The sequence below is a fragment of the Pseudoalteromonas luteoviolacea genome (assembly GCF_018100925.1).
In the GTDB taxonomy this organism is placed as follows: Bacteria; Pseudomonadota; Gammaproteobacteria; order Enterobacterales; family Alteromonadaceae; genus Pseudoalteromonas; species Pseudoalteromonas obscura.
In genome coordinates this window covers 1-230686 of sequence record NZ_JAGJEH010000003.1, presented here as the reverse complement: position 1 = coordinate 230686, position 230686 = coordinate 1, and the positions used below count along the sequence as shown (strand labels likewise).

Sequence of the window (230686 nt, the reverse complement as noted above, 5' to 3'; positions counted from 1 at the left end):
AACGCGGTGCTGGAATGGGCGGCGGTCACGATGAGCGTGAACAAACTCTAAACCAAATGCTCGTTGAAATGGACGGATTTGAAGGCAATGAAGGTATTATTGTTATTGCAGCGACAAACCGCCCTGATGTTTTAGACCCTGCGCTTCTAAGACCAGGCCGTTTTGACCGTCAAGTCGTAGTAGGCTTGCCAGATGTTCGTGGTCGAGAGCAGATCTTAAACGTGCATATGCGTAAAGTGCCACTAGATTCAAATGTAGAAGCGTCACTGATTGCGCGTGGTACACCTGGTTTCTCTGGTGCTGATCTAGCAAACTTAGTGAACGAAGCAGCTCTATTTGCCGCTCGTGGTAATAAACGCAAGGTCAGCATGGCCGAGTTTGATGCTGCAAAAGACAAAATCATGATGGGTGCTGAGCGCAAGTCGATGGTAATGTCTGAGAAAGAGAAAGAAATGACTGCTTATCATGAAGCGGGACACGCCATTGTTGGTCGATTGGTTCCAGAACATGATCCAGTTTATAAGGTATCGATTATTCCTCGTGGTCGCGCGCTTGGTGTTACTATGTACCTTCCAGAGCAAGATCGTGTGAGTCATTCTAAAGAGCATTTAGAGTCGATGTTATCTAGCCTTTATGGTGGCCGAATCGCAGAAGCCATAATTTACGGTGATGATAAAGTTACTACTGGTGCTAGTAATGACATTGAGCGAGCTACCGATATTGCTCGTAAGATGGTTACCCAGTGGGGTTTAAGCCCAGTGTTGGGTCCACAAATGTACATGGAAGAACAAGGTGAAATGTACATGGGTGGAAACGGATCTAGAATGGCAGGTGTGTCTGATGAAACTGCTAAGCTTATTGATGCGGAAATTAAAAAGTTTGTTTCTAGTAACTACGATAGAGCAGAGCAGATCCTCAAAGACAATATGGATATTCTTCATGCAATGAAAGATGCATTGATGAAATATGAAACCATTGATGCTGGACAAATTGACGATCTGATGGAGCGTAAAGAGGTACGTCCTCCAAGAGATGCGCATGATAGAAAATCAGATAAAGACAGTGGTCTAAATGGTGGTGCATCAGCTTCACAATCAGATGAACCAAACTCAGATATTCCACCTCAATCAAACACAGAGCTTGATGATAAACCTTAATCAAAGGTAAAATAGCGATGTAGGAATTTGGGCCTCGAGCATTCTCGAGGCCTTTTTGTATCTTGACCTTTGCATTTTGTCCGTTTTTCTCTTTGGTTAACTTCATTTTTAGTGAATCTAATCAATAATCTGGAAGGAGTTGTCAAAGTATGCTTAGATACAAATAGCAGGAAGGTAACAAATGTTTCAACTTTCATTACCCCGAGGTCGTGTTTTAGACCTTTCCAACCCTCAAATTATGGGTATCGTAAATACAACCCCAGATTCTTTTTCTGATGGCGGCAAGAACTACAAAAATGATAGCGCTGTCATGAATGCTTTATCACTGCTTGATGAAGGTGCAACCATTTTAGATATTGGTGGCGAGTCTACTAGACCCGGGGCTTCAGATGTTGCTTTAAATGAAGAGCTAGATAGAGTCATTCCTGTGATCAAAGGGATCAGAGCACATTCTGATTGTGTGATCTCTATTGACACCAGCAAAGCAGAAGTTATGAGGCAGGCTATTTTAGCAGGCGCGGACATAATCAATGATGTTCGAGCGCTGCGAGAAGATGGCTGTCTCAATGTAGCGGCTGAATTCGCGAATGTACCTATCTGCTTGATGCATATGCAGGGGCAACCTAGAACTATGCAACACGACCCTCAGTACGATCACCTTATAAATGATATAAAGCGCTTTTTTGATGAGCGCATTGAAGCGTGTGAGCAAGCGGGGATCTCGCGCTCTAGATTGATAATTGACCCAGGATTTGGGTTCGGTAAATCGTTACAGCATAATTTCGAATTGCTAGGGCAATTTAACCAGTTTACAGATTTCAACATGCCAGTATTGGCGGGCTTATCTCGCAAATCTATGTTTGGAATGCTATTAAATCGGGATACAAATGAACGTTTACCAGCGAGTCTAGCTGGTGCTTTGTTATGTGCGCAACAAGGTGCGCATATTCTTCGCGTTCATGATGTAAGAGAAACCAATGATGTGCTGCAGGTGTGGTCTGCGGCAAACCATGGAGTAACTAAATGACAACAAGAAAATATTTTGGCACAGATGGTGTTAGAGGGTTAGTAGGAGAGTTTCCTATAACACCTGAGTTTGCCTTAAAGCTAGGCTGGGCTGCTGGTAAAGTTTTGTCTAAGTCGGGCACTAAAAAAGTAATAATAGGTAAAGATACAAGAATCTCTGGCTATTTATTGGAAACCTCTCTTGAGGCTGGGTTAATTGCGGCAGGTATTGACGTGGTTTTATTAGGCCCTATGCCAACGCCAGCCGTTGCTTATCTCACGCAAACTTTCAGGGCGGAAGCCGGTATAGTGATTAGTGCGTCTCATAACCCTTATCACGACAATGGTATCAAGTTCTTTGCTGGTAATGGTAAAAAGCTCGCCGATGATGTTGAGCTAGAAATTGAAGCAATGCTTGATGAACCGATGACTTGCGTGCCGTCTGAGCAATTAGGTAAGGCACGACGCCTTGATAGTGCAAGTGGGCGTTATATTGAGTTTTGTAAGAGCCAGTTCCCTAAGGAATATTCATTAGAGGGCATTAAAATCGTTTTAGATTGTGCCAATGGTGCTACATACCATATTGCACCTTCAGTGATGCAAGAACTTGGTGCTGAAGTGATAGCAACAGCCTGTGAACCTGATGGCATGAATATTAATGCGCAGTGTGGTGCAACACACGTCGACGCATTAAAACGTCAAGTTTTAGAGCACAAAGCAGATGTTGGTATTGCATACGATGGTGATGGTGACCGAGTGATGATGGTCGACCATAACGGTCGTGTATTTGATGGTGATGACATTGTTTACATTGCGGCATTACAAGCGAAGTTTAACGGTACGCTCAAAGGCGGCGTAGTTGGAACTGTGATGTCTAACATGGGGTTAGAAAATGCACTTAAGTCGCAAGATATTCCTTTCTTGCGTTCTAAAGTGGGCGATCGTTATGTGTTAGAACTGTTATCACAAGAAGGATGGAATATCGGTGGTGAAAGTTCAGGACACGTTTTGAATTTAGACTTGATTGCGACGGGTGATGGGATCATTTCTAGCTTACAAGTTCTGGCAGCTATGGTTGCACAGAATAAAACACTTAAAGATCTTGGCGCTGGTTTTACAAAGTACCCAATGAACATGATCAATGTGAGATATGCAAAAGGAAAGGATCCTGTGGCTAATGAAGCCGTACAGGAAGCAGTGAAAGAAGTTGAGGAAAAACTTGAAGGCAAGGGAAGGGTCCTATTACGTAAGTCAGGTACAGAGCCTGTGATCCGAGTCATGGTTGAAGCTGAGCAAGAGAAACAAGTGATGGACTTTTCTCAGCAGATTGCAGAAGTTGTTGAATCTGTAAGCAATTAAACCAAAAAAATAAAATTTTTCTTGTAACTTTGGGTGAGTAGGGTTAGTATCTCACCCGCTTTCTGACGCGGAGTATCGAATGTTGAAAAGAAAGCCTATGGTGGCAGGTAATTGGAAAATGAACGGTTCATTAGAACTGGTTCAATCAATTTCAAGCACAGTTAAAAACATCAATAATCAAGATGTTGAAGTTGTTGTAATTCCACCAACTGTACTATTAAGTGACGTGATTGCGTCAGGCGTAGTCGCTGGAGTGCAGACTGTTTCAGAGCATAGCGAAGGTGCGTATACGGGTGAAGTGCAAGCTTCTCTAGTTAAATCACTTGGTGCTACTTATACCCTGGTTGGTCACTCTGAAAGAAGAAGTATTTTTGGTGAGTCTAATGAAGACGTTGCCAATAAGTTTGCACAAGCTCAGGCAAATGGTTTAACACCAATTTTATGTGTTGGTGAGACAGAAAGCCAAAGAGAACAAGCGCAAACTGAAGAAGTCGTTGCAGAGCAAATAATCGCTGTAATTGACAAATTAGGTATAGCATCACTGGCTAACTCTGTGATAGCATACGAGCCTGTTTGGGCTATAGGGACTGGTAAAACAGCTACCCCAGAACAAGCTCAGGCAGTCCACAAGTTTATTAGAAATTTAGTGTCAAAGTATGACGCTGATATTTCTGAAACACTGCAAATTCTTTATGGTGGCAGTGTTAACGAAAGTAATAGTGAATTATTGTTCGCACAAGCAGATATTGATGGTGGTTTAATAGGTGGCGCAAGCTTAAAACCTGAATCATTTAAAGTTATCTGCGAGAGTGCAAAAGGATAAGTAAATGTACGAAATTCTTTTGGTTGTCTACTTAGTCGTTGCTTTAGCGTTAGTTGGAATGATTTTGATTCAACAAGGTAAAGGTGCCGACATGGGCTCTTCATTTGGAGCAGGTGCATCAGCAACCGTTTTCGGTTCGTCAGGTGCAGGCAACTTTATGACGAAAACAACGACAATACTAGCAACTGTGTTTTTCGTGCTAAGTATTGCTTTAGGTAACCTTACTGCAGGTCAAATTAAACAGACTGACCAGTGGGAAAACCTAGAAGCGCCAGCTGCGACAACAGTACCCGCGGCAAGTGACGTACCAGCTTCTAACAACGAAGACTCGGACGTACCAAAGTAAAATATTTGCGAATGTGGTGGAATTGGTAGACACGCCATCTTGAGGGGGTGGTGAGCTATGCTCGTGGGGGTTCAAGTCCCCCCATTCGCACCAAATAAAACACTTAAAAAACAAAGTGTTAAAGAAAAAACCGTGCGCCTTATGGGTCCACGGTTTTTTGCTTTTTAAGGTACGAAAACACATAATGGTAGACACGGATGGTACTACTGACATACTCTAAAAATGCATGAGTATGGCGAAGGAATATGATTCATGGCTAAAATCAATTTATCCGTTAGCGCAATAGCTAATCTCAAAATCCCGAATAATAAAAATTATCTCACAGCAACATTTTCTGGTTTCCCAGGTCTTCAGCTTTATCTGAGATGGGAGTCAAAGCACGTCCAGCCTGAAAGCTTAGATTCTGTTGAGAGACAATCAAAAACTGTCTACAACTGGCGATATCGTTATCAAAAACCGAACTCAACGCAGCGTACGGCCGTTTCGCTAGGTAACTATCCTGAAATTGGGATCGACGAGGCAAAAGCTGAGCATGGTCGTTTAATGGCGCTTGTGAAAGGGGGGACGGATCCGCAAATTGACGTGTTGCAGGAAAAGCTTCGGCAAAAAATGCTTGCGTCTATGGTTGACGGCTTTACTAAAAAATCCTCAGTTAATCATGTTTTTATGGAGTTTAAAAAAGACTGGGAGCTAACCGGCGGTACCGAACGTGCTTTAAGAAATTACGAGCTTTCATATGAGAAATACATTCTACCGCATTGGAATGGCCGTGATATGAAGTCGATTTCGCCACGAGAATGGGATGAGTTCGTTTTAAACATTGCTAATATTCAAGGCAAAAAAGGCGCTGCAGAGGCTGTGCATAAAGCTATGCGCAGGCTCTTTAGCTATGCAGTTGAAAAAGATATCGTTGCGTCAAACCCTTTATTTGGCCGCAAAGCGGTTCTACCTAGCATTATGGGGACACCGGACGAAACGTACCTAGAAAGCCATGAGGTGCATAAGTTGCTGACTGAGCTTGGCGACCAGCCATGTGAGCCAATGCTTAAAGTGTTGATCACTTTGATGTTAAGAGTTGGCGTGCGATCTGAAGAGTGGACGCGCGTAAAACTAGGGTGGATCAACTTCCAAAAAATGCGAATTGAACACCCTCCGGAGTCTATGAAAAATAGGAAAAAAGCTTGGACACATTTGCCAGAGAATGTGATCACTTTACTGATTGATTACATTGGTACATTGAAAGACAGGTATAGTGAACTAGACAAAGAGATGTATCTTTTTCACGAGCATGATCCTCATACCCAATTAGAAAGAGACTATTTTTCTAGGAAAATTAGCGAGCTCCACACATGGCTTAAATTTACCCCCAAAATTTTCCGAAAAACTGTATCTACTCATTTGCAGGAGAGAGGGTGCCCAAGTGAAGTATTACGAGCTATCCGCAACCAAACTCTTGCAAAAGGTACTGGCAAAAACTACGAGTTTGGTGATTTGTTTCAATTAAAAAAAGAGTGGATTGACCGATGGCAATTGATTTTAGAAGAAGTAAAACATGATCCTGACGCGCTCGTAGGTGAAAAGGAATCTCAATTAAATGATGCACTGACATCAAAAGTAAATGATTTGTTTGGATAAGGAAACAACATGACTGAAAGTGAGTTATATACTTTTTATACCGCCGTAGCTGCTTCAATTGCGGCGATTTTTAGCGCTTTAACAGCAGTTTATCAGGCATATACAAATAAGAAGCATCAACACGCTTCTGTGATGCCTTTTCTCACTGATGATCTTACGGTGAGGATTCGTGGGGAAAACAGTTTCGCAATTAAAAACCAAGGGTTGGGCCCCGCAGTTCTCAAAGAGTATACGTGTTATTGGAATCATAAAGTAGTAGATCACTTTGAGCTTATGGATAATTTACGAGAGATTTTAGGAGAGCGATATATTATTAACATTACCGCACTTCAAGCAGGTTATGCTCTTGGCGCTGGCGATAGTAAGTATCTATTCAAAGTGGCTTTAAAGCCTAATGAATCGTTTATTGAAGGTGATTTATCTTTAGCGAATTTCGCCGTGAAATTAGCAAGCTCTTTTAGACTAGAAATTAAATATCACTCTTTGTTTAGTAATAAGACTACTATTTATTGTAGCAAGCCTACATTTACGCTGCTTAACGATAAAGGCGAGTGAGTACGTGCCATTTCACATATAATCACTGTTGAAGCCAGCAGATTAATTTGATTTCATTATTTGGGTTTCGATAAATGGCCCCCATGTATCTTCTATTACATGTTTAACCAATAGGAGATAGCATGAGACCAAACAATAGTTTTAGCAGTATTGAAGGGTTGAGAGAGGGCGATATTCTGCTCTGCTATACAAACCCTGAGAAAAACTTCGTTGCTCGAAAGATTAAAGATGCAACCAACAGCGAATACTGTCATGCGGCAATTTATTATGGGGATTCGTTCGCTGCGGAATCGACCGCTAAAAACGGGATGACAAAAGGCAAAATTGAGAAAGTTGATGTTTCTAGCCTCGTTTCAAGATATGACCATGTTGCAGTGCTTCGTATTCCCGATTTTTGGGATAAGGCCAGCGTTCAAAGCTTGAAAGAGTTTATAGACAGCACAGTTGTTAAAAAAGCAAAATACAACTTTAAAGGAATACGCAATTTTTCAAAAAATAAAAAAGAACATGAAGCATCAATTTATCAAAAATTGGATAGCCGCTTGGAAGATAGCGTAAATCCGCCCTGCACTGAAAAGTCAAACTATTTCTGTTCAGAGTTTGTTTGTGACTGCCTCATTCATGTTGGTCGCATTGGCAAAGGTGCAGATGTTTTGTATCAGTCTGATGTTCAGTCTCCTGGTGACTTATCAAAAGATAGAAGCTTTGGTGTTTTTTGGGGTTACCTATCTTCTAAGTGCAACTATGCTGTTAGCTCATCCGATCTTTTTTATTATCAGACTCCATACACCCGTTTGTACGGTTCATAGAGTTGTACAACTAGTGCGCCTAGGTAATCACCTAGGCGTATTTAAGACGTTTTCAATGCCTTGCTGCACACCTTCTATAACCAACAGCTTCATGAACCTTGCGAGGTTTGGCGGTATCTCATCAAACTTGAGTTCTTGACCTTGTGATTTACCAACATATTTATATATGTCGGATTTTCTCCATTGTTTGGTTCTAGATTCACTGGGAATCGGTTTCGGTATTTCACCTCTGGCCATTTTAGTTTGCAGTGTGGCGTTCGTGTTTCCAGTAATCTTCATCACTTCTTGTGCTGTTAGCACTTCACATTCTACGTTCTCTTGAACATCTGATTTTTTCGCCATATCAGTCTCCTTCATGCGTAGAGAGTGGAATTGCAAACCAAGCTACCGGCCCGCTATCTGTCTCATGAATTGAAATGAGAAAAGCGCTTTGTACATGACATTCCGGCTCCCAAGATGAAATGTCGGTTTCACCTTCGTTGTAATAGCAATGATACAAATCACTACCTTCTTGCAAGTAATCTTTGTACAGCATTAGACCTTGGTTCATTAACCAGCAATCAATTTCATCCTCCGTTGAATTCTCCCAAAATGGTAGGTCGTCATGTGTCCAATAGCCATTGCTGTCTTTTTCGACCTGTACTTGCTCGAGCTTGACGACACTAGGCAGGGCGCGTACCAAGATATCTTTTGCAGCCTGCGGATCATGATTTATCTTTTCTAATGCGTTTTTTATTAGCGTGTCCATGCTTGCTATTGTTGTTGCAAGTTGCCCTGTTGCCTGCATAACCCAATTGTGAGGTTTAAAATTTTCTGCCTCTTCTTTTGTTGTGGGTAGGTAGCTTTGCTCGCTTCTCATACCAGCATTCAGCGCATGGTCTTTAAGTACTTTTTGAATGTAATTTGGTGTCATGCAGCTTCTCCTTTAGCGTCAAACTTGGTTGTTTCATTTCCCCACACGGACCAACCGTGTTTTGATGTCCGTGCAAAAAGTTCGATCTTAGGTGCGTCACCTGCTAGATCTTCGCACTTAATCCGGAATGCATTGGGTTTTTGACTATGCTTAAGTACTTGGTAATTCCCGGCAAAGTTTATTGCTCGAAAAAGATCATCGGCATCTAATTCACAATTACCAACCGCGCGTACCGATCGTGATGCGACTTTGGGTTTGCCTTTAGTTGCGATGATGGCAGATTCACTGCCTGCACGGGTCCAATAACCCATACCAAAGAAGGGGAGGCCGTTTTTTGTGAGTTTGTTCCACACAAAGCCGTTCATATTTTTAAGGGTAAAGCCCCATGCTTTAACCACTTCGATAGCTTCTTCTGGCATGGCTCCCACGTACCACATAACTAAAATGCAGTCGTCTGCTGCAATGCTATCGACAGGCATAGCCTTTAACTCCTCTACGCTCATTGTATCGTAATGTTGGGATGCGCCAGATTTCATAGAGCCGCCAGATTTTTTGCTATCAAATTGCCATGCGGGGTCTGCGTATATGAGACCGAATTTTTGGTCTTTAAATTCATCAAACATGCGCAACCTCGTTATGTGTAGTTGTTTCTATTAATACCGAAACATTTAACCTGGTGAATGTTCCCTCATGGTGCCAGTCATCAAGGGTTTGCACTTCAGTTTTACCTTTGAAGAGGTATACACCGGCTGTCTCGGGCAGGTCGATCTTGTGGAATAGATCTTCCATATCACAAGCGTACTCTTGCAAATCAGTATTAAATTGTATGTTAGTTTTAAATACCTCGGTTACTGCGCCGTCTATGCCAGTTGAGCCGATGGCAACAACTGCCTCAATGTCACTAAATGTCAATTCTGCATTTTCATAAAGTTCGTTACACATGATCTTTCCTTTGGTTGCTGCCCCGAGGGGCAGCGTGTATCGGTTAAACTCGGCCAATGTATGTCTTAAATGGACACGCTTTAAATTCAGTAGTTAGCAGCTCTTTAAAGCGTTCTGTGATTTCTTCTTGCGTTGATTCGAGTCGCAAAATACGGAAGCTGATCTTAGGTCGGTCACCACCGGTTAAAATGCCGACTCGAACAGTAAACGAAAACTCGCCTAGGCCGTTGAAAGGTTCACATTTGAATGTAATTTGATTTGGCAGGGTGTCCTTGTTTTTAGCTTCAATGCTATCCATTGCCGACATCGAGGCGCCGAAGTCTTCCACTTTTGAATTGAGTTGTCTGGCACTTTCTATTGAAAGATCTCTAAGGCGTTGAGCGGCAATTGCTGGTGCCATATCACCGCCGTTCATGTCTGCAACAGTAATTAAGTCGGTCCAATCTTCAATAAATTCTGCTGCAGCTTTTTGGCTAAGCGAGTCGTCACCGGTTGCCAACAGTGCTTTGTATGGCCCTGTTTTTTTCAATGCCACGATAGCTTTGTGATCTTGATGTAGTGGTACTTCAGTGGTCCCAATATCAAAAACTGTTTCAGCGCTCATTGTTGAAGAGTCAATAAAGCAGCCTGAATCGTCATTTCCATGTTCAATGCTGTAGGCAACAAAGTCATTGATGCTCTCTGTATTAAAGTTCAGCCTTAGCCTTGAGCGAACTGCCATAAACTTTTCTAAGTCTTGCACTTTAAAGCTTTCTGGCACTAGAGCTAGAGGAACATTTGTATCTTGCAGCTGGTCAGTAAAATGGGCTGCGTTGGCTGTTTCTTGAATGTGTTGTACTGCTTCTTTAGATAATGACATGTTGGATTTCCTTATTGCTTGGTTAATGGTTTAGTTTTGTTGAACTAGGGCAAATTGGCCGTTGAACTCTTCCTGCGGCTGCTCAATTGTGAGAACGCCACCTTTGCCCACATAAAACGGGGTCTCATTAGATGCAGTCTCTGATTTGCTTCCTCTTTTTGTAAGCGTTGTATGTGTAAGCTTGCTGGATACCATTACCTGGTTGTTTTCGCCGATACGTTGAAAAGTTAAGTCTATTGCTACTTTTCCTTTTCTATTACCAGCACCGTGTATAACTTGGCCAAGCGCTACATCACTAAGAAGGTGTGCAAGCTTTTCGTTGAACACTCCGCCTTCTAATTCACTAACAAAGTTATTTACGTCTGTTGTATTGCTCATTGTTTCTGCTCCTGTCGAAATTTAAATTTGTCTTAAGTACTAGCTAAAAGGGAATATCATCATCAAAGTCGATAGGTGGCTCCATTGGGTTATTAGGACCGCCTAAATTACTCTGCTCAGTAGGAAAACCTGCTGCCTCATTAGTGTTTTGATGACCGTTACCTTGTTGTGCACTGTTTCTTTGCTGAGGTGCAAATCCGCCTCTCTGTGTTTGGTTATTTTTATGCGCGTTGCCGTATTGCGCATTTTGCTGTGGGTAGTTTTGTGGTCCATAGTGCTGATCGTTGCGGCTACCCATCATTTGCATTTGGCCGGTCATATCGACGATTACTTCCGTTGTGTATTTGTCTTGTCCACTTTGATCAGTCCATTTACGGGTTTGTAATTTACCCTCAATGTAAACTTGCGAGCCTTTACGTAAATATTCGCCTGCAACTTCTGCCAACTTTCCGAAGATCACAACGCGATGCCATTCCGTGCGCTCTTGTTGTTGTCCGCTATTTCTATCTTTCCAAGACTCTGATGTGGCAATACTTAAGCTAGCAACGGCGTTACCATTTGGCATATAGCGAACTTCTGGATCTTGCCCAAGGTTCCCAACGATAATTACTTTGTTTACACCTCTAGCCATGCTTAACCCCTGCTTTTAATGTACTTAGATGGTTTTGGGAAATACGAACTACTTTTTTGCAGGTTTCCACGTCAAACATTCCGATGTGGCAATCTTTACCGTTAATCCCTAGTTTTTTAGCAAGCCATTTGTATGCGCCTTGGCGCTTCATGTGACCATTTCTCCATATCTTGTCAAAAGCACTGTGGGCGTTACTTTTTTCGGCTCTTAATTGAGCGTTTGCTAATCTTCCCATGGGCTTGTCAGTTCCTTTGTGGCATCCGACATATGCATCGCAACTTTGGCAGCTATAAAAAGTCTTTTTAAACAAATCGGGTCTATGAGGATAAATCTCTCGACCTGATACTTTTTTCGAAAACTGGCCGCAGTAACCGCAAATTGGTGTAATTCCTTCCATTCTGTTAATACCTTTTTTGACCGTAGAAGAGGGCGCTAGGCGCACCTCATTGGTTGGTTATGCTGCTTGTTGGCAAAGCATTTCTTCTAGAAATTCAATGTGCTTTTCTGCTTCTTCGAGCTTGCAGCAAACTGTTTCTAACTCGTGGCTTTGTGTCCTGCTTGCATGGCTCGGCCAACCAGTAAAACGTTCGTATTTAATATCAAAGCTTTCGCTTGTATCTTCATCAGCCGCCAGTTCCGGTTGGTCATCGTTTGCTGCTTTAGTCGTTGGAGGCTGTGCTGCTTCACGCGCTTTAGCCATGTCTAAAAGTTGGTTTAATTGAGATGTTGCGTTATGAACAGCCTGTTTTGCTGCACTAATATCGCCATATGTGTCTTCGTTAATAACAGTTGCATCTAGTGCGGCTATAGCTGCTTTAATTTCATCACTTGATGAATTAAACAAGGCCATAGGGGTGTTTGATATTCGACTTAGAGCATCTCGTTGATCTGCTTCTTTTTGCTGTTCAGCTAGGCGTTCACGTTTTAGAGCATCTTCACGTAAGTTGTATAGTGCTGTAGTCACATCGTCTTTTACTTTGAGAGCTTCATGTATTAGCTCAGGATCAAAGTGATCAACTTCGATAGTGCTGACAGCTTCTATACAGTCGGCGATAACGCCTGATGACTTGTTGGCACAGTCAGGGACAAAGTTTCTAATTGCTTGTATTTCGTCCCTTTGTGAATTAAGAAAAGCTTCTCTTTCCGCAGCTATACGATCTGCTTCTTTTTTTCGAGCTGCGTCTTCTGCTTCGAAAGGTTTGACGATAACTGAGTATATCTTTTCTACTCTAGCAATTAAGTCATCACCTTTGCTTTTTACATCTTTACCAACTTCAATTCGACGCTTATTGATTGCTTCAGTAAGTTTGTTTCTTTCAGTCCTTATTTTTCTAGCTTCTTTGAACTGTTCGTCATCTTTCATGTTGTAGACAATGTCAGCAGGGTACTTTTCCTCAAGCTCTTTAAGTTTCTCTTCAGTGATCTGATTTTGAAAAACAATGCTTAATACATCTGCATTTACTAGATTATTCGACGACATATTTACGCTCCTTGGATTTTTGTAATTGTTGCCGCTTTTTCGGCTTGTAATTGAGTTTGATATTCAGAAATTTCTACCCCTAATGACTTGCACTGACCTTTAAGCTCTTGCAGTAACTGCGTGTAAGTCATGTCTAAAACGGCTTCGTTAGGCTCTTTTTTCAACTGCTCTAACTTCTTAGCGAACCATTTTTCAAACCTATCAAAAGACTCTTTTTGTGATTGTTGTTTGGCTTGTTTGATTTCAGACATGCGTTGCTCTTTAGTTGCTTTTATTTCATGTCTGAATACATCACTACTCTGTGCTTCGGCACATCTGATAGCTGTAGAGAATGCTTTCTTTAGTTCCGTTTCTGTTTTCGCTGCATTTATACTTTCAATAAATGGGCTAATATCTTTCACTGGTAAAGCCCATGCTGGCAATAAAGGAGAGGGCCACTGTGCGCTTAAAATTGTGTATTGATTGTCACTTTCTGCGTGTTTGAAAGTGACATAGTTTTCTGTGCATTCGTTTCTATCACTTATGCGTTGGCACTCGATAAAAACTGGCTTAACAAGGTGTAGATACCTTCCAATTCCAAATTGAACAGAAGCACGTTTCATGGAACTTGATAACGCTCCTTTCAATGGCTCAAAGTCTGTGTAGGATGCACCATCCCATTTTGTCACCCATGAGTCGCCCACTTTGATGATCAATCCACAAATTTGACCTCCATGACCGTCTTTAAACTCGTTTTTCCAGCCATCTATGCCTAATACTTCATCAAGCCGATGTTGAACTGCTCGGTTTGTAATGAAAGGGACAACTTCAACCCAAAGAGCATCTTGATTCATGCCTTTTCTGTTTACCATCCATTCGACTTCGTGATCATGGAATGGGGCGGAGAGCTGTTCTTTTATTTGTTGTGCAGTCATTTTAAATTCCTTCACTACTAAGCCGCTGTTGCTGAAAGGTGACTATTTACATCAGCAATCAGTTTCTTAAGCTGGTTTTCTGCATCTAATGAATCTAAATACACGGTAGACATATCAATTACATTTGCATCGGGCCTTCCTTCATGAGTAGCTGCATGGTCATATGTAACAACATCGATCATTTGGTTGCGCGGGTATGTATTAATTGAAATTGACACTCTCTCGTGCTGTTTAAAGCTTGCTTGTAGCAATTCAGCTAATTTGTGTATCAATACAGTATTCATGATGTACAATCCTTTACTGTCCTCACCCGACTGAGTGATATGTTATCTTGATGTTGTGTATTATACTATGTATTATATAATGCGGATGTCAACATTTGATGTGGTGTTTTTTAAAAGGAGTAAATATGAAAACTCAAGTTTTGGCAGAGCTTCCGTCCCATGCGTTAAGAGAAGTTATAGGCGGAACAAGTGGAGGTGGCTTAGATCCAGCTCAGAAGTCTACAGCCTTAAATATTGATTTTATTATAAAAAAAGGAAAGACCAAAGGAGGGTAAATGTACACAGAACTCGAGCAGCACCTTTTATCTTTAATTGAACATTCAATGATTGCTTATATTGTTTTATGGGCAGTTTACATCATTAAGTTTAAAAGGATTGATAGCTATAGCATTACGCTTACAGTGTTTGTTCTTTTTTCAAGTTTAATGACTGTATTAACACCATATATATACAGTTATGCAAAAGAGGGGCATGGAGTTTTTTATCAAGCTGTTTGGCATGGCTTCTTTATAGCTGCTCATATAATAGAAATAAAGGCTATCACTATATTTCACGATAGTTTTAGTCTAAAAATCAAAAGATTAACAGTTTTCATTGTTTCTCTTCTTGGGGTTCAAGCATTTCTTCATTTGGCTAGGCTCTTTGAAAAGAGCATGTTTGAGTCAAGTTATACGGCTTTTATTTATACAGAAGGTATAAAGTTTGTTAATTTACTGTTTGTATTTGTCTGTGTATTATGTATTATCTTAGGTGTTAAAAGAAATTATCAGCTAGATAAGAAGTGTGTATAGATGGATGCTTTAATTACATGCACTGTTGTCATGCTAACTCTAGGTTTAGGGTTAGCACTGGCAATAGTTATAAAAGGTGCTTTTTCTTCGTATTATGCAGCAAGAAACAGCAAGGAACACTCTAACGTTTATGATATGAAATTGTATTTAGAAAAGAAGGCTTTAAGTTATCACTTGGCGGCTGAGGTTTCTGACAGTTTGGTTGAAGAAACGATCTTACTCAAAAGGAAAGATGAAACATTGGAAAGGCTAAGTGGTCGCTTTTAAAGGGTTTTAAATGAATATATTAATAAAAAAGTATTTTTTGGGTTTGTGCCGAGTGCATAAACCTCTGAAAAGCCTTGAAAAGTCAACACTGAAATTTGTCTCGGGTGGTACTAATGGTGGAGGAATAGACCCTCAGCCTGAATAAAAAAAGGGCCGTTCAGCCCTTTTTTTATTTGTACATAAATGTAAATCCGTTCTGAACCCCCACGCTTTACTTGCGTTTTAGTTACCATACTTCCTAAATGTACTTTGAAACTTTTCATCCTTTTCAGCTTTTTGAACCATAAGGATTTCATAAATTTCAGCTACTTGAGCAGGGTTCATTTTTTCATACACACTGAAAAACTTGGTGATTTCTCTTTCACTTAAGCTTAGTTGTCTAGCTATTGTCTGGAAGGTCTCAGTTAAAAGCTCATGATCAACATGCAGTTCAGGTTCTTGGTTATTGATCAAGTCTAAGAAATGATTTTTACCAACATCCAAAACAGCCGCTAATCTTTCTAATTGTTCTTCTGATGGAGTATATCTACCCGCAAAATAGTGACTTACACCGCCTTGAGAATTCACCTCAAAGACATCTATCAAGTCTTTCTGCTTTATCCCTTTAGAGCGCATCAAACTCTGCGCTTCTTTGGCCCAATTATTGTTTGCCATGTCTTAAACGTTTTTCTGCCCGAATACAAACATAATACATGTTGAGGGTTATTTTTCAAATAGGTAGTTATTTTTTTATTGAGTGCTTGCTATTTCTGTATTATAAAATACATAATATATAAAAAGTTTAGGGAGTAAGCACTGTGAAGCTGGCACTTTGGTTAGAGGCTAATGAATACGGCATGGATAAGTTGGCCGCCTTTCTTGGCAAGTCGTTTTATACGGTCAGAAGTTATGTGTATGGGCATAGAAAAGTTCCTTTACTGGTAGGTGAGAAAATTGAGAATCTTACTGCTGGGCAAGTTACTCAAGCCGATCTCGATGCGCAATACACCGAGTTCAATGATAGAACTGAGCGATTTGGAATCGTAAGAATTAACGGCAAAAAGTTTGGCAATCCAATTACAACCATAAACGTTGAAGACTCTCATGACGAAAAAGAGCAGTTCGTAAACAACGTACGTGATTTACTGTTACCGGGCGACAATGAAGATAGTGGCTTATGTGCATAACCTCCGAGGCAGTTAAAACGAATCTGTTAGCGGCGTTATCCGACCGTCAAATGATGCGGTTTTTTTCTAAGCATTTTGGGGGGTATGAGCCGGTTAACCATCCACTACTCCCAGAAAATGCAATGCTTGAGCTGTGGAGTTCAACCGATGAGAACTTTGCCAATTTAACATTAGGCCAGCCGCTTAGATCTTCCGTAAGTGCTTTGCTAATAGAAAAAAGAAAAGCTGAAATTTTAAAGTTATGGCAATGCAATATCGTTTATAGATTTCATTTCCCACCAGGAAACGCAAATGCAAGAAGGTTAGCTCATCAAATAATTCCTTTTTCAATCTGCAATGCGGAATTAGCCAAAGTGATGCATGCAGGAGTTGACTGTCTTGATCCTTCTTGCCTAGCAGTAGGGAACAGCAATGAATAGCATTGTTTTTGAAAGCGCGCTTCGCAATAAGAGTTTTATCAGTTATTTCAAAAAAACAGGCGGAGGTTTTGAACCTCTTGTTTGCGAGCACATTACATTGGAAGAGTGCATCACATCATGGCTCATGTCAGACGATGAATACATGTCATCAAATCACTATTTCGTGCCTCTAGAGGGCGAACAACAACAGCAGCGGGTTATTCCTAAAAACATTGTAGCTACTTGCCTTAAGTCAAGAAATATAGGGATCGCCAAAATGTGGCGATTTTATATCGGCTTTGCTCTTCAGATGCCGCCTATGAGCGGAGTGGTTAGCAAGTTATATGAGGATTTAGGTTCCCTAGATATTCAGTGGACTATGAGCTGCGAACAAATTCAACAATATCAAAATAAAAGGACTAATGATGAACTCAGTTTTTATTAACCCATTGAATTGGCGAACGCCAGATCCTAAAGCGGTAATTGGCCTAGTGACTTACTTCGTGGAGGGCGGAGTTACAGTAACACAGTCATTAACACGTAATGAATTAAAGCTGCTCAATGCTTCAAGAGAAGAAGAGTATCAAGCGGAGCAGTTAGAGAAAGAACGTTTAAAAAGTGAGTGTTCTGTCTACGGCTGTGAAAGTCATAAAGCGCGGTCCCCTTTGTGTGAAAACTGGGTTAGATCAATGGCAAGGTCTTTGAAGCGTGGTGATGAAGATATAGAGAAACTTATATCTGAGCTGGTGGCACCGATACAAATACCTGCAAAAAGTGGTGTATTGGAAAAAATCGACAACTGGTTATTTTGGGCAGACAAGATAAAGGATCCTCAACAAAGAATTGCTGTTATGAAATCCATCGCAAGTGCCAAGGATTACATTCTAAAAGCTGAGAGCTTGATGCAAGGCGCGAGGATGACTATCTACAGTCCAGAAGAGATCGTTAGGTAGACTATGTTTGGATTGAATTTAATTCAAGGTGATTGTCTAGAGTTGTTAGATGCGTTACCTGACAACTCTATTGATCTTGTTTGCGCTGACATGCCATATGGCACAACTCAATGTAAATGGGATACTCCAATAGACCTTGATTTACTCTGGCCAAAACTAAAAAGAGTTGTGAAGGAAAGAGCTGCAATAATTCTCTTTGCGCAAACCCCATTCGATAAAGTGTTGGGCTGCAGTAATTTAGAAATGTTGCGATACGAGTGGATTTGGGAAAAGTCTACTGCAACAGGCTTTTTTAACGCAAAAAAAATGCCTCTCAAAGCACATGAAAATGTTTTGGTTTTTTATTCAAAACTACCTATTTACAACCCGCAAAAAACATTAGGACACCCGCGCAAAACGGCTAGTCGAAAAGGCTGCAAGAGTGAGTGTTATGGGAAAGAAGTTAAAAAAGTTCATTATGACTCAACAGAAAGATTCCCAAGAAGTGTCCAGAAATTCACAAGTGACAAGTACAAGGCCAACCTTCACCCAACACAAAAGCCGTTATCGTTGCTCGAATACATAGTTAGAACATATAGCAATGAAGGGGATCATGTCCTCGATTTTTGTATGGGCTCCGGTACCGCAGGTGTCGCTGCGCAAAATCTAAATCGTCAGTTCACGGGTTTTGAATTAAACAGGGAATACTTTGAAAAGGCAAAACAGCGTATAGAGACGGCAATTGATAGTAAAGCCGCATAAATAAACAAAACAATCAAGGAGAAAGAAATGTTAGAAAATTTGTATCACATTTACCCAGAGCATCAACCTGGTAAAAAACAAAATAGAAAGAAAACAACAGGAAGTGACTGTAAAAGACACGGTTGTAGCAAACAAGAAAGTAACAAGCCTAGATAAAACAAAACCCGCAAACTTTGGCGAGGGCGCGGGTTTCGAATCTTCAACAGGAATTATTATGACACACATAGCGCAAAAATCAAACAGAGGTGATGTATGAGTAGAGCTGCTACGGATTGGGCTTGGAAGCAGAGCTTAGGATCATCATCATTAAAGTTATTGTTACTTGCATTTGCTGACCGAGCGGACGAAGACTTTTGTTGCTTTCCAAGCATTTCAAGGCTTGTGAAAGACACAGATTTAAACCAAAAAACTGTAGGGTCTAATATTAAAAAGCTTGAAGCTTTGGGGGTTATTGAAGATACCGGAAAGCGCAAAGGCTCAACTGGGAAAGTAAAAATTTACCGCCTTATTGGTGTAGAAGAGGGCGTGAAAATTAATACCCCCAAAAGTGGTGGTATTAGTCAAAAGCACCCTTCTCAAGCCCATAAAAATCAGGCGCCTCAAGAGGGGGTAGAAGCCAATACACCCAAAAACGGGGTTACTTCAAATTCTAATACATCCAAAAACGGATCTTTGAATACATCCAAAAACGGATCTTTGAATACACCCAAAAACGGATCGCAGAACCAGTCATTAGAACCACCCATTGAACCTAATAAAAATAAAACAAAAAAATCTCTCGATTATTCGTGTTGGCCGTCAATGCCAACTCCTCAAGTCTTGGATGATTGGCTTGCCATGCGGAAACGAAAAAGAGCCAATGTTACGCAAACCGTTATAAATCGTTTTGCTAAAGAATTAAAAATTGCTGCGGAACATGGCGTTAGCGTTGATGACTGCTTATCGGAATGTGTTTTTAGGAATTGGCAGGGGTTTGAATTCGAGTGGATGAATCGTAACGCAAGGCTTAATCAGGTTCGACAGGTTCAAAGTCGGCCGTTAACTCAAGACTTCAGTCAAAACGTAGAAGGGTGGTGATCATGAATAACGCTTTAGTCAGACTTCAACAGCGCATGCCTAGTCATATCAAACCTGACGCCAATATACAGTCATATGACGACTTGCTGGCACTAAGGCGCGTTGACGAAAAGAAACAGTTAGAACATTTTTCACAGCAGCGCAGAGATTGGGTGGTTAGGAATAGTGGCATGAGTGACCGCTTTAAGAATTGCACATTTGATAACTATGTCGCTGAGACAGACAGCCAAAAGAAAGCCGTCCATTATGCGCAGCGTTACGCTGACACGTTCCAAGGCCGTTTAACTGACGGCAAGGGGTTTATGTTCATCGGTGAGCCTGGTACTGGGAAAAACCATTTAGCTTCTGCAATTGCTAATCACATTGGTAGAAACTTTAAAACAACGCTAATTCTGACCGTTTCGGATCTCGTTGGCCTGATTCGCCAGTCATGGTCCAAAGACAATGATCTCACTGAGTCTCAAGTCATTAAGCAAATCGTTAGTGTTGATCTGTTAGTGATTGATGAAGTTGGATTGCAAAAGGGAAGTGAAGACGAGCACTTGCAGCTAACTAAGATCATTGACAAGCGGCTATATAGCTTCAAGCCTACTTCGATTATCTCCAACTGCAAAAGCGTTGAGGAAATTAAGCATTACATCGGCTTTAGAGCTTACGACAGGCTTAAAGAGGGTGTTCTATTTACTACGCATTTTAACTGGGATAGCTACAGGGGGAAGGACAATGCCAAAGCCTAAAAAGGTTCGTAAAAAATACAATGTTAGTTCTCGTATTCGTTCCCAGGGGGACGCATCACTAAAGGGCCTTTGTGTACTTTCACTTGTTAGTCTTGCTGGCAAGTGCCTGCTTGTAAACATGAAGACAGGTAAAGACCAAGCGCCAAGCCTAACGTTAGCTACTGCTATCGAAAAGTATTCGTTTCAGTGGACCGTTCTATTAGCTGTTTTTGGGCGAGCTCCAAACGGTGACCAATACATGAAGTGTGAGCAAGTGAACTTTACTAGCAGGTACCGCCAATGTGACTTGGTTGACTACTTAAACGAAAAGCAAAACAACTTTTTGGATAAATCAATAAGCAAAGAACACGTTATCAACGCAGGTTGGATCGCTGTCCCTTACCAATTCGATATAGACGAATCATTCGCGGGTGACCTTTTCAGTCAATTTGGTGCTTTTGATGCTTTAGCAAAGTGGGAGTGTGCAGCATGACGCAACAAGAAAGGTTAGAAGAAATAATCAGTGGGCCAGAATATTGGAGCTTAGAAGAGATTTGTCACGCTAGCCGGATGATTTTTAAAAAACTTGATACCCCAGCGGCAATGTCTGCTAGATGGCGAAATGTAGTTGAAGGTCCAAATAAAACTAAACACAAACGCATTCGACCGGGCGCTAAAAGGCTTTGGGAATATCGAATTGAAATAAAGTCTGCTGCTAACGACGATTAATTGGGGGATGCAATGAAATCATACGAGAAGGACCAAAAAGAGTTTGTTGCAGAAGTAAAGGCGATACTCGGTTGTGATTACAGCATTGCGCTGGTGGAAGCGCGAAAAGCCAAAAGCGATTACTTATTGGGTATTGCGGAGCCAACAGCTAGAGATTTAAACCAAGCAAAGGCTGCTGGTAATCGAGTTTTGTTACAGCATGCAAAACACCACGGTGTCCCAAGTGTTACGCAACAGATTAAGGATAAGAAGCAAGCCGAAGCTGATAGAAGAAATAGGCCAAAAGCCCAAAAAGAGCGGTTTAAAAGCCTTAAGAGTGCTAACGATGTTGCAGCTAATGCAGGCAACTTTAAGTATTCGAGAAAAGTACCACAAAGCCAAGGCTTTTCTTTGAATGATTCACTCGAACAGACCTATCAGCAAACAGCTAAACGACGAGCATAGATTTTATGACAACAAAGATTTTAACGACTAACAACTATGAACAGGCTATGCCTGTCATTGGCTCAATGATTAGAGCAATGATCAAGAATAATAAAAATGTGAAGGTTAAATTTGATGAACACAAGACAAGTCGTTCAACTGCTCAAAACCGATTAATGTGGATGTGGAATCAAGCAATAGCTGATCACATGAGAGAGCACTATGGACAAGAAAATAGCTCTCAAGATGTTCACGAAGTGTTTGTCAGGAAAAAGTTCGGTGTAAAAGTGCTAGAGGTTGGAACAGAAGAACCAATCATAGTTCGAAAGCGTACACGAAGTTTAAACACCAAGGAGTTTTCTGAGTATCTAAATTGGATGGATATGTATTGCGCAGACAATTTAGAGCTACTACTGCCAAAGCCGGAGGATCTATACATGCTTGCACTATATGGGGAAGGGGAGACACATGTCAGTAATTAGCTATAAGCTGAGAGAAAGCGCTAAGGGTCAAGCTTGCCAAATTAGGTTACCAGGTATCTGCAATTTCGATCCTAGCACGGTCGTTTTGGCTCATGTCGGTGGGGAAGCTGGCATGGGTCAGAAATGCGATGATATTCATTCGGCTTATACATGTTCAGCGTGTCATGACGTTATAGACGGTCGATCTGGTCCGGTTATGTTGTCAGAGACTGCAATTAGAATTTTTGTGTTTGAGGGCATGATAAGAACTCAAAGGTTATTTTTAAAACAAAACTTGGTAATGGTGGCCACATGATGACTGCAGGTAGAGTGTTAATTATTGCTCGCACATACAGAGGTCTCACACAAAGAGATGTGGCCGATGCATACGGCGTTTGTGAGAGAACATATCAGCGGTGGGAAAAAGACAAAACGCAACTTAAGTTCGACACTGTCGTGTCTATTGTCGAGCAGATTTGCAACTTAAAACTGGTCCAAGTTTTACAATTAGGGGCTGACTAATGATTGATTCAAGACAAAACATTAAACAAGTACGTGGAGAGCTTAAAGTGTGGGGCCGATACTGGGCATTGAAAGAAGAAACCCAAGGCTATGCAAAAAAGTCTAATGTTGAGCGCATCAAAGAGTGCTGTTTATTGGGTGGGATATTTAGCTCTGATGCTCACTTATACAGTCATGGTGCTGATAGCATTAGCCCACCAGATCACATTGCACAAATTACCCAGGATATAGAAGCGCTTTCGTCTTCTTGTAGAAAAGCGTTAGTAGGTAAATATATTAAAGGCATGAGCCCCAAAGAAATAGCAGTGTGGGCAGATGAATTTAGCAACAAACATAGCGTTGAATTTTGGCTTGCGAGGGCAGAAAGAGGGCTTTTAGTATAGGCTTACTGTCAATACAGGCTAAAATGTCGCTAAACCTGACACGTAATGTCGTTTTCTTCGGCGCTAAATATGCCATAATGTGACTAAGCTTGGAAAAGCTATAAATAAAAAACCTCGTAAATAAACCCCGCTTTTATGTGGGGTTTTTTGATGGTGATTATATGCAAGATGTGAGATGTACTTGCTGCGATAAACTACTATGCCGAACTATTGGAGTAGTAGAAATCAAATGCCCCCGTTGTAAAACAATCAATGTAGCAGAACGCCTAGAGCGTCACGAACCAAAGGTGACGCATGACAGATATAAGACTCGTTAATGGCGACTGTGTAGAAGAAAGCAAAAACATTCCTGATAATTCAGTCGATTTAGTTCTAACAGATCCCCCTTACCTGATTGGTGCCAGCAGTGTTGGCAAACCGTCAAGGGCTGGCTCTTGGACTGACTGGATGAATGAAGCGCACTTCTATAAGTCGTGGATTGAGCAGGCTCAGCGCGTACTGAAAGACACTGGTTTTTTAGTGTCATTTTGTAACTGGCGCTCCATGCCCGTGATTACCAAAGCACTTACCGATTTAGGTCTGTCAATCACATCAGTTTTAGTGTGGGACAAGATGTGCTTTGGCCAAGGCAGCCGCAAAGGTTTAAGGCCACGCTATGAGCTGGCTGTGTTTGTTGCTATGAAAGATGCGGCAATACCTAACCGGGCATTACCGGATATTTGGGAATGCAAACGAGTAGCGCCACAAAACAGAGCGACAGATCATCCAGCAGAGAAACCAGTCGAGTTATTCAAGAAACTGATATGCGAGACAACATCTGAAGGTGCATTGGTTGTAGATATGTTCACAGGGAGCGGGACGGCAGCTGTCGCTTGTCGTGAAACAGGACGTAACTTCATAGGGTTTGAACTTGATACCCACTGGTACAACGCAGCACTTAACAGATTAAAGCAAGAGCCAGAGTAAAAGAGCTTCCCCTAAAGTACTTGAGCGCGCATGGATGCGGCTCCTTTTTCTTTCATGAATAAAAACATACGCAGGAAAAAACATGTCTATGAATTTAGTAGAGCAGCTTAAAAAACATGAGGGCTACAGACAGTACCCCTATTACTGTACTAAGGGAAAGCTAACTATTGGCTATGGGCGTAACTTGGATAGCAAGGGCATGAGTGAAGAAGAAGCCGAGCAGTTGCTAGCAAATGACATAATGAAAGCAGAGGCAGGGGTTAAGCGCCGTATCAATACAGCTCACTGCAATAGGGCAAGGTTAGATGTACTGGTTAACATGGCTTTCAATATTGGCTTAGATGGACTAATGAAATTCAAGCGCATGATAGCAGCAGTAGAAGCGGGAAACTTTGCAGATGCTGCGTATGAGATGAAAGATTCCAAATGGTATGAGCAAGTACCCAACAGAGCAGACGAACTAATCCAACAAATGATTAAAGGCGAGTACTAATGAGTGACAACAAGTTAATCAATAAACCAGTTGATATTGCTCACATCATTACAACTGTCACATTGTTAGTTGCAAGCGTTAACTACTTAGCTGACTTTGATAAGCGAATCTCTCTCAATGAGCAACAGATAAAGGATGTGAAAGTGCAGAGAGTCGAGGACCAGTCTCGTATAGGGAAGCAGCTAGACACAATAAACGAAAAGTTAGACAAGCTTATAGAATCTAAGTGATTGATTTTAATGTCATTTGAATGGGTCCTTTCTGGGCACCCCCCTTTGCAATGCGGGTAGAAAACACGCGGGCCTCCACGCGTTTTTAAAAATAAATTTTTTTTCCCTTTTTCCGTTTCCGCTTTCTTGAGCGTGTTTGGAGTGTATTTTTACTAGCGAAATTCAGGTTTCAAGATGGCGACACAAAAAGAAGTAGCAGCTTATTTTAGCGTCGAAGATCGTACAATTCGAAACTGGTCAAAAATAACTGGATTCCCCGCAAGTAAAGGGCGTGGCGGCTATTGCATACAATCAATTTCTAGGTGGTTGGCAACGGTTGCTATGTCCAAAGTTAGTAGCACACAAACCACAAGCTCAACACTTCTTGAAGATGAAGAAAAAGCACTAAAACTTGCGGAAAAGAGGCTCAAAATCAGGCGTCAAGAAGTAGACATCAAGCACAAAGAGTTTGATCTATCAATTAAAGAGCAAAGATCAGCGCCAATAGAAATAATTACGCGCACCTTGGAGCTTTCCAGCGTTGCCGCATCTTCTAACTTAAAAGCCCTTCTTCCAAGAATAAAACGGGCATGGCATGACATACCGCCAGAGGCAATAGAAGAAATCAATAAAGTCATAGCGACAACATGCAATGAGGTAGCCAATTTTGAACCAGATCTCTCTAGCTACACAGCAAGCGATTTGCTTAGCAGTGAAGAGGGGGCTGAGTCCGTTTAAAACAGAAGAACCCAAAACGTGTGTCGAGTGGTGTGATGAACATTTCTGGTTACCTGAAGAGTCGAGCCAGATCCCTGGTCGGTGGATCACACAGCCAGTTCAAAAAGCACTTTTGAATATGATGGGAAATGATGCGATTCAAGTCATTTCCATTCAAAAACCTACTCGCTTTGGCTTTACGAAAATGTTTAGCGGAGCAATGTGGTATTTAGGCATTCACAAAAAACGTAGCTCTGTCGTTTATCAGCCTAATGACCCACTTGCAAAACAGTTTGTTCTTGATGAAGTAAATCCTCTTTTATCAATCGTGCCTGCAATTCAAGATTCTTTTCCAGATTGGGCCGTAAATAACGAAAACAACTCTACCAAAAAGAAAACCTGCACAGGTTTTTCGATAGATTTTAAAGGAGCTGAAACACCGAATAACTTTCGCTTGATGACTAAGCAAGTTGTTATTGCAGATGAGCTTGGCGCATTCGCAATCAACTCAGGTGAAGGTGACAATATGAAAGTCATCTTAAAGCGGATCCAAGGCGCTACTTTTGGTAAAGCCATTTTTGGTTCAACGGTTGTTTTTTCCGGTGATGTCATTGCGCGTCTTTTAGCTGAAGCTAATTCAGTCTTTTCGTTTCAAATCCCTTGTCCGCATTGCGGAACACTTCAAACATTGGAGTGGGGGGACGCAAAATCAACGTTCGGCATGAAATGGGACAGAACGCTCGATGATGAAGAGGCGATGGCTGAAAGTGCTTATTACCTGTGCCGAAACGCTAAATGCCAAAAGTCAGAAAGTCATGGGCGTATCGAATATAGGCACCTTTCAGCAATGGAAGAGGCTGGCAGATGGGTTTGCGAAAAAACAGAGATCTGGACTGAGGACGGGATAACTTTCTTCAGCAAAGCGGGGAATAAAGTTAAGGCCCCGAAGCGTGTTGGAATTAAATGCTCTGCACTTTACTCGCTTAACTTACCTGAAGGTTGGATAGAGATTGTAAGGGAATGGCTAGATATAAAGGGCGACCCTGACAAGTTACAAGCATTTATCAACCTAACTCTCGGCCTGCATTTCGATCCAAAAAATACTAAAAGGCTCGATCACGAGGTATTGCTGAATAAGCGAGAAAAATACAAAGCTCAAGTGCCTAAAGATGTCGTTTATATCACTGTTGGCGGAGATACCCAAGACAACAGAATGGAGGGGTATGCGTGGGGATTTACTGGCGATGGCCGCAAGTACCTTATAGATCGGTTTATTTATATGGGTGACCCACGTGATGATGATGTACAAGATGCAGTAGTAGACTTTTGCGCACGTACTTACGAACGTGAAGATGGAGAAGTTTTAAACATATCCCGTATTTGTTGGGATTTGGCAGGTCACCGATCAGAGGTCGTGTATAAATTATCAAAAAGAATTGGGCTATTACGCTTTATTCCTTGCAGGGGTGCTAGTAAGTACGGCGAACCTGTTCAATCAATGGCTATGCAGGTAAACAAGAAAACCGGCACTTACATTGTAATTGTCGGAACAGATACAGCCAAAGATGTGTTTTACGCTGACATCGAGGTCCCCCTAGGTGAAAGAAGAGCAATTCACTTACCTCTAGATGACGGTATCTGTGATAAGGATGTTTGCAAGCAGCTCGTATCTGAAATCAGAAAACCAACAAAAACTAAACAAGGTATTTTGTTTATTTATGACAATGAAGGACGCCGAAATGAAGCGCTAGATTGCTTTGGTTACGCTTTATCTGCTCTGCACGTTTCAATCGAAAAATTTTCACTGGACTTATCTTCTTTTAAATCACAACAGCAAACGCAAGAGAGCGCTGCAGCTTCCTTCGCAGAGCTTGGCAAAAAATTAGGCGCACGATGAACAAGACACAAATTGAAAATCACTTGGCAGAAGCTGAGCAGGCTTATCATGACCTTTTGACTGGTCAAGCAGTAGTTTCATTCACAAGAAATGGCAGGGAAAGTCGATTCACGCCTGCTAACAAAGACGATCTGCTTCGATATATAACTGATCTTAGAGCTCAATTGAGTAGGCTGAATGGATCTCGCCCTTCGGTCATAAAACCAGCGAGGTTTTACTTATGACTGGTTTGGTTGCTGCTGATGGCGTTACACCTTTGTCAGAGCATTGTTCAGCCTATTCCGCTGGTGGTGATGGTTTTGGTGGGCAAATGGCAGGTTGGTATCCCTCTGTAAAGAGTGCGGATGCTGCGTTACTTCCAACGCTTGATACCTCTAATGCTCGTGCTGATGATTTGGTGAGAAACAACGCAATTGCACATGGTGGTGTGCAGATGCACATTGATAATGTTGTTGGCAGTTTGTTTCGCCCAAGCTATCGGCTTAACTACAAATTGCTGGGAATGGAAGAAGAGTCAGCTCGCGAGTTTATGAAAGATGCAGAGCAGGCTTTTATAGAATATGCCGAGTCACCAGCTTGCTACATTGACGCGGAAAGAAAAAGAACTTTCACCATGCTTGTCAGGGCTATAGCTGCCTCTCACTGTCACCATGGTGAGGGGATGGCTGTTAGTGAGTGGATCTCGCGACCTGGTGCAATGTATAAAACAGCTATTAAATTAGTTTCCCCGAAAAGAGTGTCAAACCCGAATGGGAAGATTAGCAATAATCGACTTCGCGCCGGAGTTTCTCTTGATCGTCATGGTGCAGCAAAGGGGTATTGGGTAAAGCAGGATGGTTATAACGAATTTGGTTCATTGGATAGCTACAGTGGGGAATGGAAATATGTCCCTCGTGAAAATCGATGGGGCAGATCTGTTTTTATGCATATATTTGAGCCTTTGGAAGCTGGGCAAACTAGAGGTGCAAACCTTTTACTTTCAATGCTTGAGCAAATGAAAGGACTTAGTCACTTACAAAATACGAAAATCCAAAATGCAATAGTGAACGCCATGTATGCCGCTGTTTATGAATCTGACTTAAGTGCTGACCAAGCTTTTCAGCTATTAGGTGGTGATGATGGCGCAAAGCCTTTGCGTACATGGATGGAATACTTAGGCGAGTATCATGATGCAGCAGACATTCGTATGAACGGCGCTCGTATTCCGTCACTTCCACCTGGTCAAAGGTTGAAATTCACGCAAAGCACTAATGCAGACAACGGGTTTACTCATTTAGAGTCGTCGATGCTTAGGTTTATTGCTGCTGGGTTTGGCTTAAGTTATGAGCAAATCGCTCGAGATTATTCGAAAGTTAACTATTCCAGCGCGAGGGCGAGCTTAAACGAATCTTTCCGATACACAATGGGTAAGCGAAAGGTGATTGCTTGTAGGTTTGCATCTCATGTCTTTTCCAATTGGTTAGAAGAAGCGCTTCACCGAAAAGTGCTCAAAGCTCCTAAATCACGGTTTAACTTCTATGAAAGAAAAGAAGCGTGGACTCGTTGTGATTGGATTGGTGCTGGCAGGCTGTCAATCGATGGACTTAAAGAGGCCAAAGAAGCGATTCTCAGAATTGAATCAGGGATCTCGACATACGAAAAAGAATTAGCGCAAATGGGCGAGGATTATCATGAAATATTTGCTCAGCAAAAGAGAGAGATAAAAGAGCGTGAGGAGTTGGATTTACCTCCGCCTAGTTATGTCCTAGCAGTGCAATTCGATGCTGCAAATCAAGATGGAGGATCTCAGCAAAATGCTGCATAGCACATCATACGAACATGTATTAAGTCGGGCATGTAACCAGCCGCAATTTTTAGAGCCAACGTATGCAACGACTTTTTTTAGTTCCCTAGCTCTTAGATCTGGGCTTAACCAACTTGTAAGCGTTAACGGCGACATTTTAGACAAAGATGAAATGGTCGCAATGACGAATAGCTTTAGTCGTGGGAGAGATAGAGAAAGGCCTTATCAGGTCCTTGATGGGCTTGCTGTTCTCCCAATTAGCGGCACTTTACTTCACAAGTTTGGGTATCTGCAACCTAGGTCAGGTTCAACTGGATATGATGGCATTATCGCTAGAATTAATGATGCTATTCATGACCCCGAAATCAAAGCAATTATGCTTGATATTGATTCCCCAGGAGGTGAAGCCGCGGGACTATTTGATTGCGCCAATCAAATAAAAAAACTGAGGGAGATAAAGCCTATTTACGCATTGTGCTACGACACAATGTGTTCGGCGGCCATGGCCATTGGTTCGGCATGCACTGAGCGATGGATCACCCAATCTGGAAGAGCTGGAAGTGTTGGGGTTGTAGTTGCACATCGTTCAATTGAGAAAAAACTAGAAGAAGACGGTGTTGTTATAACTCTGATCCATAGCGGGAAGCATAAAGTTGACGGTAACCCGTACACAAATTTACCAAAAGAAGTGCGCGAAAAAATACAAGCCAACATAGATAAATCTAGGGATTCATTTGCAGAGCTGGTTTCAAACGGTATTGGGATCAGCAAAAGCGCTGTTCTTGAAACTGAAGCGCAAATCTATACAGGTCAAGAAGCGATAGATGTGGGTTTCGCTAACAAGCTTGTAAATGGGCAGGAGGCGGTGCCTGTATTACTCGATATCTTAAAATCAAACAACTCAATCGGAGTGTCAATGTCTACACAGCAAAATTCTCCCCCTGAAAATAAAGGCGGAGACACCACACAAGCAACATTTTCTCAAAGCGATTTAGATAGAGCAAAAATGGAAGGCGCTACATTAGAGCGAGAGCGAATATCACAAATACTAAGTTCGGAGCACGCAGAAGGCCGCCAAAAAATGGCAACTCATTTGGCATTAAGTACAAATATGTCAGCAGAAGATTCTACAAACCTTTTGCTGGTTTCACCCAAAGAGCAGAGTCAAGCTCAAGGGGAGCAAACACATGACAAAAGCTCAATGAGTAACGCGCTAGACGAAGCGATGAATAGCACGGAGCAACCAAACCTTAACACCTCGGGTGATGGTGCTGAACTGAGCGACATAGAAAAAGAAGAACAAGAGCTTTTATCCGCTCATGATTCAGTTTTTGGAAAATAGGAGTAATAAATGGAACAGTTGATCCACGAGCAGCTTACAGCGGGAGATCGCCCGTTAACTCAAAACACAGGCACTTTTGATGCTTCGCAAACGCTGTTGAAACTAACTCCAATTGCCAGAGTAACAGTGACTGGACACCTGAAAAAATGGGACCCAACAGCTAATGATGGAACGCAGTTCGCGAAATTTTTAACCGTTGGCACTGTTGATACCACCGCCGGAGCTAAAGCAGCTCCGTTTTACGATGGTGGTCACTTCAACTCGGATCTTGTTAATTGGCCCGTAGGGGCAACCGACGCACAAAAGTTAGGGGCGTTTGATGGTACACCGATTGCAATTGGAAAAGTTTTAGAATAAGGAATTAACAATGTCAGACACATACACACCACGAGCGCTGTATGGCGTAGTTCAAAAAAAGAAAGCGAAGGTATCTTCGCTTTTTTTAACGCTGTTTTTCCCCAATATGTACACTTTTGAAACGGAAGAAGTTGACATAGATAAAGTCGATGAAGCTGTTAATTCTGCGGTCTTTGTCGCGCCTGAAGTAAATGGGAAAGTTATTAGAACTCGTGGACACAAAACATCGAAGATCACACCGGCGTCACTTAAACCAAAGCATGACGTGGACATCAAAAAAACACTGAAAAGGCGGCCAGGGGAAGCTTTTTCTGGTGAACTAACAAAGCAGCAGCGCAGACAAGCAATCATTACTCAAAACTTGATTGATGAAGAATTAGCTATTCAACAGACCGAAGAGTGGATGGCGGTCCGAGCTGTCGTTGACGGGCATTACACGTGCGAGGGCGAAGGTCTGCCAGAGCCAATTAATGTGAATTTCAACCGCAGCCCTGAAAACCAAATTACGCTGGCTGGTGCAGCTTCATGGGTAGCAAAAGACCGTAAAACATATGATCCAATGAGAGACATTGAAAAGTATGCCGTAGCGTCAGAGCATGGTTTAAACATATTAATTTGTGATCAACTTGGATGGGGCCTGCTTAATGAGTTCGATGCCATAAGCGAAAAGCTCGAAACTAGAAGAGGCTCTAACTCGCAACTAGAAACTGCACTGAAAGACCTAGGGAAAGATATTTCCTATAAAGGGTATCTCGGAGACGTTTTAGTCGTTGTTTATACTGGGCACAGACGTGTCAACGGAGTCAAACAAAACTACTTGGATGACTATACGTTTACATTTGGACACTCAGGTATTGAGTTGGCAAGGTTGTATGGTGCAATTTTGGATGATGATGCAATTGAGGCTGGCATGGAAGAAACGGACCGATTCCAAAAAGTTTATAAAGAAGAAGGGGACGTGGCTAAAACTTACACTGTTACGAAATCGGCCCCACTGATGGCAAATACAGATCCTGATGGGTTTGTAGTCATCAAATTAATCTAATCAACCTATAAGCCGCAGATAGCGGCTTTTTTGTGAGTAAAACAATGAGCAATAAAATTGAACAGTTAACAGCAGAAGTAACAGAATTATCTTTGAAGTTACAGCGCGAAGTTGTGCCAGAAAAAACGGAAGCTAAGCTAAATCAACAAATTGAAGCGTTAAAAGCTGAGCTATCAGATAAGTCAGAAGAAAGCACAATCAAAGTGGAGCAGCATAAAACTGAAACCGTCAAAGTGCTTAGCGAGCGGTATGGTTTACTGATTCTGCAAGTTGATAAGACGAATGATGAGACCAGCTTTACAGTTGCACCTGGCGTTAATACGTTGACATCTGAGCAAGCGCAAATAGCGCTTGAGTATGAGCAAGTGAAGCCTTATGAACCTGCTTAAAGCAGCGCTGAGCAAAAGCCTTGAAAGTGAAAAAAGGCTTTTTCTCAAGACTTCAGATTCAGCGCTGTTGGAAGGGGTTGCAGTAAACGTAGAGTATGAAATGCGCTATCGCAATACATACGAGCAGTATGCGGGAAGTATGCGAGAAGTATTACAAATAGCCCGATTCTTGAAGTCGCAATGCACACCTTTACAGAGTCAAGTTTTACAAATAGATGGAAAACAATTTCATTTAACTGAGCTCTATGATGAGGATGAAATTTCAACAACATTTGTTATCAAATGAGCAAACTAACAACACAAGTTCGAGATTTAAAACTAACGGCAAAAATTGCACTTGAAAAAACGGTCCTTGGCAGTAGTGAGCAAGTTAAATCTCAAGTGGTATCGGCAATTCATGATAGATATGCATTCAGCGAAAGGTCCTATATTGAAGACCGTATAGACCTAAAAGTTGATCCTAATCTACTTGAGATTACTGTTTTTGCTAGGCACCGAATTAGCAACGCAATCAACTTTATTCAAGACACAGTTTATAGAAACAGTGTTAATCCTAGAACGCCGAATAAGCTTGTGCTCTCAGGTTACATAGGGGAGTTTTTGCGCGGCAAACAGTCTCATTGGAAAGGTGCCTTTATTTTTGTTGGAAAGAGTAACAACTCTCTTCTTGCTTACCGAAACAAAGGCGAAACAACGAGAGACATTCCAAATGTATCTTACGGGCCTAGTATCGCCGGTTCTCTTGCAGTTGTTAGCGATCAGGTCGAGCCGTTGGTAATTCAGATGCTTACCAAAAAGTACAATAAATTATTATGACCAAAACAAATCAAATCATTGATGCGGCAGTCACTTTTTTTAATGACTTTGCTCCCGCACATAGAGGTTTTTACATTCCGAAAAGTCTAAGGGCTGATGAAGATAAAAAGTTTACCATCCAGGTTATTGAAGTTGGAGAAGGTAAAAAGAAAGAGCTAACGATAGTTGCAGTTTTATGCCAACGAGCAAATGGGCATTTTCATGAAATGGCAGACAAAGAGCTCGCAAGTTTGGTAGATCAGGTCAATCTTGCGATTTTGGAGGACAGCAAAGGGGTTAACCAAGCTTTAGATGGCTTAGCTTTAAAATTCGAATTAATTGAACCTATCAAGATAATGCCGCCAGAATCGCACGATCCAGAAGCCAAGGCAGCATTTACAGCAAAGATAACATACATTTAAGGAGTTAATATGTCCGGTTTTTTGTTACGTGGCGAAGTGTTTATACAGCGTACTAATAGTGTTGGTGTGCCTTCTGGCAAGATTGTAGGACCAGTCAATGCCGAAGCTTTGGAGATTGAGCCTGATGTAGAGGAAATAGTCCGAACGTCAAAGAATAAGTCCACTTATGGCAAAGCACTTGCAAAAGTGAATAGCCCGAACCCTACGAAAATAAAACTCAAGTTAGATGAAACAGATTCAAAACTAATTGCAGAAGCTTTAGGTGCCGAGCATTCAAACTTAAATCAGCAGGCAGCAACTGGTACTGCGGTACCGTTATTGCTCCATTCTGACGGTTCATGGTCGGAAATAGGAGTGAGACAAATAACAAGTACAGGCTGGAAAGTGATGCAGAACACAACTGAATTAGTCGATGGTACAGACTATGAAGTGAAGTGGGCAACTGGCTTGATTAGGCCTTTGGCTGGTGGTGCCATTGCTGCTGGTGGTGAGGTAAAAATTGACTATCAGGCGCTCGCTTTGGAAGGTTCTCGAATTAAAGGCGGTGAAATTCAAGACGTAAACTGGGCAATCAAGTTATCAGCTCAGAATGTTGTTACTGGTGAAAAAGTGGAAGGTGAAATTCCATTGGCGCAATTAAGGTCGAGCTCGCCAATCAACTTGCTGCAAAATGAGTTTATGGCCCCTGAGTTTGAAGGTGTTGCCTCTGTCGCGCAAGGCAAGAATTACGATTATCAAATCGATGTAATAAAGTAAGTTTCTTCCATATTAAATCAAAGCCCCTAAATGGGGCTTTTTTATTGGGTATTTCAAATGTCTTTTAAAAATAAAATTGTTGAATTTGTAATTAAAGGCCGTGATTTATTCTCGGGCGTTGCGCAAAACGCTGAAGAAAAAGCCGCAGGGCTAGAAAATACAATTGAAATCCTCAACGCTGAGCTTGCTAATACTGAGGCTCAACAAAAGGCAGTTGCACGATATCAAGAGTTGTCACAAACCCTTGATAAAACGAAAGATAGCTATACTAAAAACAATTTAGAGCTTGATAAACTCAAGCAGCAAAAAGTTTCATTAAGTGCTGAATCAAAAAAGCTTAGTAAAGAGTTATCTACCGCTAAAACTGAGTTAGGAAAGCTTGAAAATGCAAGCAAACAAGCTGGTGATGAAAGCGAAGAATTAGAGCGCTCTATTTCAGAGCAGCGCACAAAAGTTGACAGCCTTGCAGCCAGTTATCAAAAGTCAGTTACAAAGTTATCAGATCACGAGCTCGCACTTAAACAGCAGCGTCAAAGTGTAAATAAGCTGTCTAGTACGATAACGAAAGGGCGCTCTGAATTTGAGCGACTAGGAAAATCGCTAAAAAGACAGCGAATAGATTTAGATAATTTGTCTGAAGCTAACAACAAGCTAGCTACAAAACAAAGATTTGCACAGAAAGCAATATCAGACACCAATGCGAAGCTTTCGAAACAACAAAAGCTGCTCGAGCGGACATCAAAAAGCGCTGAAGATTACGGCGGCAGTGTAACAAGTGTTACGCGCGATATCGTTGCGTTAGGTGCAGCTTACATAGGCATTGATCAGCTAACAACGAGTATTTCTAATATTTTCACAACCGGCGATAAATTTGAGCGTTTAGGCGTTCAAATGACCGGCTTAATGGGCAGTATTGCGGGAGGTGAGCAGGCTACCGAGTGGATCAAAGAGTTTACCAAAAGCACACCTCTTCAACTCTCAGAAGTTAGCGAAGCATTTGTAAAGCTTAAAGCATTCGGGATCGATCCCACTGATGGCGCGATGCAAGCTATTGTCGATACTGCTTTTAAGCTAGGCGGTAGTTTTGAACAAGTCGAAGGTATTTCATTAGCGCTCGGGCAAGCGTGGTCAAAACAGAAGTTGCAAGGTGAAGAGATCTTGCAACTTATCGAGCGTGGTGTACCAGTGTGGGATTTATTACAAAATGTCACTGGTAAAAATGTTCAGGAACTGCAAAAGCTCTCTAGTGCTGGAAAGCTGGGCCGAGATGTTATTTCGGACCTGATGGATGAAATGGGCCGAGACAGCGCAGGGAGTGCAGCGGCACAAATGCAGTTATTAAGTGGTCAAGTTTCTAATGCAAAGGACAATCTCGACCAGTTTTACAACCTGATTGCGCAAAGTGGCGCAATGGACTGGCTAAAACAGCAGCTAACGGATTTAAATAAAGAGTTTGCTGCGATGGCAGCCGATGGAAGGTTAAAAGCATGGGCTCAGTCAATCAGCGATACAATTGTCTCTACTGGTGAGTCAATTAAAAGCGGCATTGGTACGTTAATTGAGTACAAAGATGCAATATTGACAGTAACTAAAGTATGGCTAGCTCTGAAAGTCGGGACGTATTTTTCAAATGTCATTGCGGGTTCTAGAAATGCTATTTCGGCATTAGCTTTATATTTAACGTCATTAAAGACCGTTGATACACAAACAAAAGTTAACACTGCAAGCTCCCTGAGATTTAAAGGTGTTTTAACGTCAATAGGAGCTGTTAGCGCTTACACTTTACTTTTAGATCAGCTCGCTAATGTTTATGTTCAGTATCAAAAACTTCTGGGAATGGAACGTGATGTTACGGTAAGCAAGCAAAAGGCTGACGAACAGGCATCCAAACTAGCAGATACTTATGCTCAGATTAGCCGTGAGCTTGGCATAAACATCACGACAATGGCCGAGTTTGATGAAGCTTTGAGACAGGGGCTTGTCGTTCAAAATGAGCAGACAGGAGCGTACGAAAGTGTAATCAATAAACAAAAGGAACTTGAAACCACAACAAAAGCAAATAATTTGGCTGAGCAGGAAAGGCAAGCTTTCTTGCAAATGAGTATCCCTCAAGCACTTGATGTGGTTAAGTCTTTAGACGCTCAAAGCGCAAGTTTGTCTGGTGTCCGGGATGGCGTTGACGGCTTTATATTGTCGCTTAACTCAGCCCGTGAAGCTTTGTCACTCTCTGAAGAAAAGTATGCTGACCAGATAGCTCACATAGACGACCTAAAATTAAAATTTGAAGCACACAATAAAAGTTTAGAGCGCCAAGCATATTTATCCGGCGATCTAAGTAAAGCATATCAAGAATTGGGGCTAACAAGTAGTGAAGCTCTAACAAAAACAGCCGAAAAGCTGCAAGGAGCTTTTGAACTTATTCAACAGCATAACCAGCCAATAGCGGCACAGCAGCAGGCGTTCTTGAAGTGGGCTGATGCAGCGATAAATGCTGCCGACGCGACAGATCAAACAGTCCCATCAAGTGTAGAGGCTGCCGCAGCAGCATTGGGCCTGACAACTGAGCTAGATAAGCTCATAGCGAAAGCAAATGAATTAAAGCCGGTAACAGATACAAATTCTGAGGCTGTATCAAAGTATCAGCGCGCAGTCGAACAAACCAACAAAGCTATTCGAACTAATCAGCAAGTCATCGCATCAAGCACGGCTACATCTCAGCAAAAAGCTGAGGCTCAAAAGGCGCTCAGTGCACAGCAAGTCCGTTTAACTCAGCAAACACAGGATCTTAACAAAGTCCAAGGTCTTGAATTAGCTACATTAGGACAGCTTAAAGGAGAGCAAGGCGCTTTGCTTAACCAGCTTGATAAACTTGGCGCTCAATACCAATCGGGAGCAATTCAAAGTAGAGAATACAATCAAGAAAAAGGGCGGCTTGAGGGGTTGTTACGTGTAGTAAATCAGTTACTTGGTGATTTCAAAGGTGCGCAAGATGCAGCTACACAAGCTACGCAAAGAGGGACCCAAGCAACAAAAGAGTCAACTAAGGCTAATGAGTTGCAACTCAAAAGTTTAAGGGATCAAAAGAATGCTTTAGATAGTGTTAGTCGTAGTGCTTCAAGTGCTTCTAGTAACGTTAGTTCACTGAACAATGGACCGAGGCCGACAGTGCAAACTATTGTTGATTATCAGGAAAAGCATGAGAAAGATAATGCTTATAGCTTTTCAAGTCGAGAAGTCAGAGCGGAGAAAGAAAGGCGCGCAAGAGAGCAAGCTCAAGCTGCTCAATATGATAAGTTTGAATCTCAAATCAACAGCGCAACTTCTGCCAGTGATTTAAAAGATTTATACACTCGAATAGTCAAGCAATTGAACTACCTAGATCAAGAGCAAAGAGGCGTGCTCTCAGCTCTAATTAAACAAAGAAGAGATAATTTAAAGCAATCTAGCAATATAAGTAGTAGCACTCAAAGAGCGGATCAGAGCTCTACATCTAGTGTTGAATACATACCTGCATATCAGCCACAACAAAGCTCGACTCAAGCTTTCCCAGCGACAGGCAAAACTATTCGATTGCAAGTTATAAGTTCAGATGAAGTTGTCGAGAATGCTCTTGTCGTAATGGAGGATAGGCTAATAGATAAATTAGAACAGTTAAGGTTAGTTCAATGATTTTAGACAACATAGAGTACCCGCAGTTTGTTTGGAAAAATGAGTTTCAGGCATCGGGAATTGTTCAGCAAACGGAGTTCGCTTTAAATGGATCTTCGCATGTGGAAAAAAGCCAGGTAATCGCGGGAAGGAGCGTTGTTCTAGAGAGTGAGCTCGAAGATATCACATCGTTTGAAACATTATTCAATCATTCACAAAGTACCTTAATTGAGTTTCAAATTACAATACGGGGAGTCACGTTTAATGTTATTTGGGATCACTCTGAGGCACCAATTAGCGCTGAACCACACCGGCTTTTTTCTGACGCCAAGCCCGACTTTTTTAGAAATGTAGTATTAAGATTCAGGACCGTGTAATGCAGAGAAGTGACTTAAAAATCTTCAAACCTGAAAGGCTTGGTAATGAAACAAATGCAGGTGGGCATCGCACAGCGAACGCTATAATCTCTGGAAAATTGAATGATGTTTTTAGTGCAATTTCCGATGTTGATCATGCGTCTAGTTCGCTAGACCTTGTGAAGTTGTACCCCACAGTTTTCACGCCCGATGCAACTAGGTTACTAAATGCGCATATTTTTGTCAGTGATCAACCCGACGATCCTTTGGTTAGCACTCTCATCGCCGATTCGTCGCATCTAAAAGATGAAAGTTTACTTTCAGATATGTCAGACATGCTTAAAACAGCAGTTTATCACGGTACAAGTAACATCACTAAAGAGGCGGGTGGTAAAGAGCTGGTTATAAAGAATACATCTCGCACGGTAGCGCCTACAGTAGTCAACCGTATCGCAAGAATTGGGTTAAAAATTGGCAATGACAGCTTGTTTCGTACTCAGAAGCTAACATCGTATGGAAACATGACGCAAATTAATCTTGAAGTACCTGACTTATTGACTGACAGACCAAATTACCATGGCATATATAGCTACTGGTCAAGTGGTTGGCAGCGTTGGGCTACGAAACGTGTATTTTTTAACGAAGTGAACAGGAACGGCACGTCTATTTCAATCAATTTAAATTCTCAGTTTCCATTAGTTTCAGGGCAAACGTTTACCTTTTTCTATATGTCATCGAATGATTTTCGTTGGCATAGGTTTCCGGCTCAATTGACATTGGCACCAGGTGAACGAGTTTTGCCAGGATATAGCAGAATTAAAAAGACTGGAGTCAATGAGGTTTTCACAGATGATGGTGAGGGGCGATTTGTAGAAAATGGATATGTTATCGCAACGATTGACTATGACTCAGGAGTGATAACTGAAATTGAGACCATAGATTACAATGGCAGTGTTAGTGATGATTTAGGTGTGATGGTTGTTAAAAGACAGCAGGTAACCAAGAGCCTAAATTTCAACCTAGACATTCCATCCTTCGCGATGAGCAGTTTATACATTAAGTTTGCAACTTCTTCAGGTGTTAATCTGAGCGCCTCAACTGACGATAATGGAAACATCAGCGGTGAGAATGTTTCTGGCACGGTTACTAGTTCAGGTGATGTAACTCTTACATTTTTGGTTGATGTTTTGCCTGACACGCTAACATATGATGTTGATCAGCTGGAAGAAGTCACGATGCCAACACCGCCTGGCAGTATTGACTATAACAAGTTGCCATCAGGCAGTGTGCCAATCTTTCATGAAGATCATTTGGTTTGCATTCAACATAGAGAGCGAACAGCTCACTCTTCGCTCTCAGTTGGTCAAACGCTAAATGTGCTGGCTGATGCAGATTGGCTAGACATAGTTGATAGCAATGGTAAGTCGTTATACTCATCAAATGACGAGAATTACTCGTATAACAAAGCTACCGGTGTGCTTACTATAAATGTTGGCATTTCGGCATTCTTAGCTCCTTTTGTGGTGACTACAATTCAAGCCGAATTGGTTCAAATCCAGAGCATTAGCGGGCAGACCGCTCAACTATTTACCGAGTTAAGTAGAAGCTACCCCCAAGGCTCGACAGTTTCTAGTGTACAAAGGTTAGGTGATTTGCAGGCCAGAACAGCTGATGAAAGAACGTTGTCCGGTTGGAATAATGATTTTTCAGCAAACGGAGCACAGGCATCAAACTCAATTAACACAGTTCAATATCCTATTGAAATGAAAAACCAAGGTGCGATCAATCAACGCTGGGCAATTGTGTTCACTTCCAATAGTGAGTTTGAGGTTTTAGGGGAGTCCGTGGGCATTGTTGCAACAGGCAATACCTCGGTTGATTGCATGCCAATGAACCCACTAACTACAGCGCCGTTTTTCAAGTTACCAAAAGAGGCGTTTGGCTCCGGCTTAAATCCGGGAGAAGCGTTTTTGTTTACAACTTACGCTGGCAGTGCGCCAACGATGCTAATTCGCTCGGTTTCACCGGGTCACACAAATATAGAAACAGACAATTCGACAATTGCATTCAGAGGGAGCTTGTAATGCCAAAAGCGGTTACTTTGTATCGATGGGATGATGAAAGCGCGCCACAACTGACATCTGGCACATATAGTGAAATCATAGGGGTTATTGAGGCATGTTTAGTTACTGGTTATGGCTCAAAGCAGCCTTTGGGCTGGACAAAACTATTCACTGAAGCGACTGCATGCTGTTTTCAGAATAAAGGTGCAGGCTGTGTTGTTTTCAGCAGCAATTCAGGCGCAAATGATAACAAAGGCGTCTATTTGCAAGGGGCGCAAAGTGCGACAAGCTCTACTAATTTAGTGCGTGCTGGGTGGAAGCAAAGCATCAAAGTCCACACAGGGCATAACGTGAATTGGATGGTGCTTGGCACTGATACAGCTGTATACGTAATTTTCGGTTACATTGCAGCTTACGCGATACAAACCCCTAAATATTTTGTGTCTTGTTTCTTTGGTGATTTGTCCAATGGAATTTCGCAAGACGCCGGTAAATTTGTTGCGTTGAGTTCTTTTATGGACGAGGACTTTAGTTTAGAAACAGTGACAACCATAGGCACTCGAACTGGCCGAAACCTAGATTTTTTGAATGACATTGATGGAAATTCGAAAAAAGGCGTGAAGATTTTCGACTCTGATGCTGCTAATTCATTCTCACTTTATGTGCCAGAAGGCCCGCACTTACCAGTCAATACGACATCTGCAAACAGTTTAGGTTCTATATCAAGCAATTCTTTGGTTGCTATAACAATGATTTTCAAAAACTATGAGACTTCAAAAGATAGAGCCGGCGAATGGGTTGTTACTAGCTCACTTTCGCCAGCCTGCCGGGGGACTTTGCCCGGTATGTACAACACTTTATGTGCTCATCCTAATGACGTTATATGGCCAGCATTTGTAAACTATGGAGGTCAGCAGCACCTAGTGTTGCGAGTCACACAAATTGCCAGAGCATCTAAACTTGTGATCAACACGGAGATGTGGGATGACTAATCTTTTCAAGGGAAACGTTGTTCCCTCAGGGTATCTGAACGTCTCAGGTAGCAGCGTTTCTTTCAATGAGCTCGCAGGTGTTGAGACATCTTTACCCATACCGGTCACGCCATTCGCTACTTATAACGTTCAGCCTGACGGCGGAACGGCTACTCGCTTTCGTATCAGAGAGTTTATGAGTGACGGTACCGAGCGCGGGAATAGCTCATATTCTGATGGTGCGTGGACTGAGTATGCGTATATACCTGGTGCTGGCGTAGCGTCTGTTCAAATCTACTACAAGAATACAAGTGATACAGCGACTGGCCTTATTTTTAAAAAGGCCGGTGTAAAAACAATAGATACAAATGGAAACGTAAATAGCCTTGTTGTATCTAACCTCGTTCCTGTCCACGCGTCGAAACTTTCAATTGATGCTGATCCCAGTGCAGAGCGTCTAATGTTGATTGATAGAAATACGGGAGAGCTTTTACAGCACAGGTTGCTTGATACTCAGTTTTTAACCCTTACACTGCCCTTAAAATACTCTCAAGAGCAATCTATTTCATGTCTAGTTTTCGACAATGAGCTGGTTTATTCAGGTGGTATTATGGATGGTGTTCAGTGTGAATCGGCTGACTTGGCACAATGATATCGATAAAACTTGGCGGCTATTACTCTCGTGAAAAAGCTCATTCACCTATTAAGGTTCGATTTTTAACTGGTGATGTTGAGCGTGTTTTAATGTCGAATTATTTTGATTGCGCTTGGAATGAATCTGAATTAGGCACGCAGCATATCGATATGCAAACAGATAAGCCTATTAAATTTGAGTCACATAGCGACTTATCACATACATATACAGATGAAATTAGGGCCGACTGGGAACAGGTATGGCGCGTATCAAGCGTAAATAGCGAAGTGTTTACACTCACTTTTGATAGTAGTAAACCAAGGCTTTCGCTTATAAAATTTGGTTGGAATGAACCTCAAACCAAGCTAAACCAGTATAGAATAGACTATGCTCCTATTTTGCCCACATATGTTTGTAGGTTTATCGATCATCCTGTAAATGGGCATGTAAAGCTTCGTTTAAATGGCAATTTCAACGCCCAATCTGCGAATGTAAAGCTCCGTTTTTCAGTGCCAGAAAAAGTTTGTTTTTGGACTCTTGGTGGCGGGCTTATTCGCTCTGATGATGACATACCAACACTTGATAGAAAAATTCCAATTGAACCGCAATTACAGAGCTCGTATATCATGCAACCGAAAATCACATGCAAAAGAATGTCTGACAATACGGACATCATAATCAGCAGCTTTAGCTATTCGATTGGAAGAGGGCAGTTTTCGGCAACTGGCTCTATCAAGTTTGGTTCAAAAACAGACATGGACCGGGCATTGAATAATGAGTTGCTGGTCTCTATAAATGGATATCAATTCGTGGTGATATGTGAGCAGCCAAACGTATCTTTAAAGTTTGGCAGTAATAGCTATAGTGCTTCAATTCGCAGTCGCTTTGCGCTCTTGTCGGCGCCATACGCAAGACAGTCAAACTATACAAATAGTGTAGATAAAACCTTTGCTGGTTTGTTATCTGACTCATTGGCTAACACCGGATGGTCTTTGAAAAACAAAATGATTGACTTTCCGGTGCCCAAAAATGCATTCAGTTATCGCGAATTGACACCTGCCGGAGCCTTTCTTCGAATCGCACAAAGTGTAGGTGGGATCCTAGATTTTGATGATGTTAAAAAAGAGGTGTCCGTCGTTCCTGAGTGGCCTGTTAACCCATGGGATACTGAAACTGCAGTATGTGATGTTATTTTGAATGAGTCATTGATTCTAGAGCACTCGACTCGTGAAACGATTAATCAAGAAAATAATGCGGTGTTTGTTCGGGGCGAGCAGCAGGGCGTTGCATGCAAAATAAAGCGCCGTGACACTCTGGGTGATCAATATGCCCCTGACATTGTTGATAGTCTAATAACTGACAATCAAGCTGCTAGACAGCGCGGAACATGTGAACTTGCTCGAAGTGGAAACAAAAAAGAATCGACTATTAGAACGAAGCTTCTAACTAATTTACCGCCAATTCGCCCTGGTATGCTTGTTGGCATTCGGTATACGGATTCACTGTACAAAGCTACGTGCGACAGTCTTTCTATTACTGCGTCAGTAAATGCATCCGGCGCAATTACAGTTAATCAAACTATTAAAACGGTGAGTAATGTCTAATGCATTAAATAGATTGAGCGCTGTGTTAAGTAGTAAACAGCGTTCAATAGTTAAAGTTGTTACTGTTAATACTGACGGTACAACTACAGTTGAACATAGTGATGGTTCACAAAGTACTGTTTTAGGTGACTCGGTTACTAGTGGAAGTGCGTATATTGAGGACGGGCGCATTGTAGGGGCGGCGCCCGATCTGCCTTACTCTGAATTAGAGGTTTAAATAAAAACCGATTCTGAAATATTGTAAACCTTCACGTTATCATTGGTTTTAATGTCAAATTCTGCGGCCTTAATCACTGCCTCTTTAGCGCTTGTATCGAAGCTCAAAGCAACCATTGCACTTCTTCCACCTGAACCGATTCCATATGAATGAAAGAGGGGTTCCTCTCTGACCACCTTCGTATTATCTTTCGTTTCATGTACGTAACCATAGATGACATGATCATAAGTCTCATGAGTTCGAAAGTAACTCACTTCGCCGATATTTTGGGAAAGCTCTCCCCCATCTAGATGGAGCCGCAACTCATGAATATCAACAGTCTCTCCGGTTGCAAAAATGAGAGAATCATCGCTTAGCTCGCACCACTTATTTGCATCAGAGTTTATGATAATTCCATTTTCAGTAGTTTGAGAGTCGCAAGCAATATGTTCATTTTCGTGGTCATAAAGTATTGTAGTCATTAGCAAGTCTCACTTAACATGTTTAGTCGCTTTGAATTTCCAGTGATCCCGTTGATCTATTAACTGTTTAATCTCCTGCTCTTGATCTGCCGTTTCTTTGGCTTTTCTAATTGCGTATTCTTGAAGTGACTCGTTGACTAAGATATCTGCTGGCATCGGTAGCATTTTACTCTCCTTGAGTTCTTATTGATGTGGGCCAGTTTTCATTTACAATTGAATGGTTTCTCATTAAATGTTGAACTAAGAGCCAGCCACCACCTTCGAAATACACAGTAACAAAGCCAACACCTAACGGATCACAAGATGAATATCCAATAACTTTGGAAGGCTTTTCTTTTTTAGGTTGTCCTGTTCGTTTACCTGCTCTACAGTCTGCAACAATAAAATATGGGGCTTTTATGTTGTTGATTTCTGTCTGTGAAATTGGCATAAATTTTCCCTAATCAAGAACGGGCCATTTTGAAGGTGTTTTTAACATGGCCCCTGAGCATGCTGATTCAAATGCCTCTCTAACAGTTAGATCGCTACTGTCATCAATCCATCCATCGCAAAGAGTAAAGCCAGTTTCATCTTTTACTATCATGTACCAGTTAGCGAAGCTATAACCATCGTTTGTATTGCGCTCCAAGTAAAAGTAACAATCTAGGTAGGTGCACTCTAAGTGTGTATCTTCTTCGTAGCTAGAAACTAAAATCTCCATTTAATGCCCCACCTTTTTATTCATCATTTATTAAAATTTGGCTTTGGACAAAGTTGTACATAGCTCTTGGTGTGCTAACAGTTACTATTGTTTCGCAAGTCCCTGTACCACAACTAGTCAGCTCTACTAAGCTGTGACAGCCTGAGCCGTCAATCAGTACACCGTGTCCGTTTCTTGTGTGTTCATGATGTGAGTCCATCGCTTCACACATCTCCTGAAATTCATCAGCGGCAACAAAGTCGCTGTTGTGCACGCGTATGTAAGTTTCTGCTAAAGCTATATCTGTAGTTGTGATGTACGATCTGTAGCCTTGGTCATCTTCTTGTTTTTCTTTGTAATCACTAAGCGCTTTGTTAGCTTGCACCAGATGTTCTAGAGAATACCCTTTGAACTCTTCTACATCTTCATTTGTGATAGATCCTATACCCTGCAAAAAAAATGCTATTTTCATTGTGCTGGCGTGGATAGGTTTAGCTTGTTCAACTTCCATAATTTATGGTCCTTATAATTTCTAAATCTAAAACTCGTATTCGTTACCGTTGACGGCAACCCGCTTTAGTTCGTAATCATGACTCTCAATTTCTGCTTGTTCTGGATCGCAGTTGATCTGCAAGTTCTCATAGTTGAAATTGTCCATTTCATCATCGGGCCAGTCGATTGTTTGGCTCATTTCGACTAAAAACTTCACCTCTACTTTTGCCATTTCATTTTCACCCAAACTAGTCTGATTTATATGTCATTTCTGCGTTTTAAAACGCAATCTATTGAGCAGGCTAGCCACTCTTCACTTTCGATTAATTCTTTCGCGCAACCATTACAGACAGAAATACAACGATCACCATCTTCAACAGCAATATGTCTGTGTTCTTCGCAAAAATATCTTTCACATCCAAGCTCTGTTTCACCATGCATGTCACCACACGCATAACTTAAACCGCGATTTATTTTGCTGTTGCAGCCTTGATGATCACACGTTGCTTCAAATGCATAGCCAATTGGCCTGCCTGCGCTATCTTCACCGCAATTACTCCACCCCATAAATCCCTCCGAGATTTCTAATGTTAATTTAATTGGTTCATATAACGTGTCATTTCACCGCCAATCCATTGACCTACGGGCCTAGGAACACCGTTACCGATTTGCTTGTAAGCTGATGTGTTTGATACAGGGAACTTGAAACCATCATCAAGCCCCTGTAAACGCGCAAACTCACGAACTGAGTAGGGCCTTACACTCATTGGAAAACGTTTATCTACTACAAGGCGCGTTGATTTATCCTTGGCGTAATGTGCTACGCATGTTGGTGCTATGTCGCCTTTAGCTGGATCGCTAATGATTGGTAAATCGCGGTACTCGCCATTCATGCGTGCAGTAATGGCTTTTGGTAATGTGACTTGAGGATCACTCTCTAATACAGCGGACAGCGGCAATTGTTTTGAGTTTGCTGGTGGGCGAATTGAAAAGCTGCGCCTTGTGCCAACTATAATTAGTCGATCACGTCTTCGCGGTAGCCAAGTAGTGGCTTGAATAGGGCAAAACACCTGCACGTAGTAATCGGGCATTTTTGTCATTGCTTCCATTACTAGCGGAAAAGCTTTCATGCCAGGCACATTTTCAACTACATAAAACTCTGGTCTAGCTATGGCTAGGTGCCGCAATGCATGTAAGAAAAGCTCATCGCCTGTGCGCGTGCCGTGAATGTCGGCAATGGTTGAGTATTTAGTACATGGATAAGTGAATACCATGCCGTGGCAAGTGTCTTGTTCTAGTACCAGCTCTTCAGCTATATCACAGTGCTTAATGTGATCACCAAAGTTGTGCTCGTAGGTTTTTACTGCCTCTTTGTCTAACTCAAATGCTTGATTGATACTAATACCTGCATCTAATAAGCCGCTATCAAATAGCCCCGCACCACAAAAATAACTATTGATACTTATCTGCATTGAATCATTTCCTTAGATGTTTACCGTGTAAACAAATCTAGCAAAACAAGTTTACCGTGTAAACATTTTTATCTATTATTTTGTTTACACGGTAAATTGATATAGGATTAAGTCAGTTTGAATAAAGAGTTAGAGCAAATGGCGCAAAGTAAAGATGAGCGAAAAGCCTCCATTGCAGCGGCTAGAAAAGCACATCATGAAGCACAGAAAAAAGAAAAGAAACGCCTGGATGCATATGTTGAGCCTACAACAAAAGATGGGCTAAAAGAAATTAAAGCCTGTTTTGTTGACGTAAAAAACGAAGGGCAGGCAATTGATCGAGCGGTAGAGTTAGCACTAAATGTAATCAAAAAGGATTGAATAATGAAGCTGTTACTTACTATTTTGGCGTCGTTTAGTTTTTGTGTTTCTGCCACAAGTGGTGGCGGTGATAAAACTGACCCGCCAGCAATGAGCTTTAGCCAAGCCAAAAAAGAGCTCAAAAAGATCTACAAAGCACAACCCAAGACCTTTTACTGTGGATGCGATATCGAGTGGCAGAGCAAGAAGAAGCTAGTTCCAAGCACCGATAACTGTGGCTACGCACCTAGAAATGAATTTACCAAGAAAGGAAACGTAAATCAGCGCGCACAGCGTATTGAATGGGAGCACGTAGTTTCTGCATGGGAATTTGGACACCAGTTACAGTGTTGGCAAAATGGTGGGCGCAAGGCGTGCAAGAAAATCCCACAGTTCAAAGCGATGGAAGGTGATTTACATAATCTAGTTCCGGCTATCGGAGAAGTAAACGGAGATCGCAGTAATTACAGATTCAGAATGATTGAGGGCGAAAATCGAGTATACGGTAGTTGTGATGCAGAAGTTGACTTCAAAGCTAAGGCTTTTGAGCCTGCCCCTGAAATTAGAGGCGACATCGCCCGTACATACTTTTATTTTGAACAAATGTATGGATTGAAAATAAGCAGCCAACAGAAGAGGTTGTTTAGTGCTTGGCACAAGCTTGACCCTGTAGATAAGGCTGAATGTATCATTCATGAAAAAAAAGCTCAGAGGCAAGGGTGGGGAAACGATTTTGTTAGTATTGACTGCACTTTCACAATTAAGTGAGTATGGCTAGAAGGTAATTTTAGGTGTAATACAATGGAAGAAGTAGTTAACTATAAGTTTGCTTGTGGAAACTGTGGGCAAGAATACATCGGCTTCTACACTGTTGAAGTGGGGACTTTTCCAGTTTTCGAAGTTATCGAGAATCATGCATCGAATAACTGTGAAAGGTGTTCAAGTAAAATAGATATAATATTTAGATATGACAAAGCAGCAGCTAGATCGGACTATGTATCTCCTGACATTGTATCTTCAGAAGATGCCTTTTACGTTTATTCAAAATCTTATACAAATGCACTCTACTCATTGAAAGAACTTAGTGATTATGAAGGTCCAAAAAGTGATCTCATACATAGGTTATTCTTCTCACATTCAATAACAATTTTAGAAACATACTTATCAGACTTGTTTAAGTTTTTTATAAACAATAACTTCGAATGCTTTCTAAAGTTTCTTGAGTCATCGAGGCATTTAAAAAATGAAAAGTACACTCTTGCGGAGTATCTTAGGAATCCATCAATAGCTTTAGATAAGGTTAATGAACGACTAAACTCTATTGTCTTTCATAACTTAAGTAGTGTTGACGCTTTGTTTCTTGGTGTTTTTGAGGTGTCTTTAAATAGCATTATTGGTAAGGAAAACAGAAGCGTACTACAAAATATAATTGAAGACAGGCATGATTTAGTGCATAGAAATGGAAAAAGCATCTGTGGTGATGTACATGAAGTTTCAGTTTCCACAAAAGACAGGGTGATCACCATAATTGATGATGTTATTAGGGCTATTTATGACTACGTAACAAGTCTAGAAATAGTTTTGGATAGAAATAAGATACATGTATGGCGTTACATGGATTCTATTTAGCATTTCGTTTTCCCTTTAAAGGGTTTGCTTTTTTATAACAGATTGTGGTTTACATGGTGACATCATTGGATAGTCTTATTTTTATTAAGCAAGTAATAGATATTTTTACTGCGTTGCTAAGCCCTATTATTGCTATATCCGTTGCTTATATTGCTTATCAGCAATGGAAGTTGAATGTTGCCAAAGAAAAACGTGATCTAAAGTCTGATAGGCTGAAAATTTATCAGTCTACTCAAAGGTTGTTAAGAGGTATCGACAACACGCATAAAGTTGATCTTAAAGTGTATGAAGATTTCCAAGAAAGCGTAGCTTTGGCTGATTTTTATTTTGATGAAGGTGTCGTGGATTGGTTGCATAACGTAGATATGGAAGTATCTTGCTGGCTTAATAACCTTGAGATAATCGACGCTCAAGAATATGAATTAAAAGAGTCGGCTTTGGCTTTCTGCGGTCCACAAATAAAAAAGTCTATTGATGCTTTGCAAGACTATCACTGTCAATTATTGAGTGTGTTTAAGGAGCACTTACAGTAGTGACTCTTGGTTTTCATTAATTTGAAAGTGCGTTAAAAGCAATATTTGTGCCATAATTTGAAAAATTCAAAAAAATCCTTTACAATATAAATTGCTGGTGGTTAGTTTAATGACTAAATCGCCAGTATCACACCCCTCTTATATATTTCAGCTTTAATCAAATGTTTTCTTAACGCGATCATCTCGTGGGCTTTCTACTGTCTATGGGATATTCGCGTACTCTTTTTTTGATTAAAGAACGGAGCTTATGGGGGAATTTAAAAAATAAAGAGGAAATTATATGCACAACAAAAAAGACAACAAAAGCAAAGTGTTACTGGAAAATGAAAAATGCAAAGATAGTAAAAAGGAAAACCCAACTAATTATGAGCTTATCAAAAACGGTTTTGTTAGATGTTTCTTTAGCTGGGGTGTTAAGCATTTTTTTGACGTCATCGTCGAAAATGCACACATATTTCTAGGCTAGCTACAGAGGCTCTTTAGCTCAATCTTGATCGCACTTGTAGGCTTTTCCTAAGCATGCGAGCCAACACCTCAAAACATCTACACCTTGCATTGAGCTTCTTGATGCTATACCTATAAAAGTACTACCTGAGCTGTTTTTCCAAACCTTAAACTGTTTCTTTTTAATCATTGCTGGTCGATGATTGAAACTAAAAAGTGGATTTTACAAGTAGGCTTCTAAAGTCGAAAAGTTAAAGAAAAAATAAAAACAAAAAAAGTAATGGTGATGTTAGTACCATTTCGATTTTGGGTAAGTCTTTATATAACAATGCCTTGTGTTTATTTTTGCAACATTGAGGGGGTGGTGAGCTATGCTCGTGGGGGTTCAAGTCCCCCCATTCGCACCAAATATTAAACCCGTAGCTATTTAGTTACGGGTTTTTTCATGTTTGGATCTGTATGTGTTGTAATCGAGTTCCTCAAATATCGTATTTTAGAATGTCACCCACGTTGTGATTAAAACCCTTTATACACTGTCATAAAATTTATCAACTCTTATCAAAATTGACATTAAGCACCTCAATCGCAGCTCTTAGGTCGAGTGCTGTAGCTAGTAGCAAGCCTTTTGTCGATCCAGTAAACACAGCTCAGCCCCACATAGCTAGTGTCCGGTGAATATAAGTAAAGTACTATGTATTGGTTTGCGCACTTAGAGCACGTAATTAGAGATGAAGCGCTTAGTCGTATTGCGTTGGCAATAGGGTTAATACGAGGGTCGCGAAGTGGCACTATTGGCCTTTAGCGGGGGTCTGTGATTAGTCAAATGAAGGTTGCCTGCTACATGTATGGCTAACATGGCGCAGGCAACCAGCAGTATGCAAATTGAATCGTTTAAGTCGCGTTGTTATTCAAAAGCACCTTCGCAATCCACTTTGCGTTGTCACCTCTTAGTATACTGAAGTGATCGCCCTGTAGTTTGGTGGTGGCAATATTGGACGCATGCCTGTCCAAGTAAGCGATATATTTGTTTTGGTCAGCGGGGCTTTGCGTCGCTAAAATGAGCTGCGTACGACCCAGCTCCCAACTTGGCTGGTACTCAATATGTAACCGTGATTGCAAATTATACAGCGACTTCAAATGTTCCGCGACTTCAATCGAATCGATATTTTCATTCAATGTGGCAGCATCAACAAACCTGGCAGGATGAATATAGGTATCTAACATGATGAGTTCAACTTGGTATCCCGAGTCAATTAACCTAGCAGCTAATTCTAATGCGAGTACACCACCATAAGAGTGGCCAACAAGTTTAACTTTATTTAAATCACGTTCAGCGATTGCGTTAGCAAACGCTTCCACATTCTCTGTAATACTTGTGAATGGCTTTTCACCTGAAATAAGACCCTTATGCCTAAAGACTCCAATTTCGCCTTCAAAATCCTTCATGTGCTGCATAATGTCGATAAAATCTTTATCTGTACTGGCAACACCTGGAATGAAGTAACACCCCATTGTTGGAGAGCCCTCTTTATCCGTTGGCTGAAGAAGTGGCTGATCCAAAAGGTGTGTTGAACAGAGAGAGTCAATTAGCTCGGCTTGAGTCTTGATAGTATTAAACTCAAATACTTGAGACAAGCTCACTGGTTTTTGCAATACCGTGTGAATTTTAGAAATGAGTTTAACAGCAAGTAATGAGTGCCCACCAATTGCAAAAAAGCTTGAGCCAATACTTAACGCATCAATATGGGTGTCTAGTACCTCAGCCCAAATTTTTGTGAGGGTAATTTCAGCTTCGGTGCTCGGTGCTTCGTACTGCTCAGCGCTTGTTTCAAAGGTAATGGTTGGCAATGCATTTTTATCTATTTTACCGTTCGCAGTTAAAGGCCATTCAGATACGATCACAACCTTATGCGGCAGCATGTAATCTGGTAGCGCGGCTTTTAAACTTTGCTGAATTGTTTGCTCTAGTTCGGACGAGTTGGTAGTAACCAGCTGGCTTTCTGCTTTGACATAAGCGACTAAATACTGATTGTGGTTAAGTTCAGTGATGGTCACAAGTGCAGAGTCAATCACTGGAACTTGCGCAATTTGCGACTCTATTTCGCCAAGCTCTACCCTAAAGCCGCGAATTTTGACTTGGCTGTCTTGTCGGCCGACAAAATGCACGGTGCCATCTTCTAAAAAGTATCCAAGATCTCCGGTTCTATACAGCAACTCAGAGCTTTGCTTATTTTGAGGGTCATGATAAGGGTTTGGTACAAACTTCTCTTTGGTTAAGTCTAAGCGCTGCCAATACCCTTTTGCTAATCCAGGACCACCAATGTAAAGTTCACCAATACTGCCAATAGGAGTAGGCAAGAGATAGGGGTCTAAAACCAACAACTGATAGTTCGGGTTTGCTTTTCCAATAGGAATGTTGAGCGCTTGGGCATCTTTAGGTGAGGTTACATAGCTTGATGCAGTGACGGTTGCTTCTGTCGGTCCATAGGTATTGATAAGAGCAGTGTTATTCCCTAATTTTTGATAGTGATTTTTAACCGTTGTTGCAGTGAGCGCTTCACCACCGACAATAACTTTTTGCAAACTATGTACAGGTACAGAAAGCTCATCTGAGGTGGTTTGCGCCCAAAAAGCGGTGGGTAAGCTAGCGATGGTGATACTATGCTGATTACAAAATTGTATGAAGTGGTCAAAGCTATAAGCTGATTGCTCATTCCTTAATACCAGCTGTGCACCAATACACAAGCTAGCACACAATTCTTCAATGAAGATATCAAATGAGATGTTTGAAAATTGTAAAACAACGTCATTGTCACTGACTTGATATACCGTTTTGATATGCTCTTGGTAATTGAGCAAGGCACTGTGTGCTACCATTACGCCTTTTGGTTGACCTGTTGAACCAGAGGTATAGATGATGTAAGCCGTGCTTGATGCGCACAGCGCAAGCTGATCTTTCGCTATGTTTTCGGTTGCATAGCGGCTCAGTACGCCAGTTTGATTAATAAGGTGGTCTAAGTCTATTTTATCGACAGGATTTTGTTCTAATGTCTTGTTGCCACTGCCTTGAGTGAGTACCAGTTTTAACTGGGCATCATCAAGCATATACTCAATTCGGGACAAAGGGTATGCAGGATCTATTGGCACAAACCCGCCGCCAGTTTTTAAGATTGCAATTACACCGATCACCATTTCAATGCTGCGATCTGCACAAAGGCCAACCAGAGTTTCGGCAGATACGTCGAATTTATCTCTGATGTATCGAGCAAGTTGATTTGCTTGTGCATTGATCTGCGCATAGGTTAGCTCAGTGTCACTGCTTACAAGCGCGACTTTGTCAGGCTTTTCATGGGCCATTTGCTCAATGAGTTCGTGGAGACATTGATTGTCGTTAAATGATCGGCCTATACCGTGAGAGAGATGCAACAGCTGATTTTTTTCTTCGTTGCTGTAAGCTGGCAATGTCAGAGGTGGCGCCCCTTTGATGTCGGCAAAGCTTTCAGATAAATTCTCCATAAGCGTACACAGGTGATCACTCATCTTTTGAACTCTTTGTTGAGTAAATAGACTTGAGTTATATTGCCAATGCACCTTGATACCAGTTTCACAAATGGCAAAGTCGACTTCCAGATCAAATTTGGCTAGCCCTTGTTGCGCAGTTAACAGTTCAAAGTGCGTATCGCCGTGTTCCTCTGTGGGCTGCAGCGCATTATCCATTTGCCCAAACTCTGAATTTATGGTGACCATAATTTGAAAGATTGGGGTGACTTGCGTAGAGCGTGACTCTGATAAGTGTTCAACCAATTGTTCAAAAGGTATATCTTGGTGTTTTTGTGAATTTAGGTGGACTTCACGTAGATGGTTAAAAAAGTCCTGCCAGTTTGCTTGTTCAGTATTCACTCTTAGTACGAGTGTATTGACAAATAGTCCGACAAGTGGTGCCAGCTCTGCTTTCAATCTATTCGCGGTTGGTGTGCCGACGATGATGTCATGAGAGTTACTGTGTTTGGTGATGATAAGTGAGAGTAAACCATGCATCAACATGAATGGTGTTAACTTGGCATCCTTCGCGATGGCTAACAATTGAGCTGATGGCTTTTCACCAAGCGCTGACTCAACCACCGCCGCAGGGTTTGCCTGGTTTTGAGATCTCGGTTGGCAAAGTGGCAACGCGTGTGTAGCAGGCGCATCTTGTAAGTTATCCAGCCAGTAGTGAAGTTGCTGCTTTAGCCTTGAATCATCCAAATGTGCTCTTTGCCAAAGTGCAAAGTCGGCATATTGAATAGACAAATCTTCGAGCGGAGATGGCTGAGCTTGTTTATATGCAGAGTATAGGGCTGTAAATTCTCTAGTGATAACCTCCATCGACCAGCCATCAGACGCAATATGATGCATGTTGTAAATCAGTGTACTTTTGCTTTCAGTGAGCTTTACGATATGCGCGCGCAGCATCAAATCTGAGGCTAAATCAAAAGGTCTCGAAAATTCAGCATCGAGTTTCTCATTTAGTTTCTGTGTTTGAAGCGCCGTAGAATAGGCTGTTAGATCTGTAACCTCAATTTTAAAGTCAACCAGCTCTGCCGATCGCACTTTTTGCTTAATTTCGCCGTCTTGTTCATGGTACGTTGTCCGAATAATTTCGTGTCGTCTGACAATTTCGCTAAAGGCGTGCTGGAGAGCCCCCAAATCTACCCCACCTTCGATATTAAAGGCGACAGGCATGTTATATTCTGCAGAGCCGCTTTGCAGCTTATCCATAAACCACATACGTTGTTGTGCATAGGAGACGGGGAGCAGCTCTGAGGAATGCTCTCTGGGCACTAGAGGAACTGTGTTGCTTGCTTCGGCGTTACTGGCGTCAATTTGCAGTGCTAAATGCTCTAAATTTTGAGCATTGAACACTTGCTCTACAGAGATGTCGATACCAAAGGCTTGAGATATTTCAGCGACGAGCCGAATACAAAGCAGTGAATGTCCGCCCAGCTCAAAGAAATTGGCATCAATGCCAATAGTTGTAGCGTCAACGCCTAATAATTCGGCCCATATCTTTGCAATGCCTTTTTCTGTTGCTGTGCGCGCTGGTATGGTCGCGGCTGGTGTGTGCGTATCTGGGGCAGGGAGTGCGCGTTTGTCTATTTTTCCATTCGCCGTCATAGGCCAATTGTCGACAACGATAAACGTACTAGGCACCATGTAGCTTGGTAACTTATCGACAAGACCTTTCTTAATGTCGGCCAATTCGGTATCAGAGCATTCACTTTGCACTGTATCGCACAGCTGCATATAAGCCGCAAGTTTCACTGTTTTGCCACTATTGAAAGTGATGACCAACGCAGATGTTACTTTGTGATGCTCTACCAGTTTGCTTTCTATTTCGCCCAGTTCAATGCGAAAGCCGCGAATTTTAACTTGGTCATCTGTTCTACCAACATATTCAAGTGTGTGGTCAGGCAGGTATCGAACTAGGTCTCCTGTTTTATATAAGCGGTCCGATGCACTTGATGTTCTCGATGATATAAAAGGGTTTACAATAAATTTTTGTGCGGTCAACTCTGGTTTGTTGATATACCCAGTGGCAAGTCCATCACCACCTACACATAGTTCGCCAATAGCGCCATGAGGCGTTAAATTGTTGTACTTATCAAGTATATAAATTTCATCGCAATGTAGCCGTTTGCCAATTGGGATGACTTTAGAACGCAGCGGAAACTCAAATTTGTGGGATGTTGTAAACGTCGTATTTTCCGTTGGGCCATATGCGTTGGTAAGCTGTAAGTGCGCGAGCTTTTTCTGAGCAAGCTTTACTGTCGCCAGATCTAACGCCTCGCCTCCTACAATTAGCTGTTGTAGGGAATCGAGCCTATCATCGAGCAATAACCACTCTTTAAAAAATGCAGTGGTTAGGAACATGGAGTTGACCTGATGTTTATCTATGGTGGCGTTGAGCTGTTGTGGAGTGAGGATATTATCTGGGTATAATATAACCTTACCGCCGTTGAGTAATGGTCCCCAAACTTCTAGTGTCGCCGCATCGAAAGCGATATTTGCGGTATGTATCATCACTGTACTGCTATCCAATTGCATAAAGTTTGGATTGGTGATCAGTCTAATTATGCCGAGGTGTGGTACTTCAACCCCTTTAGGTTTGCCCGTGGAGCCTGATGTGTAAATAATATAGGCTGGAGTTTGTGCATCTGGCGCAATGGGCGAGAGAAGCTCGTTATCTTGGTCTATCTCGGTATTATCGAGTGAGCTGATTGCTTCTGATAGATTGCATATTTCACCATGCCAGTTGGCAATATCGAGGTCGTTTTTGGTGTGCTTTAGAATAAGCTGGGGCGACGCATCTTGGAGAATGTGTGCTAACCGCGTGGCAGGAGAGTTAATTTCCATGGGCACATAAGAGCAACCTGCTTTTAAAATCGCCAGCATACCAATGACCATTTCTATTGAGCGTTCAGCAAACAACCCTATTGGGCTATTATCCTCGAGTTTATGATTTTTAATTAGTAGTTTAGCTAAGCCGGTTGCCTTGTCGTTGAGCGCTTTGTAGGTAATGGAGTGCGCTTCAAATACGACAGCGACGCGATTCGGATTTAAATTCGCCTGCTGGTCAAGGAGTGTACATACACTGTGTGATTGTGTGTATTCAATCTCTCTGACATTCAAAGCGTTAATTAATAGTGCTTGTTCGCTTTGTGGTAAGAGCGCCAGATCTGATATCTTGGTTGTAGCTGGGTGAGTGATATTAGAAAAACTTTCGAGCAGCACTTGCAAGTGGGTATGAAGTTTTTCAATGTACGACTGTTTGTAGATGCTTGGGTCATACTGCCAGCTTATATCAACGCCATTGTCGCTGATATTTAGAGAGATATGCAGTTCGAATTGAGCGGGGGTACCTTCAGACTCAAAAACGGTTGCGTCGACATCTGCCAATGCAGAGTGGTTAAGAGTTTGCTGATCGTTTAATCCGTACTCAGTATTACTGGTAAACATGATCTGAAAAAGCGGGTTGTACCCGCCATCTCTTGGCACTTTTAGTCGGTCAACCAGCTGGTCATAGGGCATTTCCTGATATTGTTGAGCTGATAGGTGAACTTTTCTCAGTGCAGCAAAGTAGTCACCTAACATGTTGATGCTTGTGTCCACTCGCAAAATGAGCGTATTGACAAAAAAGCCAATGAGCGGTTGCAGTTGCGCTTGTGAGCGGTTGGCGATTGGCGTGCCTACGACAATATCATCACTGTTAGAGTGTTTTGACATGGCAATGGAGAAAATGCCATGCATTAGCATAAATGGTGTGACATTTAGGTCTTTCGCAAGCTTTAAAAGCTTACTGGCGCAATCGGCATGGAGCGAACCTGAAACGGTTTGTGCTTGACGTGCATTATCTTCTACGGTCACAGGTTCACGGTGCAAGCCATGTATTAATGGAATATCGCTTAATTGCTGTTGCCAGTATTTAAATTGTTGATCAAGGCTAGGTGCATGCTCATGTTGCCATACTGCATAGTCGCTATACTGAATATCCAATGGAGGAAGCGGATTTGAGAGTCCAGTTTTAAATGCATCGTATAGTGCAAAAAACTCTTTGATAAGCACTTCGATAGACCAACCATCCGATGAAATATGATGCATATTTAAGATGAGAATACCACTGGCTTGGCTGGTATGTATGTAACTTACACGCAGCATTAGGTCTTTGCTTAAGTCAAATGGTGTGTACATATTTCGCTGCACAATATCGGCCAGATCAGTGTCCGTTTGCGCTGAGCTTAATGTCGTTTCGTCAATGGCAAAATTGAATTCAGATAAAGGTTTAACCTGCTGATAAGCGGTGCCGTTATTATTGATATAGTTGGTTCTCAATATCTCATGTCGGCTTACAATGCAGGAAAAAGCACGTTTAACCAAAGCTAAGTCGAGTACGCCTGAAATTTTAAAGGCAATGGGCATGTTGTACTCAGGAGAGCCTTGTTTAAGCTGATCGATAAACCAAAGTCGTTGTTGTGCGAAAGACAAAGGCAGTTTATTTCCTTTGTCCTTTACTGCCTCAATTTGTTCTTGAGCGTCCTGCGAAGCCGTCATGGCGGCTAATTTTTGCAGGTAGGCTGTCAGATCAACTTTGTTTTCTTTAATTGTTTTCGATAACTCAGGTGTAATGGCACCCTTGGGTGCCTTTGCGCGTAGTTTTGTCTCTTCATCTAAATACAAAGTGATGTCGAGTGATGCCAGCTTTTGCAGCAGTGCAGGAATATTTTTTTTAGAATTCGACATCTTCAAACTCCGTTTCTTCTAATTCATTGAGCTTGTCTTGTGCATCCAAGTTCAGTTTTAAAGAGTCGCAAATTTGTGCGAGTTCCCTAAGCTCTGAGACTTCATAAAGACCTTGCAGCTCCAGCTTGAGGCCGAGTTCCTGCTCTATACGACTCAGTAGACGGATCACAAGTATTGAGTGTCCACCTAACTCAAAGAAACCGTTATGAATACTGATTTTTTGCGCTTCAATTTTGAGTAGCTCAGCCCAAATATTGACTAGTGTATGCTCTGTGTCTGTTTGAGGTGCGACGTATTCTACTTCGATACTTTGCTGTGGCTGAGCTAATGCCTTTCTATCCAATTTACCATTAGGGGTCAAAGGCCACTCATCGACTATCATCAAGACACTTGGCACCATATAATCAGGCAGTACACTATTAAGTGTTGATTTCAATCCACTGAGATAGTTGCTTTGATCTCCCTCGTTTAACGCATTGGTTGGTTTTACATACGCCACAAGCTGTTGGCTGCCCGCAAGTTCCGTTGCTACAACCAGAGATGAATCCACCCTAGGTTGCTGAGATAATTGTGCTTCAATCTCGCCGAGTTCAATCCTAAAACCTCTTATCTTAACTTGGTGGTCTATGCGGGCAATAAACTCTAAGTTACCGTCTGGTAAATAACGAACCAAATCACCAGTCCGGTATAGCCGTTTGGAGCTATTTGGATTGCTCGCATCGAAATACGGATTGTCAATAAAGCGCTCTGCTGTTAACTCTGGGCGATTGAGATAGCCGCGAGCCAAACCGGCACCGCCGATGAATAATTCTCCAGCTACACCATGTGGGGTCATGTTTAGAAACTTATCCAACACCATAAGTTGAATATTATCAATGGGCTTTCCTATTGGTACTCCGTGACTGATATCTCCATTGCAGTTCCAGTAACTTACATCAATTGCAGCTTCTGTTGGGCCATATAAATTGTGTAGTTCTGTATTTGGTAATGCTTGTCGTACCCCTTCTACGTGGCTCACTTGTAATGCTTCACCGCTACAAAAGACTTGTTTCAAATTAGTACAGAGTTTGAACTCTTCATTTTCGAGCATGGCTCCTAGCATAGAAGGTACAAAGTGAAGTTTCGTAATTGCACTGCGCTGAATAAGCTCACATAGGTAAATAGAGTCCTTATGCCCTTCTGGTTTTGCAATGACTAACCGTCCACCGTATGACAGTGGCCACACAAACTCCCATACCGATACATCAAAGCTATATGGTGTTTTCTGGAGTACAGTATCGTCGACGGTCATATTGTACTGGGTTTGCATCCAGTGAATTCGGTTTACCAACGCTTGATGCTCTACCATGACACCTTTAGGCTTACCAGTAGAGCCAGACGTATATATGACATATGCCAAGTGAGATGAGGTTAGGCCCTGTGCCGTAAGATCGACATTTGTAGTGGGGAATTGATCGAAATATGAATTGTTCTTCATATCGATGAGTGTACCTGTATAGATCTCATGCAGTACCACAGATGTATTATTCTCGCTCAGCACAACATCTAAGGACGCATCATCAAGCATATAGCTTAAGCGCGCTTGTGGGTAACTTGGATCTAAAGGTACATATGCACCCCCGGCTTTAAGTATAGCGAGTATACCGATGACCATTTCTAGTGAACGCTCGATACATAGACCTACCAATGTATCTGGCTTAACATCGTGTTGAGTAACTAAACAGTGCGCTAACTGGTTTGCTCGTGCATTCAGTTCACCATAGGTCAGCTGCTCATTTTCAAATACAATCGCGATATTATCAGGGTGCGCTGTTGCTTGATGCTCGAATAACTCGTGGATACATAGATCCGATGGGTAATCTGAAGCAGTATCGTTTAGAGCGTGTAGCAAGAAGTCAGCTTCCTCTTGGTTAAGCATAGGTAACTTCGAAGGACACAGTTGTGTATCTGTTGCACAAGATTGTGCACTTACAGCTAACACCATTTGCTCTAGGTGGCCCATAAATTGTGTGATAAATGCTTTGTCAAACAAGTGACAGTCAAAGGTGCAGCTTAAATCTATTCCGCCATTGGTAATTCGAAAATCAACATGAAGGTCAAACTTTTCATGAATTACATTTGAAGAGTAAGGCTTGAGATCTATGCCTGGTAATGTGAAATTTTCCTCGTTGGAGCTGATGCCATACTCTGTATTGGTTGTCATCATAATTTGGAAAAGTGGCGCATGGCTGGTACTTCGAGTGACATTTAAGCTTTCAACTAACTGTTCAAACGGAACATCCTGGTTTTCTTGCGCCTCTAAATGTGTGGTTTTCACATGTTGTAGGTATTTTGCGATAGAGCCTTGCTCGACGTCTAGGCGCAAAACCAGGTTGTTGATAAACATACCAATTAAATTGTCCACTTCCGTATGAAGGCGATTGGCGACAGGTACACCTATCACAATGTCATTGGTGCCGCAGTAGCGGGCGAGCAACAGTGCAAAAATACCATGGCAGAGCATAAATTGCGTAACCCCATGTTTTTTTGCCATAGTTTGTAGTTGATGCGCCGCGTGCTCTGGCAAACTGAGTTTTACAAGGTCGCCCTCGTACTGTTTGATGTTGGGGCGTGGATATTGTGTCGGCAAATTATGCACTTCCGGCAAATCTACCAATTGTTGTTGCCAATAGGTCAATTGCGACTCAAGCATTGCTTCATTTAAATAGCTTCGCTGCCAATGGGCATAATCGGCATATTGAATGTCGAGCGCTGGTAGAGGGTTGGTTTGCCCTGCATGAAAAGCACTATACAGCGTCACGAATTCTTTAGTAAATACCTCTAAAGACCAGCCATCTGAGGCAATATGGTGCATATTTACAGTCAGCACACCTTCATGCTCACCAGTCTTAATATATTTGGTTCGAAGCATTAAGTCGCAGGCTAGGTCAAATGGAGTTCGTATCTCTTGCTCTACCAATTGTTGTATTTGGGCAGTCTGATCTGCACCGTCTGTGATGGCAAGGTCAATGACCGTGGTTGCAAAAGACACATTTTTTGCGCTCTTGATGTGCTGCGTGACTTCGCCATTTGTATTGATAAAATTGGTGCGCAAAACTTCGTGACGGTCCACAATTGTCTGGAACACGAGATTGAGCAGCGGTAAGTCTAAGTCACCATGGAGCTCGAAAATAATCGGCATATTATATTCTGGCGTCCCCCCTTGCAGCGAGTCCAGAAACCATAGTCGTTGCTGTGAATACGATAGGGGGAGGTATTTGCCTGTACGCTCAACGGGAAGGATTGGCGGGCGCTCAACACGGTTACTCTGTGTATCAATAATGTTAGCCAGCGCGGTTAAGGTTGGCGATTGAAACACATCTTTTATGGCGACTTCACAATCAAGCTGAGTACGAATTTCTGAGGTGAGACGGACTGCTAATAAAGAATGCCCACCCAATGAAAAGAAACTAGATTCTCGGCCAATTGAATTTTTTGGCACGCCTAATAGCTCTGTCCATATCACTGCCAGTGTTTGTTCTGTGATAGTTTTTGGAGGCGAAATACCTTCATCATCTACCACATCGTCATAGGCAGGAAGCCTTTTTTTATCGGTTTTACCATTGGTAGTCAGGGGCCAGTTTTCGACCACGATAAATCTGTTTGGGATCATGTATTCTGGCAGCTTTTGAGATAACTCAGCTTTTAATTCAGAGATATCAATAGTTGCTTTTGGCAAAATATAGGCGACCAGCATCTCACGGTCTTCAATCGCAATCACGCAAGATTTAGCAATCTTACTACAGTTAGTTATTTGACTCTCAACCGCACCAATTTCTATTCTAAACCCGCGTATTTTAACTTGCTCATCCTTTCTGCCGATATATTCTAATTCACCATTGTCCAGCCAGCGAACGAGATCACCACTGCGGTATAACAATGGAGAAGTATCGCCAGGGAAGGTGTTAGGGATGAAGCTTTGCTTGGTAAGCGCTGCATTGTTTAAATACCCTTTACCGACACATTCACCGCCAATAAATAACTCGCCGATAGCACCGTCTGGTACCAATTCACCGTTGTGATCTACGACATAGCAGTGTGTATTAGAAATAGGGGCTCCGATTGCGATACTTTCTGGCCACTCATCTACTTCGCTGGTCAGCACGGTCGACGTACATACGTGCGTTTCTGATGGACCATATTGATTCACAAGCCTGATATTGGGATGGCGTTTAAAGAATGTACGGATCTCAGGCGTGATGACTAACAATGCTGCGGTAGAAATAACAACTTCAAGTGATGGGAACAGAAGTTGCCTTTCGTTGCTGTAACTGGCTAGTGTTTGCAGCATAGAGTAAGGCAAATTAGCGAGGCTAATATTTGCTGATTGGAGCTTTGTCGCTATTTCTTCAACGTCAAACTGTTCAGTTTCAGTAACCAATTGCAATGAACCGCCTTGCAACAAGGCTAAAAATATATCGGTAAAACTCATATCAAAGCCAATCGATGAAAACTGCAAAACAGTATGTGGCTTAGCTATTTCTTGGCAGTTTTCCTGCATCGCATAAATAAGGTTTACCAAAGGTTTGTGGTGCATGCCGATCAATTTAGGCTTACCTGTTGACCCCGACGTTGTGAGTGCGTAAGCAAGGGATTGCTCGTTTACAGAAACTTCGAGATCGGGTACTTCTTGAACCCAGTCAATTTTGTCCAAGTGAATAATATCAATATTGGCAGTGTCGTTTAGCGCCTGTGCATTGACAGAGCTGGAGAGAATGAGCCCTACATTTGCATCTTCTACACGCTCAACAATAATCTTATCGCTGTGTTTAATGTCCAGAGCCAAATACCCACAGCCTGCTTTTAATATGCCAAGAAGCCCAGCTATCATTTCCACAGAGCGCTCAATGTATAAGCCGACGAGTGGATTAACCATTGCTTTTTTATAAGCCAGGATCTGGTGTGCGATAATATTGGCTTTGTGATTCAACTCTCGGTAGCTGGTGGCACCTTGATTGGTGATAACGGCACATGCATCAGGCGTTAGCTCTGTTTGTTGTTCAAATATTTGGTGCAGGCACTGCGGTGTTTCCCTAGCTATTGTCGAGCCAGCAGCCTTATCAAGTAGCTTGTCGATTTCTGTATTTGACAACATAGCGATGTCGGCAAGTGCTACTTGGCCGGTAGATTGTTCTCCCAAATTGCTAATAGCAGTAAGCGCATTGCACAGGTGTTCTACAAGCAGCTGAATTTGCGATTCACCAAAAAGAGCTTCGTCATATGTCCAATCAATGAAAAGACCTTTGTTTGTGAAGCTCACATCAATATCCATATCAAATTTTGATGTCGATTCGGCTAAATCGAGTGGTTCAATATCAATACCCGGCAGCTCATATTTGACATCACTTTGCAGTTTGTAGTCCGTCATTGTGGTGAGCATTATTTGAATGAGTGGAGAGTGGCTGGTACTGCGCTCCAGTTTTAAATGTTCAACCAATTGATCAAAAGGAACATCCTGATTCGATTGTGCTTCTAAGTGGACTTCCCTTACGTGTTCAAAATAGGCTGCCAAATTGGTGTGATTGGTATTCAATCGTAGTGCGAGAGAATTGACAAAAAAACCAATTAACGGCTCAAGCCCAGCGACCAGTCGATTGGCTACGGGTGTACCTATAACAATATCTTGCGAGTTACTGTGTTTTGATATGACCAAGGCCAATGTTGCGTGAATGAGCATAAATGGCGTTAGCTGAAAGTCATTTGCTATTTTTTGTAGTTTAGTGGCAATGTCTAACGAGAGAGGTTTGCTCACCGTTTTGCCAACACTTTGTTTTACTTTTGGTCTGGCGTTAAGGGTTGCGATCCCATGAAGTGCAGGGGCACCGTCTAGTTTTTTCTGCCAGTAAGACAATTGCGTGTCTAATACTTTGCCGTCTAACCACTCTCTTTGCCAACATGCATAGTCGGCATATTGAAATTGCAAAGGTGGAAGTTCAGCACTTTCACCTGCGCTATGCGCTTGGTAGAAAGTAACAAACTCTCTGGATATAACATTCATTGACCAGCCATCTGAAGCTATGTGGTGTATATTGAAAAACAGCACACCAGAGCTAGGTTGAGTGTCAGTCGCATTTGACGTGTGGATATAGAGACAGCGGAGCATAAGGTCTGAACTAAGATTGAATGGCTTGGCTGCATTTTGTGTAATGATGCTTTTGACTTGCGACTGTTTTCTATTATCTGCTACTTCAGTGAGGTCATACCGTTCAATATCGACTTTTGGGTTATCACATACTTTTTGGTAAACAAGGCTTTGTTCAGTTTCAATATAAACAGTTCTTAAAACTTCGTGCCGCTCAAGTATGGACTGTAAGGCTTTTTTGACCGACGCTAAGTCTAATGAACCGGTAACTTTAAAAATAAGAGGGACGTTATACTCTATCCCTCCTCCTTGTACTTTATCTAAAAACCATAACCGCTGTTGCGAGAAGGACAGTGGGATGCGGTCTTTCGGATAAGTATGGGGTTTTAGCTTCGAGCGAGTATTAGAGAGTTGTGAAACAACAGAGATAATACTGTCTTTATTTTGCTTAAAAAATTGTTTGTCTTCGTTAGACAGTGACGCAAGATTACCTTTGATGATAAGTTTGCCATTTTGTGAGCTGACCTTTAACCCGTTTTGAATTTTTTCTTTTATAAAGTTTCTTATGATATTTAAGTCGTTAGCCATAATGTTCTACAGTGCTTATTTGGTTAGGGCGGGGGGTTAAGACAATTTAACCTCTTTAATAGTTTGATACGCCTCGACTTTAATCAAGGCGTGTATCATCTAGCTATTAACGGTTGGATGTGTTGATTTTATTGCTATAAACCCCATTTATTATTACAGGGTTATATTTAAACGCATGGTTCACATTGCCTTTCAACTAACCTAGGTTTTGCACTTTTTTCTGTAGTGGCGGTGACGGGAATGGTGACCAATGTCTTGTGTAGCCCACAATTAAACTGCCATACCATTTCGGAGAGCGTATCTTGGTGCCATTTAAATTCAATGGTGCGCTCGACACTCCACCCGCGGAATTTAAATAGTCCATCGCTAAGCGGTTCTAAAGTAAAGAGAGGCTTTTCATCTAACCAAAATTGCAGTTCACTATTGTTGATTAACTTTATTTGGCCACTAATGATGCCTAGGATACCGTCATCTGTTTCAAATATGCCTTTTAACAAAGCGGCTGAGATATCAAAGTCACACTGATATTTTTTAAGAGATTCAACAGCAAGCGGCTGGCTATTTTGATGGCTGAGTATCTGCTTTGCAGCTATTGCTTTTTGCTCAGATTGAGGGAATAGCTCAAGTAGTTTGTCGGTGATATAGGCATCAAAAATTAGGTGAATACGATGTTTGTCACTGCCATTATCTACGCTATGCGGTACTGAAAAGTCACCATACCACAACTCACCTTCTGGCCAGTGAAACTCCTCTTTACCAAACCTCATAATGACATTTTCATCAGTTTGAATAGGGATGTGTAATCTGACTTGGCCATATTGGAGCGCTACAAAAGTATCACAGTGCTCTTGTATTGACATGCCAGGTCCCATGGATGACAGCCTAACGGTACGAATATCACCACCGAAATACGACATCAGCTTACGAATATATGGAGTGTGTTTGCTCATCTCGTTATATTCATAGTCATGGATGCTTGGGCCTCCTGGGTCTGTCCGAGATTCGCTGCCACCTAGGGAGCGCAAACTGACCACTTTCCAGTTTCCACTATGATAAACAGTAGTATTTAATCCAGGGACATTTTCAGCAATAAAAGGAGACTCTTTGTGCCACTGAAGTCTTTGGATAATTTCTAGTTCTTTTTTTAGTTCTGGTAGGTCAATATCCATATTTAATTTACTGCATATTGAAAGTGACATTTCTAGCTCCTTTAACTTGCTAAATATAACTATTTAACTTTGGGTCGTTTTATTTTTATTTTAGTTTTTATGTTGTGGCTTTTTATTTGCCATCTTTTTATTTTTTTGCTTTTTTGTTTTTATTTTTGTGGGGCTAGGTGAGTAGAACCTTGTCATTCAACTCACCTATAGGGCTAGTTAATCTCCAGATTTCAAGCTATAGACAAGAGGTCTATTTAATATGGGTCTCAATGGTACGTAACAGGCAATCCAAGAAATTGCTAAAATCAGCGCAAGTGTGTATACGCCAATCGCAACAAGTTCAAAGCCTATATATTGAGAGAGTAAATTAGGGTCAATTAGATAAGCGATGATCAGCATAGCTGTAGCAATAGAGACTCCCACAGCATATGATTTGAGATTGTTTTTAAAGACAAACAAAATTAATTGCTTGCGTTTAGAGCCAAGTGCTAATCGCGTACCTAGTTCAAATTTGTTCATCTGAGTGGTGTAATTGAGAACACCGTAAAGACCCAAACCGGCTAGAATTGTGCTAATTAAAGAAATGGCGAGGGTAGAAATAATGGTAACAATTTCGCCAAATTGAGACATGTACTTTGTCTGTGCAAGTGACTCAAATTCAAACACAGCCAACTTCGAATCAATACCATAAATAATGTTAACGATATCAGTTCTATCAACTGTTTGATTGTCTTTAATTTTAATGAGCATGGACTGGTTTGCCTTGTCGATTGGAACGTATAAACGTGCCGCATCATTTTCAGCGCCCGGTACCATGATGTTATCTATTACACCAACAATGACGTGCTCTTTGTTTCTTACTAAGAGCTTTTTGCCTAGTGCACTGTCATTACCAGACAACAGCCTAGCAAAACCCTGATTGACAACAAGTGCATTGCTATCACCATTGAGTTCGCTGCGGTCAAAGCCTTTCCCTTCTATGAAGGAAATATCTAGTGTATTGAAGTAGTTGCTATCAACACTTTTACCAATAGGAACAAAGTTCTCATTTGTTTCGACGTCAGTTGCGGCCCACATACTAAAAGAGGACAGCGGGGATTCGCCAAATGTGACAGATTCAACTTGCGGTAGCCTCTCTATTTGGGCTTTCGTTTCAACAAGTAGCGCTGCCATTTCATCCCACTTCACAGAATGCTTTTCCATATGCGAGAAGTTAACATTGACCAAGCCATCGATTTTCATGCCAAGAGGTTGGTTAACTTTCTTGTAGGCCTCTGAAAATAAAACAGAGGTTGCGAAAATGATAAGGCTTGCAATGGCAATTTGGGCAACCATTAAACTGGAGCGAGTTTTTTGTGACACCTGTAAACCAGAGCCTTTACCACTTGATTGAATTGCGGCTCTTAGCTCTTTGTAATTTATCATTGATAAATTTACTCGAGAGAAGGTGAGTATCAGAACTACCATAAGTACAAATGCAGAAATGACGCTCATAAAGTTGAGGCTTAGCTCATTACTTCTTGGAAGAAGGTCAGTGAAAAATGCTTGCATGATCTCAATGCCAACATAGGCGATAACAAGTCCAAAAATCGCCGCTGGTAGCATTAGTAATGTCGCTTCAAGCAAGAATATGACATGCAATTGAGATTTCTTTGCACCGAGAGCTGCGTTGATAGCGAGTTTTCGGTGTTGTTCAATTGTTCTTGAAATAAATAAGTTAGTGATGTTAGCCATGGCTATCAACAATAATGCAAATGCCCCAAGAACCAACATAGTCACTGTTTTTTGACTGTCACCTAATACTTTATCTTTCAATGAAGTGACGATTAGCTCGATTGACCACCCTTTGAAAAAAGGAATGCCGACATTATTTTGGTTAAAAAGCTCACTGGCTCTTGGTGATGATTGCTGAGCGGCAATATCTGCTGTCACACCTGCTTTTACTTTTGCAACGTAGACGATGCCACCATCAATGTACGACCAAGTTTCTTTGGCCATTGCGGAGTTTTGGTCCCAAGTTAGCCAAACGCTTGTAGATGACTGATCTGCACGGATCCTTGGTTCAATAAAATCGGGTGATAAAACCCCGACAATTTTGTAAGAGATGCCATTAAAGCTCACACTTTGATCTAGTACGCCTTCATCTGAATTGAACATTTCTTGCCAAGTTTTGTGGCTCAAAACTGCTAGGGGTATGTGACTATTCAATCCTTCATCAGCTGTAAAAACGCGACCTAAAGACGTTTTCGCGCTAGTGATATCAAACCACTCAGGTGTCACCGATGTGGTAGCAACGGTTGGTTGAGCACTATCTGATGTCATCACTGAGGTTGCATAAAACATCAGTGCACTAGCATCAAATGAGTCATTATTTTTGTAGATTTCAATGGCGCCAGGGTAGGTAAATGCATTACCCATCACGCCCCCTTCCGCATTTAGCGCTCTGTACTCAACCGTGACTAATCTCTCCTGATCAGGGTAGGGAAGTGGTTTGAGAAACATGTAGTATGCAAGCGTTAAAACAGATATAAATGCGCCGAGTGTTAAGCCAAGTGTTGCAATGACACCAAACATTAAGGTTGGCTTGCGACTCAGGCTCTTAATGGATTGTTTGACTACTAACGTTGAATTCTTCATACGGCTTCACTCAACTGTTCCTCTTCAACTTGCAAAACCCCGTCTTTTAGCTGGTATTTAGTTCTAGCCATGTCCGCGTATCTGCTGTCGTGAGTTACCATGCAAATCGTAGTACCTTGCGCATTTAGCTCCTCTAAAAGCTGCATGACTTGATCACCAGTTGTAGAATCAAGGTTACCTGTCGGTTCATCAACTAATAAAATAGCAGGATCAGCGGCAAGTGCTCTGGCAATCGCAACCCTTTGCTGCTGACCACCAGACAGTTGATTTGGGAAGTGATCGAGTCGGTGTGACAAGCTAACTTTTTCTAAGCATTCTTTTACTTTTTTATCAATTTCTTCCGCAGCAAGCCCATCAGTGCGATAGGTTAATGGCAGAGCCACGTTGTCATAAACAGAAAGCTCTTCGATTAGGTTAAATGATTGAAAGATAAAACCTAGTTTAGTGTTTCTTACTTCGGCTGCCTGATCTTGAGTGAGTGAAGTGACATCTTTACCTTCAATTTTTAGCTCTCCGCCACTCGCTTCATCTAACAGACCTATGATTGATAGCAGAGTAGATTTACCCCCACCAGAAGGTCCAGATATAGAAACGTAGTCGCCCTCGTAAATCTTAATATTAATGTCTTTTAAAGCATGTGTTTCGACAAGATCTGTATCGTAAACCTTGGACACATGATTTATTTCAATCTTGATGTCTTTGTTCATGGATTTTCCTTTATTGTTTTTTACTGGCTACTGTATGTCAAAGTTCGCTTTCCCTTTGACCTGTGTAGGTACGTCAGAGATGATGAACTCGTCATTTTCTTTTGCTCCAGAATTAATTTGGATGTATTTACCACTACTGTAGCCAAACATTAGATTTCTCTTTGATGCGTTTAGGCCGTCATTTGAAAGCGCATACAGCATTGCAGGTTGAAATGCTCTTGCGTCTTTTGGATGTTCGATAAATAGCGCGTTTTCAATTTCATTGATGACAATATGTCCGTCAATACTGCGCTGGGGACGTGCACTTTTAGGTAATTGGTTAGGCAGTGCTATCTCTACCGTGACTGTATTATTTTGTACTTCCGGGACGATACGGTTCACCGTGCCATTAATCTTGTCTTGGTATGTATCGATAACTGCATTTTGACCAATTTCTATGTATTGAGCTTGGCTTTGTGGCACTTGGAGCATCGCCATCAGGCTATTGCTACTCCCTATCATTAAGATTTCCTGTCCGGTGGCGAGGCTTTGTCCTTCTTCAACAGACAGGCGTTGAATAACTCCATTTGAATCAGCACGTACTTCGAGGCGATTTACCCTTTCTTGTGCGATATGCAGCTCACCTTCAGTTTGCCTCATTTGTTGTTGGCTAATAATGATTTTTTGCTCGTGAACTTTTTCTAGAGTCGCTATTTTTGTGGTTTGGATGTCATATTGAACTTTGAGTTTGTTCAATGACGAAAGGTTTTTGATATAATTGAGCCTAGACACGACACCCGATTCAACTAATTGTTTTTCAGCCTCATGTTGCTGTTCCATTGCTTCTATGTCTGCCTTGAGCCGACTGAGCGTTGACTGCTCATCCAGCATTGCCAATTCTTGAGAGAGTTCTAGCTGCTTAAGGTTTGCTTCAGCTTGCGACATTTGTTTTTGTGCACTTTGTACTTGCTGATGCAGTTCAGGGTTATCGAGTACGACCAGTAAATCATTAGGTTTTACAATCGCGCCTGGTCGCTGAACTATTTTTTTAACCGTGGCAGGCGTCATGGTTGTCAATACACGCAGGTCATTAGGTATTAAGGTGCCAAACCCCTCAACTTTTACAGTAAATAAACCTTTTTCTACTTTAGAGGTAACCATAGACTCTCCATCTACGGCTGCTCCAGATTTAACTGTTAACATATATGCACTGGCGATGAGCGCTAAGCTCGCTGCGACGATAACTGGTTTAGATACTTTAGGCTTTTTCTTTTTTTCTTTTTTAATATCCATTTCAATGAACCTTTGAGTTCCTCACTAATTTTCCAAATCTATCATAGTGAGTAGGGCTTTTATCAATTAATTATGCTGTTTACGCTTATGTTATATGGTAAATAAAGTTTTTTATTTTATTTAAATTATTTGTTTATATAACAAGTTGCTCAGGCTCTATTGCATTGTCATTAATAATTGTTACGAGATCTTTTAGTGCATTTTTATGTGTTTCAATAAAGAAGTGGCCACCATCATAGTGATTTATACTTATGGGGTTTTTACTAAATCCTTGCCATAAAGACAGGTTGCTTTGGTTAACATCTCGGTCTTCTTTACCGGTAAAAACGGTGATTGGCACATTAAGCTGGTGGGGTAGGCATTGATATTCTTCTGCAATTTTGAAATCCGCTCGAATAGAGGGCAGTAGGAGTTCCATAAGTTCTTCTTGTGCGAGTACTTCTGGTGGGGTTCCCCCAATAATATGAAGCTTTTCAATGAATTCATGGTCAGGCTTATCACTCAGCTTGACCACATCTTCATTTGAATTAGGAGCTGGACTCCCCGATACGACAAGCTGTAGCGGTTGCCTAACTGTTAATTGCTCTAACTCTTTGGCGAGTGCAAACGCAACTCTTGCCCCCAAACTGTGACCGAAAAATAGGTAGGGCACATCGCTGAGCTGCTTAAAATCAAACAGTAAAGAGTTAACCAGTTCTTCCATATTATCTATAGCGGGTTCAGAAAATCTTTTTCCTTTCCCAGGTAGACTGACGACAAGGACTTCAATGTCATTATCAATATAATCCGGCCAATCAGAAAATGTGGTGTGACCACCACCTGCATATGGAAAGCAAAAGACCCTAAATCTCGGGCTTGAAACCTGATTAATAGGCAGGAAGGACTTAAGCACTTAATGCTCCTTATTATTATAATTATTATTCCTAAAATATTAATAATAGGTTAGAGGATAAGGGCTGGCTTATTGCTGAAATGCATTTTCCAGTTGGCTACACACTTCTTGCCTTAATACAACCAGGTTTGATGTTCTGCATAAGTGAAAACTTGACAGAAACTCTAGTTTACGCACCTGTAACCTATTGGGTGATGTTATTATCATAAGTCTAACTTTGTCAACAATTTGGTTAGCTTTAATTTACGTTGAAATCAGTTTTAGCGAGAGAGGGAATGGATTGCCATTTCGATATTATTTGTTTTCGACACGTTTAGTTAACGAATTTTCTAACTTGCAATGTTGGCCTGTATAAATTGCGGGCAGGGGGGCGTGAGTAGCTTTATTCGACAGTGTGGCGCGGCTGTATATCTACTTGTGGTGAGTTTTTATGTGTCTAAACTGTGTGAGAGAGTCAATTAAAGGCATTGTCACTCGTCTGTATGTGATTTGATGTTGTTGTTTTAAATGTGATTTATTTTTTGTTTAGAGATTTTTGAACTTCTATTGAAAATATTAAAACATTCATAATTTACAATGAAGGTGAAAATAACACTTTTAAGATTCGCTTTTAGTGAATGCCTTTCCAGCCCTTTATTGGCGCAGCGCGGCTAAAAATCAGGCAAAATTATCCATTGTTCTTAATGGTATAGGTGTGTTTTTTTGGTGCTTACTTCGTTGACAATGATGTTTCAATTGTGCAACTATTGTAATAACTGGTTTAATCATAATAACAGTATCTAGAACCGAAATGTTAAGGAGTTAATAGTGGGCTCTAGATTAAAAAATAATAACGCAGTGGTGATCAGTTGGTTTTTTAGTTGCGAAAATGGATTTTCATATGCAAAAGGAAGGTTTTTTAGTGGCAAAAGTCTTGTTCGTTTAGTTGTAAACGGATTTTTTAGCCTAGTCTCATTTTGTTGATCAAACCCCCTTCGCATTGGCTGAACTGCCACATGTCAATCACTGTTCTTATATAAAAATAATAAAAATCAAGAGATTAAATTTATGTTTAACCGCTACCCCATGCTGTCAAGGACAGGCGTGTTTCTGTTGCTACCTCTTATTTTGGCAGTCCTATATACATTCTCCTGGGTGAAGTCGACAATATTTGAAGAGGATTCAAGTTTTACTGTTCAAGGTATTGAGCAGGATATCTCTGTTACTTTTGATGAATTTGGGGTGCCGTCGATAGATGCGAATTCTGATCTAGACGCATTTTTTGCGATGGGTTTCTTGCATGCCAAAGACCGTATGTGGCAAATGGAAGTCCAAAGACGGATGGGCAAAGGCGAAACAGCTGAGATATTCGGACGAAGTAGTTTGTCTCAAGATATCTGGATGAGAACCTTAGGTTTACACGCGGTTGCAGAAGCTTCATGGGAGAATTACGACGACGATTTTAAGGCTGCAATGGAGGCTTTTTCTGCAGGTTATAACTCATGGCTTGCTCAAACGGATCAATTACCCGTCGAGTTTTCGTTATTCAATGTTGAGCCTAAACCTTGGACCCCTGTCGATTCAATTGTGATCGGCAAGTTGTTCTCGCTTATGTTGAGTTTCAACCTATCGCGAGAATTAGATGTTGTAAGAGCGATGAGTTTGCTGCCTGAACAGCACTTTAGGTCGCTTTACCCTGATATTCCACAAGCGCATATTTCTACATCAATCGCTGAGCAAACCACGCTGGATATTGAAAATAACTATGCGCAATTGCAAGCTCAGCGATTTGGTAAACAGAAAGATTTAGGCAGCAATGGCTGGGTTGTTTCGGGTGAACACACGACAAGTGGCGCGCCCATTTTGGCAAACGATCCACATCTTGGTATTGAGCTGCCATCAATGTGGTATGCAGCGAAAATCAAAGGAGACAAAATAAACAGTGCAGGTATGACTTTCCCCGGTCTTCCATTTGTCATTTTTGGTAAAAATGAAGATATCGCTTGGGGTGGTGCGAATTTTACGATAGATAAACAAGACATTGTGTTACATGAATTTAATCCTAATTCGCCTAACCAATACGCATCGAGCACAGGTTGGAAGCCATTGGATATTGAAGTGCAACAAATACACATCAAGTCTGAATTTCCTGATGCATTAAGAACAAAGCAACCGCCTTATGAGTTGTTCATAGCGCGCACTGAAAGTGGCCCAATCATTGATTACGCACCGGGCTCTCTGAATGGCATGTCGCTGAAATGGACTGCGCTTGACGCCAATGATTTGAGCTTGAAAGCACTGTTGCAGCTCAACTACGCTAAAGATTGGCACAGTTTCAGAAACGCTTTAAGCCATTTAGTGTCACCTTCATTAAATGTATTTTACGCTGACAGAGCGGGCAATATTGGCATGAGTGCATCAGGTCTTATTCCAATTAGAAAGGTGGGGCAAGGCAAAGTACCGGTACCGAATACGCAGTTTGAGTGGACAGGCTATGTACCTTGGGAAGAGATGCCCTATATTTACAATCCGCCTGAAGGCTTTATTGCCAATGCAAATGAAAATTACCTGCCAACGAGCTACCCGTATTTTGTCGGCAGTGATTGGGCTGAGCCGACTAGAGCAAACCGTATTAAAAGCATCCTGAAACAACGTATCGACAAGGGAGAAAAGGTCGATGCTGAGTTTAACAGAGTGATGCAACTGGATGTCGTGGATGACAACGTACGCCACCTTCAACGTATTCTGACTGAACAATATGGATTTAACCCTGAACAAACGATTCGAAAAGGCTTTCTGACTTGGGATGGCGATATGTCTTCGGATTCCCCTTACCCTGCATTATACGTTTCATTTATTGAGCACCTCAGAGAAGAATTAGTTAGACCGCACTTTAAGCTAGTTGGAAAGGGGAGTGTTTTAGATAACCGAGTGTCTAGCCTAGTAAGCCGTGTTGAGGCTGGCACTTTATTGAGGTTATTAGAGGAAGAGCCCTATTGGTGTATTAAGCAACCAGCACAGCAACAACAGGCGTGTATCACTGTTGTCAACTCGGCATTTGACAAAGCACAAGCTGAATTAACCAAACTTGTGGGTTCAAACCCTGATAACTGGCGTTGGTCAGAGATTGTAAGCCGCGAATACACACACCGCCCATTGGGTGATATGGAAGCATTAAAGTCATCCTTTAAAACCTACATTAGTGGTGATGGTACGCCCCACACAATCAATGTGGCGAACTATCGTTTCGATGAAGACGAAGGCTATATTCAAAATGCAGGTGCAACCTTCAGGCATGTTTTTGAACTGACACCTGATATTTCTTATCACTTTATTAATTCCACAGGTCAATCTGGTCATATTTATAGCGCGCACTATGCAGACATGATGTCCATGATGCGCACCAATACACTGATCAACAGCACCGAGTCAAAATCACAGTACACACTAAATTTGAGGCCAGCGGAATAATCATGCGAGTTATTAAAGAAATTACCAAATATGCACCAAACTCGATTTTTGTTTCACTCGTATTTGGTGGCTTAGCGGGTGTTGTTTACACCGGGCTTATCCCTATTTTATTGATTGGTATTGAAGATCTCGTCAATGCAAACCAAAGCGGTAACACAGCTGTTGTCCTAGGTATTCAGGTGTCAAATGTTGCATTAGCCGGGTTGTTTTTAGCACTGTGTTTTGCCATTTTGATATTTAGAGTGCTCTCTCAGACAATTTTGCTCAAGGCAAGCTTTTTATTTGCCACGTCTTTTCGCAAAAAGCTCTATGAAAAGGTGCTGGCAAGTAAGCTAGATAAACTAGAAGATACGGGTTCTGCGCGGCTAATTAATGCGTTAACAACTGACATCAATAATATTGTCGCCGGTGGTCAATCAGCGCCTGTACTGTTTATTAATCTGATCACCATTTTTGGTATGTTGATGTATGTTTGGGTGGTTAATTCAGCGGTGTTTTACTTTCTGATCATTGCGCTGTTAATTGGTGTTGTGACCTACCAAATTCCGCTCATTTTGGCTGGAAACTACTTTACTCGGTCAAGGGAGTGGAGAGATAAACTACAAGCTTCTTTTGAAGCCTTGTCTTATGGCACTAAAGAGCTCAAAGTCAATAAAACGCTCAGACAAGACTTCTTCCAGTCTGAGTTATTAAAGGCTGAAGAAAAGGTTAAGGACTACTCTACTAAAAGTAACATCGTTTACTCAATTACAGGTAACTATGGGGAAATGATCTGTTTTTTGGTCATTGGTACGGTTGTTTTTGCCTATTCGAATTATCAGCAAATAAGTAATAGCCAGTTGATTTCCGTGGTCATGATTATGCTTTATTTGACAGGGCCCATTGCGGCCTTGTTATCTGCCATTCCCAGTATTATGCAAGCGGCTATTTCATACAAAAAGCTCGATATTTTATACGATGAGTTGCAATCTGAAGGCTTTGCTGTCGATGTGAAAAAGCAGACCTCATGGCAGACTTTGCAGCTTAGAGATGTCGTATATCAATATGAAAAATCGCCCTTTTTTGTTGGACCAGTCAATTTATCCATTTCAAAAGGTGAGCTGGTTTTCTTGGTCGGCGGTAATGGTTCAGGTAAGTCGACATTAAGCAAGTTAACCTCTCTATTCTACAAGCCCACCAGTGGTGCACTCTATTTTGATGACGTACAAGTTGAAGATGCAAATGTAAATGGATTTAGACAAGGCATATTTACGATATTCACTGACTATTACCTATTCAAGAAAATCGGCTCAATTGATGAAAATGATCATCAAGAGATTAATGAAGTTAACAGGTTAATCGCAGATTTTGAGTTGGCGCACAAAGTTGAATACACCGGCTCAGGATTTTCACAAACTTCTTTATCTGATGGGCAAAGAAAACGATTAGCACTGATCTCTGCGATATATGAAGACAAAGAATTGTATTTATTTGATGAATGGGCAGCCGATCAAGATCCCGAGTTTCGGGAGCGTTTTTATCGTCATATTTTGCCAATGTTGAGGGCAAAAAATAAAGCTGTACTAGTAGTAAGTCACGACGATAGGTTTTTTGATGTGGCTGACAAATTAATATTTATGGAGACAGGGCAGGTTATAGAACAGCGCGAACACCAACACCGTAATCTTAACGCTAGCTAATACAGGTTTGAAAAAATGTATAAAAATAAATCTACTGTATTAAATATTGGCATCTTAAATTTGATGCCGGATTTGGATAATTACCAAAATGAACTTGAAACTTTGTTTTCAAGTTTGGGTATTTCGACAAAACTACACTGGCTGAAACTGAGCAGCAAACCCAGTTCAGCTTCTCAACCGACTGCACTTAAGCCTCCATACTCGTTGTACTCTGAAGTGACAGCAACGACCCAGTTAGATGGATTGATCGTGTCTGGTGCGCCGGTTGAAAAGTTGCCATTTTCAGAAGTCGTTTATTGGCAAGAACTACTGGCACTCATTAAGTCTGCGCAGCGTCGCGGCATTCCTCTATTGGGCATATGCTGGGGAGCGTTGGCAATCGCTAAATCCATTGGTATTGACAAAAAAGTGATAGAAGAAAAGCACAATGGCATCTACGACATGCAGAATAAGTCGTTCGGTTATAGTGCTTATTCGTGTTTAAAGCAAAGCTTTCCAATGCCCTTTAGCATTTATGCACATTTAAATGAAAGCGATGTCCATAGCCATCTAGTAAAAGGCGATGTGACAGTGCTTGCCGGTAACGATTGTTACCCTCATGCGATACTTCAAACAACGGATGAAATGAACACCATGTGTTTGGGTCATCCTGAATACACGTCGAATCGTGTTTTAAATGAGTGGTTGCGAGATGCTGCCAACAATCCCAACTCAGTGCCACCAGTCAATTTCGATTTAAATGACCCCAAACATTTTTGGAAATCCTATTCTGAACAATTTTTTGTGACCTGGTTGCAGCAACTAACCTCAATAAAAAAAGCTGCAATGGCACCGTTACTACAAGAATCAACAAATGGAGATGTCTTATTTTATGAGTAATCATGTTTATTTACGACCTGATGTTTATTTTGAACCGTTGTTTAACAAATGGTTTATGTGGCCGTATTTGATGTCACCAGCGACAGCAGCTATGAATTTAGTGAATCAGCATATGCGTTCAATGAAATCTTTTGTCGCGAACGCAAAGATCCACGCAAAATCAGTCAAGGCAAAGTCAATGACTGGCAGCTCGCTGATGAATTTACCGTTATCTCAGGTTGATGATGTTAAGCAGCTAATAGCAAAATCTCGCGACCAATATGGTGATTTATTTGAGCTAGTAGATGCCATCAGTGAACTGGACAAAATGTTATTGTCAGAGGCCAAAGGCATGTCACTTGAGCCTCTTTATGAAAAAATACCTGATCCGCTTCGAGGTCTTGTAGAGCTATGTTATGACTTGAATAACCAGCCGTCATTTCGCTTGATAGAAAGCCTATTTTATAAAACATCCTATTATAAAGAATGTGCCCAATCTGTTTGCTTGGGTCGCCTACACAGCTCAGAAAGAAAGTTTGTACTGTCGACCCCAAGATTTGCTGATGACGATCATTTGCACCTCAATATTCCACTCAATCATCCTTTTGTGAACACGCTATTTAGTATGCGTGATGTACCGCAAGAGCTCGATGACATCGCGGCCCAATTTGAGGCACTCGATATTGAGGGAAGCTTAAGTTTCGAAGAGTTATTTACAACTACGCCCCCGAAGAAAACCGCAAAGCCCGTTGAACAGGGTAAGGTTGAGATCGACTACCTTGGACATGCGGGTTTGATGGTTAGAACTGCAAGTGCAACTGTGATGGTAGACCCTGTTCTTGCATATATGAACGATGAGGAAGTGAACAAAGTCACTTTTGATGATTTACCAGACTCCATCGATTGTGTGATGGTCACTCATACGCACATGGACCATTTATGCATTGAAACCCTATTGCAGCTCAAGCACAAAATTAAGCAAATTGCGGTTCCTAAGAGTAACTCAGGTATGTTAGCTGACCCATCAATGAAGCTGATGCTAAATGCACTGGGGTTTTCAAATGTAGTTGAAGTAGAAGATTTAGATACCTTTGATCATGAAGACATCACAATAACTGCAATGCCATTTCTTGGTGAGCATGCAGACGTCAATATTCGCAGCAAATCTGCATGGCTCATAGAGTCCAAAGGCAAAAAGATCATGGCAGCAGCCGACTCGTCCAACATAGACCCCTATTTGTACAAAAGGCTCAACGATTTGTATGGCGATGTTGATGTGCTGTTCATCGGCATGGAGTGCACAGGCGGGCCGCTAAGATGGTTATACGGCGCGTTGTTGACTTCACCAGTTTCGAGTGAAGTTAACGAAAGTAGACGTTTTAACGGTTCAGACTACAAAGCCGCTTCAAGCATTGCCGCCGCGTTCAATGCGAAAAGTGTATACGTCTATGCTTTGGGCATTGAACCTTGGTTTGGCTATTTCATGGGGATCTCTTACAACGAGGATGACGAGCAATTGGTTCAGTCAAAAATGCTGGTTGATGAATGTCACTCTAAAGGCATACCAGCAAAACAGCTGCAAGGAAGAGAGCACTGGGTTTTTAGTTAGTTGCCAATAAATCACAGGTCTCAATAAAAATAATAAAAGTAAGAAGATATACATGAATTCAATAGTTGATGTTTTGCAAAAAAGAGCGTTGAGTGAACCGCAACAGCCAGCGTTTACCTTTATTGATAATAAGAATGAAGAAACCATTTCCTATGCTGAGCTAGATAGTGTTGCGCGTGACGTAGCTGGTCGCTTGTCAAATTTAACGCAGCCTAACGAGCCGGTACTCTTATTGTGCCCCCCAGGTTTAGAGTTCATCAAACTGTTTTTTGCATGCCTATACGCTGGCCGCATGGCCGTGCCACTTTATCCTCCGAGGTTGAAGCAGCGCACGGAGCGGATAAAACAGGTTGTTGAAAATTGTAATGCGCGCATCGCGTTAACGAGCAATGGCTTGCATGACTCACTGAGTGACTATTTATCAGAGCATGATGACTTGCAAGGTGGTCAGTTGTTTAGCTTATCAACACTGAATCAAGTTGACGCAGCTGATGTGTTGGCATCTGTGAACAGCAACGACACAGCGTTTATTCAGTATACCTCTGGGTCTACTGGGGTACCAAAAGGTGTTGTTGTTAGGCATGACAACATAGTGGCAAATATCCAGGGTTTAGAAGCAAATACTGGGTGCTCAAAAGATGATATTTTCGTCAACTGGCTGCCCCTATTTCATGACTTAGGGTTAGTTAATACCATATTACTACCTGTCTATTTTGGCGCTCACTCTATATTGATGGCACCAGCAGCGTTTGTCCAAAAGCCAAGCTTTTGGCTTCAGGCGATCAACAAGTATCGCGGAACAATTTGCGGAGCGCCTAACTTTGCTTACGACCTTTGTGTAGATAAAATTCAAGAAGACGCCCTAGAAGGCTTAGATCTTTCTTGCTGGAAAATTGCATTTAACGCAGCAGAGCCTATTCATGCCGCTACATTGGAGCGATTTGTTGCCAAGTTTAATACTGTTGGCTTCAGCGCATCGGCATTATATCCCAGCTATGGCATGGCAGAAGCGACGGTGTTTATTAGTGGTGGTCAACCGCAAAGTGCCCCCGTAGTAGTAGAATTTGATAAAGCTGAACTGGCAAATCGACGCGCTAAAAAAGCGCAGACAGATGGCCAGCGTTTAGTAAGTTGTGGCCAAGTACCACCCAAACATACACTTAAGATTGTTGACCAAGACACTAAAGCGACATTGCCTGATGGTCAATGCGGTGAGATCTGGGTATCAGGCCCAAGTATCGCGCAAGGCTATTGGGGCGATGAAAGCAAAACGGCTGAGGTATTTAACGCGTTTACTTCTGAAGGAGATGGTCCATTTTTGAGAACGGGCGATCTTGGTTTTGTATTCGAAGAAGACCTATATATTGCAGGTCGGATCAAAGATGTGCTGATTGTTAGAGGTGCTAACTATTATCCTCAAGATATAGAAAAATGTGTCAGTGATCTGCATCCAGCTTTTGTAAACCATAGAGCCACAGCATTCACAACAGGTGAAGGGCCATCGCAGCGCCTTGTGGTGGTGCAAGAAGTTTTTGCCCGCGCTGCGCGTAAAGAAAATCTGGGTGACTTAACGGCACTAGCTCGACAAGCGGTGGCAGAGCAGTTTGATTTAAAAGCAGAAATTATTTGTATTCGTCAAGGTACACTTAGTTTGACCTCAAGTGGTAAAGTGCAGCGTGCAAATACAAAAATGCTATTTGAATCTGAGCAGCTCAACATCTTGTGTAATGAGGGGCAAAGCGACAAACTAGATACCCCTATGACATCTATGAGCAAGACGGAAGCTCAGCTACATACGATTTGGCAACGAGCCTTCAATCAAGCAGATATCAGTGTAGATACGAACTTTTTTGCGTTAGGGGGGGACTCTCTCGATGCGGCAAAAGTGGTATCAGAGATTGAGCGCACTTTTGCAATTCAGCTTAACCACGAGCACTTTTATGCTCACCCGACAATTCGTGAACTTGCTACTGAAATAGATAAGCTGAGTGCTATTGATGGTGCAGTCACACCCCAAAACACAATACCTGCATCCGGTTTAATGGAAGCGCCTGCTTCTTATGGGCAACAGGCGTTGTGGGTATTAGATCAAATCGAACATCAGCGCGCAACACTCAAGTTACATGTCGCTTTTAAGCTACAAGGAAAAACCGATATTGCCAAACTTGAATGGGCAATCAATCAAGTAATTACTCGCCATACGGCACTGCGCACGCGATTTATAGTCAAAGACGATACGCTGATCCAACAAATTGTCGAGCCCTATATAGTGGCACTTCAAAATGACTTGGTAACGATACCAGCCTCTGATCTTGATGCTTTTTTACAGCGTCATGGTCAAAGTGACTTCGACCTGGAAAGCGGTCACAACTTGCAAGTAAAAATCGCCCAGTTAGGCGATGATGAACTTGTGTTGAGCTTCTTGCTGCACCACATCGTGTTTGATGCTTGGTCAGCAGAGCTGTTAATCGAAGAAATTAACTGTTTGTATAACGAGCAGCAGCCGCTAGGGGAGCCTGCACTCTCGTATATAGACTGTACACTGTGGCAAAAACAACAAGGCCATCTAAATAGTGGCATTGAATATTGGCAAGATGTGCTCGCAGGTGCGCCGGAGCTACTGCTGTTACCATACGATAGACCTCGCAATAAAACCCAATCATTCGCAGGCAGTCGTATCACTCAATCGTTAGATTTATCGATTCAGCGCAAACTAGAGCGCCTCGCAGCATCGCATCAGACCACCTTGTACACTGTGATGCTGTCAGCCTATCAGGTCTTGTTATATAGACTAAGCGGCAGCAAAGACATTGTTATCGGTACAGACAGCGCAAACCGCCAAGTGAGTGAGACCATGAATGTCATTGGTTACTTTGTGAATCAATTGGTATTGCGCCAAGTCATTAATGCGGAGCATTCACTGTCACAGTTGATTGCTGATAACCACAATGTGGTGAATGGTGCGTTGAACCATCAACATCTGCCTTTTGACTTGCTTGTTGATAACTTGAAGTTAAAGCGAAACTCAAGTTACTCACCACTTTTTCAAACCAAGTTTATTCTCAACGGTAAGGCGAATTTGCAATTGGCGCTGTCCGATGTCGCGGCTTCTAAAATTGAGATAGCAACCAATACGGCACAGTTCGATTTAACACTGAGCATAGACAAAAATGAAACGGACAATTGGGATATCAATTTCCACTACAACACGGCATTGTTTGACGCACAAACCGTGGAGCGTTTCCTTGCAGATTACCTTGTGTTGCTTGAGCAGGCGGTGAGTGAGCCGAGTCGCGAAATTAAGGACATTAGCTTAGCGTCACTGTGTATCGACGAGTATGAACAAGCACACAGAGGCAAGGTTGTTGACGCAGAGTCCATTCCCGACTTTGTTTCAATGTTTGAGCAAGCTGTCGCGCAGCATCCAAACAAACAAGCAGTGGTGTTTAATGGACAAAGTTACAACTATGCGTATTTAAACCAGTTAGCCAATCAGTTTGCCCACTTTTTACAGGATATTGATGTGTCGAGTGGTGCCATCGTTGGTGTCCATATTGAGCGTTCACTCAAACAAGTCGTGGTACTGCTGGCTTTAGCCAAATGTGGCGCAACATTTTTGCCGCTAGACCCAGCTTATCCAGTAACTCGGATCAGAAATATTATTGCAGATGATGAACTTGACCTGATTGTTACTACAGATCCTGAACATGAACACTTGTCTCATTACGATGGCGCGCTGTTAGAGTTAGATGATGAATACAGCTTGCTAGAAGGGGAGCTTGAGAGCAACCTTACTCAATCGGCAACTGACTCGGGGTTGGTGTATAGGCTTTATACCTCTGGCTCAAGTGGCGTACCAAAAGGCGTTAATGTGAGTCGTCGCTCGTTTAACAACCTGTGCAACTGGTACATTAACTTCTCTTCAATGAATACACACAGTGTTGTATTTCAACCTATTCCATTGAGCTTTGATGCGTCGATAAAAAATATCTTTGCACCTTTGATGTGTGGCGCGACTTTGGTATTGCCTGAAGAGGGGACTTTTGACGCAGAGCATTATGCAGAGTTGATTGCGACAAATCAGGTCACACACATTAACTGTGTTCCAAGCCTGTTCTATGCATTGGTTGATGCGACTCAACCAGATGATTTTAGTGCACTGCATGGCATGCAGTTCGTCGCATTTGGTGGAGAGGCAACAGACTTGGAGCGCCTTAAGCCATGGTTAAGTCATGCAAAATGTCACGCACAGATAGCGAATATCTATGGCCCGACAGAGTGTACTGATATTAGTGCTGCCTATATTGCACCAGCACAACAAGTGGCACAGTTAAAATCCCTGCCAATCGGTAAGGCGATTGACAATATGACGCTATACGTCGTTGATGAAGAACAAAATATTGTGCCAACCAACCTGATTGGCGAAGTACTTATTGCCGGTGCAGGCGTCAGTGAGGGTTATCATAACCGGGCATCGCAAAATCAGAGCAGTTTTATTGAACACGCGGTAGGAAAGTCTGCCAGATTTTACCGCACAGGCGATCTGATGAAAGTAAACAGTGATGGCTTACTTGAATACCAAGGTCGTGTGGATGAGCAGATCAAGATCAACGGTATGCGCGTGGAAACCGCAGAGATTGAAGCACTATTGCAAGCGCAATCTGGTATTGCTTCTGCGCTTGTGGCAAAGGTAGAAAATCAATTGGTTGCCTACTACGAAACGTCGAGCTTGACTCCTCCTACAACAGCTCAGCTTAAAGAGGTTTTAAAACAGAACCTTCATCAAAATTGGATCCCAAAACACTTCGTTCATATGTCCGAAATGCCACTGCTACCGAACGGCAAAATAGACAGGGATAAATTGGCAAATACAGCTTTGCCTGTATCTAGTGAACCAAGCCTTGTCGTCGCGCCAGAAAACGACCTAGAGCAGTCATTACATGATGTGTGGTGCCAAGTGTTGGAACAAGAAGCACTGAGTGTAATAGAGAGCTTTTTTGATCTTGGGGGGGATTCAATTACCGCTGTGCGAGTGATTGCATTGGTGAAAGAGCAAGGTTACCTGATGTCGGTTGCCGACATTTTTGAACAGCAAACAATTCGTAACTTATGCCAATCAGGCAGCATGCAACCAGAACAAACTGAGTCTGAAAATAATCAAGATGCGTCATTCGATATGCTGAGTGAAGAAGACAAACTCATTCTCGAATCATTAAATATTAGCTAGAAAAGAATAATAAGCATAAGGGCTATATAAATGTCACTTAATGTACCCAATAAAGTTGTAGATGCTTACCCGTTAAGCAAAATGCAGGATGGCCTACTATTTCATTACAGTGAAGAGCAAGATGAAGTGCTTTATCACGATGTATTTCGCTTGAGAATTAGTGGAAAGTTCGATGAAGAAAAGTTTGTCAAAGCGATTGCTTATTTACTTGATAGGCACCCTGTACTGAGAACTGCATTTGAGTTAGTCAAATTTAGTAAGCCGATGCAATTGGTTTATGCCAATGGCATTACACGCTTTGACGCACAGGATATTTCTGAGCAAAGCGCTGAGCAGCAATCGGAATTTATTGCCGAACATATTGAGAAGTTACTGCATACACCTTTCGACCTATCTGCGCCAAGCCAGATCCGCTTCTCAGTGGTCGAGGTAAAGCCAGCAGAGTTTCAGCTATTTATTGATGCGCATCACATCATTCTTGATGGCTGGAGTATGGCAAGTTTAATTTCCGAGTTGCTGCAGATGTATTTAAGCCTACAGGGCTTGTGTGAGTCACCAATTCGACCTCAAAACGGGCTTACCTATAGGGACTTTGTCAAAGCTGAATTGCTTGAAAACGACAATGCAGTGGCCAAATCATACTGGCAAGAGAAGCTCAGTGATCATGAATACAGCCCAGTAACATCTAAAGGTGAGTCACAAAAAATAGCGGTTAGTACGCTGTCTCATGGCTTGCCGATACTGGCGCTAGAACGCTTTTGTGAACATAATAAATATCGCCTAAAAGACGTACTCATGGCGGCCTACTTGCGTGTGGCCGCAATGCTTACAAGCCGCACTGACACCACTGTCACATCTGTTGTGAATGGTCGATTAGAAGAAAAGGGCGCTGAGCATGTCGCAGGCCTGTTTGTTAACTTGCAGGCTATAAGGGCGGACTTGAGTTCACTGTCGTGGCGTCAATTGATTGAACAGGTGATTGAGCAGCAAAAAGAGCAGATGCGCTTTCGTCGCTATCCTTTTGCTAACATCGTTCAGCAACAGAATAACCCAATCAGTGATTTTTGTTTTAACTTCGTACACTTTCATGTCTACAAAGGGTTGCAGGGAATCGAAGGGTTCCAAATCCTTGATGGCGAGATAATTGAAAAGAGTAACTTTAAAGTTTCGACCACCTTTAATCTAAAAATGACAGGGGAACTAGACCTGTTATTGAGCTATGACAAAGCGTCAATTTCGACTGACTTTGCCGAGCGAATTTGTGGTTACTTTCAGCGTGCAATTGAACAAATTATCGATAGCGTCGACAGCCCAGTGATGAGCTCAAGCCTGTTGAGTGCAGAAGAGACTAGCCATTTACTTGATGGCTTTAATGGTATTTATCCGCAAACCTCCAGTGTAACGCGCTGCTTGCATCAGGAATTCGAAGCGCAGGTAGAAAAATCACCGGATGCAATTGCAGTGGTGTTCAATAATGAAAAACTGACTTATCAGCAATTAAATAGCAAAGCAAACCAACTCGCACAGTACTTAAAACAACAGCACAACATTGGGCCTGATTCCTTGGTTGGGCTGTGTGTTGAGCGCTCAACAGAATTAATTTTGGGCACACTGGCGATTTTAAAAGCGGGCGGTGCATATGTGCCACTGGACATTCAGTATTCAAAGTCAATTATCACCAAGCGTATAAACGATGTTGGTTTGCAATTGGTTGTCACCAAAGACAGTTGTGCTCACCTAGTTAGTGAGGCAGCCCCGAGTGTGGTTAATGTATCTGACTGGACGACCTTTGAATCATTCGACACCATCAACTTAAACGATAGTCAACATGTCGATACTTTGGCATATATCCTCTCGACTTCTGGATCTACTGGCGAACCCAAGCTTATCAGCATGCCTCACAAGCCTCTAGTCAATATGATCCAAGGTATGAGAAGTAGCTGTACTGAAATGGACAAAGCACACAGCGTTTTACAGTTCTCGTCTATTGCATTTGATATGAGCTTTACAGATATATTCCTGGCACTGCTTCAGGGCGGCACCTTGCACATGATAGGTGAATCTGAGCAGTTCAATGTAGAACTCCTTGTACCGCTTATCATAGACAAAAAAATCAGCATGTTGAACTTGCCTTATCCTATGCTGCAAATGCTCGCTTGCTACTGTAATGACAATGATATTTACCTCAGTAATGTTGAAGTGGTTATTTCGACAGCGGCGCTATTGATAGTAACTCAAGAAATCAGAAGGTTCTTTAAGCGACACAGTCAGATCCGTACTGTTAATCAGTATGGGCCTTCTGAAACACATGTTTGTACATCTAATACCATGTCCTTTGATGTTGATAGTTGGCATGACAGCATTTCTATTGGTAGCTCAATTGCGAATACCCACTGCTACGTGCTTGACCAGTGTGGAAATCTAGCACCATTAGGTGTGAATGGTGAGTTATATATTGGTGGTGATTGTGTTTCTCGTGGCTATTTAAATAATTCCAAGTTAACTGAGCAGCGCTACGTGCGCGACCCATTTGCGCAATCTGAGCAAGCACTGATGTACCGCAGTGGCGACATTGTGCGTTGGCTATCCAATGGAGAGTTAGAGTACGTAAGCAGAGCGGATGATCAGGTAAAAATACGAGGTTTCCGGGTTGAAATAGGCGCCATCGATACGGTGTTAAGTAGCCTTGCTGGGATCACTGATTCCTGTGTAATCGCGGATGTAGAGAACGATATGCTCATTGCATACTTCAAGAGCGACGAAGCGATAGATCTTGAGCAAATGAAAAACAGCTTCCGTGAAGCTCTGCCAGATTACATGGTGCCAGGTGCATTTGTAGCGGTCTCTGACTGGCCGCTAACGGTGAATGGCAAGGTCGACAAAAGAAAGCTTCCACCAGTATCCCAGCGACTGACAGAGAGTAACTACCAAGCCCCAGAAACTGAATTGGAAGTATTGATTGCTGGTGTTTGGCAGACTTTGCTTGATGTGCCACAAATTAGTCGCACAGATGACTTTTTCAGCCTTGGCGGCCACTCAATTTTGGCGACGCGGTTGGCGGCAGTATTGAGTGAAGAATTAGGCACAAAAGTGGCGCTTAAGCAGATATTTATGCAGCCTGTTTTAAGTCAGCTAGCCAGTGCAATTGAAAGCTTGCTGCCTAAGCAAGCGGAGCGCATTGAGCGAGCTGATCGCAACCAAGCCTTACCACTGTCATATGCGCAGCAAAGACTCTGGTTGCTAGACAAAATTGAAGGTCAAAATGCACACTACAATATTCCAGCAGTCCTAACTCTTAAAGGTACGCTGAACGAAGGTGCACTGGTAGCGAGCCTTCAGGAGCTGGTTGACCGTCACGAGGTATTGCGTACGGTTTATCGTCAGCAGGGCTCAGCAGAGCCGCTTCAATCGATTTTGTCCGATGTAGATATGCACGTGCCTTTTCATGACGTAAGTGAGTTGGCGACTGAGCAGAAAAATGCCAAAGTTGAGCAACTTATTGAGTTAGAAAAGGGTGAAGGGTTCAATTTACAGCAAGATCTGATGCTCAGAGCACACTTAATTAAAACAAGTGAATGTGAGCATTTACTTCTTGTAACAATGCACCATATCGCGTCAGATGGCTGGTCTTTAACTCTATTTATCAATGAATTTTGCGCACTGTATCAAGCGAAAGTAGAAAAGCAGCAAATTAACCTACCGGAACTGCCTATTCAGTATGCTGATTATGCCGCTTGGCAAAGGCAGGTTTTGCAAGGGGAAACCCTCTCAAAGCAAGTCGATGCTTGGCAAGAGAAATTGCAAAACTTGCCTGTTGTTCATCAGCTGCCGCTCGATTTTCCAAGACCAGAGGTGCAAACCTTTTTAGGCAAAAAGTTCACTCACCGCATTGGTAAAGCCACCTCAGACAAGCTATATCGTGTTTGTGAATCACTTAAAGCAACATTATTTATGGGGCTACATGCTAGCTTTAGTGCCTTACTGTCTTTGTACAGCAAAGAGGAAGATATTGTTGTAGGCAGCCCAATTGCTAACCGGGAACAAGCGGAAGTCGCAGATCTGATCGGTTTCTTCGTAAATACGCTGGTGTTGAGAAGTGACTTAAGCGGCCAGCCAAGTTTTCTTGATTTGATAGCCCAGAGCAAAGAGATGTTGTTGTTTGCTTACGAGCACCAACAAGTTCCTTTTGAGCAGTTAGTAGAAGCATTGCATCCTGAACGGAGCGTGCAGCATAGCCCACTTTTCCAAATCATGCTGACGCTGCAAAACAATGACAAAACTGAGTTTAACTTACCACAACTTGATGTCGAGGTGCATGATAGTGAAGAGATCGGTGTTAAGTATGATCTAGCGCTGAACGTTTCAGAAGACGGATCTGGATTGTTATTGGAGTGGGAATACAACACGGAATTGTTTGCAGAGAAAACCATCGAGCGAATGGGGAGTCACTTTGAAAGACTCGTCGCTAGCTTGGTTGAACAGCCTGAGCTGGCTTTTTCTCAACATGAATTCATCACAGATGAAGAGCGCATCTGGCAAGCGGGTGTTGGCACTGGCAGCGCAATTGATATTGACTCCGTTGGTATGGATGAGTTGTTTGAGAGGCAAGTTGCCAGCGCGCCAAATCAAACTGCATTAATTTATCAAGGCAAGCAGACCAACTACGCAGAGCTCAGTGAGATGGCGAACAGTGTCGCGCACCGTTTAGTTTCACAAAACAAATCAGAGCAGCAATTAGTGGGGGTGCTTGTTGAGCGCTCAGAATTAATGGTAGCTTCGCTGCTAGGTGTTCTTAAATCTGGTGCGGCATATGTTCCACTTGACCCAAGTTATCCCGTTGAACGCTTAGATTATATTATTGAACATGCTGGGATTAGTTGTATTTTGACTACCCAGAGCATGCAAGGTTTAATCGCCCCCAGTGATGATATTGACGTGATCTGTGTTGATCAATTGGCGCGTAACCCTGAGCTTGTGGTACGAGAGCGTCGTGCCTCAAACGCTGAAGAACTGGCATATGTGATATACACATCTGGTTCAACTGGAAAGCCTAAGGGTGTGCAAGTTACGCACGGTAACATTGTGAACTTTTTCACCGGTCTTAATCATTATTTTGCACCGCACGAACCCCCCCAGCGTTGGTTAGCAGTAACCAGTATTTGCTTTGATATATCAGTGTTAGAGATTTTTTGGACCCTTTGCCAAGGCCATGAAGTTGTACTGATGCCTGAAAAGCCAGTCAAAGGGCTTGTTTCAAATGAGGTATTGGCAAGCTTAGATGAGCCTACTCGACGCCGAGTGGAGTTCCAGCAGTCGATGTTTTCTACACAAGCTTTGTCTGTTCAAGACGTTCAAACACTGATTATTGAAAATAACGTGACGCATCTGCAATGTACGCCGTCATTCGTGAAGGGATGGAACCGCTCTGCACAAGGGGTTGCAGCACTAGGGCAACTCCAAGCACTACTGGTTGGTGGAGAAGGCATTGCAACCCAAGAAGCAAACCTACTACTGGACCACCTAGGTGGTCACATGTTCAATATGTATGGCCCAACAGAGACAACAGTGTGGTCGTCAATTTCTGAAATTAAGAAAGATCAACTCACCATAGGGCAGCCAATTGTAAATACGCAGTTTTATGTGTTGGACAAATGGCAGAAACCGGTGCCGCAAGGACATGTTGGTGAGCTTTTAATTGGTGGGTTAGGTGTGACATCTGGTTACTACAACAGTCCAGAGTTAAGCGCACAACAGTTTGTATCTATGCCAAATTATTCACCCACCACTTTGTATAAAACTGGCGATTTGGTGCGTGTCAATGAATTAGGCCAATACGAGTTTGTGGGCAGACTGGACAGCCAAATCAAGGTAAACGGCTATCGCATTGAACTGGGTGAAATTGAGCGTGTGTTGCAGTCTTTATCACAAGTAAAAGACGGTGCTGTCTTGTGTGTAGATGGTGATAACGGCAACAAACGTCTATTGGCATTTGCTGTTACCCAGCAGGATAGCACTGATTTTGAACTACGTTCGGAGTTGAGCCTAAAACTCGCCAATTATATGGTGCCAGAGCATGTTTATCTGTTGGATAGCATGCCTCTTACACCAAATGGAAAAACCGATAAAAAGTCACTGTATAGTTTAATTACTGAACCCACAAAAAGCACATTTTTAGCGCCTGACGGTGACGATGAACTGCAACTCGCCAGCATCTGCGCCGATGTCCTCGGGGTGGAAGTGAGTGTGATTAATATGCGGGCATCGTTTTTCGAAGTGGGTGGTCACTCACTGTTGGCAACCCAGTTTGTAGCATCACTCAATGCCAAGTTTGGTATTGAGTTAACCATGCGACAGTTATTTGAATTGAATGATTTAGCATCATTATCCAAGCACATATCAGATCTGCAGATCCATAAACAATTAGAACAAGAATTAAGAAATTTATCGCACGACGATATTGAAGAGGTAGAACTGTAAATGAAAGATTTGTTTATCAAATTGGCAAAAGAAGGTGTTGAAGTTTACCTGCAAGATGGAAAGCTTAAAGCGCGTGCACACAAAGGTGGTTTAAAGCCTGAATTACTAAACTTAATCAAGGAAAATAAAGCACAATTATTGGCTTACTTAAATGAAGCGCAATCACAAAAAGTGTCTGTTGAGCACAGTTCAATTGCGCAATTTTGTGCTGAAAACACCGATGAGCCTATCTCTTTTCAGCAGCAAAGAATTTGGTTTATTGATCAGCTTGAAGGCAGTTCTAGCCAATACAATTTACCTTTATCTGCAAAAATAAAAGGGTGTTTTGACCTAGATATTGCGCAGCAGTCATTTGAAATTTTACTCCAGCGACATCAATCACTGCGCACAAACTACCATGAGGTAGGAAACGAAACGCAAGTCAGTGTTCAGCCTCAGTATTCGTTCAAAGTCACTGAATTGGACCTCAGCCATCTAAATGTCGATGAGCAGCAAATTGAATTAGAGCAGTTTACTCAAACGTTCCACGCGCGCGAGTTTGATTTATCCAATGATGTGCTAATCGATTGCGCGTATGTGAAGCAACAAAGTGACCTTGGAGTTTTATTAGTTGTCGTTCACCATATCGCGTCAGATGGCTGGTCGATGCAAGTGCTCGTCAAAGAGTTTATTGAAACCTACCAGGCTCTATCTGCCGGTCAGCAACCAAATCTACCTGAACTGACAATTTCCTATTCGAATTATGCGAACTGGCAAAGAAACTGGTTGCAACCTAATGTGATAAGCCGCAGTGAGTCATTTTGGTTAGAAAACCTAAGTGAAGCCCCGAGCTTACATAGCCTGCCTTTAGACAGACCACGTCCAGTTAGCCAAAGTTACAACACAAGTGTGTGTGTTTCAGAGCTTCCAAGTGCGCTTTTAGCGTCCCTTAAACAGTTGGCAGCAAAAGAAAATTGTACTTTATTTATGCTCATTCATGCGGCGTTGTCCCTCGTGCTTATGCGTTATGGGCGCTTAAATGATTTAGTCATCGGTACACCAGTTGCGAATCGAAATCAGGCTGAACTGGCTAATATGGTTGGCTTCTTTACCAACACAGTGCTGCTTAAAAGTACACAGCCAACGTCAGGTACTTTCCAAGATTATCTAAAAGAAGTGCGTGAAGTAAATTTATTGGCCCAAGAAAATCAAGATGTACCATTTGAGCGCATTGTTGAAATTGTAAACCCGCAGCGCAGCACAGCTTATGCACCGTTGTTCCAAATTGAGCTCAATATGAATAACACCGGAGCGCATAGCAGTCGCTTCGAATTTGCAGGCTTGGAGTTGGAAGTACTTAAAGACTTAGATCTGAGAACGCCGTTAGATCTGATGGTGTCTGCCAATGAGCTTGATGACACGTTAGAAGTGAAATTTATTTACTCTTCAGACTTGTTTGATGCGGCCACAATCAACCAGTTATCGAACAGCTTGGTGCATGTACTGGCAACGGTTGCTGCCGATATAGATGTAGATCTGGCAGAGCTATCATTGCTAGATGACACCCAGCAAAGCCTAGCACTACCAGATTTCACGACTACACCATCAGCAGATTATTTTCATCAACTGGTAGAGCAGGCTGCGGACTCTACCCCTGATGCGATTGCAATCCAAAGCGACGCTGGCACTATCACTTATGCAGAGCTAAATGCAAAAGCCAATCAGCTTGCGCGCAGTATGCAAGACAAAGGGTTGGTGCGTGAAGACCGTGTCGCAATTTGTTTGAATCGCTCGATTGAATTCGCTATTTCAATGCTAGCGGTTGCTAAGTCCGGCGGGGCATTTGTTCCCGTAGACATTAGTATGCCAGAAGAAAGAATTGCGTATATTCTGCAAGACACAGCAGCGACGATTGTGCTGACAGAACAAGAGATCATGGCTGAACTGCCACTTGAGGGCCAAAAAACAATCCTTGTTGACCCAATGTGGTTTGAGCGTTTCTGTGGCGCTTTATCCAGCGAAAACCTTGAGCCCCAAGGAGATGCCTGTCAGCACAGCCTAAGTTATGTGATTTATACATCAGGCTCCACAGGTGAACCAAAAGGTGTTGCAATAGAGCACGGCGCTTTGGCCAACTTTATTGACAACCAAACTGATATTCTTGCCTTTGATCAAAATTCAGTGGTGTTGAATGTTCTGTCCTTCTCATTTGACGCGGGTATAGGGCTGCTGTGCAGTGCATTATCTTCTGGTGCGACTACAGTGATCGCGCAAGCCGACGAACCGTTTTATGCACTGATTGATCAGCATCATATCAGCCATATCTCAGTGACATCACTGATGTTGAAAACGATCCCAGAGCAAAATTACCCAAGCTTACAAAGCCTTGTAATTGGTGGGGACAAAGTACCGAGCAAAATGCTTGAATTCTGGCTCACTCAGTGCCGAGTCATCAACGAATATGGGCCTACAGAGGCCGCGGTGACTGTGTTGTCAAATGAATGCTCGTTAGAGGAGCCTATCAGCATTGGTACACCGTACAAAAATGTTCAAACATTGGTGTTGGATGACAACTTAAATTTAGTGCCTGCCGGTGGTATTGGCGAGTTGTATTTAGCTGGAACGCAGTTGGCAAGAGAGTACCTCAATCAGCCTGAATTGACTCAGCGAGCGTTTATTGCAAACCCCTATACAACTGATAAAAATGCCCGTTTATATAAAACAGGTGATTTAGTACGCGCGCTACCAAGCGGCAAATTAGAGTTTGTTGGTCGAGTTGATGAGCAAGTAAAAGTTCGTGGATATCGAATTGAACTCAGTGAAATTGAGCATCAAATCTCTTTAATCGACGGTGTTGTTTCCAACATTGTCATTGTTGCACAAGATGATGCAGGCAATAAGCGTATTATCGCGTATGTGGAAAGTGCACACACCGATGAGCGCGCATTAGCTCAGGTACTTGGCGAGCAACTACAAACTGCTTTGCCAGATTATATGATCCCAGCTGCCTTTATTAAAGTTGCTCAATGGCCAAAGACTTTGTCAGGAAAAATTGATCGCAATGCGCTGCCTGAACCTTCTTTTACGAGCCAGGACGACGAGATAGTACATGCTGAAAACGAACTTGAGCGCCAGTTGGTTGCTATTTGGGCTGAATACCTGAAACTGGATGAAGCACAAATCAGTGTCACAGCAAACTTCTTTGAACTCGGTGGGGATTCAATTCTCTCAATCCAAATAGCGTCAAAAGCTGCGCAGCAAGGGCTTCACTTTAGAGTCAAAGACATATTTGCCGCAAAGACCATTCGTGCCTTGACTGAATATGTTTCTTGCACAGACGCACAAACTCACGATCAAGCGCCAAGTGAAGGTCAGATGCAGCTCATGCCAATTCACAATGAGTTTTTTGCCGATGAAACGCAATGGCATCACTATAATCAGTCTTTGATACTCAATGTATCAAGCAAGCTTGCACAGTGCCCATTCAGTGATTTCGTGAAGCTGATTGTCGAGCGTCATGATGCGCTGCGTCTGTGCTTTGAAAAATCAGAGCAAGGGTGGCAAGCAGAGTTTTTACCTATAGAGCAGCTTGATCTTAATAAGGCATTTCAGTTAGTTGATTTAAATGCGCATCCAGAGATCAATATCGAAGCGTATGCCAACGACATTCAAAAAACACTTAATCCAGCAAAAGGCGAATTATTTAAACTTGTGTACTTCCACGATGTGGAAAAGGAACAAGGAAAACTACTGTGGGTTATCCATCACTTGGTCGTCGACGGCGTGTCATGGCGTATTTTAACCGAAGATCTTCACACGCTTGTGCAGCAGTGGGAACAAAAGCAAACTCTGGCTTTAAACGCTAAAACAACTTCTTACCAGCAATGGGCTGAGTCTCTTCATGAGCTTGCCAGTTCAGAGCACTATCAAAATCAACTTGAGTACTGGCAGCAGCAAGCAAGTGTTGCAGTGCCAAACTTTGCCAATAGCGATATCAATACCCAAAATGCAGGTACTCACGGGTCTCGCGAAACGGCTCAATTTACATTAAGTGACAACGAAACTGCTTTGTTGTTAAACAAATGCAATACCAGTTATCGTACTCAAATCAATGAGCTTTTATTTGCAGCATTGAGCTTAGCGAGTAATCGTTGGCGTGATATGAGTGCGATACGATTTGACCTCGAAGGGCACGGTCGAGATGAGCTTGTTGAAGCGATGGATATCAGCCAAACAGTTGGTTGGTTCACGACTTTTTACCCGCTCACAATTCCTGCGCAAAGCTCGGATATTGCTGAGATTATCTCAGCAGTTAAAAATGCTTATCGCAGTGTGCCTGATAAGGGACTTGGTTTTGGCTTACTCAAGCATTGTTCGAGGCAAAATGACGCCGCAAGCTTTTCTAAAAGTGAACTTAGTTTCAACTATTTAGGCCAAATAGACGCGTCATCTGAGCAACAGGAGTTGATGAGCCTAGCATCTGATAGTACCGGTGAAAATATCAGCCCTGCCAGAAAAGCCGAGCACTTAATGGCGCTCAATGGCATGGTGCAAAATAACCAGCTTACATTCAACCTCAGCTATGACAGCAGTACTTATCACGCAAGTGAAATGTCAGAATTTATGGCTGCATTTAATGACGCATTGGTGGACATCATCGCGCATTGTGCCGATGTTAAACATGGTCGCTATTGTGAGTCGGACTTCCCGCTGGCTACGGTTGACGAGACGCAGATCAATGCATGGGCAGCAAACGCGCAAATTGCAGATTTGTATCCTGCTACAGGCATGCAACAAGGTTTGCTGTTCCAATCGACGCGCGAGCAGGGGAGTTACGTGACTCAAACTCTGTTGACGGTGGAGTCCATTGAAATCGAGAGCTTTATCTCGGCGTGGCAAATGGTGGTTGCTCGCAATCCTATATTTAGAACTGAGTTTAGAGGGATTGAAGCGGGTCATTGTCATCAAGTGGTGCGTAAAGAAGCATCTTTGCCTTGGATTCTGCATGATCTTTCAGCGTTGTCTATTGAACAACAAGAAGCGAGACTTGAGCAGCTAATCATAGAAGACAAGCAAGCTGGATTTGATTTTAATAACGCGCCGTTGATGCGCCTGACACTTTTCACCCTTGCTGATGGGAAAATTAAAGTGTTGTGGTCTCACCATCATGCCTTACTTGATGGTTGGTGTTTAACGTTGGTCTTCGATGAAGTTACGCAATATTACCGTCAAATTACGCAAGGGGTTGAGACAACACTGGATGAGCCTGTTTCTTATCGCAACTATATTGAATGGTTAAGTGCGCAAGACTTAGAGCAAGCACGTGAAAAATGGCAAGTGCGCTTAGCCGATTTCACTAAAGCGACGCCAACCCCGTTATATAGAAGTGAAGCGCTTAGCCATAACGAGCGAGTATCAAGCGCGCTGCATTTTGATAGTGATACAACGGCAAGGTTGCAAAAACTTGCGCAGGCGAGCCATACGACCATCAATACGCTGTTACAAGCGGCTTGGGCTTATGCGCTGTCTATTTATTCCAACGATGAAAATGTGTGCTTTGGTACTGTTGTATCTGGTCGTCCAGCGACTATCGATAATGTCGACAGTATCATGGGACTTTTCATCAATACTATCCCAGTTCAAGTCACGGTGGCCCCAGAGCAAGCCTTGCAACAATGGTTAGGTGAAATCCATCAAGATCTGGTTGAGTCGAGTGAAATGAGTTTCATACCGCTTGCTGAAATCCAAAAGTTAGTTGCGGATCAGCAATCACTATTCGATAGTCTACTGGTTTTTGAGAACTATCCTGTAGATGAGCAAATTAGCAATAAATCGGCTGAAGCGGGGATCAATGTAACGGACCTCGTACATTTCGAAAAAACCAATTTTGCTATTCAATTGACGGCATCGGTGACAGATAGCCTAGAAGTGAGGTTTGAGCTAGATAACCGCCACTATGTGCAGTCAGATGCTCAGCAATTGGCTGACAGCCTTTCAAACATCATGATGAGTATGCTCAACGAGCAAACTCAGTGCGTAAAACAGCTCGACGTCATTGGCGACGGTGAAAAGTTGTTAGAGTCACTCACGCCGAAAGGGTTTGAAGATTCTCAGCAAACTTTGCATGAAGTGTTCGAGTTGCAGGCAGCCCGTTATCCAAATAAAACGGCTGTTGACGATGGTAAGACAAGCCTTACGTACAGCGAGCTTAACCAAAAAGCAAACCAGATGGCACACATCCTACTGGAGCAACACCAAGTCACACCAGACAGCTTGGTCGGAGTGTGTTTGCAGCGCTCGTGCGATATGGCAGTGACGGTGCTGGCTATTTTAAAAGCCGGCGGCGCTTACTTGCCACTAGATGCCAGCTATCCCGTTGAACGCATCGAGTACATCCTTGGTGATGCGCAACCGTTGGTGATCATTACCGATGAAACGACCGTTGATTTTTCTGCACTGTCTCAACAGACCTTATTGAACCTACACAGTGACGAGTTTCTCCACAGTTTTGCTATGCAAAGCACTTGCAACCCTGAGATATCAAAACACACAGGACTGTATGACAAACTTGCTTACGTGATTTATACCTCTGGCTCAACTGGAAACCCAAAAGGGGTGCAAGTAGAGCACCGCAATGCGCTGAGCTTGTTCAGTGCTACAACGGATTTATTTGGTTTCTCAGAGGATGATGTGTGGGTGATGTTCCACTCCTTGTCTTTTGATTTCTCAGTTTGGGAGATTTGGGGAGCACTGTTGCATGGCGGTAAATTGGTTGTAGTGCCATTTGAAGTATCTCGTGCACCGAGAGAGTTCTATAGCTTGCTTGTTGAGCACCAGGTAACCGTCCTGAACCAAACACCGAGTGCATTTAATAATTTGATTAAAGAATGTATGGATTGCTCTGAGCACGCTTTGAGGTATGTGATATTTGGCGGTGAGGCACTCATTTTCTCATCATTGCGACCTTGGGTAAGCAAATATGATTTGAGTTCGACACAATTGATAAATATGTACGGCATTACAGAAACAACCGTACTTGATACATATTATCGTGTAACCGATGAAGATGTGTTCAATGACCATGGCAGCAGTAAAATTGGTGCCATGTTACCTCACGTAAGCGCAACGGTGCTGGATCAGCATGGGAAATTAGCCCCTGTTGGTGCTATCGGAGAGCTGTATTTAGGTGGCCCAGCTGTAACTAGGGGCTATTTAAATCGCCAAGAACTCACCGCAGATCGCTTTATTACCAACCCCTTACAAGGGAATACCACGACACCTTTGGTGAAGAGGTTATACAAAACAGGTGATTTGGTTAAGCAGTTAGATAACGGTGAATTCGAATATATCGGCCGAAACGACCACCAGGTTCAAGTCAACGGGTTTAGAATTGAACTTGAAGAAGTTGAGCAAAAAATTGCCAACTGCGAAGAAGTTAAAAGTGCGTGGGTGAACGTGGTTGAAAACGACAACGGCAAAGCATCTATTATTGCGTACGTTGTATTAGAGCAAGGCTCAGTGTCTCCTGTTGACGCCGTAAATGCTATTCGCAGTAAGTTGGCCAACTTATTACCTTATTTTATGTTGCCTACTGCTTTTATCCCTATGGAGCAATGGCCTTTAACTTTAAACGGCAAGTTGGACACCAGCCGCCTACCAAAGTGGAATGGTCAGACAGACGACGATAACTTTGTTGCGCCTACCAATGAAGTAGAAACCAAACTGCAAGCTTTGTGGGGTCAGCTATTGCAGCTAGAGCCAACCGAGATCAGTGTTGAGAGAAACTTCTTTGAACTGGGGGGAGATTCAATCATTGCGATTCAGTTGGTGTCAAAGGCAACTGAAGCTGGCCTGCATTTTACTGTAAACGACCTATTTGCAATGCCAACAGTGCGCGGCCTTGCCGAGAAAGCATACTCATCTAGTACTTTAGTTGCTGAGCAAGGTGATATTGAAGGCACTATCGAACTGTTACCAATACAGCATGAGTTTTTTGAAAACGACAATGGGATAAATCACTACAACCAAGCCGTACTGCTGGAGCCTCCAGTTGATCTGACACTGACAGATTTACAACATATTGTTGCGCGATTGTACCAAACGCATGACGCAATGCGGTTGCAATTTGAACAACAGGCTGACTCCTCTTGGCTAGCAACGCACCAGGAAGTAAGTCAAGCACACATCGAGTCGAGTATTGCTAAGATCGCGCTAAATGGCGGTGATTGGGAGAGCATATTACCGCAAATTGACGCCATTCAGGCGAGTCTAGATATCGCTACCGGAGCGCTATTTAAAGCGGTACTGATCACTGATGAAAATCGTGCTCACAGGCTTTTATTGGTACTTCACCACTTGGTGGTCGATGGTGTTTCATGGCGCATTATCATGTCGGATATTGAGCGAATTTATAGTCAATTACATGATAACAATGCTGACACAGCGAGAGTAAAAACAGCGTCATTCAAGCAATGGGGCGAGTATTTATCTGAGTATGCAACATCTGAGCTGTCAGCGCGTGAAGGGACATACTGGGCATCCGTGACTGAGCAGGAAGTTAGCAGTATTGCGAATAAACAAGCGTTGGCTGAATTTGAAAGTGCCAGCGCGATGGCTGAGAGTGCAATTGCCATCGACAGCAAAGTCACAAATCAGATACTCACAACTGCGATAGAAAGTTTTGATAGCTCGATTAACGCGCTATTACTGAGTGCATTGCTTGAATCTATACAGCGCACATTCGATATTGGAAGTATCCGTATTGATATGGAAGGCCATGGACGTGAAGCGCTTAACTCAAACTTAGATCTGAGCGGAACAATTGGGTGGTTCACTTCGGTTTACCCTGTCAATTTTGCTGTTGGTCAAAATCAAGACATAGCTCAGTTGATAGACAGTGTGGGGGCGCAACTTTCAAAAGTGCCAAACAATGGCATCGGCTATGGTGCACTTAAATATCTTGCCGAGCTTCCAGCGCTGCAAGGTAGCGTGCACAGTGAACTGGCATTCAACTACTTAGGTCAATTTGACCAAGTCAGTGGTGGTGATGGGGCATTTACATTTGCGCCAGAGAGTGTCGGCCAAGTGGTTTGCCCAACACGCGGCAGCAGCCACCCGCTTTCAGTTAATGGCTACGTGTTAAATGGCGCGCTGAATATCAGCATTGGCTATGATTCATCGCTCTATTGTGGTGACCAAATAGCGCAACTAGCAAACACATTTGACTCTGTTTTATCAGAGATCGCAGCGTTATCTGAGCAGCGCTTGAATCAAATCAATATTGCTGGTGAGCGGATCGTGCAGCGATATCCTGCAACAGGCATGCAAACCAGTTTACTTATTCAAAACTTGTTTGATAAAGAAAGTTATACCACCCAGATTAAAGTTAAATTTAAAGACTTAAATGTAGAGATATTCCAAAAAGCATGGCAGTTAGTCATGGACAAGCATGCCATATTACGAACCTCATTCTCAGGTATTGAAGAAGGTTATGTGGTTCAGTGTGTTCATGAGCGTGCACAGCTCACTTGGCACCAGCATGACCTAAGCGAGGTAGGATCAGATCAGCAGTCTGCTGCGCTAGAACTTATTCGCAGTAATGACAGAAAGCAGGGAATAGATCCTAGCTCTGCCCCTCTGATGCGAATGAATTTAGCGGATTTAGGTGCTGGAGAAAGTTATCTGATTTGGTCTCACCACCATGCCTTACTCGATGGTTGGAGTTTGGAATTAGTTTTTGCAGATGTATTCCAGTTCTATCAAGCATTGCTAGCGGGGCAAACGCCGAATATAGCAGGGGAAGTGCCATATAAGAATTATATCGATTGGCTGGCACAGCAAGATATGCATGGCGCAAAAGCATTTTGGCGAAATGAGCTGCAGCAAGGCACATTTGTAGGGCATTTCCCGAAAAGTAGTACACAACCAAGCGCAACTGCCCCTAAAGTTTGGCAGCGCAACTTTGCGTTACCTGAGGCCGTTACACGCAATATTCAAGCGTTTGCAAAGGCGTCACACGTTACTGTGAATGCGGTGGTGCAAAGTGCATGGGCGCTTGTTTTAGCGAATACTTTTGCTTCTGAAGATGTGATTTTTGGTGTAACGACTTCTGGTCGCCCAGCGCAATTATCTGGAGTAGATAAAACCGTTGGCTTATTTATTAACACATTGCCAGTTGTGGTTAATGTAGCCAAGCGTGAACCACTGACAAAGTGGGTAAAAGATGTACATCACAGATTTAGCCAAATCAACGCAAACAGTTTCTTGTCATTTTCTGAAATATTGCAAACTGGTAACTTGCAGGGCGACATTTTTGACAGTTTATTAGTATTTGAAAATTATCCATTAGAGCAAGGCATTCGAGAGCAACAGTCAGATCTTACCCTCAATGTGCTGGAGATGGACTCCGATGAAGAAACGACATTCCCGTTAACGGTAAAAGCGTTTGTAAAGGATGAGATGATTTTCCGTTTAGAAGGGCATTCGGATACATTCTCAGAGCAACAAGTAGAGTCACTTGAACAATGCTTGAGTCAGTTGTTGGCCGACATTCCAGAGCAAAGTAGTGAATTGGTTGGTCAACTACCACTGTTTGACGAACAGGACGAGACAAGTATAGAACCGCAGCAAGTGGCGAAACAGAAATATCAAAATGATCTAATCACCGTACATAATCAGTTTGAACAGCAAGTACTAAATGCGCCAGATAAAGATGCGATTAGATTTGAAGACACCTGTCTGACATATTGTCAATTGAATGAAGCTGCGAACCAGTTATCACACTACTTGATAAATGAAGCGGGTGTTCAAAAAGGCGATTTGGTCGGTATATGTTTACAGCGCTCACCTGATTTCATTATCTCAATTTTGGCGATACTGAAAGCTGGTGCTGCTTATATCCCCATGGACCCGGAATATCCGGCGCAGCGTCTGAAGTATTTCTTGTCCGATGCGAAACCCAAATTAGTGTTAACCAGTGATTCAGTCGATGTCACTGAGCTGAGTAGCCACAGTGTATTTGTGAGCTTATCTGAGGCCGCAATTCAATCATCAATAGCGCAACAATCAAATCAAAACCCGAACATCAAAGTTGATACACAAGACTTAATCTATGTGACTTATACCTCAGGTTCGACAGGGCAACCTAAGGGAGTCATGATTGAACATGGAAATGTGTCTCAATTGCTCGTCAGTTACCAAGAGCACTTTGAATTAGGTGCGGATGATGTGTGGACATTGTTCCATTCGCTATCATTTGACGTATCTGTTTGGGAGCTGTGGGGGGCGTTAACCAATTGTGCAACACTCGTGGTTGTTCCTTATTGGACTGCTCGATCGCCACAAGCTTTATACAATGTATTGTTAGAGCACAAAGTTACCGTGTTGTGTCAAACTCCAACCGCATTCAGCAACTTAGTCGATTTACAGCCGGAAAAAGATCTGCCCTTGGACCTGAAGTATGTGGTGTTCAGTGGTGAAGCTCTGAAATTCCCTAACCTCGCACCTTGGGTCGAAAAGCATGGTGTAGTTAAACCTGCGTTGATCAATGTTTATGGCATAACTGAGACCACGGTTTATTCAACTTTTTATCAAGTCAGTATGAAAGATGTGTACCAACCAGGAGTGAACAGCAAGATTGGAGTGCCTATCAAGGAGACTAAGTTCATTGTACTCAATGAGCAAGGTGAGGAAGTTCCAGTCGGTGAAGAAGGTGAGCTTTATGTTGCCGGTGCGGGCGTATCACGTGGATATCTCAATAAAGAAGCACTGACTGCAGAGCGTTTTGTCCCCATGAATTTTGGTGATGAGCAAAGCACGCTTTACTACAAAACAGGCGACTTGGCTAAGTGTTTACCAGAGGGCGGATACGAATATATCGGGCGTAATGATCATCAGGTAAATATCAAAGGCTTTAGAGTTGAATTGGGAGAGATTGAGCATCGCCTAGCTAGCATGGAGAGTGTTGCTAAAGCGTATGTAACAACGAGCAATGAAGAAACAATAGCAGCATTTGTGGTATTTAACTCAGCTACATCAAACTCCTCAGATGAATTGGAAAAAATCCGCAAATCGTTAGCTGGCAGTTTGCCTTACTTTATGCAGCCAGAGTCGCTGGTGGCAGTTGAATCTTGGCCCCTTACCAATAACGGCAAGATTGATAGGGCTGCGCTACTTGCTGTTGATAAACCATCACAAGCATCAGAGACGGCTGAATCAGCTGAACCTGAAACTGAGACTGAATTATTTTTGGCTCAACACTGGGCGAAGTTATTTGAGGTTGAACTAGAGCACGTCGATATTCACGCCTCTTTTTATCAGTATGCAGGAAACTCGCTAATGATGGTGCGACTGGCTAATGAAGTGAAGAAAGTATATTCAGTGAATATTTCAGTGAACGTATTGTTCGAATATTCAACAATTCATCAATTGGCCTCATATATAGATTTGTTAGTACAGAAAGGAAAAGACAACACGGCTCAACAAAGCGGTGAAAGAGAGATGTTTGAACTATGAATATAATGACCTTTATTTTAGAACTACAAAAGAAGCATGTGTTCTTAGCAGTAAATAGTGGAAAGTTAAGCGTTGATGCCCCGAAAGGGGCGTTGGATAGCCAAACTCTCGAAAAACTAAAATTACATAAGAATGAGATTATTGAGCACTTAAGCAAGCTGACCAAAATAGAAGAAGAAATTCAGCCTGTGGACAATGCCAGTAACTACCCACTTTCTTTTGCACAGCAAAGATTGTGGTTTATAGATCAGGTAGAGCAGGGCAGCGCAAGTTATAACATTCCTTGGGCGTTTGAAGTGAAAGGTAAATTTGATCTATCAATTGCCAATCGTGCCCTGAACGCGGTCATTGAGAAACACCAAATACTGAGAACGATATATATTAATGACGCAGGAGAGGGGCGTCAGCAGATATTAGCAGACTTTAATTTTTCGATAACAGAGCTCGACTTTACGCAAGACCTTGGTGGCATTCAGGCTTTTATTGAAGCGGAAGCAGGGAAACCGTTTGATTTAACATCGGAGCTTGTACTGCGAGTTAACTACCTAAAAACGGCGCCAGACAGTGGTGTGATGGTCTTTAATATCCATCATATCGCTTTTGATGAATGGTCTCGAGATATCCTTTTGGCTGAGTTTGTACAAAACTACAGCCAGTTGGAGGCTGGAAAAGAGGTAGTGCAAGAGGATTTATTTGTACAGTATCGCGATTTTGCTGCGTGGCAAAGAAAGCAATTGGATAACGGTACGTTGCAATCCCAGCTTGATTATTGGCATAAGCAGCTTGCAGATGCGCCTGTAACACATGGCCTTGCTTTGCAACGTAATAGGCCTGAAACAAGTCAACAAATAGGCAGCAAATATCGCTTCACTTTACCAGCGCACACTAAGGTTGCACTTGATAACTTGGCACGGTCGCAGTCAGTAACGCCATTTGTATTGATCCATGCAATATTTTCACTGATGCTCACTAAGGCTACCCGTAACTCTGACGTGGTTATTGGTACCCCAAGTGCGGGTCGCAGCAATAGTCAACTTGAACAGATGATAGGCTTTTTTGTTAACTTCCTATCGCTCAGAACCGATGTTGATGGTCACACTTCATTTGGTGATTATTTAGAGTATGTAAAACAGGTAAACTTAGCGGCACTGCAACATCAAGATGTGCCTTTCGACAGAGTGTTAGAGCACTGCGGCATTGAGCGTAATACTCAAATGGCACCATTGTTTCAAATCGTACTGTCAGTGCATCAAAGTAGTCAGGCGCATTCAAGTGACATGCCGTGGGATTTGTCCCCAGTGAATATTGAGCATGCATCAGCAAACTTTGATTTGATGCTTGAGGTGGGCATCGATAGCCAGTCATTGGAGTTGATGTTTACTTACGATAGTGCGCTGTTTTCTGCTCAGTACATCGAGAGCCTATCGCAATACTTCTGTACGGTATGCGATCAGGTGATTGAAAATAAAGATATCAATGTTTCAGATATTCAACTGATAAATGCTCAACAGCAAGGTGATATCGTTGACGAGGTGCTTCGTGCACACCGCCAATTCACTACCAATAGCATGCTACATCAACAGTTCGAAGAGATGGCAGTATCTCACCCTACGAGAGTAGCGGTTTGTGATGATGATAGTGCGCTTACATATCAAGCGCTCAACGAGCAAGCAAATCGCTTAGCGCGCTATCTGCAAGAGCAAGGTACACATGCACCCGATAGAGTTGGCATTTGCTTATCTCGTTCAACTGAGTTTGTGGTTGCGATGCTGGCAATTCTGAAAGCTGGTGGTACTTATGTTCCTATGGACCCAAGTTATCCTGCGGCGCGTTTGACTCATATCATCAATGATAGTGATATCAATTTGGTCGTTACCTCGGAGGCACTGCAAAACTTACCAGTGTTAGATACTGATCAAATCAAACGCATTGTACTTGATGGAGAACATTATACCGGCTTGCAATCTGGGCTCGATGCCGACAATTTGAATATCGAACTGCCTGAAAATCTAGTGGCGTATATCATTTACACGTCAGGCTCTTCAGGGCTGCCCAAAGGTGTTCAAGTTACCCATAAAAATGTGCTGAGACTGTTTAAATCATCAGATCAACAGTTCGAGTTCAGCGAGCAAGACGTTTGGAGTTGCTTCCATTCTACTGCCTTTGACTTTTCTGTTTGGGAGCTGTGGGGAGCGTTATTGTATGGTGCGAAGACGGTAATGGTGTCTTATGAAGACAGTCGTTCGCCGCAGCGATTTGCCAAGCTTTTAACGACGCACGGTGTCACGGTGTTGAGCCAAACAGCCTCAGCTTTTTATCAATTGTCAGAATATGTGCTTGAACACAATAGCCCACACCAACTGCGCTATGTCGTATTTGGTGGAGAGTATCTGAACTTTACCAAGCTGTTACCGTGGATGGATCGCTACGGCAGTGAGGCCCCGCAGTTGATCAATATGTATGGTATTACAGAAACTACTGTGCATGTTACCTATCAAAAAATAGAGCGCGCGCACTGTGAGCAAGGGATCAGCCTAATTGGTAAGCCGTTACAAGATTTGACTTGTTATGTTGTTGATGAAAATGGAAATTGCCAGCCTCCAGGCGTCCCAGGGGAACTGTGGGTTGGCGGTCAAGGTGTTACAAATGGGTACTTGAATAGACCAGAGCTGAATCTTGAAAAGTTTCTAGCCGATCCGTTTAGCGCTGAGCAAAATGCCGTAATTTACCGCAGTGGTGACCTTGTTCGCTGGTTGGATGATATGAGCCTACAGTATTTAGGTCGTATTGATGAGCAAGTAAAAATTCGAGGCTTTAGAATTGAGCTCGGTGAAATTGAAGCAAGTTTAAATTCCCACCCGCAAGTAAAATCCTGCGCAGTGCTGGCTAAGCCTAAAGAGCAATCAGGTCACGAACTGGTTATATATTTCACTTTGGCAGATGAGTTAGGCTCAGGTGATCAGCAAGCGCTATTTCGTGAGCTACACGGCTATTTGCAGGTGAAATTACCCAAACATATGGTGCCAGCAGCTTATGTAATGTTGGATGATTTACCTATGACGGTAAATGGCAAGCTCAACCGCAGCTTACTCTTATCAATGCCAGTAAGTTACATCAGCGAAGAATATCAAGCGCCAGAAACTCCCATTCAACGCCAGCTATGTGCTGTGTTTGAACAAACCTTGGAGTGTGAAAAAGTTGGTATTCAGGATAACTTTTTCAACCTAGGCGGTGATTCAATTCGAGCAATTTCATTGGTTGCCAACGCCGCAAACATCGGCCTTCAGTTTTCGGTCAAAGATGTATTTAATTATCAATCAGTTGTATCTCTGGCGGATGCCATTGAACGCAATGACACAGAATCGACAACTAAAGTAATAGAAAAGCCATTTGCGTTGCTGTCTGAAGAACAACAACAGGCGCTGCCACAAATAACCAAGGCAACAATCGAAGATGCATTTCCATTGACCGCTACTCAGCAGGGTATGGTGATCCATAACATGCTTGAGGCGAGCGATGGCACTTACCACGATGTGTCTAGCTCTCGATTAAAGTTGCAATGGCAACCAGATTTGTTTGTTCAGGCTTTGAGTGCGATTGTAGAACGCCATTCAGTACTGAGATCGACATTTGAGTCATGCTGTTCTCAGCCAATCCAAGTTATACATGAATCGATTGCCTTGCCTTTGGCAGTGAGGGCGATGACAGATGAAGAGGTCAATGATTTAGCGCAATATGAACAACAGTGTTTGGCGTTGGAATTGGCATCGCCGTTCGAAATGGGTGATATCCCGTGGCGTATGGCTATTCATACCATTGCCGATGATGATGTTTATCTTCATCTTTCATTCCATCATGCTTTGTTAGATGGTTGGAGTTTGGCGTCTTTCAATACAGAACTATTCACTCAGTACAAGCGTTTGCTATCTGGGCAACCGTTATTGCTGCAATCGAAGCCTCCTGCATTTTCGTTACAAATTGCCCAAGAAGTGGCGGCTATTGAATCAGGAAACAGCCGTCAGTACTTTGAAGAAAAGTTAGACGGAATGAGTTTACCTTGGTGGTCAAACCTCAAAAAAGGTGCTCTACAGGAAGCGTCAACAGCACTAAGCAGTGATCAACGTCGCCGCTTGAAAGACTTATCTAAGCAATTAAAAGTCACAGAAAAGAGCATCTTGCTGAGCGCACACACTGTGTTAATGGCTTTGTTGGATGGCCAAAAAGATGTTGTGACTTCAGTTGTAACTAATGGCAGACCAGAGCTAGAAGGCAGTGAGCAAACGCTTGGCCTATATCTAAATTCTCTGCCGATGAGAATAGATGTCACCAAGGGAACATGGCAGCAATTAATTGAAAAAGTGCATAGTGAAAGTGTCGACCTAATGTCGCACCGAAGCTACCCGCTCAGTGAAGTTCAGCGTGCAACAAATAGTGAATTCTCATCGTCACTGTTTAATTTTATCGATTTTCATGTTTATGAAAGCATACTCGGTGATGTTGACCTTCAAGGTGGAAACTTTTTCGAAAAAATCAACTTCATGCTGTATGTGACGTTTTTTAATAGCCCGGCTGATAACTCATTGGGCTTCAGAGTTAACGCAAACCTTGAGCAGTTTGATCAGCAATATATTGAAAAGGTTATAAACTATTTACATAAAATTATATCGCAAATCCTTGATGAACCGAGCCAAGAAATTGATTTTGATTCGTTTTTAGACACTAGAGAACTAGAGCGCATTGCGGCACTAGAACAGCAAAGTATCCAGAGTGGATCTATGCCAGCGCCGTCTGTCATTGAGTTATTTGAACGCAGTGTGGAGCAAAATCCAAGCGCGATAGCTGTAACCATGGCCGATCAGAGTCTAACTTATTTACAGCTTAATGACCGCGTAAATAATTTAGCTTGTGCGCTGCGAGAGGAAGAGGTTGGTGAAAATGACAAAGTTGGAATTTTCTTGCCACGGAGTATTGAGTCACTGATAGCCGTGTTGGCGGTTATGAGAGCCGGTGCGTGCTATGTTCCTCTGGACGTTAAAAACCCGGCGATGCGCAACCAAGCTATTATTGAGCAAACGCATGCAAGTGTTGTCATTTCTCATGAATCCCATGCTTTGCCTTTCAGTGTACAAGGTATTTCAGAGCTGGTGCTTGAAGAGGATGTGACAGACGATAGCTGGTTAGAAGACTTTGCAGACGATGAGACATTTGCTTTGCCTGATTTGCAGCAAAATGCATATGTTTTATTTACCTCAGGTTCAACGGGAACACCAAAAGGAATCGAGATATCTCATGCCAATCTCGCGTCATACTTAGACCATGTAAAGTCGCATTATTTTGTCAATGCAAGTCAGAGTTTGGTGAGTTCAACACTGAGTTTTGATGCAACTATCAGCGCTTGCTTTGGCCCGCTGAGCGTTGCTGGTACAGTCAATATCGTCGCTGAACAGAGCAATGATGCCGCATCAATTGCGGCGTTCATAAAAGACTGTGAAGCGCCATGCATATTCAAGGTGACACCATCTCATTTGGATGTAATTTCAGCAGTGTTGGGCGATTTTTCAAGTACATTGGAACATGTGCTGATAATTGGAGGAGAGGCGCTACACTGGAAAGCTGTTAATGAGTGGCGCACCAAGCACCTGCCCCAGGCAACTTATATCAATGAGTATGGCCCCACAGAGTCGACCGTCGGCTGTTGTTTTGAGGTGATCACACCGTCTTCGGCCGCGAAAGTAGATCAGGAAAACGTCGCAATTGGCGTGTCAGTGGCTGGTACATCTTTATATGTCTTTAATGATCAACTACAACGCATTCCTTTTGGATCAGTTGGTGAGCTATTTATTGCCGGCTCAGGGTTATCAAAAGGCTACCTAAACCGTCCAGATCTCACTGAACAAGCTTTTATCACGAAAAATATTAACGGCACAGATACTGTGTTATATCGTACTGGCGATTTAGTGCGTTATCTATCCGACGGTAAGTTGGAATATATCGGACGCAGAAAGGCGCAGATAAAAATCCGTGGTTATCGGATAGATCTGGATGAGATAAAGCATCATATATTAGCGGTAAAAGGTGTTAAAGCTGCCTTTGTAGCCAAGTCACAAGGTGCCGCGGGGCAGGCTGTGCTAGTTGCATATTACACCGCACAAGACGGCGCATCGCTCGATACGCAAATTCTTCAAAACCTAACAAAACATTTACCTGAGTATATGGTGCCTAAGTTTGTTGTGGCAGTTGATGAGTTTAAGCTTACGCTCAATGGTAAAGTCGATAGTAAAGCGCTACCTGATGTCAGCACTTTGCAAGGTAGCTCGAAGGTAACGGAGCCAGAATCAAGTTTAGAGGTCACGTTGCGCAATGTATGGGCATCCGTATTGAGAGTGGCACCAGATACCCTTGATGTGATGGCAGACTTTTTTGAGCTAGGTGGCGATTCGATTTTGGCTATCCAAATTGTGGCAAAAGCACGTCATCAGGGCGTATTCTTTTCACTGGCCGATTTGTTTAAGTTTTCCACCATACGGTCTCTGTCAGGTGTCGCGACTACCGATAAAGAATTGGACATATCTCAAGAGGCAGTAACTGGCGAGATGCCACTGTTACCGGTGCAGCAAGCGTTTTTACAAAAGGGGGTTGAATTAGATTATTATAATCAAGCAGTGATGCTAAATACCCCACCTGAGTTTAATGCTGAAGCATTACAAACCATTGTTGCAGAGCTGGTAAATCGCCACGATGCCCTTAGGTTGAGCTTTAAACACGAAGCAAACAATTGGCAAGCAAGTCATCAAGACATTACCACGCAATCACTGAACCACTTCTTTGCGGTCGAAAAGTGCTCACTATCTGATAAAGAGCAAGTGGCCGAGATAGTCAATCGCTATCATCAAAGTTTTGAGCTGGCAGGACCGTTGGCTAGATTTGTATATGTGGAAGATGAGCACAATGCGCAAGACGGGCGTTTATTTATTGTGCTTCACCACCTGGTCGTTGATGGTGTGTCATGGCGTATTTTATTGTCTGATATTGAAGCTGCGTTTTCTCAGCTGCATGCATTTGGCCGTGTTCAGTTGGCACCAAAATCTTCTTCGTATAAAGCGTGGGGTGAGTTTCTTCAAGAGTATGCGTCGGATGAGCAGATTTTGGCGCAAATACCTTATTGGCAAAGTGTCGTAGCAACGCAATCGAGTCCGCTGCCTGTGCTTGAGTCTCAAAGCAGTGAACATGCTGTAGCAAAATCGCAAGCGCAAACGAGCTTTTCTAAAAAGGAAACACAGCAGCTGATCACCCAAGCTATTTTAAAGTATGACTTGCAAGTTAATGAACTATTGCTGAGTTCGCTTTTAATCGCTTTGCACCAGTGGAGTGGTGGTAACCAATTCTTGATTGATATGGAAGGCCATGGCCGAGAGGCGTTAACAGAAAGCTTAGACCTGACAGAAACCGTCGGTTGGTTTACAAGCATTTACCCTGTTTTACTGGCAGCATCTAACGAGAGTCTTAATGCGCTTGCTTATGAGAAAATAATTCACCACGTTAAAGAGACCTATCGAGCAATTCCGAGCAATGGTATTGGATTTGGCGTGATCGCCAATAGCGAGCAGAGCCGTGAATTGGGTGATTATGCGCCAGCTCAAATTCAATTTAACTACTTGGGTCAGTTTGACAATGTAACAGAAGATGGTGAGTTCTTTTCAATTGCAACGGAATCAGCGGGTGATTGGTCTAGCGCCAATCGACCTATGTCACATAAACTAGACCTAATCGCCATGGTAACCAATGGCAGCATGCAGTTTAAGATCAACTTTGACTTGTCTGATTTTAGCCAGCAACAGGCTGATTCATTGGCAAGCCATCTCCAAAAAGCTGTGCAAGGGATTATATCGCATTGTGTCGGTGCTTTAGATGAGAGCACAATTGCAGCGCAATTCCCGCACGCGACTGCGCCTATTGAGACGCTTTCGCACTGGCATTCGCAACACGATGCGTTGGATATTTACCCCGCAACGGGCATGCAAAAAGGGTTGCTGTTCCATAGTGAATTAGATAGCAGCGCTTACGTCACCCAAATTCGCTTGGACTTTGAATACGTATTGCCAGAGATGTTGAAATTAGCATGGCACAGCATCGTGAACAGGCATGATATCTTCAAAACCGCTTTTGTAGGGTTTGAGGAAGGGTATTGCCATCAGTTAGTTCAGCATGAAGTCGAACTCAATTGGTCCGAGGTATCACTTGTCCATTTAGATGCAGCGGCACAACAAGAAGAAGTAGAACGAATTCGCTGCCAAGATGCAGGCACTAAGTTTAACATCGTCGACGCGCCGTTGATGAGGTTCCACTTACTTAACTTAGGTGAAAACGGTCACGTTTTGATTTGGTCACACCATCACTCCTTAATGGATGGATGGTCAATGAGCATGGTGTTTCAAGAGGTTGCCAAAGTCTATGAAGCGGCATTGGCAAATAAACCGATGACTTTGCCTGCGGTTGCACCATATAAAAATTATATTCAGTGGCTCAATCAACAAGACCAAGCGGCGTCGCTTACCTTTTGGAAAGCGCAATTGTCTGAGGCTATGGCGCCAACACCACTGCCGTTGATGGACAGCTCAAAGGTTGCAGAATCAGAGCAAGAGTTTGCGTTGCAATTGAATGTTGAACAAACGCAGTCACTTGTTGAGTTTGCTCGTAAAACAAAAACCACACTGAATAGTTTGTTGCAATCGTCGTGGGCTATTTTACTGTCACGCTACAGTTCAGAGTCAACAGTCACCTTTGGTTATACGACTACGGGTCGTCCTCCTGTGCTAGAAAATGTTGGCAAAATGGTTGGTTTGTTCATTAACTCTTTGCCATGCAGAGTAACGGTAGAGGGCAGTGAGAAAGTTGAGGACTTCCTAATTTCTCAACGTGATGCACTGAGCCAAAGAGAACAACATAACTTTATATCCGCGACAGAAATTCAAACTGCGGCGAATAGTCATGGGACAGGTGAGCTATACAACAGTGTCATTGTCTTTGAAAACTACCCGATCAAAGATGTGAGTGCTCATGTTAATAATGCTGGTTTGGTGATCACCGATGTGCAGCCGTATGCGCGCACTAACTTCCCGCTGAGCTTGATAGCACACTTAGGCGATACATTATCGATTCGATTTGAATACCACTTAGGGCAATACAGCGCAGCTGATATCGAAACTGTGGGTCAACAACTTAAGGCGGTACTACTCCAGCTTGTTGAAAAGGCACAAGCGCGCGTATGTGATATTGATTTGGCAGTTGATGCTGCTGTAGAAACGTTACAAGAAAGCGAAAGTGGTATCGCTTCTACCCCATTCTTTGCGCTAAACGACAAGGTTGCTGAATATGCACAACTGTCGCCCAATGCACCAGCGGTGTCTTCTCAAGATGGCGCATTGACTTATGATGCATTGGCAACGAAAGTTGCATGCCTATCTGTCGTATTGCAAGACGAAGGGTTAGCTCCAGGGCAAGCGGTAGGAATATGCATGGAGCGCAGCGTTAAAAGCACGGTTGCCATGCTTGCAGTTTTAAAAGCGGGTGGCTTTTATGTTCCAATTGATGCTAAAACGCCCAGTGCACGAATCAATCATATTATTGATGACTGTGGCATGGAACTGATGTTGGTTGATGAACACACCGTTGAAAGTGTGCCTCTAGATGGTGTTGACTTCATGATGCTTGATGATGAGCTGTTTGATGAAGATTGGTATCAATGTTCCGAGCAGGAATTACAGGACGCTAAGACTTCAGTCCAGTCATCAGATACGGCCTACGTCATATATACCTCAGGTTCTACGGGTAAACCGAAAGGCGTTGCTGTATCACATGCCAATTTAGCCCACTACTTGAACTATGCTGCGTCGCAATATTTTGATGGCGTGAATGGGGCTGTAGTGAGCACGTCTTTGAGCTTTGATGCGACAATTACCAGTCTATTTACGCCACTAGTATGCGGCAAAGAAGTTGTATTAATTGAACAAGGAAGTCGCGAGCTAGATTCACTGGCCGCATTGATTGCAAATGCTGCATCCCCTATGTTGTTTAAATTGACACCGTCGCATTTAAATGCACTTGCCAAGTTGTACGACCAACCGCAGACAAAGGTTGAGCATATGTGCATTGTTGGGGGTGAAAACTTGAGTTGGGGTACTGTTGATCAGTGGCGCAACAGTGTTATGCCAAACGCCTGTATTATCAATGAATATGGACCGACAGAAGCGACCGTAGGTTGTGTTGTATTTAAAGTCTCAGCGAATGAAAGCGCAGGGCAAACTGTGGGGTCAGTGCCAATTGGCGTGCCAATTCACAATACTGTTTTACGCGTATTGGACAAAGATGGCAGAGCTGTTCCCAAAGGCGCTAAAGGAGAGCTGTATATCGGGGGAGAAGGTGTTACTCAAGGGTATATGAATCGTTTAGCACTTACCCAAGAAAAGTTTATTGAGTTTTCCGATGACACCAACCAAGCACTTACCTATTACCGCACAGGTGACATAGTTCGCTACAAGCATGATGGCAACCTTGAATTTATCAGCCGAGTTGACGAGCAAGTGAAAGTGCGTGGCTATCGCATAGAAACAGGCGAAATTGAGCATCACCTGCTGAGCAATCAAAGCATTTCTGCTGCGCATGTGATGTTAGACGATACTGCGGCTCAACATCTTGTAGCCTATATTGCTTGTGATGTCGATATGGATTTGGCGGAACTGGAGCGTAGTTTAAGAACATCATTGGCGTTAGAGCTAAATGACTATATGTGTCCAAGCCAGTACGTGTTTTTAGCCCAGTTACCATTAACTGCTAATGGTAAAGTCGATAGAAAGGCGCTACCAAAATGGCAAGCACATACAGAGCAAACCAGTTCGTCTGGTCCTGTAGGTGAAATAGAAAATCAGCTTGCAAATATCTGGGCACAATTGCTTGAAGTGGAATTGGCTGCGATTACACAAGATAGTGACTTTTTCTTGTTAGGCGGCCATTCACTGTTGGCAATACAGTTGATAACTGCAATTAGAGAGACGTTTAACGTTGAGGTTTCGCTTCATCAATTATTTGATGCGTCCTCTTTGTCAGGACAAGGTGAGGTGGTAGAGCAAGCCGATGCAGCGACATTTACGCCTGCTATTCAGCCTGTGTCACTCGACATGACGCATTATCCACTGACACATGCACAAGAGCGCCTTTGGTTTATCGACCAAATGGGCCAAGGCAGTTCGCAATATAACATGCCACTTGCTTTTGAAGTGTCAGGCCAGTTTGACGTTGAACTGATTGAGCAGACATTAGGCGAAATTGTCGCTCGCCATCAGGTGCTGAGAAGTAACTTTGTGACGGTGGACGAGCAGCCACAAGTCACTTATGAACATGCTCAACCGTTTAAACTACATCGAGTCGACGTGAGTCACTTGGATGCGCAAGCTCGCCAACATGAAGTAGCACAAATTCAATTTGAAAATGCCACAAAGGTGTTTGATCTTGCTAAAGACTTACTGGTTAGAGCCAGTTACGTCAAGCTTACAAACGGTGTAGATGTTGAGAGTGGCGCGCTACTATTGTGTTTCCACCATATTGTCTTTGACGGTTGGTCGATTGGTATCTTAATGAAAGAATTCAATACCATATACGCAGCCAAAAGCCGTCAAGTTGCCGCAGAGCTAACCCCGCTTGCAGTGCAATACCAAGATTATGCGGTATGGCAGCGTACGTGGGAAGGTGAGCAGCAATACCTTGCCGATCAGACCTATTGGACAGAGGCACTTGCTGGGAGTCCACAAATTCACTCAATTCCAACGGATAAAGTTCGTCCTGCGCGACAGTCATTTGCCGGAAGCGCAGTGCCATTTAAGCTTGATCAGGCGCAAAAAAATAAGCTCAAGGCATTCTGTCAGAGCCGAGGATTGACGATGTCAATGGCACTACAGACGGCGTTCTCTGTGCTGTTGAATCGTTACAGTGGTGAATCAGATATTTTGTTTGGTACGCCGGTAGCGAATAGGGACCGCAAAGAAGTTGAGCCATTAATTGGCTTCTTCGTAAACCTGGTTGTGATGAGAGTGGGTGTTGAACCGCAGTCTTCGTTTGATTCTTTACTGCAAATGGTTAAACAGACAAGCTTGGCTGCTCAGTCGCATCAGTCATATCCATTTGATAAATTGGTTTCAGATCTGGATATCACCCGCAGCGCGTCACATGCACCGCTTGTTCAAGTGATATTCTCAATGAACACCAATAAAGTGGAAGGCTTAGCTGCGGAAGAGTTTGCGATTTCACCAATGCATACCGAGCAGCTAGTTGCCAAAGTTGACTTGAGTTTGGATGTTGAGGAGTTTGATGATGAAGTAGGCTTCTCACTGGGATATTGTACTGACCTGTTTGAGACAGAAACCATTGAGCAGATGGGCGAAAATTACCTGCTCATTATAGAAAATATGTTGTCGATGCCTGAATTGCAGGTCGCGCAAGCCCTTGTAAATCAAAGAACTGATAGGAATACCGGTCGCGATGGTTTGACTGACAGTGACAAGCCGTTTGTAGCGGTACATGAGGCTGTTAAATGCCATGTTGTTGAAGCGCCTGAAGCACTGGCTCTAATCGATGGCAGTGAACAGCTAACATATGGTCAACTTGCTGCTGCAGCCCGTGCCATGTCAGTTGCACTGTATGAACAAGGTGTTCGCGCGGGTAGTTTGGTGGGTGTAATTGCTGAAAACTCGGTGAGCAATGTTGTACTTATGGTAGCGCTTTCGCAAATGGGCGCTGTGTATATGCCGTTTGACCAAAGGTTGCCAGCTCAGCGTATTGAGCAAATGATTGAGTCGAGTGGTGTAGAGCATTTGATAGTGCCTGCAACACACCGCAAGACTGATTTTGCTGGTGTTCAGCAACTTAGCCTAGACGGGCTATACATTCGCTCTGTAGATAACCAGACACAGCAAGTTCTGCTAGCTGACAAGTTGATGCCAGTAGAGGCAGATCAACTGGCCTATGTCATCCATACTTCAGGGTCTACTGGCGTACCTAAAGGGGTGATGATTGAGCACTTGGCTTTGACTAGTTTTGTGCGGAACCATAATCACTTTGTAGGTACACAGCCTCAGTCAAGAGTGATGTCTGTCTTGTCTCCTGCCTTTGATGCCGGATTAGGTGTTATTTGGAGTAGCTTGTATTCGGGCGCTACCTTGTGTTTGGCAAGCTTTGAGCAATCGCTATCAAAGCAGTTAATTGATTTTGAAGTGCAACAAATCTCTTTAACACCTTCGATTTTAGAATCGCTGTCCTGGCAAAGTGAATTTAAGTTAGAAACACTCATCCTTGGTGGTGAGGCATGTCCAGAATCTACGGTTGAAAAGTGGCAGCAGCACTGTCGTTTAATCAATGAATATGGGCCAACAGAAACCACGGTGACTGCCATGGCAAGTGATTGGTCAGTATCGAACTCTCGAAGCTTGGGTGATGTCTATCCGGGGTTTGAAGCGGTTGTATTGGACGAAAATGGGCACCCTTGTCCTGTCGGTGCAATCGGTGAGTTATATCTGGCAGGTGATCAGTTAGCAAGAGGTTATATCAATGCCCCTGAACTGACGGCGAAAGCGTTTATTGAAATGTCATTACCCGGCAGCTCTAAGCAGAGGTATTACAAAACTGGAGATCTAGTCCGCATATTACCTTCGGGTGAATTTAGCTTTATTGGCAGAGCTGATACGCAAGTCAAAATCCGTGGATTTAGAATCGAATTAGAAGAAATTGAAAATAAAATCTTGTTAATAGATGGTGTTGAACAAGTTGTTGTTGATGTTTGTGTGTTAAATGAGGTTGAAAATATTGTTGCATATTTTGTTGCAATAAAGGATATTGACAAACCACAGTTCAAGGAACATTTAACAGCATTACTACCAGATTATATGGTGCCTAATCATTACGTTAGCTTGGAAGCGATGCCGCTAACAGTGAATGGTAAAGTTGACCGTAAATCGTTGCCTGTGCCGCAATCACTTCATCGTGAGCAAGTATACGTGGCACCGACTAGTGAGCTGGAACGTCAGGTTTGTGCTATGTGGCAGGAGTTATTGCAGGTTGAGCAAGTCGGGCTAGAGGATAACTTCTTCGATTTGGGAGGCCACTCTTTGTTGGCTGCGCGTATGTATACCGCTATTCAACATCAGTTTGATATAGAGTTGTCCATGCAAGAAGTTCTTGAGCAACCAGTGGTGTCCGAGCTTGTAAAAGTTATTGATACCGCTGTACGACTCAAAGAAGGGCTAATCTCTCAACATGAAGATGACAGCAGTGATGCCGAAGAAGATGTTTGGGAACTGTAACGTTAAGTCAAAATAATAAAAGGCTGGTGGCACATTGCACACCAGCCGCATAATAAATAAAAAGAGATGGAAATGTCACAGAAGTATTATCTAAGAGAAAGTGTTTACGTCGAACCATTGGTAAACAACTGGTACGCATGGCCAAACCTTTTATCTCCATTTCAGTATGCTCTATACATGAATAAAACTCATCTAAGGTTGATGAAGTCATTTGCCAACAATCATGAACTGCATATTATGGCGAATGAAAACAAAACCATTGCAGGTGGTGGGGAGTTTGTTGATTGTAAAGCTGAGCAGCTGGAGGATGTTAAATCACTTATCAATAAATTTGAAACAGATGATGCGCTCTTTGGTGAGTTGGCCGATGCGCTAAAATCCCTCAATGCGATGCTCAAGCAACACGTCAGTGGCGAGTCTTTAGAACCGCTTTATAAGCAGGTACCTGACTTACTGAAAGGGTATGTGGAGCTAGTTATGGATAGTAACCACAACCCGAGCTTCCGTGTTATCGAGGGGTTGGTCTATCAAAGTGAATATTACAGAAAAGATCTGCAATCGGTCTCTTTAGGTGTCTTAAATGAAGAGATGGAAAGGCCATTTGTACTGAGCACGCCAAGGTTGCCAGATACGGACCACATTCATATCAGGGAACCCTTTGACAGTGAATTCTGGGATACCTTATTTAAAACCCGGACCCAGCCAATTTCTAAACAGGAAATTGAAGCCTTGTTTGAAGGCAAGCAGTGTACAGGTGGCTTAAATATTTTCGAACTATTCACTACCGAAGCACCAGCTGGTAGTGCACAAGAGATAGAGGCGACATCTGTTAAATATATTGGTCATGCAGGTTTACTGTTACAAACACAAAATGTATCCATTTTGGTTGATCCCGTTGTAGCCAACATCACATCAAAAAATCGCGAGCAAGCGATTGGTTTTGCGCAACTACCGGAAAAAATAGATTACATTTGTCTTACACACAATCATTCAGATCACGTCAACTTAGAGACTTTATTGCAGCTTCGCCACAAGACAAGTCGTATTTTAGTCCCTAAAAACAATGGCGGTTCATTGTTAGACCCGTCGCTCAAAATGATCCTCAGGCAATTAAAGTTTGATGTAATTGAAATTGATGATTTAGAAGTGATTGATGTCCCGGACGGTAGCATTACCGGCATTCCGTTTTTGGGTGAGCATGGCGATTTGAATATAAGAAGTAAAACTGGCTGGTTATTCCAACTTAACGGTAAAAAAATATATGCCGGTGCTGACTCCTCTAACTTAGAACCCATCATGTATGAAAAGCTGAGCGCTTACTTTGGTGAATTAGACTTAATGGCGATTGGTATGGAATGTGTCGGTGCACCATTTACATGGCTATATGGGGCCCTTTTCACTGAGGCTGTGCCAAGAAATATAAAGGAATCGCGCAGACTCAATGGCAGTAGTTTTGAAACGGCTTCTCAAATCACCAATGCATTGAAACCAAAAAATGTGTGGATTTACGCTTTAGGCTTGGAGCCTTGGTACAACTACTTTATGGGTCTTGATTATAGCGATGACTCTGAACAGATAGTGCAATCTATGCAAATGGTGGAGTTTTGTCAGGCACAAGGCATTCCAGTTGAGCGTTTATGCGGCAAAAGTGAAATTAAGTTTTAGGAGACAAACATGGGATTGATGTCAATCAATGACTTAGTTGAAGTTGAAGGTCAGCCACTGGTACTCAACGTGGACCTGCAAGGCGAAAAAACCTTGGATTGGGCGCAGCGAAATCGCGCCGAATTAGAATCGTTGGTGGCAACCAATGGCGCGGTTTTAATTAAAGGCTTGAAGGTGGTCAGTACCGGGCAATTCTCAAAACTGTTGCAAACCATTTTTCAAGGGCCGCTGCTAGAGTATCAATATCGCTCAACTCCGAGGACAGGGTTGAAGGGCAATATCTATACGGCAACCGAATATCACGCCAGTGAAACTATTTTACAGCACAATGAAAATGCTTATTCAAATGAATGGCCACTGCGACTCGGTTTTTTGTGCATGCAACCGTCGCCAGTAGGCGGGGAAACGCCGATTGCAGATAGCTGCAAGTTATATGAGTTAATTCCACAGGAGATAAGAGACAAATTTGAGTCCAAGCAGCTTAAGTATGTCAGGAACTACTCTGATGTCGATTTGCCTTGGCAAGAAGTGTTTCAAACATCCGATAAGGGAGAAGTAGAAGCATTTTGTCGTCAAAAGAACATTAATTTTGAATGGTTACCCGGTGATAGATTGCGAACGTGGCAGATAAATCCAGCATCCATTGTTCACCCGGTTTCAGGAAAAAAAGTGTGGTTTAATCAGGCCCATTTATTTCATGTTTCTAGCCTTGGTAAAGATATGAAGGAAAGTTTGATCAATAGCTTGGGTAAAGAGTTTTTACCGAGAAATGTGTACTTTGGCGATGGCAGTGAAATTGATGAGTCTGAGTTACAGCTGATCCGCGACTTGAACCAAGACTTGCGAATTAAGTTTAAGTGGGAAAAGCATAACTTGATGCTAATTGATAATACGCGGTTTAGCCATGGCAGAGAGCCGTACGAGGGAAATAGGAAAATCCTCGTAGGTATGTCAGCGCCCTCTGGTTTTCAATCTATTTAATAGGACTAGATATGACAAGTAAGTCTTTGAACGTAAAGTGTAACAGCTTTAAAGTGAGTGCTTTATTCGCGGCGGTATCAGTATTTAGTCCAGTCTACGGCGCTAGCTTTTCTGAGATCCATCAATGTTATGCAAACAAGCGTAGTGCAGGTTCTAGCATTCAAATCACTAAGGGTAACCAAGTGTTGTATTCGGGGGCGATAGGACTTGCTAATGTCTCTACTGGCGAGCAGCTTGATCAAGATAGCGTGTTGGATATTGGTTCGATAACAAAGACTTACACCGCTGTTGCCGTGTTGCTTCTCAGCGAAGAGAAAAAAGTTAATCTCGAAGCGCCACTTGGCACCTATGTCAAGTCTATCCCTGATGGATATAAACATGCAACTGTCGCCCAGATCCTGTCGCATATTGCAGGGTTTCCTGATTACCTAAGTGATTCGAGAGTTTGGGGGTTGTGGCACCGAGATAGGGGATTGGACCGTGTCGTTAAAAGTATCACTCGACGTAGGCCTTACCAAGAGCCACTCAACAGTTACGAATATTCAAACACCGGGTATATTTTACTGGGTAAATTGATTGAAGAAGTATCTGGGCTGTCTTATCGTGAATTTTTAGAACAGCGAATATTTGAGCCTTTTGGGCTCAAAAATACCTATGTTTTTGAGCAACCTTCTCAACATAAAACGGTTGGCTATTTCTCAGATCCAAAAGTACCTGAGAAGCTCTACCACCCCGAAAAGGTAAGTAGGACGTGGATGCATGCTGCAGGTGCTATCTCATCCACGGTATCGGATCTGAGCCAGTTTTTTATGATGTTGAATACCGGCAAAATTTTGTCTGAATCGTCTTATCAGAGAATGGTGAAAAAAGCTAAATTGAGCGACGGCACAGAAGTTGATTATGGCTTAGGCGTAAATATTAGCGAAATAATCGGCGTACCGACCATCTACCACGAAGGCCGCGTGCCAGGTTATACATCTTGGAGTGCGTATTTCAAAGACTTGGGCATCAATGTTGTTGGCCTTTCTAATAATGAGGGTATCCACCCTGGCCCGGCAACCTTGCATATGGTTGCTGAGTACACCAAGTTACTACCTGCCAGAATAAGCCTAGTTGCAGATAAACCTGCTGAAATAGCGCTGTTGGGCCACTATCAAAAAACCGATGGGGAGCGGTTTGAGATAAAACGCAGTGGTACGGATTTAATCTTGATTGAAGAGGGTGGCGAAGAAGTCATCGAGTTAAGAGAAAACAACTCTTATAGCCACAAGTGCAGCGGGAACTTTTTTACCCTCGAGCAAAGTGGCGGCGAGGCTGTGCTGACGTTTACCGATCTTTATAGAGGTGAGCGCACATACGCCAAGAGAGTTTCGAAGCAAGGTGCTCAGGCAGGCTCTTAGTATACAGCGAGTTTTAAAAATACGTCGAAATGGCTGTAGAGTTTCAATGTCCTTGTGTTTGCAAGGTGTTGATATTGAGGCTTTATAGCACTTTCTATGAAACGTCGTGGTCGTTGCCAAGCCAATAAAACCAAAAGGTTAAAAATAGGCGCGTACACCACGTTGAGCAAATAAATATTAACGATAAAAATAGAACTGAAAATTTAGCAATAAGTGAAAAAGTAGGGAGCTTTTTTATTTAATGTCAAACATCTCTAAGGCGATTGACTAGGAAGCGGCTTTTTTGATGGCGACATAGTTTAGTTTGAATAGGCAGTGGCGCAGCTTAGTTGTGCTTAGGAGGCGTATGCTGCGCATTGCGCGCACTATACCGAGGTTTGTGCCGAAGTAGGGCTGAAATTGATTTGCTAACTTAACCAAAAATAACGAATAAAAAGAGGTTATAGATGAATTTAGAAGTGCTAAACGTAAAGGATAGTGGGTTCAGCAAGCTGGGGCCGGTATTTAGTGAAACAGAGATAAACCAAATATCTAAGGCGGTTTCAGAGTACTCTAAGAAGTTTAGTGAAGGGATTGTTTTTGAAAAGGGTACGGACACCATCAGAGCGATACACGGTCCACACTTGTATGATTCTTTTTTCAGAGATATTGCCCAAGACAAAAGACTTGTTAGCTTTGCACAAAAGGTGCTGGGCGAACAGGTTTACGTTCATCAGTTTAAAATAAATCAAAAATTGGCTTTTGAAGGTGCCAATTGGCCTTGGCACCAAGACTTTATCTATTGGCAGGAGTTTGACCATATCGAACAACCAAATATGGTGAATATCGCCATACCTCTTGATGAAGTGAATATGCTTAACGGGCCGCTTTGCATTGTCCTAGGCAGCCATAAACTCGGTAATGTATCTGAATCTGTCAGCGATAATAGTCGTAACGTATGGCAGGAAAACGTGTCATCTAATCTCACCTTCCAAGTCAAAAAGTCCTTTATGCAAGACGTATTATCCGATGGTGAATATGAGTTTGTCACTTGTGCCGCTGGTGAAGGGTTTGCTTTTGATCCCCAGGTTATACACGCATCGTCAAATAATATGTCAGCCTCTGACAGAAGGATCATGATTATTACCTATAATGCAGTTTCCAATGTACCTAAAAAATTGTCTAGCAGGCCTGATTTCTTAAGTGCACGCAGTTTTGAGCCAATAGACGTTTAATACACATTAACATTATCAATCGGCATAACGCATATTTTAGCTGTTACTTTGAAAAATGATTGAAGCAACACAGCGACTTTGAACTGTGTTCAAACTGCGCTGAAAAAGTATGTTTAATTTCGATAAAGAAATGATGGCGCTAAGCTGGCAGCATGCAGCTCATTTACAAATGAGTGGTTGAATATGTCTTTGCCAAAGAGCGATATGCATTGATTTTTTGTAGGGTGTAACTTTCCCACAGTGGCCAGTCGATACTTGGCCACTTCTTACTTATTTTTCGTACTTGCCAATGGTAAGTACCCAAGATTATTCAATCATAAAGTAGATGCCCTAACACCAAGTAATTTTTGCTGTGTTTTGGCCTAAAGCAACAGTACCAAAGCTGCGTATTTTGGCTGTTTGCCAGTTTAGTATTGCTGGGGAGCTGGGCTTGAGCCAAGACTATTGAATGAGGCAGCTGGGTGTTGGGAGCTCAAAAGGAAAGCGCGTTTAATTTGAGATCAAATTAAAATAAGCATCAAAAGTTTTGAGGTAAAAGTGAAGGAAGTATATTCAAAAATAACAGAGCTGGGCGTGAGTATTTATTTAGACAACGGGGTTTTGAAAGCCAAAGCGCCAAAGGGCAGAATAAGCCCTGAAATTGCTCAGCTAATTAAAGATAATAAAAATCAATTAATAGACTATCTAACAGACAAAACCTTAGACAAAAGAATAAAAAAAATAGCACGAAGCGAGGTAGCAGAGCAGCTGCATCCAATGTCTTTTGCTCAGCAAGGGTTGTGGCTCATTGATAAACTCCACGGGGGATCGTCACAATATAATATGTCAGTCTCCTATGAGGTGACCCCGAGTTTGGATATTGCTGTAATGAAGCAAGTATTCAATATAATTGTCAGCAGACATGAAGTGCTCAGAACTGTTTACATTGAATATGAAGGTGAAGTGAAACAGTCAATTCGACCTGCATCGGCCGTCGAATTTGAATTAACTTGTGAAGATTTATCTCAGTATAGTGAAGAAAAGCAGCGGCAATTAATCCGCCTGTTGGCCGCACAGGAGCAACAAAAAGCGTTCAATTTGTCTGAGGATTTGATGCTGCGTGCAAGATACTTCAAAACGGATCTGACGTACGCTGTATTGACGTTAAGTATGCATCATATTGCATCAGATGGTTGGTCCATAGATGTGTTGGCGAAAGAATTCTTTACCTTGTACCAAGCATTGATTGAAGGCAAGAAAACATCCATACCAGCGTTAGAAATACAGTATGTAGACTATGCCTATTGGCAGCGCGAGTCGCTATCTAACAAGCGCTTGGACAAACAAATAGGCTATTGGACTCAGCAATTACAAGATCTGCCAGTGGTGCACAATTTACCGCTGTGTCACCCTAGGCCTTCGGTAAAGCAATATGTAGGTGGTATAACTCAAGACAGGTTGCCTGCACCGATAAGTAATAATTTACACACTCTAGCCAAACAAAATGGCATGACACCATTTATGCTATTACACGGTGCATTGTCACTATTGTTTTCTCGGCACAGTAATAGCGCAGATATTGTCATAGGCACTCCAGTGGCAAATCGGGCTCAAAAAGAGTTGGCCTCATTGATCGGGTTCTTTGTGAATACCTTGGTACTGCGAGTCGACACCGACCAAGAATCACTGGCCAGTTATTTTGAACATATCAAGCAAGTTCACCAACAGGCGCAGGCAAACCAAGATGTGCCGCTCGAACAGCTAGCCGAGTCGTTAAATATTTCAAGAAGCACCAGCCACAGTCCGCTATTTCAAATTGCGATGACAGTTAACAATGGCAACTTTGGAAATGGCGTTGAGGGGTTAAACGAATCGTTGGCAGGCGTGACTATAAGGCGATGCCAAGTCGACTCAGTGCTGGCCAAGTTTGATTTGAGCGTAGAACTCAATATAAACGAGCAAGGTTTGGAAATAAACTGGGTATATGACACAAGCCTATTTTCAGAACAGGCAGTTAAAAGATTCAGCAAGCACTTTTGCCGTTTACTCACCGAACTGAGTCACATATCCAATTTGCGCATTTCTCCACATGATGTACCCATGCTCGATGAGCAAGAAACCCACTATCTAGTAACCGAGCTTAATGCCACCCAGCAGGAATATCCTCATGCGCCATTTATTCATGAGTTTATAGAGCAGCAAGCACAAATTAGGCCCAATAGTGTTGCATTGATATTTGCAACGAAAAGCATGACATACAAAGAGCTTAACGAGCGTGCCAACCAGCTCGCCCATCATTTGGTGCAAAAGCACGGTGTTAAACCGAACACACTTGTTGGATTGTGCGCTGAGCGCTCACTGGAAATGATAGTAGGAATATTGGGGATCTTGAAAGCTGGGGGAGCCTACATTCCACTAGATCCGAGTTATCCTCGAACGCGGCTAGAGTATATGTTTGAGGATGCTGCGCTGACAACCATGGTTAGTCATCGACAAGCGCATGACGCGCTAACAGGCTTTTCTGGAGAGGTTATCAATTTAGATGATGTGCAGCTGTATAGCCACTATAGCACTCAAAATATTGCGAAAGAAACGCTAGGCTTAAATGCTCATCATCTTGCTTATGTAGTGTATACATCGGGCTCCACTGGGAAGCCAAAAGGTGTGATGATTTCCCATGCAAGTCTGACAAATACCATGTTGCATAGTACCACCTGTCCGCCATTTAACGGCGGGCCGGACGATGTATTTTATCAGGCCACCTCAATTGCATTTGATGCGGCAATATGGCTCTACTGGTGTGCTTTGGCATCAGGCTCGAAATTGAGACTGGCTTCATCCATGGACTTTCAAAAAGAATTGGAACTTTATGCTGATGTCACCCATTTGCTTATGACACCCTCTATCCTCGAAGTTGTAAAGCCAGATACTTATCAATCTCTTAAAGTAGTCGCGACGGGAGGGGAAAGCTGCTCCTTAGAGTTAGTCAAAAAGTGGCGGGCGCTCGGAGTCCAATTTTACAATTATTACGGTCCCACTGAAATCACGATATACAGTTCACGAGGAAATATTTCCAACGGTGAACAAATCCATATTGGATGTGCCAGTGCGAATGTTCAGTATTTTATTTTGGACCGACAGCAGCGGTTACTGCCCTACGGTGCGATAGGTGAATTGTACATCGGTGGTAAAGGGGTGGCGCAAGGCTATCTCAACCTGCCGACATTAACCCAACAACGTTTTATCTCAAATCCTTTTTATGATCAAAACAATCCCGCCAGCTCAGAGCGGTTGTATCGCACTGGGGACTTGGTACGCTATCTAGATAATGGAAAACTGGCGTTTGTTGGGAGAGAAGATCAGCAGGTTAAAATACGCGGATTTCGATTAGAGTTGGGAGATGTTGAGGCACAATTGACAGCTCACCCAGACATCGACTCAGCATTGGTCACTGCCACAGAGTTGGGCAGTGAACTACAGCTTATCGGGTATATCAAGCCTGCGCATCAGTTGGACAATGAAGAACAATTTGACTGGGTAAAAAAAGTTAAGCTGGAACTTTTGGCACAATTACCAGATCACATGATCCCGAGTGTATTGCTGGCGGTTGACGCATGGCCATTGACCAAAAATGGTAAGGTAGATCGCCGCGCTTTACCGTTACCTGACTTAGGCGCGTTGGTTCAGGGTTATGTTGCACCTACCACCGAAGCAGAAAAGAAGTTGGTGGCGATATTGGCTGAGCTACTGGGCATTGATGCCGACAAGTTGAGTACCGCTGCAAATTTCTTTCAGCTTGGTGGAAACTCCTTGATGAGCATTCGTTTAGTGTCACGCATTCGCGCTCAGTTCGAAGTTGAGTTACCGGTTCAGAGCGTGTTTGAATCAAAGACTTTGTCCAGCTTGGCAGCGATGATTGAGCAGCGTATAAACTGCCACCTAGCCACATCGAGTGAATCACACACAGAGTCGGCTCTATCTCGCCACATTGTGCCTGTTGAGCGTGCATCAAGTTATCGCATTTTATCTTCTGCACAAAACAGGTTGTGGTTTATCGATAAATTACAGGGTGGGGCTTCTCAATACAATATATCTGTGGCTTTGGAATATTCATCAACGCTGGACTTAAATTTACTGGAACGGGTATTTGCGACCATTATAGACCGCCACCATGTCCTAAGAACGGTTTACAGAGAACAGGATAAAGAGGTGCATCAGCATGTCATACCTATGACAGAGGTGGACTTCAAGGTTGCGGTTCATGATTTATCACACCAGACGCACCATATTGAGGGAGATAGCAATCGAGAAGGCATCCAAGCACTTATCAATGATGAGGTGGCTAAACCATTTGATTTAAGGCAAGCGCCGATGCTCAGGGTCAGTTGCTTTGAGATCGTTAAAGGCGATAGCCCCAAAGGTGTGCTGGTACTCAATATGCACCATATCGCCTCTGATGGCTGGTCTGCTCAGTTATTGATGAAAGAGTTTTTTAGTTTATATCGCGTCTTCCTAAATGAAGAGCCAGACCCACTGCCAGCGCTTAAAGTGCAGTATTATGATTACGCCAACTGGCAGCATAATAATCTCAATACACCTGCTGTGACCCAACAATTGGCGTATTGGAAAAGCAAGTTATCTGAGCTGCCTGCGACACATCGTTTACCGCTGAGCTCAGCACGTCCAAAAGTTAAAGAGTATCGCGGCAAAAAGGTGGCAAGCTGTTTGGACAGAGACACGAGCAGCAGGCTTATTCGTTTGGCTAAACACCATCAATTAACCCCGTTTATGTTGCTCCACGGTGCACTCGCGTTGGTGCTTGCCCGTCACAGTAATGACTCGGATGTAGTAATTGGTACGCCTGTGGCGAACAGGCTTCAACCAGATGTAGAGGCGCTAATTGGTTGTTTTGTGAATACCTTAGTGCTTCGTGTGGATACCGACAAAGCGTCATTGGGTGAGTATTTCAACTATGTAAAGACGGTGCATATGGAGGCGCAATCTAACCAAGACGTACCGTTTGAGCTATTGGTTGATGAGCTTAAAGTGCCGCGAAGTACAGCCCACAGCCCTCTGTTTCAAATCATGCTAACCATTAATAACGACTTTGGTATCCATAATGCGTCGCTGTTTGATTCGACAGCAGCTGTGGATATAGATGTTCAGCCTTTTCAAGTGACAAGTGTTCAAACGAAATTTGATTTAGATATTGATATTCAGGTCAGCGACAGTGGGATCTCTATTAATTGGGTTTATGACGTGACCTTGTTTCAAGATGCATATATTCGACAACTGAGTGAGCACCTACACAACTTGCTGGTTGGTTTAAGTCGTTACCAAGGGCTGTCTAATACTCCGCTGCGTCAATTGCAGATGTTATCAGAGCAAGAGCAACAACATCTGGTCAACGAACTAAATGATACCGCTGTGGACTTCTCTCCATCGTTGTGTATTCATGAACTGTTCGAGTTGCAAGTCACGAAAACCCCAGATGCTATCGCTGTGTCGTTTGAAGGCACTGATCTGACTTTTGCACAGCTCAATGAAAGGGCAAACCGACTCGCACATTATTTAAAAAATACTGTCAAGGTTCCGCCGTCTGCATTGGTTGGGGTATGTACTGAACGTTCACTTGGGTTGGTTGTGGGCATGCTGGCCATTTTCAAGACGGGCGCTGCATATCTTCCGCTAGAGCCGAGTTTGCCAAAAGACCGCTTAAAGCACTTGATTGATGACTCTGAGTCAATGCTGATATTGACGCACACCCATATTCAATCGGTTTTACCAGACTATGAAGGCCAACTGGTGTTGCTGGATGAGTTTGAGCAGGTGCACATGCAGTTACAAGACAGCGTGTTTAGTGCATGCGAAGTAGAGAATATTGCGACGAGTGAAGTACAGGTGGCGCCTTCCGACTTGGCTTATGTTTTTTATACTTCAGGCTCAACGGGTCAGCCAAAGGGAACGCTAAATAGCCACAGTGGCTTGGTGAATCGGCTTCATACTTTGCAGCATCAATTCAAGATGCAGCCGAATGATAAAATACTACAGAAAACCCAAATTAGCTTTGACGTTTCTTTGGGAGAGATATTGTGGCCACTCACATCAGGCGGCACTTTGATTTTGGCCAAACCTGGTGCGCAGTCTGATCCGGACTACCTGACGGACACAATAGTAGCTCAGGGTATAACGATTATTCATTTTGTTCCTTCGATGTTGCAGCTGTTTATCAATCATGCAGATACCTCTAAGTTAGAGTCTCTAAGGCTACTGATGACCAGTGGGGAGGCGTTGAATTATAACCTTCAAGCACAAGTAATTGACGCCTTTGAAAACGTTGAATTGGTTAATCAGTACGGGCCAACAGAAGCTGCAATTGAAGTATCGTATTGGCATTTCAACACATTGAGAAAAGACAAACGGGTGCCCATAGGTTATCCCTCGGCCAATACTAAACTGTTGATCCTCGATAAAGATGGCAATTTGGCACCCAAAGGAGCGCAAGGAGAGCTATATATTGCTGGTTGTCAAGTAGGTTTGGGGTATTTAAAGCAGGCTCAATTGACCGCCCAGCGATTTGTGACATTGAACATGTTAGGTGTGGAGCATAAGGCTTATCGCACCGGTGATTTAGCGCGTTGGCTCAGCGATGGCAGCATAGAGTTTTTAGGCCGACTTGATGGCCAAGTAAAACTCAGAGGGATGCGGATTGAACTCGGTGAAATTGAGTCAAAAATGAGAGACCTTGAATCGGTTCATGACGCTGTGGTGTTGGTCAAAGAGCGTGCTGAAAATCAAGTGCTATGTGCATTTGTCCAAGTTGCCAATCCCAATGAAGGCAGCCCCGAGTTTATCAACAGCTTGCGCCAAGCCTTACAGCTTAAGCTGCCTGCTTACATGGTACCGAGTGCCATTTCGGTTGTCGACACCTTCCCATTGTCAGCGAATGGCAAAGTGGATCGCTTAGCATTGATGGCAAAGCCTGTTTCAAGTCACAAGCGTGTCGCGGCAAAAGCTGGTGTCGAAACAGTGATACTGGAGATTTGGAGCAAGGAGCTGGGTATAAGCATCAATGAGTTAAGCATTGATGATAACTTTTTCGAAGTGGGTGGAAACTCATTAAACACGATTTCTGTATGCAAAGAAATCAATCATCAACTCAATACATCATTACAAATTGCAGACTTATTCCAGTACCCGAGTGTTGGGCAGCTAAGTCAATTTGTGAGCAAGTCGAATGTCAATAAGGTTAAGCGCAAAAACCTAGATGGTGCGAAAAACCGAATTATGTTGGCAAGAAAAAAGTTTAATAAAAACAATTCAAAAATAAAAACTGGGACTGAGATATGAAAGAGTATAACGGATTAGAAATCGCCGTCATAGGAATGGCAGGCAGGTTCCCTGCAGCACAAAATATAGAACAATATTGGCAGTTGTTACACTCAGGCAGCGAAGGTATCAAAGAGCTCGAGGAAAGCGAGTTAGTAGAACAAGGTTTAGATAAAGGCACGATTTCACATCGTGACTACGTAAAGCGTGCGGGCTTTGTGGCGAGAAAAAAGTGCTTTGATGCAGAGTTATTTGGCTATAGCGCCGCTGAAGCGCAATTTATGGATCCGCAGTTTGGTGTATTTCACGAGGTGGTTTGGGAAGCTTTAGAGACTGCCGGGTACACCAGTGAAAACTATGATGGACTTATAGGTTTATACGCGGGGGCGAGCAGCAATACACGTTGGCTGAGAAAAGTAGATGAAAGTTTAGCAAGTTCGTCAATGGCAGATGGTTACGCATTGGCGAGTGTGAATGAACCTGGGTATTTGTGTTCTCGCGTATCACATAAGTTGAATTTGACTGGGCCTGCAATTTCAAATAATACCACTTGCTCAACTTCATTAGTGAATATCCACTTAGCTTGCCAGGCCTTAAATATAGGTGAGTGTGATATTGCTTTGGCTGGTGGCGTATATATTGGTGCACTTGCAGAGCAAGGCTACCTATATCAAGAGGATATGATTCTATCGCCAGATGGCGTATGTCGCCCTTTTGATGAGTTGGCGCAGGGCACTGTGCCCGGAGAAGGCTGTGGCGTTTTAGTCCTTAAACGATTGGAAGATGCTGTTGAAGACAATGACAATATTCTTGCAGTGATCAAAGGTTCGGCCATCAATAACGATGGCGAAAACAAAGTAGGATTTACGGCGCCAAGTGTGAGCGGCCAAGCTCAGGTTATCAGTGATGCATTGCAAAGAGCGGAAATTAGCCCCGATTCTATTCAGTATATCGAAACCCATGGTACGGCAACTAAAATAGGCGATCCAATAGAGATCTCTGCGCTAAAGCAGGTTTTTGATGAGGTTGAAGACTGCCGTATTGCCATCGGATCAGTCAAATCCAATATTGGCCATGCAGGCGAAGCAGCAGGCGTTGCAGGTGCAATTAAGACCATTTTATCTATGCAGCATAAAACGCTCCCGGCGAGTTTAAATTACACTGCGGCTAACCCTTTGCTACATATTGAAAATAGTCCATTTTATGTCAATCAGCACTGTGCAAGTTGGGATGGCGGACTGGGCGGTACATTGCGTGCAGGTGTGAGCTCGTTCGGGTTGGGCGGCAGTAATGCTCACGTTATTTTTGAGGATCATCAAGAGCAGCCTTATTCTGGCCCATCTAGAGATGAGCATCTTATTTCGTTATCGGCCAATACCGATGCTGCCTTAATCGAAATGGAAAACAACTTGGCAGAGTATATCGCCAAAAACCCAGATGCGAGCATTGCTGATATTGCATATACCCTGCACCTTGGCAGGAAAAGTTTGAAAATCAAATCAAATTTTGTGGCGAAAAACCTTGATGATTTGAAGACTCAACTACAAGGTAAGACCAAACACACTCAGATAGAGCAGTCTAAGACAAAGACATTGTGCTTTTTGTTTCCAGGCCAAGGGGCTCAATACATTAATATGGGGCGGGATATTTTCGACACAGAGCCCGTATTTAAAGCTTCAATGTTAAAAGGGTTTGATCTGTATGAGCAAAGTACGGGTGTTGCGTTACAAGAGATGCTTTACCCAGCCAATGAATATGAAGCCAGAGAGTTGATTGCGACGGAATATGCGCAACCGGCACTGTTTATATTTGAATATGCGTTATTTGAACTATTCACTAGCTGGGGCTGTGATGCAAAAGCATTTCTTGGCCATAGTTTAGGGGAGTACGTTGCCGCATGTGCTGCGGGTGTGATGAGCTATGAAGATGCACTGACTATCGTGGCAAAACGAGGACAGTTGGTTGCGTCTATGCAAGAAGGGGCTATGCTGGCAGTCGCTGCCAAGCTAGAAGAGGTGGAGAGCTACATCTGTGATGGGCTTGCTATTGCGGCGCTCAATGCACCGCACAGAGTTGTGGTGTCAGGCGACAAAGAATTAATTCAACAGCTGCAACGCCAGCTGCAAGAACAGCAAATCAGTGCGACTCAATTACATACTTCTCATGCTATGCACTCTGCACACCTTGAGCCGATATTGAGTGATTTTAAAGCGTGTATGTCAAACATTGCACTGAATGCGCCTCACACGCCTTTTTTATCTAATTTGACAGGCGACTGGGCTGATAGCGAGCAAGTTCAAACGCCGCTTTATTGGGAGCAACATCTGCGTCACACCGTAAAGTTTGCAGACTGTGCACAGGTGTTACTCAAAGATCCCGATGTCATTTGCGTTGAATTGGGACCGGGAAATACGCTTTCTCAGCTGGTGGCGCAAAATGGAGTTGGAAATGGCGCACAAGCGGTGTCTATCGCAACGACGCGCAGTGCAAAACAGCATGTTCAACATGCTGAAAGTGCTTTGTTGGCGTCACTAAGCCAATTGCAATTGGCTGGCTACGATATTGACTGGACCAAGTTTTATGATGCAGAGCAGCGCTGTAGAGTCGCGCTACCAACCTACCCATTTGCCAATACTTGTTATTACGCGCCGGAGTTGATGCGCATTGGCTCGGTCAACACAACGCCGCAATCTAGCCAAGTGCATGATGAGGTCACACATGCAGAAGAACACCAAGTACAGTCGATGCGCTTGGTTTCAAGTGATGCTGGATTGACTGGCATACAAAGCCAGTTATTGGCTATTTGGTCAAAATATCTTGCGAACGACACGCTGAAAATTGACGACAACTTACTAAATTTGGGCGTTGATTCTCTGATGTCCATTCGAGTTATCACGGAGATCAGAGAGACATTTGAAATTGAGTTGTCTATTGATACCATATTCACCCTGGCGACGGTTGCTGAACAAGCAGACGAAATTCAAAAAAAGCGAGATGCAAGCGCGCACGACCTCGTGTTACCACCAATTTATGCTACGGGTAAAACCGAGCTATCAACCCTTTCCACTTCACAGCAAAGATTGTGGATGATTTCTCAGTTGGAAGATGGGTTGTCCGCATACAACAACGCCTTTTGCGTATTTATTAAAAACGTTTGTATCGCGTCAATGAAGAAGACGCTGTCTGAAATAGTCAATCGACACAGCATTTTGAGAACGCGCTATCGCAATGTAAATGGTCAGCCAGTACAGCAAATTACGGACAATTGCGATGTAGAGATTATTACGCGAGACGTCAGTGATGTTTGTGAGTCAGAAAGAATGGATGCCGCAAGAGCCCTATTTGACGAGTTTTTGTTGGAGCCAACGCCGCTAGAAGATGGCGTGATGGTAAGAGCATTTTTGATTAAGTTTGATGCACATCGTGACATCCTGTGTATCAGTCAGCATCATATTTGCTCGGACAACTGGACGGTCAATATACTCGTTGAAGAAATGAGTAAGATTTACCTAGCATATACTAAAGGTGAAGCCCATGACCTGCCACCACTTCCAATTCAATATATTGATTATGCCGACTGGCAATCCCGTTGGTTAGGGCAAAATGAACTGGCTAATCAAATTGAATTTTGGAAAGAGTACCTATTGGACGCCCCTGATGTAAACAATTTACCAACCGATTTTACCAGACCAAAGTATCAGAGCTATCGCGGCGCTCAGTACATTAAAACCATTGGCAATAACGTGCTTGGCGGGCTCAACCGTTTGAGTCAAGAGCAAGGGACAACCTTGTATATGACCATGCAGGCTGCATTTTCTTCCTTTATCGGTCGTTATAGCAACGAAGATGACATTATAGTGGGCTTTCAAGTTGCAAATAGACTGCAAAAAGAAGTGGAGCCATTAGTTGGTTTTTTTGTCAACACCTTAGTATTGCGCAGTGATTTGACGGGTGATCCAACATTCTCCGAGTTTTTAGCTACAACCAAGCAAAACTTATTGAAGTGCTATTCCAATTCGCATTTACCATTTGAAAGCTTAGTGGATGAATTGAATCCAAATCGCAGTTTGAGTTACGAGCCTATTGCACAGATACAATTAGTGTATATGGATCAAAGTCAGACTGTCGGTGGGGGAAGAGGTGACTTTGACGAAGAGCAAGCTCAGGTATTCGAGAGTGTGCCATTTACGGCGCCATTTAGTAAATATGACTTAACACTGTATTTTAGAGTGTTAGATACGGGGGTTGAGTGTGTTTGGGAATACGCAACAGACTTGTTTAGAGCTGACACAATAGAGCGAATGGCTGACAACTTTGAATGTTTGCTCTCAAGCATCATTGCGCAGCCAAGTCAGACGATCCGAGCGCTGCCGATGCTATCTGAGCAAGAAAAGTCAACCCAGTATGTAGATTGGCATACGGATAGTGAGGGCAGCTTATCTCACTCCGTATACAACCAACTAACAGCAAGTGAGCAGCAGATTGAGGGTAGCGAAAAAAGTGTCAACTTTAGTTTGTTCTTTTTTGCAAACGATGCCGGTGACAGTCGTCTAGGTAAGTACAATCTGCTGATGCAAGGGGCTAAATTTGCAGATCAACATGGATTTGAAGCAGTGTGGACTCCTGAGCGCCACTTTGGCGCGTTTGGTGGCTTGTTTCCCAACCCTGCGATCACTGCGGCAGCCATTGCGGGCATGACTGAACGTGTCAAGATCAGAGCCGGCAGCTGTGTGTTACCACTCCACAACCCTGTTCGAGTGGCTGAAGACTGGTCGGTCATCGACAATATTTCAGGAGGCCGAATTGGGCTTGGTTTTGCGGCAGGTTGGTCTCCACAAGATTTTGTGCTTGCACCGCAAGGGTATGAAAGCCGTAGAGATGACCTGCAAGCGGGGATTAAAACAGTTAAGTCTCTGTGGAAAGGTGAGACGCTAGAAATGCCATCGGGTAATGGGAAAATCGAAGAGGTGAGTATCAGGCCTCGCCCTATTCAAACCGATATACCGATTTGGACAACAACTGCTGGCCATGTTGACGCGTTCATTAGGGCAGGTCAGGCGGGTCAAAATGTCTTAACCCATCTACTTGGGCAATCTCTTGATGATCTTGCTGATAAAGTTGCGGCATATCGTGATGCATGGAAAAAGGCCGGTCATATGGGGCACGGCACTGTCACGCTACTGGCTCATACCTTTATTGCTGAGAATGAAGCTGTGATCTTTGACCACGTGAAGGAGCCATTTAAACGCTATTTGGTTACCTCGGCCGGATCACCACAGGAAATAGCAAGATTGGTTGGCGAGTCCGCAGATATGGTTTTATCAGGGGACTTAAATCAGTCTGACGAACTCAATGCGATTACGGAACGCGCGTTTATGCGATATTATCATTCAAATGCTTTATTGGGCACGGTGGATAGTTGTAAGCCAACTGTTGAAAAGATAGCGGCCAGTGGTGTGAATGAAATCGCTTGTCTTGTCGACTTTGGAGTTGACGAATCACTTGTCCTTGATAATTTGCAAAACCTACATCAGTTAAAAGCACTGTTTACTGAGTCTGTGGAAAAGCAGCAAGCGGATCTGAAGCTAAGTAGTAATGAGGTGACAGATGTTTTATCTAGCGGCTCTCAGTGGTGTTTACACACACTATTTGAACAGACCGCAGCGCAATTACCTAGTGCCATCGCTTTAAAGCTCGATGGCGAGACGCTCACTTATGCCGAGTTAAATGACAGAGCAAACCGCTTAGCTAATTACTTGATTGAACATCACCAGATTGTTTCTGAACAAGTGGTTGCACTGTGCTTGGGTCGCTCATTTGAAATGTACATTGCAATTTTGGCTGTACTTAAGTCGGGTGGGGCCTATGTAGCCATCGATCCTAGTCTGCCACAGCAGCGCACTGAACTAATCCTGAGCGAATCGCAGGCTGAACTTCTTTTAACCCGTGCAGAAGACATTTTTGCTTATCCGCTGCAAGGAGTAAGTACGGTATATACTGAAGATAGCACCTTATTTTCGGACTATTCGCCAGCGAACCTCGATATAAAAGTCACACCGTCTCAGCTTTCAAATATCATCTATACCTCAGGCAGTACAGGGACTCCTAAAGGGATTATGATTGAGCATCGCAATATGACACGCTTGTTTGATGCTTGCCCAACGGCCATGAAGCGAACCGCACATGATATTGGGTGTGCATTCCACTCGTATGTATTTGACGTGTCAGGTTGGGAAATGTGGGGAAGTCTGCTGCATGGTGGGCAATTGGTGCTCATTCCCGATACTTTAATTGAAGACATGGGCGACCTTTATCGTTTGTTGGTTGATGAAAAGGTGACTCATTTATCCATGACACCTTCAGCGTTTTACACGCTGCAATCGCTATTTGACGTTAAAAATCATGCACTGTCGCTCGTAAACGTGAATCTAGCTGGCGAAGCACTGAACTTTAAAATGCTGCGACCATGGTACGAGCTAGACACGCAAAATAGGCCCCGTTTCTTTAATGTTTGGGCACCTGCTGAAGTGACAGTGTATGCCTCGGCCAGAGAGATATCACAGCTAGATATCGAGTTAGGGATCAGTAATATCGGGGCTGCATTTAACGACATGGCACTGTGTATTTTAAATGAAAAACAGCAACCTCAGCCAATCGGTGTGCCTGGAGAGTTATATGCCGGTGGCGCCGGAGTGTCGAGAGGGTATCTAAACAATACTGAGCTAACGGCAAAAAGCTTTATATCAAATCCATTGGTGCAAGGTGAAAAGGATATCTGGTATCGCACCGGAGATATTTGCCGCTGGATGCCTGATGGATCATTGGAGTTTATGGAGCGTAAAGACCGACAGGTTAAATTACGCGGTTTGCGAGTTGAACTGTCTGAAATCGATGTCTGTTTAAATGCATTTGATGGTATTAAAGAAGCCGTTGTATTGGCAGAAAAAGAAGGCGCAGAACAATATTTAGTGGCTTATTTAGTACTTGAAGATTCTGTGAATAAAGAGAAGTTATTTACTCATGTTAAACAGACGCTCATTAATCAGCTTCCAGCATATATGATCCCGAACGTATATACGGTTATAGATGATATACCTCGAAATGTAAGTGGTAAAATTGATAAAGAAGCTCTCAAATTAAAATTGAAAGAAACACAACAAGAATATATTGAGCCGAGAACAGAAACCGAACGAGTTGTTCATGATATTTGGGCTGAAGTATTAGGCTTAAAAACCATTAGCGTCACCTCTAACTTTTTTGCTTTAGGGGGGCAATCCTTACTGGCAATTAATGTTGTAAATAAGTTAATGACTGAGTTTGGTTTCGAGATAAAGACGAAGTTGATATTTGAATATAGTAGTGTAGAATCAATTTCTGCCCTGATCGACAGTGTTAACATTGTTGAACAAAATGAAAATGGCGAGACTGATTTAGAGCACGAAAATTTAATTGAATTTGAGCTTTAGTCTATAAAGTAAAGTCACTTAACTTTACGCTAAGTTACTGCCGTTTTTTGAACATAAAACGGCAGTAACCATAAAAATAATAAAAATAATAAATGTGCACAAAATTAATTTTTGTGTTTTGGGTGGTTGTTATATGGATGTGGTAGTTAAAAAGAAAACCGATTATAAGAAGGTTTTAGGCAAAGCGCTTGGTGTATGTGTTTTGCTAGGTGGCGTAATTGTTTTTTATAATGAATATAACTTAGGTGATTATTCGTCGGTTAAGCTTGAAAGGGTAACTACATCAACAGTTATACAAGGTAGCTTTGAAAATGTGGCGCCAGTGAGTGGTGCTGCTGAATCACTTAATACAGTTTACTTGGATGCGATACAAGGTGGTATTGTCGAGAAACTATATGTGGAAAAAGGCGACTTTGTTGAAGCTGGGCAAAAAATCATTGAATTCAAAAATACCGCATTTCAACTTCAAGTATATTCTCAAGAAGCACGTGTCAGTGAGCAGTTAGATATTAATACAAATACTCGACTTTCAATTGACAGCAAACGCCTAAACCTTGAAACAGAACGCAACGAAATAGAATACGATATCAAACGACTGACTCGTAAGTTAAAGAATTATCAGCGTTTGGTTAGCCAGAGGCATGTTAGTACAGATGACGTTGAAGCGGTAAAAGAAGAGCTAGAGTTTAAAACTAACCAGCTGGCTATTATCCGACAAGAACAAGAAAGTGAAGATAGTGTCAGAGGGGAAAAGGTCCAGCAACTTCAAGAAAGTGAGCAACGTCTTAAAGCGCATTTAAATATAATCCGAGCGAGTTTGGATGACCTCATTGTGAAGGCGCCCATATCTGGTCAGGTTACGTCTTTAGATATCAAACTAGGAGAGTCAAAGTCACCAGGTGAGCACTTAGGCAAACTTGATCAAATCGACAGGTTTAAGATTGTCGCGGAGGTTGGATCGTTTTATGTATCTAAAGTCAAAGAGCACGTAAAAGGCAGTATCCAATATCAAGGGAAACCATATCAGGTTGCTGTAGATAGAGTTTATCCAGAAATTATCAATGGCACATTTAAAGTTGATCTGACTTTCACTGATCAGCAACCCAAAGACATCACGAGCGGTCAAAATTTCATTGTAAAGCTCGAACTCTCAGAGCCAGTATCATCCCTAATGGTACACAACGGCGCATATTATCAGGATACGGGCGGTAAGTGGGTATTTGTGCTGGATCCTGAAAATCACAAAGCGATTAAAAGACATGTCAAATTAGGTCGTAAAAACGATCGATATGTCGAAGTCATTTCCGGGTTAGCAATTGACGAAAAAATCATTTCTTCATCGTACGCAAACTTCCTTGACTCGGAAACCGTGATCCTCGAGTAATTCAAAGCTGGGTTACCACCGACCATGGAGAGCTTGTTTGATAGTGGAACGCAAGCTCGTGCAATATTTTATTGTTCAATTTATGTCAAAAACTAATATAACAAACTGATAGAATTCAAATGATAAAACTAACAAATATTTCAAAGCATTATCGCACAGACGAAATCTTAACAACGGCCTTAAGTGATATAAACCTCTCTCTGCCTCAAGGGGAGTTTATGGCAATCATGGGACCGTCTGGCTGTGGTAAATCTACACTTCTCAATGTGCTTGGCATGCTGGATACGCCTTCTGAGGGGCAGTATGAATTTATGGGAGAGGAGATAGCAAACTACAAAGAAAGCCAGCTTGCCAAAATAAGAAAAGAGCATGTAGGTGTGGTGTTCCAAGAGTTTAATTTGATCGATGAGCTGTCGGTGATTGAAAATGTAGAAGTAGCTTTGCTCTATCATAAAATGCCCAAGGCAAAAAGAAAGGAGCTGGCACTAGAAATACTGAAAAAAGTGGGCATGGATCATCGTATCAAGCACTATCCTGGGCAACTCTCAGGAGGGCAGCAACAGCGCGTTGCAATCGCCCGTGCTTTGGTGAATAAGCCCAAGCTCATCGTAGCGGATGAGCCAACAGGTAATTTAGACAGTAACCTCGGTAGAGAGATCATGGAATTGATTTCTGATATCAATAAAACAGGTACTTCGGTGATCATGGTGACACACTCCGAAGCGCATGCCCAATATGCCAATCAAATTTTGACCTTGTTGGACGGTAAACTGGTTTCGGGCTCTCTTGAGCAAAGTATAGCGAGCTGATTTGGGTGATTCATGACGTTAGATACGATAGTTTTTTCACTTAAGCGGCTTGTACATAGCCCACTGTATTCACTGCTAAATATTATTAGTTTGGGAATTGCACTTGCCTGCGTTCTGTTAGTTGGGCTGTATGTTAATGATGAGTTTGAATACGATGGGTTTTGGCAGGACTCTGAGCGCATATACCGAGTCGAGATGAACCGCAGCTTTAGCAATGGCGATCGGACTCACACACAATATACATTTGGGCCAATAGTTCCTTTAATCGAGAGCAACCAAACTGAAGTCGAAAGTGCAACGCGATTTGGTCACTTTAACTTTTTAGTGTCGGCAAATGACAATCGTTTTTACGAAAATTTGTTATTTACGGATCCGAATGTCGTTGATGTATTTGGCTTGGAGTTCACTGCGGGAGATGGAGCAAGTGCTTTCCAGCAGCCGAATTCAGTTGTCATCACAGAGACAATGGCAAACAAGTTATTTCCCAGTGGCAACGCATTGCATCAAATGGTGTGGTTGGATGGAAAACATCAAATGCAAGTCTCAGGTGTCATCGCAGACATCCCGAATAACTCTCACCTCACTTTTAGTTTATTTGCATCAATGGATAGTGCTAAACAAATGTATGGCGATCGCATAATAAACTGGGACTATGCAAACCAAAGCAGTTATTTAAAGTTAACCGCGGGGGCTGATCCTGATGCAATTGAACGGGAAATTACTCAGCTTGTTGCTGCCAATGCACCTGAGGCTCTCTCTACTAAAGTCGAGCTTAAACTAAAGCCCGTCGCCAGTATTAACCTACTCGCACAAGACGGCAAAGGATTACAGATAATTTATATTATATCAGCGGTGGCGCTGGCGATTTTATTGATGGCGTGTGCAAATGTGGTTAATTTGGCAACCGCCAGAGGTGCGGAGCGCGCCAAAGAGCTGGGGATCAGAAAGGCAGTAGGTGCCAGTAGAAGGGATCTTTTTGCTCAATTTATAATTGAATCACTCATTCTTGCATTTTTTGCCTTACTGTTTGCTCTCATTGTGACTTATTACTTCTTACCACTTGTAAATGCCATGACTCAAAAATCAATGGTATTAGATTTATTGGGCAATGTGGGGCAAATCGGATGGCTTGTATTTCTTTGTTTGGTCACCGGTTTGCTATCAGGTGCGTATCCTGCGTTTATGCTATCTAAGTTTCAACCAGCACATGTACTCAAAGGTATGATGAGATTTGGGCAGGGTTCAATGTGGGTGAGAAAGGCAATTGTTTTACTACAATTTTCTGTCTCTGTTGGCTTAGTCATCGTGACATTGATCATATATAAACAAGTCAGCTTTTTAAAACATATGGACTTGAAGTTTGAAAAAGAAAACGTGGTGGTGATCGATAATATCCATTGGACCGATATTGCGCCTCACTACAAAACGCTTAAAGCTGAACTTGAAAAACATCCTGATGTTTTGAGTGTTGGCGGCTCAACGGGCGTCCCGGCACAGGATTACAATTTGCTGGGCACTTACGCCGTGAAAGGGGAAAGTGAAACAAGCGCCATCTCATTAAATAGACTTGATATGGACCACGGGTTTTTTGACAGCTATGACGTTAAACTCTTGGCAGGTCGGTTATTTTCTAAAGAGCACCCATCTGATTTAGTTGATCCCGGACCGGACAGTGGTGCAAGTCAATTTAATATCATCATCAATGAACTGGCCATGCGAAAGCTCGGTTTTGCCAGTGCCAATGAGGCCATCAACCAAAGCATAGATAGAATACAGCCTTCTCGTTTGCCTTTTTCTTATAAAATTGTCGGTGTTGTCGAAGATTTTCATATGCTGGCAGGCCATGGGCCAATCAAACCTTATCTGTTTTTGGTGAAGACCAATGGCTTTGTCCATGCATCAGTAGAGTTGTCTGAAAATGGGGTTGCAGATGGTCTTGCACATATCGACAGCACATGGAATAGCATCTATCCACAATATCCAATTGTTAGATCATTTATCGAGGATGATTTAGCGCGCGGGTTTGAGCAATGGGAGAGCTATCGTGTGGTGATGGTCGCCCTAGCTATTGTGACAACCATAATTTCTTGTTTTGGCGTATTTGGATTGGTGTCTTATTCGACGAAATACCAGAAAAAAGAAATCAGCGTACGTAAAGTGGTCGGCGCGTCTGCATGGGATATCACAGTGTTATTTAATCTCGGCTTTTTGAAATTATTACTGCTTGCTAATTTGCTTGCATGGCCCGTTGCTTACATGTTTGCAAGTCGTTGGCTCAGTGAGTTTAGTTATCGAATCATGCTGGAACCTTCATTGTTTGTATATATCGGGCTTGCTTCAGCGGTATTGACGACGCTGATAACAAGTTATCACACATACAAAATAGCGAATACAAAACCGGCTTTGGTCTTTCATACGAATTAACCAGCGAAGCCAATGTATTTTTCAGCAGCAAAGGAAAGCCACAGTTTTTATGTGTAAGTACTTTGCTCTATGCCATTAAGTTGTGCCACGGCGAATAAAGCCAACTTCAAATTCAACATTAATAACAAATTTGAGGTCGTTATTTGGCGGGGTTCTAGGGAAAAGCAATGACATTAAATTCACTTGTAAGTGCAGAGTTTAATATAAAAGAAAAAGCAAACAGCCTTGTAGATATCGTAAAACATTATGCTGAAGTTCAGCCCGATAAACACGCCTATCGTTTTTTAAAAAACGGTGAGGATGTAGCGCAATCACTTACCTATAGAGAACTCGATTTATATGCGCGTGCAATTGCCAGCAATTTGCAGGCTGGCGCTACAATCGAGCGCGCGATGTTAGTGTACTCACCGGGACTTGAGTTTGTTAAAGCATTTTTTGGGTGCCTATATGCTGGAGTCGCGAGTGTGCCTGTGTATTTGCCATCTGCAAGGGTTGAAAGTTGGCAACGATTACGTGGCATTATGAATGACGCAGAAGTTCAAGCCATTTTACTCGAGCCATCTTGTGTGGAGTCTGTGAACAAATGGTTATTTGCAGACGATGAACAAAATAAACCACAGCTAATCACCACAAACTCGCTTGATGACAGCGCGGAAAATAACTGGGTCGAGCCCGTTTTTGGTGCGGATAAATTAGCCTTTTTGCAGTATACATCGGGCTCTACAGGGGACCCAAAAGGGGTGATGGTCAGCCATGGAAACTTACTGCACAACCAGTCTCTAATTGAAGCTAAGTTCTGTCACACCAATGAGTCTGTGGTCGTTGGCTGGTTACCTCAATACCACGATATGGGTTTAATAGGTAATATACTACATCCCGTCTATATGGGCGCTACATCGGTTCTGATGTCGCCAGCTGCATTTTTGCAAAATCCGCTTCGTTGGTTAAAAGCCATAAGCCAATATCAGGCTAATACAAGTGGGGGACCGAATTTTGCCTTTGATTTATGTGTACAACGTGTCAGTGAGGCGGATAAAAAAACACTCGATTTAAGCTCTTGGGATGTAGCATTTAATGGTGCGGAACCCATTTCACCACAGACCCTTGAAAACTTTTATCAGGCATTTAAAGGCTGTGGTTTTAAACGGCAGGCATTCTATCCGTGCTACGGCTTGGCTGAGTCTACTTTGATGGTTAGTGGTGTTGAAAAAGCAGCCGAACCAGCAGTTGTGCACCTGGACCGAAGAGCACTCGAAGACAACTACATAGAGGTCAAATCAGCACCTGACGACGGTACGTGTTCACTGGTGAGTTGTGGGGGGGTGGAACCTGACGTGTCGTTACAGATAGTCAATCCAGACTCAGGTATGGTACTGGAAGAGGGTTCAGTTGGCGAAATATGGGTCGGTGGAGACAGTGTTGGACTGGGTTATTGGAAGCGAGAAGCCCTCAGCCAATCAGCATTCTATGCGCAACTGGAAGGCTATCAAGCTCGCTTTCTGCGCACTGGTGATTTGGGTTTTGTACACAATGGGCAAGTCTTTGTGTCAGGCAGGTTAAAGGATTTGATTATTCTGAGAGGGAAAAATTACTACCCTCAGGATCTCGAAGCCACAGCGCAATCAGTCAGTGCAGCATTAAAACCAGCCAGAGGCATTGCTTTTATCGACGAGACACCACATCAAGGTGCTCAACCCTCGGTAGTGCTCATACAGGAGGTGGAGCGCACATCATTGAGAAAAGTGAACTTCACTCAGCTAGAGAAAAGTATCAAACAGGCGATTTACAGCACCTTTGATTTACACATTGAGGTGTTATTAGTGAAGCCCGGGCAGGTACCCATTACTTCAAGTGGTAAAGTGAGGCGTTCACTATGCAAAGCAAATTATCAACAGGATCAGTATCAGAGGTTGAACGAGGCGCAAAACACCGCGTCAATGGAGAGCCCTGAACAACCGCAGTGGCAGCCCAATTCGGTGGTTGAGCATTTTATGTTTGACTGGTTGAAATTGCATTTTAAGCAATCAGCGCAGCGCAATAAGCCATTGCTAGATTATGGCATTGACTCAATGAAAGCAGCCCAGCTGCAATATGATATTGAAACCGAGCTTAGCGTCATTTACCCGATGGAAAAGTTGTTAAATACGTCAAGTCTAGGGCAGTTAATCGAAGAACTCACTACGCTAAAAACGACAGTTGATGCACAGCACACCCATTGCACGCCATCAGGGAGCTCAGCTACCAAAGTAAATGGTGAGTTATCAACTCATCAGGCGATGTTCTGGCAAATTGATAATCAGTCTGGCAATACCGCAGCATTAAATTTATCTCTACCAATTTTAATCAGAGGTACATCTGAGCAGGCGTTTTGCATTGATATTTTTACGCAGGCATTGAATGCGTTAATTGCGCAGCAACCGACTTTACGTACCGTGTATCAAGAACAATCAGGTGAGGCCAAGCAAGTTGTTAAGTCTATGTCTGATTTCAAAGAGGTATTGACCTATCAAGATGCAGCAACGTGGAGTACTGAAGAGTTAAATACGCAAATACAGGCGTTGGCCACAGAACCGTTTGACTTGAAAGATGGCCCGGTTTTTAGAGCAACGGTTTTTGCTAGAAATAACGGGGCTGTATTGTTTCACTTTGTGGCTCATCACATTGCGATGGATGCCTGGTCTATCCAAAAATGCATACAGCAGATAGCAAAAAATTATGCATCTCTCCTAGCGGGCAGGCAACCAGAGCGGATTATTTCTAAAGTGAGCTATCTTGATTACTGTCACAGGCAAGCAAGCGATAGTAGGCAGCAAGCGCACGCAGAGTCGGCGCGTTTTTGGCGCAGAGAATTCGAAGGATTCTCGGAGGTGACGGAGTTACCCGCAGACAGTAAGAGTCCAAAAGTGTTTAACTTTGAAGGTGGTAACCTCGACGTGCGATTACCGGGTAGATTGCGCGGCGACATATATACGCTGGCAAAGCGTAAGGGAGTGACACCCTATACACTGTTATTGAGCGCTTTTAATATTTTGCTTCATAAGTTTATGGGCAATGAGGATATCGTTATTGGCACGCCTATTTCTCAGCGACCTATGGTTGATTGTGCTGAAGTGGCTGGATGCTTTGTCGATGTAAAACCAGTACGTACCAAAATACATGGAGGTATGCTGTTTAATGACTTGCTTAAGAGTGTTAAGAATACTTTTTTATCAGTATTAGAAAATAAGTGCTATCCATCGCAACGAATTTTTGAGTTACCGCAATTGAGAGATGCGTTGCGGGCTGCGAATATATTCCCCAATGTACGATTTGCTCTGCAAAAAGCGCCCGACCTTGAGTCAGTGGGTGAGTTCTTTTTGGCTACCGATGGCGCAAATATCAATTTACATGGGCTCGAGCTTTCATCTTATGAAGCGCCGAGTCAGATTGCTCAGGCTGAATTGTCACTCACGGTTGTGGAGTGTACAGACAAGGCTTGGTTGCGTTTTAATTACAGTACGCAGCTGTTTGAGCGCGGTACGGTGGAGTATTTAGCAAAATGCTTCATACGAATTGTCGAGTCGCTCACTCATCAATCAGAGCAGTCTATTGACCAAATTGTACTACCTCGAAGAGATAATGCAGAGCAACTGCTGGCAGTTGCACGAGGTCAAGAGGCTTCCCTAACAGTTAAAGGCGTGCATCAATTATTTGAACGACAAGTAGCCGTACAACCGGATGCGATTGCGGTTGTTTGTGAACAACAGCAAGTCACTTATTCAGAGTTGAATCACATGGCAAATACGATTGCGCACACGCTGTTGTCACACAAATTAGCACCAGAAAGTACCGTCGCCATTTATATGCACCGCTCGGTAGAAATGGTTGCGGCGTTTCTTGGCGGGTTAAAAGCGCGTGCCTGTTGCGTGCTTATTGAACCGACGACTCCCCGCGAACGCCGTGAACATATTTTGGCAGATTCAAATGCTAAATTTGTGCTCACAGATAAAGTAACTAAGTCAGTCAATAGGGTTGATCAGCTGACTGAGATAATTGTCGATGACAATTTATTTGAAAGTGTGGAAAAGTATCAAAATCCAGATTTGCCAGTCTCTGACACGGATGCTGCGTATGTGATTTACACATCAGGTTCAACAGGAAAGCCAAAGGGCGTTGTGGGGATCCACAAAGGGATGATCAATAGAACACAGTGGATGATAGAAACCTTTAGCGCAAGCCACCTTGATGTTGTCTTACATTGCACACCATTTAATTTTGTGCGCGCGGAAAGAGAGTTGTTTTTCGCACTGGGTGCTGGGGCGCAATTGGTCGTTCTGCAACAGAATGCGCTTAATGAGCCCGCGGCGTTTATGCAAGCAATGCAAACTCACAAAGTGACATTCACTGCCACCTCACCTGCACATATTAAAACGCTTTTGGACTACGATAAACAGGCTTTTTCTCGATTGGTGCCGCCAAGACATTGGTTTATTGGTGCAGACGTTTTAGACCATACCTTGGTTTCCAAACTGCAATCTATACACGGCACTATGACGCTTAGTTATTTCTACGGCTCAACAGAAACAACGTCTGATGTGAGCTGTTTTACAGTGCCTAAAAACTACTCGGGGGGGGCATTCACTACGCCGATTGGGCGGCCTCTAACAAATACCCAGCTCTACATTTTAGATAAGGCCTTTAATCCGGTCCCTAGTGGTGGAAAAGGTGAGTTATACGTAGCTGGCGATCAGATTTCCAGAGGGTATTTAAATGCCAGTGAATTGACAGATCAGAAGTATATCGACAACCCGTTTTCTGCTGCAAAGGAGCGGCTCTATCGCACTGGAGATTTAGCGAGACAGCTTAGCAACGGGGACATCATCATTCTTGGCAGGGAGGATGCCCAAGTTAATTTAAATGGCTTCCGTATTGATTTATCCGAAGTGGAGCATGGAATCTATCGTCTTGAAAGCGTTAAAGATGTCGCTGTGCGTTTGCATCAAGAAAATGCAGACAAGCAATACATAGTTGCCTACGTGGTGCTGAGCAGCGACATGCAAACGCAAGCTCAAGAAGAAGTCACCTTGCGTCGACATGTGCAGAGCATCTTCAATGAGTATATGCAACCCAGCGTGTATGTGTTTGTAGAGCAACTGCCAAGAACTGAACTTGGAAAACTCGATCATAGGCGTCTTCCTGAACCTTCGATGGTCATCGAGCAGGCTAGAGTTGCAAACTATGAGGCTCCTGAGAACGAGCTAGAAGTCCTCTTAGTTGGTATTTGGCAAGAGATATTGCAGCTCGAACAGGTAGGCGTCGAAGATAACTTTTATCAGCTCGGAGGTAATTCTTTGCTCAGTGTAAAAATTGTGGCGGAAATAGAAGAGCAGATTGGGGTTAGTGTAACGTTGAAAGCGTTTTTCGATGCACTGACTATTAGGGCGTTAGCGGAAAAAATTCTGACTATCGCGATGCAAGAGATGCCGCAGGAAAGTGAGTTTTAAAGCTTGCTGGTCGTTCACAGCAAATCAGTGAAACTCTGTTGTAGGAGGATGAGTCACGGATGCAAACCGTGGCTCAAGCAAAGTTGTTGTAGTATCAGATTAAATGCGAATTAAAAAATGAAAAATAATAAAAGCTTAGTTGGCAAGTTCTCGGGGTTGTCCAAAGAACAACAGAGTAGTTTTTTGGCTCAACTAAAAAAAAAAGAATTTCAACAAGAGCCATCACAAAAATGCGTAGTTGCTAGAGTGTCACAAGCGCAATTAGCCAAGGGTATTGCGCTGTCGTATTCTCAGCAGCGCCTATGGTTTATAGACAAATTAGAGGGGGCAGATAAAGCCAGCTATAACATGCCTGTGGCAGTAGGCCTGAAAGGCAAGGTCAATGTGGCGTCAATACAGCGTGCTCTTCAAGCAATTGTTGACAGGCATGATGTACTGCGCAGCCGTATCGTTGTGCAAAACGGTGAGCCTCGCCAAGTGATAGATCCCCTGCTTGAGTTGAATTTAGAAGTAACTGCTGTCACCGAAGTGCAGTTACAAACTGCCTTATGTGATTTTGCGAGCCAGCCCTTTGAGTTAGAAAAAGGCAAATTGTTCAAAGCCGAGATGTTTCAAGTGAACGACGAAAATCATGTGCTCTGCTTGAACATGCATCATATTGTTTCTGACGGGTGGTCTTTAGAAGTAATCAAAAAAGAGTTTATTCACCATTATCGTTCAGGTACTCCGTTGCCTGCACTTGAGGCACAGTTTCACGACTTCGCCCATTGGCAGCGCCAGCCAGAGCAAGACGAGGCAATTAAGTCCGGTTTGACGTTTTGGGCTCGTTCATTGGCCGGACTGCCGGATTACCTGCCTTTACCAACGTGCAATGAGCGACCAATTGTATTGGCTGAACAGGGCACCATTTATTGTGATTCGCTGGCTTTGGAAGCTCGCGACCAAATCGAGCTTTTTAGTCGTTCACACCAAGTATCGACATTTGTTACCTTGATGTCGGTGTTCAATGTCTTGTTAAATCGCTATACCAATACGTGTGATATTGCTGTGGGGACTCCCGTAGCAAATCGCCAGCATAAATCAATCGAATCAAACATTGGTTTGTTTGTGAATACCTTGGTAGTTCGAAACCAAGTTGATCCATCACTCAGTTTTGCGACGCTATTGCAAAATGTGAATGGTGTTATTAGGTCGGCATTTGAGCATCAAAATACACCGTTTGAAAAAGTCGTTGAGCATCTTAAACCAAACCGAAGCCAGAGTTACACACCGCTGTTCCAAGTTATGTTGGTCTATCAAGATTTTCCTTCCGCTGTAGCGCTAGAGCTGGATGGCCTGACAATGACGGAAATCCCGATATCAAGTGCCACGTCAAAATTTGATTTAACCTTATTTGTACAGCGCGAGCGCTCAGGTTTTAATTTGAGGCTTGAATACAATACAACGCTGTTTGATGAAAACTTCATTGCGCAGTTCACTAATCACTATAAACAACTTGCGATTAAGTTATGCAGTGAGCCTGAACTCAAAATAGGTGCAGTCCCGCTACAAACCGACCATGAAAATAAACTAATCGCACAGTGGCAAGGCAAGCGCTGTGACCGCTATCAAAAACATTCTCTTGTCTCACTTATTCATGAGCAGGTCAAATGTCGTCCAAATGCCACCGCGGTTAAGATCGGCACCGAGTCAATTACCTTTGAGCAACTGTACAGAGATGCATTGCAAATATCTAAACAGCTAAACGATGCACAACTGGCAACCAATGCCATTGTAGCCATTGCTATAAGCTCTGATTGGCGGCAAATTTCCGCTGTGCTGGGAGCGCTGATCTCAGGGATCACGTTTGTGCCCATAGATGTCTCGCTTCCGACTCGGCGTCAGCAACAAATTTTATCCTTATCTGGCGCGAGCATGATGTTGGTTGAAAAGACCATCGAGTGTTTAAGCATTACTCAGGTCCTAGTAAAGAAGGTCAATGACAGCGCGGATATCGGTTTTGATGTGGCTGCGAAGGTAAATGATTTAGCCTGTATTGTATTTGATGCCGATGAATATGACTCGGAACCCAAAGGCATTCAAATCTCGCAAAGTAGCATTATAAATTCAATATTAGATGTTAATGCACAATTACCTCTGACCCATGAAGACTCGATCCTTGCGGTTTCTGAGTTCGATTGTGAGTATTCGATATTCGAACGATTTAGCATCTTAGCCTGCGGTGGGTGTGTGACTATGCTCCACCAGTCTGACTTAGAGAGTCCGAAAGCGTGGGCGGCAGCACTCAGTGACCATGATATATCGACTTGGCATTCATCGCCTTACAAGGTGGCTGTTTTATTAGCGTATTTTCAAAGCAGCAATACCACATTGCCAACAGCCCTTAATAAGTTGTGCTTGGTTGCACAACACTTAGACCAGAAGCTGGTTGCGCGTATAGAGGCATGGAATGACCAATTATTGATATATGGCTTTGAAGGGCTACCGGAAGCGGCGAGTTGGTCGCTGTTAAGGTGTTATGGCAAAAAAGAGCAGACGAATAAACTCAATGTATTGAGTAATCAAAAAGTACATATTCTTAACTCGGCATTAGAAACCTGCCCTCAACTCGTTAATGGAGCTGTGTATCGCAGTGGGTGTGGTGTAGCGGATGCATACTGGAATAAAGCGGCGCCAATAGATACGCGATTTGTCGTTCACCCCCGCACCGGAGAGCGCTTGTTCAAAAGCGGAGAACTAGGCCGCAGACTGGCAAGTGGGGAGTTGGAGATAAACCAGTACGATCAGCACAAGGTGATAATAAATGGCCGACCTACCAGCTTAGTCGAAGTAAAAAGTGTGTTGGATACACATAGGTATGTGTCGGCATCCAAAGTCGATGTCGTTCGTGGTCGCAGTGGAGGTGATGTGTTAGTTGCAACTGTAGCAACTGGTGCAGCGCTCACCAAGTCTGAACTATATCGCTACTTACGCAACCTGTTGCCTCACTACATGGTCCCAAGGTATTACAACATCGGCAGCGAAATTAAGGCTGATCCCATTGAATATACGGAGCAGTTGCTGGCAGGGTTTCAGGTGAATAGTCAGTTTGTCGTCGCACGAACGCCACTGGAAGAAGACGTAAACCGCATTTGGTGCAAGGTGCTGGGGGACGAACAAATCAGTATCAACGATAGGTTTACTGAGCTTGGTGGCACGTCGATGCAAGCGATTAAAATTGTCAATGAAGTCAATGCTGCTTTTGAAATAAAGATAACGCTCAAGGAGTTTTTTAGGTGCGAATCGATAGCTGCTTTGGCTCGTTTACTTAGTCGTGCAGCTTAGTGCGCATGGTACAAAACACAATTCAAATGAATTTAGGCGCTGTGTGACAGCGACAAGTTATTGAGGTGATTGATTTGTTTAATTCACTAAAAGAAAAGCATCCACTGTTATCGCGGCTGAGTGCATGGATTTTACTTCCCTTATTGGCGATATGTCTGGCGATGTATCTTTGGTTGAGTTCAGATTTGCCAACGGCTAACTCGGTTGTTGAGGTGACAGGCAAGCATGGCACCGCGGTTATTTCCAGAAATGAGTGGGGGGTGCCCACTATCTCAGCAAAACAAGATTTATCCGCTTTTTTTGCTTTGGGTCTGGCACACGCACAAGATCGATTGTGGCAAATGGATTATCAACGTCGGCTAGGTAAAGGCCGACTGGCTGAAATACTAGGAGTGTCTGCACTCTCTAGTGACAAACTAATGAGAACCTTGGATTTAAAGACGGCCGCAGAGTCGGCGTTAAATGGCTTATCCGACAAAACGCGTTCAATTTTGAAGGCGTATGTAGATGGGGTGAACCAGGGCATATCCGCTCTTAAAGTGATGCCGATTGAATTTTATTATTATGATATAGACATCGAACCTTGGTCTGAATCTGACTCATTACTGCTAATCAAATTGATGGCGATGAATTTAGGCGCAAATTATCAAGATGAGTTATCGAACTCGATTTTAGTTAAACACTTAGGGCGCGTTAAAGCACATGAGTTACTGGGGATCAATATTGCACCTGCGCACGATGTACCAGCAACGTCAGCGCAAGAGTTTGCTGCACTCAGCGAATTTTATCAAAATATTGAACGCCAATATCATGCTACATGGGAAGGGGTTGGCAGTAATGCTTGGGTAGTATCTGGCCGACATACTCAATCAAGCCTTCCTATGTTGAGCGGCGATCCACACCTGCGATTACAGCTGCCAACAACATTTTATTTAGCGAAATTACAAGGGGAGCTCCTTGACGTAACTGGTGCAACAATTCCTGGCGTGCCAGCAGTCATTTTTGGTCACAATCGGCATATTGCATGGTCAGGGGTCAACTTAGCGGCGGACGTGCAAGACATCTATCTGGAGCGCCAACATCAGGTTAATGAAAACCTATTTGAGTACAATGGAGCATGGGTTAAAGCTAATATCAAGGTTGAAAAAATTGTAGTCGCTCAGCAGTTCCCTGCGTTTTTGCGCGCGCCATATCAGCCTTTAGAGTGGCAGGTACGTTCAACCTCAAACGGTCCTTTATTGAGCGATGTATTTGGTTCCGATCGTCACTTTTCGCTGAAATGGTCAGTACTGGATCCAGTTGATACCAGCTTGCAAAGCTTTTTAGAGGTTAACTACGCGCGTGATCAGCAAACGTTTAGCCTTGCGCTTGAACAGCATCATGCACCAGCATTGGCATTTGTATATGGTGATGTTGCAGATAACATAGGGCTATTTACCGCAGGTAAAATACCCATTCGTCATGATGCAAATGGCCAGCTACCAGTGCCGGGTTGGACTGCCCAATATCAGTGGCAAGGCTATGTGCCATTCGAAGAGATGCCACAACAAATGAACCCTGAGTCGGGGATCATTGTTACTGCGAACAACCAGATGCATGGGCCATCTTATCCCCATATCATATCCAACAATTGGCAACCAGATTTTCGAGCTCAACGCATCGCTGATTTGCTGCTTCAGCATATTCAAGAAAAAAACAAATTGTCGCTCGGCGATATGGCAGCAATTCAGTCAGATGTGTATGCAATTCACGCTGAAAAAGTGGTGGCGTTTTTGCTCCAATCGGTAGCAAAAACATCGGCGCAAGATGAGTTGGTAAGTGTATTGGAAGACTGGAATATGGAAATGTCGGCACGCAGCGCTGGGGCGGTTATTTTCAGAGCATGGTCGCGGCATTTTAATAGTCGCGTCATTGGTGATGAATTAAAAGTGCAATTTAGCTACCCGAATAGGATGTCCATTTTGGATGGCCTCAGTGCGAGCTATCAAGCTGAGTTCATTGCGGCGGTGATAAATGGCGAGCATCGCGCTTGGTGTGACGATGTCACCACAGAAGCAATAGAAAGCTGCGAAAAGATGGCTCAGTTGTCTTTGATAGATGCAAAAGATGAACTTGAATTGATGCTTGGAGGTAACCCAGAGTCGTGGCAATGGCAGGATATGCACAAAGTGACGCTTCCGCATTCAACGTTTTCACAGCATCCATTTTTAGCGAAGTTTTTTAATCAGGAACATGCCACACAAGGAGGATTATATACGGTGAATGTCGCCGGTGGATCGTACTCAAAAGATGAAGGTTACATTAAGCACATGGGGGCAACTTATCGACAGTTGATCGACTTAGGTGCGTTGTCCGATACGCAATTTATTCTCGATACAGGGCAATCAGGGCACCTGTTTAGCCCGCATTATACAGACATGGTAGAGAGGTTTGAGCGTGGAGAATATGTATCGATAGACCAAAGTGAACTTGGTCAAACTCAGGATGCGGGAGAGAAATAAGATGCCTCGGCAAAATAAAATAGAAGAAATAAACAAAGGGCTCTTTCACTTTTTAATCATGCAAGGAGAAAACCGTGTATTGCTGTCAATTATTTCGGGGGTTTTAGGCGGGTTGGCCTATGCGGCATTGATACCCTTAATATTGGCGTCTATCAGTGTCGAAAGTGCACTCATGGCTAATTTTTTGGCGGAAGAGAAAGTATTCGTTTTAGGGTATGAAATCATTCAACCCAAGTTTGCCATCGCTTTTCTCTTGGTTTGCTTAGCTGCACTCATTTTAAGAGCTGTTTCACAGATCCTATTGGAAGGTGTAGTGGTCAAAGCGGCCAGTGGACTACGCGTATATATGAGCGAACGCCTTTACAAGCTCCCTATTCAGGAACTTGAGCAAATAGGGCCTTCTCGATTTATCTCCGCAATTACGATGGATGTGCCAACAATTGCGGGCAGCGCTGCATCGTTGCCTAATTTTGTTATTAACATCAGTGTGGTACTCGGAGTGCTCGGTTATATCGCTTTTCTCGATGTGCACATGTTATGGACGGTGCTACTGGTCATTTTGTTCGGGGTACTCTCATATCGTATCCCAATGATGTTTGGGCAAAAGTTTTATGCAAAATCACGTGATAGCTACGATGATATTCAAGAAAGTGTGAGGGGCTTCATTTACGGGGCTAAGGAGCTAAAGCTTAAGCACAAGCGCTATCAAGAGTACCGAGATCAGCGATTGATCACCGCAGAAGGCCACTATGTCAAAATGCAGTTGTGGGGAGGACGTATTTTTTACATGGCAATTCAGTACGGTAATTTAGTTGGATTTCTCGCTATTGGTGTAATTGTGTACGCAGCAGGGAATTACTATTCACTTTCCAATTCAACCTTAGTCAGTGTGGTAGTGGCAACGTTATATTTGATAGGGCCTTTGGCCAATATCATGAATTCAATAATGCCTTATAGTCAGGGAGTGGTTGCACTTAAAAAGCTTAATACGCTGATCAATGATATGCCTCAAGAACCAGTGAGCGAAAATTATGAGCCACTACCTTGTGACCGAATTGATATTAAGGAGCTGTGTTATCAATATCCTGGACAAGAAGGATTTAACCTCGGGCCGGTGAGCTTTACGCTGCAGCGTGGGCAGATCACGTTCGCCATCGGCGGAAACGGGTCCGGTAAATCAACTTTAGCCAAGTTAATCTCTAACCATTATGCCCCTTCAGAAGGTGAAATAGCCTTTAATGATAGTCAAATCACACCAGAAAACAGATGGCAGGCGCGAGAAAGCATCAGTGCAATCTATACCGACTTTTTTCTGTTTACCAAGCTATATGGGTTTGCACAAGATGATTTAGGTAAGGTTGAAAGTTATCTTAAAAAGTTGGCTTTGCATGACAAGGTGTCTTTGCAAGGCGACATGTTTTCGACAATTAGTTTATCAGATGGACAAAGAAAACGCTTGGCCTTGTTAGTGAGCTATTTAGAAGATAGAAGCCTATACGTTTTTGATGAATGGGCAGCAGATCAAGACCCTGAATTTAAAAAGGTCTTTTACACAGAATTACTCCCAGAGCTAAAGGCAAGAGGCAAGATAGTGTTTGTAGTTGGTCACGATGAATTGTATTTCTCTCAAGCAGATCAGCTACTGACAATGCAGCGTGGGCGCTTGGTCGACATTCAATCCAATCAATCGTGTAAGAGGGAATTGAGTCATGCAATTTAGCGAAATGGCACAACTTACTTATGGTTTGGATGCTTGAGATAGCATCGATGGGGCCAACCAGCCTATTGATGCCAATTTTCATACTCTAACAAAATAAAAATAATTAAATAGGTATTAAGAATGAACAACCTAACAGTATCTCTATTATCTGAGCTGAAAAGCTTGGGAATTCAACTAACGCAGGCGCAGGGAAAACTTAAGTTAAAGGCCCCTGAAGGGGCATTAACCGAGGCACTAAAAGAAAAAATACTCAAGCACAAAGGAGATATCATCGCATTGCTGAAGCTCCAGGAAGAGGGCTTTACCAAACTAGATAAAATACCCAAACGCACGTCAAACAATGCGCTACCTCTGTCCAACGCACAGCGCAAGTTGTGGTTGATAGATATGCTCAAAGGTACAAGTATCCATTACAACATGCCAGGCACTTTGCGGTTTGAGGGGACTTTAGATGAAAGAGCGCTGTATCGAGCAATAGAAACAATCATACAACGTCATGAAGCCCTGAGAACGGTGATAAAAGTTGATGAGCAAGGTAAGCCTTATCAACATATTTACGACTCTTTTGAATTTTCACTTCCGGTGGTTGACCTCACACCTTTAACACCGCAACAGCAATACGATGCGGTTGTCGAACACTATGTGGAAGATATCAATACTGCGTTTGACTTGTCCAAAGACTTAATGTTCCGTGCGCAGTTACTCAAGTTAAATACACAGACCCATGTTCTTGTATTTGATATTCACCACATTTCGGCGGATGGTTGGTCGTTTGAAATATTCTACAAAGAGCTCGGTCTATTGTACCTTGCTTATAGCTCAGGTAAGGCCAATCCATTACCTTCACTACCAGTTCAATTTGCCGATTACACGTTGTGGATGGAATCTAAGTTTGAGAACAAGGAATTGGATGAACAATTGGCATACTGGCAGGCACACCTTGCTGAATTACCTGCAGTGCACAAGTTACCGTTGGATAAAGAAAGGCCTGAAGTTCAAACCTTAAATGGCAAGAAGTACAGCAAAAAATTTAGTGCGCAAACGTACGCTGCGCTTAAGCAGTTTGCAGAACGCAATAGTGTCAGTTTATTTATCGTTTTACAAAGTGCTTTTGCGGCAGTGCTCAGTCGTTGGAGCGATGAAAAAGATATTGTTATGGCGACGCCCAATGCGAACCGCGCGAGGCCGGAACTGGCGGAGTTGATTGGCTTTTTTACCAATACGCTTATTTTGAGAACTGAGTGTGATCTGGGCCAGTCTTTTAACCAGTTTTTGCAATCGTCTACACAGGTCTTACATAAGGCTTATGAAAACCAGCTGGTCCCCTTCGATATATTAGTTGAGGCTCTAAATCCGCCGCGAGTGATGGCTCATAATGCGTTGGTACAAATTACATTTTCTCTTGAGAGCAATAGAACGGGCCCGGCGGATGCTCTGAGCTCCTCGACTTTAAAAGTAACGTCGGCCATTGATGAAAGCAATGCACCCATAGAAGTGCCAAGCAAGTTTGACCTAGAGTTCTATATTTGGGAACTTGAAAACGGGTGTAGATTTGATTGGACTTACAATCGAGATTTGTTTGAAGAAGAAACAATCAGGGCTTTGGATCGCGATTTTGAATGCTGTCTGCACGGTATTTTGAATAACCCAGATTTGCCGATGCACCAATTTTTTAGCTTGGACACACATCAGCAACAATTGATCACGCAAAGTAATGCCCAGCATTTGCCCTGCCCAAATAATGAAACGCTTTTCGATATGCTGGAGCGCCAGTACGAGCGGACACCGAACAATATTGCTGTCAAATATGGCGAGTTGTCATTGACATACTGTCAGCTACATGAAAAGGCAAACCAATTGGCGTATTGCCTGCGGACATATCAAGGCGTTCAGCCCGGGCAGCTAGTAGGCCTATATTCTGAGCGTTCAGTGGATATGATCATTGGCATGTTGGCAATTATTAAAGCAGGCGGCTGTTACATGCCGTTAGACCCCAGTTTGCCGAAGCAACGGCTGGACTATATGTTAGCCGATGCGAAAGTGTCTCTGGTGTTGGCGCAAACACATTTATGTCATAGTTTGGCAAGCTCGACTATCACAGTACAGCAAATTGCAACTGAGCAGAGCTGGCCTTGCACTACTTTGTCAAATCACGCGTCGGCTGAGTTGCCTGTCTATGCCATTTACACGTCAGGGTCAACAGGGCGACCAAAAGGTGTTTTGAACAATAACAAAGGATTATGTCATAAATTGCATGGCATCCAGCATCAATACTCACTGCAAGCTGGGGAGCGAATGCTGCAAAAAACACCGGCCCATTTTGATGTATCTATCTTTGAAATTTTCTGGCCGTTGACTACAGGAGCAACAACGGTGTTAGCTGAACCTGAAGCGCACAAAGATCCGCAACGTGTGTATCAGCTTATTTGCTCGGAGCAGATCAATGTTGTGCACTTCGTTCCTGCCATGCTTAGGCTGTTCTTAGAGGAAATTAAGGGCGGAGAGTTAGCAAGCTTAAGGTTGCTATTTACGAGCGGTGAGGAGTTAAGCTATGCGGTGCAAGCCCAAGCTATCGACGTGCTCAAAGGAGTTGAGTTAGTTAACCTCTATGGCCCTACGGAAACGGCGATTCATGTGACGGGCTGGCGCTTTAATGAACTTAGAGCCGATAAAAAAGTGCCCATAGGTTTTGCCTTGCCGAATGTACAAACGCATGTACTTGATCCTTGGCAGCAGCCTGTCCCAATAGGTGTCAGTGGTGAGCTGTTTATTGGTGGTCCACAGGTGGGGATGTGCTATTTAAACAATGAGCCCTTAACAGCAGAGCGGTTTCCTACACTTGTAATAAATGGCCATCAAACACGTGTTTACAGAACTGGTGACAGAGCTAGACGCTTAAAAGACGGTGCAATTGAATTCTTAGGTCGTTTTGATGAACAGGTCAAACTGAGAGGATTTAGAATAGAACTGGGTGAGATTGAATTTGCACTGATGAATATCAGCGAAGTAGAGTCTGCGGCTGTTGCGATTAAGGAACTTGAGAAAGGTGTTGCCAGCAGCGCACTGCTTGTCGCATATGTAACATTGAGAGATGGCAACATAACTGACGCTGCCATTAAAGAGGAGCTTAGTAAGTTTTTGCCCGACTATATGGTACCAGCTGCGATTGTACGAATGACCGAGCTGCCACTGACCTCGAGCGGCAAGCTTAATCGACTTGCTTTACCCGCGCCGGGCTTTGTTCCAACTACAACAGATATTCTTCAGCCACAAAGTGGCACTGAAAAAGCTGTCTTGCGCATTTTCTCAGAGTTGCTAAATCGGGAAGATATTTGTATTACAGCAGACTTTTTTAGTTTAGGTGGCCACTCCTTGTTAGCCAGTGAGCTGCGCATGAAGCTACAAAAAAGCATGAATATGGATGTGCCACTGAGTGTGATTTTTGAAAAGCCAACGGTAAAAGCGCTGTCAGTATGGTGTGACAATGCTACCAGCAACTCCATATCATCTATTGAGGCTGTACCAGAAGCACAGTGGGTTCCCTCTTTTTCGCAGCAAAGCCTGTGGTTTATCTCGCAAATTGAAGGTGGCTCAAAATACAATATTCATGATAGTTTCTTGATGACAGGTCAGCTGGATATTCCAGCCCTGACACAGGCTTTTATTGCTTTGATAGAACGCCACAGCGTTTTTCGTCAAGTTTTTCCTACCGTGAATGGTCAGCCAAAATTAACTTTGTTGAACAGCTATTCCCCATTAACCGTTACGTCACTGGCACATTTGCAAGGTGATGAGCAACTCGAAGCGCTTGAAAAGCTAAGTACTGAGCATGCTTTGTATCCATTTGATATTAGCGCGCAAGGGCTTTTAAAAGCGCAACTGGTGGTGCTTAGTGAGCAGCGTTATAGGTTGATGCTGACTCTGCACCACTTGGTTGTAGACGGTCAATCATTCCCTGTTTTGATGCGTGATTTGATAAGCCTCTACAGTGCACAGTGTGGCAACAAAGTAACGCTGCCAGCGATGAGTATTCAATACGGTGACTTTGCCGTGTGGCAAAAGGCCCATGCCGATGGCGGTGCTATTGAGCAACAAAAAGCGTACTGGTTGAAAAAGCTCAAAGGTGCCCCTGAATTACTCTCTTTACCTGCCGACTACCCGCGACCATCAGAGGTATCATATCGCGGGGAAACATTGGCGCTTGCGTTTCCTGACGCTTTAATTTCACCGCTGGAGAGTTTTAGCAGAAAAAATGACAGCACATTGTTTATGACCTTATTGACCATTTACAAAGCACTATTGTCTATGTACAGCGATGAAACGGATATTTGTGTTGGTACAGCGGTCAATAATCGCAGTCATCACCAACTGAAAGACGTCATTGGCATGTTTGTTAACCGGCTAGTGTTACGTTCAGAGATCTCCCTCGGCGAGAGCTTGAGTGAGGCGCTTGTCAAAGTGCGCCAGACCACACTAGATGCTTTTAGCCATCAAGATTTACCATTCAGTCAGCTGGTTACTGAAATAAATCCACAGCGTAATTTGAGCTATAACGCACTGTTTCAAGTGGCCTTTCAGTTTGAGCAGAGCAGCATGAGCCATATGCAAAACCACAGTATGGATTTAGAGGGCCTCTGCATAGAAAAAGAGCAGGTTGCTGATAACATTTCAAAATATGACTTGTCGTTATACGTAGTTGAAAGCTCCGGGAAGTTGGAATGCAATTGGGAATATTCGAGCGATTTATTTAAAAGAGAACGGATTGAGCGAATGCACGACCAATTTTGCAACTTATTGGAAGCTGCTTTAGATAAGCCAAATGAGCCTCTTGCCGACTTACTCATGGGAGAGTATGGGGCAGGTGTATTTACGATTTAAGTTTCATTAAATAATCACAATAATAAAGAATCCATAATGAATACTAAGATAAGCAACACCTTACCTGATGGTATACTTTCATCACGAGTAAAAAGAGTGCTAAAAATTGCGGCAAGTCCACCGACTGAGCAAGCTCCTCTAGATAGTACGCTGGTATTGGAGTTTGACTTTCAAATTGACAGTACGCTGGTGGAAAAGGCGCTAAATACGCTTGTTGCTCGCCATGATATTCTTCGAACTCGGTTCGTACTAAGTGGCGAACAAGTGCATGTCAATGTATCACCAAAAAGTGCCATAGCGCTGCAACAGTTTGAGCTGTCAGATAGTCAGCTCATTGAGAAGATTATACAAACCGAGCAAAATAAGCGTTTCGATCTCGCATCAGAGCCCCTCATTGCCGCATCGTTAGTTGTATGTGACAGCGCATGTGGACAAGTGCGCACAGTGTTAATACTGCGTGTTCACAGTGCCATTGCTGAGCCTGAGTGCAAAGCAATCATATTAAATGAGTTCTGTTCGATATATGAAGACTATGACCGGGGCTTGGTTAGTGCCTTAGCGCCTGTAAAACGGCAATATTTGGCTTGCCTTTTGGAGTCTGCGGGGAAAACGTTTATTGCTCAGTCCGGTGCTGGTGACGTGTATAGACGGACAGATTTGGCTCAGAGCGAAGACTCGAAAGACAGTCATACTGTTTTTAAACAGTACAATATAGGCGCAAATCAAGTTCGCAAACTAAAGGAATTCGCTCAATCAAAGGGGGTAACCTCTTTTGCAGTTTTGAAATGTGCCTTTGGTGTGATGTTATTAAAAGCTGGTTTAGCTGATTGGCATGTAGGACATGTGGTTTCCACGCGTCGCGACAATTTATCAAATGATATGTTAGGGGCTTTTGATACCGTTATTGGCAGTCGTCATATTGTAGATGAAAATACCCGTGTTGACATCATTCTAGAAGCTGTGTGGGACTCGCTATTGGAGTCATTAGATGAGGTGGATGGATTAGAGCGTCGCGATCTATCTACACGCTTAGAGTGTACGATACCAGCTTTTGACGTGGTGTTGAGCTATGAAAAGTGGCTCGGAGATGGCCTGCCGCTAGCGCGTATCGGTGGCACGCTTCGCAAATGCCACTCTCTACCGGTAATTATTCCAGTGCCTTTATCAATTAACGTGGTTGAGTCTAGTCACGGTATTAGTCTGGACTGTCATTTTTCAGCTGAACAGTTTGAGCGTTCGAACATTCAAAGCATGTTGACATCATTCGAGCTGATACTTTCTGCCATTTGCGACGATTCAGCCTATACGGTGAAAGAGCTTCCCTTTATTGACCGTGCAGAGTTTCAACACTTGGTCTATGGCATTAATAGCAGCTGGGTCGACTACTCAAAAAGTCAGTGTATTCACGAGCTTTTTGAGCATCAAGCAAATACGAGACCTGACGCAGTTGCGCTGATTTGCAATGGCGAATCCATGAGCTATGAGGAATTAAATAACAAGGCCAATCAACTCGCACACTATTTAATCCGCGATCAGGGCGTACAACCAAACTCCTTGGTTGGTGTTTGTATGAGCCGCTCTTTCGAGATGGTCATCAGCCTGCTCGGGATAATGAAAGCGGGGGCGGCTTATGTTCCTTTGGATCCGACTTACCCCGAAAATCGGCTTAGCTATATGATTGAAGATACCCAGCTCGCAGTGGTGCTGGCTGATAAGGCTGGTGGACACTCTTTACCGGCCTCGTATCTGGGTACTGTTGTGAAGCTTGATGACTTTGCGACGACATCGAATCACTTTTTGGTCGACTTTGATACTTACAATCTTGATAAACGCACTTTGGGGTTAAACTCTGAACACCTCGCGTATGTTATCTACACATCGGGTTCTACCGGCAAACCCAAAGGGGTTATGATAGAGCACCAATCAGTGTCAAATTTCATCTCAAGTATGTGTGATAAGTTATCGGTTTCTTGTCAAGATAAGGTATTAGCGCAAACTTCCATTAACTTTGACATTCATGTACTGGAGCTTTACGTCACGTTGAGCGCGGGAGCTACACTCATCGTAGCCAGTGATGAACAGCGTAAAACACCTGAAACAATCATCCAATTGGTAACAAATCACCACATCACATTAATTCAGGCAACGCCGAGTTTATGGAAATCTATGTTCGATTACGGTTGGCAAAGCAGCGCCAGAATGTCTCTTTTGTGTGGTGGAGAAGCCCTATCTCCAACGCTGTTAGAAACCTTCCACAATAAGTGTCCTCAGAGTCAGGTTTTTAATATGTATGGCCCGACAGAGACAACCGTTTGGTCCGCCATTGCAACCCTCGATACGTCATATTGTCACTTGGGCAAAGTGATTCAAAATACGCAGTTTTATGTACTTGATGAGGCACAAAGGCTTCAGCCTCATGGAACAATTGGGGAGCTTTATATTGGTGGGCAAGGGCTTGCTCGTGGATATTTACACAGGCCAAGTTTGACTGCTGAGCGTTTCATCGACAATCCATATTACGACCATAACATTAAAGGTAGCTCCAAAAAGCTCTATAAAACTGGCGATTTAGTTAGGTATTTAGCAGATGATAACCTGGAGTTCGTGGGGCGAATAGATGACCAAGTGAAGATCCGCGGGTTTCGAATTGAACTGGCAGAGATAGAGAGTGTGCTGCACCGCCTCACTGCTGTGCACTCTGCACAAGTTGTGACTGCGAATATCGCGGGCAGTCAGCAACTTGTCGGGTATATAAAACAGCATAATAAAGAGTCAAATAATGGGGCTTCAATTGACACCATCAAAGCTGCATTGAGCGCCCAATTGCCTGAATATATGGTGCCCAGCTTATTGATATTCATTGAAGAGTGGCCACTTACGCCAAATGGAAAAATTGATAAACAAGCATTGCCCGACCCGCAAGGTAGCAATTTGCATGGTGAGTATGTCGCTCCATCTACAGAAATTGAAGAAAAGCTGGTGCAAATTTGGGCGGAACTACTGGACTTGGACAACGAAAAGATCAGCTGCGCAGCCAGTTTTTTTAATTTAGGTGGTCATTCATTGTTAGTGAATCAACTTTTGCAAAATATAGATAGCCATTTAGGGGTTGAACTGCAACTTGCGGAGCTGTTTAGCGCAGTAACCATTCACCAACAAGCTGAATTGGTCGCACTCTCTATCTCGCAATTAGCCCTTGATGAAGCGCTTGCAGCTGCCGATGAGGTTGAGATTATGGCGTTTTAGACATTTTGCTTATGGATAAGGCATTCAGTGTAAATAAGCTTACTTTAGTATAAAAGCTACGCGTGCTCTGTTTGACAGAGCACGCCGTCAAATGACAAATTTGGGAGATGTAAATGGTTACTTTTGAAAGTGCAGTTTATATAAACTAAGTGTTTTTTAAAGGTAAAATATTTGCATATAAAAATATTCATTAAATTTTTATTTAGATTTTGTCATTTATTGGGTATAATGGCCTTCCAGAGGAAAGAGGTGCGTATTACGCATCTTTTTTTATGTCTGTTTTTTATACAGAATAAGCTAGCAGCCTCCCTCAGGCTGAATACACACACGGCGATTCCTTTGGAGATTTTATGACAACAGTTTTACCACGCGTTGGTCTATCTGCGCTTAGTGCTGCGATTTTATCCGCAGTGAGCTTACCATCCTTTGCAGCTGAAGATACTCAGGCTAAAAATAATACCTTTGAGAAAATTGAAGTAACAGCACGTAAACGTACTGAAAGCCTGTTTGAAACACCAACCGCGATCACTTCTATTGGCTCGGAAGCTATTGAAAAAGGCAACATGAGCAATTTAGATGACATTGGTAAATTTGTTCCAAATCTAAATATCACTCGTTATGGTGTTGGTAATGCCGCGCATGCTTCGGTATTTATTCGTGGTATTGGTCTTCAAGATCACATTATCACCACAGATCCTGGCGTAGGTGTTTATGTTGATGGTGTTTACTTAGGCCGTCAGATGGGGTCAAACTTATCGCTGCCTAATATTGAGCGTGTAGAAGTACTTCGTGGCCCACAAGGCACACTATATGGTCGTAATACGCTTGGTGGTGCGGTTAACATCATCACTAAAAAGCCTGGTAGTGAAGACATTGTTCGCGTTGAGTCGAAAGTAGGCTCTCGAGGCAGACTTGGTGGAGATATCTACACAAACCAAACCATCAATGACCAGTGGAGCTTTGCAGCTAACGCGTCTTATAAAGAGCGCGGTGGTGTTGGCCATGCGGTAAACCTAGCTAACCCTGAAAAAGAAATTGGTGAAGAACAAGAAATGAGTGGTCGTTTGGCGCTTAAATGGCAGCCAAGCAGTGACTTTAGTTTAAATGTAGCCCTTGATGGGGTGGATAACGAATCAGGGCAATCTCCTTACACAATTGAGGTAACAGGTGGTCTTGATGCAAATAATCCTGACAATGGCGACTTCCCATTACTGAAAGAGAGCATGTTACCAGACAACCCTGATGACTTAGGATCAACAGTGGCAGGCATTGAGAGCACTGACTACTCTGGTTGGGGGGCATCAGTGATTGCAGATTGGCAAGTAAATGATGTCTACGCAGTGAAATTTATCACCAGCAAGCGCAGCTCTGATTACACCGGTGGCCTTGATGATGATGGTACGCCACTTCATTTGTCAGAGTTTCCTGAAGAGGGTGGTGCAGATCAGTTTTCAGTTGAATTTCAGCTAAATGGTACATTTGATTCTTGGGATTTTGTATCGGGTTTGTATTACTTTAACGAAGATGGCTTCACAGCATCGGCACCTTACGTATATTCGCCATTCAATACGCCAGCTGCACCGGGTTCTTTCCGTATTGAGCAAGAAACCGACTCTTATGCAGCCTACTTTAATGCGAGTTTTGATATTACCGAGCAGTTAAGCTTGGGTGGTGGTTTAAGGTATTCGGAAGACTCCAAAGATGCGACTGCGGATTTCACTTGGTTTAGGAAAAATGCGACAGCAGAGTTTGATGAAGTGACTTGGGATGTGAATGCTGCATATCAATTAAATCGTGATATGAATGTGTACGCACAAATACAAAAAGGCTATCAAAGTGGTGGTTTTCCACCGCGCCCATTTAGTGGTGGCGATGCATTTGTTTCATTTGATGAAACTAAAGCGCTTAACTACGAAGTCGGCTTTAAAGGCCAAGTTCATGACCGTGTGTCTATGATGGTTGCGGTATTTGTCACAGATTACACAGATTTGGCGTTGCCATTTAATGACCCGTCAAATGGATTCAATACTTATATTGAAAATGCCGGTGAATCACGCGCGCAGGGTATTGAGCTAGAAACGACAGTCGCTGTGACAGATGACTTTAGCATTCGTAGCTCAATGGGCTACCTAGACTCTGAAATCACACATGTTGATGAGGGTGTGCAAGGGATCACGGTAGGTAATGCACCAGCTTTGACGCCGCGTTGGACTGTTATGGTTGCTCCTTCATACTTTATGGACCTTGATTCAGGTGCGACGGTTGCTGTGAATGCAAGCTACTCTTACCGTTCTGATATGCAGGGTCAGTCAGTGAATAACCCAAATGAATTCATTGAATCTCGTGAGTTATTTGGATTCAATCTTTCTTATACTAACAGCGAAGGCGATACAGAAATTACCTTATATGGTGAGAATGTATTTAACGAAGTATATGATGTTGGCCGTTTACAACAAGTTGGCTTTGTTGGTGTGATGCGCAGCAATGACCGAAGTGAATTTGGCTTAAAGTTCAGAAAAGACTTTTGGCTAGACTAACTTAACAAGAAGGCCGGCTTATGCTGGCCTTTTAACTTTTGTAGAAAATTGAAAGCGCTTTTTAAATTTGGCTTTTCGCAACGAATATTCAATGACAGCCCTGTTGGATTCCCCTACACTCTGCAATACACTCGACTCAAGCTGAAGATTGAATGCAGTTTACTGTTCACACATTATCTCGAATTATGGATGGCGTTAGCGCCATGGCGATTTCTGCGAAAGGAATTTCAATAGAGACTAAGTCGGTCAAAAAGCTGTATACGTGGCAGTCACAATCTCAGCCCCCAGTTATACTCAACGGCAAGATCACGCCAAAAATACAGGTGTTCACGGCCGATGCGAGCTTTAAAGTACGCATTCAGACATGTGACATTGAGCTTGCGCAATTCGAGCTGCAAAAGCTGTGGTTGAGTTCCCATGTGAACAAGCTAAAGCAAAGTATTTTGAAGTTGGAATCATTGCTAGAAAAGCGCTATTTATCACACAGTCTATTATCGGCTGCGCAGCGAATGACCTCGGAATTAGCCCAGTATTGGTTAACTTGGTCTTTAGACAAGCGATTTGAACCCCATTTAGGCCAAACACGTTTCACACTAGAAGAAGTACACCACTGGCAGCAACAGGATATCGATGAATTCAGGGAAGCTTTTATTAAAAAGCAGTTGCATGACTTTGAAGCCTATTTTGATTCAGTATCTGCACAGCCATTAACGATTGCACAACGTAGAGCCTGTGTGGTGGTAGATGAAAGACAACTGCTGCTTGCTGGTGCTGGTACTGGGAAAACCAGTGTGATGATTGCCAAAGTGGGTTACTTGTTGGCGTCAAAAATTGCGCAGAGTAGCCAGATACTGATGTTAGCCTATGGCAAAGACGCGGCAGATGAAATGCATCAACGCCTAAAATATGCACAATTTGATGCCGCATGCCGAACATTTCACAGCCTCGGAACATTTATTCTAACGGAGGTTGAGGGTCGTGCGCCAGTATTGTCAAACATGTCTAATAGCGAGCAGCAAAAGAGACAGTTTATACATGAAACACTGGTGTCTCTGTGCCAAGACCAAGAGTTTAAAACACGTTTTCTTACGCTACTAAAGTCAGAATTCAAATTGGTAAAAAGTGATACCGAAATTGATTTTGCTTCGCCGTCAGTGTCGCGCGCTGTACGCCTTTTTTGTGAACTGATTGGTTTATATAAACAGGCTGCAAGTTTAGGCAGTATGCAACATATAGAAGGGCAGTATGAATCAGTATTGGCGGTGTTTCGTCCAGTTTTGACTGAATACCAATTATATTTGGCCAATGAACAAAGCATTGATTATGACGATATGATCAGCCGAGCGATTAAGTATGTAAAGTCTGGTCAGTTTCGCAGTCCTTGGGTACATATTTTAGTGGACGAGTTTCAAGATATCTCCCCTGTGCGCGCAGAATTAGTGAAAGTATTGCTCGCCCAGCATCCGCGCAGTCACCTATTTGCGGTAGGGGATGACTGGCAATCTATATATCGCTTCAGTGGTGCAGACCTTACATTGACAACACATTTTGCACAGCACTTTGGTCCGTCGACTGTGATGCAATTGGATAAAACCTTTCGCTATGGTCAAGATTTGCTAGATTTAGCCAGTGATTTTGTCTGCCAAAACCCACAGCAAATTGTCAAACAAGTGCGAGCACAAAGAGTGCCTGATGAACCGTCAGTTTTGATTACCCCTGAAGTATCAGAGAACTCATTCACTTTTGTGATTAAAAAAATAGCCGGCAACTCAGCACGTAACATGTCGGTGATGATTTTGGCGCGTTATCATAAACAATTGCCGTCAAAAGAAGCTTTGTTATTATTAAATGAGCAGTATACACACTTGAATATTAGTGCAATGACGTTTCATGCGGCAAAAGGCAAAGAAGCGGACTACACGATTCTGACAGGCCTTGATAGTGATTCAGTCCCAGCTAAGCGTCAAAACGACGAAATTATTGATGCTTTTTTACCTAAGATGGAAGTCTATCCAGATGCAGAAGAACGACGTTTGTTCTATGTTGCTCTGACTCGCGCAAAGCGTCAAACATATATCATGTCTCCGAAAAAGCCGAGTCATTTTATTGCAGAAATATCGACTCAACTTTAGTTAAGAGATTGAGAATATTCGCCATACAATTAGAAATGTCGCCCAGTGAGAGCTAGAGTTTGGGTATCACAGCCTACAATTGGAGCCTACTATGGCGGAAAATATACTGGCAGATGCGCTGACGCGGCTTGCGACGATTGCAAATCAACTAAACATTTCTAAAGATACACTTCAGGCTTTAAGTCAGCCTTTGTGCACCCTAACTTGTTACGTGTCGATTCGTAAAGACAATGGTAAGACAGCCTATTTTAATGCCTATCGTTGCCACTACAATAATTTGTTAGGACCAACAAAAGGTGGGATCCGGTTTCATTTGGATGTCGATCAGAATGAGGTTGAAGCGTTGGCACTTTGGATGACGCTGAAGTGCGCCGCGGTTAATGTGCCATTTGGTGGCGCAAAAGGGGGCGTGGCCGTGGATGCAAAGTCGCTTTCTGCACTTGAAATAGAACGTCTTTCCCGTGCCTATGTCCGCGCAATGGCTGATTTTATTGGCCCGGATACAGATATCCCTGCGCCGGATATGTATACCAATGAACGGATCATGGGCTGGATGATGGACGAATATCAAACCATTACGCGCTGTAAATCCCCATCGGCTTTCACTGGTAAGCCACTCATCTTTGGCGGCAGTAGCGGTAGAGATACAGCAACAGGTACAGGGGCGTTTTTATGTATCGAAGCATTAGCCAGTAAACTTGATTGGCAGAGAAATAAAAAAACGGTTGCAGTGCAAGGTTTTGGTAATGGCGGTGCGCAATGCGCAAAACTACTTCAACAAGCAGGCTATAAAGTTGTCGCAGTCAGTGATTCTCAAGGGGCCATATACGCGGAAGGGGGATTGGATATTAAAAGTATTGAGTTCAAAAAGCTGCATAGTAAACAACTGCAAGCTGTTTACTGTGAAGGGTCGGTATGCGAATTGATAGAGCATACCAAGCTCTCCAATCAAGCATTGTTAGAGCTCGATGTTGATATCTTAGTACCGGCGGCGATTGCAGGGGTGATCACTCAAAGCAATGCTGCTCAAATCAAAGCAAAAACAATCGTCGAAATTGCTAACGGGCCAATTAGTGCCAAAGCCGATGTCATTCTAAAAGCTAAAAATACGTTAGTGATCCCAGATATTTTAGCCAATGCAGGGGGCGTCATTGTGAGTTATTTTGAGTGGTGCCAAAATCGTCAGGGAATGCAGTGGAGTGAAGACAAAGTCGCGAAAAAACTATCAGAATATATACACAACACATTTGAAAAAGCGTGGTCCCTGCATGCCGACGGTAACCTTGATATGCGAGAAGCTGTTTATGCGCTGGCTTTGAAAAACTTATCATTGGCGATAGAAGCACATGGAACCCATGACTATTTTAGTGCTAACTCTTAGTTCAGAGCCAAAGGTACGCATTGTAGTTAGAATAATTACACAATACTAAATCACGCATCTTCCAATACTATTCTCATAATAACAGTAGTGCTGGTTGTTTTTTGTACTGCTGCGTTATAAAACGGCAAGAGGTAACCAAATGTAATGCATATTTAATGACCACAATCGACACAATTTTAAAAACTAAAATTTCTATTAAATACGTGCTTGTCTTACTCATAAGTATGTACGCTATCGATACTTTAACTAATCGTCAGGGCGCAGTCGCTCTGGTCGACTCCCACATTGATAATCAAGTTGATAATGTATGTCTCGAAATGCCTTCTCAGCATGAGTTGGCGTTAGAAGATGAAAGCCCAGTTCTTGTCAGCATGGTTGCGCCCCGTGACGATACCAAGTTAAACGTATTTCCTTTGCCTGAAGCGCAAATAGGTGTGACGCAACTTTCCTCTTTTAGCGGCGATACCCAGTTATCTCAAGCGCGCTTTTCTCAGCTCCAATCAGAATTTGCTATCAAAGATATTGAACTTTATATCCAATCTCAACGTGAACCGGATGGTACAAATATGGCGACGATGTTTGCACACGAGCCAGTTGATGAAGAGTGGGCGATACCACAAGAGCAAGTACTAACTGAGCTTTTCGATACGGATGGGCTAAGTATATATCCGTTCGAGCGCGCCAAATGCCGCAGTAGTCAATGTGCGGTTGGTGTGTTTGTAGCAAGTGATGACGAGGTACGCACCCTATCCATGGATTTAAGCTCCGCGCTGGCGGAGCTAGGTGGCGGCAATGGTGCGTTACCTATGATGATAGAAAAAAACCCACTAACAGATGAAGTGACTGTTTATATCGCGCGGACTATGCGGGGGTTTAGTTTGTCAAAGACTGGTGGGGGGCCTCGTCAAAATATAGGGCAGTAAGGAAGCGCTAGGGTATGCCTGTTCACTTGTTCATTGTGGTGAGTTTGGCGTTGTGTCGTATAGCCAATGCGTGCGACTGGTGTCGAAGTGAGTTCAATAGTGGTGATGATCGATAATAAATTGTACGCATTATCGATGGTATTGAGTTGGCCAAAGAAGTCAAAATCTTTGTAGGGCCATAAAAGTGCAAAGCGAAGTTTTTCAATGTTAGTTAAACATTTTTATTACGGACATATTAATCATTAAGGAGATTAAGCATGCATAAGTTATTACAAGGTACAGTATTAGCAGGGCTACTTATGGCCTCTGGACAGGCGCTGGCATGGTCATCCAGTGACCCAAGCTTTAATGACAACTGCCGATGGCAGTTAGTTAAAGTGCATCGTTATACAGGATTCTATGGTGAGGAGTATCGAGCTATTGGTTCATGTAAATATCAAAATAAATTTTTGAACTATAGAAACTCATATATTCACTACTGGTAATAATCGCTAAGCCGCGAAAAACGCGGCTTATTTTTTTCTCGGAGAAACTTTGTTGGTCCATCGTGCTTGTAATCGGCATCGGTTATTTATAATTTCAAGAGGCTCATATTTTTCAATCACAATCATGTAGTGAAAATTTCACAGTGCATATCTGCCATTATCTATTTGTTATCTATATTTATTATTAAGTATTGAATCGTCTTTGGCTTTTTGGGGCTTTTTATAGGGGCGAGTCAAGCTGGTTACTTATGGTGTTTATTTTTTCAGGCTAGAGGCTTGTTTTATACGGTGGAAAGATATTGCATTCTACTGGATTTGAAAAAGGAACTGTGCGGCTGGTTTAACTTACATGTGCGCAAAAAATATCGATATAGGTCCAATTTTATGCGCACATATTTTTACTGCACTAAATTTAATTAGTGACAGTTACCAGTATAAATTCCACATGGTTGACCTGGACGCTGTTGAGTCCAACAAACACCATCTGTATTACACAGATCAACGCTCATCTCAAAGCCACCAGCTACTTGCGGTGTAGCGCCTTTAGGCAATGCATTTTTAGCTGATGTTAATTTTTTAATGCTTTTTTTATTTAGCTTTAAGTTCATAATAAATATCCTTCTTTTTTTGTTTGTACTTACTTATTAGGTTTATATTTAGGTGATATCATTATTATTCTTGAGGCTAATAGTGTTCTGAGTAAGCCTTTTTATTACCATAATGCTTTATTGGTAAATGTGAATGTAAATGATATTAACTTATTAATAACATGAAAAGAAAATAAAAGGCAAGCATGTTTTTTACAGAGGTGAATATCGGTGCGCCAGGATAAACTGGGAGAGGAAATACCCTGTCACCAATACGCACACGTACAGGTGACAGGGGGAATTTATTTAAAAGCTATATGAGGCCTTGGCGTATACAAATCTGCCATCAGTGTTGTAAGCAGAAAAAGCAGAATATGGGAATATCTGATTAAAGTTACTAAACCCAATATTACCGACCGTGTCTTGCGGGTATTGGTCAAATAAGTTATTTGCACCCATAGCGAAGCGCCACTGTTCCGAGTACTGATAAGCCAATTCTAAATCTGCGATCCATTTAGCGTCTAGCACTTCATCTTTTTCGACTGTACTTGATGAGTCTGTTGTTTCACCATAGCGCGTTGCTTTTAAGATCGCTGTCCAGTTTTGATACTGCCATGTTGCAACTAAGTTGAGTTTATCCTTTGGTGTTCCCTCTTCAAAGCGTGCAATTTCTCGACGTGCAAAATATTGGTATTCGTCACCCAACGCAGCAAGTTCTGCTGGGTTGTTTTTGACTCGAGTCACTTCTGTATCGTTTAAGTTCAGTGCCGCACTTAAATTTAGGCGACCTAAAGAGTTTAGGTTAAAGCTATAAGTTGCGACGATATCGACACCCTGAGTACGCGAGTCGATGGCGTTTGTAAAATATCTTACTCGCTGGACATTTTGTTCTCCGGCATTCTTTAGAATACGCTCGACGGCGTCACCGCTTAGGTTTTCTGACAGTACAATTCGATCGTCGATATCAATACGGTAGGCATCAATAGTCAAACTAAATACGTCGTCTGTATAGATAAAGCCAGCAGTCATGTTTACGGATTCTTCTGCATCTAGAGGGCGTGCGCCAAGAGCTTGTGCCGCTGGCGTATCGACTGGAAACAAACCGACTTCATTTGGTACACCGTTTTCAAATACGGTTGCAACTGACTTGTATGATGATTGTGCTAAAGAAGGTGCTCTGAATCCCGTGCTGATAGCACCTCTAAATGACAAGGCATCATTAATAGCATAGCGTGTCGCAAGTTTACCAGTTAAGGTGGAGCCGAAGTCACTGTAATCTTCATAGCGAGCAGCTGCAATTAGGTTCCAGTCGGCATTAAGGTATGTATCAAATTCTGTGAATAGCGCAATATTATGACGAGATTCATCAACCGCACTTGCTGGCGAAAAGCCTGCTAATACCTGCGCTCCACCTGCGGCAACTGGGGTGCCATCTGCATTGAGCACTGTTAGATAAGAAGCTTCTTCACCAACCTCAATTTGGTAAGATTCATTGCGGTACTCACCACCTAGGGTGATGAATACTTCTTCATATAAACCAAGATCAAAGCTGTTTTTAGCGTCAAAGTTGAGTGTCAGCTGGTCATAAACGAGTGCGCCGTTCTCAAACTCAGTTGGACTCGCTGTGCCCATTGAGGTGTTTAAGCTATTGGTGACTCCAAAATTGAATTGGTTTCGGCCATAGTTTGCGCTGCCGTCTAAATCCCATCCCGCCACATGTGATTTTGCACCGAGTGCCAATGCAAAATCGTCTACATTAGTTGTTATTTGTGGTAAGAAGCCATTGGGGTAAATCTCGACGACATTTTTTTTGTCGTTCGCGCGACGGAAAAAACCACCTGAGTTACCTTCTCGCTCAGCATAACTACCGAAAGAATAAACAGACAGAGTGTCAGAGAGGTCATAACCTGCGTTGTAAAAGAATGCGACATCTTCGATATCAGCTTTACCAAACCTATGGTTGTAACGATCGGCCTCGAACTCTCTTGGGTCTAAGTTTCCTTGCTCATCTCTGTCATACTGTTCTCTTGGATCAAAACCTGAGCGGTTTGAAGGGGCTTTATTGCGTGTTTCTGCACTGAGGTGAATATAGCCACTTTGCCCTAAAGGCAGACCTATGTTACCACTCAGAGTAGCTGTGTTGCCGTCGCTTATACGTCGATCATCAGCCAAGTTAAATGCAAGTTCGCCTTGGTCATCCTGGTAAGTGCTTTCAAGCTGTTTTACGCCAGCCATTTGCGTGTCATATTTACCATAGGTAAAGTTAATTGACCCACCATTGTCCGCATCTTTCAAAACAATATTGATAACACCTGCAATGGCATCCGAACCGTACTGCGCCGCAGCACCGTCTCTGAGTACCTCTATGCGCTTAATCGCTGCCGTAGGGATCATATTAAGGTCAACGGCTGAAGAACCTCGCCCGACAGTACCATTGAGGTTTAATAGTGCACTTGAATGGCGACGTTTACCATTGATCAGTACAAGTGTGTGATCAGGAGCTAAGCCTCTCAAAACGGCTGGTCTGGCATGATCTGTGCCATCGGCAAGCTGTGAATTTGGAAAATTAAAACTAGGAATTAGTGTGGTCAATACTTGACTTAATTCCAACTGACCTGAGCTATTAATTTCGTCCAAGCCGATGATATCGACTGGTACTGTACTTTCCGCAATGCTGCGCAAGCTGCGTCGAGTACCTGTTACTTCGATAACTTCTGGCTTTAGTTCAGGAGACTGACTTGAAGATGCCTGCGCTGTAAGGGTGAAAGCAGGTGCAGAAGCGAGTATCAGGCTGACTGACGCTGCCAAGAAGCTGGGTTTTAACATGGTATATCCTAGCGAGTTGATTTCGGTGATCTGAATAGCTCAATGAATGAGGCTGATTGTTTTATGGAGGGGGGATACTAAAGAGTAATTTATGCGTCGTTAAATTCAATTTTGTTATAGTTTATAACTTCTAACCTTTGGCTATTTTCTCAGAAAAGGAACGCTACTTATCGCTATCAAGTTATTAATAAAATTAAATATATTAATTTTTTGCCTCTTGTATTTTAACATTCTTCTATTTTAGAAGGTGTTGAATAGCCTATTTTTATTGGTTGTTTAGCATGGGGTTGGATACAGAATATGACGCATTTTTAGCCGTGGGTTTGGCGTAGCCGCACTATAGCGGCGTCGCCTGAGGCCTAAACTTGCGATGATATGGCATAAATGTTCGAGCGTAGGAAATCGCTAAAGGCTTTTGATTTCTTTATCTACTTGGTAGCCTTCATCAGTGACGATTTTTTCTAGCACGGCGACACGGTCTTTCAATTGTGCGATTTCGTTCTTTAACTGGTCGCTCTCTTGTTTATTTAATCCACTTAGCTTATTGGCTTTTAAGTACTTACTATATAAGTCACTGATAACACCAAAACCAACACTCACAAGTACGATTAAAAATACCATAGTAGTACCTGACATAAGCTCAATCTCCTTAACCTGATTAGCCTTAATCATAGTTGAATTTTGTGCTTAGTATAGTGACAAGTGTCAGATTAAGTGTAAGAAGAAATGAAAGGTTTTGAATGGACGAGCGATATAAAGTTGCAGAGGCTGCTATACCCAAGCTAATTTTGGGTATAGCAGTTGACATTTATTCGTATGGTAGTGGATCGGTCGCTTTATTTAATTCAAATGCTTCTAAGCGCTCTTGGCATGCACCACACTTACCACATGCTTTTTCACGGCCGTTATAGCACGTCCAAGTATGGCGGTAGTCTAGGCCCATTTTTAGACCGTCCGTCAAAATATCAATTTTCGAATTGTTTAAATAAGGACATACAATCTCAACTTCGTCATAGTTGGCGATCCGACAAACATCGTCCATTTTTTTTACAAATTCAGGTCTACAATCAGGGTAGATAGCATGATCACCTGAGTGTGCGCCGTAAAATACTTTGTTGGCTTTCAAAGAAACCGCATAACCAACTGCCAGAGAGAGCAAAATCATATTGCGATTCGGTACGATTGTACTTTTCATGCTCTCTTCTTCGTAATGGCCTTCTGGCACATCAATGTCATCGGTAAGTGAAGAACCAGCAAGAAGTTGGTTGATTGCAGATATATCAACAATTTTATGTGCTACGTTTAAACTGTCGCAGACACTTTTGGCTACTTCTAACTCTTTGACATGTCGTTGCCCATAGTTAAAAGATAGCGCATAAACCTCATGCCCCTCTTGTAGGGCTTTGTTTAGCACGGTGTAAGAATCCATGCCACCAGAATAGATAACAACGACTTTTTCGCTCATTGGAGATACCTCGGATAAATGCCTCAGGTTTTGCCTCGATTTTAATAGAGGTTTGCTTCAGGGCGCGATATACTACACGGCCGCTGAAAAAATGACAATTTTAGCAGGTTATTTTCGCAAAATATATTGAGTAGTTTGGAGCTGTTTTGTACAAAATTAATGAAGTTTTTGAAACCATCCAAGGTGAAGCAAGCTTTACGGGTACCCCGTCTATATTTGTTCGCTTACAAGGATGCCCTGTCGGGTGTGCTTGGTGCGACACAAAGCAAACATGGGATGTGAATCCGACTTATTTAGTGAGTTTGGACAAAACGGTAGAGAAAAAAGCAGACTCAGAGTGGTGGGCCAATGCTACACCGCAGGAAATCATTACTCAATTTGAACAGCGCGGATATACGGCTAAGCATATCGTTATCACCGGTGGTGAGCCCTGTATGTATGACCTAAACGAACTGTGTGAGCAATTGCACCAGTCGGGATACACAACACAAGTAGAAACCAGTGGTACGTTTGAAGTTTTGGTTCCAAAAGAAACTTGGGTTACGGTATCACCTAAAATTAATATGCGTGGTGGGTACGAGGTATTGACCTCGGCAATGCAAAGAGCGGATGAAATTAAGCACCCAGTTGCGATGCAAAAACATATTGATGAGCTAGAAGCGCTGTTTGAACAAACAGGGGTGAGACCTAAACTTATTTACTTACAGCCGATCAGTCAAAAGGCGAAGGCGACTAAATTAGCCATTGATACGTGTGTTAAGAAAAACTGGCGATTATCAATCCAAGTTCACAAGTATATAGGTATAAATTAAAAGCGCTTTGAAGCGCTTTTAATTTATACAGAAATGTCAAAAATGGTCATATTATTGTGGGAATGCTTCAATACCGGAAATTGAGCACTTCCACCAGCCATTATGGTTCGTTTCATTGAAAATGACTCGACCGGAGAAAGATTTTGTTGTCATCATGGTTAGCATCAAAGCGTACAGTTGATCATAGTTAAAGTTTGACTTCTCTAAGCGTCCGCCTCTGCCATGACTACATCCAGGCATGCTACCAGCCTGAAACTCCACATACAGGCCATCACCACCCCTTAAGTAAAATGAAGTTGGGTACAGGTTATCAATCTTTGGACCTGTTGTTGATGCTTGCGCATTTGTCGTAAACAGGGCTGAAGACGAAACGGCCAAAAGGGCGAAGAAAAGCTTTTTCATGTTTAATCCTTTATTTTTATATTTTTATATTTTTATAGATATATTAGGTTTAATCCCAATATGGGTACATGGTATCAGCCATCTATTGAAAGTTAAAGTTATAGTCAAAAAATACTGTCAGGTGACACGCGACTGTGGTGGCATGTGGCTCTATGGCAGTGATTGTTAAAGAGCTAAGGGAAACTTTAATAACACTCTGAGCTTCCCATCTCTATAATACGCTCAGTCTCGCCACTATTATTAAAAATATAGAGACCTTTGTTGATGTCGTTGAGCACCTGCCGCCAGCGAGGTTTCTTTTTGCTCAATGCGAAGAATAAGTTGTTATAGCGAAGCGCGGGTTGAACATCTTCGAGAGCTCGCAATAAAGTCACTTTTTCAGATTTGGATAAATTGGAGTAACTTACTGTAAAGCGCAGCACTTTTGGGTCGCCAATGATGAGATCAACTCGTTTTCCCACCAATAGTTTAACGAGCTGAAGGTCGTCAACTGCTTTGACAATGACAAACTCTCCATTGTCCATCATCGCATCAAACTCTGGGGTATTTTGATATCCTCTTACGACACCAATGGTAGTGCCCTTAAGTGCATTTAAATTTCCTTCAAATGAGTCCCGCTCGCCACGACGTTTGATGAAACCTATTTCACCGCCCGGGTAGGCATTGGATAATGCGAGCAACTCACGTCTCGTTTTCCCTTCATAGTTGTCAGAGGGGGACGCATCTTCAATAAAGTATTCTGGGAACAAAATATCTGCTCGACCGGATTCAGCAGCTTTAACAGCCCTTGCCCAAGGTAAAAACTCGACATACACCGGGTATCCCTGATCAACAAGCAGAGAAATGGTAAATTGAAAAACCCACCCTTTATTACAAAGTTGATCGCCGATGTAGGGGGGCCAATCTAGCGTTACTAAATGCAGCTGCTCTTTTGTTGGGTTTTTACTGAACAAGTATCCGTTTTCGTGAGGCGTTCCGACAATCATTTGATATTGCCCTGATTTAAAAAATCCCACTTGTAGGCTTGCACTGGTAGGGGATGCAAATAGAATGAGATAGCTGATGACAAGGCCTACGACTAATTTCATTTTACTAAATTCCTTATGCATATATTTTGCTATATTTTGGTTTTCCCAAGTCAAATAAACGCAAGACTGGACTTAAACAGACTTTGTATATTATGGATACCATTACAGAGTAACAATATGCTTTAACCACAGAATCTCAGTGGTTGGGCCTACCAACCAAGGGTGGGTAGCTAATATTCATATTGTATTTATTTGTTTAGTTTAGTAAGAATACGGGGAAAGGCGAAGGAGATTATCTGGATTATCCAATAAGAAGTAAAGGCCAGCTTAAAACTGGCCTTTATAGATATATTTGGCAGTTTATTGAACTAGCTCTTGATCGCTGAATTCATCTGCGAACATTGGGCTAGATAAGTAACGCTCAGTAGCGCTTGGTAAAATTACCACAATGTTTTTATCTGCGTTTTCTGGCTTTTCAGCGATACGCTTAGCCGCAACGACTGCCGCGCCAGATGAAATACCGACAAGAATACCTTCGTCTTTCATTAGCTGATGTGCCATTGCAATCGCGTCTTCGTTTGATACTTGCTCTGCACCGTCAATAAGTTCTAAATCTAGGTTGCCAGGGATAAAACCTGCGCCGATACCTTGGATTTTGTGTGGACCAGGTTTAACCTCTTCGCCTGCAAGTGTTTGAGAGATTACTGGTGAATCGCTAGGCTCTACAGCAATTGATTTAACATCAAGGCCTTTTTCTTGTTTCAAGAAACGGCTTACACCTGAGATTGTACCACCTGTGCCAACACCTGCTACGAAGTAGTCGATATTACCTTCAAGTGCATCAAAGATTTCAGGACCTGTTGTTTCAAAGTGAATTTTAGGGTTTGCTGGGTTTTCAAACTGCTGTAAAAGAACATACTTTTGAGGATCGCTTTCAAGAATTTCATTAGCTTTCTCGATAGCGCCTTTCATGCCTTTAGCACCTTCAGTCAGTACTAAGTTTGCACCTAGTGCTTTTAGTAACTTACGACGCTCAAGACTCATTGTATTTGGCATAGTTAAAGTAAGTTTGTAACCACGTGATGCCGCAACAAATGCAAGGGCAATACCTGTATTACCTGAAGTTGGCTCGATCAGCTCTTTACCATCCCCTAATAGGCCTTGTTTTTCAGCTTCCCAAATCATAGAAGCACCGATACGACATTTTACGCTAAAGCTCGGGTTGCGAGATTCAACTTTGGCGTATACGTTGCCGCCAGTTACTCGATTTAGTTTAACAATTGGAGTTTGGCCTATTGCTAGGCTGTTATCTGAAAATACTTTAGACATAAATGTTCCCTTGAATGAGCTTAGGACTATTGTGTATAACACTTAATATAGCCACACTTTACTGATCCTGTAGCAAAACAAGAAGTAAAGAATGGCTATATGATATATTAAAAAAGCTTATAGCTATAACGAATAAAAAATACACTGCTAATTACTTTGGGTAATTAGCAGGGCTTTTCATCAACGTAGCCATGCGTAGCTAAATTTGGCGAAAAAGGTTTTATTATCTTTGGTGATGTCACTTAAATCATCATCTTGATAGCCACTATCAGAGTAGCCTACAAACAGCACTGTTTCAGGATTTAATTTGTAGGCGTACAAAAGCTGGGTGCTGAGCTTTTTGTAGCGGCTATCGACGTCATCTATATATTTGTGTTGGTTGCGCTCTATATCAAGGTTGATAAGTGCCAAGCGCACGTAACTGTTTATACCAAATTGGTAGGTAAATCGTGCATCTGACAAATTCGCGGTATATACATTTTCGCCGTCGTGCTCTAAGCGTTCGTAGGTGTGGCGCAATTTAACTTCGAAGTGGCGACCAAGGTTGAAGTTTAGAGTGGGTTTTACGATGTATCGCTGCCCTAAACGGTTGTTAGCAATATCTAATTTATTGCCTGTATTCAATCTAAGTCCTGCAAATACGCCTGCTCTTGGTTTCATCTCTAAATACATCCACTGGAAATTCTCAGTGAACATGTCTGTGTTGCCGTCTATTTCTAATAGCGTTTCATCGTGTCGTTGACCCGTACGCTTACGGTGATCAAACCCAACCTGAACAATACTTTGCAGCGGGCCCTGTACTTTGAAGTTTGATTGCACTTCTTTTTCTAGTAACTCTCCATCCTCATTATGACTAATATCCCAGTCGCTGTACCAATTGGCACGATTCCACCAGTTGGATTCATCCCCGTACCAACGATATTCAAACCCGGTAATAAACTTATTAAAATCCACTTGAGAAATAAATCCTAAGTCAGCACGTAGCGCTGCGTCGTAATTGCGATATGACCCAAATGCTCGCCAGTGTTTACGATTGTGTTCATAACTGGCGTAATAGCCCAATCCTTGCTGATCACCATGGTTTTGCACCCTTAAAACGCTTTCATCAATTTCACAAGACTCAATAGGATCGTCATCACATACTTCATCGATAAAGTGTTGATCATACTGAGTGTCGGTCGTGATGGCTTGTAGCTTAATTGTATCGTGTTTAGTTGGGCGATATTTACTGTCAATACTCAAGACTTGGTTACGATAATCTTCGCTTTGTCTGATGGTGCCAGTTGTGCCAATAGACAGCTGGTCATTGGCATCATAGCGATATCTCAGCGCGGCGTTTTCACTTTTTTGTTCAAGTGAAACGATGCTTGACCCTAAATTACCGGGTACTAATACATGTGTTGAATCGTCATTGGCAATAAAACCGGCAAATGTGTGCCCTTGTTTGCTGCTCGTAGCTTTAATGCCATAATCTGGTGCAGATACGTTACGCGTATGCACCAAGTTTAAATGGGAAGAGAAGTAATCGCTGTTTTCTAAGAAAAAGGCGCGTTTTTCAGGAAAGAATAAGCTGAAGCTGTTGTTAACACTTAACTGTCCAGTGTCAACTTCAACCTGAGAAAAGTCTGGATTTACAGTTAAGTTTAAAGTGGTATCAGGTGTAACAGCCCACTTTACATCAAGGCCGGGCTCGTAGTCGGTATCACTTTCGAAGTCAGGTACTACAGCGTCGTCAATATCACGTGTTTGAGTGTGTGCAATGGCCAGTGCAGGTGTGATTGTTAAGTTATTACTTTGTTTAGCTGAGGCAAATCCACTTACCGCTGGCATTTGACAGATCCAGCAGCTGTTATTGTGGTCAAGTTGCATATTAGAAATACGTAGCCTTTCATCCCTTGGTAAAAAACGCAGGAATTCCATGGCCATTTGTTTGGTGCCCTGTGAGTCGTTAAAATTGAGCACCCGCAGAGGTATTTTAACTTCAACACGATATCCATCTGGTGTAATCTCCCCCTTGCTCGACCAGATACCATTCCAAGACGAGTTTTCGTTTTTGGTTAGCTCGTTTTCGATCGAGTCCAGTTGGACCCCTAACGGGTTGATGAAGAACTGGTAAGCATTTTGGCTGGTGTTAAGCGAGTCAATTTTCAGTCCGACAAGATCGTCGTTCCAGATTTTATCTCTATCTCGATAGTGTGCCCGTATTTCTTTCGGTGTTGGGTCTTTTGCAATAAATGCGATAAATAACGCTTCACCATTTTCGTAAACCAAGGCCTTCGTTGACACTGGGCTTGCGATATTTTCATGAGGCCAGGTGACATTATCAATGAGGATTTCTTGAGCTGATTGCCAGATTGGTTCATCTATTTTGCCGTCTATTATGGCTGCTTGCTCTATAAATGGGATCTCTATTGGCTGCGGTGCGGCAACAGCAGCGGCAGACAATAGTAGGGTGCATATAAGGCTGGTACTTCTAATCATGATAGATGGTTTAATTCGCAGAAACTATGGAGTGTTAATTTAATAAGAATAGTTTAAAGCAACAATTCATTCTCGTTGAGTTGCGTTAATATCGGGTGAACTCAGGTGAATGAACTGAAGTTAAAGTATCGAATTTGTATACCTAAGAGGTAAAAACATGATAAAAAGGAGCTTGGTTTAAATGTAGATCGGACAAACTATGTCTCTAATAATAAAACTCATCGCCGGTATTGTGGGCGGTATTTTGGCAGGTTTGTACTTGCCTTTAGGTCTGACTGAGCTGTTATATACGGCTAAGGTCATAATAGGCCAACTAATTAGTTTTACAATTCCATTAATTATCTTGTTCTTTATCGCCTCAGGTATTGCCGGTTTACCTAAGACATCAGGGCACCTTTTAGGTAAAACGGTCGGCTTTGCATACAGCTCTACTGTGATCGCGGGGACTTTGGCTGTACTACTGGTATTATTTGCAACGGGCTTCTTTGAGGGGAGTGTTGCCTATGAAGCTGCCAAAGGCGCCGAGTTAAAAGGTTATATTCAATTAGAAATTCCACCGCTGATGAGCGTGATGACGGCACTTGCCGCTGCATTTATTTTTGGTATTGGCATTAGCCAGCTAAATTTAGGTCAGTTGAAAGATGTTGTCGATCAGGGCCGTGACGTCATTGATGCCCTGCTGGCTAAAGTAATTATTCCAGCGTTGCCTTTTTATATTGCAGGTGTATTTGCCGAAATGGCAGTAGCTGGCACGGTTGTTGATACACTTAGCACGTTTGGTGTGGTACTTGTGGCTGCGGTTGGGATGCATTGGTTGTGGTTAACAACCTTGTTTGTTGTTTCTGGGTTGATGCTAAAACGCAGTCCATTAGAATTGGTCAAAAATATGCTGCCAGCATATTTCACTGCGATTGGAACTATGTCTAGTGCGGCGACCATTCCTGTCTCGTTGAGAGCGAGCAAGGCTAACGGTGTTTCTGAAGAAGTAGCAAACTTTTCAGTTCCTTTATGTGCTACAATTCATTTGTCCGGTTCGACAATTACCATCGTAACTTGTGCAATGGCAGTGATGTTTTTATCTCCAACGATGGCCGTTCCATCGCTGTTGGAAATGTTGCCGTTTATTTTCATGCTGGGTGTTGTGATGATAGCTGCACCGGGTGCGCCTGGTGGTGCCGTGATGTCGGCATTGGGTCTATTGACGTCCATGCTTGGATTTGATGAAAGTGCGATAGCCTTGATGATTGCACTTTACCTAGCACAAGATAGTTTTGGTACAGCATGTAATGTCACAGGTGACGGTGTGATTGCATTGTGGGTAAACCGATTCTCTGAAAAAGGAGAGTAGCCAAACCAAACCTAGTAATATAGTCGTATATTTGTGGGTTGGCATGATGTAATTGATTATGCTTTGCGAAATTATATGTTAATCTCGCAAAGCGAATCAAAAAAGATTTTTTACCAAGGGCTAGCGTGAGGATGTTCCATTGATTAACGTACTTTTAGTTGATGATCATGAACTTGTAAGGACTGGGATCAAACGCATCTTAGATGATGTGCGTGGTTTCAAGGTGGTCGGAGAGGCTAAAACTGGGGAAGAAGCGGTGACTTTTTGCCGCCAAAATGAACCCGATATCGTATTAATGGACATGAATATGCCGGGCATAGGTGGATTAGAGGCGACGAAGAAGATTTGTCGTTATTGTCCAGATGTTAAGGTCATTGTGCTCACGGTACATTGTGAAGATCCATTCCCAAGCAAAGTGATGCAAATAGGGGCTCATGGTTATTTAACCAAAAGCGCTGGACCAGATGAGATGATCAATGCAATTCGTTCGGTCAACTCAGGACAGCGTTATATTGCGCCAGAGATTGCGCAGCAAATAGCGTTGGCACAGTTCAGTGGTAAAGTCGATGAAAACCCTTTTCAATCCTTATCAGATCGTGAACTACAGATCATGTTAATGATCACAAAGGGTGAAAAAGCACAAGATATTGCAGAGCGGCTCAACTTAAGCTCTAAAACGGTGAATAGCTATCGTTATAGAATGTTTGAGAAATTAGACGTAAGTGGTGATGTTGAGCTAACGCACCTCGCCATTCGTCATAAAATGATTGATATTGATAGTTCTCGTTGATCATACCTATTTGAATGACAGAGTTTGACCACAAAGCGTTTTTGAAAACATTGACCACAGAGCCTGGTGTTTATCGTATGTATGATAGCGAACACCAGGTTATTTATGTCGGTAAAGCAAAAAACCTTAAAAAGAGAGTAAGTAGCTACTTTAGGGCAAATATTCCCGACAGCAAAACGCGGGTTTTGGTTAGCAATATTGTTCACATTGAAGTGACACTGACCAATACTGAAACCGAAGCATTATTGCTCGAAAACAATTTAATTAAAAAATACCAACCGCGTTACAATATTCTACTGCGTGACGACAAGTCTTACCCTTATATTTTACTCACTGATCACAAACACCCCAGAATTGCGTTTCACAGAGGAGCACGAAAGCAAAAAGGGGAGTATTTCGGACCATTTCCTAGTAGTGCGGCTGTGTCTGAAAGCCTCAGATTGATGCAAAAGATTTTTCCAGTGCGTCAGTGTGAAGATGCCTATTATCGCGCCCGTAGTCGCCCTTGCTTACAGCATCAATTAAAGCGCTGCTCTGCACCCTGTGTAGATAAGGTCACTGATGATGAGTATGCTCAGCAGGTTGATCTGGTTAGGCAATTTTTAAGTGGTAAGTCACACCTTGTTATCGAAGCTCTTGTATCTAGAATGGAACAGGCTAGTATGGCACTTAATTTCGAGGCTGCGGCTAAGTATCGAGATCAAATTGCCTTGCTAAGACAGATGCAAGAGCAGCAGTCTGTTGCTGGCAATTTTGCAGAAATGGATGTGATTGGCTACGCACAACGCAATGGCTTGTCAGCAATTCATATGCTCATGATCCGTGATCACAAAATACTGGGCAGCAAAACTTACTTTCCGAAAATACCAAGAGACTCAAGCGAAGATGAAATATTGACGTCTTTTCTTGGTCAGTATTACGTATCGAATGGCTCCAACGCGCGAATTGCCAACGACATTGTATTGCCATTTGAGTTATCTGAGCGACACGCACTCACAGAAGCTTTGACTCAACTAGCCAAGCGTAAAGTGCACCTGCGTATCAATGTACGGGCCGAACGAGCTCAGTATCTGGCACTTGCCAATAAAAATGCCTTAAATAGCATTATGGTTAAGCAAAGCACTCAAGATGCTATCAGTAAACGCTATGCCCTATTAAAAGAAGCGATAGGTTTAGCCGACATAGATCGCATGGAATGTTTCGATATAAGCCATACAATGGGTGAAAATACTGTTGCATCATGTGTTGTATTTGATGCTCAGGGCCCCAATACAAGAGAATATCGCCGCTATAACGTCACTGGGATCACACCTGGTGATGATTACGCAGCAATGGACTTTGCTTTAAATAAGCGCTACGCGAAAGTGACCGATGTATCCAAAGTGCCTGACATTATTTTTATTGATGGGGGCAAAGGCCAGTTGGCAAGAGCAGAGGCATTTTTCGAACATTGGCAATTAGAGAAGCTCCCTATGTTAATTGGTGTGGCCAAGGGCACGAGTCGCAAGCCGGGATTGGAAACGCTATTATTTGACGGTGGTCGAAAAACGATTAACTTAGAAAGTGATTCTCCGGCACTGCATTTAATTCAACATATTCGTGACGAATCGCACCGTTTCGCTATTGCTGGGCACCGTAATAAAAGGCAAAAACAACGCACACAATCAGTATTGGAAGAAATAGGCGGCGTTGGTAATAAACGAAGGCAAGCGCTACTTAAATACTTAGGAGGTCTACAAGGCGTTAAATCGGCAAATATACAACAAATAGGGCAAGTGCCTGGGATCAGTCCGCAGTTGGCTGAAAAGATATTTAACCATTTGCATGACAAAGCTTGATACTTCATGCGAACATATAGAAAAAGAATTCTTTAAGTAGTTATGTGGAATATTCCAAACACGTTAACAACATTTAGGTTGTTTCTCATCCCCGTCTTTGCTGTGGTGTTCTATCTGCCGTATTCATGGGCTTTTTTTGCCGCTGCATTTATTTTCTGGCTGGCATCGGTAACAGATATATTAGATGGGTATCTAGCTCGCAAGTTAAACCAATCAACTCCGTTTGGTGCTTTTCTCGATCCTGTTGCCGATAAAGTCATGGTAAGTGTCGCACTGGTGCTCATTGCTGCACACTATCAAAATGTTTGGATCACTTTTGCTGCTGTGGTGATTATTAGCCGTGAAATTGTTATATCAGCTCTGCGAGAGTGGATGGCTGGGTTAGGAAAGCGCGCAAGTGTTGCCGTATCTTCTTTGGGAAAATTTAAAACGGCTGCACAGATGTTGGCGATCATTGGACTAATTTGGCAGTTTTCAACTTGGATGTTGGTATTGAGCTATGTATTACTGGCGACTGCGACGGTATTAACGATAGTGTCTATGCTGCAATATTTGCTTGCTGCAAAAGGTGAATTGCTCAAATCTTAATTGATATTGAGCAATTAGAGTACGGTTTAGATAAAAAATAAGCAAACAGTTAAAAACATTCATTTTTTATATTGACGCAATCAAGAAGTTCTGTAGAATGCGTCCGTGTTGAGAGACAACAGTCATCAAAACGAAATGTAGCTAAAGCACTTAATTTGCTTTGAATACATGTTGCGAGTATAGCTCAGCTGGTAGAGCGCGACCTTGCCAAGGTCGAGGTCACGAGTTCGAACCTCGTTACTCGCTCCAACTTTTGATACATCGGCGGAATGGCAGAGTGGCCATGCAGCGGATTGCAAATCCGTCTACCTCGGTTCGACTCCGGGTTCCGCCTCCATTTTCTCAACAAAATCCACATGCGAAAGCAACCCGATGCCCGGGTGGTGGAATTGGTAGACACAAGGGATTTAAAATCCCTCGCTGGTAACAGCGTGCCGGTTCAAGTCCGGCCCCGGGCACCATTGTGCGAGTATAGCTCAGCTGGTAGAGCGCGACCTTGCCAAGGTCGAGGTCACGAGTTCGAACCTCGTTACTCGCTCCAACTTTACTTTAAGGTTGGTTTTGCAAAACCCGATGCCCGGGTGGTGGAATTGGTAGACACAAGGGATTTAAAATCCCTCGCTGGTAACAGCGTGCCGGTTCAAGTCCGGCCCCGGGCACCACTTGTTTTCAAGTGAAAATGCGAGTATAGCTCAGCTGGTAGAGCGCGACCTTGCCAAGGTCGAGGTCACGAGTTCGAACCTCGTTACTCGCTCCAACTCTCTTTAGAGTTTGGCGGAATGGCAGAGTGGCCATGCAGCGGATTGCAAATCCGTCTACCTCGGTTCGACTCCGGGTTCCGCCTCCATTTTACTTCCACACTATCTGCATACGTAGACATCCGATGCCCGGGTGGTGGAATTGGTAGACACAAGGGATTTAAAATCCCTCGCTGGTAACAGCGTGCCGGTTCAAGTCCGGCCCCGGGCACCATTTTATTTTATTCCCACTTTTTATTTTACTCATCAAATTGATTCTATTTAGCGGTATATGCGTGTATACACGTGGGTGGTGCTGTTGCTAGCTGATGGTATTTTCAGTCAAGAATTTGGTAGCAGGCGAGGGGAATCAAAATGTGAAGAATCAACGGGGGTTAGCCCGCTGATTTGGTAATTCACAGCCAGTAGAAATAATAATTAAACAATATTTAAGTCAGTATTTTTGTCGTATCTACCTAACAATCCCTTTTTAATTAGGCAATGAGAAAAATTCTAACATTAGCTTGAAGTGACCAGAGCCGAAATATTCGCTCGATATGATCTTCCCGTGACCACTTACACAGTCACCTTCAAAAGAGTGTACCAGCTCTCCTTCCATAACGACTTGCCGACTATTTTTAGCCCAGTAAATGCGGATCCCCTGTTTAGTGCCTCTAAAGGTATCAAAGTAGTCATTGAATTCACGCTCTTTGCCTTTTAACGGGTTGAGTTCAAAGTCTACGTCTTCACTCAGGTCTTGCCCATACGAGCTAAACACCGCGAGCTGAAACGTATCATTAATAATGGTGTCAAAGTCCCACCATGGCTTATCTGATGCGCTGAGCTCAGGGCTTGCTGCCAATAATTGCACTTCAAAGTTCAATGGCTTCGGCTCGAGTTCTTTTGATTTATGTTGGTTATAGATTCGTTCAACTATTGCGATTTCCTGCGGAGAAAGTGCACGGTCTTCTTCATGTTCAAACTCCGTGATTGATTTTGCAATGAGGTGATCTTCAAGCGACTCTAATACCTTGTCTGTGATCTTAACCTTATTCATACTGATATTGTCTCGTTTAATTTATTGCTGTGAGTGAGAAAGTATATGTCGAAGTCTGTTTGCGGGTTGTTGCCTATCTCTAGGCTCAAACCTGACTCTTCAACACGTTTAGATAATTTATTTACAAACCTTGATATGTAGGTGATTGCGGCATTGCCTTTAAAGCCATGACGTTCACCAAGCTGTTTTTGCGTAAGCGCATTCTGCCGAAACGACAGTGTAAAAAAGTCGTAAAAAAGGGCTTGCTTCTGTTTGTCTTCTTCTTGAGCTATGGTTTCTAGTAGTAAATTGATAAAAAGCCGCGCATTTCTATCCATTTTTGCAACCTGATCAGGAGAGGGTTGATCGCTTGGCATTAACTCGTAAATATTATTTGCGCCATCAGAGCCATTATTACTTTCATAAAGGTGGACGATTTGCACTGAGCGCCCCTCATCAGGTGATTTAGCTTGCTCTGATGCCGACTTCCGTCGGTAGGTTACATTGCTACCCATATCGAGATAGACGCTTTCAAAGGCTTTATATGTATAAGCTTTTAAGACATGGTTAAAGTCAGTTTGTGCATTGAGCGTTTGGGTTTCTTTGTCCGGCTCAATGTCATTACTGACTTCTTGTTTTGTTGCTTTAATCACTTTTAACAATGTCTCTTGAATAAGTGCTTCGGTGTCGATTCTGTGATCAGTTATCGCCTTTTTCCGAAGTAAAAACTTAATAAATTTATACGCTTCTTGTACGGCTTGTTTGTTGTCAAACCACATCCATACCCCCTTTTAATTGTTGTTGTATCCCTTTCATCATTCATTTTCTATTACTCTATTAGGAATAGCCTGATTGCTGATTGCGGCATAACAACTTTTCCATAAGTTTCAGCATATTGTGTATATTTTCCTAATTGATGTTATCAAGGATTGTTGCCATTTTAGTTACACTTTAATAATTCTATATAATGTTCAAACTTATTTTTTGCTTTTTGCCACTGAATGCTAGTGTGTGATGACAAGAATTTGTCTGACAGTTCATTACCTTTTGTAAAGTAGTCACACGCATTTTCAATTTCACCTACCTCAGAAGCAATGTAGCCTAGGTTAAATAGCTTTTTCCTGTAGCTAACTTGGTAGTTTTCATTGTCTGGATGAACTTGTGTTAAACGAAGCGCAAATGCTCTCGCTTTTTCTAAATGAGTTTGTGCTGACTTTTTGTCGCCGAGATTGTAAAGGTGTATGGCTACTTTTGAGTGTGCGCCTTGTAATAAGCTGACAAAGTCTAGGTTATCTTCGTTTTGGCTATAGAGCTTCTGAGCGGCTTTAAGAGCTTTTTCGTAATACTGAGTACTTTGCTGTGTTTGATTCGTTTGTGAAAAATAGTTTGCATAAGCCATGTATAGTTCGATGCTATGTCCTTGCCAGTCAATGTTATTTTCATTCAATACACGTAGCTTTCTGGTTATATCTAAGCCTTCGAGGAAGTGCGCTTGTGCTTCAACTAGATATCCTTGTGCTAGCTTTCTACTGCCTAAACGACTTGCTAATAAAAGCTGAGCTACTTGTACATGGACATTATCTGGGTCTTTAATAGAGTAGAGTTTTACTAATTCATCAGCGTGATTATAGTACTTGTCGGCATCTACTATGTTGCTGCTATTTTCAGCAAGATTTATATAAATTCTCAGCAGGTTATACTGTGACACAAGATGGTTTGGATCATTCTTAAGTTGCTTTTCAAGGGCTGTCTTAGCGCGCAGTAGCCAGTCGCTGGCCTGTTGCTCTGAAGGCTCGGTCTTTGCGAGATTCCTGAAAGTATTGACTCTGAGTACGTTAAAAGCTTGTTCAAGGCTTTGTGTTGGTACTTGCGTATCGAGTAATTGCAATGTTTCATTATATTTTTCAGCAGCTAGGTTTAGATCGCCGTCCCACAATGCCATGAAAGCTAGCTGTGAAATTATCTTCGCTTTTGCCAGCGCCAATGATGGATCTGCTGGAAGCAATTCAGTCTGTTGTAGTGCTCGGTCTAAATACTGTTTGGCTTCGTCATTCCTACCTTGTTTGATTAATAGGACACCAAATTCATAATTGAATGACATTGCGATTTGCAGTACTTTCGGATTGTCATTGCCAATTTGCGCTATTTTGCTCTCTAACCTTGTTAATGTCTCGGTAAGTTCGCCGATATGCGTAGAGTCATCTTGGCGTAGAATTTTCACTTTTATCAGTAATAACCTGAGTTTATCAATATCATCTAACGGGATATCATCAACGCTCGATACCAGCTTTGATATGTGATTGTTTAGGTACTTACGTTGAAATGTCGGTAAATACTGCGCCAGTATGGGTTCTATTGCATCTATATTTAGTAGTACGTTGTCTTTCAAGTGATTCAGTGCTTGAGCTGTTTTTGCCTGCTCGGTAACAACAAGCTGTTTTTGATAATAGGCAAACGAAGCGGTACTGAGGGCACAGACAAATAAAATACTGGTGGTAAGTAATCGCCTTTTTTGTGCTTTATTTTGTGTTTCAAGCACTGATTGGTAAAAGCTCTGTGAGGCAATAATATAGTTTTTAACCGCTTGTAGGCTGATGGTACCAGGTTGGCTTAGGTACTTGGTACCATCCTGTAGCTCATGTTTACCCAGCGTGAAGTTGTTTTGCTCATCAGGTTGCGCGGCATAGTTTTTCCACTGTTTGTATTTTGCTTCCACACCGTGAAACCACTGTAGGTATTCCTTTCTGGCACTTAACCAGATGAAAAAACGTGGCCAAATTTGTTGATCTAAGGAGAGCTCTTCCGCAATGGTAATTAAACAGTCGTGAGTTAACTTTACATAGGGTGGTAATTTGTGAACTTGATGGCGGATGACAAGCTGTTTTTCAATGAGGGCGTTTACCAATTCTAACAATTGCGGATTTTCTTTTTCTAGCGCGAGAAAGTCCACATGCTTTGAATAGCATGTGCCATTGATATTGACTCCAATAAAAAGTTCGAAAAACTGCTCTGTGAGAGGTTCAAACTGCCCCAATATAAATTCTGCTTGTCGATAGATAACCCCAGTTAGCTTGTTAAGTTGGTTATATTGAGAGAAGGTTAGGACTTTGGGTTGATCGCTGTCGATGGCCAGTGCATGCATCTGTGCTAATAGATACTCGACCGCAGGTAACGCATGAGAAAGTTTGAGAGCCTCAGTTTGAATAGTTTGGGCAAGCCCTTCTTCTAATTCAATTCCCAGCGCAATTGCTTGATTGTTGATGATTTTTAACCAATCTTCAGCAGTTAAACTATGTGGTACGTAAAAGTCTCTGCCAATCATATCTGTATTGTGTAAGTACTCACTGCGAATACTTGTGATCACAGATATGGGCGTGTGTTCTCCTAATAATGATAAGCTTTGTAACAGGCGGTTATTTGGTTCAATTTCAAAAATTTCTTCGAATTGATCAATGTACCAAATATAAGTTGTTTTATGTGCGGTGAGGTGTAGCGAAAGTTCATCTAGATAGGTTGTGCTTAATTGCAGCAGCTCTTCAACAAACTGTTCGACGCTAATAGACATAGTTTGTAAAACAGCTTCAAAACCAGCATCACCTGATTTGATAAAATGTGTCAATAGCGCCGCGCTACATTCAAAGTCTTTTGGCAAGCCAATTTGCCATTTTACATTATTTGTTTGTTTCGCAATGGCTGGGAGCAAACCCGCTTTAATCAAACTTGATTTACCGCTGCCAGAAACACCGTGTACTTTGACTAAACTAGGCCTTTCGTTTAGGAGCGTCAATAAATCAGAAGTCAGTTTGTCGCGTCCAAAAAAATAGTATGTATCATGAGGCTCGAAGCTACGCAAACCTTTAAACGTCAATGACCCGGATTGTTGTGTACCGTCGTATTCATCGCCCAGCAGTACTTGAAGCGCTTCATTAATGTGCTCAACTGGACATAATTGGCCACCAAGTAGCTCAACTTCATGGAGAAGACTGCGGTCTATTTCGTCATGATTAGGTGCAGGATAGAAAATAACAAATGGACCACTGTGGCGGTGCGTCATTGCATATAGCGCACCTTCAATTTTATTGTTTATATGGCCTATATTGTGCACATTACCACTGGGAGATACTTCCCCTGTTGCGAAGCACGTGGAGGTAAGCTGAGTATTTTTTCCTAAATGTGTACGATAAGCCAGTGCGCAACTGAGCGCATACCCTAAGCCAACGCTAGTACTGTCCTCTTGTAAATTAACCGTTTCCTGATTGCTGGTGACCAAATCGAGCTCAATGAAAAACTGGCTTTGCTGCCTATCAAGCGGGTTGAGGGACATAAAAGCGGCTTCAGCAGCCATAGCAAAATAATTTCGCTGTTCTTTAAACTTGTAGCCTAAGGCGAGTATCAAATCATTGGCAAATTTGACTTTTACTTTTTGGCGATCTTTTGGTTTTATAAATCTGAATTTAGGGCTGTATGTATAGCGTTTATCAGATAGAAGAATGTGCATTATTATTAGCTCTTTATAGTAAATCGTTGATCGCACGATCATCAATATTTTCAGTTATTGCTTACCTATCGTGTCAAGCACGCTCACAATGTCATGGTCTACGCCGCTGTCCCTATTAAAACGTTAAATCACAGTAAAAAATAACAATTGCGATAAAAAAATCCTTACACCTGCTAGGGGTACAAGTCTAATGAATATTATTCATATTTACGAAACTTTTTGATTTGCTTTACACAACTTTTTCGAAAACGTTAATATCCTATGTATAAATTAAGTTTGCTTACTATGAATTTTTTAATAAATCTACTTTTTTTTAAATTTTATGAGTTTTTTGTGGTTTGTTTTGTTATTTTTTAATCAAATAGGCGTTTAAACTACAAAGGAGCCTGTTTTCTGTTCAAGATCTGGCTTTGGGATTGGGTAAAAAACTGGTATAAGAGAAGTAGTGCAGATTAATTTTTACGCGTAATTTATCCATTTTTGTGAAAGATCTTGAATAGGTATATCTCGAATTTAACAATTATCTTAAAAGTAAGTAAAAAGAAGCACCTATGTAAAATAGGTAATGGCTTAGCTTAACGTTAAGTAATTGGATATATGTACGTGTGAGAAGTTATGTTGCATTAAAGGACGTGTTCGCATCGTGGAAATGTAGAATTTAAATTCAGTATTAACAATGGGTTAGGGAAAATAATATAAAAAATATAAATATCACTTAGCTAGGAGTTAGTATGGGGCTTTTCAATAGAAGTGCAGTTTTTGCGAGTGTGTTAGTTAGTTTGGGGCTCTGTGCGGGCACGCACGCATCAAATAATGACAGCGCATATTTGGTGCAATACAAACATGGGCAGCTTTCTCAAAACGTTCTTGGTTCTTTAAAGGTAATTGGCCAAAGTGGTGAAAAAATCATTGCTCAAGGGGTACTATCACATCAACAGGTGAGTGAGATAATCCATATAGACGGAGTATCAATTGAAGCTGACTACGGCTTATCTCTGAGCAGTAATTCTCTAGATTATTATAAAGCAACCTCAAATAGTCTCGATGTGCTGGCATACAGTGAGCTTGAGCCATATTGGTTACGAGCGACATCTATCAGTAAATTACCTTCGGCATCCAATGACATTTCTGTGTGTGTTATTGATTCAGGTGTAGATAGCAGCCACCCAGACTTACCTGCCAATATTCATGGCTATCATAGTGTGTATGCTGGCTTTTGGGATCAAGATGCACTGAGTCATGGTACACACATGGCAGGGATCATTGCTGCACAAAATAATGGTATCGGCGTAAAGGGCGCACTGAGCGAAGGGGGAGCTAGCTTACAAGTCCATAAATTAATAAAAACCGCCAATGGAAGAAACTCTGCTATTTGGGGTGGGAATCTAATCGAAGCCATTGAAGTGTGTGCAAATTCAGGTGCTAAGGTCATCAATATGTCGTTAAGCGGTGAGCAGTTCTCACCGATGACCATGTCCGTTATTGATCGACTTGCTTACGACCGAGGCCTTATTTTTGTAGCAGCAGCAGGGAATCACGGCTCAAGAGAGAAGAAATTGCAAGGTCAGTACAATGATGCATTGCATTACCCGGCTTCATATCACAATGTGTTGTCGATTGGCGCTTTGGAAACGGATGGCAATATCGCCGCTTTTTCGCCAACCAATCCAAATATTGACTTTGTTGCACCTGGCAGCAAGATACTTTCAACGGCAAATCGCAGCCATTATGCGGTGCAAGATGTGGTTATTCAACACAGCGGAGGCATCTCAGATGCGTTAAAGTATACGCAAATCGACGTGGGTCTGAGTAGCTATTCGATGCAAACTTCGCTTCCACAGCAATGCGTCTATACGTTAACAGCCGAAGATGTGCAACAACAAATGACCGAGCGTACTTTATCTTACCAAACGCGTCAGAATTTAAGCAGCGCACAATCGAGCTGTGTTGCTGAAGGGGGTAAAGTATTGCTGATTAACTATCCTCAACATCCAAATGGACGCTTAAGAGGCATTGACTACTACACTGAGTTCCCGACATTGCTGGTACATCAGTGGCCAGTGGTCACCGATAGCGCGAATATGTCTGTGGCGATCAGAAGTTATCATAGCGACTATGTTGTCGGAGCTGGCACATCGCAAGCAACGGCCATTATTTCTGGTGGGATCGCAAGGTTATGGTCGCAAAATCCCAATTGGGATCGAGCGCAAATTATTAATGCATTAAGATCAACAAGCCACGACTTAGGTGCCGCAGGCAAAGATAGTGTCTATGGTCATGGGTTACCAAATTTTGCAGAAGCACTTGCCTATTTGCAGTCTGGGAAAACACCTGCATGCCCTATGCAGTGGTATCACAACAAATCCTATGAAGGTGGAGAGCAGGTGACTTACCAAGGCAAAATATATAGTGCTCACTATTGGAATAAAGGAGCCAGCCCTATCCTAGCGCCTAATATGTGGCATGAGCAAGGAGAGTGCGATACCAATAATCAAAGCCAATCAACACCAGATGATGGTGGATACAGTATATTAGACTTTTCCGGGTTGGAAGATGAAAACTCAGCCTACAGTTGTAAAGGCTTAAGTTTGATGTGTGGTGGTTAAATGCACAATACAATAAGGGTCTGGTGACCCTTATTGTATTAGTCAAGTTATCTCGGTTCGATGTGGTGATATGTTAGGCGTGACCCTCAAGTAGCCAAACATAAACAACTGGAAAACCATTTTTATATTGAACTTGCAAATCTAGTAGTTGCCCACTAACAACTTGCTTAACATCAAAGTGTGTATCGCTGAGATAAAACCGCCCACCTTGATTAAGCAGGGTACTGGTTGCTGAAACCGTGATCCCTTTGTTTTTAGCAAGTTCAACTAATGCATCACGGATGGCGAACTTTATCGCGCTACTTATCAGATTATCTGGCGCTATGGTTCCATCTTCTCCGAAATTACCCATAACAACGCTTCTACCTTGGTATTGGTGAACTTCTCGCCATGATTGACGAGTTACTTTCTCCTGCTGATATTCACGCATGCGGTAATTTGCAAATAAGGTTGAGCCGTATTGACAACTATTGGTCATAATAAGCGGAAGTTGATAGTCACTACCATTGACTTCCCCTTGACGTGAAAAATGTGTGCGGTGTTGGTCCGCTGAATATGATTCGGCATAACGCTCTTGAATATTCACACGTGCTTGCGTTAGATATCCAGCCAATGCTTGTGCGTTGACTGCGGTCATTGGCAGTTGTTGATGAGAGAATGCAGTGTAATAACTAGCTCCAATAATACTGTTGTCGCCATTGCATAACCATTTAGGTTCGCACAAGGTGAAGTTACACGTTACTGCTTCACAGGCTTGCCGCGCTTTAATCGGATGTGTACTGACATAAGTGTATAAGGTGTCTGAAGTGATAAAAGGATCTGAAAAGTAGATTTTCTTACCACTTTCTAAAACAAGATGCTTTTGTTCTATTGAAAGCGATTTAATCTGTTTGTCTAGGTTTGGTAAGCCATGGAAGTTAGCGAGCAGTGCAGCAGCTCGCTGTCTGCTGGCGACAATAGAGCCATTTTTGGTTGCACTATAGGGGGCTGCCGTGCCAATAAAGCCAATTTGATCTTCAACAACTGGGTTTTGCAGCCAACAAGGGGCGGTTTTTTTCACGACAGGGTTGTTGCTTGTTTGCGTAGCTTGGCATCCCATCAAGGTCATAACGCTTAGACCAACCCAAAATTTAGTATGTGATAACATGTTGAAACCTTAGTGAGAAAGCTACATAAAATCGTGTTAGTAGCGTAAATCCTTTTGTATTACGTAGTCTCTCGCAATGGGATATCAAATTCAACCATCAGGCCTCCTTGAGCACGGTTTTTCAACTTTATTTGACCGTGGTGGGCATGAATGATGTCATTGCACAAACTGAGTCCAATACCTGAACCATCTTGTTTTGTTGAGTAAAAAGGCAACAAGGCTTGATGGAGGTTGCCATTTACAATACCTGTACCTCGGTCGACAATTGCAATTCGCAATCGGTCGTAGTCTTTGACCACTTTAACTGCTACCTGTGTAATGTCACTACCTGACTGATGGGCGTTTTTTAAAATATTGATCAACACCTGTTCTATTTGCGCCGCATCGAAATAGGCCTGCTCAGTAGGTAGCGGTGCGAGCAACTCAAAAGAGTATAAAGTCCTGACCTGATCAAATAGGGGCTTTAGTGGGTGATAATTTAAGTTAGGTTTGGGTAAGCGAGCAAAGCGTGCATATTGCGCAATAAATTCACTTAGGTTCATGGTTCTTTGGTCTATGGTTTGCAAAATATCTGGTAGTAATTCGAGGTGTTTATTTTGCACTAACATTGTTTTTGCGGATGACGTCAGTGAGCTGATGGGGGCTAGCGAGTTATTTAGCTCGTGGCTTATCAAGCGAATAGCATTTTTCCACATACTGAGCTCTTCTTGGCTGAGCTCTAGGGAGACATTTTTTAAAATCATTAACTGGTGTGGTTGATGATTAAATGTAACGGTTTTAAAGCTCAAATAGTAACTTTGTTTGGTGTCGTCCTGTTCGAAGCTGATCATGCCAGACTGTGCTTGAGTAATCGACTTTTGTAAGTAGGGGTGCAGATTTTCACAGCATTGGTGCAAGGTCATACCCTCTAATTTAGAGGACTTTAAAAGCTGGGTAGATTCGTTGTTAAAATACACTATGTGTTTGAAGGGGTCGAGTAATACGATCCCCATCGGAGACGCTTGCACTATACTATCTAGCAGTATTTCTCGCTGATTAAGTGTTTGTCGTTGCTTTTTTAGGTGAGTAGTGAGCTTATTGTACATACTCACTGCAGTACTTAAATCGGACTCTTGATGTTCGGAAATACGGATTGAGAAGTCATTATCATGAATGCTTTTTAAGCCGTTCGTGAGTGTATCTATGGTTCTCTTATGCTGCTGAAAAATATATTCGCAGCTAAAAAATACCAACGGCAATGTGATAAGCAGTGATATAAGTAAACCGACTAAAAAAGGCGCTTCAATAACATATAACGTGCCTTGAATGCCTGTGGCAAGCAGGATGAATATCGTTGCAAAACATGACATTTTTCCAGCTAAAGAGCCCATCTTATACTTCATTAGCGTGCTATCCCGAATTTGTCCATACGGCGATACATTGCTTGGCGACTTAAGCCTAAACTTTTTGCCGCGTGTGTGACGTTACCATCGTGTGATTGTAAGGCATTTTGAATGTCCTGTGCTGATAGCCCCGTATTTGCTGAAGAATTCGTTTGATTGGGTTTTAGTCCTAAATCAGAAGCTTCAATTAGTTCGCTCTGAGCCAGCAATTGTGCACGACCAACGACATTTTGCAGCTCTCTGACATTACCTGGCCAATTATGGCGTTTCAATGCATTGGTGGCGCTAGAGCTGAACCGCTTATGGCCTTGCAGAAAGTGTTCTGCTAGCGGGATAATGTCATCGGGCCTGTCTACCAGTGCAGGGAGTTTTAATTCAATCATATTCAGGCGGTAATACAGATCTTCTCTAAATACGCCGCTCGCAATAGCGGCAGTTAAATCAGCATTGGTTGCGCTGAGTACCCTGACATTGACTTTTTTTGTTTGGCTACTGCCAACAGGTTCATATTCACCGGTCTGTAGCACGCGCAGTAACTTTTGTTGTCCTGAAAGTGGTAAATTCCCTATTTCATCCAAAAAAATAGTGCCGCCATCGGCTGCTTCAAATCGGCCGATACGACTCTTTGTTGCGCCTGTGTATGCACCACTGACTACGCCAAATAGTTCAGCCTCAATTAGGTCGGCTGGCAGCGCACCAGCATTGACTTTAACAAAAGCATTGTCGCTATAGGCGCTGTTGGCGACAATCACTTCGGCTATTTTTTCTTTTCCGGCACCATTAGGTCCCGTAATGAGGACGGGGGCATCTGAGTGGGCCACTTGTGTTGCGACTTCGAGTAAACTGAGCATTGCTGTGTCCGCATAGACGAGGCCTGCTAAGTTAAACTGCTCGTTTAGCTTATTAGTACGTGTTCTTGATTGCTTTTGCTGCTGAAATTGTGCTTTTTCAAGCCGATACATTTCAAGTAATTGATTGACAGATGCCAGTAGCTTTTCTTCTCGCCATGGCTTTTCTAGGTAGTCTGCGGCCCCATCTTTGATAAGTTCTACTGCAGTTTCTAGGTCAGCCCATGCGGTCAATAAAATAATGGGTAGGTCTGGGTTGAGTGCTCGGATCTCTTGATAGAGTGCTTTGCCTTCCGCACCTGAGGTGGTGTCTTGGCTGAAATTCATATCTTGAATGACTAAATCATAGGCTTGGCTGTTCAATAATTCGAGCCCTTGTTCAGGTGTTGTCGCGCCATCGCAGTCAATGTCATTGAGTAAGAACAATAGCTTGAGTGCTTTTATTACATCTTGATTGTCATCGATCACAAGTATTTTATTTTGCATATTTTTATCATTTATAATGCCGGTACAAATGTACCGGCTTGTTATTTAACTGGTTTTTGTAACCTGTGCGGGGGCTATTCTAGCTGCTTTTCTAGCAGGGATATAGACTGCTGTGGCGCTTAGTAACCATACACATAAGGCTACTAAGCCTGCTAACCATGGCACAATGAGCCCTTGGATCCTGAGATTAGTGACAAAATATTGGTTTAGCCACAGCGCAGCAAATAGTCCCAATATGATGCCCACAATGGCTAAAATTGAGTTTTCGATGAGCAGTGTTTGCATTACTCTAGATTGGCTTGCACCCAAAGCACGTAGCACACCAATTTCCTTTTTACGTACAGATATTGAGAAGGAGACTAATGCAATGATCCCGACTCCAGTAACCAAAATTGCAATGCCACTGATCCCCATCATAATAAATGCAAAGGTACTTCGACCATCCCACAAACGTTTCTTTGCGCGGGCCGCAAACTCAACTTGTTGTACTATTCGGCCATCTTCTTCAAATAGTAAGTCTTCAATGGTTTCGAGTACGGTTTTGTCTGTGTTTGGTGCCACCTTTACCAAATAGTTAATTTGGCTGTTTCGACCGTAATGCGCTTCGGGTAAAATTGCCGAGTGATACCAGTTGTTAGTGTAGACAGCGGTTTCACCCAACATCATATCGTCATATATGGCAATGACTTGGTAGGGGGCGCGATCACTATGCAAATAGACTGTCTGACCAAGGGCACTTTGTTGCGGGAAAAGCTTCTTTGCTAACGCATTGCTTATCATCACAACACTGGCGCGTTGATTTTGAGCAGCAGCGCCAAAGATATACTCGGTATCATAAAAATGGCGTCCCTGACTTATGTGGACCCCCAAGGTTTCGACGCCGCCCTGTGTTTGGGCAAAAAGCGCAACATACTCTCCCTGATTGTCTGTATCAAGTGTATTGTGTGCAAAGTTACGACCGTTTACCGTTGCTAATACCAATTCATTGCCCGCATAGCTAGCAGATTCAACACCTGGTAAGGCTTTTAGGCGTTGCAAATCCCGTTCGATGAGCGCGCCTTTATCAAGGTTTTTGTCAAATGCACGCGTGTAAACATTAATAATTTGTTCTTCGGCAATATGCGAAGGAACAAGCCAGTTTTGCAACGTACGATAACTGATAAAGCTGGTATTGCCGACAATGGTGACCGCTATAGCAATTTGTAGCGTGATCAACAGCGAAATACTTTTGTGCTTTAAAATGAGTTTTAAAATATGTTTAATCGCCATGAACTTATCCTCTTAATTGAGATGCGGGAGCAATGCGGCTGGCTGCGATAATTGGAAATAAGCCCGCGATTAAAATGGTAAAATAGATGGCCATTGCTGCTTTAAATGCGAACCACATATCCATGCTGTAAAGTCGTTGTACTTGTTCTGCCACACCGACGTAATCCATTTGGTACATAGCCAGAAGATACATGACATAAAGGCCGATTTGTGCACCAATCAAGCCTAATATGATGGCAATGGTGGCGCCGAGAAGTAATTCAATCATTTGTAGTTTTACAATGTATAGCCGGTTCGCACCGAGTGCTCGGTAAAGAGAGACCAGTTTGGCTCTGTGTTGATTTTTTGCCAGTAAAATACCGACCGTGTTCACCAAGGTGATAGCAAACAGCAAGTAAGCGAAATTTAAATACACTCGCTCCCAATCCATAAAGCGATAAATGGTGTCATGGAGCAGTTTTAACGATTGAATATAATAAGGTTCACTATGGGTAAATCGGCCTAGAGTTGATTGTTGCTGAGTGTAGTTCCTCATCCAAAGTGTCAGCTCGTCGACTTGTGCCTGTGTGTTGTCTGGTGAAACCTGCGCCCATGCATGCAAGAAGCCACACTCGGCACTTTTCAAGCCTGTGACATTGGTTTGGCGCAGCTCAGGACGTAGAGCTTCATCTTTAGTCATACATGGCATATAACCGACTCTCGGTAAGTTATTTGCTAAAGCGTAATCCATAGGCACAAATGCCATGTCATTATTTCGATTGCTAAAACTAATATTCTGAAAGCGGTGAGTATGCTGAGATAAATCAACGACGCCGACAACTTCTAGTTGCTGGTTATTGATCATCACAAACTTACCAACAGAGTTTGTCCCTGCAAATAAATGATCATTGGCTTTTTTATCAAGCACAATGACATTGGCGTCATCCATATTGCTATTCCAAGCATTGCCAAACAAAAAGGGCGTGTTCATCATCTCAAAAAAGCGGTGATTGACTGCTGAGCCTGTTGCATCTAGTGGTCTTGCACTACTGTCGTCGAGGTCGATAACAAACGACGTGGTGTAGTTAAAGCTTAAACTTTGTAGTGAAATCTCTTTTGCCTCATATGCATCGGACAAGGCTTGTGCATCGCGATAGGTCAAAGGTGGCGTTCTTAGTGGGTGGCGTCTATCAAACTCGGCATCCATGAAGTTGAGGCTGAGGTGCTGAAGTACATCTAGCTTATGAGACATCGCTGAGCGGCCACTTTGATCAATGATGGTTCCCATAGTGAGTAGCAGGGTTATGCCGATCACCAAGTTCACTATCATCAGAGCAGTGAGTTTTGATTTTTGTCTAAATCCTTGCCATGCAAGGTGAAATGCATCTTTCATGGGATCACCTATACCGCTAAATCAGTCAATTGGCTTTTGGCTATGTCGCTGACCTGACCGTCTAAGATCTGAATATTACGATGCGCTCTTTGTGCCAATTCATTATCATGGGTCACCATAATCAATGTGGTGCCTTGTCGATTTATTTCTTGTAGGAGTTCCATAACTTGGCGAGCCATCATGGTATCTAGGTTACCAGTAGGTTCATCCGCCAATAGAAACCTAGGTTTGCCCGCCAGAGCTCTGGCAATGGCAACCCGTTGTTGTTGTCCACCACTAAGCTGTGCAGGGAAGTGACTTGCGCGGCTACCTAAGCCAACCAACTCTAGACTCTCTTCAATACGTTTTTTACGTTCTTGTCTGTTTATCCCGCGAAAAATGAGTGGCACCTCAATATTGTCGTATAAATTTAAGTCAGCAATGAGGTTGAAGCCTTGAAAAATAAATCCTATCTTTTCATTTCTGAGCTTTGACAAATGCTTGTCCGTAAGTTGGCTGACGTCTTCCCCGTCTAACAGGTACTGTCCTTCTTCGAACGTTTCTAATAAGCCGGTAATGTTTAAAAAGGTGGTTTTGCCTGATCCTGATGGGCCAGTCACTGCGATGAATTCACCTTCTTCAACACTGAGATTTACTCCACTTAGAGCGTGTGTCTCGACTAAGTCAGTACGATAGATTTTGCTGATATTATTCATTTGTAGCATGGTTTTTCCTTTATTTTTATTCGCTTAGAATGACTTGTTGAGCTTGCCCAAATGGGGAAAGACTAGATATTACTATTGTATCACCAGCCTGCAAGCCGCTTTTTACTTCTACTTCTCTGATACTTTTTGCACCCAATGTGATACGTGTCCTAATTGCGCTGCCGTCTGCAATTTTGTAGGTGGTAGTTGCGGAGCCAGTTTCGACAAATGCACCGCGTTCCACCTTTAGAACATTCTGCTTATGGGAAATGATAATTTGGGCGTTGACACGTTGATTTTGGCGCAAACTTTCAGGTTGTTGATCGAAGCGAATACGACCTGACACGCGACCATTTTCGACCTCAGGTGAAATGGCCATCAGTGTTGCAAGATAGTACTGGTTGTTAATTTGCACTTTGGCCTTCAACCCAATGCCCAATTCATCTGCGAGATTTTCGGGAATATATGCTTCCACTTCTAATTCACTCAAATCAACCAGTGACATCAGCTCACTATCTCGTTGTACGTGTTGTTTTTGCTGAACATTTAAATTGCCAACGATGCCATCGAGCGGTGAGGTGAGTGTTAAAGCATCCACTTGGCGTTGCAAATCAGTGACAAGATGGCGTTGTCTATCTAAATCCAATTGGGTGCTTTGCAGCTCAAAGTTGAGTTGTTCTTGTGATAGTTTCAAGCTCTCGATAGCATGGCGTTCATTGAGCTCTGCACGTTTGAGTTCAACCATGGTTTGCTCTAACTCTAGTTTGGAAATAATTTGCTTTTCAATGCTCGCGTTTGCACGGGCCATTTCACTCTGTGCAGCTTCAAGTTCTACTTTTGCCAACTCCATCTTTTGTGTATTGTCGAGCTGCTGTTGTTTGATGGCAATTTGCTTGCGTTTTACTTCCATTTCTATACGCCTTAATGTGGCTTCTTCTTGCAGCAATTGGTTGCGAAGCTCCGGACTATCCAAGCTCGCTAACGCTTGTCCTGCAGTGATGGAGTCACCGGCTTTGACATGCAGTGTCACGGTGCCTGACGCAATGGCGTAGAGTGACGGGCTAACAGCCGCAAGGGTACGTCCTTCTACTCGTATATCTTGGATCATATCGCCCCTGACCACTTGTGCTGTTTTTAGCTGTTGACTTGATACCACTTGCTCTGCGGATAACAGTTGTGAAAAGTCTTCAATTGACAGTGCGACAGCGCTGAGAAGCCCAATGCCTCCAAGCCCTGCCAACAGCCACTTTTTCGCAGTGGGCTTTTTTGTTATTACTTTATCCTGTTGTGATGTATTGCGGATCATGGCGTCCGGCTCCTTGAATCTATGTCGTTTGCTTTTACATATCAATCACTGTGCCAATATTTATCTTGTTGTTTTTATTGTGTTTTATTTATTTTGTGGCGAGTGTTCATTGGTCATCGGACGGACACCGGACAGTACGCGGACAGTAAAATTAAAGCGGACGCCGGACAATTATTTACTGGTTCGAATGAAAGGCACAGAGTTAACGGCGACGTACTCGTGAAGCGTCGCTCTGTTTTGTGATTGATACTTACAGAGTAAAAGTCGTCATGGAGGTAAAAATGATGGTTATGTCTTTATATATCAATATAGAGGTCGAAGCTATGGCGTTTGATTATTGCCAATTTATCCCATATTGGCTCAAGGTATGGAGTACGGCAAGTTGGATCAATACTAACCAGATAGTGAAAATACTGCTCCATGTTTTTGATAATCCCAAAATGCGATTAAAAAGAAATACCAGCCATACAAAAGATAGGGACAGACCGAGTGGGCCATGTAATGTGCTAAGTGCATAAAGTGTAGTAATGGTGGCAATAAAAACGGCGAGCGCGCAGCGCATGATGCTGCCATAGTCTGCGCCAATAAAGCGCACTGTAGCTTTAGCGGGGACGAGTGTGAGCACAAACAGTAAAGACATCACTAAGAAAGCAGATTCAATTTGATAGTGTAATTCCATTTAACAATCTATGAAGGTTAAGTTTCCAAGTAGGGTAATTATTTCATATTAAGCACGGTGATTACTAGTCACGTTAACACGCGCATGTGATCTTTGTAGAGCTGGTTAAGATTTTAATATTAATTTCTACTTCAAATCTAATACAAAAAAACTAAATAATTTGGTTTTGTTCATATTCTTTCCTTATTTCATGCGCATATTCTGACTTGGTGGCCTGATTTAGCGCTAATGCTATGATTTTGATGAATTTGTTTTCATTTTAGGGATGAAAAAGAATGACATCTTAATCTCAAGTGAGGTCATCGACATAACCCCAACAAGAATTTGGTAGTCGTTATGGAGGAACTGCAATGTTTGGAAAAAACTACCGTCGCTCGATATATCAACTTGCGCTCATTCCCATTTTTATGGGGGTATTTACAGTGCAAGCGAATACCCCAATAGAAGTATCTGCGCCAGAGCAACTGATCGCCAAGGTTCATTCAGCCACAGAAGTGGGATTGAACTGGCAGGCCCCAAAAGATGTGGAGGGCATCACTGGATATCGCGTTTTTCGTGATGGCAAGCGAGTAGGCCGCACCAAGATGACCTTTTTTATCGATACCTCAGCGAGCCCTAACGTGGAGCATGCCTATCATGTGGTCGCTGTTGCCAAAGGCCTAGGGAGAAAAATCAGCCTTCCTTCAAACATAGACAGTGTGAGGACCTTGAAAAATGATGACAACGAAGGGTTGCGTAATGGGTCTGTGATCAGAGTGGGTATCGCGAGGTTGGTAGACCACTGTGGTACTAATGATATTGATGCGATCCCTGAACAAGAGCTTGATACTTGTATGGATAAGCTAATCGAGCACTATACATTGCGAGAAGGGCTCGCGGATATGCAAGCTTATGCAGCGCGTTACCGTCGCCAAGAAGACCAAGAACTGATTGAATTGGGAAAAAGGCTCTTTTTTAGTAAAGCTTTAAGTCAAAACTTCGATACTTCGTGCGCATCCTGTCATCATCCCGCAGAAAGCTGTGGCAGTGATGGCTTATCTTTGTCTGTGGGCGTAAATGCCAATGATCCAGATATCATGGGGCTCGGCAGGACGGACGGTCAGGTGATACCTTCTGTCGGACGCAGCTCACCTCAAATATGCAACACGGCACTGTGGGTAGATAGCATGTTTTGGGATCAACGAGTGAGATTGCGAGAAGCGAATCGCGACAGTGATGTTGGCACGGTGTCAACCGCTGACATACAAACGCCGGAACTGGCAGTTACACGTCTGATGAATGAAGAGGTGGAAAATACAGATCCATTACGCCTTTTGATGGCGCAGGCACACTTTCCCATCACGGCTCCTGCAGAAATGGGTGATCCTTCGGGGTTTGAGTCACCTCAAGCTTACCGTGAGTTTATTGCACAGCGTCTATCGGAGGAGTGGAAGCCTTATTTTCATGCTGCATTTGGTGACGAACAAGTAAGCTTTTTACGTATTGCTCGCGCTATGTCTGCTTATCAGGCGTCATTTATGTTTATAGATAACCCATTTTTTGACTATATTGACGGTGAACGTCAAAAGCTAAACGAGGCAGAAAAGCGCGGCGCGATGTTTTTTTACACCGGGGCTGGGTGTGCAAATTGTCATGATGGTGTAATGTTCACGCCTGAACGGACGCGAGGTCCACTATACCCACAAATTGGTGCTCATGGTGTTGCAGATGGCAACTTTAAAAACCAGTTTAGAATGCCAAGTTTACTCAACGTGGGGATCACAGCACCGTATGGAGATAAAGGAGTATTTGCAACTTTAGAGCGGGTTATTGAGCACTATTCTGACGTGACAGGCTCTTTAGAGCGCTTTTATGGTGAAAACGAGACATGTGGGTTGGCGCAATTTCAACACTTAAATGCTGAGCAATGTGCCCAAGTTGTTGGTGACGCTGGCGAATATGTGTTGGCGTTAAATGCACAAAATCGAGCCGCATCCGATCGGAGCGATGAGGCTATTATTCGCGGTTTCACCCCTCAACAAGTAGGTTATCTGGCCGCGTTTTTACGTGCTTTGACTGATCCTGAGGCCATTGCTGGCAGCAATGAGATCAATGCTTTGATCCCACCAAGAGATGGTGGGCCAGATGGTCATCAGTTTGATGCCATCAACAAGGAAGGGGAGGCGCTGTAAAAGGTATATTAGCAGGCATGCAAAGTGTCTGCTCTCTACTTTTCTATATATCATTGAATTTTCTATTATTTACATTCTTTTTTTCAGGTTAATTTTGTTTTAGGATGATATCCGAGTATGCATAATCGAAGGAAAGCGTAGTGATGGATTTTCATTCAATGATAGAAGTTTGGCATGAGTTTTACTCCGTACTATCTCAAGTAAGTGCAACGTTCGCAGGGTTACTTTTTGTTAGCCTATCACTACGTCACGAAGTGCTAAATCACCCCGAGTGTGTTCGCGTAAAACGCCTTGCGCAACACACTTTTAAAGCGTTTTTATACTTGGTGGTATTTTCACTTATTTTCATGATCCCTAAAGCAGGGCTCCTAGGTACAACCATACCATTATTTCTAGTCGCGCTTTATGCGCTGGTGATCACTGCACGGGGGTTGAAAGTCGAGTTAAAAGACAAATCAAAATACAGTGTTCAGGTGTCAGGAGCAATTAAGATTTACCTGCTATCTTTGCTGACATATCTGATGTTTGGTGTAGTGGCTGTGCTGCTATTTATCGGCGTTAATAATGCACTTTATTTGGTCGTCGGTTTAGTAATATGGACTTTGGCGCTGGTAACGACAAGCTCATGGAAACTGCTGGCGGAGTTGAACGCGGGTAATATTAGACAAAGTGACAAATGACTCACATAACAGCGTGTTTATCTTAGTCCATAGATACAAGCCCAGCCAATAGATGCTGGACTTGTAGAGTTTTGCCGTGAAGTGTTTGTTATTAGCTAGTTGACAGTTCACCTTGGACTTGAGCTATGTCTTGTTGGACTTGCTTTGCCTTTTTCGCAAACTTCTGGGCGCTATACCAACACAAACTAGCGATTGTAATGAACATGAGGTCGACAATAAACAAATCTACTAGCACTGCGTTTGATAAAACACTGCCATATTGCAAGTAGCTCGGCATGTTTGCCAACGCAGCAAGTGCAAAGACAAGCCCGGATAACTTGAGCGAATATTGGCAGAATTGAGGTTGTTGCTTAACAAACAATGAGACGACAGTACAGATAAAGAAACTTGTATAAACGATGGTATGAATGCTCGTCATACGGCCTTCGAGGTCTATCGGCAATACTTTGGCTGCCACCGCACCTAACGCAATTGCAATCATACAGCCAATAAACGCGCCTGATGTTAACCGAGTGACAAAAGCAAGGCTACGCTGGCTCTGCTTTTTTTGTTTGGCACGTTTGCTTATCCACATCAGGTTGCCGGTGATAATCACATAGGCGGTAGCCAGACCAAGAATGAAAAAGGCAATACGCATACCGTAACCTGCAAAATCGCCAAAATGAAGACTGGCAATAGTGGCAAGACCCCCTCGCAAATTGTTGTCGTAGTTATCGTGCGTAATGTAAATTTGCTTCTGATCCTTTAGGGTATAACGTACGTCCACCTCGTTGGAAAACTCATCGTTACTTTTCGCCATGAAAACCAATACGGCATTTTCATCACCAAAGTGCTCGATCATCATGCGTCTAAGTGTGACATCGCCGAGTTCTTCCATGGCCCTGACATACAATTCGTCTATGCCCGTCATTGCCATGCGAGTGTCAGCTTCTTCAATATGAGGTTCGTTAAACCCTGCTGCTTGAAGTACTTTTTCTTGGCTGCCTTGATATAATATCAGGGCGTAAGATATTTGATAGACAATGACCAAGTTAAATACCAGCCCTGTGAATGCATACATGATGTGAAATGGCAGCCCCATGGTACCGATTAAGTTATGGGCGTCGAGCCATTTATCCTTGTTGGCACCAAATCGATATTGGTAAAAGTTGTTAAACAGTTTACGCCAGTGGATCACTACACCACTGAGTAAGGCAACAAAAAAGAACAATGTGATGATGCCGACAAAATAGAGACCTATACGCCCTATACCTAAATCATAGTGGAGGTGATAGACAAAATTGGCAAACTGGAAGTTGTTCGCGGGGGCTATAACATCGCCAGTTACCGGGTCGAGCAACAAGCTCATATCTTGGTGGTCTTCGCCAGTTTCTGGGTGGGGCTCGTCAAGATCGACGGCAAAGTACGCCTGAATGAATGGGTTGCGCTCAGTTGGTTCGTAAAGGTAGAAAATATGGTGTGTATCAACTTGATACTGCTCGTCTAGTTTTGCCATAACAGTATCGTAAGACACTTGTTGGCTATGAGGAGCATGCTCTCCAATCAAGGCGACTTTTTCCCAAGTATCGAGGTTTTCACGGAACAAGCTAATAGAACCAGCAATAAATACGATAAATAAAACAAATGAAATGATTAGGCCAATCCAGGCATGTGCATTAGTCAGAGACTTTAAAGTTTGGCTTTTCACTGTGTTACACCATTAAAATTACGTTAAGGAGTGCAGATGGGAGCAATACTAATAACAAATATTTAGCTGCCTTGAGTGAGGTTTCAAAGGCATAGACCCAAACCATGATCCCGGCCCAAATAGGAAAACCTAAAATAAGGCCTATGAGCAGGCGAGTGTCTTCCTCAAACGGCAGAATTAAGTTGGTATTGAGTGCGATAGAGATAGAAATTAGTAAGCCAAAAATAAATCCGAGTATTGATTTAGGCCACATAGACAACCCCTCCAACTGTTGAGCAAAGGACAACGAGAAGCACGGACGTTGTCATAAACAAGCGCTTAGACTTACCTGACAGGATCGTCACAGAGACCAAGCCTAACATCAAAACCACTAGACTCGCCAAAAGTGCAGACACAAGGGGGAAGGTATGTGCGAAAAGGGCGTTTGCAAAAAGATATAGCGCAAGTGCCACCAAATAGCCTAGCCACTTATTAATCGGGTTAGCCAGCAGGCGTTGCTTGGGGCTAGATAGGTATAGCAACAAAGATGCTATCCATATAGGGATAATAGCGAGAAAGCTCATGGAAATAAAAATCATTGTTATTTTGATGTTTATTGTTTCAATAAGTGAATCAAATTTCAACAATAAAAGTATGAAGATCTTACAAGCAAAGTGAAAATATGGTGGGCCTCTCACTAAAATAGGGGAAAAGACCAAAGTGTTCTAGTTGCTGGGTCACCTGGATCAGGGCCGACGATTTTGCCGCCAAATAGCTTAAAAGTACTGATCAGAGGCGCATTGGTTACTTGAGTTCTTCCAAGCCAGTGACTGTATCCATGTGCTCTAGCGCTATTTTCAAAATGCTGTTTTAGGCGACAAATCAACCCCATACCCGTCTTACTTTTATGCAGCGATTTATCTATCACAAGCAAATCGGCATAGAGTTCGAGCTTTGTACTGTTTTTAAAGGATTTGGGGAAACCCCAAATGAGTCCAACAAGTTGGCCGTTGTGAAATGCAAGATACCCTAAACTATTGATCTTGGATGTGAAGTAATACTCTGTGCGTGACGGGCTCCAGAAGGAAACTAGCTCTGAGTTACAAATAGGGCAGTGTGTCAAATTATGGTATGTGTCAGTGCTGACACTGAAGTTATTACCTTTGCAATGAGGGCAGACTAAACCCAAATTGACAACAGCATCTTGTTCACAATAGGCTGCGTGCAAATAGTTGGCTAATGCTTTGTTGCCGCCGATATTGTTCAAGGTAAACTCCTTGATGTCAAAGTGTACGGCTTTACTGATAAATGTATTGATAAGTGTTTGGTTATGGCTCATGAATTTAGATATACCTGTTGTGGTTCTCGTAGCATTTGTAAACTTTGGGTTGCTAACTCTGTGATGGGGTCTATTAAAGGTATATTTGCCAAGCGGGGTAGATCTGTACAGCCCAATATAAGCTGGCTTGCTCCCCTTGCTAGTAAGCGTTGAGCGATATCATTTAATCGGGCAGATGGACATTTTGGTTGAAGGGCTTCTGCGCGGCGAACTTGCGACATAATATAGTGGTCAATTTTTTTTTGCTCATTGGGTGTCGGTATTATTAAGTTGATATCATAGGAGTGCATTGCTTTGTCATATAGACCTTGCTCTATTGTGTGTGAGGTGGCAAATAATCCTGCACTTTCAACTTTTTTATGTGCGAGCGCTTTGACTGTGAGGTTAACTGTGTTGAGTACCGGGATCTGCACATGAGCTTTAATGTCTTTGATAAAACACGACAGCGTATTGCAAGGCAAGGTAATGAAATCTGCGCCACCGCGTTCTAGCTTTTTTGCTGATTTAATGAGTAGACTCTTGTAGGGCATCAGATCAGCGCCTTGAGTGAGCGCTTCCTCTTCTAGCGAATAGGGCACAGGTATGCTGTCTAGGAGAATATGAGGCCTATGACCCAATGTACTTCGCTGTTTTTGCAAAGCTAAGTAAAATTGTGCACTTGCACTAGGCCCGACTCCGCCAATGATACCAATTGTACGCATGGTGTTATCTATTAACTGTTCAATTATTTAGTATGCACTACATTATCGATATCTTTGCATGTAAATCCATTACAGCACTATTACGCTATGACACTTCTATTTAAGCAAAAGTAATTGCCAATCAAATTGTGGGGATGCAATGACAAACAGGGGGGTGTGTTAGGTAGGGCTGAGTAAGTGGCTGCAGTTTTAAGCTACAGCCAGTTTTGTTACTTCAGTTATAACGTATCCTTAAGTAACTCTAAAACCTCTTTTACTGATAGTTTGGAAATCGCATCATGACCACTGAGTAGTTGGTGCGCCAAATCACGTTTTTGCTCATGCATGGCCAAGATTTTTTCCTCAATCGTGTTTTGTGCAATAAGGCGATAAATGGTTACAGGACGCGATTGACCAATACGGTGTGCGCGATCTGATGCTTGTGCTTCGACAGCGGGGTTCCACCAAGGATCCATATGAATAACATAATCAGCCGCGGTTAAATTTAATCCGGAGCCACCGGCTTTAAGGCTGATCAAAAAGACATCTCCGTCGCCGCGCTGAAATGCATTGACACGCTCTTGTCTATGTTTTGCTGTGGTTGAGCCATCTAAATATTGATATCTGACCCCGCGGTTTTGCAAATGTGCTTCGAGTAATTTCAAATGACCAACAAATTGGCTAAAAATAAGCGCTTTGTGGCCATTGTCGCGTAGCTCTAATAGTAACTCATCAAGTTTGGCCAATTTCGCGCTGCTCAGACTTAACTCTGGCGCAACTAAATTAGGGTTACAGCAAACTTGGCGCAACTTGGTCAGTTCTGCGAGCATTGCGAGATGCTGAGTCCCTGCATCCTGTTGTTCATTAGCTTCAGCAATATTCGTGATCGCCGTCTGTCGCAGTGCTTCGTACAAGGTTTGCTCTTCATCACTGAGTTGTATCGGGACGTTGATCTCGGTACGAGGAGGAAGCTCGGTGAGCACTTGATGTTTCATTCTGCGCAGGATAAAAGGCTGTAATAATGTTTTTAAATTTTGCTGTGCGTAGCGTGCAGCAATGGGCTTTTCATCTTTATTGTCTATTGGCTGAATAAAACGCTCTGAAAAGCGTTTTAAATTCCCAAGTAACCCTGGATTTACAAAACGGAAGAGCGACCATAACTCAACTAGGTTGTTCTCAATAGGTGTACCTGTTGTGATCATTTTAAACTCACCTTTTAGCGCGCAAGCCGCTTTTGCCCGTTGTGAGAGCGGATTTTTAATCGCCTGCGCTTCATCGGCAACGATAGATGACCAGTTTATTTCCTTTAATAATGCAATATCGCGCACCAGTAATCCGTAGCTGACAACGACAACATCATGGGCTTGAAGCTCTGAAAATAGCGCGTGGCGTTTTTCGCCAGAGGGGAAGTGCGCAAGCATTTTTAATGTTAAAGTTGGGGAAAATTTGCGCGCCTCTTGTTGCCAATTAAAGCACACTGATGTTGGTGCAATGATTAAGCTGGGTCCTTTGTGTGCTCTCGATAGCAAGACTGCGAGAGATTGTAATGTTTTACCCAATCCCATGTCGTCGGCGAGACAGGCCCCAGCGCCCCAATGGGCAAGTCGCATGGCCCAGTCATAGCCTGCCAATTGGTAGTCGCGAAGTGTTGCTTGTAAATCAGCTGGTGGTGCGAGTTCTAAAGTGTTTGCTTGGTGCATTAGCTGCGATTGCTGATCCCACGCATGGAGTGTTTTCATGCGCATGCCAGTGGTGGCTTCAGAGACAATTGGGCTGGCTAAGGGGTGAAACCGACCTTGCTCTGTACTTTGATTTAACTGAACAAGTTTCTCATGAAGAGCATGAGACAGCGCAATTACCTGCTGTGTGTCTAACTCAATAAATCGGCCATGACTTTGCTCAACAAGCTTGAGTAGATCTTTGAGTTCTATCACTTGTTGATCATTGATTTGCAGTTCACCATTGAGATCAAACCATTGATTTTTCTTAGAGATAGCCAGTTGTAAATGCTGTGACTCTAAAGGAGCAGAGAGCTGTACTTTTTTTCCTTTTGGCCAACGAATTTGGACCGGGAGTGGTGGCGTTTTTTGTAGCGAGAGCTCTAGCTGCTCTAGTGCGCACAACGCATCTTGTAGGTCTGCAATACAAAGCCGGTTGTCTGCCATAGCTAAAAAAGCAGGGCATTGTGTATCTAGGTTATCTAGTAGTTCTTGTTCCATCACTAGATTTCGCTTGGTGGCAATGCGCTTACCATTGATCTCTGTGCTGATACTTGCATTGCCCACCCCAGGGTGAAATGCAGGGCCTGCATCGCCAAAGGGCATGCTTAAGCAGTGAAACTCCAAACCTTGCTGATAGGGACTGACATTGATCACCAGCTGCTGCTGTGCTTCAACCGTCTCAAGGCCGATATCAATATCGCTCACATCCGATTGAATATTTAACAGCGGTGCTATGGCCGCAATACTAGCAATGAGTTTTTGCTTAGCTTGCTTGGGGATAAGTAGTCCGTTTTCGCCAATTATACTTGCGATTTTTAAGTGTGGCTTTTCAAAGTAAGTAAATACATACTTATATTCTGAGTCCTTTCTTATCGAATATACAGCACTGCGTTTTGCAAAGTCATTGGGGAGTTCTGGCAAACTTAACAGTAATTGATCTCCGCACTCGGTAATAGCGAGTTGAGCAGGCGACTCTGCTACTTCAATCGGCTCATTTAAATCGCTCACATGATAGATGTTCGAGGCGTGAACGGCTGTGCGAAGTGCACTGATGTTCTCCAAATGATAATGCGTTTGCTGCCAGTGTTGCTCAATGGAGATAGCCTCAATCATACTGAGGTCCGATGGTGATAAGAATGGTAATTCCTGATGGGTTAAATGCAGGGTTTCAAGAGAGACCGCTTTACCCTTGCTCCAACCGCTTTGTTGTTGCTTTTGTATTTTTGCAGTGAAACGTACACTATTTTTATCTATATCGAGAAGCCAAATTAACCGTTCTGTATTTTGAGTCTTGTCTTGCTCCGATGAAATGTGTGCGGGCGCTAGCGCTAGTAATTTATCCAGCGCTAGGTCCCACTCAGATTGCTGCTTGATGAGCCTAGGAAAATTCAGCGCTAAATGCGTATTGTATGTTGTCGAATTAGCCTCTACTTGCAGCTGATTAGCCATAGCTGACAAAATGTTGAGCCGGCCAGCATCAAAAAATGCGCGACATAGTGTCAATCGTTCTAATTGTGGATGATCAAAAGGTTGTTTGCACCAGTACAAAGCAAACAGAGAGAAAAGCTGGCATACATAATAGGTTAGAGGGCTGTCTTGTAAATCACGTTCCTGCTCTGAAAACTGAGTAATAAAAGGAGCGCAAGTTAGTAAAGATTCACTCAAGCATTCAAATAGTTGTCCAATATAATAATTTGCTTTAGTACCTTTTTTGTCTGAGAGCTGATTGCTAGCAAGCGTCATTGCTTGTTCAATATGGTTATTTTGACCAGTGCCAGATGCCATCAAAGCAATTAAGTGCAACCAGCCAAAAAAGCCATGTAAGTAAGGCGCTTTCTTTTTAGAGTATTTTTGTTGTGCTTGCAATGCAGCATTGAACTGATCACATGCAGCCAGCAATTGATTGTCTAGAAGTAAAAAACAGGCCTTAAGCTGTTGGCCGTAACTCGTTATGTCATTGGCTTTTATGAGCTGTTGCGCTTGTTCAGTATCGTTCATCAGCAACAAACTTTCACACAGTAGTAAACGTAGATTACGATTATTCGGGCTCTGAGCTTGAGCCTGTGCTAACAACTCAATTGTTTCACTTGGGTCCATACCAAACTGTTTTTGATTAGATAACAGAGCTGCAAAAGCTTGATATTGCATATCCTCTGGGAGTTCGAGAAACGTATCTAACTGAAATGGGAAAAACACAAAATGCACCAATGCTGCGTTATTGTGAACATTGACTACTTGCGGGTTTTTGTTAAATGCGAGGCGACTTTTTGCTTTGGGAATTTGACCTAAAAACAAAAAGTCACGTGTAAGACGGCTTTCATCTTCTGGATCTCTTTCCCATTCGTAGGCATTGAGTACCGGTATATACTCCTCTGCACACTTTAAAATAGGTAGCAATAGCCCAAGTTTTTGAACATGTTGTGTGACAAGGTTCGCGACCAATGGATTAATACGTAAGTTTAATTGCTCACACAGTGCCAACTGCTTGCTTTCAAGTACCGCTGTTAATTCTGAACTTAACGCTGATATTGGCCTGCCTTGCGCGATGACTCCTTGCTCTGCCAATCGCTTCAATATTTGTTTAATCTTGATTGTCGAAGCTGATTTAAACACGACGGCAAGCACCTGAACTAGCGCTTTATAATCGTCATCGAGTGCCAGATAGTTTTGATAAAGCCGCTCTATTGTGGCATGTGTGTCAGCTGTCAAATTAAGCGAGCGATTGATTGCGTCCAAAAGTATTCCTAAACATACGGTATTGCCGGGGAAAGTACCAAATGGCAGCGTTTGTCACAAGCTTTATGCTAGGTTTAAAAGTGATAGATATAAAAGGCATTTTTTCCAGCTACTGATGCTTGCGCCAATTCAAATCGACATTTTTCAAGGGCGCGGATAGAGCCGAGATTAGATGGGTCAACACCTGCGTGCACCGTTTGAATTGCTGTGCTGTGTTTTAAATAATCCATTACGCCCGACAGTAATTCGGTGCCATATCCCTTTCCCCATGCTTGCTCGGCAATTAAATAACCGAGGTGAGCATTGTATTGTTCGCTGTGCACGATAGCCATTCCAAGGGGGATATAGGTTGAATTGAGAGATGATTGCTTGGGTACTGCGATGTAAATTTCAGCCTCTTTTAATTTGTCATTAAGCCAATGATGTGCGCGACAATCTTGGGGTGGAGATTGCCAATCTTGCGGTAAAAACGACACCACAGAAGGTGTGAGTATCTGTACGGTGGGTATAGCGCGTTTGGGGTTTTCTAGCAATGCGCTACAGGTATAGAAATCTAATCTCGAAGTTTGAAACAAAGGCGTCATAACTAAATTGCTCCATGGGCAAGCCAATCTCGACTGCCCACTAATCTGTATTCGTTAATGTTAGTTAGCTTTTTATTTTTGTGACTGTTTAAATGCCATAAGTTGCTGATGGCCGGATAGTGCGGGACCTGCAAGTGCTTTTAGTAGCAAGCTACCTACATAAATGAATAGCGCGGTAACAAGAGCATCTAAAAACCACGCAATTGGTACTGCGGCAATGCCTATAACGCTCGGCATAACTTGTAAACTTGGGAGCGTAAATTGTTGTGTGATGCCATGGAGGCACAGTGCGATCCAAAACCCAAAGCAGTAGGGGCAATGCCAAGCGTCGTAGAGGTAGGCTGCTGGTTTAGGTAGTTTATTGATTAGCGCAGTAAACCAAGTGCCCCAGTCAGGGAGCTTTTCCCAAATCAAAATATGTAACGTGAGGCCAATCAAGGCCGCGGAAAAGTTTATTGTCTCTGTAGAATCAATCATAATACACCTATCAATCTGCGTTTTTTAATATGTTGGCTATTTTAGTTAGGTTTATAGCCGTTATAAATTGACAGGTTTAATTGATAATCGGCTTATTCTTTGTTTTGGGGCGCTGGGAGAAATTAAATGCACGCACTTACGGTGGGAGAGGCGTTTTTAGATAAGCTGGAAGAGCAAAAACATGGTTCACACTCGGAGTGTGTGCTCACATACATCGTGACAGGCGAAATGACTGTTGCCCATCGCGCTCCTTTTCAGGTTTTACCTGGCATGTTTAATATTGTGCCGCCCGGTGTCCCTCATTCCTTGCTAGAGGGGAGTGGGTTACAGGTTTTGTGGTTGAGCTTCTGTCCAGATTGTTTGAGTTTAACATCAAGTGACTTAATGATGCCGTTTGAATGTGTCAAAAGGGGGGAGCTACCAGCACGCAAAACCCAACAGAATAGACGTGAATTTATCGTCACATTATTTCATGAGTTGATGGTGGCACAGCAACGAAAACTCGCTTTAGAAGTCCAGCGCAGCTTTGTCATTCTATTATTAAATGAGCTTAATCAGGCAAGCGCATTGGCGTCAAACCAAACCCAATATAATGCAAAGGTTGAAAGCGCACTGGCTTATATTCAAGCTAATTTTCTACAGCCCATTGGGTTAAATGAAGTGAGTACGGCTGTGTATGTTAGCCCCCCATATCTGGCGACCCTATTTAAGCGAGAAACAGGCTATACAGTAGGACAATGGATCACTGAAAAACGTTTGGCTCAAGCCTGTACTCAGCTATTACATACCGCTTTACCTGTCTGTCAGTTGGCTGAAACATTAGGTTGGAGTGACACCACACATTTTATTCGGCAATTTAAAAAGCATTTAGGTCAGACGCCGGCGGCGTGGCGTAAAGAAAATAAAAAGTAGTTTTTTCTCATACCCCAAGATGCTTTTAATTGCCCAATTAGCTATTAACTTGGTGGGCTTAATCGAAGGTTGGGATCTCCCTTACAGTCTATCAATGAGTTATTGGTATTTCCTTGATGGTGAAGGCAACGGCCTGCTGGCAATAATCACCAATAAACAGACAGGTAGCTACAATCCAAAACGCTAGGGCCATGACGATATCATGGCCTTTTTTGGTGATTTAGCAGAGCAAATCTTTAAGACTGCGGTTAACTAGCTGGTCTGCTTGTCGTGTGGTTTCTGGCAGGCGATACTTTGGAGTGAGCTTATGTATCCATGCGACCGCCGTATCTATGCTTACCCTGTGTCCAATTGAAACAAATACGGGCTTAATACCGTCTTGTGTTCTCAGTACTTTTCCAATACACGTTTGATGATCTATTAAATCTGTGCAGCTGCCTTTTTGGCTCTCTGGCATCTGATATTCACCAACTAATTTGGTTTTACCACACCCTATAGTTGGGATATCAAGTAAAACGCCTAAATGGCTCGCCATCCCGAAACGCTTTGGGTGTGCTATGCCGTGACCGTCACAGACAATTAGATCAGGCGTGACAGAAAGTTTCTTGATAGCACTGAGTAATGGCGGTATTTCTCGAAAAGAAAAAAGTCCTGGAATATAAGGAAAACTTATCGATTCTACAACACTACAGGATTCGATCACTTCAAGTGTTTTTGCATCTAAAAGTACAGCTGCACCAACAACTTGGTTACTGTCTTCATCATAGGCAACATCGACACCAGCTATTGTGTCTATATACGCCAATTTATCAGAGGTAATGACTTTGTCGGCGAAGGATGTCTGGATCTCTATTGCTTGTTCTTCGGTTTGTGGTGCATCGTATTGGATCATGCTGACTACTTAAAATGGACAAGATTGACCAATAGAATAGGGATTAAAAATCTAAATTCAATGGCATTGAGCTTTAATTGGGCAAGTTTGAGAGTGTAAGTACCTTTACACCTTTACATATTGTGCAAAGGCATAAAGATACTGGCAATTTCAATAGTTAATAGAGGTTCTAAAGTCATATCTAAACCCAACAGACAGCGAGTCAAAATCTTGGTTGTTGGTATAAGATTTAGTCAGGTATTCAAAGTGCACGCGCAGTGGTGGTGTGGGTAGCCACTCCAAAGTTAAATTGTACCCGTCATAACTTTGATTGTTTGGGTCGCTGTTGTTATAACCATCGTCAAAATCAAAATAGCCGGTTTTGAGCTTATAGTATTTACTCAACTTGTAGGCAAATGACAAATCTAGAGTTGAGCCATCTCTATCCGCAACATTTTCTCTTTCATAGGTTTTATCTTGATAAGACACTGCGGCATAAAACCTGTCGGTAAACTCATATGCCAAAGAGCCTGCCCACAGCGAGTTTTCGCCAAGTCGCACTTGCTGGTCGTATACATCATTCATTTGATAGGTAATTGCGGCGTGTAAACCGTCTTGGTTATAACTGACACCCGCATTAAATAAGTCATTGTTATTGTCATTGTTGTCGCCATCAAATTGGCCGACAGCAACAAAAGTAATAGGACCAGTATCAAGACGATAACTAATTAGATTATCGACAAAAAAGAGGCTTTCAACATCGTAAGCAAAAGGGCTATTTGCATGATTAAATATGTCGACATACTCGGCAATAAACAGGTATTGAGCAGGGCGTTGTTTACCGATGCCAAAGCGCCCAACAGGCGTAACAAGAGCCGTATAAGCGCGCCGTGAACGGCCAAACTCTCCGGTATTTTGGACATCAATACTCCATTCTCCGTGCAGTTCTGCGGCCCAGTCATCATTAAACCTGTGGGTGGCCTTAACGCCAGCATGAGATAGGGCATCACGTACATCGTATTGGTCTTCACCTCTATCTTCAATTCGGCCGAAAGTTGGGCGCATGGTTGCATATACATCTAGGGTATGAGTTTTGGTCTCAGTGTTAACTTTAGGCGCCGGTTTTTCTGTCTTAGCCACATCTTTAGGTTGGGGGTTTTGGGTTATAAATCGTCGTTTCAGTTCTGCGAGCTGGGCTTCAAGTGCTTTGATATCTTCCATTGTGACTGGTCGGTTATCATTTGCAAAAACCGGGTAAGCAAATGAAGAGCAAAGGAGTAAAAATACAAAAGGAGAGCCACTCGCTGTTTTCATAGTGTTTAAACCAATTAGTTGCGATAAAGCGAATTATAGACAACACTTTTCGATGATGACTGATTTTTTTTGGCGAACAACTATGAAGATTAGAACCAAGTTTTCAGTCGCTTCTGCGCTGGTGGTGTTTATTATTATCCTAGTGTTCAGTGGCTCCACATACTGGTTTATCAACAATTCAATGAAGCAAAAAACAGCAGCTTATGTTGCGGATACGACGCAGTTGCTGGCAATAAGTATCAATAACTGGCTGTCTCAAAAAGCTGCGCAAGTACATTTAGTTAAAACACAGTTAGACGTTGACTTTAGCGTCGAAAATTTTCAAAAGGCACTGAACACCCCCTATTTTAGTAGCTCATTTTTATTGGCATTTGGTACAGTTGAAACGGAAACTGGACTCAGATCAAATAATCCAAATCGTCAAAACCCTCCCGGTGTCGATTTTAGGCAACGCGCTTGGTACACGCTGGCAAAACAGCAGGGTAGAACAGTGTTCACCAGTCCTTATGTTGATGCCGCGACAGGCGAGTTGCTACTTTCAGTGGTATCACCGGTCAACTATCAAGGTCAGTTTAAAGGAGTGATAGGTGGTGATTTAAGTTTGACGACGATTGCCAACAGCATTAATGCAGTTGATTTTGACAATACTGGTTTCGCATTTTTAGTTGATAAAGAAGGCGAGATTATTTCGCATCAACAAACAGAGCTGAATGGCAAAACATTGCGAGATATCTCTCCAAACTTGTCACTGTCAAAATTGCAATCGGTGCTTGAGGTGAAGGTTCAGGGGAAAGAGCATATTGTGTATTATTACCCTTTAGATGATCAATATGGAAACGAGTGGTTTCTCGCGGTGATGCTTGATAAAGATAAAGTGTATCAAGTACTAAATCAAATGACGGTCAATACATTTATTATTGCGATCATTGCCATTGTGTTAGGCTCTCTAACGATAAGAACATTGGCTATTCATTTATTGAAACCATTAAAAGAGCTTGAGGCTGCGATAACAAATATAGCTTCAGGCAGTGGCGACCTCACGCAGCGTTTATCTATAAAAAATGACGATGAGTGCGGCAAGGTGGCACAGCAATTTAATATATTCTTAGGTTCATTACATCAACTTGTGTCACAAGTGAAGCATGGTACGGACATTGTGGTATCAAGTAGTGACGCGGCCAGAGAGTTGGCGACACAGTCTAGCTCTCGCTTGCAGGAGCAAGTCGGTTTAGTGGAAAGTTTGGCGACTGCAATGCATGAAATGAGTACGACTTCTAGTGAGATCGCAGGCAGTGCACAAAATGCAGCCAGTTCTATTACAACAGTAAATGATAAAACACGTGATGGGCAGCAGGTTTTCTTAGAAACGAAAAAGGAAATCACGGCACTGTCTGAAGAAATTAATGAATCTCACGCTATGAGTACGCAGCTAGCAGAGTATAGTCATAGCATCGAGAACATTCTATCGGTGATTAATGGGATTGCAGAGCAGACCAATTTACTTGCACTAAATGCTGCAATTGAGGCCGCAAGAGCGGGTGAGCAGGGGCGTGGATTTGCTGTGGTCGCAGATGAAGTCCGGTCTTTGGCGACAAAAACCCAAGAGTCCACAACAGAAATCAAAAGTATGATTGAGCAAATTCAGGTATCTTCAAACCAAGTGCAAAATGCGATGGGAGCAAGTCGGGATAAAACACTACTGTGTGTTGAACAAACAGAACATGCAACACAAATGCTTAACGAGATTTCCGAGTCGGTGAAAGATATCATGGATCGCAATATTCAAATTGCAACGGCCATTGAAGAACAAAGTGTGGTGATCGAAGAGATCAATAAAAATACCGCCAATATTAATGATATCAGCGTAGAAGTAGATAGTTTCTCGAGCCAGCAATATGAAGCGAGCCAAGAGCTGGCACAACAATCTCACGAACAAGAAGTACTGCTTTCAAAGTTCACTCTTTGACATAGGTAGGTGTTTTCAGTCGATTAAAAAGCACGTATCATTTTAGTTTAATGAAAACACCTGTGCTTGAGGAAGAGTTTATGGCCATATGGGTTGATGCAGATGCCTGTCCTGTCGTAATTAGAGAAATTTTGTTTCGTGCCGCTGTACGGACACAGGTTACTGTGACCTTGGTTGCCAATCAGTATTTAAAAACCCCCCCTTCTCCCTATATTTGTAAACTACAGGTGAGTGCGGGTTTTGATGTGGCTGACAATGAAATTGTAAAACGCATGTCTGCGGGTGATTTGGTGATAACCAGTGATATTCCTCTGGCAGCAGAAGTTATTGAAAAAGGTGGACTGGCGCTAAGCACTCGAGGGGAAATGTATACCACAGAAAATATTCGTGCTCGCTTAAATATGCGTGACTTCATGGATACATTAAGAAGTAGTGGCGTGCAAACAGGAGGGCCACCACCATTGAGCCAAAGCGAAAAGCAACAATTTGCAAATTGTCTAGATAGATGGTTGCAGCAGCACAAAACAAATCAAGCTTAACTTCAATGTGCACAGCCTTCATCAGCAAAATTGGCTGTGTGCTTACCTACCTCTTACTAAATATTATTTATTGATTTATCTCTTGCGATTGTATCGAGTTTATGGACATTATTACTCTGTCTGAAATTTGAGATGACGGTGCCGAGCTGTCTAACCGCTAAGGAGTATTCAATTGATAAGAGCGATGACAAAACAAGACTTTAGAGAATTCTGGCCTGTTTTTAAAGATGTCATATTACAGCAAGAAACCTATGCATTTGACCCTCAAATGGATGAAAACCGTGCTTATCAGATTTGGTGTGAGGAGCCAATCAAAGCTTTTGTCTATGAAGATAATGGACAAGTGATGGGGAGTTACTACCTCAAAGCGAATGCTATGGGTCCGAGTGACCACATCTGCAATTGTGGTTATATGGTTTCACCGCAGGCACGAGGAAAGGGGGTGGCAAGAAAATTATGTGAACATTCACAACAACAGGCACTCTTTCTGGGGTTTCGAGCCATGCAGTTTAATTCCGTGGTGTCGAGCAATCAAATTGCCGTAGCACTTTGGGAAAAGCTAGGTTACGAGATCATTGGAACTATCCCTAAAGCTTATCGACACCCCCACTTAGGTTTGATTGACAGTTACATAATGTATAAGTGGCTAGAGTAAAAAACTAAAAAGGCGTCAATATGAACAAGGACTTGGCATTTTATTATTTAGCAGATAAACCCGAGCATTTACCGACTGTGGCAGCTTGGTACTACAAGGAATGGTGTGAGCAAAGTGGCCGTTACTCCCTAGCTGAATTAACTGAAAAGCTAGAAAAGTCGTTAAGTAAAAGCGAGTTACCCGTGAACATTGTTGCACTTGAAAATGATGAGTTGGTTGCTGCGGCCGAATTAAAGATCCGAGAAATGGAAGCGTATCCGCAATACGAACATTGGTTAGGTGGGGTATATGTTGCCCCCGAAGCGAGAGGCAAGCAGTTGGCCACAGCATTGGTTAGTTATCTTTTGGATAAAGCTAAAATGGCGAACATTGAGACGCTTTATTTGCAAACTGAGCATTTGCAAGGTGGTTTGTATTGTGAGCTGGGGTTTAAGCCCCTATTTGAGACTGAATCAAAAGGTTATCAGGTATTGGTCATGAGCAAAGAGTTATAAGGGATGAGATGATCACGGGCATTAACCACATTACGCTATCAGTGTTGAATTTGACGCGTTCCATAGAGTTTTATCAAAACTTGGGGGCGAAGGCACATGTGCGTTGGCAAAGTGGCGCATATTTATCTTTTGGGGAATTGTGGCTGTGTCTTAGTATTTGTGAGCAGCCAAGTAGTAAATTCAATGCGCATGAAGACTATACACACATTGCATTGAATATTGAGCCAGAAAATTTCGTTGAATACCAGCAAAAGGTTGAGCGTCTAGATATACAACACTGGCAGCAAAATAGGAGTGAAGGCGAGTCTCTTTATATTCTTGATCCTGATGGTCACAAATTGGAAGTGCATGTGGGCTCAATGCAAAGTCGCTTAAATAGCTTAAAAGCCAATCCCTACAACGAGTTGGTATGGTATGAAGAACATTAAGTAGACCATGATAAGGCATTATTGGTATTTTAAAATTAGCAATAGATATTCCGTTAATGTTATTACATAACAATGGTTTACCGTGTTTTTTTCGACTGCTAAAATTGACATTATGACTAGCACTAATTATATTATCAGCTCATTTTATAATGCTAAGGTGCTAGTTTGAGCGTCAGAATAATTGTCAACGTTATGCTTATGATAGTGATTGCTTTGCAGTCAGTATCTTCGGTTGCGTCGTTGTCAGATCTCCATTTAGTTGACGCACAGCATTTGCAAACCACTCACCTACATCAGCATAATGAACGTGTAACAACGGTGGTGGAATTTGATGAGCATGGACATGCAATTCAGGATTGCCACCATTGTGGCCACTGCTCTGGAAGCCACACTTCTTGGGTAACAGTTCAACCTTCGACAAATACTATTTTAAAAACGTCTTTAAGTACTTTTACAGTCCCTGATGCGCAGATACGCAAAAGAGTCGAGTCAAAATATAAACCTCCCATCTTATCTTAAGCATTTAACTTTTAGTTCGTCGAGTGCCGCTTAGGGCTGAAATTCGGCGAGCGAATAAATTAAACGCTTAGTTACAGCTATACCCCAAGCCAGATCTGGCTATATAGACTAAGTAAATAAATTCGTGGATTTTTATTCACGTGGTTTTGTCATGCCGATAACGCGTCCACATGTATATGGAAGCGGCATTATCTTGTGCATGACTTTGCCGCCCGGGCTCATGAACTCGTAACCAAGCCTAGGGTTGGCAAATGGAGGTTTTATTAATGAACATAAATGCAAAACGACACTTGCAACTCATTCTTTTCCTTTTTGGTATAAATAATACAAGTATATTGGCCGCGTCTGCGGAGCATGAACACTCGGCACAAGTGGATAGCCATGGTGATGCTGCGAATGATCATCAACATGAAGAAACGCATAAACATGGGACACATGAGAATGCGCTGGAACATGAAATAAACACAGTTGTTTTAAATAAAGCACAGCGCTTATTGGCTGGTATTGAAGTAGCTGATATTTATCCAAAAGAGTTTCACCTGAGTTATTACGCACCAGCAGAAGTAAAAGCGAATGGCTATACCAGCTATATAGTGTCTCCAAGAACAGAGTCAGTGGTGGTGAGCCGTCATGTAATATTGGGTGAAAAAGTTAAAAAAGGGCAAAAGTTAGTTACCTTGTTTAGTCATGACATGGCGCAAGCTCAAGCCAATTACTTGCTGGCAAAAAGTGATTGGGAGAGAGTAGAAAAACTGGCGAGCAATGCTATCAGTGAGAGTGAGCGAGTTGCCGTGAAAACCAAATACAGTGCGGCGTACGGCCAACTTGTTGCGTTAGGGCTGAGTGACTTTGCAATAAAGTCACTACAATCCTCATCCAGTGATACGCTGGGACAATATTCGCTGGTTGCGCAACAAGCCGGGATTGTATTGAAGGATGAGTTTTCTCAAGGGCAAAGAATTGCTGCTGGAAGCGCATTGATGTTATTAGCGGATGAAACCACACTCTGGGTTGAGGCCAAGCTGTCTGTTGAAGCGGAACTTGAACCAAAAAATATAGCGACTGCTTTAGTTTCATTCAAAAACTATGAATACGTTGCCAAAGTGATCCAGCAAACACACACCATAGATACCAAAACACGGACTAAAATTATTCGTCTTTCAGTCGAAAATAAAGACGATGTATTGCATGCAGGCATGTTTGTCGATGTGAACTTTATTGTTCCCTCTGCGCAAAAAGCAATGTTAGTACCTGAATCGGCTGTAATGCGCAATGAAGAGCAAAATTGGGTTGTTTTTGTTGAGCAGCCTGACGCGTCGTTTTTACCAACCGAAATACGTTTAGGTTCTCAAATTAATGAGGATCGTATTGTGTTTGGCTTGCCAAGTGGTAGCCGTATTGCAGTTAAGGGCGCATTTTTTATTGCTTCAGAGTTCGCTAAAAGTGGCTTTGATCCGCATAACCATTGAGGGTAAAAATGATGCTAAATAATACTATTTTATGGGCGGTCAATAATCGATATCTAGTCCTTATTGCGGTTGTCATACTCATGGTTGCGAGTATTTTTTCAGTTCAGAAAATAAACTTAGATGCCTTTCCTGACGTGACTAGCACACAGGTTGTTGTCAATACAGAAGCCCCGGGACTTGCTGCGCAAGAAGTCGAGCAATTGATCACCTTCCCGATAGAGGCTGTGATGTACGCATTGCCTGATGTAGAAGAAGTGAGATCTATCTCTAAAACCGGCCTGTCAGGTGTTACCGTTGTGTTCAAAGAAGGCGTGGATATTTATTTCGCCAGACAATTGGTATTTGAACGTCTACAAGATGCTAAAGAGTTGATCCCTACAGGAGCTGGCACGCCAAAGATGGGGCCAAATACATCAGGGTTAGGACAAGTATTTCAGTATCTCTTGGTTTCAGAAGAGGGTGCAGGCTTTGACAAAATGGCATTGAGAAGTCTCAATGATTGGCTTGTAAAATTGTTACTGATGCCAGTTGATGGCGTAACGGATGTGCTGTCATTTGGTGGTGAAGTTCGACAGTATCAAGTCAATTTAAATCCCAAAAAGTTATTGGCATATCAGCTGAGTCAGTCAGATGTAAACGCTGCGTTGGATGAAAATAATGTGAATGCAGGTGGCTGGTATATGAACCGAGGGCAGGAGCAGTTAGTGATCCGGGGCGCAGGTTGGTATGCCAGTGGAGAGCAAGGAATTGCACAGATTGCGCAGGTACCCGTTAAGGTAGTCGATGGGACAGTGATCACAATTGCCGATGTAGCAAGTGTTGGGTTTGGTACAGAAATACGCCAGGGCGCAGTTACCATGACACGCCGTGATAGCGCTGGTGATGTGCGCGCTATGGGGGAAGTGGTCTCTGGCATCGTACTTAAACGAAGTGGTGCAAACAGCAAAGATACGATAGACGCGATCCACCAAAGGCTTGACTACATACAGCAAGCGCTGCCCAAGGGGGTAAAACTAATTCCTTTTTACGACCAAGCTGATTTAGTAGAGCAAGCTGTAACAACCGTAGTCAAAGCACTAGGGTTAGCGTTTGTTTTCATCACTTTTATATTGTCGCTATTTTTATTGAATATAAGAGCAACACTGTTGGTACTTATTTCTATTCCATTGTCTATTGGGTTAGCGATGATGACCATGACTTGGATGGGCGTGTCAGCTAATTTAATGTCACTGGGTGGTGTTGCTATTGCAATCGGTATGTTGGTAGATGGATCTGTAGTCATGATCGAAAATATTGTGCGAAAGCTTAATATACGAGCTGACAAAGCGAAGGAAAACCAAGAGGGTATTGCTACCTTGGTAAGTAACGCTGCTCAGGAAGTTGCACGTTCGATCTTTTTTGCATCTTTGGTCATTTTAATTGTGTTTTTGCCTCTATTTAGTTTTGAAGGAGTTGAAGCTAAAATGTTTGAACCTATGGCCACGAGCATTATGCTCGCGATTGTTTTTGCGATCATCGTGGCTTTAACGATTGTTCCTGCATTGGCTTGTATTGTTTATCGGCTAAATTTTAAGCCCCGAACCCATCAGTTATTTACGCGTTTAGAGACAGTTTATCGAGCAAGTTTGTTAAGAGTTATGTCCAGCAAGCGAGTATTGCTAGTGGCTTTGATTGGTTTAATTAGTCTCAGCGCTTATTTAGCATCAAAAATAGGTACTGAGTTTATGCCTGAGCTCGAAGAAGGGACCATAAACTTACGTGTAACGCTGGCCTCATCAGCTAGTTTAGATACTGCGCTGAGCGTGGCGCCCAAAATAGAAGAAAGGTTATTGGCTTTTCCTGAAGTCACTTATGCGTTGAGTAGAATAGGACGTGCAGAAATAGGTGGGGATCCGGAGCCAGTTAATAATATAGAAATCTATATAGGGCTAAAGCCAATTGAGCAGTGGCAAAGTGCTCATAGTCGCTCAGAATTACAGGCCCTTATGAAAGAAAAGCTCGAAGTGTTTCCTGGGGTATTACTGAATTTCTCGCAACCAATTGCAACGCGCGTTGATGAATTACTTTCTGGTGTGAAAGCACAGCTGGCAATTAAGCTATTTGGTCCTGACCTTGAGGTTTTGGCTGCAAAAGGAGCTGAACTAGAGCGGGCAATCAGTCAAGTAGAGGGAACTACCGATGTGGCCATGGAGCAAATTACTGGTGAGGCGCAATTATTGATAACACCTAAAAGGCAGGCTTTATCAAGATATGGTCTATCGGTTTCAGATGTGATGTCGATTATCAATGATGGTGTTGGAGGCCGCAGAGGCGGTCAGATTGTTAATGGTAATGAGAGATACGATATTTATATTCGTCTGGAATCACAATTTCGCAAAAATGCACAGGCCATTGCTGAGATGACCTTACTGTCTCCGCAAGGAGAATGGATTAGATTGGGTGATGTAGCAAATATTGAGCTGAGTTCTGGTGCAGTGCAAATTAGACGTGATGATGTACAGCGGCGTGTAGTCATACAAGCGAATGTGCAAGGGCAGGATATGGGGAGTGTTGTGGCCAATGTTCGACAGCAAATTGCATCAAATGTAGAGCTGCCAGCAGGGTATACAATCTCAATTGGTGGACAATTTGAAAGTCAACAACGAGCGCAAAACCGTTTGCAAGTGATAGTTCCTTTGTCGATATTACTTATTGCACTGATGTTGTTCTTAGCATTTAATTCTGTGAGGCAAGTTGCCCTCATTTTGTTCAATATTCCGCTTGCGATTGCCGGGGGGGTTATTGCGCTCTATTTCTCTGGTTTGTATTTATCAGTTGCCAGTTCAGTAGGCTTTATTACGTTATTTGGGGTTGCAATTTTGAATGGTGTAGTGATGATCGAAAGCATCAATGCGAGGTGTACTAATCAGGGACAGCTGTTGGCTGTTTTAGATGGAGCAACATCAAGATTACGACCAGTGCTTATGACGGCAACAACATCTGCATTAGGTTTGATACCTATGATACTGTCGCAAGGTGTTGGGGCGGAGCTGCAAAAACCCATTGCGATTGTCGTTGTTGGCGGTTTGGTTAGCTCGACATTGTTAACCTTATTTGTGTTGCCAAGCTTTTATCCTGTTTTTACAACGAAAAAAGGGCGTGCTAAATCTAATTTGAACTAACATGCAACCATATATTAGGCTCTTCCTAGGGCCTAAAATTTGGAGTGTATTAAAATGGTACGGCAATTTGAGAGTTTTAACGAGTTTTATCAATTCTACCTGACTGAGCACAGCGATAAAAATTGTCGACGAATGCACTTTATCGGCTCGGCTTTAGTGCTTGTCACACTGTGTGTGAGCATGATCTTGCAGCTATGGTCGCTGCTGATACTTCTTCCTTTTTTTGGTTATGGCTTTGCGTGGTTTGGGCACTTTTTTTTCGAAGGAAATAGGCCCGCCACTTTTACTCATCCATTTTATAGCTTGTTAGCAGATTGGGTGATGTTTAAAGATATCATCACCCGCAAAGTGACTATTTAATGGATGTATTTGGCTCTGTCTTTACTGGTTGGTTAAGCAGATAAACAGCACATAGTGCAAAGGCTCCACCAAGAAACATTGTTAAACTGAGTGACTCATTAAAATACCAAATGGACATACCCATAGCTGTAACTGGCACGATAAAGATAAAAGAGCTGGAACGGCTTGGGCCAAGTTGTTGTGTTGCTAAAAAGAAAATGCTGGTGGCAATACTGACAACGATAATTGACAAGTAAAACATGTGATACCAATAGGTGGCAGAGTAGCTTGTAATGTTTTGTATCGGTGATAGCTCAAAGGCAAATACATAACTTAATAGAGTTGCCCAAAAGTACATTAACGTGCTGAAGGTAAGAAAATCGCAAAATTTTGTACCCTGCTTACTGATAAGTGTTAAGAATGCCCAAGTCAATGATGCTAGTAAAAAGTACGCATTACCGGACGCCAATACTTGCGCGCTATCAAAGTGCCAAACTTCAATCATTAATAAGCCACCAACTAAGCCTATCACGCAGCCGAGCACTTGCTTGGTAGATAAAGCAATGCGCAGAATCATAGTGCTAAGAATAATCGTAAATATCGGATTGGTTGTTGTAACTAGCATACCACCTTTACCAGGCAATCCGTCGAGCAAGCCGAGGAAGAAAAACTGGTTATACATCGCCATTAGGGTACCTGCTGGCAATGACCAAAAGATGGCTTTGTTAGAGCAAAATAATCTCTGCAACTTAGCTTTTTTTACAAACAATAAAATTGGCAACATACTAATTGTGGCTAGTGCAATACGGTAAAACACAGTGACTTTTGCGGGAGCCATATCGGCAATAATTTTTCCCGATATCCAGCTCGAACCCCATATCAGCATGGCAGTGATCAGAGCAAATATGACGCTTGTGTCCTTGGATGAAGTGTCTAGTACTGTTGTGGACATTATTTTCCTCGCAAATCGAAAGATCAGGCTTAAATGTTCGCGGTTGATTTAAGGTTGATAGGATTGATGTGGCGCTAGAGTAACACTGCTTTACTAAAAAACTTACATTAATCGATGAAATTGTATACTTTATTTAATTAATGTGATTAAGAATAGCTCAGGTAGTATATATGTATTACACATGATTATTTAATAAGCACAGTAAGGGGGGATTTGTCGTTAAAGTATTTTAGAGCTATATACTGGGTTGGTAAGTGCATTGTATAAAACTTATTCTTATAAACAGAAAATGATATCTGTTCAAAACTGAGAAAACACCGGTTACACGCATACTGTAATGCCCCGTAATTGCATTTAATCCTAATATCCCTATAGTTGCACATAGATTATCCAGTTTGAGGGAAACGCTATGTCTGCTAAGGTAACCGTTACATTTATTAATAAAACAGATACACCAATGTTTGCGTTCTTATGCCAAGAAAACCAGATACTTGCATTGACCCTTACGCAGATTTTTCCGGGTTCTGCGTATAGATTGTCTGAAGAAGTTGATAGTTTCGATGATCTACGAGTTGGATTTGGAAACTCTTGGTCAGAAGCGGAACTTGAAATGCAATTAAATGTAAAAAGAGGCATAACCGATTTCAATGTTACCTTGGATAGCGAAGGGGCTATGGAAATAGTCACAAATGGCGATTTGAAATTAAAGCGTAAACATTACTTTTATGATGTGGCAATTGGCCATTAGTTAGGTTTGATACCAAAAGCCCTTTTAAACGATTGCTTAGTAGAGCGTAGATTAAGATAGCGATACTTATCTGCGTTCAAACGAATTGATTGAATGGTCCTAGCACATATATCTCTAATCCCCACTTTTAGTTTAATACTTATTATTAAATTGCACTTTTTATAAAAAAACTCTTGATCCAAATTTGGATCTCCCTATAATGCGCACCCACTGACACGGCGGGACGCAAGCAAAAAC

The 230686-nt window shown here is 42.7% G+C and carries 158 protein-coding genes and 9 tRNA genes (1 of these 167 cut by a window edge); 110 read left to right on the top strand and 57 right to left on the bottom strand.

Going from position 1 to position 230686, the window contains the following annotated elements:
* The 9 genes from ftsH to J8M00_RS06965 form a co-directional block, all read left to right on the top strand.
* Positions 1-1157, top strand: partial view of an ATP-dependent zinc metalloprotease FtsH gene (gene ftsH / locus J8M00_RS07005; protein WP_211009605.1) — the 3' portion only. Its footprint begins 781 nt before the window's first position; 1157 of the gene's 1938 nt are visible here — the last part of the coding sequence; its start codon lies beyond the left edge, outside the window; it ends in the stop codon at positions 1155-1157.
* Positions 1158-1338: 181 nt separating this feature from the next.
* Complete coding sequence (gene folP / locus J8M00_RS07000) at positions 1339-2184, top strand: dihydropteroate synthase (protein WP_211009604.1); 846 nt, start codon at positions 1339-1341, stop codon at positions 2182-2184.
* Entirely contained in the window at positions 2181-3521 is a 1341-nt protein-coding gene (glmM, locus tag J8M00_RS06995) for a phosphoglucosamine mutase (protein ID WP_211009603.1), read from the top strand. Before folP ends, glmM begins: the two co-directional genes overlap by 4 nt.
* Positions 3522-3600: 79 nt before the next feature.
* Complete coding sequence (gene tpiA, locus J8M00_RS06990; RefSeq protein ID WP_211009602.1) at positions 3601-4344, top strand: triose-phosphate isomerase; 744 nt, start codon at positions 3601-3603, stop codon at positions 4342-4344.
* Between the two features lie 4 nt (positions 4345-4348).
* Positions 4349-4690 carry a preprotein translocase subunit SecG gene (gene secG, locus J8M00_RS06985; protein WP_211009601.1) on the top strand — a complete coding sequence of 114 codons (342 nt, stop codon included), beginning with the start codon at positions 4349-4351 and terminating at the stop codon, positions 4688-4690.
* A 7-nt stretch (positions 4691-4697) separates the two neighbouring features.
* Positions 4698-4783, top strand: a tRNA-Leu gene (locus J8M00_RS06980).
* Between the two features lie 159 nt (positions 4784-4942).
* The gene (locus J8M00_RS06975; RefSeq protein ID WP_211009600.1) at positions 4943-6325 is read left to right on the top strand and encodes a tyrosine-type recombinase/integrase; all 1383 of its coding nucleotides are present in this window, start codon (positions 4943-4945) and stop codon (positions 6323-6325) included.
* 9 nt (positions 6326-6334) lie between these two features.
* Positions 6335-6880, top strand: a complete 546-nt coding sequence (locus J8M00_RS06970) for a hypothetical protein (protein ID WP_211009599.1) — start codon at positions 6335-6337, stop codon at positions 6878-6880.
* Positions 6881-7002: 122 nt separating this feature from the next.
* Positions 7003-7689, top strand: coding sequence for a hypothetical protein (locus J8M00_RS06965; RefSeq protein ID WP_211009598.1), 687 nt, complete (start codon positions 7003-7005; stop codon positions 7687-7689).
* 27 nt (positions 7690-7716) lie between these two features.
* On the opposite strand, the gene J8M00_RS06960 is transcribed toward J8M00_RS06965, so the two are convergent.
* Genes J8M00_RS06960 through J8M00_RS06910 form a run of 11 tightly spaced genes read right to left on the bottom strand, consistent with a single transcriptional unit; the run spans position 7717 to position 14090 of the window.
* On the bottom strand, positions 7717-8031 hold the full coding sequence (locus J8M00_RS06960) for a helix-turn-helix transcriptional regulator (protein WP_211009597.1): 315 nt from the start codon (positions 8029-8031) through the stop codon (positions 7717-7719).
* 1 nt (position 8032) lies between these two features.
* Entirely contained in the window at positions 8033-8602 is a 570-nt protein-coding gene (locus J8M00_RS06955) for a hypothetical protein (RefSeq protein ID WP_211009596.1), read from the bottom strand.
* The gene (locus tag J8M00_RS06950; protein WP_211009595.1) at positions 8599-9225 is read right to left on the bottom strand and encodes an MT-A70 family methyltransferase; all 627 of its coding nucleotides are present in this window, start codon (positions 9223-9225) and stop codon (positions 8599-8601) included. Before J8M00_RS06950 ends, J8M00_RS06955 begins: the two co-directional genes overlap by 4 nt.
* Positions 9218-9544, bottom strand: coding sequence for a hypothetical protein (locus J8M00_RS06945; RefSeq protein WP_211009594.1), 327 nt, complete (start codon positions 9542-9544; stop codon positions 9218-9220). Before J8M00_RS06945 ends, J8M00_RS06950 begins: the two co-directional genes overlap by 8 nt.
* A gap of 43 nt (positions 9545-9587) precedes the next feature.
* Positions 9588-10403, bottom strand: coding sequence for a DUF2303 family protein (locus J8M00_RS06940; RefSeq protein ID WP_211009593.1), 816 nt, complete (start codon positions 10401-10403; stop codon positions 9588-9590).
* A 30-nt stretch (positions 10404-10433) separates the two neighbouring features.
* Positions 10434-10781, bottom strand: coding sequence for a hypothetical protein (locus tag J8M00_RS06935; RefSeq protein ID WP_211009592.1), 348 nt, complete (start codon positions 10779-10781; stop codon positions 10434-10436).
* A gap of 43 nt (positions 10782-10824) precedes the next feature.
* Positions 10825-11412, bottom strand: a complete 588-nt coding sequence (ssb, locus tag J8M00_RS06930) for a single-stranded DNA-binding protein (RefSeq protein WP_211009591.1) — start codon at positions 11410-11412, stop codon at positions 10825-10827.
* Positions 11405-11809, bottom strand: a complete 405-nt coding sequence (locus J8M00_RS06925) for a zinc-finger-containing protein (protein ID WP_211009590.1) — start codon at positions 11807-11809, stop codon at positions 11405-11407. The genes ssb and J8M00_RS06925 overlap by 8 nt, the downstream gene beginning before the upstream one ends.
* A gap of 57 nt (positions 11810-11866) precedes the next feature.
* Positions 11867-12892, bottom strand: a complete 1026-nt coding sequence (locus J8M00_RS06920; RefSeq protein WP_211009589.1) for a hypothetical protein — start codon at positions 12890-12892, stop codon at positions 11867-11869.
* A 2-nt stretch (positions 12893-12894) separates the two neighbouring features.
* Positions 12895-13806: a Rad52/Rad22 family DNA repair protein gene (locus J8M00_RS06915; RefSeq protein ID WP_211009588.1), complete on the bottom strand. Its 912-nt coding sequence runs from the start codon at positions 13804-13806 to the stop codon at positions 12895-12897.
* Between the two features lie 17 nt (positions 13807-13823).
* Complete coding sequence (locus J8M00_RS06910) at positions 13824-14090, bottom strand: hypothetical protein (protein WP_211009587.1); 267 nt, start codon at positions 14088-14090, stop codon at positions 13824-13826.
* Positions 14091-14215: 125 nt separating this feature from the next.
* On the opposite strand from J8M00_RS06910, the gene J8M00_RS06905 reads away from it, so the two are divergent.
* The 4 genes from J8M00_RS06905 to J8M00_RS28425 are packed head-to-tail and all read left to right on the top strand — an operon-like array spanning position 14216 to position 15293.
* A complete protein-coding gene (locus J8M00_RS06905) occupies positions 14216-14365 on the top strand; it encodes a hypothetical protein (RefSeq protein ID WP_211009586.1) in 150 nt (49 codons plus the stop codon).
* Positions 14366-14881, top strand: a complete 516-nt coding sequence (locus J8M00_RS06900) for a hypothetical protein (protein ID WP_211009585.1) — start codon at positions 14366-14368, stop codon at positions 14879-14881.
* Positions 14882-15148, top strand: a complete 267-nt coding sequence (locus J8M00_RS06895) for a hypothetical protein (protein WP_211009584.1) — start codon at positions 14882-14884, stop codon at positions 15146-15148.
* 10 nt (positions 15149-15158) lie between these two features.
* The gene (locus J8M00_RS28425; protein WP_282099763.1) at positions 15159-15293 is read left to right on the top strand and encodes a hypothetical protein; all 135 of its coding nucleotides are present in this window, start codon (positions 15159-15161) and stop codon (positions 15291-15293) included.
* A 77-nt stretch (positions 15294-15370) separates the two neighbouring features.
* On the opposite strand, the gene J8M00_RS06890 is transcribed toward J8M00_RS28425, so the two are convergent.
* Entirely contained in the window at positions 15371-15802 is a 432-nt protein-coding gene (locus J8M00_RS06890; protein WP_211009583.1) for a helix-turn-helix domain-containing protein, read from the bottom strand.
* Positions 15803-15945: 143 nt separating this feature from the next.
* On the opposite strand from J8M00_RS06890, the gene J8M00_RS06885 reads away from it, so the two are divergent.
* From J8M00_RS06885 to J8M00_RS06705, 37 genes are all read left to right on the top strand, one after another.
* Complete coding sequence (locus tag J8M00_RS06885; RefSeq protein ID WP_211009582.1) at positions 15946-16314, top strand: hypothetical protein; 369 nt, start codon at positions 15946-15948, stop codon at positions 16312-16314.
* A gap of 50 nt (positions 16315-16364) precedes the next feature.
* The gene (locus J8M00_RS06880; RefSeq protein ID WP_211009581.1) at positions 16365-16733 is read left to right on the top strand and encodes a hypothetical protein; all 369 of its coding nucleotides are present in this window, start codon (positions 16365-16367) and stop codon (positions 16731-16733) included.
* The gene (locus J8M00_RS06875) at positions 16726-17157 is read left to right on the top strand and encodes a hypothetical protein (RefSeq protein WP_211009580.1); all 432 of its coding nucleotides are present in this window, start codon (positions 16726-16728) and stop codon (positions 17155-17157) included. Before J8M00_RS06880 ends, J8M00_RS06875 begins: the two co-directional genes overlap by 8 nt.
* Complete coding sequence (locus J8M00_RS06870; RefSeq protein ID WP_211009579.1) at positions 17135-17665, top strand: hypothetical protein; 531 nt, start codon at positions 17135-17137, stop codon at positions 17663-17665. Before J8M00_RS06875 ends, J8M00_RS06870 begins: the two co-directional genes overlap by 23 nt.
* A 3-nt stretch (positions 17666-17668) precedes the next feature.
* A complete protein-coding gene (locus J8M00_RS06865) occupies positions 17669-18406 on the top strand; it encodes a DNA-methyltransferase (protein WP_211009578.1) in 738 nt (245 codons plus the stop codon).
* Positions 18407-18658: 252 nt separating this feature from the next.
* Positions 18659-19483: a helix-turn-helix domain-containing protein gene (locus J8M00_RS06860; RefSeq protein WP_211009577.1), complete on the top strand. Its 825-nt coding sequence runs from the start codon at positions 18659-18661 to the stop codon at positions 19481-19483.
* Between the two features lie 2 nt (positions 19484-19485).
* Positions 19486-20220, top strand: a complete 735-nt coding sequence (locus J8M00_RS06855) for an ATP-binding protein (protein ID WP_211009576.1) — start codon at positions 19486-19488, stop codon at positions 20218-20220.
* Entirely contained in the window at positions 20207-20692 is a 486-nt protein-coding gene (locus J8M00_RS06850) for a hypothetical protein (protein ID WP_211009575.1), read from the top strand. Before J8M00_RS06855 ends, J8M00_RS06850 begins: the two co-directional genes overlap by 14 nt.
* Complete coding sequence (locus J8M00_RS06845; protein WP_211009574.1) at positions 20689-20928, top strand: hypothetical protein; 240 nt, start codon at positions 20689-20691, stop codon at positions 20926-20928. The genes J8M00_RS06850 and J8M00_RS06845 overlap by 4 nt, the downstream gene beginning before the upstream one ends.
* Positions 20929-20940: 12 nt before the next feature.
* On the top strand, positions 20941-21372 hold the full coding sequence (locus J8M00_RS06840; RefSeq protein ID WP_211009573.1) for a hypothetical protein: 432 nt from the start codon (positions 20941-20943) through the stop codon (positions 21370-21372).
* 5 nt (positions 21373-21377) lie between these two features.
* Positions 21378-21833 (top strand): hypothetical protein, encoded by a 456-nt coding sequence (locus J8M00_RS06835; RefSeq protein ID WP_211009572.1) that lies wholly within the window; start codon positions 21378-21380, stop codon positions 21831-21833.
* Complete coding sequence (locus J8M00_RS06830; RefSeq protein WP_211009571.1) at positions 21820-22128, top strand: DUF1364 domain-containing protein; 309 nt, start codon at positions 21820-21822, stop codon at positions 22126-22128. The genes J8M00_RS06835 and J8M00_RS06830 overlap by 14 nt, the downstream gene beginning before the upstream one ends.
* A complete protein-coding gene (locus J8M00_RS06825) occupies positions 22125-22334 on the top strand; it encodes a helix-turn-helix domain-containing protein (RefSeq protein ID WP_211009570.1) in 210 nt (69 codons plus the stop codon). Before J8M00_RS06830 ends, J8M00_RS06825 begins: the two co-directional genes overlap by 4 nt.
* Positions 22334-22717, top strand: a complete 384-nt coding sequence (locus J8M00_RS06820; protein WP_211009569.1) for a sigma-70 family RNA polymerase sigma factor — start codon at positions 22334-22336, stop codon at positions 22715-22717. Before J8M00_RS06825 ends, J8M00_RS06820 begins: the two co-directional genes overlap by 1 nt.
* Positions 22718-22878: 161 nt before the next feature.
* Entirely contained in the window at positions 22879-23034 is a 156-nt protein-coding gene (locus J8M00_RS28680) for a Com family DNA-binding transcriptional regulator (RefSeq protein ID WP_211009568.1), read from the top strand.
* Positions 23012-23683: a DNA-methyltransferase gene (locus J8M00_RS06810; protein ID WP_211009567.1), complete on the top strand. Its 672-nt coding sequence runs from the start codon at positions 23012-23014 to the stop codon at positions 23681-23683. Before J8M00_RS28680 ends, J8M00_RS06810 begins: the two co-directional genes overlap by 23 nt.
* 82 nt (positions 23684-23765) lie before the next feature.
* Positions 23766-24176, top strand: coding sequence for a glycoside hydrolase family protein (locus J8M00_RS06805; protein ID WP_211009566.1), 411 nt, complete (start codon positions 23766-23768; stop codon positions 24174-24176).
* Positions 24176-24406: a hypothetical protein gene (locus J8M00_RS06800; protein WP_063875745.1), complete on the top strand. Its 231-nt coding sequence runs from the start codon at positions 24176-24178 to the stop codon at positions 24404-24406. Before J8M00_RS06805 ends, J8M00_RS06800 begins: the two co-directional genes overlap by 1 nt.
* A gap of 174 nt (positions 24407-24580) precedes the next feature.
* The gene (locus J8M00_RS06795; protein WP_211009565.1) at positions 24581-25123 is read left to right on the top strand and encodes a hypothetical protein; all 543 of its coding nucleotides are present in this window, start codon (positions 24581-24583) and stop codon (positions 25121-25123) included.
* A complete protein-coding gene (locus J8M00_RS06790; protein WP_211009564.1) occupies positions 25053-26999 on the top strand; it encodes a terminase gpA endonuclease subunit in 1947 nt (648 codons plus the stop codon). The genes J8M00_RS06795 and J8M00_RS06790 overlap by 71 nt, the downstream gene beginning before the upstream one ends.
* Complete coding sequence (gpW, locus tag J8M00_RS06785) at positions 26996-27223, top strand: gpW family protein (protein ID WP_211009563.1); 228 nt, start codon at positions 26996-26998, stop codon at positions 27221-27223. The genes J8M00_RS06790 and gpW overlap by 4 nt, the downstream gene beginning before the upstream one ends.
* Entirely contained in the window at positions 27220-28803 is a 1584-nt protein-coding gene (locus J8M00_RS06780; protein ID WP_211009562.1) for a phage portal protein, read from the top strand. The genes gpW and J8M00_RS06780 overlap by 4 nt, the downstream gene beginning before the upstream one ends.
* Positions 28793-30124: a S49 family peptidase gene (locus J8M00_RS06775; RefSeq protein ID WP_211009561.1), complete on the top strand. Its 1332-nt coding sequence runs from the start codon at positions 28793-28795 to the stop codon at positions 30122-30124. The genes J8M00_RS06780 and J8M00_RS06775 overlap by 11 nt, the downstream gene beginning before the upstream one ends.
* Before the next feature lie 9 nt (positions 30125-30133).
* On the top strand, positions 30134-30481 hold the full coding sequence (locus tag J8M00_RS06770; RefSeq protein WP_211009560.1) for a head decoration protein: 348 nt from the start codon (positions 30134-30136) through the stop codon (positions 30479-30481).
* Positions 30482-30491: 10 nt separating this feature from the next.
* Entirely contained in the window at positions 30492-31526 is a 1035-nt protein-coding gene (locus J8M00_RS06765) for a major capsid protein (RefSeq protein ID WP_211009559.1), read from the top strand.
* 44 nt (positions 31527-31570) lie between these two features.
* A complete protein-coding gene (locus J8M00_RS06760) occupies positions 31571-31915 on the top strand; it encodes a hypothetical protein (protein WP_211009558.1) in 345 nt (114 codons plus the stop codon).
* A complete protein-coding gene (locus J8M00_RS06755) occupies positions 31902-32201 on the top strand; it encodes a hypothetical protein (RefSeq protein ID WP_211009557.1) in 300 nt (99 codons plus the stop codon). The genes J8M00_RS06760 and J8M00_RS06755 overlap by 14 nt, the downstream gene beginning before the upstream one ends.
* On the top strand, positions 32198-32731 hold the full coding sequence (locus J8M00_RS06750) for a hypothetical protein (protein WP_211009556.1): 534 nt from the start codon (positions 32198-32200) through the stop codon (positions 32729-32731). Before J8M00_RS06755 ends, J8M00_RS06750 begins: the two co-directional genes overlap by 4 nt.
* Positions 32728-33132: a hypothetical protein gene (locus J8M00_RS06745; RefSeq protein WP_211009555.1), complete on the top strand. Its 405-nt coding sequence runs from the start codon at positions 32728-32730 to the stop codon at positions 33130-33132. The genes J8M00_RS06750 and J8M00_RS06745 overlap by 4 nt, the downstream gene beginning before the upstream one ends.
* Positions 33133-33141: 9 nt before the next feature.
* Positions 33142-33888, top strand: a complete 747-nt coding sequence (locus tag J8M00_RS06740) for a hypothetical protein (RefSeq protein WP_211009554.1) — start codon at positions 33142-33144, stop codon at positions 33886-33888.
* Positions 33889-33945: 57 nt separating this feature from the next.
* Positions 33946-37557 (top strand): tape measure protein, encoded by a 3612-nt coding sequence (locus J8M00_RS06735; RefSeq protein ID WP_211009553.1) that lies wholly within the window; start codon positions 33946-33948, stop codon positions 37555-37557.
* Positions 37554-37913: a hypothetical protein gene (locus J8M00_RS06730; protein ID WP_211009552.1), complete on the top strand. Its 360-nt coding sequence runs from the start codon at positions 37554-37556 to the stop codon at positions 37911-37913. Before J8M00_RS06735 ends, J8M00_RS06730 begins: the two co-directional genes overlap by 4 nt.
* The gene (locus J8M00_RS06725) at positions 37913-39976 is read left to right on the top strand and encodes a hypothetical protein (protein WP_211009551.1); all 2064 of its coding nucleotides are present in this window, start codon (positions 37913-37915) and stop codon (positions 39974-39976) included. Before J8M00_RS06730 ends, J8M00_RS06725 begins: the two co-directional genes overlap by 1 nt.
* Positions 39976-40947: a hypothetical protein gene (locus J8M00_RS06720; RefSeq protein WP_211009550.1), complete on the top strand. Its 972-nt coding sequence runs from the start codon at positions 39976-39978 to the stop codon at positions 40945-40947. The genes J8M00_RS06725 and J8M00_RS06720 overlap by 1 nt, the downstream gene beginning before the upstream one ends.
* A complete protein-coding gene (locus J8M00_RS06715; RefSeq protein ID WP_211009549.1) occupies positions 40940-41578 on the top strand; it encodes a hypothetical protein in 639 nt (212 codons plus the stop codon). The genes J8M00_RS06720 and J8M00_RS06715 overlap by 8 nt, the downstream gene beginning before the upstream one ends.
* Positions 41575-43164, top strand: coding sequence for a hypothetical protein (locus J8M00_RS06710; protein ID WP_211009548.1), 1590 nt, complete (start codon positions 41575-41577; stop codon positions 43162-43164). The genes J8M00_RS06715 and J8M00_RS06710 overlap by 4 nt, the downstream gene beginning before the upstream one ends.
* Positions 43157-43381: a hypothetical protein gene (locus J8M00_RS06705; RefSeq protein WP_211009547.1), complete on the top strand. Its 225-nt coding sequence runs from the start codon at positions 43157-43159 to the stop codon at positions 43379-43381. The genes J8M00_RS06710 and J8M00_RS06705 overlap by 8 nt, the downstream gene beginning before the upstream one ends.
* Here the strand turns inward: J8M00_RS06705 and J8M00_RS06700 are convergent.
* The 8 genes from J8M00_RS06700 to J8M00_RS06665 are packed head-to-tail and all read right to left on the bottom strand — an operon-like array spanning position 43378 to position 46485.
* Positions 43378-43842, bottom strand: coding sequence for a hypothetical protein (locus tag J8M00_RS06700; RefSeq protein ID WP_211009546.1), 465 nt, complete (start codon positions 43840-43842; stop codon positions 43378-43380). The genes J8M00_RS06705 and J8M00_RS06700 overlap by 4 nt on opposite strands.
* A 9-nt stretch (positions 43843-43851) precedes the next feature.
* Complete coding sequence (locus tag J8M00_RS06695) at positions 43852-44007, bottom strand: hypothetical protein (protein WP_211009545.1); 156 nt, start codon at positions 44005-44007, stop codon at positions 43852-43854.
* Between the two features lies 1 nt (position 44008).
* Complete coding sequence (locus J8M00_RS06690) at positions 44009-44272, bottom strand: hypothetical protein (protein ID WP_211009544.1); 264 nt, start codon at positions 44270-44272, stop codon at positions 44009-44011.
* Between the two features lie 9 nt (positions 44273-44281).
* Positions 44282-44542 carry a hypothetical protein gene (locus tag J8M00_RS06685; protein WP_211009543.1) on the bottom strand — a complete coding sequence of 87 codons (261 nt, stop codon included), beginning with the start codon at positions 44540-44542 and terminating at the stop codon, positions 44282-44284.
* A gap of 16 nt (positions 44543-44558) precedes the next feature.
* Positions 44559-45032, bottom strand: coding sequence for a hypothetical protein (locus J8M00_RS06680; RefSeq protein WP_211009542.1), 474 nt, complete (start codon positions 45030-45032; stop codon positions 44559-44561).
* Positions 45033-45059: 27 nt separating this feature from the next.
* Positions 45060-45245, bottom strand: a complete 186-nt coding sequence (locus J8M00_RS06675) for a hypothetical protein (RefSeq protein WP_211009541.1) — start codon at positions 45243-45245, stop codon at positions 45060-45062.
* A gap of 26 nt (positions 45246-45271) precedes the next feature.
* Positions 45272-45580 carry a hypothetical protein gene (locus J8M00_RS06670; protein WP_211009540.1) on the bottom strand — a complete coding sequence of 103 codons (309 nt, stop codon included), beginning with the start codon at positions 45578-45580 and terminating at the stop codon, positions 45272-45274.
* A 23-nt stretch (positions 45581-45603) separates the two neighbouring features.
* The gene (locus J8M00_RS06665) at positions 45604-46485 is read right to left on the bottom strand and encodes a DNA cytosine methyltransferase (RefSeq protein WP_211009539.1); all 882 of its coding nucleotides are present in this window, start codon (positions 46483-46485) and stop codon (positions 45604-45606) included.
* 117 nt (positions 46486-46602) lie between these two features.
* Here J8M00_RS06665 and J8M00_RS06660 point away from each other — a divergent pair, with 117 nt between their 5' ends.
* The 5 genes from J8M00_RS06660 to J8M00_RS06640 all read left to right on the top strand — a co-directional run bounded on the left by J8M00_RS06660 (position 46603) and on the right by J8M00_RS06640 (position 49452).
* Entirely contained in the window at positions 46603-46845 is a 243-nt protein-coding gene (locus tag J8M00_RS06660; protein WP_211009538.1) for a hypothetical protein, read from the top strand.
* A 3-nt stretch (positions 46846-46848) separates the two neighbouring features.
* A complete protein-coding gene (locus J8M00_RS06655) occupies positions 46849-47592 on the top strand; it encodes an endonuclease (RefSeq protein WP_247687273.1) in 744 nt (247 codons plus the stop codon).
* Between the two features lie 33 nt (positions 47593-47625).
* Positions 47626-48453 carry a hypothetical protein gene (locus J8M00_RS06650; protein WP_211009537.1) on the top strand — a complete coding sequence of 276 codons (828 nt, stop codon included), beginning with the start codon at positions 47626-47628 and terminating at the stop codon, positions 48451-48453.
* A 65-nt stretch (positions 48454-48518) separates the two neighbouring features.
* On the top strand, positions 48519-48986 hold the full coding sequence (locus J8M00_RS06645) for a hypothetical protein (protein ID WP_211009536.1): 468 nt from the start codon (positions 48519-48521) through the stop codon (positions 48984-48986).
* A 280-nt stretch (positions 48987-49266) separates the two neighbouring features.
* Positions 49267-49452 (top strand): hypothetical protein, encoded by a 186-nt coding sequence (locus J8M00_RS06640; protein WP_211009535.1) that lies wholly within the window; start codon positions 49267-49269, stop codon positions 49450-49452.
* A gap of 869 nt (positions 49453-50321) precedes the next feature.
* On the opposite strand, the gene J8M00_RS06635 is transcribed toward J8M00_RS06640, so the two are convergent.
* From J8M00_RS06635 to J8M00_RS06605, 7 genes are all read right to left on the bottom strand, one after another.
* On the bottom strand, positions 50322-57707 hold the full coding sequence (locus tag J8M00_RS06635) for a non-ribosomal peptide synthetase (protein ID WP_211009534.1): 7386 nt from the start codon (positions 57705-57707) through the stop codon (positions 50322-50324).
* Positions 57694-64416, bottom strand: a complete 6723-nt coding sequence (locus tag J8M00_RS06630; protein WP_211009533.1) for a non-ribosomal peptide synthetase — start codon at positions 64414-64416, stop codon at positions 57694-57696. Before J8M00_RS06630 ends, J8M00_RS06635 begins: the two co-directional genes overlap by 14 nt.
* Positions 64417-64583: 167 nt before the next feature.
* Positions 64584-65615, bottom strand: a complete 1032-nt coding sequence (locus J8M00_RS06625) for an aspartyl/asparaginyl beta-hydroxylase domain-containing protein (protein WP_211009532.1) — start codon at positions 65613-65615, stop codon at positions 64584-64586.
* Between the two features lie 177 nt (positions 65616-65792).
* Positions 65793-68213, bottom strand: coding sequence for an ABC transporter permease (locus tag J8M00_RS06620; protein WP_211009531.1), 2421 nt, complete (start codon positions 68211-68213; stop codon positions 65793-65795).
* Entirely contained in the window at positions 68210-68920 is a 711-nt protein-coding gene (locus J8M00_RS06615; protein ID WP_211009530.1) for an ABC transporter ATP-binding protein, read from the bottom strand. The genes J8M00_RS06620 and J8M00_RS06615 overlap by 4 nt, the downstream gene beginning before the upstream one ends.
* Before the next feature lie 27 nt (positions 68921-68947).
* Complete coding sequence (locus J8M00_RS06610) at positions 68948-70192, bottom strand: HlyD family secretion protein (RefSeq protein WP_211009529.1); 1245 nt, start codon at positions 70190-70192, stop codon at positions 68948-68950.
* Between the two features lie 133 nt (positions 70193-70325).
* Positions 70326-71084 (bottom strand): thioesterase II family protein, encoded by a 759-nt coding sequence (locus J8M00_RS06605; RefSeq protein WP_211009528.1) that lies wholly within the window; start codon positions 71082-71084, stop codon positions 70326-70328.
* Positions 71085-72167: 1083 nt separating this feature from the next.
* On the opposite strand from J8M00_RS06605, the gene J8M00_RS06600 reads away from it, so the two are divergent.
* The 28 genes from J8M00_RS06600 (at position 72168) to J8M00_RS06465 (ending at position 170485) form a co-directional block, all read left to right on the top strand.
* Positions 72168-74534 carry a penicillin acylase family protein gene (locus J8M00_RS06600; protein WP_211009527.1) on the top strand — a complete coding sequence of 789 codons (2367 nt, stop codon included), beginning with the start codon at positions 72168-72170 and terminating at the stop codon, positions 74532-74534.
* Between the two features lie 2 nt (positions 74535-74536).
* Positions 74537-76213, top strand: a complete 1677-nt coding sequence (locus tag J8M00_RS06595; protein ID WP_211009526.1) for a cyclic peptide export ABC transporter — start codon at positions 74537-74539, stop codon at positions 76211-76213.
* 15 nt (positions 76214-76228) lie between these two features.
* Entirely contained in the window at positions 76229-77092 is an 864-nt protein-coding gene (locus tag J8M00_RS06590; RefSeq protein WP_211009525.1) for a homoserine O-acetyltransferase/O-succinyltransferase family protein, read from the top strand.
* Positions 77085-78680: an MBL fold metallo-hydrolase gene (locus tag J8M00_RS06585; RefSeq protein ID WP_211009524.1), complete on the top strand. Its 1596-nt coding sequence runs from the start codon at positions 77085-77087 to the stop codon at positions 78678-78680. Before J8M00_RS06590 ends, J8M00_RS06585 begins: the two co-directional genes overlap by 8 nt.
* A 52-nt stretch (positions 78681-78732) precedes the next feature.
* Positions 78733-83907: a non-ribosomal peptide synthetase gene (locus tag J8M00_RS06580; protein ID WP_211009523.1), complete on the top strand. Its 5175-nt coding sequence runs from the start codon at positions 78733-78735 to the stop codon at positions 83905-83907.
* 30 nt (positions 83908-83937) lie between these two features.
* The gene (locus tag J8M00_RS06575; RefSeq protein WP_211009522.1) at positions 83938-90384 is read left to right on the top strand and encodes a non-ribosomal peptide synthetase; all 6447 of its coding nucleotides are present in this window, start codon (positions 83938-83940) and stop codon (positions 90382-90384) included.
* A complete protein-coding gene (locus J8M00_RS06570; RefSeq protein ID WP_211009521.1) occupies positions 90385-102876 on the top strand; it encodes a non-ribosomal peptide synthetase in 12492 nt (4163 codons plus the stop codon). It begins immediately after the preceding gene.
* Positions 102873-117224, top strand: coding sequence for a non-ribosomal peptide synthetase (locus J8M00_RS06565; protein WP_211009520.1), 14352 nt, complete (start codon positions 102873-102875; stop codon positions 117222-117224). Before J8M00_RS06570 ends, J8M00_RS06565 begins: the two co-directional genes overlap by 4 nt.
* Before the next feature lie 72 nt (positions 117225-117296).
* The gene (locus J8M00_RS06560; protein WP_211009519.1) at positions 117297-118889 is read left to right on the top strand and encodes an MBL fold metallo-hydrolase; all 1593 of its coding nucleotides are present in this window, start codon (positions 117297-117299) and stop codon (positions 118887-118889) included.
* Between the two features lie 9 nt (positions 118890-118898).
* Complete coding sequence (locus J8M00_RS06555) at positions 118899-119870, top strand: TauD/TfdA family dioxygenase (RefSeq protein WP_247687272.1); 972 nt, start codon at positions 118899-118901, stop codon at positions 119868-119870.
* A gap of 11 nt (positions 119871-119881) precedes the next feature.
* Positions 119882-121270, top strand: coding sequence for a serine hydrolase domain-containing protein (locus J8M00_RS06550; RefSeq protein ID WP_211009518.1), 1389 nt, complete (start codon positions 119882-119884; stop codon positions 121268-121270).
* Between the two features lie 446 nt (positions 121271-121716).
* Entirely contained in the window at positions 121717-122484 is a 768-nt protein-coding gene (locus J8M00_RS06545) for a phytanoyl-CoA dioxygenase family protein (protein ID WP_211009517.1), read from the top strand.
* A gap of 537 nt (positions 122485-123021) precedes the next feature.
* Positions 123022-129813 (top strand): non-ribosomal peptide synthetase, encoded by a 6792-nt coding sequence (locus J8M00_RS06540; RefSeq protein WP_211009516.1) that lies wholly within the window; start codon positions 123022-123024, stop codon positions 129811-129813.
* Positions 129810-137258 carry a non-ribosomal peptide synthetase/type I polyketide synthase gene (locus tag J8M00_RS06535; protein WP_211009515.1) on the top strand — a complete coding sequence of 2483 codons (7449 nt, stop codon included), beginning with the start codon at positions 129810-129812 and terminating at the stop codon, positions 137256-137258. Before J8M00_RS06540 ends, J8M00_RS06535 begins: the two co-directional genes overlap by 4 nt.
* 133 nt (positions 137259-137391) lie before the next feature.
* On the top strand, positions 137392-138642 hold the full coding sequence (locus J8M00_RS06530; protein WP_211009514.1) for an efflux RND transporter periplasmic adaptor subunit: 1251 nt from the start codon (positions 137392-137394) through the stop codon (positions 138640-138642).
* Between the two features lie 119 nt (positions 138643-138761).
* Positions 138762-139451 carry an ABC transporter ATP-binding protein gene (locus tag J8M00_RS06525; protein WP_211009513.1) on the top strand — a complete coding sequence of 230 codons (690 nt, stop codon included), beginning with the start codon at positions 138762-138764 and terminating at the stop codon, positions 139449-139451.
* A 12-nt stretch (positions 139452-139463) separates the two neighbouring features.
* The gene (locus tag J8M00_RS06520) at positions 139464-141875 is read left to right on the top strand and encodes an ABC transporter permease (protein ID WP_211009512.1); all 2412 of its coding nucleotides are present in this window, start codon (positions 139464-139466) and stop codon (positions 141873-141875) included.
* A 167-nt stretch (positions 141876-142042) separates the two neighbouring features.
* Positions 142043-147358, top strand: a complete 5316-nt coding sequence (locus J8M00_RS06515) for a non-ribosomal peptide synthetase (protein ID WP_211009511.1) — start codon at positions 142043-142045, stop codon at positions 147356-147358.
* A 117-nt stretch (positions 147359-147475) separates the two neighbouring features.
* Complete coding sequence (locus tag J8M00_RS06510) at positions 147476-150682, top strand: non-ribosomal peptide synthetase (RefSeq protein ID WP_211009510.1); 3207 nt, start codon at positions 147476-147478, stop codon at positions 150680-150682.
* A gap of 74 nt (positions 150683-150756) precedes the next feature.
* Positions 150757-153183: a penicillin acylase family protein gene (locus J8M00_RS06505; RefSeq protein WP_211009509.1), complete on the top strand. Its 2427-nt coding sequence runs from the start codon at positions 150757-150759 to the stop codon at positions 153181-153183.
* Between the two features lies 1 nt (position 153184).
* Complete coding sequence (locus tag J8M00_RS06500) at positions 153185-154903, top strand: cyclic peptide export ABC transporter (RefSeq protein ID WP_211009508.1); 1719 nt, start codon at positions 153185-153187, stop codon at positions 154901-154903.
* A gap of 120 nt (positions 154904-155023) precedes the next feature.
* Positions 155024-159781 (top strand): non-ribosomal peptide synthetase, encoded by a 4758-nt coding sequence (locus J8M00_RS06495; RefSeq protein ID WP_211009507.1) that lies wholly within the window; start codon positions 155024-155026, stop codon positions 159779-159781.
* 36 nt (positions 159782-159817) lie between these two features.
* Complete coding sequence (locus J8M00_RS06490) at positions 159818-163027, top strand: non-ribosomal peptide synthetase (RefSeq protein WP_211009506.1); 3210 nt, start codon at positions 159818-159820, stop codon at positions 163025-163027.
* Positions 163028-163377: 350 nt separating this feature from the next.
* A complete protein-coding gene (locus tag J8M00_RS06485; RefSeq protein ID WP_211009505.1) occupies positions 163378-165564 on the top strand; it encodes a TonB-dependent receptor in 2187 nt (728 codons plus the stop codon).
* A gap of 152 nt (positions 165565-165716) precedes the next feature.
* On the top strand, positions 165717-167696 hold the full coding sequence (locus J8M00_RS06480) for a UvrD-helicase domain-containing protein (protein WP_211009504.1): 1980 nt from the start codon (positions 165717-165719) through the stop codon (positions 167694-167696).
* A 91-nt stretch (positions 167697-167787) separates the two neighbouring features.
* Positions 167788-169077: a Glu/Leu/Phe/Val family dehydrogenase gene (locus J8M00_RS06475; RefSeq protein WP_211009503.1), complete on the top strand. Its 1290-nt coding sequence runs from the start codon at positions 167788-167790 to the stop codon at positions 169075-169077.
* A gap of 155 nt (positions 169078-169232) precedes the next feature.
* Positions 169233-170000 carry a hypothetical protein gene (locus J8M00_RS06470; protein ID WP_211009502.1) on the top strand — a complete coding sequence of 256 codons (768 nt, stop codon included), beginning with the start codon at positions 169233-169235 and terminating at the stop codon, positions 169998-170000.
* Between the two features lie 257 nt (positions 170001-170257).
* Positions 170258-170485: a hypothetical protein gene (locus J8M00_RS06465; RefSeq protein ID WP_023398741.1), complete on the top strand. Its 228-nt coding sequence runs from the start codon at positions 170258-170260 to the stop codon at positions 170483-170485.
* Between the two features lie 416 nt (positions 170486-170901).
* Here J8M00_RS06465 and J8M00_RS06460 read toward each other — a convergent pair whose 3' ends face one another.
* From J8M00_RS06460 to queC, 4 genes are all read right to left on the bottom strand, one after another.
* Entirely contained in the window at positions 170902-171093 is a 192-nt protein-coding gene (locus J8M00_RS06460; protein ID WP_023398742.1) for a hypothetical protein, read from the bottom strand.
* A 285-nt stretch (positions 171094-171378) separates the two neighbouring features.
* Positions 171379-173898: a TonB-dependent receptor plug domain-containing protein gene (locus J8M00_RS06455; RefSeq protein ID WP_211009501.1), complete on the bottom strand. Its 2520-nt coding sequence runs from the start codon at positions 173896-173898 to the stop codon at positions 171379-171381.
* Positions 173899-174303: 405 nt separating this feature from the next.
* Entirely contained in the window at positions 174304-174534 is a 231-nt protein-coding gene (locus J8M00_RS06450) for a hypothetical protein (RefSeq protein ID WP_211009500.1), read from the bottom strand.
* A gap of 172 nt (positions 174535-174706) precedes the next feature.
* Positions 174707-175363 (bottom strand): 7-cyano-7-deazaguanine synthase QueC, encoded by a 657-nt coding sequence (queC, locus tag J8M00_RS06445; protein ID WP_023398745.1) that lies wholly within the window; start codon positions 175361-175363, stop codon positions 174707-174709.
* Positions 175364-175509: 146 nt separating this feature from the next.
* Here queC and queE point away from each other — a divergent pair, with 146 nt between their 5' ends.
* Complete coding sequence (queE, locus tag J8M00_RS06440) at positions 175510-176175, top strand: 7-carboxy-7-deazaguanine synthase QueE (RefSeq protein WP_211009499.1); 666 nt, start codon at positions 175510-175512, stop codon at positions 176173-176175.
* 51 nt (positions 176176-176226) lie between these two features.
* Here the strand turns inward: queE and J8M00_RS06435 are convergent, their stop codons facing one another.
* From J8M00_RS06435 to J8M00_RS06420, 4 genes are all read right to left on the bottom strand, one after another.
* Entirely contained in the window at positions 176227-176577 is a 351-nt protein-coding gene (locus J8M00_RS06435; RefSeq protein WP_211009498.1) for a hypothetical protein, read from the bottom strand.
* A 185-nt stretch (positions 176578-176762) separates the two neighbouring features.
* Positions 176763-177665, bottom strand: a complete 903-nt coding sequence (locus J8M00_RS06430) for a substrate-binding periplasmic protein (protein WP_211009497.1) — start codon at positions 177663-177665, stop codon at positions 176763-176765.
* Positions 177666-177965: 300 nt separating this feature from the next.
* Complete coding sequence (gene cysK, locus J8M00_RS06425) at positions 177966-178934, bottom strand: cysteine synthase A (protein ID WP_023398749.1); 969 nt, start codon at positions 178932-178934, stop codon at positions 177966-177968.
* Positions 178935-179114: 180 nt separating this feature from the next.
* Positions 179115-181415, bottom strand: coding sequence for a carbohydrate binding family 9 domain-containing protein (locus tag J8M00_RS06420; RefSeq protein ID WP_211009496.1), 2301 nt, complete (start codon positions 181413-181415; stop codon positions 179115-179117).
* Between the two features lie 199 nt (positions 181416-181614).
* On the opposite strand from J8M00_RS06420, the gene J8M00_RS06415 reads away from it, so the two are divergent.
* The 12 genes from J8M00_RS06415 (at position 181615) to J8M00_RS06360 (ending at position 186951) form a co-directional block, all read left to right on the top strand.
* Positions 181615-182763, top strand: coding sequence for a dicarboxylate/amino acid:cation symporter (locus J8M00_RS06415; RefSeq protein WP_023398752.1), 1149 nt, complete (start codon positions 181615-181617; stop codon positions 182761-182763).
* Positions 182764-182902: 139 nt separating this feature from the next.
* Positions 182903-183553: a UvrY/SirA/GacA family response regulator transcription factor gene (gene uvrY / locus J8M00_RS06410; RefSeq protein ID WP_023398753.1), complete on the top strand. Its 651-nt coding sequence runs from the start codon at positions 182903-182905 to the stop codon at positions 183551-183553.
* A 14-nt stretch (positions 183554-183567) separates the two neighbouring features.
* Positions 183568-185391: an excinuclease ABC subunit UvrC gene (gene uvrC, locus J8M00_RS06405; protein WP_211009495.1), complete on the top strand. Its 1824-nt coding sequence runs from the start codon at positions 183568-183570 to the stop codon at positions 185389-185391.
* 42 nt (positions 185392-185433) lie between these two features.
* Positions 185434-185979: a CDP-diacylglycerol--glycerol-3-phosphate 3-phosphatidyltransferase gene (pgsA, locus tag J8M00_RS06400; RefSeq protein ID WP_023398755.1), complete on the top strand. Its 546-nt coding sequence runs from the start codon at positions 185434-185436 to the stop codon at positions 185977-185979.
* Between the two features lie 173 nt (positions 185980-186152).
* A tRNA-Gly gene (locus J8M00_RS06395) sits at positions 186153-186228 on the top strand.
* 14 nt (positions 186229-186242) lie between these two features.
* Positions 186243-186316, top strand: a tRNA-Cys gene (locus J8M00_RS06390).
* Positions 186317-186353: 37 nt separating this feature from the next.
* Positions 186354-186440: transfer RNA gene (locus J8M00_RS06385), tRNA-Leu, on the top strand.
* 4 nt (positions 186441-186444) lie between these two features.
* Positions 186445-186520 (top strand) — tRNA-Gly (locus J8M00_RS06380).
* Between the two features lie 34 nt (positions 186521-186554).
* Positions 186555-186641: transfer RNA gene (locus J8M00_RS06375), tRNA-Leu, on the top strand.
* A 19-nt stretch (positions 186642-186660) separates the two neighbouring features.
* Positions 186661-186736 (top strand) — tRNA-Gly (locus J8M00_RS06370).
* 16 nt (positions 186737-186752) lie between these two features.
* Positions 186753-186826 (top strand) — tRNA-Cys (locus J8M00_RS06365).
* A gap of 38 nt (positions 186827-186864) precedes the next feature.
* Positions 186865-186951, top strand: a tRNA-Leu gene (locus tag J8M00_RS06360).
* A 255-nt stretch (positions 186952-187206) separates the two neighbouring features.
* On the opposite strand, the gene J8M00_RS06355 is transcribed toward J8M00_RS06360, so the two are convergent.
* The 3 genes from J8M00_RS06355 to J8M00_RS06345 form a co-directional block, all read right to left on the bottom strand.
* The gene (locus tag J8M00_RS06355; RefSeq protein ID WP_211009494.1) at positions 187207-187773 is read right to left on the bottom strand and encodes a hypothetical protein; all 567 of its coding nucleotides are present in this window, start codon (positions 187771-187773) and stop codon (positions 187207-187209) included.
* Complete coding sequence (locus J8M00_RS06350; protein WP_211009493.1) at positions 187770-188531, bottom strand: hypothetical protein; 762 nt, start codon at positions 188529-188531, stop codon at positions 187770-187772. Before J8M00_RS06350 ends, J8M00_RS06355 begins: the two co-directional genes overlap by 4 nt.
* A gap of 161 nt (positions 188532-188692) precedes the next feature.
* A complete protein-coding gene (locus tag J8M00_RS06345; RefSeq protein WP_211009492.1) occupies positions 188693-192250 on the bottom strand; it encodes an ATP-binding protein in 3558 nt (1185 codons plus the stop codon).
* Between the two features lie 731 nt (positions 192251-192981).
* Here J8M00_RS06345 and J8M00_RS06340 point away from each other — a divergent pair.
* Complete coding sequence (locus J8M00_RS06340; protein WP_211009491.1) at positions 192982-194856, top strand: S8 family peptidase; 1875 nt, start codon at positions 192982-192984, stop codon at positions 194854-194856.
* Positions 194857-194929: 73 nt separating this feature from the next.
* Here the strand turns inward: J8M00_RS06340 and J8M00_RS06335 are convergent, their stop codons facing one another.
* The 8 genes from J8M00_RS06335 to J8M00_RS06300 form a co-directional block, all read right to left on the bottom strand.
* Entirely contained in the window at positions 194930-196003 is a 1074-nt protein-coding gene (locus J8M00_RS06335) for a hypothetical protein (protein WP_211009490.1), read from the bottom strand.
* A gap of 59 nt (positions 196004-196062) precedes the next feature.
* Positions 196063-197385, bottom strand: coding sequence for a sensor histidine kinase (locus J8M00_RS06330; protein ID WP_211009489.1), 1323 nt, complete (start codon positions 197383-197385; stop codon positions 196063-196065).
* Positions 197385-198719 carry a sigma-54-dependent transcriptional regulator gene (locus J8M00_RS06325; RefSeq protein ID WP_211009488.1) on the bottom strand — a complete coding sequence of 445 codons (1335 nt, stop codon included), beginning with the start codon at positions 198717-198719 and terminating at the stop codon, positions 197385-197387. The genes J8M00_RS06330 and J8M00_RS06325 overlap by 1 nt, the downstream gene beginning before the upstream one ends.
* 45 nt (positions 198720-198764) lie before the next feature.
* Positions 198765-199988, bottom strand: coding sequence for an ABC transporter permease (locus J8M00_RS06320; RefSeq protein WP_211009487.1), 1224 nt, complete (start codon positions 199986-199988; stop codon positions 198765-198767).
* A gap of 4 nt (positions 199989-199992) precedes the next feature.
* Positions 199993-201360: an ABC transporter permease gene (locus J8M00_RS06315; RefSeq protein WP_211009486.1), complete on the bottom strand. Its 1368-nt coding sequence runs from the start codon at positions 201358-201360 to the stop codon at positions 199993-199995.
* An 8-nt stretch (positions 201361-201368) separates the two neighbouring features.
* Positions 201369-202064 carry an ABC transporter ATP-binding protein gene (locus J8M00_RS06310; protein WP_211009485.1) on the bottom strand — a complete coding sequence of 232 codons (696 nt, stop codon included), beginning with the start codon at positions 202062-202064 and terminating at the stop codon, positions 201369-201371.
* A 16-nt stretch (positions 202065-202080) separates the two neighbouring features.
* Complete coding sequence (locus tag J8M00_RS06305; protein ID WP_211009484.1) at positions 202081-203349, bottom strand: efflux RND transporter periplasmic adaptor subunit; 1269 nt, start codon at positions 203347-203349, stop codon at positions 202081-202083.
* Between the two features lie 334 nt (positions 203350-203683).
* Positions 203684-204028 (bottom strand): hypothetical protein, encoded by a 345-nt coding sequence (locus J8M00_RS06300; protein ID WP_211009483.1) that lies wholly within the window; start codon positions 204026-204028, stop codon positions 203684-203686.
* A 350-nt stretch (positions 204029-204378) separates the two neighbouring features.
* On the opposite strand from J8M00_RS06300, the gene J8M00_RS06295 reads away from it, so the two are divergent.
* Together J8M00_RS06295 and J8M00_RS06290 are read left to right on the top strand one after the other, a co-directional pair.
* On the top strand, positions 204379-206199 hold the full coding sequence (locus J8M00_RS06295; RefSeq protein WP_211009482.1) for a cytochrome c peroxidase: 1821 nt from the start codon (positions 204379-204381) through the stop codon (positions 206197-206199).
* A gap of 140 nt (positions 206200-206339) precedes the next feature.
* Positions 206340-206879 carry a hypothetical protein gene (locus J8M00_RS06290; protein ID WP_211009481.1) on the top strand — a complete coding sequence of 180 codons (540 nt, stop codon included), beginning with the start codon at positions 206340-206342 and terminating at the stop codon, positions 206877-206879.
* A gap of 91 nt (positions 206880-206970) precedes the next feature.
* Here J8M00_RS06290 and J8M00_RS06285 read toward each other — a convergent pair whose 3' ends face one another.
* The 8 genes from J8M00_RS06285 to J8M00_RS06250 form a co-directional block, all read right to left on the bottom strand.
* Positions 206971-208566, bottom strand: coding sequence for a PepSY-associated TM helix domain-containing protein (locus tag J8M00_RS06285; RefSeq protein ID WP_211009480.1), 1596 nt, complete (start codon positions 208564-208566; stop codon positions 206971-206973).
* Positions 208567-208570: 4 nt separating this feature from the next.
* Entirely contained in the window at positions 208571-208819 is a 249-nt protein-coding gene (locus J8M00_RS06280) for a hypothetical protein (RefSeq protein WP_211009479.1), read from the bottom strand.
* Positions 208809-209129 carry a hypothetical protein gene (locus J8M00_RS06275; protein ID WP_211009478.1) on the bottom strand — a complete coding sequence of 107 codons (321 nt, stop codon included), beginning with the start codon at positions 209127-209129 and terminating at the stop codon, positions 208809-208811. The genes J8M00_RS06280 and J8M00_RS06275 overlap by 11 nt, the downstream gene beginning before the upstream one ends.
* 113 nt (positions 209130-209242) lie before the next feature.
* A complete protein-coding gene (locus tag J8M00_RS06270; protein ID WP_211009477.1) occupies positions 209243-209884 on the bottom strand; it encodes a hypothetical protein in 642 nt (213 codons plus the stop codon).
* The gene (locus J8M00_RS06265; protein ID WP_211009476.1) at positions 209881-210585 is read right to left on the bottom strand and encodes an aspartate/glutamate racemase family protein; all 705 of its coding nucleotides are present in this window, start codon (positions 210583-210585) and stop codon (positions 209881-209883) included. Before J8M00_RS06265 ends, J8M00_RS06270 begins: the two co-directional genes overlap by 4 nt.
* Positions 210586-210803: 218 nt before the next feature.
* Entirely contained in the window at positions 210804-215021 is a 4218-nt protein-coding gene (locus J8M00_RS06260; protein WP_247687271.1) for a DEAD/DEAH box helicase, read from the bottom strand.
* A 74-nt stretch (positions 215022-215095) separates the two neighbouring features.
* Complete coding sequence (locus J8M00_RS06255; protein WP_211009475.1) at positions 215096-215605, bottom strand: GNAT family N-acetyltransferase; 510 nt, start codon at positions 215603-215605, stop codon at positions 215096-215098.
* A gap of 72 nt (positions 215606-215677) precedes the next feature.
* Positions 215678-216082, bottom strand: coding sequence for a hypothetical protein (locus tag J8M00_RS06250; protein WP_247687270.1), 405 nt, complete (start codon positions 216080-216082; stop codon positions 215678-215680).
* Between the two features lie 126 nt (positions 216083-216208).
* Here J8M00_RS06250 and J8M00_RS06245 point away from each other — a divergent pair, with 126 nt between their 5' ends.
* Positions 216209-216994, top strand: a complete 786-nt coding sequence (locus J8M00_RS06245) for an AraC family transcriptional regulator (protein WP_211009474.1) — start codon at positions 216209-216211, stop codon at positions 216992-216994.
* Between the two features lie 220 nt (positions 216995-217214).
* Here J8M00_RS06245 and nfi read toward each other — a convergent pair whose 3' ends face one another.
* Both nfi and J8M00_RS06235 read right to left on the bottom strand, forming a co-directional pair.
* Entirely contained in the window at positions 217215-217886 is a 672-nt protein-coding gene (gene nfi / locus J8M00_RS06240; RefSeq protein ID WP_247687269.1) for a deoxyribonuclease V, read from the bottom strand.
* Between the two features lie 150 nt (positions 217887-218036).
* Positions 218037-219179, bottom strand: coding sequence for a porin (locus J8M00_RS06235; protein WP_211009473.1), 1143 nt, complete (start codon positions 219177-219179; stop codon positions 218037-218039).
* Positions 219180-219261: 82 nt separating this feature from the next.
* Between J8M00_RS06235 and J8M00_RS06230 the strand changes: the two genes are divergently transcribed.
* From J8M00_RS06230 to J8M00_RS06190, 9 genes are all read left to right on the top strand, one after another.
* Positions 219262-221145 carry a methyl-accepting chemotaxis protein gene (locus J8M00_RS06230; protein WP_211009472.1) on the top strand — a complete coding sequence of 628 codons (1884 nt, stop codon included), beginning with the start codon at positions 219262-219264 and terminating at the stop codon, positions 221143-221145.
* Positions 221146-221225: 80 nt separating this feature from the next.
* Entirely contained in the window at positions 221226-221684 is a 459-nt protein-coding gene (locus J8M00_RS06225) for a YaiI/YqxD family protein (RefSeq protein WP_023401347.1), read from the top strand.
* A gap of 172 nt (positions 221685-221856) precedes the next feature.
* Positions 221857-222339 (top strand): GNAT family N-acetyltransferase, encoded by a 483-nt coding sequence (locus tag J8M00_RS06220; protein WP_211009471.1) that lies wholly within the window; start codon positions 221857-221859, stop codon positions 222337-222339.
* Positions 222340-222359: 20 nt separating this feature from the next.
* Positions 222360-222833 carry a GNAT family N-acetyltransferase gene (locus J8M00_RS06215; RefSeq protein WP_211009470.1) on the top strand — a complete coding sequence of 158 codons (474 nt, stop codon included), beginning with the start codon at positions 222360-222362 and terminating at the stop codon, positions 222831-222833.
* Between the two features lie 8 nt (positions 222834-222841).
* Positions 222842-223261: a fosfomycin resistance glutathione transferase gene (locus tag J8M00_RS06210; protein WP_211009469.1), complete on the top strand. Its 420-nt coding sequence runs from the start codon at positions 222842-222844 to the stop codon at positions 223259-223261.
* Positions 223262-223426: 165 nt separating this feature from the next.
* Complete coding sequence (locus tag J8M00_RS06205; RefSeq protein WP_211009468.1) at positions 223427-223780, top strand: hypothetical protein; 354 nt, start codon at positions 223427-223429, stop codon at positions 223778-223780.
* Between the two features lie 266 nt (positions 223781-224046).
* Positions 224047-225249, top strand: a complete 1203-nt coding sequence (locus tag J8M00_RS06200) for an efflux RND transporter periplasmic adaptor subunit (protein ID WP_211009467.1) — start codon at positions 224047-224049, stop codon at positions 225247-225249.
* Positions 225250-225260: 11 nt separating this feature from the next.
* The gene (locus J8M00_RS06195; RefSeq protein ID WP_211009908.1) at positions 225261-228410 is read left to right on the top strand and encodes an efflux RND transporter permease subunit; all 3150 of its coding nucleotides are present in this window, start codon (positions 225261-225263) and stop codon (positions 228408-228410) included.
* A 54-nt stretch (positions 228411-228464) separates the two neighbouring features.
* On the top strand, positions 228465-228770 hold the full coding sequence (locus J8M00_RS06190) for a DUF962 domain-containing protein (protein ID WP_211009466.1): 306 nt from the start codon (positions 228465-228467) through the stop codon (positions 228768-228770).
* Here J8M00_RS06190 and J8M00_RS06185 read toward each other — a convergent pair.
* Entirely contained in the window at positions 228763-229701 is a 939-nt protein-coding gene (locus J8M00_RS06185) for a DMT family transporter (RefSeq protein WP_211009465.1), read from the bottom strand. The genes J8M00_RS06190 and J8M00_RS06185 overlap by 8 nt on opposite strands.
* A 409-nt stretch (positions 229702-230110) precedes the next feature.
* On the opposite strand from J8M00_RS06185, the gene J8M00_RS06180 reads away from it, so the two are divergent.
* Positions 230111-230449, top strand: a complete 339-nt coding sequence (locus tag J8M00_RS06180) for a hypothetical protein (protein ID WP_211009464.1) — start codon at positions 230111-230113, stop codon at positions 230447-230449.
* Positions 230450-230686 lie beyond the last annotated feature (237 nt).

Excerpts from the sequence above, each read along its gene's own strand:
- folP (WP_211009604.1), top strand. The coding sequence starts at position 1,339 with ATGTTTCAACTTTCATTACCCCGAGGTCGTGTTTTAGACCTTTCCAAC.
- glmM (WP_211009603.1), top strand. The coding sequence starts at position 2,181 with ATGACAACAAGAAAATATTTTGGCACAGATGGTGTTAGAGGGTTAGTA.
- tpiA (WP_211009602.1), top strand. The coding sequence starts at position 3,601 with ATGTTGAAAAGAAAGCCTATGGTGGCAGGTAATTGGAAAATGAACGGT.
- secG (WP_211009601.1), top strand. The coding sequence starts at position 4,349 with ATGTACGAAATTCTTTTGGTTGTCTACTTAGTCGTTGCTTTAGCGTTA.
- J8M00_RS06975 (WP_211009600.1), top strand. The coding sequence starts at position 4,943 with ATGGCTAAAATCAATTTATCCGTTAGCGCAATAGCTAATCTCAAAATC.
- J8M00_RS06970 (WP_211009599.1), top strand. The coding sequence starts at position 6,335 with ATGACTGAAAGTGAGTTATATACTTTTTATACCGCCGTAGCTGCTTCA.
- J8M00_RS06965 (WP_211009598.1), top strand. The coding sequence starts at position 7,003 with ATGAGACCAAACAATAGTTTTAGCAGTATTGAAGGGTTGAGAGAGGGC.
- J8M00_RS06960 (WP_211009597.1), bottom strand. The coding sequence starts at position 8,031 with ATGGCGAAAAAATCAGATGTTCAAGAGAACGTAGAATGTGAAGTGCTA.
- J8M00_RS06955 (WP_211009596.1), bottom strand. The coding sequence starts at position 8,602 with ATGACACCAAATTACATTCAAAAAGTACTTAAAGACCATGCGCTGAAT.
- J8M00_RS06950 (WP_211009595.1), bottom strand. The coding sequence starts at position 9,225 with ATGTTTGATGAATTTAAAGACCAAAAATTCGGTCTCATATACGCAGAC.
- J8M00_RS06945 (WP_211009594.1), bottom strand. The coding sequence starts at position 9,544 with ATGTGTAACGAACTTTATGAAAATGCAGAATTGACATTTAGTGACATT.
- J8M00_RS06940 (WP_211009593.1), bottom strand. The coding sequence starts at position 10,403 with ATGTCATTATCTAAAGAAGCAGTACAACACATTCAAGAAACAGCCAAC.
- J8M00_RS06935 (WP_211009592.1), bottom strand. The coding sequence starts at position 10,781 with ATGAGCAATACAACAGACGTAAATAACTTTGTTAGTGAATTAGAAGGC.
- ssb (WP_211009591.1), bottom strand. The coding sequence starts at position 11,412 with ATGGCTAGAGGTGTAAACAAAGTAATTATCGTTGGGAACCTTGGGCAA.
- J8M00_RS06925 (WP_211009590.1), bottom strand. The coding sequence starts at position 11,809 with ATGGAAGGAATTACACCAATTTGCGGTTACTGCGGCCAGTTTTCGAAA.
- J8M00_RS06920 (WP_211009589.1), bottom strand. The coding sequence starts at position 12,892 with ATGTCGTCGAATAATCTAGTAAATGCAGATGTATTAAGCATTGTTTTT.
- J8M00_RS06915 (WP_211009588.1), bottom strand. The coding sequence starts at position 13,806 with ATGACTGCACAACAAATAAAAGAACAGCTCTCCGCCCCATTCCATGAT.
- J8M00_RS06910 (WP_211009587.1), bottom strand. The coding sequence starts at position 14,090 with ATGAATACTGTATTGATACACAAATTAGCTGAATTGCTACAAGCAAGC.
- J8M00_RS06905 (WP_211009586.1), top strand. The coding sequence starts at position 14,216 with ATGAAAACTCAAGTTTTGGCAGAGCTTCCGTCCCATGCGTTAAGAGAA.
- J8M00_RS06900 (WP_211009585.1), top strand. The coding sequence starts at position 14,366 with ATGTACACAGAACTCGAGCAGCACCTTTTATCTTTAATTGAACATTCA.
- J8M00_RS06895 (WP_211009584.1), top strand. The coding sequence starts at position 14,882 with ATGGATGCTTTAATTACATGCACTGTTGTCATGCTAACTCTAGGTTTA.
- J8M00_RS28425 (WP_282099763.1), top strand. The coding sequence starts at position 15,159 with ATGAATATATTAATAAAAAAGTATTTTTTGGGTTTGTGCCGAGTGCAT.
- J8M00_RS06890 (WP_211009583.1), bottom strand. The coding sequence starts at position 15,802 with ATGGCAAACAATAATTGGGCCAAAGAAGCGCAGAGTTTGATGCGCTCT.
- J8M00_RS06880 (WP_211009581.1), top strand. The coding sequence starts at position 16,365 with ATGATGCGGTTTTTTTCTAAGCATTTTGGGGGGTATGAGCCGGTTAAC.
- J8M00_RS06875 (WP_211009580.1), top strand. The coding sequence starts at position 16,726 with ATGAATAGCATTGTTTTTGAAAGCGCGCTTCGCAATAAGAGTTTTATC.
- J8M00_RS06870 (WP_211009579.1), top strand. The coding sequence starts at position 17,135 with ATGATGAACTCAGTTTTTATTAACCCATTGAATTGGCGAACGCCAGAT.
- J8M00_RS06865 (WP_211009578.1), top strand. The coding sequence starts at position 17,669 with ATGTTTGGATTGAATTTAATTCAAGGTGATTGTCTAGAGTTGTTAGAT.
- J8M00_RS06860 (WP_211009577.1), top strand. The coding sequence starts at position 18,659 with ATGAGTAGAGCTGCTACGGATTGGGCTTGGAAGCAGAGCTTAGGATCA.
- J8M00_RS06855 (WP_211009576.1), top strand. The coding sequence starts at position 19,486 with ATGAATAACGCTTTAGTCAGACTTCAACAGCGCATGCCTAGTCATATC.
- J8M00_RS06850 (WP_211009575.1), top strand. The coding sequence starts at position 20,207 with ATGCCAAAGCCTAAAAAGGTTCGTAAAAAATACAATGTTAGTTCTCGT.
- J8M00_RS06845 (WP_211009574.1), top strand. The coding sequence starts at position 20,689 with ATGACGCAACAAGAAAGGTTAGAAGAAATAATCAGTGGGCCAGAATAT.
- J8M00_RS06840 (WP_211009573.1), top strand. The coding sequence starts at position 20,941 with ATGAAATCATACGAGAAGGACCAAAAAGAGTTTGTTGCAGAAGTAAAG.
- J8M00_RS06835 (WP_211009572.1), top strand. The coding sequence starts at position 21,378 with ATGACAACAAAGATTTTAACGACTAACAACTATGAACAGGCTATGCCT.
- J8M00_RS06830 (WP_211009571.1), top strand. The coding sequence starts at position 21,820 with ATGTCAGTAATTAGCTATAAGCTGAGAGAAAGCGCTAAGGGTCAAGCT.
- J8M00_RS06825 (WP_211009570.1), top strand. The coding sequence starts at position 22,125 with ATGATGACTGCAGGTAGAGTGTTAATTATTGCTCGCACATACAGAGGT.
- J8M00_RS06820 (WP_211009569.1), top strand. The coding sequence starts at position 22,334 with ATGATTGATTCAAGACAAAACATTAAACAAGTACGTGGAGAGCTTAAA.
- J8M00_RS28680 (WP_211009568.1), top strand. The coding sequence starts at position 22,879 with ATGCAAGATGTGAGATGTACTTGCTGCGATAAACTACTATGCCGAACT.
- J8M00_RS06810 (WP_211009567.1), top strand. The coding sequence starts at position 23,012 with ATGACAGATATAAGACTCGTTAATGGCGACTGTGTAGAAGAAAGCAAA.
- J8M00_RS06805 (WP_211009566.1), top strand. The coding sequence starts at position 23,766 with ATGTCTATGAATTTAGTAGAGCAGCTTAAAAAACATGAGGGCTACAGA.
- J8M00_RS06800 (WP_063875745.1), top strand. The coding sequence starts at position 24,176 with ATGAGTGACAACAAGTTAATCAATAAACCAGTTGATATTGCTCACATC.
- J8M00_RS06795 (WP_211009565.1), top strand. The coding sequence starts at position 24,581 with ATGGCGACACAAAAAGAAGTAGCAGCTTATTTTAGCGTCGAAGATCGT.
- gpW (WP_211009563.1), top strand. The coding sequence starts at position 26,996 with ATGAACAAGACACAAATTGAAAATCACTTGGCAGAAGCTGAGCAGGCT.
- J8M00_RS06780 (WP_211009562.1), top strand. The coding sequence starts at position 27,220 with ATGACTGGTTTGGTTGCTGCTGATGGCGTTACACCTTTGTCAGAGCAT.
- J8M00_RS06775 (WP_211009561.1), top strand. The coding sequence starts at position 28,793 with ATGCTGCATAGCACATCATACGAACATGTATTAAGTCGGGCATGTAAC.
- J8M00_RS06770 (WP_211009560.1), top strand. The coding sequence starts at position 30,134 with ATGGAACAGTTGATCCACGAGCAGCTTACAGCGGGAGATCGCCCGTTA.
- J8M00_RS06765 (WP_211009559.1), top strand. The coding sequence starts at position 30,492 with ATGTCAGACACATACACACCACGAGCGCTGTATGGCGTAGTTCAAAAA.
- J8M00_RS06760 (WP_211009558.1), top strand. The coding sequence starts at position 31,571 with ATGAGCAATAAAATTGAACAGTTAACAGCAGAAGTAACAGAATTATCT.
- J8M00_RS06755 (WP_211009557.1), top strand. The coding sequence starts at position 31,902 with ATGAACCTGCTTAAAGCAGCGCTGAGCAAAAGCCTTGAAAGTGAAAAA.
- J8M00_RS06750 (WP_211009556.1), top strand. The coding sequence starts at position 32,198 with ATGAGCAAACTAACAACACAAGTTCGAGATTTAAAACTAACGGCAAAA.
- J8M00_RS06745 (WP_211009555.1), top strand. The coding sequence starts at position 32,728 with ATGACCAAAACAAATCAAATCATTGATGCGGCAGTCACTTTTTTTAAT.
- J8M00_RS06740 (WP_211009554.1), top strand. The coding sequence starts at position 33,142 with ATGTCCGGTTTTTTGTTACGTGGCGAAGTGTTTATACAGCGTACTAAT.
- J8M00_RS06735 (WP_211009553.1), top strand. The coding sequence starts at position 33,946 with ATGTCTTTTAAAAATAAAATTGTTGAATTTGTAATTAAAGGCCGTGAT.
- J8M00_RS06730 (WP_211009552.1), top strand. The coding sequence starts at position 37,554 with ATGATTTTAGACAACATAGAGTACCCGCAGTTTGTTTGGAAAAATGAG.
- J8M00_RS06725 (WP_211009551.1), top strand. The coding sequence starts at position 37,913 with ATGCAGAGAAGTGACTTAAAAATCTTCAAACCTGAAAGGCTTGGTAAT.
- J8M00_RS06720 (WP_211009550.1), top strand. The coding sequence starts at position 39,976 with ATGCCAAAAGCGGTTACTTTGTATCGATGGGATGATGAAAGCGCGCCA.
- J8M00_RS06715 (WP_211009549.1), top strand. The coding sequence starts at position 40,940 with ATGACTAATCTTTTCAAGGGAAACGTTGTTCCCTCAGGGTATCTGAAC.
- J8M00_RS06710 (WP_211009548.1), top strand. The coding sequence starts at position 41,575 with ATGATATCGATAAAACTTGGCGGCTATTACTCTCGTGAAAAAGCTCAT.
- J8M00_RS06705 (WP_211009547.1), top strand. The coding sequence starts at position 43,157 with ATGTCTAATGCATTAAATAGATTGAGCGCTGTGTTAAGTAGTAAACAG.
- J8M00_RS06700 (WP_211009546.1), bottom strand. The coding sequence starts at position 43,842 with ATGACTACAATACTTTATGACCACGAAAATGAACATATTGCTTGCGAC.
- J8M00_RS06695 (WP_211009545.1), bottom strand. The coding sequence starts at position 44,007 with ATGCTACCGATGCCAGCAGATATCTTAGTCAACGAGTCACTTCAAGAA.
- J8M00_RS06690 (WP_211009544.1), bottom strand. The coding sequence starts at position 44,272 with ATGCCAATTTCACAGACAGAAATCAACAACATAAAAGCCCCATATTTT.
- J8M00_RS06685 (WP_211009543.1), bottom strand. The coding sequence starts at position 44,542 with ATGGAGATTTTAGTTTCTAGCTACGAAGAAGATACACACTTAGAGTGC.
- J8M00_RS06680 (WP_211009542.1), bottom strand. The coding sequence starts at position 45,032 with ATGGAAGTTGAACAAGCTAAACCTATCCACGCCAGCACAATGAAAATA.
- J8M00_RS06675 (WP_211009541.1), bottom strand. The coding sequence starts at position 45,245 with ATGGCAAAAGTAGAGGTGAAGTTTTTAGTCGAAATGAGCCAAACAATC.
- J8M00_RS06670 (WP_211009540.1), bottom strand. The coding sequence starts at position 45,580 with ATGGGGTGGAGTAATTGCGGTGAAGATAGCGCAGGCAGGCCAATTGGC.
- J8M00_RS06665 (WP_211009539.1), bottom strand. The coding sequence starts at position 46,485 with ATGCAGATAAGTATCAATAGTTATTTTTGTGGTGCGGGGCTATTTGAT.
- J8M00_RS06655 (WP_247687273.1), top strand. The coding sequence starts at position 46,849 with ATGAAGCTGTTACTTACTATTTTGGCGTCGTTTAGTTTTTGTGTTTCT.
- J8M00_RS06650 (WP_211009537.1), top strand. The coding sequence starts at position 47,626 with ATGGAAGAAGTAGTTAACTATAAGTTTGCTTGTGGAAACTGTGGGCAA.
- J8M00_RS06640 (WP_211009535.1), top strand. The coding sequence starts at position 49,267 with ATGCACAACAAAAAAGACAACAAAAGCAAAGTGTTACTGGAAAATGAA.
- J8M00_RS06635 (WP_211009534.1), bottom strand. The coding sequence starts at position 57,707 with ATGTCGAATTCTAAAAAAAATATTCCTGCACTGCTGCAAAAGCTGGCA.
- J8M00_RS06630 (WP_211009533.1), bottom strand. The coding sequence starts at position 64,416 with ATGGCTAACGACTTAAATATCATAAGAAACTTTATAAAAGAAAAAATT.
- J8M00_RS06625 (WP_211009532.1), bottom strand. The coding sequence starts at position 65,615 with ATGTCACTTTCAATATGCAGTAAATTAAATATGGATATTGACCTACCA.
- J8M00_RS06620 (WP_211009531.1), bottom strand. The coding sequence starts at position 68,213 with ATGAAGAATTCAACGTTAGTAGTCAAACAATCCATTAAGAGCCTGAGT.
- J8M00_RS06615 (WP_211009530.1), bottom strand. The coding sequence starts at position 68,920 with ATGAACAAAGACATCAAGATTGAAATAAATCATGTGTCCAAGGTTTAC.
- J8M00_RS06610 (WP_211009529.1), bottom strand. The coding sequence starts at position 70,192 with ATGGATATTAAAAAAGAAAAAAAGAAAAAGCCTAAAGTATCTAAACCA.
- J8M00_RS06595 (WP_211009526.1), top strand. The coding sequence starts at position 74,537 with ATGCGAGTTATTAAAGAAATTACCAAATATGCACCAAACTCGATTTTT.
- J8M00_RS06590 (WP_211009525.1), top strand. The coding sequence starts at position 76,229 with ATGTATAAAAATAAATCTACTGTATTAAATATTGGCATCTTAAATTTG.
- J8M00_RS06585 (WP_211009524.1), top strand. The coding sequence starts at position 77,085 with ATGAGTAATCATGTTTATTTACGACCTGATGTTTATTTTGAACCGTTG.
- J8M00_RS06580 (WP_211009523.1), top strand. The coding sequence starts at position 78,733 with ATGAATTCAATAGTTGATGTTTTGCAAAAAAGAGCGTTGAGTGAACCG.
- J8M00_RS06575 (WP_211009522.1), top strand. The coding sequence starts at position 83,938 with ATGTCACTTAATGTACCCAATAAAGTTGTAGATGCTTACCCGTTAAGC.
- J8M00_RS06570 (WP_211009521.1), top strand. The coding sequence starts at position 90,385 with ATGAAAGATTTGTTTATCAAATTGGCAAAAGAAGGTGTTGAAGTTTAC.
- J8M00_RS06565 (WP_211009520.1), top strand. The coding sequence starts at position 102,873 with ATGAATATAATGACCTTTATTTTAGAACTACAAAAGAAGCATGTGTTC.
- J8M00_RS06560 (WP_211009519.1), top strand. The coding sequence starts at position 117,297 with ATGTCACAGAAGTATTATCTAAGAGAAAGTGTTTACGTCGAACCATTG.
- J8M00_RS06555 (WP_247687272.1), top strand. The coding sequence starts at position 118,899 with ATGGGATTGATGTCAATCAATGACTTAGTTGAAGTTGAAGGTCAGCCA.
- J8M00_RS06550 (WP_211009518.1), top strand. The coding sequence starts at position 119,882 with ATGACAAGTAAGTCTTTGAACGTAAAGTGTAACAGCTTTAAAGTGAGT.
- J8M00_RS06545 (WP_211009517.1), top strand. The coding sequence starts at position 121,717 with ATGAATTTAGAAGTGCTAAACGTAAAGGATAGTGGGTTCAGCAAGCTG.
- J8M00_RS06535 (WP_211009515.1), top strand. The coding sequence starts at position 129,810 with ATGAAAGAGTATAACGGATTAGAAATCGCCGTCATAGGAATGGCAGGC.
- J8M00_RS06530 (WP_211009514.1), top strand. The coding sequence starts at position 137,392 with ATGGATGTGGTAGTTAAAAAGAAAACCGATTATAAGAAGGTTTTAGGC.
- J8M00_RS06525 (WP_211009513.1), top strand. The coding sequence starts at position 138,762 with ATGATAAAACTAACAAATATTTCAAAGCATTATCGCACAGACGAAATC.
- J8M00_RS06520 (WP_211009512.1), top strand. The coding sequence starts at position 139,464 with ATGACGTTAGATACGATAGTTTTTTCACTTAAGCGGCTTGTACATAGC.
- J8M00_RS06515 (WP_211009511.1), top strand. The coding sequence starts at position 142,043 with ATGACATTAAATTCACTTGTAAGTGCAGAGTTTAATATAAAAGAAAAA.
- J8M00_RS06510 (WP_211009510.1), top strand. The coding sequence starts at position 147,476 with ATGAAAAATAATAAAAGCTTAGTTGGCAAGTTCTCGGGGTTGTCCAAA.
- J8M00_RS06500 (WP_211009508.1), top strand. The coding sequence starts at position 153,185 with ATGCCTCGGCAAAATAAAATAGAAGAAATAAACAAAGGGCTCTTTCAC.
- J8M00_RS06495 (WP_211009507.1), top strand. The coding sequence starts at position 155,024 with ATGAACAACCTAACAGTATCTCTATTATCTGAGCTGAAAAGCTTGGGA.
- J8M00_RS06490 (WP_211009506.1), top strand. The coding sequence starts at position 159,818 with ATGAATACTAAGATAAGCAACACCTTACCTGATGGTATACTTTCATCA.
- J8M00_RS06485 (WP_211009505.1), top strand. The coding sequence starts at position 163,378 with ATGACAACAGTTTTACCACGCGTTGGTCTATCTGCGCTTAGTGCTGCG.
- J8M00_RS06480 (WP_211009504.1), top strand. The coding sequence starts at position 165,717 with ATGCAGTTTACTGTTCACACATTATCTCGAATTATGGATGGCGTTAGC.
- J8M00_RS06475 (WP_211009503.1), top strand. The coding sequence starts at position 167,788 with ATGGCGGAAAATATACTGGCAGATGCGCTGACGCGGCTTGCGACGATT.
- J8M00_RS06470 (WP_211009502.1), top strand. The coding sequence starts at position 169,233 with ATGACCACAATCGACACAATTTTAAAAACTAAAATTTCTATTAAATAC.
- J8M00_RS06465 (WP_023398741.1), top strand. The coding sequence starts at position 170,258 with ATGCATAAGTTATTACAAGGTACAGTATTAGCAGGGCTACTTATGGCC.
- J8M00_RS06460 (WP_023398742.1), bottom strand. The coding sequence starts at position 171,093 with ATGAACTTAAAGCTAAATAAAAAAAGCATTAAAAAATTAACATCAGCT.
- J8M00_RS06455 (WP_211009501.1), bottom strand. The coding sequence starts at position 173,898 with ATGTTAAAACCCAGCTTCTTGGCAGCGTCAGTCAGCCTGATACTCGCT.
- J8M00_RS06450 (WP_211009500.1), bottom strand. The coding sequence starts at position 174,534 with ATGTCAGGTACTACTATGGTATTTTTAATCGTACTTGTGAGTGTTGGT.
- queC (WP_023398745.1), bottom strand. The coding sequence starts at position 175,363 with ATGAGCGAAAAAGTCGTTGTTATCTATTCTGGTGGCATGGATTCTTAC.
- J8M00_RS06435 (WP_211009498.1), bottom strand. The coding sequence starts at position 176,577 with ATGAAAAAGCTTTTCTTCGCCCTTTTGGCCGTTTCGTCTTCAGCCCTG.
- J8M00_RS06430 (WP_211009497.1), bottom strand. The coding sequence starts at position 177,665 with ATGAAATTAGTCGTAGGCCTTGTCATCAGCTATCTCATTCTATTTGCA.
- cysK (WP_023398749.1), bottom strand. The coding sequence starts at position 178,934 with ATGTCTAAAGTATTTTCAGATAACAGCCTAGCAATAGGCCAAACTCCA.
- J8M00_RS06420 (WP_211009496.1), bottom strand. The coding sequence starts at position 181,415 with ATGATTAGAAGTACCAGCCTTATATGCACCCTACTATTGTCTGCCGCT.
- J8M00_RS06415 (WP_023398752.1), top strand. The coding sequence starts at position 181,615 with ATGTCTCTAATAATAAAACTCATCGCCGGTATTGTGGGCGGTATTTTG.
- uvrC (WP_211009495.1), top strand. The coding sequence starts at position 183,568 with ATGACAGAGTTTGACCACAAAGCGTTTTTGAAAACATTGACCACAGAG.
- pgsA (WP_023398755.1), top strand. The coding sequence starts at position 185,434 with ATGTGGAATATTCCAAACACGTTAACAACATTTAGGTTGTTTCTCATC.
- J8M00_RS06355 (WP_211009494.1), bottom strand. The coding sequence starts at position 187,773 with ATGAATAAGGTTAAGATCACAGACAAGGTATTAGAGTCGCTTGAAGAT.
- J8M00_RS06350 (WP_211009493.1), bottom strand. The coding sequence starts at position 188,531 with ATGTGGTTTGACAACAAACAAGCCGTACAAGAAGCGTATAAATTTATT.
- J8M00_RS06345 (WP_211009492.1), bottom strand. The coding sequence starts at position 192,250 with ATGCACATTCTTCTATCTGATAAACGCTATACATACAGCCCTAAATTC.
- J8M00_RS06340 (WP_211009491.1), top strand. The coding sequence starts at position 192,982 with ATGGGGCTTTTCAATAGAAGTGCAGTTTTTGCGAGTGTGTTAGTTAGT.
- J8M00_RS06335 (WP_211009490.1), bottom strand. The coding sequence starts at position 196,003 with ATGTTATCACATACTAAATTTTGGGTTGGTCTAAGCGTTATGACCTTG.
- J8M00_RS06330 (WP_211009489.1), bottom strand. The coding sequence starts at position 197,385 with ATGAAGTATAAGATGGGCTCTTTAGCTGGAAAAATGTCATGTTTTGCA.
- J8M00_RS06325 (WP_211009488.1), bottom strand. The coding sequence starts at position 198,719 with ATGCAAAATAAAATACTTGTGATCGATGACAATCAAGATGTAATAAAA.
- J8M00_RS06320 (WP_211009487.1), bottom strand. The coding sequence starts at position 199,988 with ATGGCGATTAAACATATTTTAAAACTCATTTTAAAGCACAAAAGTATT.
- J8M00_RS06315 (WP_211009486.1), bottom strand. The coding sequence starts at position 201,360 with ATGAAAGATGCATTTCACCTTGCATGGCAAGGATTTAGACAAAAATCA.
- J8M00_RS06310 (WP_211009485.1), bottom strand. The coding sequence starts at position 202,064 with ATGCTACAAATGAATAATATCAGCAAAATCTATCGTACTGACTTAGTC.
- J8M00_RS06305 (WP_211009484.1), bottom strand. The coding sequence starts at position 203,349 with ATGATCCGCAATACATCACAACAGGATAAAGTAATAACAAAAAAGCCC.
- J8M00_RS06300 (WP_211009483.1), bottom strand. The coding sequence starts at position 204,028 with ATGGAATTACACTATCAAATTGAATCTGCTTTCTTAGTGATGTCTTTA.
- J8M00_RS06295 (WP_211009482.1), top strand. The coding sequence starts at position 204,379 with ATGTTTGGAAAAAACTACCGTCGCTCGATATATCAACTTGCGCTCATT.
- J8M00_RS06280 (WP_211009479.1), bottom strand. The coding sequence starts at position 208,819 with ATGTGGCCTAAATCAATACTCGGATTTATTTTTGGCTTACTAATTTCT.
- J8M00_RS06275 (WP_211009478.1), bottom strand. The coding sequence starts at position 209,129 with ATGAGCTTTCTCGCTATTATCCCTATATGGATAGCATCTTTGTTGCTA.
- J8M00_RS06270 (WP_211009477.1), bottom strand. The coding sequence starts at position 209,884 with ATGAGCCATAACCAAACACTTATCAATACATTTATCAGTAAAGCCGTA.
- J8M00_RS06265 (WP_211009476.1), bottom strand. The coding sequence starts at position 210,585 with ATGCGTACAATTGGTATCATTGGCGGAGTCGGGCCTAGTGCAAGTGCA.
- J8M00_RS06255 (WP_211009475.1), bottom strand. The coding sequence starts at position 215,605 with ATGACGCCTTTGTTTCAAACTTCGAGATTAGATTTCTATACCTGTAGC.
- J8M00_RS06250 (WP_247687270.1), bottom strand. The coding sequence starts at position 216,082 with ATGATTGATTCTACAGAGACAATAAACTTTTCCGCGGCCTTGATTGGC.
- J8M00_RS06245 (WP_211009474.1), top strand. The coding sequence starts at position 216,209 with ATGCACGCACTTACGGTGGGAGAGGCGTTTTTAGATAAGCTGGAAGAG.
- nfi (WP_247687269.1), bottom strand. The coding sequence starts at position 217,886 with ATGATCCAATACGATGCACCACAAACCGAAGAACAAGCAATAGAGATC.
- J8M00_RS06235 (WP_211009473.1), bottom strand. The coding sequence starts at position 219,179 with ATGAAAACAGCGAGTGGCTCTCCTTTTGTATTTTTACTCCTTTGCTCT.
- J8M00_RS06230 (WP_211009472.1), top strand. The coding sequence starts at position 219,262 with ATGAAGATTAGAACCAAGTTTTCAGTCGCTTCTGCGCTGGTGGTGTTT.
- J8M00_RS06225 (WP_023401347.1), top strand. The coding sequence starts at position 221,226 with ATGGCCATATGGGTTGATGCAGATGCCTGTCCTGTCGTAATTAGAGAA.
- J8M00_RS06215 (WP_211009470.1), top strand. The coding sequence starts at position 222,360 with ATGAACAAGGACTTGGCATTTTATTATTTAGCAGATAAACCCGAGCAT.
- J8M00_RS06210 (WP_211009469.1), top strand. The coding sequence starts at position 222,842 with ATGATCACGGGCATTAACCACATTACGCTATCAGTGTTGAATTTGACG.
- J8M00_RS06200 (WP_211009467.1), top strand. The coding sequence starts at position 224,047 with ATGAACATAAATGCAAAACGACACTTGCAACTCATTCTTTTCCTTTTT.
- J8M00_RS06195 (WP_211009908.1), top strand. The coding sequence starts at position 225,261 with ATGCTAAATAATACTATTTTATGGGCGGTCAATAATCGATATCTAGTC.
- J8M00_RS06190 (WP_211009466.1), top strand. The coding sequence starts at position 228,465 with ATGGTACGGCAATTTGAGAGTTTTAACGAGTTTTATCAATTCTACCTG.
- J8M00_RS06185 (WP_211009465.1), bottom strand. The coding sequence starts at position 229,701 with ATGTCCACAACAGTACTAGACACTTCATCCAAGGACACAAGCGTCATA.
- J8M00_RS06180 (WP_211009464.1), top strand. The coding sequence starts at position 230,111 with ATGTCTGCTAAGGTAACCGTTACATTTATTAATAAAACAGATACACCA.